Source organism: Eubacterium sp. AM05-23 (assembly GCF_003477535.1).
Taxonomy (GTDB): Bacteria; Bacillota; Clostridia; order Eubacteriales; family Eubacteriaceae; genus Eubacterium; species Eubacterium maltosivorans.
In genome coordinates this window covers 1-230,686 of the sequence record NZ_QUDF01000001.1, presented here as the reverse complement: position 1 = coordinate 230,686, position 230,686 = coordinate 1, and the positions used below count along the sequence as shown (strand labels likewise).

Below are 230,686 nucleotides of genomic sequence, written 5' to 3'. Positions count from 1 at the left end.
AGCATATTTTCATTGATGAGAACAGCATCCTCGTAGTTGTAGCCTTCCCAGGTCATGAACCCGATCAGGGCGTTGCGGCCAAGGGCCAGCTCGCCCATTTCTGTGGAAGGACCGTCGGCGATGATCTCGCCCGCTTTTACACGCTGTCCCTTTACCACCAGCGGCTTCTGATTCACACAGGTTCCCTGGTTGGAGCGTTTGAATTTTAGTAATTTATGTTTTTCAAGGCTGCCGTCGCTGTCTCTGCGGATTCTTATATGATCAGCGTCCACAAACTCGACGGTTCCGGCTTCCCCTGCGATGGCGCAGACACCGGAGTCCTTGGCGGCCTTGTGTTCCATCCCTGTCCCGACAACCGGCGCCTTTGGAATGAGCAGCGGCACAGCCTGACGCTGCATGTTGGCGCCCATGAGGGCACGGTTGGCATCATCATTTTCAAGGAAAGGAATGAGGGCAGTCGCCACAGATACAACCTGTTTTGGCGAAATATCCATAAAATCGACGCGGTCTGGCGCAACGGTGACAAAGTCACGGCTTGAGCCTGCACGACCAGTAATCTGTTCATTGACAAAACGGTTGTTTTCATCCAGCGGCTCATTGGCCTGGGCGATGGCGTACTGGCCTTCTTCATCGGCTGAGAGATAGTGAATCTCGTCAGTAACCACCCCGTCGATAACCTTACGGTAAGGGGATTCGATAAAGCCATACTCATTGACACGGGCAAAGGTCGCCAGAGAACCGATGAGGCCGATGTTCGGGCCTTCAGGCGTTTCGATCGGACACATACGGCCATAGTGGCTGTGGTGAACGTCACGGACTTCGAATCCGGCGCGCTCACGGGAGAGACCGCCAGGTCCAAGGGCCGACAGACGGCGTTTATGTGTCAGCTCAGACAGCGGGTTGTTCTGGTCCATAAACTGTGACAGCTGGGAGCTCCCGAAGAATTCCTTCAGCGCTGCGTTTACCGGACGGGTGTTGATTAACCCCTGCGGCGTCAGGATTTCATCATCCTGAACAGACATTCTTTCACGGACAACTCTTTCCATACGGGAAAGGCCGATACGGAACTGGTTCTGCAGCAGCTCGCCAACGGAACGGAGACGACGATTGCCTAAGTGGTCAATATCGTCGGTATTCCCGATGCCATAGTCGATACCGATAAAATAAGAAACCGTCGCGAAAAGGTCAGACTGAAGAATATGCTTCGGCACCAGACGTTCCATATGGTTTTTAATTTCATCGTGCTTTTCTTCATCGGTCATTTCTTCATTGTCAAGGATCTGCATGAGTGCTTCACGGCAAACCAGTTCCTTAATTTCTAAATCGCTGATATCAAAGGGGATGTCCTGGGTATGAATATCAACGAAGCCATTACCGATGACGCGGACGATTTTATCTTCGCCCTGATGCAGGACCTTGACATTGACCACATTGATCCCGGCATTCTGGATCTGCCATGCAACGTCCTTTTTAAAGATCTGGCCTTCCTCTGCCAGGACTTCGCCGGTTTCAGGATCGATGACATCCTCAGCGGCAACCTGCCCGGTAATACGGGTAGCCAGAGATAATTTCTTATTGTATTTATAACGGCCGACGCGGGCTAAATCGTAGCGGCGGTCGTCAAAGAACATAGAGTTCAGCAGCGACTGAGCGCTTTCCACTGTTGGCGGCTCGCCTGGACGCAGTCTCTTATAAATTTCCAGAAGACCGTCGCGTTCGTCCTTCATGCCTGCTGTTTCATCTTTTTTGATGGTTTCCAGCAGACGGTAGTCATCCCCGAAAACCTCGAGAATTTCCTCGTTGCTGCCAAGGCCAAAAGCGCGCAGCAGCGCAGTAATCGGAAGCTTACGGGTACGGTCAATCTTGACGTACATGATATCGTTGGAATCGGATTCGTATTCCAGCCAGGCCCCGCGGTTCGGGATAACCTGTGCAGAATAGAGCTTTTTACCAAGCTTATCACGGGTCAGGGTGTAGTAAGCACCCGGAGAACGTACCAGCTGGCTGACAATAACACGCTCCGCACCGTTGACAATAAAAGTCCCGGTATCGGTCATTTTGTGCAGGTCGGCCATATAAACTTTCTGTTCTTTTACTTCATTCTTTTCTTTGTTGATTAAACGGACACGCACCTTTAAAGGCACATAATAAGTCTGATCCCGTTCCTTACATTCCTCAATGCTGTACTTTGGTTCTCCCTCAATGGCGTAGTCCACGAACTGCAGCACCAGATTACCGGTGTAGTCTGTAATTTCGTGGATGTCGTCAAACACTTCCTGGAGGCCCTTTTCAATAAACCATTTGTAGGAATCGAGCTGTACTTCTAATAAGTTCGGCATCTCAAGGACTTCTTTAATCTTTGAGAAGCTCTGTCTGGTTCTTAATCCGTATTGTACAGGATGCACCATAACCATCCATTATCACCCCTTGCAAATTATTTCGGCATTTTCAAAATACACTTTTTTAAGTGTATGCTCTTTTCTTTGTCGCAAAATTGTGGTACTATTTATAGAGTGGTAATTCTCCCCAATTTCGGGAATTGTCGCGAAAAAATAAAAATGGACCGAGACGAATTTCAAACCTTTGATCAGTCTGAAAAAGCGCAGCCTGCTTAAGAATTCCATTCATCAAGCATTTGGCCTGCCTTTGATCAGCAAACCCGCGCCCCATCCATAAGTCTATTTTAATTTTGTTCCTATTTATTGACGTCTGTCGGTCACATAAATAGCACAATTTTATCTTCTAATGCAATTTAATATCTTATCACAATAAATTTTGGCCGTCAAGGCTTTTTTTATTGGCTATGCAAGCCTGAAATTACCTTAAGCCTTTTTTAAAAAGACACTGTTGTGTCTTTTGGGGACAGCGACCTTAAATTTAACACAAATTTAACATTCACCCATTGACGCGCCGCCGCAAAAACTGCTATAATGCACTAACAGTTGAAAAGGGAGTAGTTTAAGACGCGCCGTCAACACCACGGTTTTCTGACCTGGCGGTGTGCGCCTATCTTTTTTGGTAACGAGACTTTTCGACAGCCTGGCAAAAGGGCTGCCGGAAGTCTTTTTTTGGTGCTTCCGGTGTATACAATCTTGACAAAGGAGTATCGATGATGTCAGAAACCTTTTTTAACCGTTCTGCGCAGGAAACACTGGACGAGCTGCATACCTCGCCCTTGGGCCTCAGCACCGCTGAGGCTGAAAGCCGGACCAAAACCTTTGGCCCAAACAAGCTTTCTGAGGGTAAGAAAAAAAGCATCGCTGTGGTTTTTCTGGAGCAGTTCAAAGATCTGCTGGTGGTGATTCTTACCATTGCCGCCATTATTTCCCTGCTTTCGGGTGAAAGCGAAAGCACCATTGTTATTTTTGCCGTTTTACTTTTAAACGCCGTACTCGGCACTGTTCAGTATGTCAAAGCTGAAAAATCCCTTGAGAGTCTTAAGGCCATGTCCTCACCGGTTGCCCGGGTGATCCGGGACGGCGCGCGCCTTGAGATCCCCTCCCAGGAGGTTGTGCCCGGCGATATTCTCTTACTGGAAGCCGGTGATCTGGTCGTCGCTGACGGACGGATTCTGGAAAATTTTTCACTCAAGGTTAACGAGAGCTCGCTGACCGGCGAATCCGAAAGTGTTGACAAAACCGCCGATACCATTTTATCCGAAAAGGTGGCCCTCGGCGACCAGGTCAATATGGTTTTCTCCGGTTCTCTTGTAACGTACGGACGTGCAACCGTTGTGGTCACCTCCACCGGTATGGGTACAGAGCTTGGTAAAATCGCCTCTCTCATGAACCAGACACAGCAGCGGAAAACGCCGCTTCAGACCAGCCTGGACAATTTCAGCAAAAAACTGGCGGTTATCATTCTGGCGGTCTGTGTGGTAGTTTTCATGCTCTCGGTTTTCCGCAGTCATATGCCCGTTCTGGATTCCCTGATGTTCGCGGTTGCCCTGGCTGTAGCCGCCATTCCCGAGGCGCTCAGCTCCATCGTAACCATTGTGCTGGCCATGGGCACACAAAAAATGGCCAGGCAGAACGCAGTCATCAAAGACCTCAAGGCCGTTGAAAGCCTTGGCGCGGTTTCCGTTATCTGTTCCGATAAAACTGGAACACTGACCCAGAACCGCATGTGCCCCCAGAAGATCTATGCCGACGGCAGTCTCACCTCCTGTGAGGATTATGACCTTACCAACGACGCGCAGCGCCTGCTCTTAAAAATCGCTCTGCTGGCAAGCGACGCCACAACAGACGAAGACGCCGGCACCTCCATCGGAGACCCCACCGAGGTGGCTCTGGTACAGATTGGCGACTCCTTCGGCATTGAAGAATCCACTTACCGCAGCCAGCATCCCCGGCTGCGTGAGCTGCCCTTTGACTCTGACCGCAAGCTCATGAGTACCCTTCACGAGCTTGAGAAGGTACCGACCCTGCTGACAAAGGGCGCCCTCGACGTCATGCTCGAACGCTCCAACTGGATTTACACCAAAGGCGGCATTGTGCCCATGACCGACGAAAAGCGCAGCGAGATCATCAACACCAACCGTTCCCTGTCCGAGGAAGGGCTCCGCGTTCTGGCCTTTGCCTACCGTGAACTGCCCGAAGTCCGGGATCTGTCCATTGATGATGAAAATGATTTTGTCTTTGTAGGCCTGATCTCCATGATTGACCCGCCGCGTCCAGAATCTGTCCAGGCTGTGGCTGACGCCAAGCGGGGCGGCATCCGCACGGTCATGATCACTGGCGACCACAAGATCACTGCGACCGCCATCGCAAGACAGGTCGGCATCTTTGAGGATGGCGACATTGCTGTGGAAGGCGTTGAGCTGGACGCCATGACCGATGCCGAGCTTGATGAAAAGCTTCCGCGCATTTCTGTCTACGCCCGTGTATCACCCGAGCATAAAATCCGAATCGTCGACGCCTGGCAGCGTCAGGGGCGCATTGTCTCCATGACTGGCGACGGCGTCAACGACGCTCCAGCCCTTAAGAAAGCCGATATCGGCGTGGCTATGGGCATTACCGGCACCGAGGTCAGTAAAGACGCAGCGTCCATGATTCTGACTGACGATAATTTTGCCACCATCGTCAAAGCCGTTATCAACGGGCGTAATATCTACGCCAATATTAAAAACGCCATTCAGTTTCTGCTCTCCGGCAACACCGCAGGTATCCTCTGTGTGCTCTACGCCTCTCTGATGGCGCTGCCCGTCCCCTTTGCGCCGGTACACCTGCTGTTCATTAACCTGCTGACTGACAGCCTGCCTGCCATTGCCATTGGCATGGAGCCTTCGCGCCGCGGACTTTTGAACCAGCCGCCCCGCAATCCAAAAGAACCGATTTTAAACGGCAGCCTGCTCAAACGCATTGTCTCTCAGGGACTGCTGATTGCCGTTGCCACCATGGCTGCCTTTTACCTTGGCCACCAGTCCGGCAGCGCCATGCTGGCCAGCACCATGGCCTTCGCCACCCTGACCCTTGCCCGCCTGTTCCATGGCTTTAACTGCCGGGGTGACGAATCCATTTTCCGGCTGAAATTCGGAACAAACAAATACTCACTCATGGCCTTCTTTGGCGGTGTTTTACTTCTGGCGGCGGTACTGTTTATACCAGGTCTCAACACCCTGTTCCTCGTGGCGCCGCTGACCCTTGGACAGATCGGCCAGATATGCCTGCTGGCATTTCTGCCTACCCTGATCATCCAGATTACTAAAATGGTCACAGGCCGGCAGCATACCAGTGCCGTGACTGGCAAACCCAGCCTGTCGGATGATTAAGCATTTAAAAAGCCCGGTTTTTCAAAAGAAAAACCGGGCTTTTATATTATCTAAATTACACCATCAGCTCACAAATAGAGCGCGCAAATTCTACTGGATCTTCAATGGTCATTCCCTCAATGAGCATGGCCTGATCGTAAAGCAGGTTGGCATATTTTTTCAGCTTATCGTTATTTTTATCTTCATATGCTTTTTTCATGGCGTCAAACACCGGATGGCTCCCATTGATTTCGAGAACCTTATCGGCTTTGACATCGCCGCCCATGGGCTGTGCGTTTAGAACTTTTTCCATTTCTAAGGATATCCCCTCTGTTGAGAAGCATACTGGGTGGCTTTTCAGTCTTGTGGACAGCTTGACCGCATTTACCTTGCCGTCCAGAGCGTCCTTGATGGCGGTCATTAAATCCTTATTCTCTTCATTTTTGGCTTCAGATTCTTTTTTGGCCTCTTCGGACTGTTCGATCCCCAGATCATCATCGGAAGCGGAGCGGAATTCTTTTTCATCATACTTCATGAGACTCTTAAGCGCAAATTCATCCACATCGTCGGTGCAGTAAAGCACTTCGTAGCCCTGATCTAAGAGCAGCTCAATCTGCGGCATTTTCCCAATCTTTTCAATGGAATCACCGCAGGCATAGTAAATATATTTCTGATCTTCCTTCATTCTGCCGACATATTCTGCAAAGGTGACGGTTTTCTTTTCACTGGAGCTGTAGAACATCACCAGATCCTTAAGCTTATCAGCATTCATCCCATAGTTTTCATACATACCAAACTTGAGCGGCAGACCAAAGTTTTTATAGAATTCGTCGTATTTTTCACGGTCTTTTTTCTGCATGTCCATAAGCTCAGAGGTAATTTTCTTTTCAATACGCTGGGCGATGGCCATGACCTGGCGGTCCTGCTGAAGCATTTCTCTTGAGATGTTTAAAGAAAGGTCCTGTGAGTCGACTAGACCTCTGACAAAGCCAAAGTAGTCCGGAAGCAGATCCTCGCATTTATCCATGATCAGCACACCGCTGGAATACAGCTGCAGACCTTTTTTAAACTCTTTTGAGAAGTAATTATAGGGCACGTTCGACGGGATAAACAGCAGCGCGTCATAGGTGCACACGCCTTCTACATGGGTCGCGATGACTTTTGCAGGATCGGTATAATCATAATATTTTTCCTTGTAGAAATTGTTATAGTCTTCATCGGTAACTTCGCTTTTATTCTTTTTCCACAAAGGCACCATGCTGTTGAGGGTCTCCTCCTCCAGGTAGGTATCGTACTGTGGTTCGTAATCCTCTTTGGCTTTTTCTTCCTCGGAAGCCTCTACCAGAGTACTCTTTTCCACTTCCATTTTAATGGGGTAGCGGATATAATCGGAATAACGCTTAATCAGCTCTCTGAGACGGTATTCTTCCAGATACTGGCTGTATTTTTCATCATCGGTATCGTCCATGAGTGTCAGGATGATTTCTGTCCCGACTTCATCTTTATCGCAGGCTTCAATGGTATAGCCTTCCGCGCCTTCGGATTCCCATTCATAGGCCATGTCGCTGCCGTCTGCCTTTGTACGGACCTTGATGTCTTTGCTGACCATAAAGGCGGAATAAAAGCCGACGCCAAACTGGCCGATGATATCAATATCTTCCTGAGCCTCATGCTCAGACTTAAATTCCAGAGAGCCGCTGTTGGCGATAATGCCAAGGTTTTCTTCCAGCTCTTCCTGGGTCATCCCGATACCGTTATCGGTAATGGTCAGCGTTTTTGCTTCCTTATCCGGAATAATGTGGATCGCATAGTCTTCTCTTGAGAGGCCGCTGCCGCCTTCCGACATATTTTTAAAATAACGTTTGTCAATGGCGTCGCTTGCATTTGAGATGATCTCTCTTAAAAAAATCTCTTTGTTTGTATAAATCGAATGAATCATTAAATCCAGCAGGCGTTTGGATTCTGCCTGGAATTGCTTTTTAGCCATAATCTCCACTCACTTTCATTTCGTTATTGTTAGCACTCGATATGTACGAGTGCTAACAATACTATAGATCATTCTGATGAAAAAATCAAGATCTTTTGAGGAAAAATTTAAATAATCTTAATGACAATTTTTGTTCTCAGCGCTTTCTCCCGTTTTTGTGACGTCTTAGTTATTACGAGTACCTTTATAAAAACTTAACAGGGATGCTCTGCGTCTTCCTTTCCAGAGCATCTAAAACCAAAAACCCGCCGGAGTTTCCCTTGCTTTCCGGCGGGTAAGGCTGATTGTTATGATATTTTGGTTTCCAGCACTCGGCGCATCACTACCTGATTGTCATAGAAAAGATCAAACATATCCGGCGCAAAGAACTTTCCTCTGTCGCGGTACATAATCTCCAGAGCTTCCTCCATTGTGAAGGCCCGCTTATATGGCCTTACAGCCGTCAGGGCGTCGAAAACATCTGCGATGGAAAGCGCCTGTACATAAAGCGGAATCTCATTTCCCTTTAAGCCACAGGGATACCCGCTGCCGTCCCACCGCTCATGATGATACAGCGCCATATCTCTGGCATAGTTCAGGAAATCATCCGGGTGTGTGTTGTCAATAATTTTCTGTACCATATCGCCGCCGATCTGGCTGTGGGTTTTCATATGGTCAAATTCTTCCGGTGTGAGCGGTCCTGGTTTTTTTAGCACCTCATCCCGGATTCCAATCTTGCCGATGTCGTGCATGGCGGAGGCCTGAAGCATATCTGCCCTGGTTTCTTTCGGAAAAGCCTTCTTATACTGCGGCGTTTTTTCCAGAATTTCAAGCAGCGCCCTGAAATACCGGGTGGTATTTTTCACATGACTGCCGGTGGTACCATCTCTGGACTCGATGGCCTCTGCCCAGCCCTGGTTCATCATCTTTTGCAAATCCTCGATGCGGCTGGTTTTTTTCCGGACAATTTCCTCCAGATTGTTCTGGTAGCCATACAGCTCTATCTGTGCGTCGACTCTGGCCAGCATGGCGACATGGTCGAATGGTTTGGTGATAAAATCCTTTGCTCCTAAGAGAAATCCCTTCTGTTCGCTTTCAGAATCTTTCTGTCCGGTCAGAAAAATGACGGGTATCCTCCGGTATTCGGGCTGTTTTCGTATCTGCCTCAGGGTTTCATAGCCATCGATTCCAGGCATTTGAATATCCAGCAGGATCATGTCTGGTCTGCCAATTTTAAGGTAACGCAGCAGCTGTTCTCCCGAAATCAGTTTTGTAAGCCGGTAATGCGTCTGGAGCACACTCTCCGCCAGATCCAGATTAACCGGGTTATCATCGACCACAGCAATGTTTTTCCTGCTGTCCGTTCTCTCTTCCTGTACCTGCTCCTGTTCGCAGGGGCTTTCCCCTTCACGGTAGGTATCCAGTATCTCGGCGGCCCACTCAAACTCATAGCGCTCGTAGCAGTCACGCAGCTCATTGAGAAGAAGTGTGCTTTTTTCATCGCAAAGGTAATGCGTTTTTTCAGAAAAAAGAGCTTTCAGCATTTCTGTATCATAGGTCTTAAAGGCTTTTTCCAACTGGTTCAGCACACAGCTGTCAAAGTAAATATCATTTTGTTTTTCGGGCTGATTTTCCATTTCAGTCCGGTTTAAAAAACCTTCAATCTCTTTAACCGCGCGGCTTACACGTACGGTGAAAACTGGCAGCGTGGTACGGATTTTCGCCAGGTCTTTCTCATTTCCCTGCTGCTCCATCTTTTCGGCCAGCGCAGCAAGACCGGCAGCCGAAACAGCCGCACAGGCTCCCTTAAGACCATGTACCTCGATGATAAAACGCCGCATGTCGTTTTTGATTAACTCTGGCAGATCGGCTGTTTTGTCCTGAACGGTACGGTAAAATGTTCTTAAAATCTGGGTGTAAACAGAAATTGAACCGATCCGCGTAATCCCATCCCGGAAATCGATCTCCTCGGTTCTATAGCGCAGCAGCCACTGGGGAATATTCTCCGTTGCAGGACCAGTCTCTTTCTGCTGTCCGTCTGCCCTTGTATCGTTGGCCGCTTTCAGCCATTTTCTCAGGATGTCATGCATCCTGTGAATGTCGATGGGTTTTGCTAAAAAGCCGTTAAAGCCTTCGTTTTTATAAAACTGCTGGGCCTCCCGCGTGGCATTGGCGGTCAATGCAATAATGGGCAATTTTTTATATTTTTCATCTGGCAGGGCCCTGATTGTTTTCAAAGCCTCTACTCCATCCATCTCAGGCATCATATGATCCATAAACACGAGATCGTAGTCCTGCTTCTGGACTGCCGCCACTGCCGCCACACCGGAAACGGCAAAATCAATCTGCATGCCGTAGGGCTCCATAAGTCCCTCGGCAATCTGAAGGTTCAGCTCATTGTCATCCACCACCAGTACAGAGACAAAAGGCATGGAACGAACCATGGTATTGCCTGCTCCGGGCTGTTTAGACGGAATGCTGATTTTTTCATCCTTATTAAGCACCATTGCCAGCTGCCCTGTGAACAGAGGAAGATAGACGCTTGTGTCATTCATCAGCGGATGTTCATTCAGATTCAACAGCGTGATAAAAGCAGCATTTCCCATCTGTTCGGCGGCGTCAAGCATTCTTAAAACGGCTCGTTTGGCAAGGATATGTGTGTAACGGTTCTTTTCCATATACATATCAAAGGTTTCCCGCGTGTCACACAAGTCATAGGGTACGCCCAGTTTATCAAGGCAGTCTCCCTCGTAACGCCGTAAAAGCTCTGATGTTTCATAGACCAGTATCCTCAGCTTTCCGTTCACTTTTCCAACCATCGGCGTCTCGTCAGAAATCCCCTGGCAGACTGTCGCGGTAAAAACAGACCCTTTCCCATATTCGCTTTTCACCTTAATTCCTCCGCCCATCATTTCACAGAGGCTTTTGGCGATGCTGAGGCCAAGGCCGGTTCCCTCAACATTTCGGTTTCTGTGGGTATCTATCTGATTAAAGCTTGTAAAAAGCTTGTCCATATCTTTTTCTTTAATGCCAATGCCTGTATCCCGGACTTCAAACCGCAGGCAAAGCTGTCCGTTCTGGCCTTTTTCAAAGCTGATCCCGAGACGGATATAACCTTCATTTGTAAATTTAACGGCGTTGCCGACAAGGTTCAGAAGAATCTGCTTGGTTCTTCCCATATCCCCGATGAGCGATTTCGGAATCATGGGATCAACATCGGTGAGGAATTCCACAGGCTTTTCGCCTATCCGTACAGCAATGATTACTGTCAAATCATAAAGCAGGGATTCCAGCTCATAAGGGGCTTCTATAACCGTAAATTTCCCTGAATCCATTTTTGAGATATCCAGAATATCATTGATAATGGTCAGGAGGCCTTTCCCCGAGTTCATAATGCTCAGTACCTGATCGCGCTGCTTTGAGGTCAGATCATCCCTCAAAAGGATCTCGCTGATTCCCACCACCGCGTTCATTGGCGTGCGCAGTTCATGGCTGACATTGGCCAAAAAAGCTGATTTTTCGTCTGCTACCCTTTTCCGGCTTCTGGATACTGTATAAGAAAACACAGCAAAAAGTCCCAGAGCCATAAAAATAATCAGCATTGCTACTGCGATGACAATAAGCTCACGGGTCAAAGCCACGGTTTTTCCAACCACCACATCTTTTGCGACAACATTGACAACAGTCCAGCCGTTAAAGCCAATGGGCTTATAATAAGCGTATTTTTCCACGCCCATATTGGAATAGAGGGTCATTCCCTCCTTGTGAGCCGCCACATCATTTTTCAGGCTTTCCAAGCTGTAGCCTTCTTTAAAGCTGACACTTTCCAGCGCCCTGTACAGATTGTTAAAATCGAGGCTCTTGGTCCGGAGCACTGTATCGCCTTTCTGATCAATGATATAGGCATACCCTTCTCCGCCGAAACTGTCAAAGCTCAAAACCTTCCCCAGGTTTCTGATATCCATCATCGCCACCAGCACGCCGCTGCCGCCATCTTTTTCCCTCAGGGGCACTGCGAGCACAATGCCGCTGACTGCACGGTCTGTAAAAATTTTTCGGGTCAGGTCTCCAATGGCAGGCTGTCCCGCCATCGCCTCCTTGAAATAACGCTCATCATTGATACTTCCGCTCTGAGTTGAATCCGTGGCCCGCAGCATGCCGTCCGCAGCGGCATAGCCTGTATAGGCAAAGCCATACTGTTCCGCAAGGTCTTTCAGATAACGGATCCGTTCATTCTCCGAATCCATGGAGGCAACCGCTGAGGCGGCAGAGGACAGTGCCTGCTGAGTATCGTTGACTACGGTAGTCATATTTGTGCCGATGTAAGTAGCAACCTCTGAGAGATGCCTTTTATTCTCTTCTTCAAGGGCATTGTCAAATTTTCTGATATAAGCAGCCGCGATTCCTGCCAGCACGGCAAAAAAACAAAGAAAAATCACACTGATGAGTACTGCCTGCTTTTTATTTTTGATCAGCATCTTACTTTTTTTCAAAGGATGCCCTCCTTATATCCATAGGGATAAAATATAATCCTACGGTTCATTCCCGGCTGCGCGGCTTTTACGCGCGTTGTCCATATCCCTCAGGCAGGCGTCGGCTGTGTAATCCGTTTCCTGCATGTATCGTTGTATATAAGCCGCGTCGACCTGGGAAAAGCCTTTTAGTCTGAGCCAGGTAACGGAATCATAAAAATGCTGCTCGATCAGCCGGTCTGCCTCCACATACTGAGGGGTGGATATACTCCCCACCTGATTTTTGAAAATGGGAGCGGTATAAATACCCTCATAGTCGATATTATAATTGTAAGGATCGGCCATAAAAGTGATAAGGTCCAGCGCCGCATCGAGGTTTACACTGTTCTTACTGGCAAGCAGCAGCATTTGGTTTGGGCCTTCAAAGCATCCCTCCTCAGGAACGCCGATAAAGGCCGGCATCAGGCCAAATTGTGAGGCGTCTCCTTCAAAATCGGTATAAAGCCAGGTATCCCAGCAGATCATCATGGCATAACGCTCACTGGACATGGCACTGCTCATTCCCTCCCAGTTATTATCTGCGTAGCTATCGCCAAAGTATCCCTTCTGCGCCATGGTGCGGTACCACTGCACGATTGTTTTCATTTCCGGTATATCTGTATAAGAGAGGGTATTGTTATTGAGCCCTTCCAGTATTTCAGATTTCGAGGTAAAGCTGTCCATTGGAAACTGGCAGAGCAGCATGGTGCTGCCTTCATTGGGAAGGTACACAGGCGTTACGCCTTTTTCATAAAGAACCGCACAAACCTGCATAAATTCCTCCTGTGTGCGGGGAATCTCCAGATCATACGCCTTAAAAATCTTTTTATTGTACAGCATTCCGGAAACAGAGGCCTCCCCATGAGGCAGGCCGATCACTTTACCATTGTAAATGGTCTGATTAAGGGCTGTATCTGTCAGGTCCTCCACCCATTGTGCCCCGGTGAAATCATAAAAATTTTCCTCTGGCTTCAGGTTATCCAGATTAATTCCGCCATAGCTCAACAATATATCCGGCTTTTGCGCAGTATTGGATTGAAAAGCCGCCGGCACCTCCTCTGACATTTCCTGCTTCGAAAGATATCTTATCTCAAGGGTATTCCCCGTTATTTCCTGGTAGCGTTCAAAGGCCTTTTTTTGATAAGGCCGCTTAAGGTCGGTGTCATCGCCCCAGATGGTAATGGTCCGGTTCGATACAGTTCCCCATTCGTATTGGGGCGTTTCAAAGGCTGTCACCGATACGGTTTCTTTTTTCTGCCCGCAGCCTGTTAAAAGAAGCGCCGCTATCGCCACAAGGCAGACGCTCCGGCCAATATGCTTTTTCATTTTTCCCTCTATTGATGCCGATCGACATATTATTTATTATTTAATCATTTACATATAAAATTATATCCTTTTTTCCGGTATTATTCAACAGGATAAAATCATTATCACTAATAAGTGATTAAAAATAAAAAAGCGGCACCCTAAGGGTACCGCAGCATTGGCTTAATATTTTTCTCTCAGCATTTCTCCATGCCTGTTAAAGGTTTCGATGGCCGAAACTGCCAGCTCCTTGTTCATCATCTTTTCGAAGATATTATAAGGAATGGTAACAGAATGCGCGCCGCAGGCCAGGGTCTGTATGACCTGGTTGGTATTTTTAAAGCTTGCGCCCAGAATCTCACAGTCTAACTGGTGTTCATCAATAAAATCGCGGATAATGGAAACTGCCTTGTAGGGGTCCAGATCGTTGTTGGACATGCGGTTAATGTAAGGCGCAATACTGTCGCAGCCCGCCAGCGCGGCAAATATCCCCTGATCAGCAGAGTAAACGGCTGTCCCCAGAATTCTGCAGTCCGGGTATTTTTCGCGTATCTGCTTTACCACCTCCAGCCCTGCAATATCCATTGGTATTTTAAGACCGACACGCCCCGCGTTGTCGAGGGACAGAATTGTCTCGCAGTCCTCCAGACGCTCCTCCACTGTTTCGCCGATGGCCTGCACATAGATAAAACGCACCCCCATCTCCAGGATTTCATGCACCTTTTCCGCTCTGGGGGTCCGCTCGTTAAGAAGAATGGTTGGATTGGTCGTAACGCCTTTAAAAACGCCAGTCTTCATGGCCTTTTTAATTTCCTCAATATTCGCTGTATCTAAAAACATTTTTTATTCCTCCCTTTATTTTGTGCAACGATTATAACAAAACTGTCTTAAAATATTTCAAAAAAGCTCCGGAGTCAGTTTCTCTGACCTCCGGAGCTCGGTTCGTTCTAAATGTTCTTTAATAAGCTTCTACAAATAATTCAAAGTATTCTCTGCCGTGCTTGCAGGCCGGGCATACCTTTGGCGCTTCCTTGCCTTCGCTGATATAGCCGCAGTTTCCGCATTTCCATTTGACAGATTCTGAACGCTTAAATACGCGTTCCTTTTCAATGTTTTCAGCTAATTTTAAATAGCGGGCTTCATGGGCTTTTTCAACCTCTACAATATATTTGAAGGTAGCCGCAATGTCTTTAAAGCCTTCTTCTTCAGCGGTTTTTCCAAAGTTATTGTACAAGTCGCTCCATTCTTCGCGTTCGCCAGCAGCGGCGTTGATCAGATTGGTGCGGGTGTCATCACTCAGGCTGACAGGATATTCTGCGGTAAAGCCGACCATCATGGCTTCGCCGTCCAGACCTTCATTTTCCACGATGTATTTGTAGAACATTTCGGCGTGTTCTTTTTCATTGGCTGCTGTTTCCAAAAAAATATTCTGGATCTGAATATAGCCTTCCTTTTTAGCTTTTGACGCAAAAAAAGTATAGCGGTTGCGGGCCTGGCTTTCGCCTGCAAATGCCTTCATCAGATTTTCCAGTGTTTTCGTTCCTTTTAATTTACCCATTTTGTTTATTCCTCCTTGAAACAAGACGTTCTTATATTATTTATACACCTATTTCAGAGGAATAAACAGGTTCTTAAAATCTTTTCAGCGCTCGTAGGTCCGGATGAGGTTTTCTGCAACCTGCCGGGGTGATATCCGCATATCCATTGCCTGCTTCTGTATGTAACGATGGGCCTGTTCCTCGGTCATATTCAGATAACCCATCAGGCACAGCTTGGCCCGGTAAATGATCTTAATATCATCCATTTTCTTTTGCAGCTTTTCGTTCTGTTCCTTAAGACGCTGCATCTTTTCCTTTGAGTGCAGCACAAACTTGATGTTCTGGGTCAAAAACTGGCGGTTGATGGGCTTAGACACCACGAAGGCTGTTGTGTCCATCAGCTTGGCCTCCACATGTTCTACCAGCTCGTTTTTTACGATAAGCACTACGCCGATCAGATACTTTTCGATCGTATCAAGGGCCAGCTCGATACCGAACTCATCGCCCAGAGGGGTATTGATAATGACCATATCATACTCTATTTCCTGAAGACGCCTTCGGCCTTCACTGCCGGAGGGGACCGCGTCAATCATGCTGAAATCCATCCCCCGCATGATCTCCGTCAGCGCTTTTGTAATCTCGTTCTGCCTGCATACCAACAACACATTACTCATTATTTCATCCCCCCTTTTTTCAGGTTTTTATTCTTCCCAGATTAGAAGGTTGAAAAATAACGGTCAATTTCCCACTCATGGACCATTCCGATGTATTGTCTCCATTCCCAGCTTTTAAGCTGAATATATTTCTGTGTTGTTTTCTCGCCGAGGACTTCTACCACCAGGGTATCCTTTTCCATTTCTCCCAGCGCTTCCCTTAATGTCATGGGCAGTTTTTGAAGCGCTGCGGGTGCTTCCCCCAGTGGGTCCATCAGGGTCAGTTTCTTTTCAATCCCCTCAAGGCCGGCTGCCAGAACCAGCGCAAAGGTGAGATAGGGATTGCAGGCCGGGTCCGGGCTTCTGAGCTCCATACGGCAGTAATCGCCCACAGCGGCCGGGATACGAATAAGCGGTGATCGGGAGCCGTAGCCCCAGCTGACAGTCTGGGGCGCTTCGTAGCCGTCCATCAGACGCTTGTAAGAATTGACCAGCGGGTTGGATACCGCGCTGATCCCTCGGATATGCCCGAGCACACCGGCGGCAAACCATCTGGCTTCATCGGTCAGCCCGCCGAAATCACTGGTAAAAATATTTTCGCCGTCTCTCATAAGCGACATATTAATGTGCATGCCGCTGCCTGGCTGCCCGTTGAGGGGCTTTGGCATAAAGGTGGCATGCAGGCCGTTGCGCTGGGCAATGGTCTTAACCACTGTCTTAAAGGTCATGATGTTGTCCGCGGACTCCAGGGCGCCACTGTATTTAAAGTCGATCTCATGCTGTCCCCGGGCCGATTCATGATGGGAGCTTTCGATTTCAAACCCCATTTCCTCCAGCGTCAGGATAATCTCACGCCGCGTATTTTCGCCGCGGTCAAAGGGAGCCAGGTCAAAATAGCCGGCGTCGTCAACCGGCTCTCTGGTCGGCTCTCCGTTTTCCCCAAGGCGGAACAGAAAGAATTCACATTCTGCGCCCACGTTAAAGCGATAGCCCAGCTTCTCGGCTTTTTTCATCTGCTCCTTCAATATATAACGGCTGTCGCCTTCAAAATCTGTGCCGTCCGGGTATTTCACATCGCAGAGAATTCTGGCCACCTTGCCCTGCTGCGGCCGCCAGGGCAGAATCTGAAGGGTGGACAGGTCTGGGTGCAGGATCAAATCAGAATGATCCGCATCCAGACAGCCTGCCACAGAATTAGCGTCAAAGGGCACACCATAGAGAATGGCGCGCTCGATCTGCTCGTTGGATATGGCGATATTTTTGCTCTGCCCATAGATATCGCAGAACTGCATCCGGATAAATTTAATATCATTTTCTTCGATATAGCTGACGGCATCGAGTGTTTTTTTGCCAAAATTCATTTTTTCTCTCCTTAATACGCTGTATATAAATCATTATAAGGATTGTTGGCACTTGGTGTCAATTTATAAAAGGGTTTTGCTAAAATCTCCTTAATATCAGCGTCAAAATAATGACAGTAGTTTTCAATACAGGCCATGGCCGGCTCCAGCATTGCAGGTGTGCACAGCTCTGCCACTACCTGCGGTGCCAGCTCTGTGGGCGGCACATCACTGCGGATATACATGGCTCCGCCGTGCATACCCGTCCCACAGTAGCCGCCTGCCGGAAAAGCGTTTTCCACGCCCAGCCCCAGAACCACAATGGTTCCGCCGGCCTGATACTCGCCCAAAAAAGACCCGACCTTTCCGCCGATCACCACCACGGGCTGGTGCTCCATATAAGCTTTCATGTGAATGCCTGCGCGGTAGCCTCCGTTGCCGCGGATGTAGATGCTGCCGCCGCGCATGCCATAGCCCAGGGTATCGCCGCCGTTTCCATAAACCACAATATCGCCGTTATCCATGGTGTCGCCCACTGCATCCTGCACGTTGCCGTAAACCGTAATATTCGTGCCGCTTAAATATGCCCCCATGGCATTGCCCGGTGTGCCGTAAACAGTAATATTTTTGTTTTTAACGCCAGTACCAATATAGCGCTGACCCAGAACCCCCTTGATGGTAATCTCGCGGTCCTCTGCTGCCTTTACCTCACGGTTCAACTCGGTATAATATTTTTTTCCTGCTTCAATGATCATCCTTGTTCCTCCTAATGCTCTGCACTGAGCTTTGCATAACGTTCCCCGGGTTTAAAAGCCATGAGGCCCGGTTCTTTTATCAGCCTTTGCATATCCACTGTCTCAAGGGGAATCTGTTCCCGGATCATATCGGTATAAATACCGCCGCGACAGCAATTACCGATGATGATACAGCCCTTTAAAACGCCGTCCTTTATATAAAATTTCTTATAGCTTTCATTGGTTTTAACAGTGATGGCTTCGCCGAGATAGCTGCCTGCTGTCATCATATACAGGCCCAGAAGCCCCATGGAATTTACCGGAAAGGCCTTTTCGTACACAGCGCTGCCGCCAGCCATATTTTGTCCTGCCACCTCACCCTGCATATAGGCGTTTGGCAGAATCGCCATGTTTTTAGCCGTCTGTGAGGTAATATCATAGCTCTGCGTACAGTCTCCAGCCGCATAAATATCCCTCAGGCTGGTCTGCTGGTGATCATCGGTCACAATTGCGCGTTCCACCTTTCCGCCAGCCTGCTCGACCAGCCCCATCTCCGGTCTTGTCCCCACTGCCAGAATAAGAATATCATAGGGGAGAAGCTCACCGTCACTCAGAGCAACCTCCATATCGCCGATTTCGGTAATACTGGTTTCCAGCTTTAAAACCATTCCCCGGCTCATCAGATGCGCCTTGATAATCTCTGCGCTTTCTGCGTCCAGAACACTGGGCAGCACCCGGTCTGCCAGATCTACCACCGTCACACCCGCGCATTGTCCCACAACCGCTTCAGCTGCCTTCAGGCCAATGAGCCCCGCGCCTAAAATGACGACTTTAGAATTTTTATCCAGAATCTCACCCACGCCAGCCGCGTCATCCATGGTTGTAAAGGTAAAGGTGTTTTTGGCCGTCTCCCTCCCCTTGATCGGCGGCACAAAGGGAACAGAGCCCGTCGCCACCAGAAGCTTTTCATAGACGATGACTCCGCCGCCTGCCAGGCGCACCTGGTTCTTTTCCGCGTCAATGCGCTCTGCCCTTGTACCAAGCATTACCTCACAGGCATTTTTTTCATAAAACGCCTCATCCCGGTAAATCATTTTCTCCTGGGAGACTTTGCCCTCCAGCCAATAGGAGATCAACGGTCTTGAATAGGTGTGGTGTTTTTCTGCGCTGATAATCGTGATGCTGCCGTCCTGATCCTCTTTGCGGATACCCGTGACGCCGCCGATGGCTCCGGCGGAATTTCCGATGATCAAATACTTTGTCTTATTCATTGACAGCACCCCTTTCTTCAAAAACAATGGCACGGTTCGGACAGTTTTTAACACAGGCTGGCTCACCGCCGTTTTCTGTGCACAGTTCACATTTCAGCATGGTTTTCGTGTGACCGACCACCAGACAGCCGTAGGGGCACATGGCAATACAGGTACGGCAGCCCACACAGCGTGTATCGTCGATTTTAACCACACCATCTTCCCCGACTGATAAAGCGCCAGTAATGCAGCCCTTGACGCAGTAAGGTGTTTTGCAATGGCGGCAGGAAACCGCAAAATGGATTTCCACCCCGTTTTCCATACCATCCTCCACACGGATGCGCGGCAATGGTTTTTCCTTTCGATTAAAGGCCTTGAACATATCCTCCTCGCCGGAGTTTGCAAAAGCACACTGATATTCGCAAAGGTGACAGCCCAGGCACCATTCTTCATTGACATATACTCGTTTCATCATTAAACCCCCGCATGTTTTATTCCAAGAATTTCAAGTTCTCTATCGGACAGGCCAATGCCCCGCAGCATCAGGCGGTTTCCCTTGAGAGACTCGATGGAGTTGATGCCCATACCGCCCATCATTTCCTGGATTTCATGGTTCCAGGCACGCATGAGGTTGGTGAGGCGTTGTGCGCCAATTTCCGGATTCAGCCGTTTTACAAGATCCTCACGCTGTGTGGCGATGCCCCAGTTGCAGCGGCCGCTCTGGCAGTGGCGGCATAAATGACAGCCGAGGGCCAGAAGGGCGGCAGTGCCAATATAGCAGGCGTCTGCGCCAAGGGCAATGGCCTTGACCACATCGGCGGAGCTGCGGATGCTGCCGCCGACAACGATGGAGATATCATTGCGGATCTGCTCATCCCTCAGACGCTGATCCACCGACGCCAGCGCCAGCTCAATGGGAATCCCGACGTTGTCACGGATGCGGGTCGGCGCTGCGCCGGTACCGCCTCTAAAGCCGTCGATGGCAATGATGTCTGCGCCCGAGCGCGCAATGCCCGATGCAATGGCGGCCACATTGTGAACCGCGGCGATTTTGACAATCACCGGCTTAGTGTAGCCGGTGGCCTCTTTTAATGAAAAAATCAACTGACGCAGGTCCTCAATGGAATAAATATCATGATGGGGCGCCGGTGATATGGCATCGGCGCCTTCTGGAATCATGCGGGTTTTTGACACCTTTTCCCCGATTTTTTTACCGGGCAGATGACCGCCGATCCCGGGCTTCGCGCCCTGTCCCATTTTAATCTCAATGGCGGCGCCGGCCATCAGGTAATCCTCATGCACGCCAAAGCGGCCGGAAGCTACCTGGACGATGGTGTTTTGCCCGTACTGGTACAGGCCCTTGTTTAAACCGCCCTCGCCGGTATTGTAGCAGGTTCCAAGCTCCGTTGCCGCACGGGCAAGGGACTTGTGGGCGTTTTCGCTGATGGAACCGTAGGACATGGCCGAAAACATAATGGGCAGCTCCAGCTCAATCTGCGGTGGAATCTCGGAAATAATGTTTCCCGCTTTATCCATCTCCAGCTGACCAGGCTTTTTACCCAGGAACACCTTTGTCTCCATTGGCTCGCGCAGCGGGTCGATGGACGGATTAGTTACCTGGCTGGCGTTAATGAGCATTTTATCCCAATATACCGGGTATTCGTTGGGGTTTCCCATGGAGGAGAGCAGGACACCGCCGCTGCCCGCCTGGCGGTAAACTTCCTCAATGGTGCTCTGCTTCCAGTTGTAATTTTCCTTGAACTGGTTGTCGGTCTTGACAATCTTAAGAGCGCGTGTCGGGCACATACTCACACAGCGCTGGCAGTCCACACAGCCGGTTTCGTCTGCTTTCATGACGTCCAGCTCCGCATCGTAGCTGTGCACCTCGTTGGCGCACTGTCTTTCACAGACCCGGCATTTGATGCAGCGGTTTGGATTTCTGACAATTTCATATTGTGGATAAATATAATTGATTCCCATTGTTTATTCTCCTTCACGATTCACTCGGACAATGATGGGCTCACCACCCTTTGGCGCCCAGATATCGCCTACATCCGGACACACCGCGCGGATGGCGCTTTCCTCACTGGCGATATAAACCACCTCGTCCTTTTCCCCGGCAACCATCGAACGCAGCTTCAGCCGGTCGTTCAGTGCCATTAATCCATCGGTAAAACCACACATGATTGAAAAGGGACCGGTGATCAGCAGGCTGGCAAAGGTGTTGCGGAGTGTTTTAAAGCGTCTGGCCTTCTCCGACTCCATCTTTTCGATTTCTTCCCAGAAAGGCGCAGCGATGATGCTGGCAATGTCCTCAAAATCAAAGCCTTGCTTGCGGTTTAAAAAATCAATAATGTAGGTAATAACCTCTGTATCGGTCAGAAGGGTGCACTTATAATCAAACATCTCAATGAAACGCCGGTTTGCATCGTAAGAGGAAATCTCCCCATTGTGGACAATAGAGTAATCCAGAAGCGCAAAAGGATGGGCGCCGCCCCACCAGCCTGGCGTATTGGTCGGATAACGGCCATGGGCTGTCCAGCAGTAGCCGTCATATTCCTCAAGCTTGTAAAAATCACCGACATCCTCAGGAAACCCAACAGCTTTAAAAACGCCCATGTTCTTTCCGCTTGAAAAGATATAGGCGCCGTCGATATAGGTATTAATGTAGAACACTGTATCAACAATAAATTTTTCTTCATCAATTTCGCCCTTCTCCTCCTGTATTTTAGTGAAGATCGGATCGACAAAGTAACGCCATATCAGAGGCTCGTCCTTGATATTTTTATTTTTACGCACGGGTATCCGGCTCAGATTAACCACGTCAAAGTATTTATCCAGATAGCGCTCCGTTTCCTGTCTGGCTTTAAAGTCGTCATAAAAGACATGAAACGCGTAGGAGTCTGCGTATTCCGGATAAATTCCATATCCCGCAAAGCCGCCGCCCAGCCCGTTGGAACGATCGTGCATCACTGCGATGGAATCCACAATCTGGCTGCCGTTAATCACAGGCTTTCCCTTTTTATGTATGATTCCCGAGATCGCACAACCACTTGGGATTCTGATTTGTCCTTCTTTTTTTAACATAGCTCTCTCCTTCTTTTGCATAGACTGAATGTTGCATTGTCTCTGATTAAAACAATAAAAAAGAACATGACGAACCAACCCCTGATCAAAACTTCAAAAACACATTTTAAACGCGCATATGTCAGATTGGACAACGCCAGTGTTATCCATCTTTACATATACAGTCTGTTTTGATCCTGTACGGTTCGAACGCCATTGTTCTTAATTGAGTACTTATTTATTTTTAATATTTATACCATAGATTGTATACAAGTTCAATCAAAAATTGCCTGATAAGGATTGCAAAATGTATACAATATGCTTTTGTAAATTTATTGTAATCTTGATAACCGTTTCAATGCATTTTTCTTTAAAAACCCCTTTACAACCCTCTGGAATTGGTCTATAATGACATCACAACTTGAGAGAAACGCGGAAACAACATTCCGCAATTGAAGATAGCAATGGTGCTGTTGAGAGTGTTTTCGCACTTTTAATAGCGCCTTTTTTTATTATCTTCTTTGCTTGAGTTTAAAAAGTTAATGACGGTATCTTTCTTCCACAGGCAGTTGCATCTATTTTTATTGACAACCAATGCTTCCTTAAAATGAACTGTTTATAAGTTCCTCAGGATACCTTAATTAATCGGCGGAGAAACGCCTCAATTTCTCCGCCTCCTCATGGAATGATTGCCGCGCAGAGAAATCTCCCTTTCTTCTGTGACGGTTAATCTTTCCCTTTACATTATAAACGACCCCATGTATCATTATCATACGCAGGAAAAATAAAATCATATTATCTATATTTTAGGAGGCTGTTATGTCTGAAGAGTTAGAAGTAAAAGATTGTAAGAATGACGTTATTGATCTTTTCGGTTCAAAAGTGTTTAATATTACGGTAATGCGCAAGCGTCTGCCAAAGCACATTTACAAGTCCATGATGAGTACCATCAAAGAAGATACCCCTCTGGATGAAAATGTGGCCGAGGTTGTCGCAAACGCCATGAAGGACTGGGCTCTGGAACAGGGCGCAACCCACTTCACGCACTGGTTCCAGCCAATGACCGGTATCACCGCAGAAAAGCACGACGCTTTCATCAGCCCGACTGAAGAAGGCAAGGTCATCATGGAATTCTCCGGTAAAGAACTGATCAAGGGCGAGCCAGACGCTTCCTCCTTCCCTTCAGGCGGCCTTCGCGCAACCTTTGAAGCAAGAGGCTACACTGCGTGGGACCCGACCTCTTTTGCTTTTGTAAAAGGAACAACACTGTATATTCCAACAACCTTTATTTCCTACTCCGGTGAAATTCTGGATAAAAAAACACCGCTTTTAAGATCCATGAAGGTTATCAGTGATGAAGCCATCCGTATCCTCAGACTCTTTGGCAAAACGGATGTCAAAAAGGTTACAACCACAGTCGGCGCAGAGCAGGAATACTTCCTGATCGAAAGAGATATGTATAAAAAGCGTAAGGACTTGATCCTCACCGGCAGAACCCTGTTCGGCTCAAAAGCTCCTAAGGGCCAGGAAAAGGAAGACCACTATTTTGGCCGTATCCGCGGACGTGTCTGCCACTTCATGCGCGACGTTGACCGCGAATTATGGGAGCTTGGCATTCCCTCAAAAACCCGCCACAACGAGGTTGCCCCCGCACAGCATGAGCTGGCGCCGGTTTTCTCAACCTCTAACCTAGCTACTGACAACAACCAGCTGATCATGGAAACACTGCAGCGGGTAGCCTTCAGACACGACCTGCAGTGCCTGCTTCATGAAAAGCCCTTTGCCGGCGTCAACGGCTCCGGTAAACACAATAACTGGGCTTTAAGCACAGATACCGGTGAAAACCTGCTGAACCCAGGTAAAACACCTTCCGAAAATTTACAGTTCTTAACCTTCCTGGTCGCTGTGATCGAAGCGGTTGACCGTTACCCCGAATTACTGCGCTGTACGGTCGCAAGCGCCGGCAACGATCACCGTCTCGGCGCAAATGAAGCTCCGCCGGCCATTGTATCCATCTTCCTGGGCGACCAGCTGACACCAGCGCTTAAATCACTCGAAACCGGTAAACCGGTCGAAGAAGCAAAAGATCTGGTGATGGACCTGGGCGTAGACGCAGTGCCAAACTTTATTGTTGATGCAACCGACCGTAACCGTACTTCGCCGTTTGCCTTTACCGGCAATAAGTTTGAATTCAGAATGCTTGGCTCAAACCAGTCCATCGCCGGCCCGAACATTGCCCTCAACACAATGGTTGCTGAGGTACTCGGCGAGTTTGCTGATAAGCTGGAAGCGGCAGATGATTTCAAACCCGCACTGATCGAACTGCTAAGAGAATCCCTTAAAGCACATAAACGCGTTGTATTCAACGGTAACAACTACTCTGAAGAGTGGGTTCAGGAGGCAGAACGCCGCGGTCTGCCAAACCTGAAAGCTACACCGGATGCTTTTGCAACCTATTGTGAACCTAAAAATGTCGAGCTGTTTGATAAACACGGCATTTATACCCACGGCGAGCTGGATGCCCGTCAGGAAATCCATTTTGAGGATTACAGCAAAACCCTAAACATCGAAGCCTTAACCATGCTGACCATGGCAAAACGTGAAATTCTTCCAGCGGTTCTGGACTACACCAAGGATCTGGCAGCTATTTTAACACAGAAAAAAGCCCTCGGTGATTTCATCGACGCAACAGCGGAAGAAACAGTACTGGAGACTGTCTCTAAATTATCCGGTTCTCTGGTTAAAAAGGTCGAAATTCTCGATAAAACCGTCATTGAAGCCCAGGGCATCGAGGATGTGCAGGAGCAGGCCAGATTCTACCAGAATAAGGTCATTGAAGCCATGGAAAGCCTGCGCGCAACCGCAGACGAGCTGGAAACCATGGTCGGTGAAAAATACTGGCCATACCCCATCTATGAAGACCTGCTCTTCTATGTATAATGATATAACCCTTTCTTAATCGGCTCAAAGAGGAGCCCGCAATTCTGGAAATCGATCCAGAAGCGGGCGCCTCTTTTTTATTATAAAATCTAAAAGGAGGTTCTTATGAAAAAATTAGAAATAGTCGTTAAGCCCGACATGCTGGAAGATTTAAAAGGCCTTTTAAATACCTGCGATGTACAGGGAATGATGATTACCAACATTATGGGCTACGGTAACCAAAAGGGCTTTAAAAAATCCTACCGCGGTACATCCTATACCGTAAACTTTTTGCCGAAAATCAAGGTTGAAACCATCACAGATGATGAGACTGCCGACATCATCATCAAGCTGGTGACCGACCGTCTTACCACTGATGAAATCGGCGGCGGTAAAATCTTTGTTTATGATGTCTCCGACGTTATCCGTATCCGAACTGGCGAAACCGGCTCGGACGCCCTTTAAGAACAGCTCGGTATCCCCTTACTGTTCAGCACTTTTCGATTTACTAAATCAATAAACAATTTTTAAAACGCACTTATAACAATTAAATACTCAAACCATTATTTATCAACGGGGATAGATTTTGATTTTTACACACTCTATAAAAATCAAAACCGATCCCTTATTTTTTTATTCAGAAAGAGGTCTTATTATGGAAATGCAGCAATTAGCAGATATTGTATGGGTTTTCCTGGCAGCCTGCCTTGTTATGTTCATGCAGCCAGGCTTTGCCATGGTAGAAACTGGCTTTACCCGTGCCAAAAATGCCGGTAATATTATCATGAAAAATTTCGTCGACTTTATGGTCGGCTCTGTCCTGTTCCTATGTGTGGGTTTTGCCGTTATGTTTGGCGGTGACGGCGCCTTTATCGGCACTGCCGGTTTCTTTAATCCCACTGCCCTGTCTCTGGATCAGTTTGACGCTGTTACGCCAGAGCTGTTCATTTTCTTTCAGACGGTTTTTTGCGCAACCGCAGCCACCATCGTGTCTGGCGCTGTTGCCGGAAGAACAAAATTTACCGCCTACTGTATTTGCTCTGCCTTTGTCAGCCTCATCATCTACCCCGTTTCAGGCCACTGGATCTGGGGCGGCGGCTGGCTGGCACAAATGGGCTTTATCGACTTTGCCGGCTCCACCGCTGTCCACTCCGTGGGCGGCTGGGTTGCACTGATGGGCGCAATTATGGTTGGGCCGCGCATCGGTAAATACAATAAGGACGGCTCAGCCAACGCCATTCCAGGCCATTCTCTGACACTGGGCGCCTTGGGCGTATTCATCCTTTGGTTTGCATGGTTTGGCTTTAACTGCGGCTCCACACTGGCTGTAAACGGCGATATCGGCCATATTGCCATGACCACCAACCTGGCTGCCTGTGTCGGCGGTTTAACCGTCATGTTCTTTACCTGGCTGCGCTATGGAAAGCCTGATGTCTCCATGACACTCAACGGTGTGCTGGCAGGACTGGTCGGCATCACTGCCGGCTGTCAGGTCATCACGCTGTGGGGCGCACTTCTCGTTGGTCTGATCTGTGGCATCACCGTCTCTCTCCTGGTTCCTTTTATCGACGCAAAGCTCAGAATCGACGATCCTGTGGGCGCCATCAGCGTCCACGGCGGCTGCGGCGTTATGGGTACTCTGCTGGTTGGCCTTTTAGCCAACTACGCGCCCGGCACCGAGGACGCTGTCACCGGATTGCTTTACGGCGGCGGCTTCACCCTGCTGGGTGTTCAGCTTCTGGGGATTATCTCAGTGGCCGCCTGGGCTCTTTTAACCTCTGGCGCAATGTTCTTCATCATTAAAAAATGCCACGGTCTCCGGGTTCCGCGGGTGGTCGAAATTGAGGGGCTCGATGTTCATGAGCATGGATGCGAGGCCTATGCAGACTTTGTAAGCAGAATCCAGTAAATATTAAAGCATCAGAAACCACTGTTAAATTCGCTCTCCTTCAACAAGCCTCTCTGCCTTTGGGCGAGAGGCTTGTTTTTTTAGCTTTCCAGGCATATAATAAGGCTAACCAACACGCAATAAAAAGGAGTTCCTTATGAAAATCATACTCGCCTCTGCGTCACCGCGGCGCAAAGAGCTCATGGCCCTGGCCGGCATTCCCTTTGAAGCCCGCCCGGTAGACGCTGATGAAACCATTCTCTGCTGCACCCCGCCAGAGGGCGCGGTCATGATGCTGGCCACCCGAAAAGCCCAGCTGGCCGCCGAACATTTCCCGGATGATCTCATCATCGGCGCGGATACCATCGTCGCGGTCGGTAAGCACATTTACGGTAAGCCTGATACCAGTGAAGAGGCCTTTGAGATGCTCTCCGCGCTCTCCGGCAAAACGCATCAGGTCTTTACAGGCGTCTGTATTTACACCAAATCCGGCCATCGAAATGCCTTCTGCACACGCACAGATGTTACTTTCTTTCCTCTGTCTGAGGAAGAAATACGGGCATATATCGCCACCGGAGAACCCATGGATAAGGCCGGCGCCTACGGCATTCAGGGAAAAGGCGCCCTGCTTGTGGAAAAGATTGATGGTGATTACTACAATGTGGTCGGCCTGCCCATCAGCCGGCTGGTACGAGAACTCAAAAGCTTTAAAGCGCAGATAGGACAGTCCCAAAAATAAGCCGCTTCACTCTCCGTTAAAGAGCGAGGCCAGCACAATGCTTGCCATGATCAGAGCAGCGCCAAAAATACCGCTGAGCGTGAGGCGTTCCCCCAGTAAAAAGAATGAGAAAAAGGCTGTAAAGATGGGTTCCGAGCAAAGCGCCAGCGATACAAAGACAGCCGACAGATGCTTAAGGGCAACATTTTGAAGCAGGTAAGCTATTACCGTACAGCCAATAGCCAGATACACCACGGCGGACCATCCAGCGAGTCCGGCCTGGGTAAGCACCCGTCCATCCTCCAGAAGAAACGCAAAAATAAAGCAGATCACTGCTGCCACACCAGATTGAATGGTCGACAATACCTCTGGCCCGATATTGGTTATATGCTTTGAGCTGTAAGTAATCGTCGCCGCGTAGGAAACCGAGCTGAGCAGAGCCAGCAGCTCACCGATTCCAAAACTAAAGCTCCCCTGGCTTCCACACAGAAAATACAAGCCCAGCACGACCAGCCCGACAAAGAGAAGCGTCCGTTTTTTTAATTTTTTGCCCAGAACAATGTAGGACATGAATGGAGTAAAAATAACCGCCAGTGCCATCAAAAACCCTGCAATGGTGGCGCTGCTGTAAATGAGCGCCAGCGTTGAAAAAATAAAGGCCGCAGAATTAAAAATACTGATAGCCACCGCGTCCTTAAAATTATTTTTATTGATCTGTGCCTTGATCTTTTTGTAAAATAAACCATAACAGATGATAAAGGCAATCAAGAAACGCAGGGCAAGACAATAAAAAGGGGGGATCGTTTCCATCCCTATTTTAGCAACAGGATTCCCCAGTCCCCAGAACATGCACTGCAAAATAATAAAGCTTCCGTATACAATACTTTTTGAATTTTTCATCAACACACCATTTCCCGGCCGGCCTTTTTTGTTTTTAGGTAAGTACTTCCCAGTCTAAGCTTTTCAGGACAATTCGTCAAGCAAATCTTCAAAATAAAAACCAGCTTTGATCACATGGATCAAAACTGGTTTTTATTTTAATAAAGAGATTTAACTAACTGCAGCGTCATCCGCTTCTACAACCACTGCGGTTGGCTGCGGAGCCGCTTCCGGTTCATCATTACTCGGCGTCTGGTCTGGCGTTGGAGCAGGCTCAGGTTCTGGTTCTGGCTCAGGTTCTGGAGCAGGCTCGGGTGTTGGCTCAGGTTCTGGAGCAGGCTCAGGCGCTGGTTCCGGAGTGGGCGCGGGAGCTGGTTCAGGCTCAGGCGCTGGCGTCACTGCCGGTGTTTCCGGCGCTGATGGCGTTACCGTTTGTTCAGGCGCAGCAGTGACTTCCTGTCTTGGTGCTGCGGTTTCTGTGCTCTGAGAAGCTGAAGATGGCTCTTCTTTACGGTTTTCAGGCTGTTCCAGAGACTGTGTGATCATCGGCAGCGGGGGCTGTGACATCTGAAACGGGCTGGCGTTGGGGTCCATATTGATGGCATTACCCTCTGCCTTACGTTCGATGGGGTGGTTCAGCACATTGATTTTACCGGTTGCCACACCGCCAGTAATGTTGGCAGGCGAATTGACATACATGGTATTAATACTGCCGTCTCCTCCAAGGGTCATCTGCGCCTCGGAGGCAAAATTATCAATTACAGCGCCGTTTGCCAGGGTAACATTACTACCCTTGGCGCCGTTAGTCAGCAGCATGGTCTGGATATTTGCACCCACAACAGCATTCACTCTCGCGTTCAAATCAAGGGTTTCTACCGGAGCGTTAATATTCAGGCGGCACCCTGCGGCGCCTGGACTGACCACTATCTTTTTCATACTGCTGTTAATGGTAACTTCTGTTTGCTGTCCATCAATGACCATCTGATCAACGCCGGCATCGGGTGTGACGGTAAGATTGCTGCCGCCAGCTACCTGAGAAATCATAACCTCCGGTATTTTTCCGCCGATTTCGGCTGCTGCCGGGCTGCTGACAAAAAAGCTGTTGCCGCGAGATGCTTTATCGAGCGTTACAATCGTTCCGGTTTTATTGACGACAAGGTCCTGGAAACTGGTATTTTCCAGATGGACGATCTTGCTGTCTGCATCGGGAATAACGAAAATGTCTCCATCCACCTGGGTATTGCGGACATAAATATCACCTTCCGCACTCCCCTCCCTAATGGTCATATCGCCCTGAACCCTTTCATTACTGGTCAGGGTCACAGACCCGTCGGCAGCGGTGACTGGTTCATTGGTATCATTGGCGCTAACATACTGCACGCAGCCAAAGACAAACAAAGCAATGACAGACATGACAGCAACAGTGGTTGCCATGGATTTTTTCTTCAAAATCGCATTCCCCCTTTTTATAGAATTCAATTAACTTTATTGTACCCCAAAACGAGTGAAAATCACAGTCAATTTCAGTAATAACAGGACTCATTTGGTAAAATTAAGAAACCCGGCAGCCAATACTGGCTGCCGGGTAAAAAATCTCTTATAGTCCCCGAAAGAGATTACTGATTACATTCAATGTTTATTTTTTAATTTCTTTAAAGGCCTCTGTCTGAGCGGTAATCCCTTTTTCCGCCGCAAACCGTTCGATGCTGGAAGCGCCGAAGAAACCGTCAATACCGTCAATACGGTCAATAACATATTTGGCATCCTCTGGTTCTGCAATCGGGCCGCCATGGCAGATAACCATAATGTCCGGATTAACTTCACGGCCGGCTTCCATGATGTCGCGTACTTTTACAACACAGTCATCCAGCGTTAAAGCAGTTTTCGCGCCAATGGTTCCTTTAGTGGTTAACCCCATGTGTGCAACTAAAATATCCGCGCCGGCTTCTGCCATTTTACGTGCCTGGTCTGGATCAAAAACATAAGGCGTCGTCAGAAGATCCAGCTCATGCGCTTTACGGATCATTTCAACTTCCAGATCATAACCCATGTCTGTTTCTTCCAGATTCTGTCTGAAAACGCCGTCGATCAAACCAACAGTCGGGAAGTTCTGAACGCCACTGAACCCCATGTCTTTTAATTCTTTTAAGAAAACATCCATAACACGGAAAGGATCTGTACCGCAGACACCAGCAAGTACTGGGGTATCCTTAACAACCGGCAGTACCTCAGATGCCATTTCAACAACGATCTGGTTAGCGTCGCCATAGGACAGCAAGCCCGCCAGAGAGCCGCGTCCAGCCATTCTGTAACGGCCGGAGTTGTAGATAATCAGCATGTCTGCGCCGCCGCGTTCACTGCTTTTAGCTGTGATCCCGGTACCTGCGCCGACACCAACTAAAATATCGCCTTTAGCTCTCTGTTCCTTATACATTTTAACAATTTCCGCTCTTGTTTGTTGATTCATTATCGTTCTCCTTTAAATATTTTATTTATTTGGCAGCCTGCATTAAGTCGATTAATTTCTGAGCTGCCGCTTCTGCAAATTCCTTATCATTGACATGCATGTCAAATTCTTCCAGATCCACTACATCGCGGTTAACTTCATTGCGGATGGTATCAAAGAGCATTTTATCCTCTTCTGGACCATAAAAGGGCTCACCCTCAGCGTCAATACCTGATACCCCTTTAAGCGGTAGCATGATGGTTGCCGGCCCTTTGGCTGCGCTCAGCTTTTCCGCGATAACATGGCCGATTTCTTTATTTTCCTCTACGGTTGTCCGCATGAGAGTAATCATCGGATTATGCTTATACAGATTACGCCCCTTGAATTTTTCCGGGACAGAATCCATTGGGCCAAAGTTAACCATATCGACAGCGCCGACCGAAACAACCTGTGGAACACCCATTTTACCGGCTGCTTCCAAACGGTGCGGGCCTGCCGCTAAAATACCGCCGACCAGCTCGTCGGCCCATTCCGTTGTCGTAATATCCAGGACACCCTCGATAAAGCCGCCTTCCACCAGGGCTTCCATAGACTGTCCGCCTGTACCCGTTGCATGGAAAATCAGCACTTCATAGCCTCTGTCTTCCAGATATTCCTGGGCTGCTGTGAGGCATGGAGTGGTAACACCAAACATTGTGGCCGCTACCAGTGGTTTTTTCTCGATCACATGAGTATCTTCAAATTTCACCATACCAGCAATAGCAAAGGCCGCATTGGCAAAGATTTTAGTGGATATGGAGTTTAGGCCCGCTACATCCACAACAGACGGCATCATGACAATATCGCTGGTACCGACATAATTTGACACGTCGCCAGAGGCCATGGTGGATACCATTACCTTGGGAACGCCGATGGGCAGTTTACGCATCCCCGGTGTTACCAGAGAGGTGCCGCCGCTTCCGCCAAAAGAAATGATTCCGTCAAATTTACCTTCCTGGTATAGCTGTGGAACAAGAATTTCCATTCCCTTTGATAAAATCTCTGTCGCGTAAGCACGGTCACCCTTAGCTGCAATTTCCTTTATGTCTGCCCCCGCCGCTTTCGCGACTTCCTCGTTGGAAACATCTGCTTCAAATACCGGTTCAAAAACGCCAGTATTAATGGTCAGTGTGTTCAGTCCAAGGCTTTCGATCAGATCCTTGACATACGCGTATTCATGACCCTTAGAATCAAATGTTCCTGCAATTGCGATTGTCTTCAAATGCATTTACCCCCTGTAAAAGATTCCAGATGATTTCCAGACAGCCACTGTCTGCCAATGACGAGCATCTGTATTATCCGGTGTACTTATATGATACTGCCAAACCTTTACAAAGTACATGTGCTTATGTCTTTCCAATTTGTGTTTATGTCTTATGTTTAACCGTTTTCGGTGAAACCCCCATATATTTCTTGAACATTTTACTGAAATGGGCTACATCCTGATAACCTACCAGCTCAGCCACTTCAGAAACCCTTAAGTTTTCTTCTTTCAGCAGCTTGGCCGCCTTATGAATTCTGAAGTTGACCAGATACTCCGGAAAGCTGCATCCCACCTCCTTTTTAAACAGAGCGCTCAAATGGCTTCTGGAAACATGGCAGACCTTTGCGAGATCCAGAAAGGATATCTCATTCATATAGTTTTCCTTCACATATTCCTTTATAAAACCCGTATAGTCATAATACTTGGTAATCCCATTGAGCATCTTGGACATCAGATCACTCTCATCGATGTCGTCAGTTGTCTTAAAAGCCTTGGTAATGTTCATAAGAGACTTTTCAGTGGGAATCCGGTCAAAGGCTGAGCCTCCGATATAACCGTGGGCAGTGGTGTTTTGATACATATACTGCACATCCACCGGCGTTTTTACCGGGCCGCCATAGAGCATTTTAATCACTTCAGGGCGCCGCCGGTCACAAAGTGCATAAATTGCTTCAACACGGTCTTTGCTGGCTACCAGAGACAGTGCTTTTGCCGCCCCGAGCATACCGCCCTGAGTAAGACCAAGATGTACACAGAGTATGTCTGTTCCAGCGTCCAGCATCGCCTCCGCCTGGTCTTCATCAAATACAAAAGCTACCGTCACCATTCCCTGCTCATGGGCTATACGAAAGGCCTCTACCTCATACTCAAAAGCGCTGCCGCTTTCCTCCAGTGCCTCCCTGAATTTACCGTCAATGAGACCAATCGTCGGATAATTATTAATCCCGATAAACCCACTCCGCTTAATTTTATCCAGATAAGCGGTCATATCCCTTGTAGGGTCTGTGGCGTTTAAGCCAAATATAACAGGAAAATCGCCTACCAGCGGAATAAGCTCCCGTACACCAAACTCATAGACCATATCATTGCTGTTGGCGTAGGGTAAAAGCCCGCCGAGAGAACCTCGCCCCATCCCGCGGAAAATGCCTGAGTTCAAGGCCAGAAGAAAATCAGCGCCGCCCTGAATTGCGTATTTTGCTGTCAGTCCTGTTCCAGATGCGACTGCAATCAAATGGTTCTCTGCCTCAATTTCTTTTTTCAGTTTCTCCAGAAAAGCTTCCCTCGAAAGCATGCACTTCCCTCCTCATCTTTTTATCCATTATCCGACACTATGCTTAAACCCAGCCCAATCTCTTCCTCTGTTTCGTAATCTTTCTAAAACATGGAACCCTAATATCACAACAGCCAGAAAGACTATGCTGAGCATTCGCAAAATCTAATCTGAAAAGCTTCGTAAAATATTGTTTAATAAAAAGGTATCTCATGTTAAACTTCAACTTTATTCTACTGGGTCATGGCTGAGTAAGTACAAATTTAAATACATCTCATGTTAAACTTCAACAGTGGCCAAACCAGATCACTGTTTAAATGTAGATGATTTAAATACATCTCATGTTAAACTTCAACTCCGCAAAAAAGAAAAGAATTTAAACGCATGATTACATTTAAATACATCTCATGTTAAACTTCAACTATGGCTGTATTCATTACTATTTAGACAAATTACCAGATTTAAATACATCTCATGTTAAACTTCAACAAGAAGAAGTCGAAAGTATAAAGGGAAGCAAAAAGGATTTAAATACATCTCATGTTAAACTTCAACGAATACGCCGCACTTAACGTGCGGCTTTTTTATTAATTTAAATACATCTCATGTTAAACTTCAACCCCTTTGCCCAATCCAGGGATTTCAACATATCCTTATTTAAATACATCTCATGTTAAACTTCAACGGGAGTGATGGATGTACCAACCTTTTTTAAAGAACGATTTAAATACATCTCATGTTAAACTTCAACTTATACAATACTTTTTGTTCGATTTCTGTTAGCATAATTTAAATACATCTCATGTTAAACTTCAACTTGTTTTAAAGGGGGGCTTGAAGCAAGCTTGATTAAATTTAAATACATCTCATGTTAAACTTCAACGTGAAAACCCGAAAAGACGCTGAAGCCCTTTACTTATTTAAATACATCTCATGTTAAACTTCAACGACATCAAAGATGAAACGCGTTCAATGCTTGAAAAATTTAAATACATCTCATGTTAAACTTCAACAATTTCTGCGGTATAGGGTAGCGCCTCCTGAATCAGCATTTAAATACATCTCATGTTAAACTTCAACTATCCAGGACAGGGCTGCTACATCTGCATTGGCTGTTATTTAAATACATCTCATGTTAAACTTCAACATTATACATTCCACCTTACAATAATGCAAACTATTATTTAAATACATCTCATGTTAAACTTCAACGTTCTACTGTTGTTTTCATTTGTTTTTCTCCTTTATTATTTAAATACATCTCATGTTAAACTTCAACCAGTGTATATAAACAAATAAACCTGAGTTGCTGAATTTAAATACATCTCATGTTAAACTTCAACGAAAAACCAGTATTTTGAGACTTTCTTAATGCCATAATTTAAATACATCTCATGTTAAACTTCAACAAACGTACCAACAAGAAACGAATGCACGATGTTTAAAATTTAAATACATCTCATGTTAAACTTCAACCGGCTGGAAAGTTGGGTAAGAATGCACCAAAATAATTTAAATACATCTCATGTTAAACTTCAACTCATCTAAAAATGCAGGCTGTACTTGATATGTATCTATTTAAATACATCTCATGTTAAACTTCAACAAACTTCAATAACCATCGGATAATGGCGCTGTTTTATTTAAATACATCTCATGTTAAACTTCAACAGGATACCATAGGTCAGAATCTGGTCAGCTAGTTCTATTTAAATACATCTCATGTTAAACTTCAACGCTTGCCCTGGCTGACCAGGCCGGCCATGGCCAGGCATTTAAATACATCTCATGTTAAACTTCAACGGATGCAGTTGAATATTTGAAACAAGAAAGAAGAAATTTAAATACATCTCATGTTAAACTTCAACCTAACGGTAAAATTTTCCATTTCGTCCTCCTAAACTATTTAAATACATCTCATGTTAAACTTCAACTGCCATGATTGACTTTATAAAAGGGCTCCAGACTTGATTTAAATACATCTCATGTTAAACTTCAACAAAAACAGACGACTATCGCGCCGAGTGGGATTTAGGATTTAAATACATCTCATGTTAAACTTCAACATGCACCAATAGACGCAGGACTTGAACTTTTCAAGCATTTAAATACATCTCATGTTAAACTTCAACCTATAAAGGAAAATTTGAAGAAATCTCTGAAGACGATTTAAATACATCTCATGTTAAACTTCAACTTTGATCTGTTCGTTCATCCACGACACTGGAAATACCATTTAAATACATCTCATGTTAAACTTCAACCATAGCAAACAAGCCGATCTTAAAACAACAAATTCCTTCTTATCCCTTTGAGTCAGCCATTTTTCGCCATATTTACCAGGCGGGTAAGGTTTATGATATTTTTATCCAGTTTTCTCTCTAAAGCCTTTACCTGCGGTTCTTTTTTCTCGTCTGTCCCAAAATATGCCTGGTAAATTCTTAAAGTTTTCTCATAATAAAATTATACGCGCAAAACCCTCTGAGGGCAACTCCCAGTGGGCTTTTCCTGAAATGGTTTTTTTATAGTACATCAAAAATTGCAGATAACGCTTGCAAAAAGAAAAAAATGCCGTTATAATAAAACCAAGTTAATAACTGTGAATGATATGGTGCCCCACAAGGGGAGAATAGGGAATCAGGTGAAAGTCCTGAGCGAACCCATCACTGTAAGCGGTAGTGACCGGCAAGTGCCACTGAAAGGGAAGGCGTCGGTTTATGTTAATCCGTAAGTCAGGAGACCTGCCTATGATTCTTAACGCGTATGAACGATGGTAAAGTTCATAGCTGGTAAAGCAGCTATGGATTTTACCATTTTTTAATTTCCAGCTGCTTTTACGACAAGTTCATTTTTGTTTTAGGAGGATTTAAAAACCATGACTTTGTTGGAAAAAGCGAAATGCGGTGAAATTACCGCAGAAATGCAGTACGTTGCTGAAAAAGAAGGCGTTCGCCCAGAGTTTATCTGCGAGGGCGTCGCTAACGGCGATATTGTCATTCTTTACAGCTCAAGAGAAAACATTCATCCCGTGGCTGTTGGTAAGGGCCTGTTTACCAAGGTCAGCGCCAGTGTGGGAATGTATGAGGAAGCCGACACCGTCGACGGTGAAATGGCAAAAATCGACGCGGCTGTCAAGGCTCACGCCGATACCATTATGGATCTCTCTGTCCGCGGCCCCATTGAAGAAATGCGCGAAAAGGTACTCTCCACGGTTGACCGTCCAGTCGGCACGCTGCCCATGTACGAAACCCTGTCTGTCGCCGAAGCCAAATATGGCACTGCGCTGGATATGACGCCGGACGATATGTTCGACATGATTGAAAAACAGGCGTCACAGGGCGTTGCCTTCATCGCAGTGCACCCCGGAACCACCCTCTCTGTTATTCACCGCGCCAAGGATGAAGGCCGTATCGATCCCCTTGTGAGCTACGGCGGCTCCCACCTCATTGGCTGGATGCTCTATAACAATACCGAAAATCCTTTATATACTGAATTTGACCGTCTCATTGAAATCTGTAAAAAATACGACGTTGTCCTGAGCTTTGCGGACGGTATGCGTCCGGGCTGTATTGCAGACTCCCTCGACCATGCCCAGGTTGAGGAGCTGGTCATTCTCGGCGGTCTGGTCAGACGTGCCAGAGAAGCCGGCGTGCAGGTCATGGTTAAAGGACCTGGCCATGTGCCGCTCGATGAAATCGCCACGACTGTACAGCTTGAAAAGAAGCTCTGCTACGGCGCTCCTTACTTTGTATTCGGCTGTCTGCCCACCGACGCAGCTGCCGGTTATGACCACATCACCTCTGCCATCGGCGGCGCGGTTGCCGCTTACGCCGGTGCAGATTTTCTCTGCTATGTCACCCCGGCTGAGCATATTGGTATGCCAAATGTCGATGATGTCTATCAGGGCGTCATGGCCTCACGCATTGCCGCCCATGCCGGCGATGTAGCAAAAGGGCATCCTCAGGCTGTCAAATGGGATTTGGATATGTCTGTCGCCCGCCGGGCCATGAACTGGAAAGAACAGTTCAAGCTTTCCATCGACCCTGAAACCGCCGAGCGTGTCTGGCGTGAACGCAGCACCAGCTTTACATCGGAATGTACCATGTGCGGTAAATACTGCGCCATGAAAATTGTTGAAAAATATTTGAGAGCAGAGTAAGGAGGACAAGACAATGACACAGATGCTAGAAGCCCGCAAAGGCCACATTACAGAAGAAATGGAAAAGGTCGCCCTGATTGAAGGGGTTACCCCGGAATTTGTACGCGAAGGGGTCGCCAAGGGCCACATCGTTATCCCCAAAAATAAATTTCGCAGCCGCGATAAAATCTGCGGTATTGGCGGCGGTCTGGACGTAAAAGTTAACGGTCTTATGGGAACCTCCTCCGACCGTAACGATATGGAAATGGAAGCAAAGAAGCTTCGTATTCTGGAAGAATGCGGCGCCAATGCCTTTATGGATTTATCCACCGGCGACGATATTGACGCCATGCGCAAACAGAGTCTTACAATCTCCAATATTGCGGCAGGCTGTGTGCCTGTTTATCAGGCCAGCGTTGAAGCCATTGAAAAGCACGGCAGCATGGTTGGCATGACCGAGGATGAGCTTTTTGACACCGTTGAAAAGCAATGCCAGGAAGGCATGGACTTTATGGCCATCCACTCTGCCTTAAACTGGTCTGTTCTCAATGCCCTCAAAAAAAGCGGCCGCGTCACCGATGTTGTCAGCCGTGGCGGCTCCTTCCTGACAGCCTGGATGTTCCACAACGAAAAAGAAAATCCGCTGTACGAGCATTTTGACCGTCTCCTTGAAATTCTCAAGGCTACGGATACCGTATTATCCATCGGTGACGCCATCCGCCCCGGTGCCAATGCAGACTCTCTGGACTCCGCCCAGGTACAGGGCCTCATCGTTGCCGGCGAGCTGACCAAGCGTGCGCTGGAGGCTGGTGTGCAGGTCATGATCGAAGGGCCTGGTCACGTGCCGCTTAACCAGATCGCAACCACCATGCAGCTGCAGAAGCAGCTCTGCTACGGTGTTCCCTACTATATCTTAGGCTTCCTGGCAACCGATGTGGCGCCAGGCTATGATAATATTACCGGGGCCATTGGCGGCGCCTTTGCCGGCATGCACGGCGCAGATTTCCTCTGTTATCTGACTCCGGCCGAACACCTTGGCCTGCCAAACGAAGATGACGTGCGCATGGGTGTCCGTACAACCAAAATTGCGGCGGACGCCGCCAATGTCCTAAAACGTGGCGGCAATGCGTGGAACCGCTCTCTGGCAATGTCCAAGGCGCGGGTGGCGCGGGATGAAAAAGCCCAGGTTGCCAACGCTCTTGATCCAGAATACCTTGAAAGCAAGCTGAAAGCTGAGCCCGAAAGCCACGGCTGTGCTGCCTGCGGCAAAAGCAAGTGCCCGGCAGATGTCGCCGCTGAATTTTTCGGCATTGCCTGACCGTTCACGGTGTCTTAAAAATCAGGTAAATCTTCCTCATGACCACTGAGATTCGTGCTATAATGAAGCTTGAAGATCACCTGAAATCTGTAAAATTCAAATAACGAGGTAATTATCATGAGTGCATTAACTTTAAAAGAAGTTATTGAAAATATTGAACCAAAAGACCCCGATTGGGAATCCAGGGCCTGCGCACATGTGGAGTCACTCGCTATTCCGCCATGGAGCCTGGGTCAGGTTTTGACCCTGGGCGTCCAGCTGGCTGGAATTAAACGGACCATCCACCCCTGTGTGGATAAAAAAATGATCTTAACCATGGCGGCTGACCACGGCATCGCCGAGGAAGGTGTCTCGGCCTTTCCTCAGGAGGTTACCATGCAGATGGTCGCCAATATTGTCGCCGGAGGGGCAGGCGTCAACGTTTTGGGAAAAGCCTCCGGTGCAGAGGTGCGGCTGGTGGATATGGGCGTTAAGGAGGATATGCCCGAGCTGGTAAAAAAGGGCGCCGTCATCGACGCCAAGATCGCTCACGGCAGCGAAAACTTCCATAAGGGGCCGGCCATGAGCAGAGATCAGGCTGCCGCCGCCCTGGAGGCAGGTATCAACGTCGCTTCTAAAGTGATTCAGGAGGAAGGCGTCGAGCTGCTGGGCACCGGCGACCTGGGTATTGGCAACACCACCCCCAGCGCGGCCATACTCGCCGTCATGGGCGAATATCCCCTGACCTCCATTACGGGACGGGGCACAGGGCTTAACAACGCCGGCCTTATGCATAAAATTAAAATTATCCGCGAATCCATCGCGCTTAACAATCCCGATAAAAATGACGCCCTGGACGTACTGTCAAAGGTGGGCGGCTACGACATCGCCGGTATTGCCGGCATGATCCTGAGCGCAGCCTACCATAAGGTTCCGGTGGTTGTGGACGGCTTTATCTCCACTGCCGGAGCGTTAATCGCAAAGGGACTCTGCCCCACCTGCGCAGACTATATGATCGCTTCTCACCAGTCCGAGGAGCCAGGGCATCAAATGATGTGGCAGACCCTGGGAATGCATCCGCTTCTAAATCTTAATTTCCGTCTTGGCGAGGGCACCGGTGCTGCGGTGGCCATGCATCTCGTAGAGTGCGCCGCCCGGTGCATGAACGACATGCTCACCTTTGAAGACGCAGGAGTCACCAATGGCCTCGCTTAAATGGGACCCCAACACATCCGGTGGACAGTATCTTGAAGATCTGTCCACTGCTTACTGGTATTCGGAATCACTTTTCACGGCCCTGGACATGGGCCTTTTTGAACTTTTGGAGGAAGGCAGCACCCCCCTTCCCGAACTGGCAAAAGCTCTGGACTGTGACGAACCCAACCTGGCCCGCTATCTGCATCTGCTAAAAACACTGGATCTCGTAGACTGCTATGAAAACAGCTGGTATAATACCACGCTCTCAAGCACCTATCTCATTAAAGGAAAGCCGCTTTATCAGGGGAATTCTATTCTGTGGCGGCGTGAGATCAAAGCCGACTGGGACACCTTAAAGCCGGCCCTTGAAGCCGGCAGACGTGTCCATTTCCCGACAGAAGATATCAGCGAAGCCGAAATGGACGCCCGGCGCGAGGAGTACATCACTGCCATGGACAATATTATCCGGCTGAAGGTGCCGGAGGTGCTTGAATTCTTTGGCAATGGCTTAAAAACCAACGCCCGCATTTTGGACGTCGGCGCTGGCAGCGGCGCCTTTGCCCTTGGTTTTCTTGAACAGTTCGAGGATGCCCAGGCTACGCTTTTAGATATCCGCCAGGTCTTGCCGCAGACCCAAAAGCTGGTTGAAAAAAGCAGTCTCCGGGATAAAAGCCGCGTCCTGTTTCATGAACAGAATATCCTGGAGCCAGACTGGCAGCTTGAGGGCAGCTATGACCTCATCATCCTGTCCAACATTGTCCACGCCTATGCCGAAGAAGAAATCAGCGGCATCATAAAAACCGTATCCAGGCTTCTCTCAGAGGGCGGCATCCTGCTGATTCACGACTTTTTTCTGGATCACTGGGACATCAAGGCTGCCTTTTCAGATATTAATATGTTCATCAACACCTACAACGGCAAAGTCTTTGACTCAAAATGGGTTGATCAGACCCTTAAAAACAACGGTCTGTCCACCACAGGGCTCATCCCGCTGCAAACCGATACGGCGGTTATCTTTGCCGCCAGAGAGCCAAACGCCCTTGAGAGTCTGACCATTACGCCGGTTCAGAAAATTCTACAACCCATCAAGGCCATCGGTTTTGACAGGGTGATGCCTTACAACCCCAAGGACGTGGTGGTCGCCCCCTTTGCCAAAAACAAATGTAAATTCGGGTGCCGCTCCTGGGATAAAAAGCACTGCAGCACCAACCAGGAAATGAGCGCAGACGAGACAAAAGCTTTCGTGAACAGCTTCAGCAAGGCCCTGCTGCTAAAAAGCGAGCCGCCTACCGGCGATTTCCAGCGCAAGGCGCTGAGAGCAGAAACCCTGGCTTTTAAAGCCGGCTATTACAAGGCCTTTGTTTTCTGGGCCGGCCCCTGCAGCATCTGCCCGGACTGCGATCTCACCGCTCCCTGCAATAACCACGCCCATTCACGCCCCTCCATGGAGGGGTCTGGTATCGATGTTTTCGCCACGGTAAAAAAAGCTGGAGAGTCCCTGAAAACCCTGAGCGAACGCGGCGAGGTCATTAAATATTATGCACTGCTGCTTTTGGAGTAAACGGAGTTGAAAATGAAACGAATCCTACTAATTCAGGCCATATCCATGGAAGGTATGGACATCGAGCGGGTTTATCCCATCGGCATTGTGACCCTGGCCTCCTGTATTGAAAAGGCTGGCCGGTACAGCCTGGAAATTTTTGACATGAATATGGCCGCGGACCCCTACGGCGAGCTTCGTGAAAAAATGCTCAGCTATCAGCCGGACATCATCGGTATTTCCCTGCGAAACGTAGACCCGCTGGGCAACCGGACCACCTCGCTGATCGTTCCCTTTGCCATTACCCTGTCCTTTATTAGACGCTATCTGCCTAACGTCACTCTGATGGCCGGCGGCACCGCCTTTTCCCTTTTTCCAGAACGCCTGATGCGGGAATTCCCTGAAATCGACTTGGGCGTTGCCGGCGAGGCCGAAGAAATTATTCTGCCGCTTCTGGACAGCATTGACGATCCGCCAAAGCTGCCCGGGCTGGTATACCGTGAAAACGGAGCGGTAAAAATCATTCCGCCTGTTGGAAAATTTGACATGGGCAGCTACACCATGCCCAACCGCGAGCTTTTAGACCCGCGGGAATACCTGAAGGTCAACAAATATGTGGAGAGCGTAGGGGTTGAAACCAAACGCGGCTGCTGTTATAACTGCGGCTATTGCTCCTATCCGCTTCTCTCCGGCTGTGGCATGCGCTGCCGCGAGCCAGCGTCTGTGGTGGATGAAATCGAATTTTTACACAAAGAGTACGGTGTCAGCCGTATCCACCTCACCGATTCCATTGTCAACTTTCCGGTAAACCACCTGGACGACATCTGCAAAGAGCTGATCCGGCGCAGGCTGGATATTCACTGGAGCGGCTTTTTCAGGGAGAACCTGCTGACCCCCGAAAACGCCCCGCTGTACCGTGATTCGGGCTGTGAATGCTTCTCCCTGTCGCCCGACGGGCTCAGCCAGACTGCGCTGGATATTCTGGACAAGCACCTGACAATCGATGAGATTCTTCACACCGCCAGGGTCTTGTCAGACGTTGGCATTACCACGGTTTACCATTTCCTGGTCAACACGCCCGGTGATACCTGGAAAACAGTGGATGAGGGAAAAGCGCTCATCGACCAGATCTATGACATCCACGCTGCCTCCAAAACCATCGGCACCATCGTGCTCAACCTGATCCGCATTATGCCAAGAACCAAGGTTGAGAAACTCGCGCTGGAGAATGGCGTGATCACACCCGAAACAGATCTGCTTTTCCCCACCTACTATAATCCCGATCCCTTTAAAACCGTGCGGTATGACCTTGAAATCTACCATAACAAACGAAATATCTTTATGTGGCAGGACGCCTAATAACAAAGACTGGAGCGATTAAATGAAACGAATCCTACTACTCGAACATCCCAGAACACCCGGCGAGGACCGTCAGAATGACATTGCCAACACCACCCTGTCCTCCTGCCTGAACAGCGGCTACCTGGCCGCCGTTCTGCTCGAAAACGGCTATCAGCCGGCCATTGTAGAGGGCTATATGGAAAACCTGAGCTACGAAGCCATCGAAGCCCGCATTGCCGCCCACAAGCCTGAGGTGCTTGGAATCCACCTGGTTTATAACTGGGAGGACAACCACACCCTCTATGCCTTCATCGCCAGAATGAAAGCGAAATATCAGATCAGCCATGTGACCGTATATGGCTACTACCCCACCTTTGCCTATGAAGAAATCCTGGACCGGTGTTCGGAGATCGACACCTGTATGCTGGGAGAAAATGAAATAACCATCATAAACCTCATGGCAAATCTCCCGGATTATAAGGGCTTAAAGGGCCTGGCTTACCGGAGTGGGGACGGCTATGAGGCCAGCCGGGGCGAGCTCGTCCGCGATCTGGACAGCCTGCCCTTTCCCCTTCGCAAAGCGAGCTCCTACCCCGGCGGCGAGGTCAATATCTTTGGGAGCCGCGGCTGCTACGGGGGCTGCACCTTCTGCTACATCAACCCCTATTATGGCGCAGAGGAAATGCACTGCCCCAAGTGGCGCGGCCGCTCTCCTGAAAATATCATCGCTGAAATCGACACGATCATCGCTCAGACCGATTATCGCTATTTCTACTTCACCGACCCCAATTTTTATGGTCCGGGAAAGGCTGGAAAGGAACGCGTACTCAAACTGGCCGCCCTCTTAAAAGAGCGCAATATCCGCTTTGGCATTGAGGCAAGGGCCAACGATATCGAGCCCGAAACCACCAGGGCACTGGTGGACGCCGGGCTGCAGAATATCCTTGTCGGCCTGGAATCCGGCAAGGACGCCTCCCTGAAGCGGCTCAATAAATATACGACAGTAGCAGACAACGAAAACGCGCTGCGGGTGCTGCGCGAGGCTGGTATCGAGCCCAGTGTGGGCTTTATCATGTTTGAACCGGACTCTACCATCGACGACTTAAAAATCAACCTGGAATTTTTAAAGCGCAACGCTCTTTTAAAAACACTGGAAATCTCGGTCAATGTGCTCTACCATCACCAGATTATTCTGGCGGGCAGCAGCTCTTACCATGATCTTCTGGCTGCGGGAAGGCTGAACATATCCGAGCACTCCACCTACGAGGCCAATACCGACTATGTCAACCCCTGCATCGCCACTATGGCAAAAATAATGCGGGATATTACCAACCATATTTTTGACTATATGCACGACACCTGGCAGAAAAGCGCCTCGGGCGATCCCGAGACGGTGGCGCGGTATCAGGCCATCAACCATCTCCTGGTGGATGGCTTTGAAAACGCCTTAAAGCTTTTGGAAAAAGGCGATATCACCGAAGCCGAAAGGCAGAACTGGGTCCGCTGTTTTAACGCTGAAATTGACAAAATCACCGCATAAAAAACTCCGGAAATCTATTTACAGATTTCCGGAGTTTTTTATTTCTATTTTTATATAGTACTTACTGCTCACCCTCGTTCTCTAATTAAGAAAGGCCTGATATAATATTTGAAACGCTTTCAAATGAGGTGAACCATGAAAAAAGAAAAAATCATGCAAATGATACAGGCCTATGATGGACTGAACCTTTATATGACAACCGATACGCCCGAATCCCCGAGGGCTGTGGTGATCATCAGCCACGGCATGTGCGAGCATTCTGGACGCTACGCCGCAGTCACCCAGAAGCTTTTCGACCATGGGTTTAAGGTGTACCGCTACGACCTCCGGGGACACGGCAAATCCGAGGGCGAACGGGGTTTCTACAGCACACCGGATGAAATCACTGAGGACCTGCACCGCATTGTGGACATTGTCACAGCGGAAAGTCCTGGGCTTAAGCGCTTCCTGCTGGGCTACAGCATGGGCGGCTTTGCCGTAGCTGACTTCGGCACAAAATATCCCGACAAGGCAGACGGCGCCATTCTGTTTGACGCTGCCACCCGGGATAATCTGGGCGGCTTCAGCCGTGTCTCCCAGTCCCTTGACCCGCTGACCCGCTTTCCAAACAAGCTGGCAAAGCGGCTGACCTCAAATCCCGAAGTTACTGCCGCCTACAAGGCCGACCCCTTAAACGCTTCCTACTTTACGGCTGGCCTGAGCCAGCAGCTGACACTCGGTATCCGGCAGTTAGCCGCAAATCCTGTTTTCCATCTCCCAGTGCTTCTGCTGCACGGCGAAAAAGACACCCTGGTTGATCCCAGCGATTCCACCGATTTTTTTGCGCAGATTGCCTCCAAAGACAAACAGCTTAAAATCTACGGCGACACCCAACACGAAATTTTTAACGAAGCCGTCAAAGACCAGGTCATGGCAGATGTAATCCGCTGGATTGAAAACAGGCTGTAAACGCGCAAGCTAAAAAGGGCCCTGTGGCATAAAAACCACAGGACCCTTTATTATTTATCTTAACGGCTGGCCTTTGATCCCCGCATCCGTTTAATCCATTTAACAACCTCTACCTGGACAACAGAGAGCAGTGAAAGCCCTATAACAGTCAGCCACTGGCTACCGCTCAGCAGCGTTACCTTAAAGGCTGCCTGCAGCGGCGGAATAAAGAGAATACAGGCCATCAGCGCGGCAGATGCCACAAAGGACAGGATCAGCCATGGGTTTGCACCTTCGGCCCGCACCCAGACCGGCTCAGTATTAGAACGCTGATTAAAGGCCCGGAGCATCTGGGAAAGCGCCAGCACACAGAAGGCCATGGTCTGGCCAGTGATGTGGCTGCCAGTCTTAAAGCCGATCCAGTAAGCCACAAGCGTCATGGCCGCGACAAAAACCCCCTGGCGGATCACCCTGAAAATAAGGTCTCGTTCAAACAGCGTGCCCGACTTGACTGGCGGATGGCGCATGATATTTTTGCTGGCCGGGTCTACCCCCAGAGCGAGCGCCGGCAGAGTTGCGGTTGCCAGGTTAACCCACAGAATATGAACCGCCAGCAGCGGCGCATCCCAGTTAAAGACGGTTGCCACAAAAAGGGTTAAAATCTCGGCGATGTTGCCGGCCAGCAAAAACTGGATAACCTTTTGAATGTTCCGGTAAACACGCCGCCCCTCCTTAATCGCGTAGGCAATGGTCGTAAAGCTGTCGTCCAAAAGAATCATGTCTGCGGCCTCCTTGGCCACATCCGTTCCTGTGACGCCCATGGCAACACCGATGTCCGCTGCTTTAAGGGCCGGTGAGTCGTTGACGCCGTCCCCGGTCATGGCCGCGACCTCCCCGCCCCGTTTGAGCGCTTTGATGATTCGCAGCTTGTCCGCTGGCGATACCCGGGCATAGACCGTTGTGGTTTTAACCGCCTCATCGAGCTCATGCTCCGACAGGCGTTCCAGCTCATCGCCAGTCAGCACTGTGTTGCCCTCCTGGAAAATATCCAGCTCCCGGGCTATGGCAATGGCTGTGACCCTGTGGTCGCCGGTGATCATCACCGTACGGATGCCCGCTTTCCGGCATGTTCTTACGGATTCCGCCACTTCCTTTCTCGGCGGGTCAATCATCCCCACGACACCGATAAAGGTCAGGTCATGCTCCACATTTTCTTCCTCATCCTCCGGGATTTCCTCAAGCTGCCTGGTGGCAAAGCCCAGCACACGCAGCGCCTTTTCTGACATTTCAAGACAAAGCCGTTGAATATTTTCCCGGTCGGTTTCCGTCATAGGGCGGATTCCCTGCCCGGTGAGCATCTGCGTGCAAAAGGGAAGCAGTTCATCCACTGCGCCCTTAGTGTAAGCTGTCAGCCGGCCCTCCACCAGATGGACTGTGGTCATACGCTTCCGGTCAGAGTCAAAAGGATTTTCAAAAACCCGGGGACAGGTGTCCTCCATACTATCGTGATCCAGGCCAAAAGCCCTTGTCATGTGCAGGAGTGCGCCCTCTGTGGGATCGCCGATTATCGCGCCCTCCTGGTCAGGGTCAAAGCTGGCGTCATTGCATAAGTCCGCGGCGTATATCAGCTCACGGTATACCTCAGGATGGGCCTTGGCCGCCGCATCAACTGAAACAGCCCGGCCCGCCTCAAAATCTCCGTTTACCGCTACCTGAGTAACCGTCATCTGATTCAGGGTCAGGGTCCCGGTTTTATCGCTGCAGATAACCGTAGCACTCCCAAGGGTTTCCACAGCAGGCAGCTTTCGGATAAGCGCGTTTTTACTGGCCATACGCTGAACCCCCAGGGCCATAACGATAGTCGCCGTAGCGGGCAGGCCTTCCGGAATGATGGAAATGGCCAGAGAAATCGCCACCAGAAACTGTGGGATCAGCGGCCGGTGGTAAAGAGCGCCGATGGCAAAGATCAGCACACAGACAATGACCCCAATGATGGTCAGTGTTTTGCCAACAGCGCCCAGTTTACGCTTAAGCGGCGTATCTGTCTCATCCTGGCTGTCGAGCATACCGGCAATGTTTCCCACCTCTGTATCCATCCCGGTTGCCACCACCACACCAGTGGCGCGACCATAGGTGACAATGGAGGAGGTATAGGCCATGTTGCCCCGGTCCCCCAGCGCGCAGCGCTCTGGAAACAGCTCATCCGCGTCCTTTTCTGACGGGACAGACTCCCCGGTCAGGGACGCCTCCTGCACCTTCAGGTTGGCCGAATCGATGAGCCGCAGGTCTGCGGGCACCATGTCCCCGTCACTCAGAAATACAATATCCCCGGTCACCAGCTCACTGGCAGGCACAACGCTCTCCTCATCCTCCCGCAGTACGCGGGCTGTGGGTGCGCTCATATTTTTCAACGCCTCCAGAGAGGACTGGGCTTTTTTCTCCTGAACAATGCCAATAAGGGCATTCAGCACAACGATGGTAAAAATGACCCCTGCCTCGGTCCATTCTCTCAGCACTGCTGAAAAAATGGCAGCGCCAATTAAAATAAGGACCATGGGGTCTGTGATCTGAGACCAGAGCATCTGTGCAATGGATCTCGGCGGTTTTGAACGCAGCACATTGCGTCCGTTTTTTCTTAGCCTTTCGGCTGCCTCAGCATCGCTTAAGCCTTCCTCTGAGGTCTGCAGGCCGGCAAAAACATCTTTTGCCGGCAGCGCGTGCCAAGGCTTCTGTCTGTGATTATCCATATTGGATAAACCACCCCTTTCATATAAAAATTTTATCTAAGCCAGAATGTAAAAAAGGCACAGTCAAACCACCCATGTGTCAAATGGGCGTGACTGTGCCTTGTATACTCTGAGGCTTATTCGCTTTTAAGATTTTGATTTTTCGGTCGGTGTCACTCTCGTCACTGTCGTCCATCAATTAAAATTCCTTTACATCTAAAATAAATATTTTCTAAATTTTACATAAAAAAATTGCAAGCGTCAAGGGGATTAAGGAAGATTTAACAAAGGACTTACCTCCCCGCTGTAAAGAAGCATTAAGCTGTGCATGGCCCGGGTACAGGCAACGTACAGCAGGCTTCTCTCATACGCGTCGCTGTAATGCCTGCTGTCTGCGTCTGGGATAAGGACTGCGTCAAATTCCAGCCCCTTGGCCATCTGGATAGAAGTAACGGAAACGCCGTTTTTAAACCGCGTGCCCTCTGGCATGATCAGATGGACATTGTGTTTTTCTGAGAGCAGAGCATATAATGCCTGCGCCTCGCGATTTGTTTTCAGGATAATCCCCAGAGATGCCCAGCCGCTTTTTTCAAAAGCCCGGATTTTATTCACAAGCTTTTCAAGCATTTCCTTTTGGTTACTGCAGCGGATAACCTCTGGCGGTTCACCGTGCCGCTCCATGGGCTCCAATGCACTGACCGGCTGTATTTTTCCGGCAAATTGTATGATCTCATAGGTGGAACGGTAGCTTTTGTTGAGCGCTATAAATTCAGCGCCGCTGTAGAGCCTTCTCATATCGTCCAGTGTATTTTGATAATTAGGATTGACACATTGTCCAAAATCGCCCAGGAGGGTTTTGGGGCAGCTGTAAATACTGTTGATCACCGCGTACTGGACCGGCGTGTAATCCTGCATTTCATCGACCACCAGATGTCTTATTGACTTATTCTCCCTCAAGCCCTCAAAAGCTCTCTTAAAATACAGATATGGGTAAACATCCGCCCATTCAAAGGTCTTCTTTTCAGGCAGGACAAGCATATGTGACAGCCCTGCCTGTCGGTAAAAATTCTTATAAAGGGAAAAGGTGTTCTTCACTCTGAGCATGGCATTGAGGCTTTTCAAAATCGCACCCGGCTTTGGAAGCTCCTCTCCCCGGATATTATCCGCCTCAAACCGCTCGTGGATCGTTTCTGCCATGAGCTTCAGACGCTTTTTAAACGGCAGACCGCTGTCCGCCTCAAACAGGATTTTTATCCAATCTGCCTCTGCCTTAAACCTGCCAAAGCAGTAATCCTCAGGTACGAACACATTTTCAGGCAGGCTTTTCAGATAGGCGTCCATCTCCGTTTTAAACGCATAGCTTGATTTCAGCCGGGCCCGTTCTGCCCAGCGCGTGTCCTCAGTCTCCAGCGGATCTTTTTCCTTTTCAAACCGAAATTTTCCTTCCAGCTGTTCTTCGGCAATATCCTCAAAGCTTATCTCGTAGATAGGCTCTTCTCCCAGCTCTGGCAAAACATTTGAGATATAATCCCCAAACACCCTGTTAGGAGATAAAATTCGGATGTCCGACGCTGAAAGGTGATCCTTAAAGCGGTAAAGCAGAAAGGCGATCCGGTGCAGGGCAATGGAGGTTTTACCCGATCCGGCCACTCCCTGGATAATCATGGTTCTGGCTCTCTCGTTTCGGATAATTTGATTCTGCTCCTTCTGGATGGTGGCAATGATGGATTTCATCTTTTCATCGGAGGTATGGCTCAGCTCACGCTGCAGCACATCATCCTGGATATTGACCGAGCTTTCGAGCGCATACTCCATTTTTCCATCTTTGATTTTAAACTGCCGCTTTCGGGTCAGATGGCCTTTGATTTTACCCGAGGGGGCTTCATAGCCTGCCGGCCCCACCTCGCAGTCATAAAACATGCCTGCCACCGGCGCGCGCCAGTCACAGATCAGCAGCTCATTGTTATCATTAAAGGACGCCGGCCCAATATAATATTTTTCCGTGCCTTCTTCATTTTCATACTGAAAATCAATCCGGGCAAAGTAGGGCGAAGCCTTCAGACGCGCCAGCTTTTCCCGGACGCCCACAGTAAAGGCCCCTTTTCTGTCCAGCTGCTTTAAGGCCAGCTCATTCTGAAACATTTCGTGGGGGTCAATCTCTCCCCGGTTTTCAACCATATAACGTTTTGTCTCCATATACTGCTCATCCGCCCGTCCCACTCTGTCCTCTGTGGCTTTAAGCGCTGCGTCCAGACGGCCGGCAACCGCTTCCAGATGGCTGATTTCTTCTGGAAAGGGGACGGCGCTGGTCCCACGCTCTGGCTTATGGCTTTCTTCATGACTCATTGCTGCCCTCCCCTGTCAAGACAAAGCGCTGGGTTGGATAGCCAAACTCTACCAGAAGCTCGGCTTCGGCAAAGCCCAGCTCCATTATGGCCTGCCGGTGACCGGTGTCGGCCTTGTCACCCTCCCGGTAGGTAGTAATGCTGATCTCCCTGCCTTTATGCAGTTCGCTCATCATTTTATCCAGAAACGCCCTGGGGATTCCCTGGCTACGGTACAGCGGATGTGTCCCCATAAAATCAATGCTGCCGGTTTCGCCGGAAAAAAGCATTGCGCCGACAGCCACCTCGCCATCCTTCAGGATCAATGCCTGCCGTTTGCGGATCCGGCGTTTAAGCTCACCGACATATTCCTCCTCATACAAGTGGGGAAAACCGTCGATGACCAGGTGGACCAGAGCCATCCAGCAGGGGATATCGCCCTCGTCAGCGTAGGTGATCTTCCAGCTGTTTCGCATATTATAGCTCCCTTCAAATTGAAACCTCAGCTGCAGCGGATAGAACTTTTCGTTTTCCCGGTATTGGCTGGGGGACTGCTTATACATGGCCGAAAAGGCGGCTGTAAAGGCCTGCTGGCTCTCATACCCGGCCTGCAGGGCGATGTCGAGTATGGTTCTCTCCGAAAACACCAGCAGCTTGGCAGCCTCTGTCAGCTGCCGCCGGTTCCGGTACTCATGCAGGGTCAGCCCCACAGTTTTTGAAAAGACGCGGTGCAGATGGTACTTTGAGTAATGGACTGCACCGGCAATGACATCAAGATCCAGCTTTTCGGTTAGATGGTCCTCTATATAATCAATGGCGGCCTGTACTTTTTCGATGTTATTCATTACTGCCACTCCTTTCTCAGAGCATTATACCCCATTATATCGGAGGTGTTTTAATATTTCTTGCTCTTGCTTGCGCTTTTTGTCCGGGCGTCCTCCAAAAGCAGAGAAACCTCCTTCACGGCCAGAGACCGCTTGGAGGTTTCTTCTTCCGAGAGCGTTCAGCTTTCACTGCATCACGCTTTATTTTTAATGTACTTGTTAATCAAAAGATTGGCGGTGGACTGGCTGATGCCCATACGCCTGGCCACTGCCCGGCTCGATTTGTGCTTTGCATAAAGCTTGATGACCGTCTGTTTTTTAAACTCCTCGACATTGTAGGTTTCGCCGTCAGTTTCTTCCCGGTCTTCCTCCTGGTCCAGATAGCGGAAAAACAGCTCCTCATTAATAATAATGCCATCGGACAAAATGATCATGCGCTCCACTGCATTCCTGAGCTGGCGCACATTGCCTGGCCAATCATAATTATTAAAGCAGGAAAGTATCTTTTCATTGAATACCTTATTGGTATTGTAGCGCTTGTTAAAGTCGTTCAGAAAAGCGGTCGCCAGATAGAAGATATCTTCCTTTCTTTTTCTCAGAGGCGGCAGCACAACCTTTACGGTATTGAGCCGCCAATAGAGATCCTCCCTGAACTTTTTCTCCCGGATGGCATTCATCAAATTCTGATTGGTCGCGGCGATAATCCGGATATTGACATATTCGGGCTTGTTGCTCCCCACCGGGAAAAAACGTTTATTTTCCAGAACATCCAGAATTTTAACCTGCATGGCCGGGGACAGCTCCCCAATTTCATCGAGAAAAATGGTGCCGCCGTCGGCGTTTTTCAGAAGCCCGATTTTCCCCTTGACGTTGGCGCCGGTAAAGGCCCCGGGCATATAGCCAAACAGCTCGCTCTCTAACAGCCCGTCCGGGATGGCACCGCAGTTAATGGCCACAAAGGGCTTATGGTTTCTCGGACTGCCCTCGTGCACCATCTGGGCCAGATAGCTCTTTCCTGTGCCGCTCTCACCTAAAATCAAAATATTGCAGTCAAACTTCGCTGCCTTTTCAAGGTCTGTCAGGCACTGCTCGAACAGGATACTCTTCCCGATAATCTCATCTGAAAAGTCCAGGTTAATGGACTCAATGGGATTTCTCAGATCACGATAGCTTAAATCCACAGCGCGGATGTTATCCAGAGAGGTGGACACCATCAGCTCAAACTCATCGTTGTCATTATAGACCGGGACATTGATGCAGATCATACTCCGGTTTGTTTTATAATAAATACTTTCTGTCACGATCGCCCGGTGGGCCTGCTTTGTCATATCAAAGCTGTAAGGGTCCCATAGATCTTTCTTTGCCGTTTTGCTGTTTTTATTGATCAAGTCCTCAGGCGGTACCCCATACAAACGTATGGCCGCGGGATTGATGTAAATAATACGGCCATTTTTGTCCAGAACGTAAATTTCAGAAAAGGCATTTTCCAGAATCGTCAGCAATGTCTCACGGGGTATGGCGTTTAAATAGTCAATATATTCCTGGGAATGGGATGACTTTGATATATCCAGCATAATTTTGTACCGATCCTTTACTTAATTTTCCATCAGCTCTTTTCAAGGCTTTACTTCTTTTATTATACCTCAGAGACGTCTTCCAGAACAGTTTAAATACTTTTTCCCATTCAAAAAGGCTGTCCGCAAATGCGTGACAGCCTGATAGCCGGGATGGCTATACTCTCCATTCCTTTGGCAGCAGCTCTTCGACCATTTTCTGCTGCTTTTTGTCCAGTTCCAGCGGTACATATTCCTCCAGCCGTTTTTTCCAGGCCAGGGTCGCGCGTTCCTGCACGCTGATGGCGTTGTCTTCTTTTTCCCAGTTAGAATACGCCTTGCGGTTGGCGATTTCTGGAAAGACAAAATCGTTGCGGTAAATCTTGGAGGTTCTGGCCAGATAATTGGCGGAGTGCTCAATTTTTTCCATTTTATCCATATAGAGATTTTCTTCCTTAAACTCGACGCCTCTCAGGAAACGGCCGCAGATTTTATAGGTGTCCTCATCCAGCATAAATTTCTCATAGCCCAGTGTATTAAAGGAATCCATGATCCCGGCCAGCATGTAGACCAGCTCCGGCTCACACATCAGGGCAGAAAGGCCAACCATGGTGGATTCTCTGCCGGACTGGTAGTCGTCCTGCTTGGCGTCGGACAGACAGCCGTGGGATCTCTTGGGGAGACCGTAAAAATTGGCGAGCTCATTTTCGACAAACCATTCCACGCTTGTCTCAGCCCCGCCGCATACACAGAGTGAGTAGCGGAGGTCTGTTTCCAGGGCGCAGAACTGGTAGATAACCGGCGCGCCGGGGTTTACCACCTGTGTCGCCACAATGCCCGCAAGGCGCTCGGTATTATTCTGGATAATCGCGCCAGACAGAGATGGCGGCGCTGTCAGCCCTGCAAGGCCAACGCCTGCGATACAGCTGCACTGTCCGTTTTTCGCGTATTCGATGATGGTTTCACACATCAGACGGTCCCAGGTAAAGGGCGGCGCGCTGGTGATTAAGGTTGACATGAGCACCTGATCGTGAATATCGTTGAATTCTTTGGCGAGCTGGATCGCCCGGCGGCAGGTTTCCCGGCTTCCGTTCAGGCCTGCCAATGGCTTATCGCTATAGATCATCGGGGTCAGCGTCATAAAATCCGTTTTGTACTGGGCCGGCACATCGTTTGGGTGCAGCAGCTCGCAGTCGATCACATCGATCACGTCGCTTGTCTGAAACAGCTTCGCAAAATTGACGAAATCCTCTGCGGCAGCCGGGCGGTGTTCTCCCTCCTTAAGCACATTAACAGGCCCAAGCGAGGACTGGCCAATGGTTTTTTTCTGGGTTGTTCCGACGCGGTGTCTGTGTCCTCTGGACACATAATCAAAATTTCTCGGGCAGGAGGCCAGGGCATCGTCGACCTGTTCCTCTGTTATATAGACAAGCTCGCCGTCAACCTTAAACCCTTTTTCCCGAAACATCTCCAGCAGTTCCTCCGAACAAAACCGTATCCCCTTATTCTTTAATAAGTACAATGATTTTTCGTGAATGAGCTCGATGGATTCCTGTGTGACAAAGCTTCTTGTAAAATTCCGTTTATACATATTGATACCTCCAGTATTTGATGCTGTTTAGATAATGCAATATTTATGCCAAAATCAAAAAAGCCCATTGCAGGGCGTTTAGACGCTTTTTTTCAAATACAGACCAGTCCATATTTGCTTTGATGCGAGTAAAAATCATTCATTCGAGTGATTTTCACTCATCACTTTTCGGAAAATCATTTTAAAATCCTTGAAATCTCCCCCTTTTTCCCCTTTACTGCTTTGGCATGTTTATTGCGTGTTTATAGATAGTCAGTAAGAAAATATAAGAAGGGGGAAGGCTGTTGCGGGCCTAAGCTGCAGCAGCCTGAAAACAAAATGAAATCTGACAAAAAATCACCTTTTTCCATGGTTAACGGCTGGACCTTTTTTCCACCGCTTATCTTTACCGTACTGCTGACAGCTGTGGTTATGTCCAACCCGACGGTGGCCGGTAATGTACTGGAAACGGTCTTTTCCTTTATCACAGATAAATTTGCCTGGCTGTTTGACTGGTACTATCTGGCGCTCATCGTCGTTGTACTCATCCTGGCCTTTGGACCGCTCGGCAAGAAACGCTTCGGCAATGAAAAGCCTGAGTATTCTACCCTCTCCTGGCTGGGTATGATCTTTACCGGCGCCGCTGGGCTCGGCGTGCTCACCTGGACAAGCGTGGAGTGGCTTTACACCTACCAGTCGCCCATGTGGGGCGTTGAGGCCGGCACAGTGGAAGCTCTCCAGCAGGCTGCCATGATGCCGCTGTTTCACTGGGGACCTGTATTCTACCTGGGCTATGCATTGATCGCTGTTCTCTTCGCCTATCAGTTTTACTGTAAAAAGGTGGACGATACCCTGCCGAGCACAGCCTGCATTTCCCTGATTGGCAAAAAACGCGCCCGGGGCGGTCTTGGTAAAACCATTGACATCATTTATATTGTCGCCCTGCTCTCCTCTGTCGTGACCTGCGTGGGCGTCAATGTCCCTACTCTGGTCGCCATCATTACCAACATTATCGGTTATGAACCGCCCTTTATCGTCTCTATTGTCCTGATCATGGCCTGGAGCATTATCATGGCGATCCTTCTGTTCGCCGGGCTTAAAAAGGGCATCGGCCTGCTCAGCAATATCCGCGTGTACGTTGGCTTTGGGATTCTGGTTTTCGTTCTGCTCTTCGGGCCGTCCTTCTTCATGCTCAACAGCTTTACAGACGGTCTGGGCATGCTCATGCAGAACACCCTCCACCTTGTCTGCAACACAGACCCCTATGCCAAATCCGGCATTCCCCAAAACTGGACAGTCTTTTATTACGCCTGGTACATTACCATGTCCATCCAAAACGGGGTATTCTACGGCCGTATCTCCAAGGGGCGTACTGTGCGTGAGCTTGTTCTGGGGCTTCTGGGCGCCACGGTCATCGGTACATATATGTTCTTTATCGTGTTCCAGGGCTTCTCTATCAATACCTTCCTGGAGCAGGGGCTGGATCTTGGTGCGATCCTCGCTGAGGGCGGACAGGGCGCTGCCATCGCAGCCATCTGGAAATACCTCCCCTTTGCCGGTATCCTTATGCCTGTACTCTTTATCTTTGCCAATATCTGTATGCAGACCCTCTTAAACGCCAACGCCTACAGCATGGCCATGTCCACTACCAAGGTACTGAAAAGCGGTCAGGAACCGCCTTCCTGGATCAAAATTTTCTGGTCATTGTGTATTGGCGTCATCAGCATCGCCCTGCTGATGATCGGCGGCATCCGACCCTTCCAGACCATCACAGTCATCTGCGGCGTCCCCGCCCTTGCGATCATCGCGCTGATGGCTCTGTCCTTTTTCAAGGATATTAAAAAGAATGGCTGGAAGCTGTCCGGCAATGATGTCGAAGATAAAATAGTAAAGGAAACAGAAGCAGAAACTCCGGAGTTTCCAGCACCGGAAATACCTGCAAAAGAGTAAAAAAAGAGGCAGCGGCCCTGTGAAAGAGCGGCTGCCTCTTTTGCATACGCGTCATCTAAAATGTAATAATCCCTTTTTTCATTATCTTGCGGTCCAGCAGCTTTTCATAGGCTGCGATGCTGTCGTCAAACTTAAAGTAATCCGAAATAAAATCTTTAATTTCCAGCTGCCCAGAGCGCATCCATTCCAGAACCTGCTCATGGGCTTTTCCTTCTTCGCTTTTTCTTGGCATCTGTTGGTAAATAACACGCCAGTTGTAATCGGCCTGGCTGAAATCAATGGTAATTTCTTCCTTTTCAGGCACGCCGTAACACAGCACTGCCCCACGGTCCTTGATCAACCCCATGCCCTGGTTTACAATGGCCGGTGAGCCGGCAGCGTCCAGTACAAAATCTACGCCTTCCGGGAAAATCTTCCGCACTTCCTCCCGCACATCCTGATCCCTGCTGTTGATCAGATATGTGGCGCCATGCGCTTTGGCCTGCTCCAGCTTTTCCGGCACAATATCGCAGGCAATCAGGTTTTTAACCCCCAGCAGACTCATAAACTTCATATAGGTCAGCCCAACCGGACCGCAGCCAAAGACCACAACAGAATCGGTGGGCTGGATACCGAAGTAACGGATGGAGGATAAAACCTCGCGGAAGGTAATGATCATGACCGCGTCTACCGGGTCCAAGTCGTCATCAAGCACTGTCTGGGCAAAGGCGCATTCCGGCGCTTCTCCTTCAGGATAAGCCAGCGGGTCGCATACTACAGCGTACTCACTCAGCGCACCCCAGCCCGAGCCCAGTCCGGGCAGGTTTTCCGGGTCTGGATCAACAAAGGGAAGCAGCACCTTATCGCCAGGTTTTAACCCCTTTACCTCTGCGCCGACTTCAACGACCTCGCCCACGCCTTCATGGCCCAGCATAATGGGGTATACCGATTCCGGAAAGCCTTTAAAGGTGCGGTGAAGCAGCTTTACATCTGTACCGCACATACCACAGGCAATTGTTTTAACCAATGCCTGATGCGCATCATATTTTGGCTTATTTACCTCTTCAAGTGACATGCTTCCGTCTTTTCCAACAACGAATGTTCTCATTATTAACTCCTCCTCTGGATCATGCCTGCGCCCTATTGTATTTCCCCTAATGAAAACAACACGCAGATTCATGTTTTAATGTAATTACATAATAACGTAAGTTCTTTAATAGGTATATTAGCATAGTCTCAGAAGAAAAGCAATACAATTTTTTAAATAAACCGAGTCACAATTTCCGGATTGTGCATCAGCAGGCTTGCGAGTCCCACAATTACCACTAAAATGAGAATGCAGATAATATGGGTCTTTTTATGCATTGCCAGAATGGCCACATACTCCCGAAGCAGAGCGTTATACCAAAAATAAAATTTTGTTTTCGCGCCAATCCCCTGCGCCTTGAGATTTGCCTTTCGGGCATATATACTCGCGCGGAACACATGGTAATTCGAAGTTGAGAACAAAATACGCAGATGCTTCATATCCTGCTCCCGGCTCTCGATAATCCGTCTGGAAAACAGCATATTTTCATAGGTATTTTTAGACTGGTCCTCGACCAGAATATGATCCTCTGAAATCCCTTGCTCCAAGGCGTACTGTTTCATGGCTTCGCTCTCGGCAATCTGCTCGTCGCCTCCCTTGCCGCCAGACATGATGAGCATGGGCGGATTCTTTTTCCTGGCCGCCTGTCTTCTGTAAACCTTAAGGGCCCGGTCAATCCGGCCGGCCAGCAATGGCGAAACGGTCTTACCCCCGATGAGGCCAGAGCCCAGCACAATGATATAGTCCTGCCTGAGAAGCGGCCTGTAAATCCCATAAATAAAGGACGAAAGGATAAAATTCGAAAATATCAGCAGCAGGTATAATAAAATTGTGTTGACCAGCAGCATAATAACTGAGAGCACATCATTGATCTCGACGTTTTTAAAGGAAACCATTCCCAAAAACAGCCACAGCAAAATACCAATGCCCACCAGAAGACTGAGCAGATTGGCTTTGCTCCGCCCTTCCTTTCTCAGCAGCGTCACCGCGCTGTAAAAGGAAATCGCCAAAATAATAAATACACCCGTCAGTAAAATCAGGGTGACAATTATCCCGATAATGACCACCAGGAAAAATAAAAACGGGTTTCCCGTCTCACTGGCCAGCATGATGAGTGAAAGGCCGCTGATCATCAATAAGATAAAAAACAAAAATCCATTGATCAGCCTTCTTCTATCCTGCAAGTACACAAGCAGAAAGAATAAAAGATAAATGAGATTAATCACATATAAGAGCATCGTATTTCTCCTTATTTTCAACTTTTATTATCTTTATACCCATTTCGATATTGTTCCTACCGCGTAAAGCGCTACATAAAGAAAAACGCCTGATGTCAGGCGTTCCTCTTTATATGATAATTTAATTAGGGAGCATTATAATTATGCCAGAAGCATTGGCAGAATCGAAAAATTAAAAATTTGCAGCACAGCGATGGTAAAGGCCGGCGGGTCGATATGACTGTCGGCATTCGTATTGAAGGTACGGGCCGCGATGTCGCAGAGCACAGCGCCGATCATACCGATAATAACACCGCCGATAATCGACAGCACAGCATTCTGAGTTACCGCAAAAACTGTGAGCACCGTCGTCGCCGCCGGTAAAATGATCTGGTGAAGGTTTTCCATTGGCAGCTTCATGGGCAGCCACAAAAAACAGATTGCCGCAATCCCAAAGGCAAAAGAACCCATGTTGTTAAACAGGTACATGGCCTCCTGAGAGCCGTCAAGCCCCATCTGCCCAAGCGCCACGGTGATACAGCCTACCAGCAGGCTGCTGCCGGCGCCCAGCATCAGAAGAAAGGTAAATCTGTTTTTATCTGGCAGGAAGACATGCTTCTCTCCTTCCCATTTTCCAAGGAAGCCGCTCGTCCCAAGTGTGAGGCGGGTGAGCAGGCCGTTTAAGAACACAGTGATGGCGACTGTATCAGTCCAGCCTGCCAGATTGAGCACATTCACCCCGAACAGGTCCGAGATTACAAACTCAATGAGATAGCCGGCAACGCCAAACACCCCGCCGACCAGCAGCGCAGCGCCGTCATTGTATTTACACAGTGGCGTAATAATATCTGCGCCGCTCTCCATCTTTCCCCTGCGCATAAGATAAGCGCCGGCGGCCGCCGCGCCGCAGAAAGAAATATGCGGCCCAAACCACGAGCCAAAGCTGACAAAGGGTATCATCGGCGCACCGGCCGCCCCTCCAAGAATAGCTGCAACAACAGTAATCCCTGTAAAAATAAATGCTGTTACCCCGCCGATACACGCACCGAACACGCCGCCGCCAAAGGCGGCAATTAACATCAAAATATCCATATTATCAAATCCCCTTATTTATCCTCTAATCAACCGCTATGCGATTTCCTTCGCTACCTTTGCGGCAGACCCTGCGTCCTCCGCAAAAGCATCTGCGCCGATCTCATCGGCAAAAGCCTGGGTGACTGGCGCACCGCCGACCATAATCTTAAAACTCTTTTCGACATCCGAGCTCCTGATCGCTGCCACCGCGTCGCCAAGGGCGGGCATGGTGGTTGTGAGAAGGGCAGAAAGCCCCACAATTCTAACGTCTGGATTTTGACGGATAGCCTCGATAATCACTTCGTTTTTCACATCGACGCCCAGGTCGATCACCTCAAAGCCGGCACTTTCAATCATCATTCCCACCAGATTTTTTCCAATATCGTGAAGATCCCCTTCGACGGTAGCCAGAATGTATTTCCCCATGGAACCGGTGGCGCCTGTGGACAAATGCGGTTTTAAGACGTCCACCCCTTTTTTCATGGTCTTTGCCGCGATGAGCATTTCCGGCACATAGATATCGCCATTTTTAAAGTTTTCCCCTACCTTGTCCATGGCGCCGATCATGCCTGTGTTTAAAATATCCATTGCGTCGCAGCCCTCGTCCAGGGCTTCCTGTACCAGACCGGCTATAATTTTTTTCTTCCCCTTTTCAACCGCCTGGCTGATTTCATCAATTTTCATCATTATTTTAACCTCTTTTCATTTCACATTTCCAAACAAGCCGTCACGATAAGCGTTGATATACTCGATGCAGTATTCATCCTCACCCAGCAGTGCCTCAGCCGCGTAGATCAGGCCCATCATGTCCGCATTCAGCGGGTCCAGAATGGCGCTGTCCATGCCCGCGTTCATGGCCAGAATCATAAAGCCCTGGTTCACGTATTTGCGAGCAGGCAGATTAAAAGAAATATTGCTGGCAGCGCCGGTCACATGGACTGACGGGTACCGCTTTTTAATTTCCCGGATGGTTTCTGTGACGGTCTCAATGCCGTCCTCAGACGCACAGAGCATTTCCACCAGCGGGTCGATATGAATACGTCCCGGCGCTATACCATATGCTTTTGCCTTATCCATAATGGCTTCAAAAATCTCCAGCCGCTTTTCCGCTGTTTTGGGAATACCAGAATCGTCGCAGAGCAGCGCCGCACATTCCCATTTTGTATCCGCGATGGCTGGAAAAATAATATCAATCTTATTCCCCTCAAGGGACACAGAATTGACCAGCCCCTCTTCATTGCAGTGTGGCAGCACTTCTCTTAGGATCTCCGGCGACGGGCTATCCACAGCCAGTGGTGTATCTGTGACGGCCTGAACCGCCTCGATCATCCATTTCAGGGTTTCTGCCTCGCGCTTTTCCGGTACCGAAGCGCAGACGTCAATAAAATCCGCGCCGGCAGCGCTCTGCTTTTCAGCCAGCTCCTGCAAAAATACCGCATCTCTCTCCTCAATGGCTTTTGCCACAGATGGAATCGAGCCGTTTATTTTTTCTCCGATAATAATCATGGTTTCACCTCTTTAGTATTCATTCCAGTTCAATGCAACATCATACATGGCGTCAATGTTTTCAAGGGGCGTATCCTGCTGGATACGGTGGCTTGGGCTGAAAAAATAGCCGCCATCCTTCCCCAGCACAGAAAGGGTTTCCTTTGTGAGCTCACGGATCGCATCAGGCTTGAGGTTCGGCAGATCCTGCTGGGTGTCCATACCGCCGTGGAAGGTGAGCTTATCCCCAAATTTTTCCTTGAGCACATGAATGTCCATGTTTTTAGCCGAGGTCTGGATCGGGTCAAGAACCCTGACGCCTGCGTCGATAAAATCCGGGATCAGCGGCATAACAGAGCCGCAGGTATGGTAAATCAGTGTCGCGTTGTGGCTGTCCGCCATATCGCACAGCTCCTTGAGTCCAGGCGCAAAGTAGGTCATAAAGACATCCCGGTTGATCATCAGGCTGTTTTGAGTCCCCATGTCATCCTTGTAAAAGATAAAGTCCATTTTGCCCTTGGAAGCGGTGAGCAGCCGATCATAATAGCCCACCCAGAAGTCTGTAACGCGGCGGACTGCCTCCTGCATCATTTCCTCCTCAGACATGAGCAGGATCATGGCATTTTCCATGCCGAAAAGGTAAGTCAGCTGATGGAAAACCCCGTGATAGCCCTCGCAGTGGATGCCCGGGCCACAGATCGCGTAGCCCTCGTACTGGTCACACAGCCTTTCCACAGCCGAGTAGTCATAGGCGTCAGGCGTCGGCCACTTATAGCCGAGAACCTTATCCATATCGTCATCGTCCTCCACATCGCCCAGAGGGTTGAGGTCTACGTATAAATCACGGCTGTGGCCTGTGATGCGTTCCCTGCGGCGTACCCCCCACTCGTCATAAAAGGTGCCGTCCGCGGATTTTTCGAAAGCCGGTCCCACATAAGGCGGGATCACCTCTCTAAAATCCACCTGATAGTATTCCAGCAGCTCGTCATAGCTTTTTCCATAGTATTTTCCTAAATTTTCTGCCACAATATCTGTTGACCGGAAATTGATGGGCGCCCGGTCCGGCTGTTCATGGTGCAGCGCCATCTGCACACGCTCTCTAGAATTCACAATATTCACTCCTATTTTGTAAAATTATATTTGAATAACAGCTGATGATGGTCGTCCATTTCCTTTTTCAGGTTTTCATATACACGCTGCCAGATGCCGAAGAAATCCTGATACATTTCATGATTTTTCATATCCGGCTCAATGGTTTCGGTCACCTTGACAATATCTTTAGACATGGCAATAATGCTGTCACAAAGCCCTGCCCCCTTGGCTGCCAGAATGGCGTCGCCCAGCGGCGCAGCTTCATCCACATTGGTGGTGCTCAGCGGAATGCCTGTGACATCCGCGGTAATACGGTTCCAGAATCTGCTCTTGGTGGGGCCGCCGTTTAAGGTCAGCCCATCAATCTTCGCGCCGGAGGCCTGGGCAATCTTGATGTTGGAGTACAGGTCAAAGGCTACGCCCTCCATAAGCGCGCGGATCATATCTTCACGGCTGGTGCTCAGGGTAACGCCGAAGAATACGCCCTTTGAGTTGGGGTTCCAGTGAGGTGAAAGCGTGTTCCCGAGATAAGGCAGGTATAAAAGACCGCCGGCGCCGGGTTTAGTCTGGGCTGCCGCCTCGGCGTCATAGAGACTGAAAACATTCTGCCCGGTCGATTTCGCAACAACCTGCTCGTGACCGCCGAAGGTGCCGTTAAACCAGTTGAGCGAAGCGCCGGTAAAGGCCATGGGCGCATCGAACATGGTCAGCCCCGGAATAACATGAGGCCACTTGAGAATCCGGAATTCTTCCTTGCGCTCCGGTGTGGGAATCATGATCCCCAGGTTGGAGCCTGTGCCCATGGAGTAATACGCCTGATAAGCCTTGGTGACGCCGCAGCCCAGAGCAGCCGAGCTGATGTCTGTACCGCCGGCCACTACGATGGTACCCTTCTTTAAGCCCGTTTCGGCAGCGGCTTCGTCATCCACAGTGCCGACCACCTCGTCACAGTCATAGATCTTTGGATATTTATCAATGGGAACGCCGATTTTTTCTGCCAGCTCTGTGTTCCACTCACCCTTTTGGTAATCGAAGGGATAGAATAGACCAGCGTCCCCCTTATTGATGGTAAATTCCTTACAGAGCCGGTAGGTGCAGTAGCCTGCAGGTGATAAGAGCTTATAAGTCTTGTTAAAAAGTCCCGGCTCATGCTTTTTCATCCATAACGCCTTTGGCTCGATGAACCAGCAGGCAATGCGGTTACCGTTGTTGTAGTTGATAACCTCCTCGCCCACACGCTCACGGATTTCATTACATTCCTCCTCGGCCCGGGCGTCCATCCAGATCATCCCCGGGCGCACCGGGCGGCCGTCTTTATCAATGGGCAGCATTACCCCCACCAGCCCTGAAAGAGCAACGCCCGCAATGTTTTCCGCGTCAATGCCGCAGTCCAGACACTGGCGGATGGCTGATTTTACAGCGGACCAGTAGCTGTCTCCCTCCTGCTCGGCATAACCCGGCTTTGAGAGCAGCAGCGGATGCGTCTGGAAGCCCTTAGCCACAATCTGATTGGTCCGGGTGTCCAGCACCCGCGCTTTTACACTTGATGTACCGATATCGATTCCTAATGTTAAATAGCCCTTCATTTTTTAATCCCCTTATATTTTTTAATACTACATCTTCCTTGATACATTTTGAAACATTCTGATCAGTTTGTCCATTTAGATGTGTTTTTCAACATCTCATGACCACATTTTAGTCTATTTTGACGTGATTGTCAACATATTTTTTCAAATAATTTCATTTTTACGATATTATTTGAAATATATAGATCTATTTTTGACATGTTTTGACATTTTTATAAAAATAAAAACCGCTGCGGAGCTTTACTCCGTCAGCGGCTCGTAATGACCTCAACATGCATTTCATCAAATGCCTTTTGATATTCCTCTGGATAACCGGTCGTGGTGATAATATGCCCAACAGCGTCAAATTCACAGATTTTTCGAAACGCGCGCTTGCCAAATTTGGTTTCATCGGCCAGCACATAAGTTTTGTCTGAAAATTTTAAGAGCATGGTATATATCTCGGCAAGGTAGTTGTTGTTGATGGTATAGCCAAAATCCTCGGACACGCCATTGACCGTTATAAAGGATTTCTCTATATAAATATTTTTAAGGGTTTCCTGGGCAAAGGAGCCCGAGGTAAAATACTTCTTACTCTCGATTTCCACATCGCCGCCCAGAAAGATCAGACGGATATTGGGCTTTGACGCCAGCTCCATAACCACGTTAAAGCTGTGCGTTACCACTGTGATGTTTTCGGCTGTAATAAATTTGCTCATCTGCCAGCAGCTGTTCCCGGCGCCGATGAATATAATATCGCCAGACTGCACCAGTCCCGCTGCCGCGTAGCCTACCTCGGTTTTCAGCCCAATCAGGTCATCGGCATTTTCATAGAACACCTGGTTGATCTGAGTATCGCTGAGCACCATACCGCCGCGCTTTTTCTCGAGGAAGCCCTGCTTCGCCAGCTTGTCAACATCCCTCCGGACCGTCGAGAGGCTGGCCGGCACTGCCTCACACAGGGTCTTGTAGTCTGCGCTCCGGTGCTCCAGCAAATATTTTTTTATTTTGTCAATTCTCTGCTCTTCAAACATGGGTTACCACCTGCCTGTTATAGTAAATTCATTCTAGCATTTTTTTGAAGGTAAGACAAGGGGAGGAAAGATTTTAATGGCTTGTCTGAAACCGCCGCGTTGACACCAGAGAGACTATACCTACTTACTTTCTGCTGGTTTGAGAGCAGAGGGGTGAGACGTTTAGGAATTATTGGTAGGGTGTACGAGTGCGTAAAAGGGATTAATCTAATTTTTTGCTAGTGGCTTAAAAAATAGCTTTTCAAGAACTTATTGTTTTTGAAAAGCTATCTTACTTTATAGTCTGCTGTTATCTTCTTGATTTTCCTATTTGAATTCATTTCACAGCAGTTTCATCTACATACTTTCAATTGCTATTATTTCACGCTCTATTTTATATTCTTGCTTTGTCTATCATAACAATTAAACTTACCAATCTCTTTAATAATTGTACAATAGATTACTATGTTATGTGGTTAAATCAAGCCATTAATCAAACGATATCTTATCAATTTATTTTAAAATAATTTTTCTATAATATATTTGATTTTCTCATTCTCTACTTCACATTCCTTTAATATCAAAACATAGATCAGACATCTAGTAATACGAAACACTGCAACATGCTCTTGTTCTATCAGCAATGGATTACCATGCCCTATATGATTTCTCATTTTACTCAAACACTCACCCCAATTAATCTCTTTTATTTTTTGGAGTTCAAGTTTTTCAATTCTTTCAATAAATTCTTTTATAATATCTTTATTTTTCTTAATTGCTCTATTGAATTTTTTTTCTAAAGAAGAATCCAAATTTTTTATTTGGTTTTCCATTTGTTCAATTATTTCTTTTGCACTTTTTGATTCTTTGCCAGAACTATTTTCAAACAGTGCTTTTTGTTTTTCTATATAATTAAGGACATTTTTCTTAATTTCTTCAAATACTTTATCTGTTTTGGATTCTTCTTCAGGATATAACCTTGAATACTCTCCTTCAAAAGATAACGCTGCCGATAAAAATGATGAATAACTTACAGTCCTTGCATCATCATTATTTAAAGGAATATATAAATCGTCAACTATTCCATCAATTCTTCTCCTAGCTATATTTTGAAATAATACTGGAAAAGCATCTCCAATATCATCTATTGTTATTATTTCTCTTTCAGTCAGGTTGTATTTTGTTGCTTCTGAATTTGCATAAAAGTGCACTTCTGCACTATCGTTATATTTACCAGCATTTTCTCCATCTACTATTAATCTTTTCAAGACTATTTTATCAAAACATATATTTTGTCTGAAACTCAAAAATTTCATTAGATCAAATGCAAATAAATAAAATTTAGGCAACTCTTTGATATCCTGAGATTCCGAAAATTGAAACTGCATGCATGGGATTGCCTCTCCGATTCCACGTATATTTTTTCGCATATTATAACTAATACGGATATCAAATTTTATATGTATTTTTATTCCTTCTATTTCTACATCAAAATCTTTTCCGTACTCTTCAAACTCACGCGTAATGAGAAAAGGTATTCTGTTTTTCTCATTATCACCCCACATTTTTTCTGCATTCTTTTCCCACATAAAAGCTTTTTTGGGTGAATAAAACGCATCTAATGCCTTACTTGAAAAAGATATTGCATCAAAATTCTTTAAGCTATCAGGTTCCAAATTATTTTTAGAAATCGCCCACCCTGCAGCTGATATATTATTTCTTTTTTGATAATTCACATCAAAAAATAAAATATTTCTATTCGTATTTGTTTCACCATATATTAGATCAAAATTTTGACTCGAAGATAATAGCATTTCTTTAATATCCATTTCAGTTATCAAAGTTATTACATCATCTACCATAACAAACCTAATATCTTCATCCTCCAGACCGAAAAGCTTACCTATAATCTTCATAAATTCTGACCTCCATTAAATATTCAATATGTTTTCAATTTCTTAAACTATTTTTTCATAATTTCATCATATTTCTTTATTTATCGCTAATACATATTTCCTCTGCGTTCTTTACAGTTTTTTAAATAACCCCATAATCTTCATTTTGGTTTTCCTCCAGCTCTTTTGCGAATTGAAACCAATTTGTATTTCTATATGTTCATGCTACAATAAGACCTTTCTAAAGCAAGGTAAGAAACCTAGATAAAAAAAACTCCCAAACCTCTTATAAATACTTGGTTTGGGAGTTTTCTTCTCTATTCCCATTCGATGAATCAAGAAATTCTTCGCTATATCTTGTGTCTATTATTTCCAATCTAAACGATATATCGTACATCTTCTTCTCAATTTTTTTAGTTTTTCTTTTTTTGTTATCAATCTGGTATCGTACGTTTTATTAAATGAACTTAATCTTACATTTTCCTTTTTATGTTTGTAGTATATCATATTCAACTTAATTATTGAATAATCAGTTTACTAATCTTTAATTCTTTTTCTTGAATCATCTTGCTAATTATATAGTGTAAATCATCTAAAAAATAAAATTATAACATGCACTCTAAATGATTTAAATTTACTAATTTAAGGAGTCTCTTTATTCTCTCTATTTTTAATTGAAAAAATTTACTGTCAATCGAGAAAATTTTGCTCCAAAGTTTCATACTATACTCTGCTACATATAAGTAATCGTATTTTTCTAAATGTTCAGCAAAGTATTGGACAAGCATTACATCGCTTCCAATAGCCGCGATAATATTAAGAGCATCATTATTTTCATTATGATCTTCTATATTGCGTTTAACCGATTCTTCATGAAGAAAACTAAAAATAAGCTCTTGATACCAAACGGTATCATCATGTAAAGTCTCATTAAATGACATGATTGAAAATTTTCTATAGTGATCGTCTGAAAAGAATTTATACCAAAAGAAAAAATTTCCTAAAAGGACAACTTCATAAACATCTTGTGTAAACTGTCTAGCTTCTTCATAATTCTTCCGTATTGTATCTTCTCCGACTATTTTTGCTAAAGTATGCTTTATATTTTTTTTTGTCTTAAAATGATAGTAGACTGACCCTTGATTAATGCCTGTCAGTCTACAAATTTCTGAAACTGTTGTTTCCTCATATCCTTTTTCATAGAAAAGCTTTTTGGCCGCATTAATAATTTGCTTCTTTGTGTCCAGTCCATTCTTATAGTCTGCCATTTGGTTTATCTCCTGTTTTATGTAATCAATATTTTAACAAGAATTTTAGTAAATTGCAAATTTATATTTTTATAAATTTTACTATCTATTGTTCATATAAAAAATAGTGAATTATAGTAAAAATTAGTTTTTTAATATTTTTTAGACAAAACCAATTGACAAATAAAAAAATTTCTGCTAATATTTTAGTAAATACTAAATTTAGTAAATACTAAAATGTAAAAGAAGAAAGTGAGATTTTATGGAAAGCCAGTATTATTTAAATTATGATGAATTTTTAAAAAATCATCCAGAAGTAACGGAAGAGATGTCCTTTGCAATGAAAGACACGCTTGTACTTTCAGAAGATTTGATGTTCAACACCATCATGATGTTGCTTGTTTAAATGTGGAGGGAATAAAAATGTCAACAACCAAACAAATATTTGAAGAAAGACAATCGATTTATGAAGATGTTCTCAACGGTAAAACACCTAAAAGAGTTCCTATTGATGTCGCGTGCATATCATCTGATTTTGCAATCGAATACGCCGGCATGAATTTGCTTAAAGCCCAATATGATATGAATATGATCGCTGAAGCATTTGAAATTCTATGTAAAAATTTTAATAAAGGAGATCTATTTCCAAGCTATCATTCTCGATTAGCAGGCGGTTATCAGATCTTAGATTCCCAAAGTTTTATAATGGGTTCAAGCGGCGTTATTCAACATCCAGAAGTCGTCGGAATGTCTGTTGACGACTATGATTACCTTATTGAAAAGCCATATGATTGTTTAGTAGAAAAAATTATCCCTAATCATTATAAATCACTTCGTGGGAATAAAATGCAATCTGCACTCGCTTTAGGAAAATATGTTAGTTACTCAAATGAGTGCATGGGCATTATTTATGGGAAGATTGCTGAACTGACAGAATCTTACGGATTTTTTGAACACTCTCCAGGTGGCTATGCTGCTACCCCATTGGACTTTTTGGCGGATCAGCTTCGCAGTTTTAAAGGCATCAGCATGGATTTTCGCCGTTTTCCTGAAAAGGTAGAAGCTGCATGTGAAGCACTTCTCCCACTTTTGATAAAAATGGGACTTGCCGGTGGCGTTGGTAAATTTGGAAGAATTGAATTAGATCTCCATATGGGGCCTTACATGAAGCCAAAAGATTTTGAACGTTTTTATTGGCCCACTTTTAAAAAGCAGGTTGACGCTTACGCGCAAGCTGGTCAAAGAAGTTTATTATTTGTTGAAAACAATTGGACACCGCATTTTGACAAGCTTCAAGATTTACCAGCCGGTACTGTGCTCCGTTTCGAATTTGGTGATCCGAAAACCATTAAAGAAAAGTTTGGAAATAAATTTATTATCTCTGGTTTATACCCTATCTCACTTTTAAAAATGGGAACAAAACAACAATGCATTGATAAAGCTAAAGAACTTCTAGACATTTTAGCGCCTGGAGGAAACTACTTCTTTAATTTTGATAAGGAAATTATTACGTTAGATAGCATAAATATTGAAAATTACAATGCTGTCATTGATTATGTTCTTGAAAATGGTAAATATTAGGTGATCACAATGAAAATAAGCCGCGCAAGAACAATTATATTTATGTTGGCACTGATTCTATCAACGGTTGCATGTATGGCCGATATGGTACTCGTTCCTTCCGTTGCAAGTTTTTATGATGTTTTTAGTAATCACCTAACACTTGTAAATTATATTGTTTCAGGACCAGCCCTTGTCATGGTTCTTACCTCTCTTTTATCTGCGAAGCTGATGCATATCTTTGATAAAAAAACACTTATTGTTACATCATTTTTAGTATTTGCAATTTCCTCAATTGGAGGAATTCTAATCGAAAATATATTTTATATAGCACTTATGAGAACCTTCGTCGGTGCTTCAATGGGAATAATTGGCGCATGCAGTATGGCCCTTTTATCCGAAATTTTCGAGGACGAGAAAACACGTAGCTTTATGATGGGAATCTATAATGCAGGCATGGCCATTGTAGGTGCTTTACTTGGTATTGTAGCTGGATTATTTGCGACTTTTGCCTGGCAGTCCGTTTTTAAAGTCTACTGGATAAGTGTACCCATTTTGATTATTTTAATTCTTGCTCTTCCAAAAACTCAAGCAGAAAAAGAGCAAACAGAAGATCGTCAGAATTCACCACATCAAAGGCTCTTTAACAGTCGGTTCACCCTATTATGTATAAGTTTTATCATCCTAAATATGGTTTATTGTATCGTATATTTTCAAATTTCTTTATACGTTGCTGAAACAGGCATTGGTAATGAATCCATCACAGGTATCCTTTCATCACTGGGAACTGTTGGCAGCGCACTTGCTGGGATTGCTTTTGGGTTAATTTATAACAAATTGAAGCATAATTCAATGATTCTTTCTTTTGTGCTAATTGCCTCATGCTATGCTGTTTTATATTTTGCCCCCGCACTTTTACCAGCCCTGGTTACCTGTGCTATTATTGGAGGCGCTTATGGTATTGGTTTAAACTGTGCAATGATGGAAGCAACACTGTTTGTTAATTCCTCACAGATTTCGACGGGAATCAGCGTCATTTCAGCCGTCACAGGCATTGGAACATTCGCTTCAACTTACCTTGCTTCTTTACTACAAGGAATCCTCCACACTTCATCTTTAAGAAATATCATGCCAATCCTTATCGCCATATGCTGCGTATTAATAGTAGTTGAAATTTTATTTAAAATCAAAACACAAAAAAGCGTAAAAACAAAAGCTTGATTTTACCAAAAAGTATCAAATAAGCGTTGAACAAAAATTATTTATATATCCGCAGGGTAGAGATAGAGTATTTGTATAAAATAATTATTACCTTCCACTATCTCTACCCTGCATTATTAAGGATTTTAATTAAATTTATTATTCAACAATTTCCTTTTCTGCTTTTAAAGGTCAATTATATTCCAAACTTTCCCTTCCGAAAAGCTCTGTTATACTTTCGTCCACTTTTATCTCTCATCGTCAAGGCTTCTGTTGCATAAATGGTGCCAATCATTTCAAAATTACAAGGATCAATGATCGCAGAATCTAACCCCGCTTTTATGGCAAGTGTAATACAGCTTTTATTTACCAAACTGCGCACAGGCATCTCGAAAGAGATATTGCTGATGGCTCCTGTTACTTTTACTTCCGGCGCATATTCGTGGATTCTCATGATACACTCCTCAAAATTTTCCATAGCTGAAGCACTCGTAGACAAGGCCATTACACAGGGATCAATATGAAGCTTATTTAAGGCGACGCCATATTTCACAGCTTTATCAATCATACTTTTTGCAATTTCTACTTTCCGTTCCACCGACATTGGTATTCCTTCTTGATCACAGGTTAGCCCAACGACTTCCCATTCTGTTCCTGCAATCAACGGAAAAATGGTTTCACATTTGCTCCTTTCTTCATTTACAGAATTAATCATGCCAGGTCTTTTTACATGACCTTCCTCAAAAATTCGTTTTAATAGCTTTTCATTTGGGCTATCAATACAAATTGGTATTTCAGTGACTTGCTGAATAATATTAATCAGCCAGACCATCGTATCATATTCAATATCTGTTGATGTGCTCGGCGCACAGTCAATAAAATCAGCCCCTGCCTTTGCCTGGGCTTCTGCTCTTTCCCCAATAAGCTGCTCATTTTTTTCTTCGATGGCTGTTCTGATTGATGGAATTGCGCCATTTATTTTTTCTCCAATAATAATCATACGGCTTCCTCCTGGTATTCTAGTGTGTGATATAAATCGTGCAGCAATTTTTCAAGCTGATCTACCTTAATTCTTGTTATAATACTCGCAAAATGAATGTACGTTTTGCCTGTTTCCAAACCTTCTCTGCTTTGTACATTAACTTCATCTTTTGTTAGAGATAATGTTGCCAAATAGTCCCCTCTTTGGATTGATGCCTTGATATGGCCAACCCAAGCGCCTTGTTCTCTTAAAATTCGGGCAAGCTCATCCATCTGGCTTTTCAGCTGTTCTGTTGCCGCAGCGGCCGGTAAACTGCTGTCCATTTTAAAACTGCCCGCCACAAATCCTTCGTGTGTCACAATTTTCATATTTGCATTACAACCGTCACAATCACAATAATGATGCTCTTTCATCTAAGTCTCCTGCCCATTCCCTAATATTTCATTCCATTGTTCTTTACTGATCCCGTTACGGGCATTTACCGATAGCACATTCCCCTTTGGATGAATTGCTTTGATTTCTTTTATTATTCGAACCTGATCTTCTAAATTGATACAATCGGTCTTATTTAAAAGCACACTGTTTCCGGCATGAATTTGTCTTGACATCATTCCATACAATTCATCTATGTTTTCATCCCATCGTTCAGCATCCACTAAAACGAGTATCGTTATCATTGTGCAGTCAGGTGCATATTTTGAAATAACGTCCGCTATACGATCCGGATAGGCCAGGCCTGTCGCTTCAATTAGAATTGTTTCCGGCTGATATTTTTGAGTAATCGTGTTAATACATTGCGTCAGATCGCTGGCCATTGTACAGCAAATGCATCCAGAAAACAATGTAGAAACCTTATAATCTCCAAAACTCAGTATCTGATCATCAACACCAATCTCCCCAATTTCATTTTCTAAAATAGCGGTAGAAACCTCTTTGCTTGGATCTTTTTGCACATTAAGGTACTTCACAAGCGATAATAAAGCGGTGGTTTTCCCGCTTCCGAGAAAACCACCTAAAATAATCACCTTCATAATTGCTTACTGCTCTTTTACAAAAGCAAGGGCTTTATTTACTCCAGCTTGCGCGTCATTGACAAAGTCATCAGCACCAGCATATCGACAGATTTCTTCATCAATTGGGCTGCCACCAACCAAAATCAATCGACCTTTGTCTAGTCCTGCTTCCCTTATTTTTTCCACACAATCTTTCATGGGATCAAAAGAGGTGGTTAAAAGGCAGCTCATCCCCACCACTTTTGGATTATAGTCTTTAATGGCTTCAATAAATTTTTCTGGTCTTACATCAATTCCAAGATCTACAACATTAAATCCATTACATTCAAAAATAGAGGATACGATGTTTTTGCCAATATCATGCAAATCACTATACACTGTACCTAAAACAAAAGTACCATATTTTGCCTCGCCATCTTCTTCATCCTCTGGAAAAAGCTTTTGGCATTCCTCAAACATTTCTGCCGACATGGATAGGTCTGAGATAAATTATTCTTTTGTCGAAAAACGTTCTCCCACAATGCTCATTCCTTTTTGCAGATCTTCAATAATTTCTAATTTTTCTGCGCCGGCTTTAATTGCTTTTTCAACTTCTTCGTACAGTTCATCATCTTCTAAATCTGCCATTGCATTGACGATTTTTTCATTCATTATTTTACTCCCCTTTAATAATTCATATTATATGCGGCTTCTCGAACGGCATCCAGGTTTTCAAGCTTTGTATTTGCTGGGTGGCAGCAACCTGCATTTAAAATTAAACCTGGTCCATAAAAGCGTTTGAGCTGCATACAGTAATCATATACCTCTTCTGGTGTTCCCATCGTCAGCATCGCTGCCGGTATATCCCCTTCCATACAAATTTGATGTTTAACAAAGGTATCCGCAACACGCTCATGATGTGTGAAACCATCCAGTTGAACAATTGTCTTTTTAGATCTTAAATGCTTCAGAAGATGTGAAGCCTCATCATAATTGCCGTCCATGTGTAGTATCCATATCGTATCCGTTTCCATCAGCATATCATTAATATACTCAAATGTCGGTTCCCATACAAATTTTTCAAAGTTTGTCATCCGCACTGTTTCGGTATCGCAACGACCTAAAGAGGTTTTAAAAAATGCTGGCCAGCTACCGTTTCCAAAAATCATTTTTGCATTCTCTATCTCCCAATCATTAACAATTTTTGAAATCTGTAAAAGCGCTTCTGGATGTTTGCGCATATCTCTTAAATATTGATTGTATCCCCTGGCAACAGAAAGAAAAGTTGTGGCACCATATGTGAAGGGAACACCGGTCAGATCAATCCCTTGCAATCCAGCATCCGTACATTTTTGTGCAAAAATTTCCATGAGCTCAAAAGCTCTCGCTTCCTCTTCATCGTATTCTTTCGTCCATGTAGGTGCCACAACAGCATCAACCCAGGCTTGCATGCCATTTTTAATGATAAAATCATAATGTTCCGCTGTCATTGGATTACTTTCTTCTGCCATTGGTCCCAAATTTTTATCAATATCTTTTCCTGGTGTCAGATAAGTAATTCCACTGGCGTCTTTCATAAAGAGACCTGCATAATAATTATAGTTCGGCATGGTATCCCCGCCATATTTTAAAGCACCTTCGATGATTTTATCCATTGCCCACTCTGGTCTTAAATATTGATCTCCCGGAGTGTAGCTTTCATCTGCATATTTCCCAATAAGCAGCGCATCGGGGGTATCATATGGCGTTCGGTCTACCGATTCACAGCGTACAGCCGCCATGTAGCGTTCAACAGGCGTCATTTTTTTCACAGACATATCCACCACTCCTTTATGCGTCCAAAACGGTCCATGCCAGTTCACCAAGAAGTATGGGTCTTTCTTCTGCCGGTACTTCCCACTCTTCATCAGCCATCAATGCATCAATAATATCTTGAAATTTTCTTTCTTCCATTTTCCCTTTCCCTTCTTCCTCTTTTTAGTATCTGCCATATTCATGAGCAAATTGATATACATCCAAAAGCGTCTGATTAACATCCCCGGCGCACGTCCAGTTTTTATCAATGCAAAAGACGAAAGCCCCCGTACCTGCGCATTCATCAATGACCCGCTTCGCATGATCAATATTGGTTTGTTTATCCGCTATTTTTGTTCTGGCTAAATTTGCACCTCCTGCAATAATCTGGTAATCGCCAATCTTTTTAGAGACTTTGATCACGTCATCGTCGTCACAGTGTATAATTACGCTGTCTTTAGGTACTTCTCTGAAATAATCCAATAATTGTATCCATTTACCCTCCGCCAGCATATACAGCTTATTTCCGTTTTTCGCCAGATTTTCAATGAGTTGTTTTTCATAAGGCCAGTAAAATTCTTCAAATTGTTTTCTGTTCATATATGCTGGAATATGCGGCCATTGACACGCATAGGGATAATCACCCACATTATCATGATGGCTACAGCGAGTATTCCATAAAACGTCAATAGCTTCATGCACTTCTTTTTTATGTCGTCTTAAATCCTTTACTGTTCCAGTGAAGCCTCTGAAAGTATCAAAAATAATATCCAATGGATTAAAAGTCATTAGAAAACCATCATTGATGGTAGGAACACCATAATCTACCTGAAGACGTTCGGTCAGTTTGTCTGGCACAGAGACATAAGCATTATAAAAATCCGACAAAGCGGTCTTCATCTTTCTTTTAACATCATCCATATTTTCCGTAAAAATTTCCGGATACTTTCGTTTTAACAAAATATCCGAGACAAAAATATCAGGATTACTGATTAGTTTTGGATATTCATCTTCCTCCATCAACGATTCCTGAAGATGTTCAATGGTAATTCCATCTGGTCCCAGTATATTCTGAGCTTTCCCAAAAGTATCTTTTGCATGCGGCAGATAAGCATATCCATAAGAAATGGTCACATCACAATAAAGATCATCAAATACCTTCAGCAAAGCATCGACGCATTTTTCTTCATCCTCTAAAACATCACGCAACGTTGTTCCTGCATAATCGACAACGCCAGGGGCTGGATGCGCCATTACTGGTACGTAGGCAGGATTGTCACGATTAGTTGCCCTCTTAAAATTTTCGAGTCTTTTTTTTAAAATCTGTTCTTTACTCATTTCCTTCTCCTTTTACCTGTTTATAGTATTACCTTTTTTGCTTACAAAGGGATAGACAATAGCAAAAACAACAATCACAATTAATGGAACAATAAAGGTCGGTGTGATGGCTCCTTCTGTGTGAAAGATATTCATTAAAAACGTCGAAATGTAAGTAGATACAAAACCAGAAATCGCATAAGCCGCTGTGGCAATTCCGATTGCATCATCCATTCGGGTTGGTGCCAGAGCAGTTCCGTGAGCATAAGAAAAAGCAAAAGCCATTCCATACGCGCCACCGACTAGAAGCATCGCAACCGGCGTTAAGATAAGATTCGGAATAAACATCAACATTAAAAGCGCGATGGCCAACATCACACTACAGACAACCAAAGTATTTCCACTAAACTTTTTATAAATAACACCAAAAAGCATACTAAAGATCATACTCCCGCAAGCTGTCACTGCACTGACAACACCCGCATAAGCTTCATTTCCAAGACTATGCTCTGCAACATAAACAGAGCCGTAAAAGGAAATCATATTGAAAACAATTGTGACAATGCACAAACCGACAATCATAATCCAAAAGTTTTTACCATAGGGTTCTTTTTTTGTTTTTTCTTTGGATTTTACATCCTCCGCACCAGTTGGCTTAATATATGGTAAAAATAAAATAAACAGAATGACCATCGGCACAGCGGACCAGTAAATACGATAAGCATTTTGCCATCCCGAAACTGCTAAAATTCCTGAAAGCAATCCAAAGATCATTCCAATTCCTGCCATTACCGCATTGTAAATCCCCATAATCGAAGCACGTTTTTCTTCATCCACATATACTTCTGCAATCAAGGCCATGGCGGCAACATTCACTAAAGCCTGTCCAATACCACAAACAGTACGAGCTGCTACCATATACATAGCAGAATCAACCGCTACCCCAAAAATTGTCGCTATTGCAAACAGACTGCCACCGATAATAAGCATGGTTTTTTTTGAAATACGGTTAAGTAATTTGCTGGCAATTAAAGATACAACAAAAATTATTAAAAGCGGTCCTGAAACAATATAATTGACTGCTCCAACTTGATCTGGAAATTGCCCATAAATATTATTGATAATCGGGTACATTACATTGTCACCCATAATTGCAATATTGGATAATAACAACGTAATCAAAAATAAAATCGTTTTTCCTTTTGACATTTCAATTGACATTTATACTCCCCCTTTAAAGATCATTCAGTGTCCATTCAATCCCATTCAAAAACATTGGCCGTTCCTCTACCGGGACTTCCCATGTCTCATCTTCCATCAAGGCTTTTATTAAATCGTCAAATGTTCTCTCCATTTTTTTCTCCTTAATATCTTCCATATTCATGTGCATAGGCATAGACATCAATAACTTTTTCATCTACATCACCTGGGCAAATCCAGTTTTTATCCGTTGTAAAAATAAATGCACCGTTTCCTGCACATTCATCAATGACTCGTTTGGTATAATCTCTGTTTTCTTCTTTTGTAAAAAGTTTAACTTTGTTCAGACAAGCTCCCCCTGCAATAACTTGATGGTCCCCTATTTTTTTGCTTACCTCAAAAATGTCGTCATCATCCACATGCAGGATGCAGCTATCCTTTGGTAGTTCCCTAAAGTAATCCAGCAGATGTAGCCATCTTCCTTCCAACAAAATATATAATTTGTTACCACTTTTAGCAATATTTTCAATCATTTCTTTTTCATAAGGCCAGTAAAATTCTTCAAACTGCCGGATATTTAAATATGACGGAATGTGCGGCAGCTGCTGAACATATGGATAGCTGTGATCAATCTCAGTAAAATGATCACATCTCAGTTCATACAGCCGTTTCAGAGCTTCTTTTACTTCTGATTTATGCCTGCGTAAATCGCCGACAGTTCCTACAAAGCCCCGAAAACTGTCAAACAGAATATCCAGTGGATGCATCATCATTAACATTTCATCTAAAACCGTAGAAATACCGTATCGCTGCTCAGCCAAATTTGTTAACCCGCCATTAAACGATCCAAACATAAATATATTAATGTCATCAACGATGACCTTTACCGCATTTTTTGCCTTTTCCAAATCCCCATTAAACAAAAACGGATAACGTCGGGGCAATAGCGTATTTTTCACAAAAACATCTGGATCTTCGATTAATGCTGGATAATCCGTTTCTTCCATCAATGATTTCTGTACATGCTGAAGCGTGATATGATCTGGACCCATATAATTTTGAACGCCACCCATAACAGCATTTGCATGAGGATAAAACCAAACACCTTGCGAAATGGTAACATCGCAATATAACGTATCAAAAATTTTTAACATAGCCTCATGATAGGCTTTTTCATCATTCATAACATCTGTAAAAGTCGTATTGCCAAAAGAAATAACACCGCCGCCTGGATTTGCCATTACCGGCACATACGCTGGATGATCCCGATTCGCTGTTTTAATCATGTTTTCTTTTCGTTCAGCCAAAAGTTTTTCTTTACTCATAACCCTCTCCTTAATTTGGTTTTGCGCGCTTCCAAATTTATGTATAACTAATTTAAGTCACACATAAATTATATGAGTTCCGTTTTCATTTGTCAAGAAATAATTTGTATATTTTTTTTATTTACTAAAAAAGATGCTCAATTTATTTTTATCACATTTTATGTTCACCTAAGATTGACATTTTTTTTTACCTCTGTTATATTGATTAATATATACAGGGAGGTTAACATGGCACGTTATGATAATGGTCTTGAAACAAAAGAGCAAATTTTAAAATGTTGTGAAAATCTATTTTATGAAAAAGGTTATAAAAAAACAACTTTTAAGGAAATCAGCGAAAAAACAGGGATTAATCAAGGATCGATTTATTATCATTTTAAGAAAAAAGAAAATATTGGTAAAATTGTTTTTACGGAAATGATGCGGCAAGGATATAGTATTGCTGCTAAACTTATCGGAGAAGATTCAAGCCCTCTAGAGCGTTATGTTTTGGCTGACTTTATTTATTGGCATTTTTTCTTTAAGGATTCACATTTTCGTTCGTTTAACGTAGAATTTAGCATTGAAAATAATATGACAATTGAAGAATTTTACCATGATTTAGTCGAGTATGTTCACTTGCCACTTCCTGAAAAACCTTTTAAATATGAAAAAGGGAAAAATGCTTTTAACCTATCCCTTATTTCTCTTTTTGCTACTTCTTTTAAAATGTCTAGCGAAATTGCCGCAAATATCGATGACTTTGATTTAGATGAAATTGTTTCATTTGAAACGGAATTTGCTTCGGATTTTTTGAAGTTTGGAACTCAAGATTCCAAAACTATTTTAAAAAAAATGCGCGTAGTTTATAAACAAATACATTTAGATAATGATCATTTTAAAATTTATATCAAATAAAGAAGCAACAACTTTTTCCAGTTGATGCTTCTTTATTTCTTTGATAGTACGCTATTTCTTATAAGCTCATAACCTAAGCGTCGTAGGCTAAAGTTTATTAAATTAACATCTAACTTGTCTTTCTCGTCAACAACTTATGTTAATATTTATATAATCGCATAATAGTAAAAATATTATCATCTTGCACGTTCTTTATATTTGTTTTTTTCCTGGGAATTAACCATTATTTCATCTGTTATTTTAAGCCGATCAACCATATCTAAAGAACGTTTTTCTACACCGATTGCCAATTTCAAATCTTTCCGAAGAACTGAAATCTGAGCCGTCAAACCTTTTTTCTGCTGGCTTAAGTTCTCTTTTTCCTCCGGTGCAGCCCGCCGCATTTTGTTGGTTAGCTTCTTTCTTTTGTCGATTAAACCATCCAGCTCTGTCTGAATTTCTTTCTGTTTTTCCTTGAGCTGTTCATAGGTATCAATCTGATGTTTACATAAAAAGATGGTCTGCTGGGATATTTCTTCCATGCGGCGCACTTCTTCTTTGATCAAGGGGCTCATTGAAACCTGTCCTTTGTTTTTGGGGTAGATCCCTAATTGGTAGCAGAAGAACCGGTAAAGTTTACGGAGTTTTCGATACTCCTCGCCAAATCCCAGTATGTCTTCGAGCTGCAATTTCTTTGGTGTGGGTACAAAGAATAAAATGGGTTCTTTGCTTTTTTCCCGAACTTCTGGTCCTCTTTGCCTGTAAATCTGATCCTGAATGCGCAGTACGGAGTAGGCTTCTCCGAGTGTTTTAAAGCGTGTGAAGCGTGGATAATGTGGCAGCTTCAGCGCGCAGGAATCAATTTTTCCTTTAATCTGATAGCCTTTTCGCCTCAGATAGTCATAGAATTCTTTCATCGTCATTGAGCGTTCAATGGCTTCGTCGATATCGGAACGATAAAGTGCATAGCGTGTCAGCTCTCCTCGCTTTTCTGCCTGGTAAAGGCCCGGACTCTGTTTACGCTTGGCGGGATTCTCAATCACGGATAGATGGTACTCACGGCAGAGCGCATCGGAGGTATCCCGCAGCCGCTGGTATTCTGCTTTGCGTTCATTGTACTTCTTTCCGTCAAGGAAAGAGACGGCATTGATGACGAAATGGTTGTGCAAGCAGTGGGTATTGAGGTGGGTGCTCACGATCACTTCATACTTGTCCCCCCACATTTTTTGCGCGAGCTTGACCCCGATTGCGTGGCACGCTTCGGGGGTAAGCTCGTCGGGTTTGAAGCTCTGACAGGCGTGATGGGCAAGAGTTCCTCCTATTTTTCCAAACCTTTCTTTGGTGATCTGCATCTGCTGGCCGGCGGTTTCCACGGCACAGTTGATGCCGGTTACGTAGTATTGTCGCTCAAATCTGGTCTTGTTTTCATCGGCTGCGTAGTGCAGCACCTGGTATAAATCGGCGTTTAGGAAGTCGGGATTTTCGGTTTTATCAACGTTTTTGGCATACTCAATGACGCGGTTCAGGCTGTCCTTGACGGGCCAGATTTTGGTGATGGCCATTGTCTTTTCTCCTTTCCGGGGCTAAAACGGCGTGCATTTCAAGCAGGGTTTCTTCTAAAACAGCGATGGCTTCTGGGGCGTCATAATCGCCTAAAGCATTCCAAATATCGTATAACAGGGTCATCAATTCCCTATATTGGAAAGAGGGCAACGGCTTTGGTTCATACCCTCTGGCCAGCATCCGCAGGTATTCGGAAACGCTTAATCCACACTTTTGACTATTGGTAATGATCTGGTTTTTTTCATCTTCCCGCACTCTTATTTGAATGGTTTCTCTTCGATTTCTCATGGTATTCTCCTTTTATGAAATGGGGGTTGCAGGGGGCTTTGCCCCCTGTTCCGGCGACGTGGCAACACAAAGCCAATGCTTGTTACACCCTGTGACATTTGGCTGCTTCTTTATTCTTTGTATCTCTGGAAAAGGATGCAAGATTGCACCCATTATAGAAAGATGCATTCTTGCAAAACAAATCATTGAGCAAAGGCTCCGCCTTTTTGTTGTTTGTGACATTACCTTATGTTTTTCCACATTAAAGTGACGATGTGACGCTGTTTTTGATCCCGACAGCGGTACCCTATATATCGTCACTATCGTCACTGTAAATTGATTTGTCTCACTTCTTTACCAGCGTGATGTCACTTCCTCTGTTGCTCCGTTTGTTTTCATATTCAATGCCATACTCTGTGGACAGACGTCCAACTTCAGGATTAAGATTTTTTGTGAGCATATTGGGACTCATCTTTTCAATGTCCAACAAATCAACTAAATCGCTTGCGCGGCCATGCCAGCTTTTTCCTTCTCTTTCTAAAAATTGATTGACCGCTTCCAGCAACGGATTTACAGGCTCTTTGAAGGATTCCTTTTCCAGTTCATCCAATTGCCATATACATTTCTGAATATCAAAGCTTAAATGAAATTTCTGATCCGGTAAATCCCGGCTGACCATCTCCATGATCGCTTTGTTGCTGCCTCTTTTTTTCTTATCCAGAATAAAGGCGCCGTCGGCTGCCCCCAACAAGCCATTTGTTCCGGAGATCGTATCAAAGCGATCACTGGCCTCCTGCTTGCGGGTATGATGAACGATGGTCTGGCAAAGATCATACTGATCGCCAAACGCTTTTATTTGTGAGATCATCTCATAGTCTTTTTTGTAACTGATATCGTCGCCATCCTTTCTACGCACTTTTTGCATCGTATCATAGATAATGAGCTTGGTATCTGGATGTTCCTCAAGAAATTTTTCAAGCTGTTCTTCCAAACCTTGGTTCATTCGATGGGCCGCAGTGGCCAGATAAAATTTATCATTATTTCTTGCTCCAAACATTTTATACAGCCGCTGCTGCATTCTTCGGTTATTATCTTCCAGTGCCAGATACAGCGCCGTCCCTGGATTAACAGGATGCTCCCAAAGCGGGATGCCGCTGCTGGTATGATAGGCAAGCTGCGCCATCATAAAAGATTTTCCTACTTTTGGCGCACCGGCAAACAGATAGGTTCCGGGGTACAAAAGATCATGAATAATTGGCTCCAATGGCGGATAGAGTGTATCTAGTAACGTGGTCACTGTAACGGTCTTTAAGGAAGTGTCCTTTGCCGCTGCCGCTTTTTTCTTTAGAACGTTGTCTTTCTTTTTTGTTTCTGGTATACTTAAATCATAGTTTTTGAATGGCGACTGCTCCCCATCTGCGTCAACAGATGAATCGGGAGGAGTCGTTTTTTCTTTTGTATCGGCCATTTATTGTTCTCCTTTGAGTCCCTGCAGTGTTTGTGCGATCAGCTGGAGCGTGAATAGCTGTTCTTCTGTCATTTCATCGCCATCATAAATGCGTTTCAGCTCATCATAAATTTGTGTCATCTGGTCCCGAAGTGCTTTATACACTCTTGGATTTCCAGTGACCTCAATCGACTGACAGGACAGACACTTGATAATGTAATCTTGCTTTGTCAAACCGGACAGTTTTACTCGAACGTTTAACGCTTCACTTTCCTCCGGGGACATTCTAAACCCTACATACAAATTTCGCCATCTTCCTTTTTTGTCTCGATTTTTTTCCATTTTAGGCACTCCTTTCAAATTCCAGTCGGTCCGCCATCTCTTTCTGTTTCGACGGAAACAAATGGGCATAACGATAAGTAATATCAATACTTTCATGCCCTACCCGATCCGCAATCGCCACAGCTGAAAACCCCAGCTCGATTAACAGAGACACATGAGAATGACGTAAGTCATGGACTCGGATTTGCTTAATTCCTTGTTCCATTGCGCCTCTTTTCATTTCACGCTGAAGGTAATGCTTATTGGTCGGAAAAATACGTTCTTTTGAATTAATTTTATATAAACTTTGAATATAATCCTTCATCTCATCACACAAGAAAACAGGCATTTGGATCGTTCGATTACTTTTAGGTGTTTTAGGCTCGGTAATAACATCCTCACCTCTAATTCTTTGATAGGATTTATTGATTCTGACTGTCCTTTTTTCAAAATCAAAGTCCGACTTCGTCAGTGCCAGCAGCTCGCCTTCCCGGATACCGCACCAGTATAGCATCTCAAAAGCGTAGTAGGATATTGGTTTGTCCATCATAGAATCCGCAAATTTCAGGTATTCCTCTTTTGTCCAAAACTGCATTTCCTTATTTGTTTCTTTCCCCATGTTTCCTGCTTTTGCCGCAGGGTTCGACGACAAGTCATAAAACCGAATGGCATAATTGAAAATGGCGCTCAGCTGATTGTGCACTGTTTTTAAATAGCCGCTGGAATAAGCCTTACCCTGTTTATCTCGATGCGCAAGCAGTTCATTCTGCCACTGAATGACATCGGAGGGGCGAATCTCGCGAAGCTTTTTATGCTGAAATGCTGGCAGTATCTTCTTATCAATGATATAATTTTTGGTTTGCCAGGTGTTTTTCTTAAGCCGTGATGCCATATCCCTTTTGTAAATTTCTAAAAAATCTTCAAACAACATATCTGGATCTCCAGCCTGCTGTTGTTTAAAACCTTGTTCCCAGGCCAGTGCCTCCTTCTTTGTCTTAAAACCACGTTTCATTTTTTGAACGCTCTGCCCTTTCCAATCTTTATATCGGAAAGAAGCATACCAGGTACCTTTTTCCTTATCCTTATAAGCAGACATTACATCATCCCCTTTCCATGCCATAAAATTTTTCTTCAAAATATTTCCGGCTCACGCGGCCGGCAATGGTCAGGTACCCCTTTTTTTGAAGCTCTTCATTCATTTCACGCATTAATTTGTAGGCAAAGGATTTGGAAATTCCGAGCTCCATTGCCATTTCTTCGGCGCTGATAAACATTTTCTGATTCATCCGGTGTCCTCCTTTCTATGTATTTTACCAAACCGTTCATACATGAACGGATTTTTCTTGTCCTCATCATAACAGTTCATTTATGTGCTGTCAAGACCTTCAGCAAAAAAAGATTTCATATATGAACGGTCTGTGGTATAATCAATCCACGGAGGTATTTATTATGACCATTGGAGAAAAGATAAAAAAATTTCGAACGGCCCAAAAACTCTCTCAAAAACAGCTTGCGGCTATGGCAGGCATGAGTGAACCTGCTCTTCGCAATTATGAGCTGGGCAACCGCCACCCTTCTGAAGAACAAGTCCATAAGATCGCCGATGCCCTGGGCCTCAGCTTTTTTGCCTTGTCCGATCCTGATTTTGACAGTTACCACGGTGTTATCCATGCCCTGTTCTCGCTGGAAGACCAGTATCATCTAACGCCAAAAGAGATCAATGGACAAATCTATCTTTCTTTGGATGATCCCAGTCTTAAAGATAGCCTTCGGCTTTGGTATGATGAGCTGAGCGCACTTAAAGAAGAGCAAATTTCACAGGAAGAATACGATCTTTGGCGTCATTCCTATCCCCGTTTACAGGCAGAGCGTGATAAAGAAAAAAGAAAATTACGATATAAAAAAGATAAAGAAAATGGTTGAGGAATCATTTCATTTTTAGCTATTTTTAGCTTTATGTTATCAAAATGTTATCAAAAAATAAAAGCAACCCTCGAAAGCACAGTATATAGCGGCTTTCGAGGGTTTTATTGTCTATTCCCATTCAATCGTAGCACAAGGCTTAGGACTCAAATCGTAGCACACGCGGTTAACGTTCTTTACTTCGTTCAAAATCCGGTGGGTAATTTTCTGGAGGACGGGCCAGTCGATTTCTTCGATGGTGGCGGTCATGGCGTCAATGGTGTTGATGGCGCGGAGGATGACGGGGTATTCGAAGCTTCTGGCGTTATCGCGGACGCCGACGGATTTGAAGTCTGGGACAACGGTAAAGTACTGCCATACTTTTTTATCCAGTCCGGCCGCTGCAAATTCTTCCCTCAGGATGGCGTCGGATTCCCGGACGGCTTCGAGGCGGTCACGAGTAATGGCGCCGAGGCAGCGGACACCAAGACCCGGGCCTGGGAAGGGCTGGCGGTAGACCATATCGTCTGGCAGGCCGAGCTCGGTACCGCAGGCACGCACTTCGTCCTTGAACAGCTGGCGGACAGGTTCGACCAGCTCAAACTGTAAATCTTCGGGCAAGCCGCCGACATTGTGGTGGGATTTAACCATTTTGGCGGTTTTGGTGCCGCTTTCCACGATATCCGGGTAGATGGTGCCCTGTCCCAGGAAGTCGATGCCCTCCAGCTTACGGGCTTCTTCTTCAAAGACACGGATAAATTCTGCACCGATGATCTTGCGTTTTTCTTCAGGGTCAGCCACACCGGCCAGCTTGGTTAAAAAGCGTTCGGTGGCGTCCACATAGACGAGGTTGGCGTCCAGCTGATTTTTAAAGACCTCAACCACGCTTTCAGATTCGCCTTTACGCATGAGGCCGTGATTGACATGGACACAGACAAGCTGTTTTCCGATAGCTTTGATGAGAAGGGCTGCTACAACGGAGCTGTCCACACCGCCGGACAGGGCCAGCAGAACCTTGCGGTCGCCTACCTGGCGTTTAATAAGCTCAACCTGGTCGGCGATAAAGTTTTTCATATTCCAGTTCTTTTCTGCTTTGCACTGTACCAGCACAAATTCTTCCAGAACGCCCATTAATTCCGCTTCATCTTCTGGCCATTTTTCCAATGCATCCACGCCTTTGGCCGGTGCATGGTCTACTGCCAGCACCGGGCAGTCTGCTTCGTAGACCCACGGGCCCACGTCTATTTTTTCGCCGTCTACCACGTTATTCGGGCCACCGTTTACGATAATCCCTTTGACATTCGGCAGCGCTTCCAGTTCTGCCTTTGTGATATCATGCGGATAAATTTCACTGTATACGCCCAGGCTGCGGATCGCTCTGGCCAGGGTTGTGTTTTCGGTATTTCCCAAGTCTAAAATGACAATCATGTCTTGTTTCATGTTTTACTCTCCTCAATTTATTTCGTAAAAGATCATTCTCTTATTTTATCACAGGAGAATAGATGCCCGCAAGCACAACGGCCCTGTACCGTCACTCTATTTTTTACGTCTTCTGAGATACAAAGCCGCGATCAGGACAGCCACCACCACAAGCACCCCCACAAGGATAAAGGTCGTTGTCGTATGTGATCCTTCGATGCCCGTCTGTGTATTTTCAGCCGTTTCAGACGCTCCGGCCATATCTGCTCCTGATTCCTGAATATTCTGATCCGGTTCTTCCGTACCCTCATTAGGCTGTGGATCAACCTCTGGTGTGACGGGTTCTTCTGCCAAATCGCTGGTAAAGGCCTTGATCATGGCATTGCCGTAGTTTCGGGTGGCTGTTTGACCATATAGCTCAATGGTTTCATCAGGCAGATTTGTGACGTCCTGCCAGTCCTCGCCGGCTTTTCTGATAAAGCTCTGCCCGGCGTCGGCCTTTGCAATGCAGTGAAAGGTTCCTTCCATACCATAGAAATCATACATTCCCGTTCCTGTCTCGATGGGCCAGTAATATCCATCGCTGCCTGAAATTTCCTGAATGACGGAGAAGGTCTCGCCCGCCACCAATGGGACGGCCTGCTCCAGAGAAAGAGTATGGTAACCACCATAATTTACAGTCTCTGTCTGGTCCACAGCCAGTGTACCGCTCTCTGGATTGTTTTTATCCTTTAAATCTCTATACACGCGGGTATGAACCGCTGATCCCGGGGTGATGGTAACTGCGGAGACAGCCTTCAGGCTTTCGTTTCCAGCGGCTGTGAACACATTGGCGGCCGCGGCAGACTGCTCCTGAAGCCCCAGCGGTGCGTAGGATTTTAATCCCAGAAAATCATACTGATAATTATGGTCATAGGCGAACCGCCCGTCACCATCCGGGATATCCACCTGATAGGCGGCAAAGGACTGTACGCTCCGGTCATAGTAGGACAGATAAAAGTAACCGTTGTTTCCCCAGCCGCTGCCCCAGCTGTTCTTGACGATCCAGGCGCCGTCGCCCTCCGGGGTTTCGGCAAAATTACCGGCTGAATAGCCATCATCCCAGCCCACAATGGACACAAGGTGGTTGGGTGCTTCATAGGCTTTATTAAACTCGGCGGCATCTTTCTTTTCAGCGCCGCCGCTGTTATCTTCTGCTGCCTCCTGCGGAGTGCTCTGGCCCGCGGCAAAGTACACCTGAACCTCGCCGTTTTCCATCAGGCTTGCCTTGATGGCCTGCTCTGCTTTTTTATCATAGACAAAATTCTGTTTATCAGCGTCTGTAAAGGTGGCAGTTCCAGGCAGGAAATCGGCGTTCTGGAGGTGTACCGCCGCGTTAAAAAATTTATCCTCGGCGACTTCCCAGTTCATATCTTTGGGGTTTTCAGTCGGATACCACTCGTAGGGAGTCCCTTCATAGGGCACATCTGTCTCGGTGTCCACGCCGCACCAGGTGTTCAAGGTGCCGGTCAGCAGCTCCCGGGTGCCGCCAAGGTCCATAAAACAGCGTCCGCTCGCCTGGGCCGTACCCTCCGCGCCATTATTCACCCCTTCATCATCTGCCAGGCGGTAGGCAAAATAGGACAGGTGCCGTTCGGAATAATCCGGCTCTGCGGCAGCCTGCGCTCCTTCTTTTTTCTGCTGGGTCAGCACATTGGACTCAATGGCCGACATCCCGCTGAAAGCCCAGCAGGAGGACCAGGGATTTTGATTTTTCACGCTGGTGCTCCTGCCAAGGGAGCGCAGATCATAAGCTGCGGGCAAAGACTCCTTTAAGTTTTCCGATTGCTTAAAATTATAATATGACTGATCCAGTCCTGGCTGTGCACTTTCCTGCTCATCCGCATACACAGGGGATACCAGCCCAAAGACCGCCATGAGCACAGCGGCCATAATGCCCGCTGTCCGGTTAATCCTGTTTCGCTTTCTGATTTTCACGTTCTCATCCTCCGCTTATTTTTGATTTAATCATACTGTATTTTTTATTCAGGGTCAAATAATCATTTTATTATAAAAACCCCTGCTGTTTAAACAGCAGGGGTACATACCTTTATCTAATTCCATATCTCCACATGGTCGAACGCCTGTCCCGGATACTCGATCACGCCGAGGCCCAGGGTCCTTGCGACACGGGCAACCTCGGTGTAGGGCACGCCGGGGCAGTACAGATCGGCGGCGTGGCCAAAGCGGTGCCAGGAATTGGGGATACCGCCCACTTCGGCGTTGCGCGCCTCACAGCGCACACCGGAGGTGATGATCACAGGCTGGCCGAGGGCGCAGCGCAGGGCTTCCACCTTTTCCAAAAGCTCCGGCGCCATGGGGGCTGGCCAGCCGTCGCAGTAGCCGTCACAGTCGCAGGCATACTCCTCCATCAGAAAGTGGGCAGAGGCCCAGGGGCCGTCTGTTATAATGGGATCAGGCGGCAGGGGATGCTCAATGACAAGCCGCTCCTCCGGCGCAGTCTCTGTATTCACAGGGTTTTCCGGCTTTGCCACAGGCGCCGCCTCTGCTGTTTCCGCCGCTTCTGGGGGCTGTACCCTGTCCTGGGCTTTTCCCGGCACGTTTATGCTGGCTGTAAAAACCAGCCCTGTAACAGACCAGACCGCCGCCAGGCAAAAGGCCAGGGGCTTTTTAAAGCGCCCTGGCCTACCGCGCTTCGGCAGTTTTATAGTTCCACCTTGCGCACGGTTTTGTCCACATACTGGTACCCAGCCAGCTTTTCCAGCCCCACACCTGAGGGCTGGAAAATATTCTGATCAACAATCGTTTGGGCCGAGGCCTCAATCTGCTCCTGAGTCAGATCGTCCAGATAATCTGGAAGGCTCATGGTCATGCTGTCGCCGTTCTTTGTCAGAAAATCCAATTCCAGTGTTTTGGTACTTGTTGTCTCCATTTACATTTCCTCCTTTATGCTCTTTCGATGTTCTGGTAAGTCATAATGTTGTTGCTGTCTGTCACAATGGGTGTTATCAGCTTACCGATGGCCTTTCCGGTAAGCACCACTGCCTCTGGGGTGACGATGGCCTCATCAAGGCCGAGGTCGGGATAACTCTTTGTTTTCTTCTTAATTTTTCCCTCAAACTCCCCATAATTCAGAATAAGCTGCAATTGATTTTTCAGTTTTACGCGCTCATATGCCATTTTTTAACCTCCAATTTATTTTTTAAGGCTTTCGCGGCAGCGCTGCCTTTTATAAAACGGTGGTCTTTTATTAATCTTTGCTGCTTCGCTAGTGACCGGTCATGGCGCACCTCCTCTTGTTTTCTGGCATGTCTGCCGCTGTTTTTGCCTTATACCTGTAAATTGTCTCTGGGTACTGTTTTGACCAAAGCCTTTTATATTTTTTACAGCTGGCCCCTCAGCTTTTTAAGAATACAGCTGTGGCGGTACTGGAGGGTGCTGTAGCCAATCCCCAGACTCTGGGAGGCTCTCCTGATGGACTGGCTCTGCCCGTAGACCGCTGTTAAAAGCGCCCGCTCCTCCGGGGTCAGCTCCCTGAGCGCTGCGCTCAGACGCTCAAGCTCCTCTTTATGGATATAGCCACTCTCAATATCGGCGTCGGGGGCTTCCAACAGGCTGATCAGGGATTCGCCGTCCTCATCGCCTGCTCTGGCATCTGCCGGCACATCACGCGTCAGGCGGCGCAGGCACTTGCGGCGGCGGTTCTGCCCTTTCTGGTACACGTAGGGCTTGATAAAGGCTGCAAAACCCGCTCCGGCGGTCTCGTCATAGGCCTGTATTCCCTCAAGAAAAGCCAGCCGGGCGTCCTGCAGGCTGTCCTCAAAGCTGTAGTTTTCTGTTTTGCCAAAGCTGGCCGCCGACAGCATCAGCGGACGAAAGCAGCTTTCTAAAAGCCCAGCAGCGGACGAATCTCCCCGCTTCGCCTTTAAAGCCAGGGCGTCAATTTCCTGATAATCCATTTTAACCTCCTCAGTTATCCTCATACACATCGGTTATTTCCAGAACCATTTCCGGAAAACGATCCTCCACCGCGCCGCTGTACTCATAAAACAAATCCTCGGCCTCCTCCGGGCTTCGGGCAGAAAAGCCCACGCTCACCCGGCACTCGGCCTCTATCCTGTAATCCCTCCGGCGGTTGATAATACCGGGGCCTTTTCCGTATCGATTCATCATTTTTTATCCTTTCCGGCGGCAAAAAACGTCTGTTGCTCCCGATCCCTTTTTTGCTGCTCCAGCTGTTTTCTTTCCCGCGCCGCCCACATGGCGTTAAAGCGTGCCACCTCGTCCCATGGGTACAGCGACGCAATGGCGGCTTTTTCGGCCCCGGTGAGCTCCGGCAGCAGATTGAAGCCGTTGGAAACAGACGCCGCCTCAGGAACAGAACCATATAGAATACCTGTTTTATTATTTATACTATTTATGAACGGTGCGGCTGGGGTCGCTTCACGCGTGACACCCTGCGTCCACACCATGCGCTTGTGCCCGGTGTCCATCACGCTTACCTCCACCTCGCAAAGCCCGGTATCAAAGGGCTTTATCCGGTAATTACCGGCGTGCTGGCTCACGTGGGGTGTATAGTCAATGCGACCGTGACGAATGAGGTGCTTGCGCTGGGCGTTTACCTGAAACCGGTCGGAGAGCCCCAGAAAACGGCTGACATCACCGTTGGTCACTTTAAAATGCACAGGCCAGTACCATCTGCCGTCCTCACCCTGGACAGCGGCCTTATTGTTAAAAAACATGAGCAGGTGCCAGTAGGCCTGAAGCATCGGGCTCATTTCCCTTGTCTCCAGCCATCTGTAAAAAGCCAGCAGCTCGGTCAGGTAGTTCACCACGCACCGCCTTTTCTGCCCTTTGGCGGCAGCTTAATATCCGACGGGCACACCGCATCGTCCAAAACGCCGGACAGGCAGCTCAGGCACCTGGCGCGCTTACAGGCCTCTGCCTCCATTTTTCTTTTCAGGTCTTCCTGCGTCTTTTTACCATAAATCTGCAGCGACGCCTCATACTGCTCCAGCAGCGCGGCGATACGCCTTTTCATGGTTTCAAGGTTTTTCGCCTGCTCATAAACGCCCATTGCCTGAAAAGCCCTGAGCCCATCGTCCATTTTAATGGCGCTCTGATTTTTACAGCAGCCCTCGCAAAAGGCCTGGTAAAAAGTGATGGGCACCTCCTGTCCCATCTCCAGAGCGCATTGAACACACCCCAGCTGGTTATTCATTGCCAGCTGGCCGAGCAGGTCTCTTTTGGTTTCTTTCATCTTGTAATCCTCCTGTAAAATAAAATAATTTTATTTCAGCAGGCTGTGTTTGTTTTTACGCCTGCTGATGGTTCTATCTTACAGGCTTTTATGGTTTTAACGGACGCACGAACGTCGTTTTATTATTAAAAATCAAAAATTATTTTTATTTTCTGCCGCCATCGGTATACAGTGCTCATCTCCCCGTAAAAGGGCATGGTAAGCCATGGGCGGTTCCATTTTGGTTTTAAGGGCTTTTCGTTTTGCTCATCGTTTGCAAATAAATGCAAAAGCGTCTGTCCAATGGTAAACAGGGTGCTGCGCATCCAGCGCGCCGCAAAAACGGGCAGCACACGCTGGTTTTTGGCGCAGCGCTCACATACTCTCGTACACACCCAGATAATATAAAGCCTGCCGCTGGCGTCCTCTACGGCTTTGGCATAACCGTTGACAACGCGCAGGCCGTTTTTCTTCTTTTTTAAGCCCATGGTTTTCTTTTTAAGGACACCGCCGCAGTGGCGGCAGGTGTGTGTCTCGTGTCCGTGATAAATCAGCTCTGCCTCTGGGGTGCGCCCATCTCTGGTTTGGTAGCCGGTATCCACTGCCTCAAAAAGCTCGGGATGTCTTTTTAAATAGGTTTCCAGATCTGTATCCAGCTCATGGATTTTCATATACTTTGCCAGTACCATTTTTTTCTCCTTTTTTTAGGTTCTTTAAGCAAAAAACACCGAAGGCCACATACGCGTGTGCGTATGTGGCCTTCGGTGTTTTGATGGGTGACAGCCGTTGTCCCATTTTATGGTAATTACTTTATTCGATATTTTATAATTCCAGCGCGCCGTGGCGTTCATAAAAACGCCGTAACGCCTCGATAACCTCCGGATCATACCGGCCTCCGCTCTGCGGCTCCAGACTGGCTAAAATCTGGCTGGGCCTCAGCCCGTCCAGCGCCAGATTGTCCCAGGCGTCTGCCACAGCACATACCCGGCCTGCCAGCGGGATATCACCACCGCTGACCGATTCAAACCGGCACGCGCCATAATAGCAGTGATGATAGTGGCAGACATCTGCGGCGATGCTCGTAAAGATCGCTGCCTGGCCGCTTATTTGGGAAAAAAGCCGATGCAGGCGTTTAAAAAACATCTCACCCGCCTCTGCGTGTGCTGCCCCATATTCACCGGGTTTTTTTCCCAGATCATGATAATTAAGGGGAGACAGGTCTCCCCATGTCCAAAGGTCTAACAAATCAGACCGGCCCATTTCTTTTAGTAAAGTCTCCATACGCTGACCTGTCCGCAGGCTATGAGCCCGGATTTCCGGGTCCATAGCCTCTACGGCAGTTTCAAGGGCCTGGCGCAGCCCGAGATAAGCCTGGTTATTTTGCTCCATTTCATTTCCTTTTCAGCCGCTCCTGCCAATCACTCGACAAGGCAGCGCTGTTATTTTTGCCTGTTTTTACGGCGCCAAGCCAAGCTTAGCAGCAGCGTTGCCAAAACCGCGATCAAGCATCCGGCTAATCCCATCAGCTGGACTGTCGTAAAATACAGCCCTGTCACAGGGTTCACCACATTGAATGAATTATCGCTGGCAATGGTAAACCGTACACTTTCAGTCGCACTCAGCTCACTGACATTTCCGGCATGATCCCAAACCTTAAAGGAAATATCATAGGCGCGCGCGTCCTTAACGGTTATGTCATTCTGTCTATTTTGGTTCCAGAGCTGCGGCTCTGTCCAGGTTTTTCCACCGTCAAGGGTGTAGGACCATTCCTTCAGGCCGCTGGTGTCAATGCCTTCTATGCTGTCATCGGCCCAGACCGTTAAGGTCTGCGGTTCCAGAATCTCCCCATTCTGGGGCGCCCCGGTTATTTTTAACCCCTTAGGCGCTGTCTGGTCGATCTTGATAATATCCTCTCTCTGTGTCTGATTTCCAGCATGATCGGTGATGCTGTGCTGCAATTGATGAATCCCATCGTCGCCCAGCTCTCCGGTCACACGGTATTCAGGAATAAGGCTTTCCAAAAACAGGGCTTCCTGAAGGATAACGGGTTCGCCTTTATCAATGGTCTGCTCAATACTGTTAATGCCCGCCTCCGGACAGCTTACAAGAAGCTCATAGGAAACCGGTTGATTATACCACTGTCCAAGGGCGGCCTCGCCGTTGATCCAAAGATCCGGTATCTCGATTTTGTCGGTAATGACCCACTTGCCGCTTTCTTTACCAATGGACAGCGTCTTAGAGCGATTGCCCGCGATGTCCTTTGCATAGCAGCTGAGCGAAGCGTTTGTATCCATGGGGATCTCAAGGCTTGCCCTTCCGTCCTTTACGGAGATTTCCCTGGTCTGGCCGTCAAGGCTGTAGTACAGCGTTTCGCAGCCGCTGGTCGTATCCGTTACCGGTACGGTCACCTGCACTGCTTCGTTAAAGAAATTGCCAAAGCTTAGCCAGTGGATGAGCTTTTCAAGCGGATTATTGCCGCTGTCCTTAAAGCTTACCTCGCCGATTTCCGGCATTTCCGTGTCAATATATAATACTCTCTCAATATAGTTTTGATCACCTTCTTTTGCTTCATTTCCGGCAGCGTCCTTTGCGTAAACACGAAGGATGTTTTCGCCTTCCCTGAGCATTTCTCTCAGCTCTGCTTCACTGTCAAACACCACCGGCTCATCGTTGAGGACACAGGTGTGGGTTACCGGCGCCTTTTCGGCCGGCTCCATTTCTGGAACCAGGCGCACGCTCGGTTTTCCCTCTTTATGCCAGCGCACAGTCTCGTGGGTGTTTCCATTGGCTTCATCCATATAGACAGCGGCAAAGGCCGGCGCTTCATTGTCCTTTTTAATGGATTCGTAAGGACTTTCGGTCTGGTTACCCGCCACATCCGTCACACGAATGCCGATAAGGTTCCCAACCACCTGGCGGTCCACACTTTGACAGTAGACGCCGTCCTCCTTAATTTCGAGGATATTTTCATCGCCCCATGCTCTGGGGTCGGTCCAGGTCTGGCCGCCGTCCAGGGTATATTCCCAGGTGGCAATGCCGCTCTGGCCCGCTGCCATGTTGGCTTTGAGGCTAACGGTGTCTCCACCACGCCAGCGGTTTGCATCTACCGGCTCGCCGGTGGTTTCGGTAATATAGGCTGTAAGCTCCATACCGTGATCCAGCTTAAAGCTGTACTCCCGGGTTTCGCTGTTGCCCGCGTTGTCGGTGGCCGTTACCCTTATGGTGTTTACACCGTCCTGGGTCACGGTCACCTCAATGGTTTCTTTATCCTTTCGTCCGTTTTCAGACGGCATCACCGTCTGTTCTGGTTCATCATTTAGCTGCCAGGTAATGGCAGCCAGGCCGCTGTCTGCATCCTCAACAGGAATACTGACAGGGATATCCTGGGTGTACCATCCCGCGGCATTGGCCGGCGTATCGGTGACGCTGTCACCAATGACTGGCCCGCTGTTTTCCACGGTCCATTGGGCAGTGTTTCCCTCACCCGTGACCGGCAGTGTACTGGACACATTACCCGCCACATCCTTGGCCGAAACCTGAAGGGTCTGGTCCTTGGCCGCGTTTACCGGAATGGTAAATACCGCTTTTCCATCATTTACAACGACTTCTGTTGTCGTATCTCCAACGCTGTAGCTAAGGGAATGGTTCCCGCTCAGCGCGTCTGTAACTGGCACCGTTACACGGATGCTGTCATTAAAGAAGTTGCCAAAGCTGAGCCAGTGAATGGCTGCCTTGATCCAGTTGTCCGCGCCCTTTTTCTGTTCAAACAGAATCTTCTGTTCTTCTATCACAGGAGCCGTCAGATCTTTTTTGACCACAGCCGCCTTGTCCAGCACCGACTCATTGCCGGCTTTGTCCCAGACTTTGAAGATCACGTTATAAATACCGTCATCGACGATGGTGATATTGTTCTCACCCGTTTCGTCCCAGGGAATGTTGGCAGCCTGCCAGGTGTTTCCATTGTCAAGGCTGTAGTTCCATTCCTTAAGGCCAAGGCTGATGACACCATCTGCCGGGTCGGTGGCGTGCACCTTTAATACACGGTCTGCCTTGCGGCAGTCCCAGGCGCTGTCCACCGGGCTGGTGCCGTCTGTCTCGGTAATACCCAGATCCACAGGGGCCTTTGTATCGGTGACGTGCAGGCTCTTGGCATCGCTGTTTGCGCCGATATTGCCCACCAGGTCGGTCACCCTTACCACAATGGCGTCAGTGTCCATAAATCCCTTGCCGGCAATGACACGGCTCAGGCTTTGGGGCTGATCGGTAATGGGGTATGCCTCGCTCCAGCTAGTGCCGCCGTCCAGGCTGTACTGCCAGTCGCGCAGCGGCGAGGTCTGTATTTTATCCGGATCGTCCGGGTTTTCGTTTTGGGTGTCAGGGCTAACCGTCAGCGTAACTTCTTTGTCTGTTTTCCCGTCTGTGCCCACCTCACCGTCGCTGGTTGTCAGTTTAAACTCGGGTTTGTCCGGCGGGGTGGCGTCGTTTTGGTAAATCCATTCGGCCTCGGCGCTGTTGTCCCAGGCGTCATAGGCTTTTACCTTAAAGCTGAGATTTTTTCCTTCGCCTGTAATATTGTCTAAGAGCCGTTGTTCCTCAGTTTTTCCGCTGTTGTCCGGCTGGGTATAGTCGAGTATCGCTACCGAGTTATCCGGATAAGTGACCTCCAGCTTTGTCAGGCTGTTGTCCGCCGGATAGGTTTTGACCACATTGCCGGCATCGTCTTTAATATCCTCAGGCTTAGTGCCACCCTCAATGTTGATGTCTGCCAGAGCAGACAGAGCTGCCCCGTGGTACCAGTCCTGCTCGGTGGTTTCCTGCGGGGTGAGCCCCACAGTAATTTTGGTAAGGTCAATGGTGTCCGGAATCTCAACCACATTTTTCGCTGTCATGTCTGCGCTGTTGCCAGCCTTGTCATAGAGCTTTGTAATTGTTAGCTTGTCGCCAGGGGCCAGATCACCGATGTCGATGCTCGCTTCGCCCGTCTGGCTGCAGGACGCGTTTTGGACTGAAGATTCCACACCGCTCCGGGTGAGGGTATAGTCCACGCTTCCGCCGCCGCTCAGGCTGTCAAACACATAAACATTTGCCTTTAAAAGGCCGTTGTCCATCGCAGCATTAACATTGCTCTTATCCGCCAGCGGCGGGGTTTTATCCACCAGCACCTGCGCTTCGCACAGGTTCGCTTCGTCCTTCAGACCGCTGTCCTTCTGCTGTCCCCAGGTCTTAATGGTATAAGACCCTTCCTCTGTAAAGTCTGCCAGCGCAATCTGCTGCGCAGTGCCTTGCGGCGCTTCGCTGCCTGTGCGGCCAGCATCCTCCGTGCTGTCCTTCAGGGTACGGTACTGGTACTCGGCGGCTGCCTGTACGCCCGCATCGCTGCAGGCTGGCAGGCTGATGATCGCGGTCTGATCCTGGTTGCTCCAGGTACCGCTCATGATTTGTCCTTTTTTATCCTTCACCTCGATGCTGGCCGGATCCGGCATTTTCCGGCTGATCACAATCTGCTGCGGCGCAGTCTCATTGGAGACATTGCCCGCGTTGGTCACCAGACGGAACCGGTATTCGGCATTGGTTTCTGTGGTAATCTTATGTGTTTTGTCCAGGGCGTCACTGACCGAGGACCAGGTTTTTCCGTTATCGGCGCTGACCTGTAAATCCTCGACGCCGGAGACCGGCTCGTCATAGCTGAGCTGAGCCTGGACGTCGTAGCTGGTAGCGCCGCTGTAGGCCGTACTGCCTGAGTCCACCAGGCTGAAGCTTACGCCCAGGTCTGGGGCTTTGGTTTCCAGCTTAAAGGGCTTTTCGATTGTCTGGGTATTGCCCGCGCGGTCGGTGGCCGCAATGGTAACTGTCTGGGCATTTCCGCTCGCTGTCAATGTTCCCTTATATTGCCGGGTAGCTTTGCTGTCTGTCTCGTCGATGTTTTCATCGGCAATCACGGTTTCTGTACCATTTTGGTTCGCGGTCACCTTAACACTTTGCAGGCCCGCGTCCTTATCGGACACTTCCACTGTATAGGGCAGCTCCCCTTTATACCAGCCCTGGGCGTTGGGGGTTGCGGTGGGGCTCACTGCTGCTTCAGGCTTTTCAACCTCCAGCAGAATGTTATCCACTGTAACCGGAGCGCTCTCACGGCCTGCCAGGTCGGTGGCTATGAGCTTAAGACTGGTATTTAATGGTGTTCCCTGTTTGGGTGACAGCCGGAAGCTGACGCTGCCGTTGCCGTCCGCGGTCAGGGTTTTTTTGGTGGTTTCATCGTTACCCAGCTGATAGGTGATCTGGTTGACACCAGACCCCACATCGGCAGCTTTGGCGGTGACCTCCACCGTGTCGTTATACAAAATTTTAGTTAACAGCCCGCCGTCACTTACACGGCTGACTGTAATATCACTTCCTTCCAGCGTTGGATTGGCTGTATCAATTTTAATGGTTTCTTTTTTCGTCAGGTCCGACAGATTATCCGCCGCGTCCCTGCTTCTGGTCATGAAATCAAAGCTGCCATCTCCTGTAAAGGTAATTTTATCGCCCTGCTGCCAGGTTTGGGTGGCGGTGTCCGCCGCACGGCTGCGCAGCCAGGACTTTTGATTAGCCGTCTGAGCCTGTGGCGCAGTGAGCTGATACTCGGTCTGCACCTTGCTTCGCAGCTCGTCGTCGATGTCTAAGCCTGTGGTACTTTGGCCCGCGTCTTTAGCAGCCTCGGTAATGATGATCTCTGGACTGGTGACATACCAGCCGTTGTCGCCGTCCGGGGTTTCCAGACTCCGGGACAGCTGCGGTGCCTTTGGCTTTTCGCCGTCGATATAGGCGGTTGCAGCCACGAAGGCCGATTCGTTGCCAGTGCCAGAGACTGCTTTAAAGGTGTATGCCTGGCCGGCGGCCGGCGTTGTCTGACGGATGGCCAGACTGGCCCCGGTCAGCTTGCGCCAGGGATCAGTATCGCTTGCGCGGTAATAATAATCCACACCGGAGGGTGGCATTGTGCCTTGAATACTTGGTGTAAATTCAACCTTTTTGCTCCAATTTCTATCTCCAACTAGGTCCGACTTGACCTGAATGGTGATGGGCGCAGTGGTGTCATCCTTCCAGACCTCGAAGGTGGCTTCGTCCCCTTCGATGCCCGCGTTGTTGACGGCGCGCACCCGCACAAGGGTTTTGCCGTTTTGGGTAACGTCGTATTTTACATTGTTCCATAAATAGTCAAGATTATCATTAATGCGGTGGCTCTCTGTAAAATCGACCCATGTTTTACTTGTTGTGTCATAATACTGGTATTTGGCAAAACCCGATTTGGTATCCTCCCCGCCGCTTACCTGCAGCGAGAAGCTTTCCTTCTGCCACTGGCGTTCCTTCTTATTACCCGCGTCGCGAATGGAAACGCTGGGCTTTTGGCTGTCGGCGCAGATGCGCTGGGTGAGCATTGCTGTCTGGTTCGCGTTGTTTGTAACCTCGACGGTGATTGTTCCCTTAAAGTTTTCAATCTCCTCTGGTCCCGTATAACGGGTCAGGGTACCGTATTGCAGCTTGGTTCCCTCATCTGGCTCGAGCTTAAACTTCAGGCTGTCCTTTTTAATGCCGACCAGATCATCGGTGGCGGTGATGGTCGCTGTGACCGCACCTTTATAAACCGGTGTCTTGTCGCTTAGCTCCGTAACCTTTTGTTTATCATAGCCGATGGTGATGGTGGGCACGTTGTCGCTTTTGGTATAATTAAAAACCTGCCGGTTGACTGCCGACGCATTGCCGGCCGCATCCTCGGTATAGGCTTCCAGAATCCAGGTGCCGCTTTCGGTGATGTTGGTATCATTGATATTGGCTATTGTCCCGGTGGCTTTCGTATAATCCGGAACCACTGTCGCGTCGTTTTTGTAGACACGGTATTTTAGGGTTCTTGGGCTATAGTCACCTGTGTCACTGGTGAGGTCGGTAATTTTGAGGGTGTTTCGCTCATTGTCCTGATACCATTGGCTGCTGGTAGCAGCCTCCAGTGTGGTATCAACGCCGTCCTTTGTAAAGGATATTTTTGGTATATCCGGAGCTTTCTGGTCCAGGGCGATATTATAGACATCGCTCACCTTCTCTAATTTTGATTTGCTTTCCCCCTTAAACTGGTAGGTGGTCACGCCATCGGTATTGACGGTGACTGTCTGGTGGGTGGTGCTTTGGCCACTGGTATCTTTACATACCTCGTAACTGCCTGTCCCTTTTTTCTGGTACAGGGTGCTGCCGTTGGTGGCAGCCTCCAGGGTCACCGGCTGGTTAGTCCATGCCGGCTGGGCATCGGCCCCTTCACTGCATGTTCCACTGACGCCGACCGAAATGGTGGGCGCTGTTTTCTGGATATTGACGTTTACCACGCTCTGGGCGCTCTCGTGCCCGGCATTGGTAACCACCTTAAAGCAGACGCTCCAGCTGCCGTCATTGCTGCCGTTCTCTAATGCTTCTATGGTTACGCTTGTGCCGTTATAGTCCTTCCAGTCTTGCTTTAGCTCACCGTCCTTGTAAAGGGCATACTGTATGCCGTTCCCATTGTAGCCGGAGAGCGGCGTAATTGTATCCTTAGTTTTGGCGGTGATGGTCACACTATCGGCTGTCCAGCTGCCGTTATAGATCACGGCGCCGGCCTTTGCTTCTGTTTCAGGCGCATTTGGCACCATGGTGTCCACGATGAATTTTTTTTCTGTTGTGCTCGCTTCGTTCCCCGCGTTGTCGGTGGCTGTAAAGTTGAACTCGTATTTCCCGTCCTTCATTGCCAGAGGGCCTGTGTAGTCTTTGGCTGTAGTATCGCTTGATTTCAGCTTATATTTCTGGCTTTTCAGGCCGCTGGCGAAATTATCAGTTTTACCGTCCATAAGGCCAGACACTTCTGGGTCTTTGGCATCGACGGTAAGGGTTGGCTGGGCGCCGTAAATGGCGTAGCCATTATTAGTCGTTACTGGCGTTCCCGTCAATACCGGCTCTTCTACCTTGGGCTTTTCTGTGTCAATTTTAATGTTGACGGCCGTGGTTTCGGAGGCGGTTTTACTATCGGTTCTATTTGTAATGGCTGCCCGGAAGATAAAATTCTGGCTGGTCGTGTTTTTAAAGGTAAGGGTCGGGGTGGTGCCGCTGCCCGAAACACTGAAATAGCTGTTTGTAGCTACATTTGCCCAGTTTTTGCCATTGTCGATGGAATACTGATACTTCTGGAAAGTACCTACTAAGTCATTGCTGCCTTCCTTATTAACATATTCCAGTGTTACCGTAAGTGCATCCTTCGACCAGTCTCCATTATAATCAAGGCTGCCTTTTTTCGCAGTGGCCTTGACCCTTGGCAGGGTGGAGTTGATCCTGAAACCGTCGGTGCTGAGCTCGGTGGTGTTGCCGGCCTTATCGGTGGCGGTGGCACGCACATAGCCCTGGAAATTGGGTGTGATGCTAAAGGTTACCTTATCCTTGCCGCTGACACGCTTGGTTTCCACAGGCGTTGATGCGTCCGTTTCTGGATTGGTATTTTCGCTTGTTGTCGCGTACACCTTATACTCAATACTGTCCATACCGCTGACATCGTCGCTGGCTTCCAGCACCACGTCGGTGGTTTTGTCAAAAAGCAGCCCAAAGGTAAGCTTATTGAGCAGGGTGGTGAATACATTGTTTTCTACCGTGGCGGTAAAGGGCGCTGGGCCGTGGGTATCCACCATGATGGTGTTTTTGACGGTGCCGGAGGTGTTTTGGTTTTGATCCTTAATATCGGTGGCTTCATCCTTCACCCAGGTTTCCAGCGTGTAGACGCCGTCGGCCGTGATTTTGGGATTGGCGGATGAATTGTAGTTGGTGCCCACAAAGCTGTTGGCTGTAGTGGCACAGGTGTTGATGGTGCCGCTGTTTGTATGAATGCCCACAAAGCCGCCTGCAACACCGACATCATCCGCCTTAGGGGGAATGCCGTTGGTGGGATCTGCGTAACAGCTGACAATGCTGCCGCCGTCATTTAGAGCCACTGCGCCGCCCGCGTTTTCCGAAGCGCTAATCTCAGCACCCAAAGTTTTGGAATCGCTGATGCTGCCACGGTTGATGGCTGCCAGGCCACCGGCATATTTCCAGCCATCAACTTTGCCCGTGTTGATGGCGTTGCGCAGGCTGGTGTCCCCGTCCAAAACGCCCACGATGCCGCCGACATTTTTATTAGAAGAGACATATCCGGTATTTTTACAACTGCTCAGGCTGCCCTTTTTTGACAGATGGCCTGCGATACCGCCCACATTGGTGGTGTATAATGCATCTACCTTCATGTCGCTCTGGCAGTCGGCCAGAGATTTTCCGCTGTAGTCTCCCACAATGCCGCCGACGCTCTCACGTGTGGAATTGCTCTGTATCGACCCGCTGGTCTTGCAGCGCGACAGGGAGCCGGAGGCTGATCCGACGATGCCGCCCACGGTGCCATTTGACCCTACTTCTTCAATATTACCATCATATTCACAGTTCTGGATAGAACCGCTGGAGGTTGCTGCGATGCCGCCTACGTTGGCTGCGTTGCTTGTGACGCTCCCATTGACGCTCCCAGTTACCTTACAGTCCTGGATCACGCCTGTGTTAGTGGGCACGATGCCGCATTGGGACAGACTGGTGCCTATGACGCTGCAATAGGCGATATTGCCGCTGTTGGCCGCGCCGATTAAGGGCTTGCTGGCGTTTTTACTGGCACAGTTGGTGATCTGCCCAGCGTTGGTACTGCTGACCAGCTGGCAGTTGTCCAGATTAAAGTTCATAATGCGAGCCTCTGCTGTAGTGTTCACGAACAGCGCCTTCCCACCGGATGAGGTGATGGTGTAGTTGCCGCCGTCAAAGCTGCCGGAAAAATTGGCGATGGGGGTAAAGCTCCCATCAATGGTAATGTTATCGCCCAGCACGTAAAGCCCGTTTGGCGGGTAACCCGCTGCTATGTTACCGATTTTTTCAAGCTGTTCCTGGGTACGGATAATGGCGTTCACCTCCTTTGGTTCGCCGTTTTCTGTGGTAAACTGGGAGGTGGGTTTCTGGGCCAGGGTGACCATGGTGTTGACTAAGAGCTTTTTCTCTTCATCGGTCGCTTGCCCGTTGGTATGGCCTACCTGAGACATACCCACGTTGCCGCTGGTGGTCAGGTAATAGTTGCTGGTACCCTTTTCCTTTTTATACTCTGTGACCCCGTAATTCTTAACATTTGTGCCATCTGAAAATTGCAGCCACACATCGCCTTTGGCAAATTGATAAATATCGTGTGTTTCTTTGATAGGTATATTCATCCCTTTATTGCCTACTTTAAAGGGAAAGCTTGTGATTTTACCGGATTGTACTACTTGAGCAGATGTTGACTTCTCAAAACTGCCTGGACTGGTTGTATTTGGGTATAAACTCGTATCATTTTTACTTGTGCCGTCAGCATTCCAAGTCCAGCCAGGTGTTATATTGGCCAGACTCTCCATGGCTTTAACAATATTGGGCGCCTGATAGGAAAAAGCATCGTGGCCTACCAGAAAACCGTTGCCGGCGTTCATATAATTCTGAATCGGCCCTAAGGTGCTGTCCCCGATATCCTGAGAGCCATTGGCGTCCATCGCCCCAAGATAGATGAGGTCGTAATATGATCCGTCTGATCTTTTTAGCATATCCTCTGGTTTTTGAGACGCGTTAAAATTTGTGACGGATTTTTGCGTGATTGTCATCTTTATTACTTCACCATTGTCTGCTTTAACAGTAAATGCAAGCTCATTTCCATTCGCATCTCCACTTGTTATCGCCATTTTATTTTTGTCACCGACTACGCCTTCAAGGTCAACCATCCATTTAATCAGCACTTTCCCCGTTGTGTCGTCAGGTTTAGGATTCCCATCGCTTCCTTTACCCTGTGGGTATAAATTCAAAACATGAATCGTTGATTTTACCAGCTTATTGCTCTGTTTTTTCTCTGGCTCCTCATAGGTTCGCGCACCCTCGGCCATCACGGCCGGGTCTGCTGGCGCGGCGGCCGCCACTTCGGCGATGTTATCCTTTTTCCCGTTATTGTCTTTTACAATGCCGGGCGCTCCGCTATTTGGCGAGCTGGCATCCTTGTTAAAGCTGCTGTTTAAAATGGACTGCCCCTTGGTGGCTGTCTGGGCCTTGCTGCCGTCGGCGCCGGTGTAAAGCTTGTAAAAAACGCTCTCACTGGCCTGCTGGGGGGTGTATTTTGGGTCTATGATCTCGATGCTAGGCCATGCGCCCTTGTACCAGCTATTTTGGCCATCGGGATCTTCGATTCCATCCACGTTTTTCACGGCCACGGTCGGGTCCGCAGGGTTGGTGCGGTCGACCTGGACGGACATGGTGCTCGAAACACTCTCTGCGCCGGTCTCGCTCACGGCTCGAAACTGTACGCTGGCATTGGCCTCGTCGGGGTAGGTATAGACGACAGACTTATCCGTAGGTGTATCGTTGATGGAGGTCCAGTCCGTTGGCTCTACATCTCCGCTTTTCCAGGTTTTGTAGTAATAGCGCACGCCGGACAGGGTGTGGGTTTTTCCTTCATCGGCAGCGTTTACCGCCTGTTTTGTATTTTCAATTTTAAAGCCCGGAGCCTGGTTGTACCACTTCCCGTTTTCTCTGCTATCGGTATAGGCAGCAGACACTACAGGCGCCACAGTATCAATTTTGTATTCCTTCTCGATCTGCGCTGCGGTGTTACCGCTGTTGTCGGTCACGTCCAGAGTCAGGGTCTTTGGTGTTCCTTTGTCAACAGAGGGCGTGTCGGAATGATAGGTAAAGCTGATCTCGGAGTAGATACCGGAGGGCTCTTGTGTCGCTTTAAAGTTCTCAATTCCCAGGGTCTTCCACTTATCCTCTGTCATATCTGCAATCTCGGTGGCTAAAACATTCGCTTCATTATCAGCCTTGAGCGCTATGAGCTTAATTCCGGACTCGGCGTCCTTTACCCTGACGTCAAAGCTGACGCCGGTCTGCCATTTGGTTAAATCTTTATCGGCTGTGACCTCGGCCTGGGGTTTCTGGTCATCCAGATAAAAGCTGGAGCTGTGGGTGTAGTCTTTGCCGCTGGCAGGGTCCAGCACATGGCCGGCCTTGTCCGTCACCCGGATAAACACATTGCCGCTAAACCGCGGGCTGAAGACGGGCATATTATCGGCGTCGTACACCTGCCACACGCCGTCGGCGGGCGTATCCTGCTGTGTGATGTCGTTACAGATCTGGTATTCTATTTTATCCAGTCCCGCGGTATTATCCTCAGCGTCGATTTCCAGCCGGCCCGGCTGATTTTTGTAAAACAGATAGTGAGTGCCGGTGGTTGACGTTGGCTGATCGGTCCAGCCAGCTAATTTTTGTCTGCTGTTTTCCTTATCCACAAACCAGCTGGGGTTTAGGATCGGCAGGGTACGGTCCACCTTATAGGTGTAGACCTTTTTGACGCTACCGCGGCCAGATTCGGTGTCAGTATAAACCGTAAAGGTATAGACGCCGTCCTCGGCCTTGTTATCCCCTGTTTTACAAGGCACTGTGATACTGGTGGCTGCCTTACCGACCTCGGTGCTGAATTTATCTTCTTTCACTAGCTTTATTTCTTCCGGTTTTGCAATTTCGGTCGGCTGGTATGTGAGCGTATAATGGCCGGTAATCTTGCTCTCGCCGCTGTTGGCCAGGCTCATTTGCACCTGCAGGGCGCGGTCTGCATCGGTATACCAGCCGCTGCCGTTGGGCTCGGTTTGCACATCGGTGTTATCTGTGGTGCTCACGTCCTGGGGCGCAAGGGTCACGGTGTCCAGAGGGCTGCGGTCAATATAAATATTCTTGTCCATAGCATTGCCACAGATATTGGCCTGGGTGGTGGCTTTAAACTGATAGCGCCACTTGCCATCGTCGGTGACGGTGTAGTCTAATGTTTCTGTGGGGCTCAGGGGCTGGGCGTTTATTTTTACCCACGGCTCACTGTCGATCACCGTATCCCGTTTTGCCCGCCGGTAGTAATAGTCTACCTTGTTGGCAATGTCGGTACTATTGGTGGTGCTCAGGGTAACGGTGGCGTTCTGGTCACACCAGCTGTCAAAGCCGAATTTATTCCCGTCAACCGGCGCGGTCCACGTGACGTCCACCGCCGGGGCGGCGGCCTCGATGTTTAAGGTATCGCTGGTCTGGGCGATTTCGTTGCCGGCTTTATCGGTGAGCAGGACTTTTACCGGGTAGTTCCCGGTCTGGCCGCAGGTAAGGGTAACGGTATCCTGCACTGGGCCCTGGCCGCCGGGTGTGTCGGAGATGACCTTTTCGGCCAGCAGCTCGTTATTGTCTGCCCGGTAGACCTGAGCCTTGGCGATGCCGGATTTTTCGGCTTCTGGGTCTTCATAGCTGATGTTTAAATCCGCCTTGTGGTAGATTTCGTTATTTTTATAGGCAGTCGCGGGCTGGCTATCGGCGCTGCCGCCTTCGCCCTGCCCTTTATAGCCAGTGTATGCAATACTTATAATGCTGGGCTGGTGTTTCTCCAGCATAACCTTGTAGCTGACATCCACGCTTTTGCCGTTAACGCTGGTGGCGTTAATGTGCAGTGTGCCGTCAAAGGTGTTTTCCAGTGTCATGTTAATGCTGTGGGGGTTTTGGTGATCTGTAAAATCGGTGGTTTCCCACTTAACTGTGTCTGCCACTGCGCCCACTGGCACAAATTTATAGCGGATGCTGTCTACATAAAGGCTGTTGTCGTCCATTTCGGCCTTGACATCGAAACGGATGCGGTTTTGGGCAAAAAAACTATAGCCCGCGTCCGCGCTGCCGCCCGAAAGGATGGTGGCCTGTTCATCGTTATCCTTTTGGCCGGTGACTTCAATTTTAATGGCGCTTTTATTAATTTTAATGGGCTCGGTGGTCTGCATGCTGGTGTTGCCCTTTTTGTCGGTCATGGTGACCACAAGGGTGGTGGTCAGCTGCTTTCCTTCATCCACCTTCAGGGTGACGGTGTAGTTATTGCCATCTTTTGTATAGTTCTGCACTGTGCCGTTGGCGTCTTTAATGACAACGCCCTTGTCCCCGATCCCGCTCACCTCGTTGCCTTCCTGGTCTACGGTATAGGGGGTTTTATCACACACAGTGTTGTAATTGCCACCCTTTGTAAAATCGTCGATGTTAAATGTGACGGTCACGTCTTTATCGGTCCAGGTATTTGGCTGGTAGCTGCCGCCCTCCTCATCGGTATAGGTGACGACGCCGCATACCGGAGCGGTCTTATCCGCGATGGGGTTGACAATAAGGCGGGCGTTGTCGGGGTTTGCGGCCCAGTCGGGAAGCCAGCTGGACACTTTGCCTAAATGGTAATCCCGGTTTTTTTCCTCGAAGGCGATGAGGTAGGTGCCGGGCAGCTTGACGCTGTCCTCGTCCACGGTTTCGCCTTGGCCATTATCTTTTTTATAGCTGTAGTCCCAGTCGCGGCCGCGCTGGGTTTCTTTCCAGGCGCAGTTGACAATGGCCTTCTGGACGCTGCCGTCATAGGTTTTTATATAATCGCTCACGGTAAAGTCGAGCACACCACGGGTGTTAATCTCGGGATGGATGCCTCTGTTGCTCCAGTAGTTAAGAAGCTTATCCCCCTTGACCACATAGTCGTTAAACTGGTCGGTTACCGGATTCCAGCCGTATGCGTCAATCCGAGTACTTCCGGGCGTGATCTTATCCTGATCAAAAAAATCAAGCGGTCCTTTACTGCTGTAAACATTTACGAGTCTGGGGCGGTATTTTTGATCCAGTGAGGTGTTCGGATGAATGGTCCCTGTCGATGTAAAACTTCTAAAAATATTACCACCCATACAACTGAGCCAGGGAATGGTATGGGAATTGGCAATGGTCCCGGTAAAACGAACCGAGTAGCCGTCCCCCACCTCGCCGCAGGCCACAATCCCGCCACCTAGCATATAACGGTAGACATTGATCTGCTCTTTAATCCATAAAAATGGTAATGTATATTCGCCGTCGAGAAACTTATTGTTATAAATCGAGTTTCCCTCTGTGTAGCAGTTCTCAATGGTGGTATTTTCGCCGGCAGCTGCCAGCTGGGCGCCAGCGGCGATGGACACATTGGTCCCTGAAACCTTGCCGACCGAAACATTGCCAGAGGAGATTCTCCGGACATTTAGGTTGACGATGGTGGCGTCCTTTAAAAAACCAAAAAGGGCGCAGCCGTAGGCCGTAATCTCTTTGCCGTTTTTATTGTAGCCCGGAATGGGCACGTATGCTGTATCATACATGTCATTTGTACCTGGGTCTTCGCCCTCTATGGTATAGCCGTCGCCGTCCAGAGTGCCCATGAAGGGCTGCCCCTGCTTTCCGATGGGGATCCTGTCGGTGGACAGATCTTTTCCCTGGGCCGGCTTCAACCGCCAGTATTTGCCTTTACTGGCGGTGCCCTCATACTTATGCAGGTTCCACAGCTGCTGGTGGGTGGCGATAATATAGGGGTCGCGCTCGGTACCGGTGCCGCCCGCGAAATCGCTGTTGGTGCGGACCATGGCCGCCGGTGTGGCAATGGCGGCGTCGGCGGTGCAGGCCACCAAGCGGTAGCTCATGGGCGCGCCGGCGGTTTCGCTGTCCAGGGTTACGGCCAGCTGGGTATCGTTGGCGCCGGGGATGTCGCTCCAGCCCTCGTTATCGGGCTGGATGGGGCGTGTTTTGGCCTCGCGGATGGCGTTTTCCTTTTCCTGCACGGCCTTGGCGGCTTCCTCGCTCTCATCGCCGGTGATCCCGGTCAGGTCGATGGATTCGGCCATGGCCAGGTCGTTCTGCTTTTTTTCTAAGGCTTCGTCGGTGCTCTGCACCTCTATGCCAAGGTCACCGCCTTCCTTACACTGCCACTGGTAGGTAACGCCGTCGGGGTTCTGGGCCTCGATTTTGGCCGCAAGAACCACACTCTCACCGATTTCGGCGTCCTGGGTCTGGGGGGACTCCGCCACGGTCAGGGCATTGGATACACTCATGATTTCGCCTTCTGGCGCCGGGTCGGCCTCTGGGGCTTTGGCTTCGGCGGCTTTATCCTGCTGAGTGGCCACAGCGGCTTCTTTGGCCTGGGCTTCCGGTGCTGGTTCGGCTGGCTCGGACCCGGTGGTCTCCGGCTCTGTGGCTTCCGGCTCGGCGGTGTCCGGCTCCTCCTGGGGGCCGGGGGTGGCTTCCGGGTCTGGCGCCGTGTTTTCTTCCATGGTCTTTACAGCTGCCTGCAGGCGCGCGCCGCCGGCTGCCAGCACGCTGGCGGGCAGGGTGCTCAAAAGCAAAGAAACCACCAAAAGCATGACGATAACGCGTTTTAGTATTGCGTGTTCTTTTTCTTTCTTTTTCATTGTTTTCCTCTCTCTTCCATTTAATTTATGGTTAAAATCCTTGAATTGTTTTCTAATTAATACATACGTCTTTAATCATAAGATCTTTTGCGCGCGTTTACAAGGGGTTTGTCTCCAATGACCATTCACAGGTCGCATAAAATAAAAAAAGCCGCCAAAAGGCGGGGTTTTTTAGGTGGAAGGTGGAAGGTGGAAAGTGGGCAGTGTCGAAGAAACTTTAAATGCGCTGCTTGATATTGAGATGTATCTGGAATGAGGGCAGAAAACTGGAGTCCTAATTTTTCACTCTTGCGCCCAAATATTTTTGGTAGCTGACCATTTCTCAGTGTAGCTATGGTTGCTTAATGTTGTTGTAAACGGTTTTGCAAGAAATGTATTTATCATTTTGAGCACTGTGTTAAAATCATCAGTCTTGGTATCAATTTTACGGCTAAAAGCTTTCCATTTCTTTTGCATAGCAGAATCATCTGCAAAATTCACAACCTGCTCAAACTGTTCAATCGTAAACGTGTGTCCACGGTTTTCAAAAGTCTTTTTGAGTGCTTCGGTCAAAATATTGCCATCATAATCAAACTTATTTGCAAGATAGTAAATATCGTAATAATCTTTCATTCGGCTTGAAAATTCCATCAGGCTGAGAATTGCATCAAGTTTCTCGGCGATGGTCGTTTCGAGAGAATATGTATTTACTGTCGGCGCAGTAAAATCATCAAGTTGTGTAGGAATTTTTCGTTTTTCCTGCTTCGGCACAATAACATCGCCTACGCCGAAATCAATACTAAACGGTGTTTTGGTATTTTTGATATATGCTACAAGTGAAGCACCAATACCTGCATACTTTTTTTGAACAGCAATCGGTGAAATGTCTTTAATTTCAAAGGTAATAAAATCATTTTCTGTTGGAACAGCAATGATTTCTTCTAACACAACTTTTAACTGTTCAGGAGTATTGGGAACTTTCCGAAGAAGAAAATCCACATCCACCGTTACTCGGCTGTCAAAATCAGTAACCGAATATATAAACAATCCGCCTTTTAGCACAAGGTTTTCTGCATACTTTGATTTTTCTAATCGGCGCAGAAACTCCTCTTGGCAAAAAAGCTGCAAGCAAAGTTGATAACTTCTACCGCTTTCTTTTGCTTTGTTTTTTAGTCTTGCAAGTACGGACACAGCCATATCAGGCATTTAGAAGCACCTCCATTACATTCATCAGTTTTGTGTAAACACGCATTTCCTTTGCGTATTTTGAAAGATTACTTAAATTCTTTTTATCATCTGCGACATAGGCGTTAAGAGCCTTATTAAACAGCTCATTGTCGAGCTTAGTACGATATTTAAAGCAATCGCAAATCGTACGCTCACGGTCATAAACAGTAAGTTTTACTCCATTAAAATTGCCTTCTGTTTTTCCTATTTCATATTGAGAATTTTGAATGTAATATATTTTCATAGGCAAAGTATCAAATTTCAGTCTTGTTCTTGAAAATGTCCTTGGAACAGCGATAGACCATTGTCTTGGTGTAAAATCACTGTATCCATAATAAAAAAGTGCAGACTCAACACAAACAATACCTTCAGGAAGAAGCGAAGCAAGTATTTGTTCCTCTTTTATATCTTTTTTCTCGGCAAGCTGATAATATCCGTGTCGTATACGCTCGATATATCCGTCATTGCACAAATTGGCAACATCAAAATTTGAAAGCCCTGCGGAAACAAATTCAGAAGTTTTAGCAATGCCACCTGCATTATTTATTATCTTTTCAGCAGTTTCTTTTTTGTCCATTCATACACCAACTTTCAAACCACAATTATCTAAAACTGTGTTCTGAAAATATTCTAACACAAAAGGGAATGAATATCAACAACCTTCAACTCAAAGGGCTTCACGTTTTGGCTTTGCATCTCATGAACGCCTTCGTCTACAATCCAAAAGCCGCCAAAAGGCGGCTTTTGGCGGCTTTCTCTCTAACCGGGGTGGTAGGCGGTCAGCTGGTCAAAAACCTGGGGATAGCGTTTGACTGGTATGGGCAGCTGTATGCCTTTTACCATGTTTACCTGGTAGCGGTGGCAGTCGGTCACATAGTCCATGTTTATGATGTAGCTGCGGTGGATGCGCAGAAAATTGCCGGGCAGTCTCTGGGCCAGATCGCTGATGATCTCTTTGATTTCGAAGGCGCGCTTGACGCACACCACGCGGCATTTGCGGTGCATGGCCTCGATATAGATCACGTCGTTTAAATCGACATAGTAATCACCATTTTCGGCGTCTTTAAATTTGACGCGCTTTGGCTTTTCTTTTTTTATCCTGAGCTTTTTATCGACGATGTCGTAGGTTCTACGGCCAATGGCAAAGGGAAAGTCTTCGTTTTTTCCCAGCAGGTAGTCGGCAGGGTTAGAAACGTGCATAAAAATAACCTTCAGGTCCTCCGGCTCTTTCCGGTAGATAAAGGTGCACCGCTGATCCTGCACAAAAAAGAAATGGTTAACGCCGGTATTGGAGATGGTGTAATGGCCGTAGGCGGCAACGGTGTGGGTATCCTCGTAGAGCAGATCGTAGCACTCGTTGCTCACCGCAAAGGGGATTTCCTGCTCGATGCTCAAAATCTCACGTACATTCTCGATGCCTCTTACATATTGGTTGCCAAGGGGCCCGATCCACACAACGTTTTCATCCATGCTTTTTATAATCTCGTCCAGCTTTCTGTTATAGTGCAGCCGAATAATGTCTCTTGTCATATTTACCGCGTTTTTCATGACTCTGCCCTCCTGTTCGCTCTGCTAAAAACAGCGGTTTCCCCATTTTTGGGCGCACGAAACCAGACCCGCGCGCAATAACTTTTTTGACAGCAACAATGTTTTCATCCATACTCTCCTTTTAATGGTTCATTATGATGCCTTTAGCGTTAAGTTAGAAACTTAACGTTAAAGGTATAAGTATAACTATTATAAAGGGTAGCATATTAAAACAAAAATAACAAGTCTAAAAAAAATTACTTTTCAAATAATTTATCATTTTATATTTACTGCGTATTTTATAAAATTGCAATAGGCTTTTTAGACAGTTTAGCGTTAAGTTTCTAACTTAACGGCGCTTTTTGTTTTTTTAAAAGCATTCTGCTATTTTTTCCATTTGGCGGCGTTTCTGCTCTGTTACGCAATGGCTGTAGCGGCTTAGGGTAAAGCTTACACTGCTGTGGCCTAACAATACCGAAACGGTTCCCATATCCAACCCCAGTTCCAACGCCCGGGTCGCAAAACTGTGGCGCAAGCTGTGAAAGGTAAGGCCAGGATTAAGATTCAATTCTTTTTTTAACTGGTCGAAACGGTATGCCATTGTTTTTGCATCGTAGGCTTTCCCGGTTGGCGCGACAATGAGCGGCTGATTTTTATTTTGTTTTTTCTGTGTGGCCATATAGTTTTTTAAGACAGCCCTTAGTCCTGGATGCAGGGGAATATCTCTCCGGCTTTTTTGTGTTTTGGGGGTTAAATCTTCCACTGGGTAGGTGTTGGTCTGGGGGTTATAAATCCGCTGACGGTTGTGCCGCACATGCAGCACGCCGGTATCCAGGTCGATATCCTTCTGCCTGAGCCCCAGCACCTCGCCCAGCCGCATTCCTGTCGACAGCGCCAGCAGGATTCCCACATCCTTTGGCGATGTGCTCTGCCTGAGCCATTGGCTGAGCCTTTTGTGCTCGCGGTAATCCAGTATTTCTTTTTCCCGCTGCGGCACCTTGACCTTTGGAAGCTCTGGACGAACCAGGTGTCCCTGCTTTTCGGCGTCCTGAAGAATGGTGTTCAGGTAGGACAGTATGTCCTGAACTGTTTTTCCAGCCAATTTTTTGCTTAGAAAATTTTTGAATTTTTTCAGGTCTGCTCCGGTGATCTCGTCCAGATGTATTTGTCCCCAAAATGGGATAATGTGCGCGCGTTCATAGCTTTTATAGGTTTTCAGGCTGCTTTTTTTTACAGGACGCTCCCATGTTTTTAACCAGTCCTGCATGGTGATGCTTTCTTTCATTTTTTGCTCCTCTATCCTAAGAATAACTTTTGGTATGCTGTTTACCCGTAAGGTTTTTGTTAAGCTTAGTTTATCATGGGGCGCTGCCTTCTCCAAATCAATTTAATGCCACTCTGTCACTTAAAAACATGACGAACGGTCTTTTTTCAATGTGAACGGTAGGGCATGACCTGTAAAACGTGCTATAATATGAATAACCATACACCAAAGGAGATGTCTATGAAAACCCATGTAAAACATTTTGGCTTTGGGGCGCTGCTGCTCTTGGCCATGCTTTTATTTTTTATGCCTGGGGCGCACGCACAGGGCGCATCCGGAACTGCCTGTATACCGGACGCTGAAACGCTGGAGGCTTACCAGGCCGACGGCACGCTTTCGCAGCGCCAGGCCTTTTATGAAAATCTGGGGCTTAACCAGACCGATCCGGGGCTCATTGCCCAGGCTGCGGCCAGGGAAGGGGGCGCGGACAATCTGCGCGCTGTTCCAACAGACTGGAAAACGGGCATGGCCACCACCGGTGAGGCCAAAATATTGCTGATCCGGGTCGATTTTCCGGACTATGGCTTTGACAGCCGTGACACCGAGGAGGCGCTTCGGCAGATTGCCTTTGGCACGGCGGGCGAGGATCAGCCCGGCTACCCCTACGAGAGCCTTTCGGCCTATTACGCGCGTTCCTCCTATGGAAGGCTTAAGATCTCGGGGCAGGTGGCAAGCTATACCGCCGTCCATGACCGGGATTTTTACACCGGTGACATGGTGCTCCTCTTTAAGGAGGCCATGACTGCACTGGATGCGGATGGCATGGATTTTGGCCAGTTTGACGGCAACGGCGACGGGCTTATGGACGGGGTATATATCCACTTTGCCGGGCCTGATACGGGCTGGGGCAGCCCCTGGTGGAGCTACAAGACGCACTATAATGACTTTAACCCTCCCTTTGTGCTGGACGGCGTGGCGCTCTCGGACTATGTTACCCTGCACAATAACTCGGCCGACGGCGCCCAGACCCTCATTCATGAGACGGGGCATATGCTGGGTCTGGCGGACTATTATTCCTATGTCGATCAAAGCTACGAGAACGGTATCCGCACCTTTGACATGATGTATGATAACACTGGCGACCACAATGGCTTTTCCAAATGGCTGCTGGGCTGGATCGACCCTGGGGATATCACCCGGGTTTCGGCGGCGGACGGCGGCGCGGAGCTGGCTTTAAGCGCTATTTCTGGCAATGACGGCTCCAAAATCGCGGTGGTCTCCCCAACGGATTCGGGTATGTTCTCAGAATATTTCCTGGTGCAGTATGATGTGCCGGGCCTTAACAATGAGAAGCTTTATTACCCCGACGCGCCGGACAGCGGTTTCCGTATTTTTCATGTTAACGCTGCGCTGAACGCGGATGGCTCAAATTTTATGTATATGAACAAAACGCCGGCAGAGCCCAAGCTCATCGAGGCCGTTGGGCCAGAAAACCAGACGGCCCCCTTCACGCCTCTGTTTTACACAGACGGTATGCGCCTGGCGCCGGACACCACCCCGGACAGCAGCTTTTTCGGCGGTATGTATCAGGCCTACACGGGGGTGGTCATGGAAAACCTGGACACGAAAAACGCCAGCCTGAGCGTGCGGTTTGAAAACACGCCGCCGACGCCGCCGTCTCTTACCCTCACGCCAGACAGCCCCATGGATGATCTGACCAACCTGCCCGCCTTTACCTTTACCACCAATATCCCCGTCGAGGCCACGCTCTATGAGGGCACGCGGCAGCCGGTGATGCTGGAGGGGCCGGAGGGCTTCTCCTGCCGTATGCACTGTGTTATTAAGGAAAAAGCGCTGACGGTGGGGCCTGTGGACAGCTCCAACGTGGCGGCCCTTAAGGCCAACACGGAATACACCCTGGTATTTCCCGAGAAATATTTTGAGTTGGGCGGGGGCGTCCGTTCCCAGGAAATGCGCTTTTCTGTGAAAACCGGCGATATTCCCGCTGTCGCAGGCACTGGCGTGCTGGAGCCGGCTTCTGGCTTTGCCTTAAAAAAGAGCGCGCTTTCGCCGCTGTCGGACGGACGGTTTTTCCGTTTTATCGGGCAGTGTAAATCTTCCGGTGAAAGCTATTTTGATTATTTTGAGCAGCTGCAGCTCCTGATGGTCGACGCTGATTTCCAGACCAGCCTGCTGAAGCTGGAATCGATCCCGAACCCTGAATCTTACACCGATCTTCAGGGCTTTGCCCTTGCCGGAGACAGGCTTGCGCTGGCGCTCTATAATCGCGCCGACGATAAAACGGATCTCTACGCTGTCGATTTAGACGGCGAGGTGCTGGCCGGCCCTTACACGGTAAGCGGCAGCCCCAATTTCTTTGTGTGCGGCGGCAAGCTAAAGACCTGGAAGTTTGCCTACGGCATCGACGAGGGGGCGTCCAGCCTACAGGTCGAGACCATCGACTTCAAAAACCCGGTTACCGTCGACACAATCTATGGTGAGCGGCTCAACAGCGAGCTCAGGCTTTTCCCCGTCGACGCCACCCAATACGCGGTCTTTGAGCGAAGCTCCACTGGCCTGTGGGAATATCAGGATTACCTGAGCCTTTACAGCGCGGACAGCGCGACGCCAAAATGGCGAACGGAGTGCACCACCACCAACGATACCGTTGGCGTGGGTATCCTAAAGGGGCGCATTGTCCGGATCGAGACGGCCTATATGGGTGACACGGCCAGCCGGGCCAGCTTTACCAGCCAGTACAAAAAGCTTCTGGCCACCACCTTTGATGAAAACGGCAGTGTGGCAGAGGGGTCTAAAGCGCTGGGGCGTGTCCGGGTTGGGATGAACAATGCTCCAAATGCTTTTTCTGTGAAAAGCGGCTCTGCCGGCATCGCGGTGGAAAGTGCCTTTACCGCCCCGGCGCTGCCCTTCCCTGACAACGACAATGACACGGAATGTCGGGACTTTTTCTTCATTAGCGGCGACGGCCAGACAAGAGCCATGAGCGGCCAGAACGTGCTCCCGGGTTTGTGGGCTGGCAACCGCTACCTGATCACAGGCAATGACCTGATCACAGGCAATCTCCTCTACTACCAGACGGAGACCATTTTTGCGGACACGCCGGTAACGCCCGACACGCCCGACACACCTGTAACACCGGATGCCCCCGACGCCCCGGACAGCGGCGCCAACCCTGCCGCAGCTTCGGGCAACACCGGCGGCAATCTCTCCACCGGTATTTTGGGCGCACAGGCCTCCCCCTATGTCTGCCTTGCCCTTCTGGGCGCAGCCCTCTGCGGTCTGGCTGTTTATCGAAAAAACAGCTGACAGCACGAACAAAGCCTTCCGGCATTTTGCCGGAAGGCTTTTAGGTTGAAAGTTCAGGAATATTGCCCAAAAATGACAAGCGGTCGCTTTTTGATGTAAACGGTATGCCGGTGTGGTTGATAATATGATATAATAAATGTAGCTTCATTGTATAAAGAAGTAAAACGAGAGGAGACTATTGTGAAAAAACGGATTTTATGTATTTTACTCAGCTTGCTCATGGTTTTATCGCTGGTTCCAGCGGGCGCACTGGCTCAGGAGGAAGAAACGCCAGTGTCCTATGATAACTGTGCGGCGGGTGAGGCCATTGTGTGTATGGAAAAAGCTTCGCCGCTCTCACGCAGCGCGGTACCAAGCCTGCTGGCTGGCGCCGAGGTGCTCATGGACATCTCTGAAGCCCCGGCAGCAGGGGCGCGCAGCCTGTCGGCGGATGCCGGCGGTCAGGTGCTGGCGCTGGTGCGGGACGAGAACCGCAGCACAGAGGAGCTCATCGCTGAGCTTAACACCTATCCGCAGGTGGCCTTTGCTGAGCCAAACTATGCCATCTCGCCCATCACAGACGAGGCCAGTGTACCGGCAGCTGTAACGCCGGAGCCATCGGCGGCTGTGGAGGAAAGCCCTGCGCCTGAAACCGCTGTTCCGGCGGAAAGCAATACTGCCGCAGCGGCGCCGGCTGCCGAGGCAGCGCAGGCTGCACCTGCTGCCAAAGCGCCTGGCGCTGTCAACACAGCGGATACCATGACCAATTACCAGTGGGCTTATAACAACACTGGCAACTATTTCAGCTCTCTAAAGGGCTTTGACATGCGTTACGACGGCTGGAATCAGGTTTCTGGCACCTCGGGCAATGACGATGTTGTCATCGCTGTGCTGGACACAGGGGTGGACGCCGAAAACCCGGATCTCAAAAATAAAATGTGGAGCCGCGGCGGTCTGGATCTGCCCGGCGGTGAACATGGCATCAACTATGGCGGGTATACTGATGAACAGATGGCGGACACCTCTGACCCCAACGGCCACGGCACGCACTGCGCAGGCATTATCGGGGCAGAATGGGGAAACGGCGGTGTTTCCGGCACCTCACAAAACGCCAAAATCATGGCGCTGCGCTACGGAAGCTTTATCTCCACTGTGCTCGCGTGCTATGACTACATGGCCTCTGCCATCGACCTTGATGTAAACCTAAAGGCTGTCAACTGCTCCTTTACCAGCTCTGGCTCTCCAAAATCTCTGGATCTGGCTGTAGAAAAGCTTGGTAAAAAGGGCCTGGTCTCTGTCTACGGGTCTGCCAACTCGGCAACGGATAACGATAAAACCGGGATTCTGTCCTCTACCTTTATCGATAACCCTTACGCCGTTGTGGTGGACGCCGCCAACGCCTATGGCCAGATGGCTCTCTACAGCTGCTATGGCCAGCGCACCACGGATATTGTGGCGCCCGGCTCCCGGATTCTTTCTACCTGGCCAACGGATCAAGCCTTTTATTATCCGGAATTTTCAAACAGCAATCTCTTTTACGAGGGCTTTGAAAACGACGGTTCGCTCAAATTCTATACCGACGCTGATCCGGTTAAGGGTAAGGAATGCGGAGAAATCACCGGAGAAAAGAGGTATAACGGCCAAAAGAGCTTAAAGCTCCAGGGCACCGCGGAGGGCAATACGGTTTACTCACAGCCCGTTGACCTGACCCAGGCTTCTGGCTTCGATCCTTCTGCCCCTTATCGTTTTTCACTGAGCATTGCGGGTGCAGAGAAAAACGGCAACGGCCAGGCCGACATAAAAGTCCGCCTGAAAGACGGCACTTTCGCGCCGCTCAACAACGCCGCCGAAGATTCTTTTGCCCGCGGACGGGACGGCGGCTTTAACGGCCTCGGCTCTGGAGAGGCTCAGATTCTGCCTGAAAATACTGATTATAAGAATTTCCAGCTCTGCCTGACTTTAAGGGGTATTGATATGGTATTCCCCAACGGCCACGGCGAATATTCCTATCAGGATAACGCGGTCTACATCGATAACCTGGGGGTTGGCAGCGAAACCCTTCCCTATAATTATTCGGACGGTACCTCCATGGCAACGCCCATGATCACTGGCGCGGTGGCGGTGCTGGCTGAGCGCTACAAAGATGACAAAGCGGCCAAACGCGCTGCCCGCACCATCGGCAGTGTCAAAAAATACGATAAATTTAAGGACAAATGCGTGTCGGACGGCTTCATCGACCTGAGCCAAGCTGCTACGGATAATCCTTACCCGGTGGTCAACGCTGCGGCTATCACAGACGACACAGTGACCATCGACGGCTATTTCTTTGGTCAAAACCCGGCCGTCACCATTGGCGGAAAAGCGGCCCAAATCCAGTCGAATGAAACCACTGACAACGGCGGTCAGCGGCTGGTGGTCTCACGTCCTGCGGATGTGAGCGGCATGGCCCGGGTATCGGTCACTTCTTCTGAAAAGGGTGAGGGACACCAGTCCTACGACTTTGGCGCGATCAAGGATGTGGCTTATTTTGAAAACACCCTGCCCCTGCCCGAGGACGCTGCCTTTTACGATACGGAGGCTTACCAGATGGTGGGCTATGGGGATTACCTCTACTGTATCCCGCATTTTTATAACTTACCTGAGATTGTGACCATGCTCTGGCGGTTTAATGTCAACACCCAAACCTGGGATCAGGTGGCGCTGCCTGAGGACGCCCCCATGATTAATGCGACGGCGGTTGTCTGGCAGGACAAGCTGCTGATTTACAGCCACGATATCGGTACAGTGGGCACAATCCTGACCTATGACGGCAGCACCTGGACGCAGACGCCTGGCTTTAGCAACGAGGAACTGCCCTCCTCCGCTACTCTGGTAAACAATGACGGACAGCTGCTGGCAGTGGGCGGCGCCTCAAGCAATGCGGTTTACGCCATCGATTTAGACAACCATACGCTTACCCCCATGGGTAACACCCTTCGGACAGCCAGGGGGACGCTGGTCAGCGCCGGCCATGGGCAGCTTATTGTCAGCGGCGGGCTGGAAGCCGGCAACCAAAACGGTACGCTGCCGGGTGTTGAACGGCTCACGCTGGATAACGGCGTCTTTACGGCTGCTAAGCTGGATATGACGGGGATTAAAACCGGCAATCTGTCCGGCTTTGCCAGCGCTGCTGTTAAAGACGGTTTTATGCTGGTTGGGCCAGAGACGGACACGGGCAGCACCGATACCTATACCCTCGGCGCTTCGGGCAATCTGACGCCTTATGAAAAACGGGTGGATAACGCGGCGCTGGCCAATCCGTCGGCCGCGGCCTATAAAGGACAGTTTTATGTTCTGGCCCGCACCTATACCACCGACAGTAATTTTATTTTTAAATCCACGGCTGTGCAGACCGAGGATCCTGTAACGCCGGATACTCCGGTAACTCCGGATAACAACGGGGACGGCAATGCAAATAATGTGGGCACAGGCATAGCGGGCATGATGCCCATAGCCAGCGCCGCTGTCCTGCTGCTCTGCGCTGCGGGGATTGTGTTCTTGGTGATGAAAAGACGTAAGAAGATGTGAGGCTAAAGCCTTAAAAAGTAAAACTTGAATGGAGAATGTAGAATTGAGAATTGAGAATTACCGGAGCAAAATGCTGCTGCATTTTGATTAGAAGCGGCCGGAGGCCGCAATTTTGATCGCTTGAGCCAGGGCGAAAGCGTTCTGACATTCTCCATTTTCCATTTTCAATTCTCCATTAATACCGCTTCACATTTTGGCTTTGCAGCTTTTGACCGTCTTTTTCGACAGTCAAAAAGCGTTACCGGAGGATCTCCGGTAACGCTTTTTTTATGGGCAGGCCACAAGGTTTTCGGCGGTTCTTTCCATATCCAGCAGCAGGATAATTTTATCTTTGTGGGTATAGATCGCTTTTTCCCTTGGGCGGCCGGCGCTCAGCCTTCTGGCGGCGTCGGCTGTTCTCTCGGCTTCGTCAACAGCCTGGATATAGGGCTCTTTTAGCAGGGCAATACCGAACTGGTACACGCCGCTTCGCAGAATCAGCAGCACGGGCGCACGGCTTTCAGGTATTTTCTCTTCTTCCAGCTGCACAACGGGCACCACCATGCCTTTGTAATGGTACACGCCGCAAAAATAGGAGGGCTGACAGGGGATGCTGTGGAGACGGGTATCAAAACAGATTTCGACGATGTTTTCAAACTCGGCCGCATAGGTTTTTCCGCTGCTTTCAAAGCACAGGATTTCCTTTTTATTCTGGTCTTTCATCGCCCTCTCCTTCCCTTCTGGCGGCATTCCCAACTCTGCGGATCAGGGCCTCGATATCCAGCGCCATACAGATTTGTCCGTCACCCATGACGCTGCAGCCGTTCATGGCTGTCTTTTCTTTAAAATGCTCGCCAAACAGTGCCGGCAGGGGCTTTAGAACGATTTTTTCCCGCTGCATAACCAGCCCTGCCTTGATGCAGGTTTCCCGCGCCGGCCCGCGCACATGCAGGATGATCCGTTCTGGGCGCTCGCTTCTGTCTAACCCGTAGTGCCTGGCAAGGTCAATGATGGGCAGCGCCTTGCCCTCGCAGATGATCACCTCCTCACCATTTTCCATATGGAGGTTAGGATTTTCCTGGGTGTACTCAAAGTAACGCTGTACCTGATGTGCTGGCAGTGAAAACATCTGGGTCCCGGCGCTGAACCGGATGCACTCTACGATGGTATGGGTCAGAGGCATGTTCAAAATCACGGTGGTGCCCTGTCCCTTTTCGCTTTCGATGCGCAGATGGCCGCCGGCCTCATCGGCAATTTTTTTGACAATATCCATGCCTACGCCACGGCCGGAGTACTCGTTGGCCACCTGGTTGGTGGAAAGCCCTGGCAGGGTGCTGAGCTCAAGAATTTCTTCTGTGGTATACGTTTCCTCAGGCTTGGTAAACAGATTTTTTTCCCGGGCTTTCTGGCGGAGCTTTTCCACATCCATGCCTCTGCCGTCATCGCTTATTTTGGCAACAAGCTCGCCGCCGTGGCTCTCAACCGAAAGCCGGATATCTCCCTCGCGGCTTTTCCCAGCCTTTTCCCGCTCTTCGGGCGCCTCAATGCCGTGATCGACAGCATTGCGCATAATGTGCATGGCGGCCTCCAGCAGCTGGTCCATGATGTTATTGTCGGCCTCCACATCCTGGCCTGTGACGGTCAGGTTCACGGCTTTATTCTCTGACCTGGCCACATCCCGCAGCACACGCCGCAGCTTTGGCACAATCCGCTCCACTGGCACCATGCGCATATGAATGACGGTGTCTTCCAGCGCCTCCAGCACCTGGTGGGTCTGAACGGTCAGCTTCTCGACGTCGTCACCACAGTGCATTGCCTCCAGCCTGCTGGTCAGCGAGGAGACGAAAAGCATGAGCTCGCCGAGAAGGTTCTGGACATGATCCAGCCGGGCTGTCCGAACGTTCAAAAATTCGCTTTCTACCTTTTCAACTGCTACATAATCGGCTTCTTTTTTATCCCCCGCCCCGGGCAGTGGCGTAATGGCCTGCTGCCTCGCCTCTGGAACAGGCAGTGGGTTCTTGGCCAGCAGCTCACACTGGCTTACAAAGAGCCCTCTCTGCAAAATGGGCAGGGCTTTTTCCAGCGCCTCCTCCGCGATGCAGAAGAGCATGCCGCTTTCTCTTATAAAATCGGCGCTTTCCGGGTGCTTTTCCGGGCTGTCTGGAAAGCACTCTGCGCCGGGACAGGCCGCGCTCAGCTGCTTCATGAGCATAAAGGCCCGCACATTTTCCATTTTGCAGCCCTGTTCAAAGGTCACTTTGACGATCACGCCGGGCTTTTTAAGAAACGCGGGCAGGCTTTCCTCGGTCTGGCCGCTGCCTGCCTGTTCCGGGGTCTTGATCTGATCCAGGCAGCCTTTAATCCGGCGCTCGAAGACGTCGGCACTTTCGGGCATGTAGTCCTCCCTGTTCATTCTTCCCAGCTCGGCCTTTATAAAATCGGAGGCGTCAAAGAGCAGCTCGAAAATTTCTTTTTCGGCTTTTTTCATCTGCTGCGGATCGTCCCGCAGCTCTGAAAACAGATCCTCAAGCCGGTGCGCGGTGGCCTGAAGACTGTCAAGCCCCATAATGGCCGAGGAGCTTTTGGTGGTATGCATAATCCTGAAAATGCTGTTGATATCCTCGGCCGTAAGCGCTCCAGACGCCTCGGACCGGAGCAGGATTTCGTCCAGCTTCTCCATGAGCTGGCCGGTTTCCAGCAGGTAGACCTCCAGCATTGCCTGTACGTCGGCTTCAAAAAAGCTCATCTCAAAGCCCCATTTCCTGGGCTTCGCGGTACCAGACGCTGCGGTTTTTTCCGCTGCGCTTGCCTGCGTAAAGCGCTTTGTCTGCGCGCTCGATATTATGCTTCATATCTTCGGTTTCGTCATACACGGAGAGGCCAAGGGTAATGGTACAGTTAAAGGATGTATCGCCGTCCACAAAGGGAAAAGCTTCTACCTCGCCCCGGATGCTCTCGCTGATCTCATAGGCTTCTTCCTCTGTGACGGAAAACAGCACGATCAGAAACTCCTCTCCGCCCCACCGGATCACGCGGTGCCTGCGGCAGATGCTCTCCATAATATTGGACACACAGATCAGTGCCACGTCTCCGGCCTCGTGGCCGTACTGGTCGTTGACAATTTTAAAATCATCCACGTCACCCATGATCAGGACACAGCCCACATCCTTCCGATTATGGCTCTGCATTTCGCCCATGAGGTCATCCTGCACGTAGCGCCTGTTATAAAGACCGGTTAGCCCGTCTCTGAAGGCCATATAATTGAGCTTTTCCATATTGTTTTTGAGCTCCCGGTTCATCCGGTCCAGCTCATCCTTCTGTTTTTTCATGCTCAGGTGCGCGACGACGCGGGATTTCAGCTCTTCCTGCCCAAAGGGCTTTTTAATATAATCGCAGGCGCCAAGGGAGAACCCCCGCATCACGTCTTTATCACTGTCCTTTGACGTGATAAAAATAATGGAGGCGTTGTTCTCATCTCTTTCCTGAAGCTGTCTGCAAAGATCATATCCCTCTGCGTCTGGCAGCACCACATCCAGCAGAACCAGATCGGGCCTGCACAGCTCCATGGCGGCCAGCGCCTCTTTTGCTGAGTGGGCTTCCTCCAGATTGATGTCTTCCTCTTTCATGATGTTTTTTATTTGCTGGCAGATCAGTATGCTGTCGTCAACAATCAATACGGTCTGCCTCTCTGATGCTCTCATTACCATTTTCTCCTTTTACCTTTTCCTACGTTTTCTTACAGCAGCTTTGTCTTGCGGTTTATGCCCCGGACCTCCAGCTTTCCGGTCTGTGCTGAAAACAAAATGGTCCGGCCATGGCTCATCCCGATGTCCTCTGCCACAATGGGAATGCCCTCGCTCTTTAAAACCGCCTTAACTGCCTTTATGTTTTTCTCGCCAATGCCGGTTTCTGCCTGGGCCTGCTGAAACATTTCTGCCCCGCCTGCGATTTTGGCGACCAGCCGTTCCCGTTTTGCGCCATAGCCTGCCATGAGCTCCTGAAGCAGCCGCTTGATGCCAGTGTCTGCAAACTGGTATACATTGTTCTGGTTGACTGCTGTTCTCTGATAGGGCAGAAGAATGTGCAGCATGCCCGCCACCTTAAGCTGGTGATCGTAAAGACAGATACCCACACAGGAGCCTAAAGCATATGAAATTAAAACAGCCGGGCTTTCTGCCACCTTGCCATCGGCGATTCCTACAATGATTTTTTCCATTTATCCGTTTAACACCTGAAGGATTTTATCAAGCGTTTCAATCTCAGGCAGAAACAGCACGTGGCTGGTAAAATCATTGCCTTCGACGCTGAACTTATTTTCGATGAGCATGAGCTCATCGCTCAAATTGGCAAAGTGGATCATGGGCACGCTTAAAATCGCGCCGATCATGTCACAGCAGATGTCTGGCACAGATACGTGCACCTTTACCCCCATCAGCTGTGCCAGGGCGTTGATGTAGGCGCCGCACATCACATTGCCAATCTCGCAGACGGCGGAGCTGCTCATCTCATCCAGGGCTACCAGCTCCCGCTCTTCCTCGCCCAGCAGGGCGTTCAGGATGTTCTGTGTAAAGGTCTCATCCAGCAGAAACATAAAAATTCCGGACAGGTCCCCGCTGATTTCTAACATGATGCCTGTTCCCAGTGTCTCGGGGCCGCCCAGCAGCTCGGGCGTGTCCTGATAATTGACGATGCGTATCGCGGGCAGGCCAACGGAAAAAGTTTTTCCCACCATGGCGGAAAGGGCTGTGATGGCGTTGCCGGTACCGATATTGCCGATTTCTTTAAGCATATCTTCTGAGGCGGCGTCCATGTCTGAGTATTTCATCATGTGTTGTCACCGCCTCTTTTTTTGCCAAGGGCGGTTTCTACTGCCTGGATAATCTGTTCGGGCTTAAAGGGCTTGACGATAAAGTCTAAGGCTCCGCTCTGCACAGCCTCCAGAATCATGGCCTCCTGGCCGACGGCAGAGCACATAACCACTACCGCGTCCGGGTCTTCCTTTACAATGGACTTAAGGGCTTCGATGCCGTTCATCTCCGGCATGGAGATATCCATCAGCACTGCATCGGGCTTTTCGGCTTCGTAGACCGCGCAGGCCTCTACGCCATTGGCAGCTTCAAAAATCTGTGTGTAGCCTGCTTCGCTTAGTATCTTCTTTAACATGGCCCGCATAAAGAGCGCGTCATCTACGATTAATATTTTATTCTGCATTCCCATGTCTCCTGTTTACTCAAATTCAAATTGCTCTACCAAATTTTTAAGCAGCTGTGCCTGGGCGGATAATTCCTCGCTGGCGGCCGCGCTTTCCTCCGATGTCGCCGAGTTGCTCTGTACGATTTCGGATATGAGCTCGATGCTGCTGCGTATCTGGGCGATGGCCTCGGCCTGCCGGGTGGAAGCTTCGGATATTTTATCGACCACACCGCTTACCTCCTGGGCGCCGTCCACAACCTTTACCAGTGATCTGCCGGTCTCGTCGGCAACAGCCATGCCTTCTTCCACGCTCTCGTTATTTTTGAGCGCCAGCTCTGCGGTCATCTTAGAAGCCTCGGCAGCTTTGGCGGCCAGCCGCCTCACCTCGTTGGCGACCACGGCAAAGCCGCGTCCGGCATCTCCGGCGCGGGCGGCCTCGACCGAGGCGTTGAGGGCCAGAATATTGGTCTGGAAGGCAATATCCTCAATCTCCTTGACAATGCCGGTGATCTCGCTGGAATTCTTTTTAATCTGGGTAATGCATTGGATAAGCTCCTGCATCTGAGTATTACTGTCCAGTATCTGGCAGCCCACCTCGTCGGCAATGCGGCTTGAATTGACTGCGTCATCGGCATTATTTTTTACACTTTCGGATATATCGTTGATGCTGGAGGCCAGCTCCTCAATGGACCCTGCCTGCTCTGATGCGCCCTGGGCCAGAAGCTGTGCCCCGTTTGACACCTGCTCTGCCCCTCCGGCTACCTGCTCGGCGCTGCTTCCAATCTGCTGGAGAGAATCCTTTAACAGTGCCGAGATTTTTTCCATGGCTTTATTGACAGCGATAAAATCGCCCTTAAACTGCATGTCTGTTTTATAATCCAGATGTCCCTCACCCAGGGCGGTCAACACTTTCTGTATTTCTTCCACATAGCTGCTGAGCGCCGCGGCGGTTTCCCGGATACTGTCGGACAACTGGCCAAATTCATTCTTGGACGTATATTCAAGATCAATTTTCAGTCTGCCCTCGGAGATGTCCTTAGCGGCTTCCTGTACTTTTTTGATGGGCTCTGTAATGCTTCGGCTGATGTAAAACCACATAAGGCAGGTGATAACCAGGATAACCGCTGCCATGCTTACCAGGACGATAAGCATCCGGTTTTCTACGCCCTGAGCACTGCCCAGATATTTCTGGACGTCTTCCTCAGCCGCGTTACCCAGGCTTTCCAAAGCATCTCTCGTTATCTTGGCCTGGGGCTCATACTCGACGCGGTACAGCTCCAGGGCTTTTTCCTTGTTCCCCTGTTCCAGAAGCCTGATCATCTCATTCCGCGCGGGTTTCAGGGAGGCAATCTGTTTCTCCACTTCTGTAAATAAGGCTTCTTCCTCTGTATAATCCCTGTCCAGCTCCTCCATACCGCTTTCAATAAGCGCAATATAGCTTTTAGCCTCCTCCAGATAGGTCTGGCTCTCCGCCTCATTGATTCCCGAGGCCACACAGAGAAGATCCCGCCCAACGCCCTGAATGGCGCTGCGCATGGTCAAGGTCGTGGTGGCCACCTGGTAGGGCTTGTCATAAAATTCTCTCAGGGTTCCCCCAACGCTTTTTATACCAAAAGCCGCTGCCACGACGGTCCCAATATAAAAAACAATAATACAGGCAAATGACAGCAGCAGCTTGGTGGCAGTGCTTAAATTTTCTATTTTCTTTTTCATCTGGCTCTCCCTTTTTTACAAATTGTATTTATAATTGTTGACAGCACTTATCTCTGCTTTTCCAGTTTTGAGGTAGAAATACACTGTACGTCCAAAGCTGTCTCCAGTATCCTCTGCCTTTATGGGAATCGCTTTTTCCCGCAGCCATCTGCGCGCCGCCTCGATATTTTGCTTTCCAATATCCCCGTTTTCAAGCTTATCGGCAAAGCGAAAAATTTTAGCGCCGCCGATCACCTTGGCCCACAGCCTTTCAAGGCGCGCCCCTTTTTCCAGAAGCCCTTCGAGCAGGGCTTCGAGCGCTGTATCCACATATTTCAGGCGATCCTCTGGGTTGCTTTCCTTCGCTTTTCGGCTGTCTGGAAACAGGGTGTAGGCCATACCGCCTGTCTTCAGCGCTTCATCATAGAGACAGACCACAATGCCTGAGCCCAGGGCCCGGACGATAAATATATCCTCGTGACTGCCAAGGGCCAGATGGTTTGGCCGAAGCTGGCAACTGTTCATAATGTCACCCCCACGGCTTGCAATAACTGGCAGGTCGATTCCTGATAAAGCATTAAACCCAAATGATTCATGTTGCTGTCCTCCTTCAGATAAAAGCCATTCTCTATACAGACAGTGTCCTGGCCAAGTCCCATGATCCAGCTGGCCGGATCGGTTACCATGGCGCCCAGCATGTCAATGGAAACTGCCGGCTGGGAAATATGGATCTGCTTATGCATATAGGCCGAGATCGCTGTAAAATAGGAGGATGCCATAATATTGGTAATCTCCTGAATAACGGAAAGCTTATACTCATCCATCTCCCGAAAGTTTGCGGGGCAGCCGATGGTTTTCATCAACAGCTCTCTGACAAAGGGTTCTGTCAGGACAAACAGCAGCATTCCGGAAATGTCTCCGTAAAACGGCAGCAGAATTCCCATTGCGCTCTCATCTATTTTTCCAAAAGCCTCTGGCAGTCTGTCGCACTCCAGGGGTATGACCTGTGGCTGCCTGGCAATGATCTCCTCAGAGATCAGATGCGAAAGGGCAGTCACCGCACTGCCGCTGCCTATATTGCCAATCTCCTGAAAGGCGTCCTTTGAAAGAATGTCTATCTCACTTCTCTTCATTGCTCACGAACTCCCCTTAGAGTGATTTTTTTACCATTTCGACAAGCTTGTCATTCTGAAAGGGCTTGACAATAAAATCATGAGCGCCCATCCGCACAGCTTTCTCGATGGTGGCCTCCTGCCCAATGGCCGAGCACATAATCACCCGGGTATCAGGCTCCAGCTTCAAAATCTCCGCGAGTACTTCAATGCCGGATTTTCCGGGCATGGTAATATCCAGCAGAACCAGCTTTGGCTTGTGCTTTTTAAACAGGTGGATGGCCTCACTTCCGTCTTTTGCTTCAATGAACTGGCTAAACCCGCCATCACTCAAGGCATTTTTAATAATTCTGCGCATGAACATGGCGTCATCCACAATCAATATCTCATTCATCCTCTTCTCCTCTGTCTCTTCATCTTTCATTTTTTTGAAAACAGTAGCATCGTCGCTGTAATTTCCTGCGGCGTCCGCTCCATCTTGGCGCCGCCCTTCTTTTTCGCTTCTGTGGGCATACTGCTGCTCACGCAGCTTTCAGCCTTCTGCACAATGGTGCTGGCTCCGGCTCTTTGCATCTCTAAAAGCCCCTGGGCGCCGTCTTTTCCAAAACCAGTCAGGATGATGCCCAGAGCATCTGCGCCTGCGCAGGCCGCGGAGGAAAAAAGCACATCCACTGCCGGGCGCACTCCGTTTATCTTCTCACCGTCCTCGTAGACCAGAAAATATCCCCCTCCGCGCTTCACAACTTTCAGATGCCGGTCATCTTCCGCAACATAGACGGTTCCGGACAGAACCATCTCCCCGTTCCGTGCTGCCTTGACTTTCATGGTGCAGTACGCATCCAGATAGTCTGCCATGCGGGCGGCAAAACCTTTGCACAAATGCTGCACAATGACGATGCCCGGTGTGCTCTCTGGCAGATCCCGGATAATCGAAAGTATGGTCGACGGTCCCCCGGCAGAGGCGCCGATTACGATCAGCTTCTGGCTGGCTGGTTTTTCCTTCATACAGGCCTACCACCTTTCTGCCCGTTTTATTCTGGCTTTCGATAGATCGCCGATCCCATAAATTCCAGGGTTGTAAACTCTCTGGGCAGTACCTCCGCCAGGCCTACAATCAGGTAACCTCCGGGTCTCAGGCTGTTTTCCAGCCGGCTGATCATCGTTTTTTTTGAGGCTGTGTCAAAATAGATCATCACGTTTCTGCACAGGATCAAATCGTATTTTTTCCAGGTATTTTCCGGTTCCATTAAATTTTGGTTTTTAAACTGAATGTTCTTTTTTAAAAACTTTTTAATCTCAAAGCTCTTTTCATCCTTAACAACACAGTATTTTTCCTGCCACTGCGGCGGAAGATTCCTAAACTCCTTGATGGGGTAAATGCCCCGACGGGCACGCTCCAGCGCGCTTTCGCTGATATCGGTCGCTGTGATATGGGCTGCCGGCGCCGCGCTGTTTTCCTGTGCGAAATCCTGAAAAAGCATGGCGAGGGTATAGCACTCCTCCCCGCTTGCACAGCCGGCGCACCAGGCCTGATAATCTGTCTTATTTTTGGCGGCCTGTGGCAGGATTGTTTTCCGTATAAAATCGAAATGCCTGGGCTCCCGCATAAAATAGGTGTAGTTTGTGGTAAGGCGGTTGATCATCTCACCTGCCAGACGGCCGCTTTTATCGGCGCGTACCGCTTTCATATAATCCTTAAAGCTCGCGATCCCGCAGCGGTCCAGCTCACTTCTCAGGCGGCATTCAATCAGGACTTTTTTCTTTTCCAGGTTAATGCCATATTTTTCCCGGACATAGTCTACGATGTCCAGAAATTCCAATGTTCCAAGCCTGATCAATTTTCCCCGCTCCTCCACAACGCTGCCTGTTCCGCAAGAACCTCTGACGCTACCGCTATATTCTCCTCGACATCTGTGCACAAAATTCCCAACAGGCTGTCGTCACCATTTTTGATCTCCACGCCGCATTTCCAGTCTGGCTTGTTTTCGGCGCTCTGGCATTCTTCCACGACAATGTACGGGACAGGCCCCCTGTCTCCCAAAAGCAGGCCGGCAATACCATCCGGCGCTTCGGGCACTCTCACAAGCTCAGGATTAATACGGACATTCTCAATTTTATCAACTGGAATATAATATGCCTGCTCACCCATTTTTATTTTCAGGCATACCACTGAGCCATGTCTTTCTGCATTATTTGACTGCTCCATTTTTACCTCTCTTTACTAAGGCCAGATAACCGGCGCCAGCATCTCTATGGGGGCTGGCTCCGCATAGTAATAGCCCTGAGCCATGCTGCACCCAACTTCTTTTAAAAACTGTTCCTGCGCCGCTGTCTCAATACCTTCTGATATCACCTGGATATCCAGCTCTTTTGCCATATGAATGACATTGGTCACAACGATTTTTTCCCGTTTTGTCATATCCAGTTTAAAAAAATCGCGGTCCAGCTTTATGATGTCCACCGGAATGTCCTTAAGCATGCTCAGAGAGGAGTAGCCTGTGCCAAAATCATCCATAGACAGCTTAAAGCCCTCTTTCTTGATCTCTTTTACAATTTTCAGAATAATGGATGGGTTGTCCAGAAAAGCGCTTTCGGTGAGCTCCAGCTCAATGAGCTCTACCGGAATCTTGTACTGCTGGCAGATATCTACCAGCTCTCCTGGAAAATTGGCTTCTCTTATATGGACTCTTGAAATATTTACCGCAACCGGGTATGCTTTTCTGCCTTCTTTTATCCAGCCTGACAGATCCTGGCATACCTGCTCAAAAACGCAGCGGTCAATCTCTGTGATAAACCCATTCCTTTCAAACAAAGGAATAAAGGAATCCGGCTGAACCAGGCTTCCATCCGGCTGGCGCCACCGGACCAGCGCCTCCAAACCACTCCAATCGCCGCTGGCCACATCGATTTTTGGCTGGTAATACACAATAAACTCCCCGCCGCGCAGCGCGGACTTCATCCGAGAGGCAAAATACTTTTCCTGATCCCGCTGGCTCTGCATCTCCTTGTTAAAAAAAGCGTAATTGCTTTTATGATAATCCTTGATGGAACGGCGCACTGCATTGGCGCATTCGATCATGCTTTCCACGCTGTCCTGATCCTCCTCAGCGCAGACTCCTGCCATGCAGATAAAGGGAAAAAATAAAACCATTTTCGCCGAAAGCCGTTCAACCCTCTGCAGCAGCTGCTCGATCCTCTGCCTCAGCGCTTCCGGCGTTTCATAAAACAGCATCAGTACAAAGGCATCGGCCTTGACACGGGCATAGCATTCTTCCTCTTCTATAAAGGTATGTAGCATACGGCTGATTTCAATCAAGACGCGGTTTCCCGTTTCATAGCCGAACTCGGTGTTGACCACCTTAAAATTTTTGACATCAAAAGTAATCACTGCGCGCTTTTTCCCAAAAACGCTGCGTTTTTCAGCCTCCAGCAGAAACTTGCTCAGGTTCCAGGCGCCGGTCAGGCTGTCTTTATAGGCGATCCGCAACCGGTATTTCATAGAGCGCAATTGAAGAATATTGGCTGTAATGATTTTACAGGAAAGGGAAAAGGTCGCGATTTCCTCCTCCTGCCATAAACGTTCCTCCTTCAAATCACAGAGGCTGATATAACCGGCGAAGGCTTCCTCCTCCAGAATAATGCTCTGCATCAGGGCTTTTGTCCCTCTGATCCGCTGTCGCTCTGCCATGACGCGGTTAATGATGTTAAAATCCTCAAAACGGTTACAGACAAAGATACCATTTTCATCAAATTCCTGCTGATAGCTCTCAGTCATCAGGCCCGGAATCAGACTCAGGTTGTCATTCATGACCAGACGGTTTGTGATATTCCACTCATAGGTCAGCTCAAAATATTTTTTATCCGCTGTCCGCTCTACCACATAGGCCTGCTCAACCCCAAAATAACGGCACAATCTCTCAAGCCCCATCTCAATACTGAGTTCCATGTCACGGCACCCAAAAACCATATTGGTAAGCTCTGTGATAAAGGCCATGTCCGCTTTGCCGCTATCCGGCCTGTAGGGCGCGATCTTCTCGATTTTAAAGTCTTTTTCCGCTTCTCTGACCACGCTGTCTTCCTTGGCGATAAAGAAAGGCCGTTCCAGTCTTTTCGCCTCACAGAGTGCCTTTATGGCCATATCACGCAGATTATCATAGCTTTTTTCAATGCCGCAGCACAATACGATCCCGATTTTACAAGAAAGTGTGCACTCCGAGCTCGGAGGAATACGGACTGCCTCGATTTGCCTGCGGATTCCCCCGGCGTGTCTTTCAGCCTCGCCAGCCGCACTGCAGCCCAGTGCGTAGACTAAAAAGGTACTGTCACCTACTCTGGCAAGCTTGTCGGTTTTCTTTAAAGCCTTATTCAGTAAAAAGGCGGCCTGCTGTAAAACCGCGTTGCCTGTGGCCGGGCCATATTTTTCTTTAAAGGCGCTCCAGCCCTCAAGATGGATCAAAAACAGGGCGTCTCCTTCGTATTGCCGGCCGTCTGCCTGATAGCTTTCAATAAATATTTTAGCGGCTTTCTCGGTATATAACTTTGTCAGAGGGTCAGGAGCCCACTTTTGTTGTTCGTTTATCATTTAAGAATCACTCTTTCTGCTATTCCAGTATCGCTTCGCTGTTTTTCTGAAGCTTTTCAAACAGGACCTGCATCCTCAGCACATAGGCCAGAGGCGGCTTCATCGCCTTTAAGGCCACGGCGCTGTCCAGGTATTGATTGTCCTGCCCGATAACAGGTGCTTCAAGCTTATAAAGATCGTTTTCATCGAGCTCTTTAATGCCTTCCACCCATTCTACAGCCACGCCAATTTTAACCTCTTGAAAGCACATGACCAGAATATAAGGCGCCCGGACCGGTCTGTCGCACAAACTGCAGGCCTGCCCAAAGTCGAAAACGGAAAGCTCCATTGCCTCTGCCGATTCACGCGATTCCACAGACACCACGTGCTCAAGGGGAACCATAAAGTAAAGGCCACCCGACATAAACAGTATAAAAGCCTTTTCCATTTCACACCACCTTAATCGTTATATATAAGTATAATCTTACCTAATTCTACACAAAAAAACAAGGACTATTCATACTATTTCGTGAATAACAGGCAATATACCCATATTTTCACAGCATATAAAAAAGCTTCAGAACAAACATTCCTTTTACTGTTTATTCTGAAGCTATCTTATCCTTAGTTGTCTGTTTTTATTCATTTTTTACGTAATAAACATCGCGCTGCTTCATTTCTCCGAAGCCCTCAAAATATTCATAGGTAGCGGCGACTCTCCCTCCACAGTCATTACACGCCATCCAAAATCCCAGCTGGTCTGTCTCCGGATGGACTCCTGAAGGCTCTTCACATTGGCACTGCTTTACTTCTTTTTTCATCATCATTTTGGTAAAACTCCTTTCCAACATTACTTCATTAAAGTTTTACCCAAAATAGCGATTTTAAAACTAGTCACAGCGATTTATTTTAACGCAAATGCTTTATCAATAGCGCAGCGGTTCGTCTAATTCTGCCAAAAAGGCATTGAGGGTCTCCATCAAATCAAAGGGTTCGTATATAATTTCATATTTGTAACGCCCCATAAGCGCCATAACATAAGCGCCGTAGCCATGCTTCAGCAGGGCCTGAAGCAGTCTTGGCGTCATTTCCATGGGGGTGGGCTCCAGCTGACCGTATTTATTCCACTTCATCAGCCCGGCCTCCTCGATAAAGTCCATCATCTCGTTCAGCGCCCGGGCATTCTTCTCTGGCATTTCCCCTTTGTCACCGCTCAGATACCCCACCGCCAGTGTTTCAAAGGCAGTCGGCGGAACAGGCTCCTGGGGGTGCTGCTCAGCCATGGCCCGGTTGGCTTCATCCAACAGGCTCATGCCCGCGGACTTCAGATATACCAGGTCCATTAAAAGGTAAAAAAGGTAGTCGCCGCGCATCCGGGCAACCGTGTTGATTAAAATAATGTCTGTATCATTTAGCTCGGGTATCATGGCTAAGACAGGCTCATGAAGGGTGCTCAGCCTTTTATAGAGTGTTGTGGCGATCTCGCCGTTCAGGCTTTCGTCACCGGTCTCAAAGGCATCCTGCGCTACTGCCATCTCCCTAAAGGCTTTCTGCCTGAGGGTTGGGTTTTCAAGCATCAGCTCCGCGCAGCGCCTCACATACTCGCCGCAAAAGGGCTGGGGTTTTTTGGGCATCTTCTGTTCAACTGCGCACTTGCGCATTTTCTGCTTTGAATTTCTGGTGCCTTCGTTATAAACGTCAAAGTACAGCTTCTTTTTATCCCCATAAATCTGCCACCAGCCAAACTCAAAACGCTCAAACTGGTCATACAGATGAACATAGCTTGTCTTATCGACACTCAGAGGCTCCTCCAGCATCATGCCCCAGCTTAAGCCGGCCTCCATCTCCCCAAATACCACATTACAGTAAAAGTGATGGAAACCATCGGAAAGGCACCTGCCAAAGGGGCCTATATCTGTAATATTATAAGATTCTGTGTCAAAGTCCACACCGTGGTACAGACAGCGGGTCATCAGGTCGTAGGTTTCCCTCACCACCTCAAACACCATACCGTGCTCTACCTCGTCCGAATCATCGCCGTAATAGGACTGGGCATCCTGGCGCATGCTGTCAAAATCCAGCCGTTTGGCCGGCAGCAGCTCCATCAGTTTTTCCCATGCCGCATCCCGTTCTGCAAACGTAGCCTGGCTGTCCCGGCACTGGGCAACAAGTCCGGCAAACTGCGGATCACTCATGGCAATTTTCAGTTGTGTTTTAACAACCGGGCAGCGCTCCTCCTGCACTTCCAGAATACGGGCGGCAATCTTTCTGATTTTATCCGATGCTTTTTTACTCAATTCAAACCTTATCATATTACTCTCCAATTAATTATGTGGTACTTTCATTATATTATGCTTTCTTCTAAAAGGCAACGATTTAATAAAATAAAGCGCTTTTCTCCCAGTGTCCTGAAAGAAAAGCGCTTTATAACATTATTCTTTATTCAAATACAACGATGGCGGCACTGTTCTTAATGCGAAGGGCCGCGGTTTCAAGAATTCTGAAATAGTGGTTCAGGTTAACGAGCTCCAGATAAGCGGCGGCCAGGTCCTGACCAACGGCCAGATCCATGTACTGGGCTTCGGCGCAGACCAGAACGGCTTTTCCGGCCAAAGCGTTTGAACGGTAAACCCGCCCGTCCAGCAGGCTCTTAATGCGGTCAATTTCCATGACGCCGGTTCCCGGCTGGATCCGCTGAAGCTTAAAATAGAGATCTGGCCCCATAACCAGAGCGAGACGGCCAAGCATATCCTTTTCTACCAGCATGGAAACGCCAGAGGCGATATTGGCAAAGGCATTCTGTCCTTCTGCCCAGTCGTCCATCTTAACGGTATGGCTGCCGGATACAGTCAGCAGGCCATCTGCGCCCAGCGCTTTATTGCCAAAGAAAATCAGTTGATCCTCAGCCTTTGCGCTGGCCTGTGCCGCGCGGGCCGCCGCAGAAAGATCCACCGGCACACCGGTTCTCTCACTGGCTTCCAGGTCTCTCCAGAATAATGGAAAATCTTCGTACAGCTGTACCAGCTCTGCAAATTTTCGGCCTGTGGTCTGCACCACACCGTCCTCAAAGCTTTCATCCTTGTCGCTGCTGTCAACCACAACGGACTGCGCGCCTGGTCCAAGTGGTCCGTAAAGCGGTAGGAAACGGCGGCCGACCAGATATTTTTTCAGTGTTTCGACAATGGTTGTATCAATCTGTTCCCAAAGGGCATCGCCAAAGGGCGCTGCTTCTCTTGATAAATAATCCATATTGTCCCTCCTAATCCTCAATCAGGCTGCCGACAGTCGGGCCTTCTGCGGTCTGGGCTTCACTGCTGCCCGATTCAATACCGAGCTCTTCCAGCATTTCATGGACTTCCTCGGCGCCTTCCTCAAACAGCTCTGCTTCTACAGGGTCCAGATAACGCAGCAGCGTTGTCAGCTCACCCATATGAGCTTTTTCCTCATCACGGATGTCCTCCAGCACCTTTTTGGCAACAGGATCATCTGTCGCCTGTGCATGGGCATCGTATAAATAAATCGCTTCAAGCTCACCTGCTAAATCGAGGCGGATAGCCTGAGCCAGTTCCTTTTTTGTCATTTTTCGTTCCACATTTGCTGCAAATGGATCTCCAAAAGATGGCATAAAATTTCAACTCCCTTCTAAAATAATTATACTTTAGAATCATTATAACATAATATTCCACAAAAATACAGTTAATTTTAGCTAACTTAGTGTCAATTTTCAGACAAATAAAAGACCCCTTTCAAACAGAAAGGGGTCTTGCTCTTTTTATTGTGGCTGTGACGCACCGGTGGCCTGCTGGAGCTGGTTCAATACATCCTGAAGCTCATTGAGCTTGCTGCCGTAGCCTGCCCAGTCGCCGGATTTTTGCGCGTTCTGGGCTTCCTGGAACAGCTGATTCGCCCGGATCGAGAGATCCGCCGCGCCTGTGGCGGCGTTATTATTTGGCGTCGCGGTGGAAACAGCCGTATTGGCCGCCGCCTGCGCTTCGCCTGCGTCATAGTTGAAAATCTGGCCGAGGGCCTGGTTCAGCGAGTCTGCCATGACAATCTCGTTCTGGTAGCTCACGATCACTTTTTTAACCTCTGGCAGGTTATTCTCCCCTGCGCTGGCCTGAATGTAGATCGGTTCAACATAAATGATGGCGTCCTCGATGGGAATCGTCATTAAGTTACCGCGCAGCACGGTGGAGCCCTGCTGGCTCAGCAGCGTCAGCTGCGGCGATATGGTGGTATTCTGGTCGATCCGCTGCTCAATCTGCATGGGGCCGTAAACCAGCTGCTGTTTCGGGAACTGGTACAGCAGCAGCTGCCCATAATCGTCCCCGTCTGATACCCCAGCCAGCCAGGCAATCATATTGTCCTTATTTCTGGGCGTAAAGGTTGTTGTCAGCATAAATTCTGTCTGGCGGTCCGGCAGCTTCATGATGGTGTAGGACGAGTCAATGGGTACCTCCTCCTTAGACGAGCCAAAGAACTGGTTGGCGGTTTCCCACTGGTCCTCACGGTTATAGAATACCTGTGGATTGCTCATGTGGTAGGTTTTATAAATATCGGACTGGATGTCAAACAGAGTTTTGGAGTAACGGATATGCTCCTTCAGCCCCTTGGGCATCTCAGAAATATCCTTGACCAGACCCGGGAAAATCTTACTGTAGGTTTCAAGCACAGGCTCATCATCCACCTTATAGAAAGTGACGTCGCCGTTGTAGGCGTCCACCACTACCTTGACCGGATTCTTGATATAGTTCTTGCCTGTGGTTTGGTCATAGGGCTGGGCGTAAGGGTACTTATTGCTGGTGGTAAACCCGTCCACAATCCAGTACTGCTTGCCGTCTGCTAACGCCATGTATGGCTTATTGTCATACTCTAAAAAGGGCGCGATTTTGGACACACGGTCCATCACATTCCGGTTAATGAGAATTTTGCTGTCTGAGGTAATCTCACTGGTCAGCAGCATCTCAGGTGATCCGTAATACAGGGCAAAGGAAAGACGGTTAAGCAGTGACAGTTTAATGCCGCCGGTGCCTTCATAATAGTTTTCCTTATTGTCGTCCCCTTCTGGGTAGTCAAATTCTGGATTGGCCGCGTTGGTGACCACGTATTTGTAGTCGCCTTCGCCAAAATAAACCCTTGGCTGGATAATATCAAGGCTCTGTGTATCCGTCACTGGCGGAATATCCTTGACGATCAGCTCTGGCTGCCCCACAGAATTGGTTTTATTCACTGGCGACATGGCAACGCCAAAGCCGTGCGTATACTTCAGATGCTGGTTCACCCAGGTTTTAGCATCATCTGGAAGCGCGGAGTTTTCCATTTCACGAGTGCCCAGAAATACCTGGGTATATTTGCCGTCTACAAAATAACGGTCCACATCCACATCGTAAAACTTATAATAGTTTCTGATCCCCTGCAAAGAATTATACATATCCTTGGTTGGCTTCTGGTCATTGATGGGGATATTGCTGATGGTCGCTTCATTTTCCTGAATATCCTGGGCGGTGATGTCCTGGGTCGGTGAAAAATCCTTGATGGTCACCTTATCCAGACCATAGGCTTTTTGTGTGCTGGCAATATTCTTTTCAATGTAGGGCGCTTCTTTAGTGTACTGGTTTGGCACCACCGACAGGTATTCGTATGCTGCCTGTTCCACGCCGCCCACCAGGGCCACAACAATCAAGAGCACCGGGCCGGCTGCCATCATCTTGTAATTCTTTTTGAATCCCGCAATCACAGAACTCACTGCCAGAACCAGACACAGGGCAATCTTCACATAGAGCATTTTCATACCAATGGTAATATCCGATGCGCCTGCGCCGTAGACCATTCCCGTTCCGCCATAGAGCATTTCATAGCGGCCGATAAAGCTGCTAAAAGCCAGAAGCAGGAAGAATATCCCCAAAAACACGCCAATCTGCTTGGAGGCCAGGGTCAGGAAGGTCGTAAAAACATCCTTTGCGCCGCTTTTAAAATCATCCATGCTCTGAGCTGTCTGAATCCGAAAATCCTTTTCCCGGTACATGACAAAAACAGTATACAAAAGCGTCAGAATAACCATGCCAAAAAAGCAGGTCATGACCACACTGTACGCGTCCTTTAATAACGGCAGCGTAAAGAAATAAAAGGACAGATCCTTTCCAAACAGCGGGTCTGTCGAACCAAAATCTGTGGCATTGGTGAATTGAAGGATTTCTGACCACAGGCTATTGGCAATAAAACCAGTTATCACCGCCGCTGCCACCACGGACAGTACCGCACCGATGGTTTTTTCCCGTTTTGTTCGCACTGCCTGGGTAATCCCCAGATAACGTTCAGAAATCTTTTTTAAAAATTTCAGGTAGAAGAAGAGCAGGATCAGCAGCACCAAAAATACCGGCACGCCAATCTGAGCCTTAGTGACCAGCTCTTTAAAAAAGACATTGAGATAACCCATTTCACTAAACCAGAGATAGTCTACGTAAAAATGGTTGAGGGACAAAAGAATCGCGAGAATGACCACCACGGCCACCACGACTGTCCAGAAGGCTTTTTTTCCTTTTTTCATTTTCCTTTTCCTTTAAAATATAGAAGTTGTAGGATATTATAACACAGATTGCGTACATCCACGGCCATCTTAACGAAATCTTTATGCTATACTTAATGGATTTAAGCTGTTTTGGCCGGTCTCGGAATAATTTTCCTTATCTTCACAGCAAACACAGCCACAGTCGATACGACTGCGATAAAATCCGCAATGGGCTGTGCCAGAAAAACGCCGGTCATTCCAAGACCTGTCACCCGGGGAATAATCAGAATCAGCGGGATGAGTAAAATCAGCTTTCGCAGCATGGCCAGAAAGACCGAGACCTTGGCCTGTCCCAATGACAGAAAAGTCTGCTGGCATCCAGTCTGCAGCCCCATTATGCCGATGCACATCATAAAAATACGGATCGCCCAGACAGTCAGGCTGGAGAGCTGTGGATCTGTTGTAAAGATGGCGATAACCACCTCCGGAAAAAACTCCACAATGGCCCAGATCACCATGGACAGCGTAAAGCTGGCCGCAATCATCAGATGGTAGGCCTTGCGCACGCGGTCGTAGTTTCTGGCTCCGTAATTATAGGAAATAATGGGCTGCCCACCCTGGGTCAGGCCCATGAGCGGCATAAGTCCCAGCTGAGAAATACTGCCGATAATAGTCATGGCGCCTACCGCCATGTCACCGCCGTAAAACTGAAGCGAAGCATTCAAGGTAATGTTGAGCAGACTCTCGGTGGACTGCATGATAAAGGGCGATATGCCAAGTGAGATGATCCCCACCACATATTCTTTTTTAAGACGCATTCTGGAAGGCTTGATTTTAATGGTCGTTTTCCTGCCAGTCAGGAAATGGCAAACCCAGATGGCTGAAACAGCCTGTGAAAGGATGGTTGCCAGCGCGGCGCCCCGAACCCCCATGCCAAATACAAAAATAAAAACCGGGTCCAGAATAATATTCAGCACTGCGCCAATGAGGACGGTCAGCATACCGGTTTTTGCAAAGCCCTGTGTATTGATAAAAGCGTTTAACCCTAAGGTAGCCATCACGAAAATGGTTCCGCACAGGTAAATCGTCATGTATTGAAGCGCATGCTCAATGGTGTTTTCACTGGCGCCAAAGGCCATGAGCAGAGGCCGCTGGAAGATCAGAAAAAAAGCGGTGAGCACCACCGACAAAATGAGCAGCAGCGTCGCCGCGTTACCCAGAATCCCCTCGGCGCTGTCCCGGTTTTTCTCCCCAAGATGAATGGCGGCCAGAGGCGCGCCCCCCATCCCGATCATCGCCGCAAAGGCTGTAATCAGCATAATGATGGGAAAAGTGATGCCAACCCCAGTCAAAGCCATGGGACCAACCCCTTCAATATGGCCGATATACATACGGTCAACAATGTTGTAAAGGGCATTGATAACCTGGGCCACAATGGCCGGCAGGGCCAGCTTAAACATCAGCCTGCCTACCGGCATGGTCCCCAGTTCTGTGTTTTTTTCATTGTCCATAATTTAATTTTTTACCTCTTACTATTGAATTTCAAAATCGAAATAGGTGTTGGGATAGGGCTCATTACTCAGCGTAAAATGCCACCACTCCTGAAAAAACGGCTCAAATCCGCAGGACAGCATCAGGTATTTCAGCATCATCCGGTTACGGCTCTGAATAGCCGTAAGATCGGTATAATTGCTGTAAGAGCTCGCCTCAAAATAGTCAAAAAAGCCGCCCATGTCCAGCTCCTGCCCATTGCGCATGTCCACCACTGTCAAATCCACCGTACTGCCACGCGTATGGGTCGAGCGGACAGCGATAAAGCCCTCGTCAAAGACCTCCGCCTTGGTAAAATCCGGGTAATGGCGGGCCTTGGTCTCACCGGTTTCCGGCCTGTCCTTCCACCTCAAAAAATGCTCCACGGCTCTCTGAGGGCGGTATCCATCATACACCCGCAGGCAGTAGCCCTTGGTCATCAGCTTATTCTGGGCTGTCTTCAGCGCTTCGGCTGTCTCCCGGGTTACCAGAATAATGGGGGCGTTATAGCCTTCAATCCGTTCGCCGACAAAGTTATCCCCAGAATAATACTTTACATCTGTTTCAATGGTTGGTATATAATCCGCTACATCCACAAAATTATCTGGACGCACTGTTACGAGTTCATACATAATTAATTCCTTATTTTTCAGAAGTTTAGTGTTTAGAGCACACATCCCACATCATTTAATTGTACCCGATTTAAAGTATTTTGAAAAGGGGGTTCCTCTATTGTGTTAGATTACTTTATTTCTCTTTTTTATAACAGGCACTAAAAAGGAGCCCTGAAGGACTCCTGAATTTGTTATCATTTTTTAAATTGCGCTTCATCCAGTTCCAGAACCCTGCAGCCATTTGTGAACACCTCGGCCTTTGTCAGGCCGCAGTCCATCAGATAGCTCAGCTCTTCTCTGGACGCCTGTCCGTGTATCACGAGCGACGCGCCGGCGTCACTGCCCAGGGCAATGGTCACGCCTGCCTCATGGGCTTTTCTCACCTGAAGCTTATGCCCGCTAAAATAACGCTGTGAAACCTCCCGGTACCGGGAAAGCGGATGGCTTTCATCACAGCCTGCAATATTGGCAAAGGGGGCCAGTGTCGGTATCCAGACCACGTCCTTTTCCTTCATCGCAGCGATGCAGTCTCCATCAATACAATATCCATGCTCAATGGTATCAGCCCCGGCTTCAATGGCCATCATAATGCCCTTCGGCGTATTGACATGCACCATCGTGCGCAATCCGGCGTCATGGGTCCGCTTAATCAGATAGCGAAGCTCCTCGTCTGTAAATTCCAGACTGCCAGCCTCCCCAAAATGATCAAAGCTCATGATGCCTGACTGGATAATTTTAATAAAATCAGGCCTCCGCTTGAGCAGCTGATCCATTTTTTTACGGCAGGAGTCAAAATCGGTAATGGCTTCTCCTAAAAAATCTCCGTAGTGACCTGTTTTATACAGCGCCACCAGCGGCGTTCTGAAGATAATACCAGCATCCTCAGCGATGGGCTTAAACGCAGCGCCCGCGCCATAAGCGTCACCGCCGTCGCGCAGCGCTTTGACATTATGCTTGCGGTACCGCGTTGCCAGTGACAAAAACCAGCCCTCTCGCTCCGGTGTATCCTCAGCCATCAGCTCTTTTTTCAGTTTACCAAAACCGCTTAAAGCGCAATGTATATGACAATCAATGACCATTTAAAGAAAAACCTTATTCAGCAATGGCTGCTTCGTATTCAGCTGCGTCTACCAAGTCTTCAATACCTTCGTCGTCTGTGATCTGAACCTTGACAATCCAGTTTGCATAGGCGTCTTCGTTAATCGCTTCTGGTTCATCGTCTAAATCTTCGTTGGATTCCAGAACCTTAAAAGCAAACGGCGCTTCCAGTGGAGAAGCCTTCTTGCCGGATTCAACAACCGAGAATTCATCACCGCGTTCAAATTCGTCGTCTTCTTCTGCCAGCTCTACGAATAAGATATCACCCATTTTATCCTGTGCAAAATCCGTAATACCAATGGTTGCTACATTATCATCGATCGCAACCCAAAGATGTTGTTCCTTGTCGTATTTTAATTCCTGTGGTACGTTCATGGTTTTTTCTCCTTAAATATTGTATATTTTGATTTTAATATATCACGATAACGCCGCGAGTTCAAGTTAAAAAAGAACTCTCTTTTAAAAAAGGCTCTCTTTTTGAGAGAGCCTCATTTAATTATTTATGAACGGATTTTCCGTGTACGTCGTGCAATGCTTCCATCAGCGCTTCGGACAGCGACGGATGCGGATGAATAACATCGCCAACCTGTTCAGCCGTTAAGCCTAAATGCACTGCCAGACTCAGCTCAGCCAGCAGATCGGTTGCGTGCGGTCCTACAATGGATGCGCCAACAATCACGTCGTTGTTGTCCACAATGACTTTTACAAAGCCCTGGATTTTGCCAATGGCCTGTGCTTTACCCAAAGCTCTGAAATCAAAGGTTCCGAGTTTATACTCAACGCCCTTCTTTTCACAGTCCTTTTCAGTTAAGCCAACGCCGGCAACTTCTGGTTCGGTGTATACGCAGCGCGGTACCGCAGCATAGGCGACATGCTTGTCTGCGCCCATGGCGTTTTCAACCGCAACGATGCCTTCCTTGGAGGCAACGTGTGCCAGCTGGGCCGTCGCAACGATATCCCCGATGGCATAAACGCCGGGGACGGAGGTTTCCATCTTGTCGTTGACAACAATGCGGCCGCGTTCGTCCACTTCAACCCCGGCATCCTGTGCGCCCAGATTGTCCACAAAGCTGCGGCGGCCAATGGCGACCAGCATGATTTCTGCTTCAACAGACTTGCCGTTAGCTAAAGAAGCTTTAACGCTATCGTCAGAAACTTCAACTTCAGCCACACCTACGCCGGTGTGCACTTTGATTTTATCCTTTTTAAACTGACGCAGAAGCTGTTTGGAAACATCTTTGTCTTCGTTTGGAAGAATCTGTTCCAGTGCTTCCACAATGGTTACCTTTGTACCCATGCGGCTTAAAAACTGGCCGATTTCACAGCCAATAACACCGCCGCCGACGATAATAATGGACTCTGGAGCTTTTTCCAGATCCAGCACTTCGTCGGAAGTGATGACTTTTTTGCCATCATATTTGAACATACCCGGGCTTACCGGAACAGAACCGGTAGCCAGAATAATCTTATCTGTTTCAACCGTTTCAGTTGAGCCATCTTCTTTGGTAACTTCAACAGTATTTTTATCAATAATTTTGCCCGTACCCTTGATCAGGTTCACCTTGTTTTCTTCAAACAGGAAATGAATCCCCTTGATCAGGCCGTCTTTTACTTTATTTTTACGGTCTACAACGGCTTTGTAATCAACGCTGACAGTACCGTCAATGTTAATGCCAAAATCCTTAGCGCTCTCCACAGTTTCCAGAACATCGGAAGCTGCCAGGAAAGCCTTTGTTGGAATACAGCCGCGGTTTAAACAGGTACCGCCGACTTCGTCTTTTTCAATACAGGTAACTTCTGCACCCAGTTTTGCAGCCATAATAGCGGCTTCATAACCGCCCGGGCCTGCACCTATTACAGTAATTCTCATTCGTCCACTACTCCTATAAACCAGCTATGTCCAGAATCTTCGGTACGTTTTCTTCTGCGCCGATGGCCATGATATGCGCACCGTCGCACACGCCTTCTTCCTTCAGCTGAGCCACAAATTCGCCGGCAATCTTAATGCCTTCAGCGGCCTTGTCTTCAGCTTCGGTCAAACGTTCAATTAAAGCGTCCGGCACAGAGATGCCCGGCACGCTGCGGTTCATGAATTTTGCCATACCCGCAGATTTAAGTGGAATGATGCCTGCCAGAACATAGCAGTCCATGTCTTTGGTCAGTTCCTTGAATTCACGCATCACTTCAATATCAAATACACCCTGTGTCTGGAAGAACTTAGCGCCGGCTCTGATTTTGTTGCGCATTTTGATCAGCTGTACTTCAACCGGATCAAAAACAGGGGTAACACAAGCACCCAGATAAAAATCCGGAGAGCCCTGCAATTCATTTCCGGCTAAATCCTGACCGCTCATCAGTACTTCGGCAGTCTGTAGAATGGATACAGAGTCCATTTCAAATACCGGCTTGGCTTCTGGGTTATCGCCAGTGGTGGTGTGGTCACCGGTTAACGCCAGCATGTTTTTAATGCCGAAATGCCCCGCTGATAACATTTCACCCTGGATGGCGATGCGGTTGCGGTCACGGCCAGTCATCTGTAAGATGGGCTCAAGGCCTTTTCTTTCAAGCTCTACACACATAGCCAGCGAAGATGCCTTAACGGCAGCAGACTGGAAATCTGTAACGTTAACGCCCTGCACACGGCCCTTTAACAGATCCGCAATTTCTAAAATATGACTGAAATCAGTCCCTTTTGGTGGTGCCATTTCTGCAGTAATCGCAAATTTACCGGCTTCTAATGTCTGTTGTAATAAACTGCTCATCTTATTCACCATCCTTTTCCTGATCTCTTAAATTAATCGTTCTTGGGTAAGCAACCTTTTTATAGCCGCGCAATGGCTGAATTTCTTCAAGTAACTCTTCCTTACCCTGTTCTTTCAATTTTTTATAAATTTCAATCCATGCACAGTCATTTTCAGGAATAACTTCACATTTGCCGTCTCTGGAGCCACCGCAAGCGCCGTTTAATAAAGACTTGCCGCAGCGGGTAATCGGGCAGATTGCAGCGGTTCTGCCAAGTACACAGTCGCCGCAGGTTTTACACATTTCTTCAAAGATACCATTGCGGACGGTTTCGCCAACGAACATGGTGTCATTGGCCGGGTAGGTTTCTTTTTTAACCCCCTTGGCAACAGTCTGAACACCATCGCCACATGCCATACACAGTACAGCATCTGCATCGGCCAGCTCACCTTTGATTTCTTTTAATTCTTTTTTGTTTAAAAGCACGTTACATGAAGTTGTTAAAACCTTGGTTGCCAAAACTTCTTTACCTTCGGCCTCCAATGCAGCTTTCATGGCTTCAACTTCTTCTTCTCCACCGGTTTTACAAACTGTTGCACATTCAGAGCAACCGGTGATGACCACTTTTTTTGCGTCCTTTAAATATTCTAATACATCTTCAAAAGATTTCTTTTGAGAAATAATCATTTTTTACTTCCTCCGTCTATATTTAATCCGCCCGGAGAGAAATTCTCCCGGGCTTTGTTCCAGTCCTATAAATTGTTCTGCTGTTTGCAGGCCTTGATAACATGCTGTGCCAGAAGAGCGGTGGTAATCGGGCCCGTTCCGCCGCCGCAGCCAGGTGTGGCAGAGGTGATCATTGCAACCTTATCCAGACAGTCAACGTGGGCATCACCTGTACGGATCTTTTTACCTTCTTCATTTAATACGAATTCACCGTTTTCGTCTTTCATCTGAGACATTGCAACGTCAACCAGAATACAGTCTTCGCTTAACATATCCGGTTTAACCAGGCCATAAATACCAGCAGCTGTGACAACAATATCTGCTTTCTTTGTATAAGACGGTGTGTCTTTTGTAAATACATGGCACATGGTTACAGTTGCGAATTCATTGGTCAGCATAATGGCCAGCGGTTTCCCAAGAACGTTTGAGTTATTGATGATGACAACATCTTTGCCCTTAACATCAATTTCATAATGCTTCAGAAGCTCCATAACGCCTTCTGCTGTACATGGGAAGAAACCTCTTTCATCCGCAATCATTAATTTACCAAGATTCGTTGGGTTTAGAGCATCCGGGTCTTTTTCCGGGCTTAAGATATATTTGATTTCTTCTTCGTCCAGCTGTTCTGGAAGCGGTTTAAAAATCAAAACTGCATGGATGTTTTTGTCATCATTAAGCGTTTTTAATTTTGCCACAAAATCTGCCTGTGTTACATCTTCAGGGAATTCTACAGATTCTACCTCGATGCTTGATTTGCCCATTCTGGTAATGATGCTCTTTTCATAAGAAATAGACCCTGGATCTGCGCCAACGCGCATAATTGCCAGTTTAGGCTGAACACCTCCGGCAATCAAGGATTTTGCATCCTCCAGAACCTTTGCTAACATGGACTCACTTACTTCTTTACCACTTAATAATTTTGCTGCCATAATTTTCTCCTGAATTTATTTTTTGAATTTAAGTTTTAAGACAACTGTTTTTCCACTTCGGCGTAAACAGTGTCGCAAATTGCAATACCATCTTCCAGCATAGGCTTCAGCTCATTTTCAACAGAAACCACATAAGCTCTGTCCTTCATAGTCTTAATATTGATTAAAACGTTCAGCCAGCCGCTGATCATCGCTGCCCGCAGGCATTGCACCCCAACGCCCACGTCAGAAATAGCCAGAGCGGAACCCTTGTGGACAAGTTCTTCGTGAAGCTTAATACTCTTATAGCATACACGAACAATCTCAATGGGTACGCCGCAGGCTACCTTTGTACATTCTTCCATTACTTCTGCCTTGTGTGCCTTCTGCTCTTCCGTTTCTGTCGGGAGGCTGTAAGCCTTGGCCAGAGGCGCGAAATTTTCGGCATCCTGATCAATCATTGCCATGAGCTGATCCTGTAATGCCTGAGCTTCGCCAAGAATTCTCTGGATATCTTCTTCATATTCAGCGTATTTTTTCTTACCGGTGGTCAGATTGCCGACCATTCCTGCCAATGCCGTACCAATAGCGCCTACCAGTGCCGCTGCACCGCCACCGCCCGGAACAGCACTTTTACTGTAAAGTACTTCGACAAACTCTGTACATTTTTTGTCTGCGATTCCCATAGTGTTTCCTCTCAAAATTTATGTTCTTCATTAAGGTTCACATTTTTCATAAATAATTTTGTCTGAAAATGCGAATGGGGAGGAGTCGAACCCCTCCCCCAGACTGCCAGTGTAGCAAAAGCAGCCAAATTTGTTATTTAATTATGTATTTCAGCTTTCTAGAACAAGCCGGAGATTACGCCATTTTCATCAACATCAATACGTTCTGCTGCAGGTTCTTTTGGCAAACCAGGCATTTTCATGATTTCGCCGGTTAAGCATACGATAAAGCCTGCACCTGCAGAGATACTTGCCTGACGAACAGTAATTCTGAAACCAGTCGGACGGCCCAGTTTGGTCTGGTCATCTGTTAAGGAGTACTGTGTCTTAGCCATACATACCGGAACTTTGTCGAAGCCCAATTTGGTTAATCTTGCAATTTCAGCATCCGCTTCCGGAGTATAGTCTACGCCGTCAGCGCCGTAAATCTTAGTCGCAATGGCGTTGATCTTATCTTTGATGCTCATGTCATCTTCATAGGAGAACTGGAAGCTGTTTTCGCCTTCTTCACAGAGGCGGATAACTTCATTGGCAACTGCGATACCGCCTTCGCCGCCTTTTGCCCATACTTCGGACAACGCAACATTAACGCCAAGTTCTCTACATTTGTCTTCTACTAATTTTAATTCTGCTTCGGTATCTAATGGGAAGCGGTTGATTGCAACTACTGCAGGTAATTTGTAAACCTGAGTAATGTTTTCAACATGCTTCAATAAGTTTGGAAGACCTGCTTCCAGAGCTTCTAAGTTTTCGTTATTTAATTCATCTTTTGGAACACCACCGTTGTATTTCAGCGCTCTTACGGTTGCGACAATAATAACGGCGTCCGGTTTCAAACCTGCCATACGGCATTTGATGTCCAGGAATTTTTCTGCGCCTAAGTCTGCGCCGAAACCAGCTTCTGTTACAACATAATCAGAAGCAAAATGCATTGCCATCTTAGTAGCGATTACAGAATTACAGCCATGAGCGATGTTTGCAAATGGTCCACCATGTACAAAAGAAGGCGTTCCTTCCAGTGTCTGTACCAGATTTGGTTTCAAAGCATCTTTTAATAAAGCAGCCATTGCGCCGTTAGCTTTTAACTGGCCAGCGGTAACCGGTTCATCATCGTAAGTATAGCCGACAATGATACGACCCATTCTATTTTTCAAGTCAACAATGTCACTTGCCAGACAGAAAGCCGCCATGATTTCAGAAGCAACAGTAATGTCAAAACCATCCTGACGGACAGCGCCATCACCTTTTTTACCAAGGCCATCGACGATGTTACGTAACTGACGGTCATTCATGTCGACGCAGCGTCTCCATGTAATTCTCTTAGGATCAATATTTAATTCATTTCCCTGATGAATGTGATTATCAAGCATTGCAGCTAAAAGATTGTTGGCTGCACCAATCGCATGGAAATCGCCCGTGAAATGCAGATTAATGTCTTCCATTGGAACGACCTGAGCGTAACCGCCGCCAGCAGCGCCGCCTTTAACACCAAAAACTGGTCCTAAAGAAGGTTCTCTTAAGGCAACGAGTGTGTTTTTACCCAATTTAGAAAGAGCGTCTGCAACACCGATCGTTGTTGTCGTTTTCCCTTCACCAGCAGGAGTGGGATTAATTGCAGTTGTTAAAATCAATCTTGCTTTCTTTCCGGTTTCCCGTTTTAACAAATTATAATCGACTTTAGCTTTATATTTACCATATAATTCTAAGTCATCTTCTGTTAAACCTAACTTGGCAGCAATCTCACGAATGTCTAGTGGTTTAGCTTCCTGTGCAATTTCGATGTCTGATTTGAAACCCATTTTTAAATCCTCCAATACTTTGATAAATTTTTAACATTTCTTACTTCATATTCTAAAGCATTTTACGAAAAAAATCAAATACAAAGTAAGATAAATTTTGTTTTTTTTAAGGCTGTTTAGCGTTTACACTTGTATATTCCTGTATTACCTGTATATGCTTATATATACAAACTTATAACAAAATATATTTGTTTATATATGTTTACATGAAATTCAATATTGTATATTCATGTACTTATATGTAAATAGTTGTATATACAGATTTGGCTAAAAAAAGAACTCTTCGACCAACCATATTTTAAATATGGTTAATCTCATTTTCATATTCACATTTCCGTCAGCGCCTCTCACTATTTCCCTTGGTATAAAGACTTGACGTTTACAATCTGCCCGCCGATTATGTCTGGGTACTATTATATATAATATGCCACTTCTTGCTTATGGTTAAATCATACCACGTAAAAAAAAGCTTGTCAATGCTTTTATAGCAATATTTTAAAATAAATTACCTTTAGATTGATAGATAAATATCAAACAAACTTATCGTAAAAATTTCATGAAAACGATTTTGAAAGAAAAAAATTAAAAGAGACAAATCGACAAATAACAGCCCGCCAATGTTGTCTCTCTTAACTAAGAAATGTTATATACTTAAAATTCATCAAGTATCAGCACAATTAAAAGTAGGATAGGTTAAAAATTATTTCGCCTGAACCGGTCCAATCTTACCTTGTCTGAAAGCTTTGCTGTATTTTCTGCAAAGTCTGTCGTTTCCTAATAAAGCGTCTGTTGCGAAAATAGCGCCCATCATGTCGCGGCTTGTCGGATCCATAACAGCAGAGTCCATACCTACAAACATGGATAAAGTCATAAAATTCTGATTCATTAATTTTCTGGCTGGTAAACCGAAAGAAATGTTGCTTAAGCCTGAAGTAATATGAATGTCAGGATAGATTTCTCTGATTCCTTCGATTTCCGCTTTGAAGTTTAAGAAAGAATGGTTTTCTGTTGATAAAGCCATTACACATGGGTCAATATGAATTCTGTTTGGTGTCAGATTATGCTTTTTAGCTTCTTCAACCATCATTTTTGTTAATTCAACTTTCTTTTCAACGGTGTTTGGAATACCGGCGTTGTCACAGGTCATGGCAACCAGTTCCCATGCTGGATCTGCATCGTCAAATAATGGTAAAAGAACATCCATTTTGTTACCTTCGCCGGAAACAGAGTTTACCAGGCCTGGTTTTTTACATAATGGGAAAACAGCCTTTAAAATTTCAGGGTCCGGGCTGTCGATACACAGTGGTGTTTCAACGGCTTCCTGTACAATGTCCATCATCCATTTCAAAGATTCCAGTTCAATTTCAGGAGCTGTACCAGCACATACGTCGATGTAGGTAGCACCGGCTTCTGCCTGAGCTATTGCTCTGTCTCTAATGAATGCTTCGTCTTTTTCTTCAATGGCTTTTTTAACCACTGGAATCGCACCGTTCAGTTTTTCTCCAATAATAATCATCATAATCCTCCTCTGACAGCGTTTACTTCGCCGCTACTCAAATAAATGTACATACAAGTCTTACCTGTATATACAGATATATCATATACATAGGGTACCACGTTCAGAAACCGTTGTCAATATTTTTTCACAAATTGTTTAAAATTTTACCCTTTCTTCCTGAACCCCTAATTTTTCTTATTGCAAATTTAAGGAATCCGTATTGTAAAATCGGTTATGAAAGCGTATAATTAAAACGATTAAAGATGATGTTTACCTGTATATACATAATTTTCAATATTAATTAAAGGAGATTTATCATGCGTGTATTGTTCCCATTACTTGAGGAAGAGATAGAAGTGTCTCAGGACAGTTTGGTTTCTGATGTCTGTGCCTCTATCGGCCTGCCATTAAACCTTGTCTGCGGCGGAAAGGGGCGCTGTAAAAAATGTCTGGTCAACGTTAAGGAAAACGGAGAAATGAAAGAGGTACTGGCCTGCCAGTACTCTGTTTCTGACGGGATGGAGATTTATGCTTCCCGTGAGCAGGCTGCCAGCCAGATCCTTGAAACCTCATCCAACAGTGATCTTCCTTTTGACCCTATCGTAAAATGCTATTCATTAAATTATACTGATCTTGTTACGCCTATGTGCACCTATGATCTGGACGTTCTGCGCAAGCTCATACCACAGACCCTTGACACGCCGGATTATTCTGTTTTAAAGCATTTTTCAGAAATTTACTTTTTGGAGGGGTATGAAAAACTACATGTTATTGTCTCTGGCAACAAGATTATTGATTTTATTCCTTCAAATGAAGCTGAAAAATCTGTTTACGGTATTGCCTTCGACATTGGCACCACCTCTGTTGTCGGGTATCTCTATGATATAACAAGCGGATGCCTGCTAAACCAACACTCGATGTTAAATAAACAAATTGCCTTTGGAGGGGATGTTATCAGCCGCATTGACTATGCCGGTGAAGGGCCGGAAAGTCTCCACAAAATTTACGAAGCTATCATGGAAACTCTGGCTGAGATTATCACTCAGGTCTGTAAAAAGGCTTCTGTCGATACAAACGATGTTTACCAGACGGTTTATTGTGGAAACAGTACCATGGCTCATTTATTTCTGGAGCTTAATCCAAAGCATCTTGGGCTGGCGCCATTCCTCGGATTCTGTAAGGATGCCGTATCACTTAAAGGTATGGACACACCTCTCCCGATTAACCCCAAGGGCACGGTTACCTTTATGCCTTTGCTCGGCGGTTTCGTAGGGGCAGATACCACCGCGGTTCTTTTAGGCCTACCACGCGATAAAAAAATGCGGCTTATGATTGACCTTGGCACAAATGGCGAGATCGCCGTTGGAAACTGTGACAAATACTATGTCGCTTCCACCGCATGCGGACCTGCTCTGGAGGGTGCAGGCCTGACCATGGGAATGCGCGGTACCACCGGAGCCATTGAAAAGGTTGGTTGCGAAAACGGTAAAATCACTTATTCTGTCATCGGTAAAACAGCTCCCCAGGGCTTCTGCGGCTCCGGTATTGTCGATGCCATTGCCATGCTGTTCCGTGAAGGACTCATCGCTAAACGAGGTAACTTTATTAAAGGCGACGCTTTAGACGCCCATCCCATGAAAAACCGTTTTGGCGTGGATGAAAATAATCAGCGGTATTTTAAAATTGTAACAGCCAGCGAAAATCCTGAAGGCAAAGACATTATTATCACGCAAAAAGACGTCCGCGCCGTCCAGCTCGCAAAGGCTGCCATTTACACTGGCTGCTGCCTGCTTTCCGAAAATTATGGCATCAAGGGCAGTGATCTTGAAGAAATCGTCATTGCCGGCGCCTTTGGAAACTACATTGATGTTCACAATGCGCAGTTTATTGGATTACTGCCCAAAATTGAAGGTGTCCCTGTACGTTCTATCGGCAATGGCGCAGGCACTGGCGCACAGTTATATTTACTGTCGAAGGAAGAGGCTGATATCTGCAATGCTATTCCAACGATCACCACCCATATCGAGCTGGCAACTGATCCAAAATTTGTCGATACCTATATGATGAATACCATGTTCGGGGATAATGTGATGATTTAATCCTGAATACAAAAAAGACGAAGCTAAGTGCGCTTCGTCTTTTTATTTCAGTCCAGGTTTCTCTTCACGGCTGCTTCCTCAATCCCGGCAATAATCTCATCGATACCTTTCTGGTAGTCCTCCAATGTTTCTTTCCAGTGCATCATGCATTCTAGTCCGGCGGATGTAATGGAAAAGACTCTCTTTCCCATGTTTTCATTGTCTGCAATGTCAATATGCGAAACGATGAGTCCCTGCTGCTCCATATTTTTAAGGGTTCTGTAAAGACCAGAGGCATCCGGTTTTTTATCCTTCCACAAATAAGTGCCGGACAGCTTTGATAAAATACTGTAGCCGTGGTCGTCCTGTTCTGAAAGAATAGTCAGGATCACAGGCTGTATAAAACGGGTCAGTGTTCCACCCTTGCAGGCGCACACTCTCTTAATACTTTTCATTCGATTCCTCCATTATTGGATTAAGTCTTATGCTTGCTAATAAGAGTATACGCTATTTATAGATTTTTGTAAAGATCCATACAGCCAAAAAAGCTCCGGCGCTCCGGAGCTTTTGTAAAATCAATTAATGACTTTATTGTCCATGATATAGGATGCTACCGCATCTGTTGTTATAACCAGCGTTTGTGTGTACTGATTTTCCAGTTGTTTTTCTCTTAATTCCTGTTTGTCAATTTTTGATATTGTCAATGTTTGTTCAGGCAGCATACTGACGCCGGTCAGGCTGCTGAGCCTACCCATCTCTCTGAAAAACAGGAAACCGAAAAGACTAAACATAATGACAGCTATCAAAGCCAATGTTACATAAAATGGACCGGTCTTCTTTGCGGGTTTCGTTTCCATTAAAATGCCCCCCTTTCAATCATTAAAATATATATCCAAAACGATTGACTTTATTCACAGAGGGTATTTATCTATTCTACTGTCAGAGTATTTGCCAGACGGGCAAAATCTTCTCCGGTCAGGGTTTCTCCACGCACGCCTGGAGCTATTCCACATTTTTCAAGGGCGTCAAGCAAACGCTCTTTCGGGTAATCTGTGTTCATTTGCAGACCATTGATCAGTGTTTTTCTGCGGTTTAAAAACGAAGCCTTTACGATCTGAAAAAAAAGTTTCTTATCGGACACCTGAATGACCGGCTCCTGTCTCTTTTTCAGTGTAACGACAATGGAATCTACCTTTGGCCTTGGCATAAAAACCGCAGCGGGCACATAAAAGCTGATTTCTGTTTCGGCATAGAACCTGGCCGCAATGGTCAGTGAACCGTAGGCTTTTGTGCCAGGTTCCGCACAAAGCCGTTCGCCCACTTCTTTCTGGATCATAAAGGTCATCTGTTCAATGGGCAGGTCTGATTCCAGAAAACCCATAATAATCGGCGTGGTAACATAATACGGCAGATTTGCAACAATTTTTAACGGATTTTCCTGCAGGTCCGTCTGAAGTAATCCTGGAATATCTGTTTTTAAAATATCTCCCTGAACAATCTCAACATTATCATAGTCCTCCAGGGTTTCAGCCAAAACAGGAATCAACTTCTTGTCTATTTCTACAGAATAAACTTTTCCGGCGGCTTCGGCCAGCACCTGAGTCATGGTACCGATCCCTGGCCCTACCTCCAATACAGTGTCACTTTTATGCACGTTGCCGGCTTCTACAATTTTTCGCACGATATTTTCATCAATCAAAAAATTTTGTCCATAACGTTTGTTAAAATGCAGATCATATTTATTTAAGATCCCCTCAATTACCTTTGGGGAGGTCAGTTTTTCCATGTGTTTCTCTTTCCAGCCAGGACAAAAGCCTGTCTTTCTTATTTTCTTCGGGGTACTCATAAACTCTCTTCAACAGCCGGGTCAAGCTCTCCTTAATCTCTTCTCCCTGATAGCCTCTGTCCGTCAGATCTTTTCCGCCAACGGCCAGCTCTCTTAAAGTCATAGGCTCACGGTTTGCGATAATCCGGCGGTACACCCGTTGACTTTGTTCCGCTGCACGTTTAATGGAAGGGTCTCCATCCCAATAGGCCAATCCGTCCTGAAAAGCCAGGAAGTCCTCCGCATTTTCCATTCCGATATCTGCCAGTGCTTCCTTAAAACCCACAATATCCTGGCTATCCGCCACTACATGGTGACAGTAGGCGTAAGCCAGTTGTTTTTCTTTATTGGAATAGCGCATTTCCCTGAGAAAAACCTTCCGCTCTTCCGGAAACATATTTAGCAGAAGCGATGCCAGCCGAAGCGGCACCTTTTTAGGCAGATACCCCATAATTTCAAAGCCGTCGATAAGATAATCCTCGCACCGTTTCCAGTAATCTGGAACCATGCGGTTTAACAGATCGCCCAGAAGTTCTGTTTTTATGAGAAGATACCCGCCCCAGGCTACTTTCTCACATAGCATGATCCGGGTGAGCTCCTCGCGTATCCGCTCAATACTGACACCCGTCGTATCCGGATCATCCCGGATAGCGTAGCGGGTTTCCTCGTCCAGCTCCATGCGCTTTTCAGCCGCAAGGCGGATACAACGCCATTTTCTCAGACGGTCTTCCTCAAAACGCCTTCCAGGATTGCCAATACAACGAACCATGCCCTTCCTGAGGTCTTTAAGTCCGCCGACATAATCAAAAATACAGCCGTGTTCATCCATTAATAAGCCATTAATGGTGAAGTCACGGCGTCTGACATCTTCTCTCACGTCACCAGTAAACAGCACCTCATCAGGATGACGGCCATCACCATAACCGGCCTCCCTGCGAAAGGTGGTGATTTCATATACTTTTCTGTCTATAATAACGCCAATGGTCCCAAAGCGTTTGCCGACGATGATGGTGTGCTCAAACCAGCTCTCCACTTCGTCCGGCAGGGCATCGGTCGTGAAATCATAGTCGCTCGGGGTTTGGCCCAGAAGCATATCACGGACGGCTCCCCCCACAATATACAGCTGCTTATGGTGTTCTCTGAAAACTTGAAATAAGGTTTCGATTGCTTTTTTCATTACATTTTATTCTTTACGATGGTCAGAATATCGGTGGTATGATCCACCATATAGGTGGGATTACAGCGTTCCAGGGCTTTGGGCGTGTTATACCCCCATTTTACTGCCACCACGTCCACACCTGCCCGGTGGCAAGATTCAATATCTCTGGTTTCGTCGCCAACGTAAAGCAGTTCCTCCTTCTTAAGATCATATTTCTTAAGAACTTTTTTTATTTTCTTTTCCTTTGACAGAAGCGCTGAGCACATAATAAAATCAATATCTTCCTCCAGCCGATAATGCCTTAAAAAAGACTGTACTGTTTTTTCGATATTGGAGGTCAGTATCCCCCGGTATTCAGTGATCTGGGTGAGGTCGTCCATGAAGGTTTTTATCTCCGGATAAAACGCCCGTATATCTTCCATGGTTGCCCGCATCCTCTTCTGGCCCTCGCTCAGGACTCTTGGCAGTTTATAAAAAGGAATATCCACAATTTCCATAATTTCTTTTATATGCAGATTTTTTATATGCTGCAGCTCTTCTTTTGTGATTTTTCGATATTTGTACTTTTCAGCCATATCGTTGTATATATTGAAGGTTTTTTCCTCTGTATCGGCTAAAGTACCGTCAAAATCAAAAACCACACATTTATAAGCCATTCTGTTCTCCTTATATTTATCTGGCCTTTTCTACCTCATTTTTTATAGTTCTTTCTGTACATCCGTTTATCATCGACCATTTTTCTTCTGAGCTTGTCGTCAAAAAAGTAATAATCGATGGAGGTATCCAGCCGGGCGCAGTTCATGGCCGCGTCAGCAAAGCGCTGAAGGTCCTCTTTATTCTGCGCATTTTCGGGATATTTTGCCACGCCAATCTGGCCGCCTATCGTAAAGGTCATTCCCTCCACAACACAGGGTTCGTTGAGGCATTCAATAATCTCGATACAAATCGGCTCAATTTTTTCTCTGGCGTTACGGTTTGGCAAAAAAAGCACCAGCAAATCATCGCTATGGCGGGCCAGAAGACCATAATGGCCTACGCGGTCGCTCAGCTGCTCACATACCTGTTTAACCAGCTGATCTCCAACCTCGTAGCCATACAGATCGTTAATTTCATGGTAATTGGTCAACGATATATTGAGCAGCGCCATATGTTTCCCAGGCTTTCCGGCATTTTTTGCAAAATAGCGGGTGAGAACCTGGCGCAGCTTAAGCCGGCTGGCGAGACCCGTAATGGGTTCATGATAGGCAAGGTATTCAAACTTATTGCGGTATTCCACGCCTTCTGATACATCCAGCCCAACACTGACACAAACACGACGGTTATCAAAATATGACAACTCTCTCGTGTTCCAGTAGATCCAGCGGATTCTGCCCTCCTTGTCACGAAGGTCAAGGGGTCTGCGGTAATTTCTGTCCTTATTGGTATGGCGCTGGCCAACACGGCCAAAAATTTCTTCTGCGGGCTGGCCGATGAGGTTTTCTCTTGACTGACCAGTCAGTTCTTCAATGAACGGATTCACTTCCAAAATATTATTATTTTCGTCGGTCGTTAATACCAGCATATCCGAATTATCCACAACGGCTTTTGAATACTGGCTTTGAAAATCCAGGTTATCTCTGAGTTCCTTTTCCTCCGAAATATTCTGGACGATCCCGATGGTGGACAGGTGCTCATTTTTGCTGGAAAAAGTATGCCGGATACGGTTGAGCACATCCACGACTTCGTTTTTAGTTGTGATAATGCGGTGATGAATATCCACCGTCTCCTGATTCTGGAACGCGTCCAGAAAGGCTTTTGTTACTCGTTCCTGGTCGGCCGGGTAAACCATTTTAAACAGAATGTCCAGATTTGGTTTAATTGTATTAATTTCATAACCCAAAATGTGATAAAGCTCTCTGGACCAGACAATTTCCTTATTCTGGTGGTTCAGCTCCCAATAGCCCATGCGGGCAATATGCTCGATCTCCACCAACTTGCTCGCCTGCTCTTCAATATAAGCTTCACGTTCCTGAAGATTCTTTTCATCTCTGGCCACAATGCCATAATATACCCTTTCGCTGAAAATAAAGCGGTGAATTTCAACTGAAAAAGGTATGACAGAACGATCCGGCATATAGTATTTTACCGAAAGCGTATAGGTGCTTCCCAAATCAAAATTAAGCCGCATATTCGATTTATGCTCTTCATAATCAAAATCTGTATGAAACCGCTGATAATTCTTGCCGACAATCTTATCAGCCGAGCGCCCATAATATTCCTCCAGCTTTTTGTTGACACGGAGGATCGTGCCGCTTTCATCCAGAAGGATCACACAATCCGATACCATATTGAGCATGGTTCTGATCAGGTCTACGTCCAGGCGATACTGTTCCTTTTGCTCAAGGTTTTCTTTTTTTAAACGGTAATTGTAATAGAAAAAGCCAGTTATAATCAAGGCAATGATCAACAGCCAGAGGCTGATATTGCCAATCAGGTTGAATATTAAAAATGTATCCATAAAATCTTCCTCGATTTTCTGTACTCATGCGCCAATCCAAACTCTCTTTATCTATTTTGCACCATCATTCACTATTTTTCAATATAAAACTGAGTTGCCTTAGAGATTTTATGATAAAATAATAATATCCTGAGTATACCATACTCAAAAAAGATTAAATTTTCCTAAGAATATTGACGTTTTATAAAATAAATGTTATTATATCATCACATTACTTTATTGCGCTACCGCAATAAATTGCTGGAGGAAAGCAATGCTAGAAAATTATACGATCGATGGCTTTGAGAATATCCAATATCAAGGCTATCCCGCACTGCAGAAAATAGAGAATAACCTGGGACAGCTTTTTGAGCTGTACGGTTACCATCCCATATCGACACCGACCTTTGAGGCCTATGATCTGTACGCTGCCGAGGATTCCATCGCCAGCGATGATCTGTTTAAACTTGTCAACCATCAGGGGAAGGTGCTGGCCCTTAAGCCTGACGCTACGCTGGCTGTCACCCGCATGGCCGCCATCAATCACCACGATCCCGACGAAATAATCAAATTTTCATATTTAACCAATATTTACCGTAGCTTCGCATCACCGGAAAGCGTTAAAAAGGAAATGACTCAGATGGGCGTTGAATACTTTGGGAATAACAGCCCTGAGTGTGATGGCGAGATTATCGCACTGGCCATCGAGTCCCTTTTGTCTAACGGCATCGAGGACGTCCATATTGATCTCGGACACGTCGGCTTTATCAATCACCTGATGGATGAGCTGGCCTTCAGCCCTAAGGAAAAAACCCAGCTGTTTAAATACATCGAAAACAAAAACATCGGCGATATCGGCGAATTTTTAAACCGCAAAAACCTTGATGATAAAGTCGCAGCTATTATTTTAAAATTACCCAAACTTTACGGCGAACCACAGCAGGTTTTCAAAAAAATGGAATCACTCTGCATAAATGACGCCATGAAATATGTGGTGGATAAGTTAAAGGCCATTTACCGCCATCTGGAGGTTACAGGCTATGCCCGGTATATCTCCTTTGATTTAGGTTTCACCAATCAGATGAACTACTATTCTGACCTTATCTTCAAGGGCTATATCAACAATTGGGGTGAGCCAGTGATCAACGGCGGCCGTTACAACCATTTATCTGAAAAATTCGGCATTTCCCGTCCAGCCTGCGGCTTTGGGATCGATCTGTTGAAAATGATGGAGTATATGGAGCAATACCATCTGATGCCCCAAACTGAAAAGAAAAAAAACGTTATTCTCTATGCTCCGGAGGACAAATGTGAAGGGTATAAAAGCGCAGAGATTCTGCGTCAAAAGGGACAGCCCGCTGAATTGTTTGTCTTAAAAACCACTCCTGAGGAATGTGTCGCTGCTCTTTCTCGAAACGCACTCTATCAGGATGCCCATTATTATTTGATCCGCGATCAGAAGACCTACCGTTTTACTGGTCAAAGCTTTCAAGCCATTGACAGCATCATCGAAGCAGAGGTGAACTAAGATGCAGATACGTTTAGCTTTAGCCAAGGGCCGCGTGGCCAGAAAAGCCATCGAGCTCTTACAGAAAATTGGATATATTTTTGAAGATTATGACGAGAAAAGCCGGAAGCTTATCTTTCAGGATACCACCGGCGCCATTGAGTTTTTCCTCGTAAAATCTCCCGATGTTCCCACCTACGTGGAAAAGGGGGCGGCGGATATTGGTATTGTCGGTCGGGATGTTTTAATGGAGCACCCTGCCAATGTTTATGAGCTTTTAAATCTGGATATTGGCCAGTGCAAAATGTGCGTTGCTGGCTTTAAGGATTCCAAGCCCCAGTTTGGAAAAAAACTGGTGGTGGGGACAAAATACCCGGCCATTGCCAAAAATTATTTTAACAGCAAAGACGAGCCTGTTGACCTGATCAAGATCAATGGTTCAGTGGAGCTGGCCCCTCTTTTAGGGCTGTCAGACTGCATTGTCGATATCGTGGAAAGCGGCAGCACTCTGCGCGAAAACGGTCTGGTAGTGCTGGAAGAAATCTGCGATATCAGCTCACGGCTCATTGTCAATAAGGTCAGCCTTAAAACCAAGGGCGCCATGATTGACCCGATTATTGAAAGGTTTGAAACCAACCTTTCGATCAATTAAGGAGAATCTCCATGAAAACTTACACATATAATGAAAGCATTAACAATCTCGATACGCTTCTCAAGCGTGACGAGGGTGAGAACCAGGAAATCCGAAGCCGGGTTCTGGAAATCATTGATACCGTCAAATCCCAGGGCGACGCGGCGCTCATAGACTACACTGAAAAATTTGACGGCTGCCGCCTGAAAGCCCTGCGTGTTACCGACACCGAAATTCAGGAAGCTTTTGAGCTGGTAGGACCGGAAATGGCCGCTATTATTGAAGAAGCGGCAGGAAATATCCGCGCTTTTCATGAAAAGCAAAAGGAAGAAACCTGGATGTATAATCCCAGTCCAGGCATAACCCTCGGGCAGCACATCACTCCGCTGGAGAGGGTCGGCCTCTATGTGCCCGGCGGTAAAGCTGCGTATCCTTCCACGGTGCTGATGGACAGCATCCCGGCCATTGTCGCCGGTGTCGATTCCCTGGTCATGGTAACCCCTCCGGGAAAAGACGGAAAAATCAACCCGAATATTCTGGCCGCCGCCAGAATTGCTGGCGTTCATGAAATTTACAAAGTAGGCGGTGCACAGGCCATCGCCGCATTAGCTTACGGAACCGAAAGTATTCTGCCCGTAAATAAAATTGTAGGCCCTGGAAATATCTATGTGGCTACTGCCAAAAAAGAAGTTTTTGGCAAAGTTGCCATCGACATGATCGCGGGCCCCAGCGAGGTATTGATTCTGGCTGATGAAACGGCCAATCCTGTTTACGCTGCTGCTGACCTGCTCTCACAGGCTGAGCATGATGAAATGGCCATGCCGATTCTGGTCACCACCGACGCCGATTTTGGCGAGAGGGTCATCGCTGAGGTTTACCGCCAGATTGAGGCTGACCTGGGACGTAAAGAGATCGCCCGAAAATCAGTGGACAACTACGGTTTTGTCTTTTTGGCAGAAAACTTAGACCAGGCCTTTGAGCTCTCCAACGCCATCGCGCCTGAACATATGGAAATTCTCTTGCCTGAGCCAATGCAGTACCTGGAACGTGTCCGCAACGCCGGCGCTATTTTCCTCGGGAGCTACACCCCTGAGCCGCTGGGCGATTATTTCGCAGGGCCAAATCACACCCTGCCAACCTCCGGCACCGCTAAATTTTCCTCGCCCCTTGGCGTTTATGACTTTATGAAAAAATCCAGCATTCTCTCCTATTCCGAGAATGCTCTGGAAAAGGTTTATAAAAAGATCGCTGCCTTTGCCCGCTCCGAAGGGCTTGACGCCCACGCCAAATCCGTGGAGCGCCGCTATGAAAACAAGTAAAGGAGTCTGCCATGAAAAACTTTGCGCGTAAATGTGTTAAAGATCTTGAAGCCTACAAGGTCGAAGCCCCGCAGTATGATATTATTCTCAATGCCAACGAAAACCCCTGGGATTTTCCTGAAGCGCTGAAAAAGGAGCTCTGCGATGAGATTATGAAGACACCGCTGAACCGCTACCCAGAAGCCTGCTTCCCAGAGCTTCTGGGTGAACTCTCAGACTATACTGGTGTACCAGCTGACCAGATCATCTGCGGCTCTGGCTCAGACGAGCTTATCGCCATGATCAACCAGTCCTTTATGAATCCCGGCGATACGGCCGTCACACACACGCCCTCCTTTGCCATGTATCAGATCTGGACAGCCATTGCCGATGGCCAGTTTGTGGGCGTAACCGATAAAGACGGACATATCCCAGACGTGGAGGGCATTATTTCCGCCGCCAAAGAAAATGACGCCAAGCTCATCTACCTCTGTAATCCCAACAACCCCACCGGCTACCTGTTCCCGCGCTACGACATTGTCCAGATACTTGAAGAAACTAATGCTCTGGTCATTCTGGATGAGGCTTATATGGAATTTAAGGGCAGCACCCATGTGGATCTCATCGAAAATTATCCAAACCTTCTGGTTTTAAGAACACTTTCCAAGGCCTTTGGTATGGCAGGCATCCGTTGTGGCTACTGTCTTGGCAGCAAAACGCTTATCGATGTGATGTATAAGGTCAAATCGCCTTACAATCTCAACGTGCTCACACAAAAGGCAGCCGTCATCGCCCTTAAAAATCGCGAAAAGCTTCTCGACCGTCTGAAAACACTGAATGCTGAGCGCCATAAAATGTACAAGGCACTGCGTGATATGCCGCTGGATTCACTTTACCCTACTGCCTCTAACTTCATTTACTTTGAAACCAGTAAAGGCGAGGCAATCTATGAAGCCATGAAAAAAAATGGCATCCTCATCAAATTTTTTAAAGGAAACGAAGCGATGCCTGCCAGTATCCGGCTGTCTATCGGCACCCCTGAAGAAAATCGGAAAGTACTTGAAATATTGAAAAAGGTATTATAAGATGGAAAGAAAAATCACATTAACAAGAAAAACCTTTGAAACTGACATTGAACTGACCCTGAACCTCGACGGTACCGGCCAGTGTGATGTCTCCACAGGCGTTGGCTTTTTTGATCACATGATGACCCTGTTCACCAAGCACGGCCGCTTTGATCTGACTCTGAAGGCAAAGGGAGACGCCGTAGATAACCACCATGTGCTGGAGGATATCGGTATTCTTCTCGGAAAAGCCTTTGCCGAAGCCCTCGGTGATAAGGCCGGTATCACCCGCTACGCTTTTCAGTTTACCCCCATGGATGAGGCCCTGTGCCGTATCTGTATCGACATCAGCGGGCGGTCTTATCTGGTTTATGACGTCCCGCTGACACGAGAGTACATCGGCGAATTTGAAACCGAGATGCTGGAAGAATTTTTTATCGCGTTTGCAAACAACAGCAAAATGACGATCCATGTGGCTTCGCTTTACGGCCGTAACAACCACCACATTGTGGAAGGAATTTTCAAATGCTTTGGCCGTACTCTGAAACAGGCGGTCACCATTGACCCCAACGTTAAGGGCGTGCCGAGCACAAAAGGAGTTTTGGAATGATCGCAATCATTGATTATGACGTAGGCAATTTAAAAAATGTCTACACCGCGTTAAAGGATGTGGGGCTGGAAGGCGTGATCACCCGTGACCCAAGGGTCGTGGATAACGCCGAGGCCATTATCCTTCCAGGGGTCGGCGCTTTCAGCGACGCCATGGATCACCTCAGACAGTTCGACCTCATCGACTGTCTGAACAAAAATGTGCAGTCCGGCAAAACCCTCATGGGTATCTGCCTGGGCATGCAGGTTCTGTTTGATAAAAGCTACGAGGACGGCAAGTGGACAGGTCTCGGCTATATTCCCGGAGAGATCGTCAAGTTTGACGCGCCGGGGCTCAAAATTCCGCACATGGGCTGGAACAATCTCATCATCAACCGCGATGATCCTCTGGTCAAGGGTATCGGCGGCGAGGATTTCGTCTACTTTGTCCATTCCTATTACGCACAGCCAAAAAATTTTGACGATGTCGTCGCCTATGCCGATTACTCTGTTAAGGTACCAGGCATTGTCCGGAAAGAGAACGTCATCGGCATGCAGTTCCACCCTGAAAAAAGCTCAAAGGTCGGAACCCAACTACTCATGAATTTTAAGGAGAATCTCAAATGATTATATTCCCCGCCATAGATATTAAAAACGGAAAATGTGTCCGCCTGAAGCAGGGTGTTAAGGACGATGAAACCATTTATTTCGACAACCCTGTGGAGGTCGCCAAACGCTGGGAATCCGAAGGCGCCGAATACCTTCATCTGGTAGACCTTGACGGCGCCTTTGACGGAAAGCCCCAGAATCTGGAGGTCGTCAAAAACATCGTCAAGGCGCTTGATATCCCGGTCGAGCTCGGCGGCGGTATCCGCGATGAAGAAATTGCAAAAATGTATGTGGATATCGGTGTCAGCCGCATTATCATCGGGACACAGGCTGTGAAGGATCTTGGCTTTATCGAAAAGCTTCTGGCTTTGTATGACGAGAAGGTCTGCGTTTCCATTGACGCCAAGGACGGCATTGTCTGTACAGAGGGCTGGGTAGAAAGCAGCAATATTGAAGCGCTGGAGCTTGCCGCCAGACTGGAGCGTCTGGGCCTGTCCACCCTGGTGTACACCGATATCTCCAAGGACGGCATGATGAGCGGCCCCAACTTCGACATGCTAAATGTTCTCAACCTGCATCTGAACATGGATATCATCGCCTCCGGCGGCATCGCCTCTGCCGGGCATCTCAAAAAACTGGAGGAAATGAACCTTTACGGCGCCATTACCGGCAAAGCCCTGTATGAGGGCACCATCGACCTGGCCGCTTATCTAAAAGGAGAATGCTGAAATGCTGACCAAACGTATTATCCCCTGCCTGGACGTGGACCACGGACGGGTAGTCAAGGGAAAGAAATTTAAGGATATACAGGACGTAGCCGACCCGGTAGAGCTGGGGCGCTATTACTCTGAGCAGGGCGCAGACGAGCTCGTTTTCTACGATATTACTGCCTCCTACGAGGAGCGGGATATCTTTATCAATATTGTGGAAAAGGTGGCTGAGGCTATCCGCATCCCTTTTACCATCGGCGGCGGCATCAGCCGGGTGGAGGATTTCCGTAAGGTGCTTATGGCCGGGGCGGACAAGGTCTCTGTCAATTCCTCGGCGGTTAAGAATCCCCAGCTGATCCGCGACGCGGCCCTCAAGTTCGGCAACCAGTGCGTGGTGCTCTCCATCGACGCCAAGCGCAACGGCAGCGGCTCCTGGGATGTCTATGTAAAAGGCGGCCGTGAAAACACCGGCATCGACGCCATCGAATGGGCTAAACGCGGCCAGGAGCTGGGCGCAGGCGAAATTTGTATCAACTCCATTGACACCGACGGTGTTAAGCGGGGCTATGACCTTGAGCTCAACCGCAAGCTGTCTGAAATTCTGACGATTCCCGTCATTGCCTCCGGCGGAGCGGGTGAAAAGTCTCACTTTTCAGAGGTCCTGGAGGCCGGGGCCGACGCCGCCTTGGCCGCATCGGTTTTCCATTATAAAGAGATACCTATTCCTGAGCTAAAGGCTTATCTGGCCGGCGAGGGCATCGCGGTAAGAAAATAAAATCTAGGAGAAACAAAATGAACAATGCTATCGAACTGAAATTTAACCACCATGGTCTGATTCCGGCAGTCCTTCAGGACTATTACACTCGTCAGGTACTCATGGTGGCTTACATGAATAAAGAAGCTCTAGACAAGACTCTGGAAACCGGCAAGGCCACTTTCTGGAGCCGCAGCCGCAAAGAGCTGTGGACAAAAGGCGAGACCTCCGGCAACTACCAGGAGGTCGTAGCTATCGACTATGACTGCGACGCCGACACACTGCTGGTACAGGTACTTCCAAAAGGCCCTGCCTGCCACACAGGCGAGACTTCCTGTTTCTATCGTAACCTATACACCAATGAAGAAAAAGCTACAGGAAATATGGATATTATTCATAAGCTGGCCGACCAGGTACAGGATCGCCGGGAAAACCCAGTGGAAGGCTCATACACCAACTACCTCTTCCGGGAAGGCGTTGACAAAATCTGTAAAAAGATCGGTGAAGAATCCGCAGAAACCATCATCGCCGCCAAAAACGATTCAAAGGAAGAACTCACCTACGAGGCCTCCGATTTACTTTACCACCTGACTGTGCTCTTAAACAACCAGGGTGTGACCTTTGACGATTTGTTTGTAGAATTGACTAAACGGCATAAATAAATTATATTAAAAAGAACCTGAAATTAAATTTTTCAGGTTCTTTTTAATTTTGTTATTTTGAATTTTTGTTTAAGACAACGCTTCAAGACTTTTGTTATAACGCCGCATCAAAACCGCGACCATAACAGCGATAACCAGCTCTGTTATGGGCATTGCAAACCACAGCGCTTCCGCGCCGAACAAGACGGGCAGCGTATAAATAAGCAGCCCGCTCACCACCATTCCACGCAAGACAGACACGGCAAGGGACGCCTTCGGCTTCATGATAGCCTGGAAATAATAGGTCGAATAGATATTATAGGTTAACAGCAAGAAGGAAATAAAATACTTCCGCATGATATCAGGCGCTATGGACAGCACCTCTGGCGTCGGGCTCATAAAGAGGCGGATAAGCGGCTCTGGCAGGGACATGGTCAGAGCCGTCCACAGAACACTCAGCACAGCGACTGTAATCAGACTAAAACGCAGTGTTTTCCGGATGCGGTCTTCCATCCCTGCGCCGTAGTTCATGGAAATGATGGGCTGAGCTGCCTGCCCCACACCGTAAGCACAGGCCTGTACCAGGGTGTTGACATTGATAATGACGCCGTAAACCGCCAGTGCGGAGCTGCCGCTATATCTCATAATCTGGTTATTGAACATCATGGATAATATCCCCATGGCAATATCAATAAAAAAAGTCGAAAATCCTGTGATCACAATCTGACGGGTCATATGACCAAAGCCCACAGGCCTCTCAAATCTGAGACGGCATTTTTTGCTTAGAAAGTGGCTGCATAAAATAAAGATTGACAGCACCTGTCCCAGAGCTGTCGCCAGACCTGCGCCGCTGATCCCCATGTCACATACAAAAACAAAAATATAATCGCCGATAATATTAAAAACACCTCCGGCCATAACAGCCATCGTCGCCGTTGCTGGCGCATTGTCATTTCGTATAAAGGCGGCCAAAAACTGCCCGAACACAAACAGGGGCGCCACAAATTTTATCCAGAAAAGATATTTGCCTGCCAGCCCAAGGAGCAGATCATCCGCACCGAACAGGCGCAGCAGTGCATCCTGAAAGAAAATAATACCCAGCCAGGAAAAAAGGGCAGCGGCGGTAACACCGATGAAAGCCATTGTATAAAAGCTGTTTCCCCGGCGCTCATCTCCCGCGCCCTTTGCCGCGCTCATCAAAACTGAACCGCCGATACCAAACAACAGACCCAGACTATAAATAATATTCCAGACAGGCGCCACTGTCGCCAGTGCTGCCACGCCGTTTGGCCCCTCATACTGCCCTACCATTACGCAGTCCACCAATGAGTAAACCGATACGATCAGCGCGCTGCCAAAGGACGCGAACAGGTATTTAAAGTATATCTTTTTCAGATTTCCTTTTAGTAAATCCATTATACTGCTCCTCTATTTTCTAATATTCCCGGAAACGAAAAAAAGCTGGATAAAATGGTATCAACCATCTTATCCAGCATATCAATCTTACAGACTGTACACCCTCCGATGAACGCCTTTATTTTAGCAAAAGGGTTTTGGAATGTCAATATAAAATGAAGGGTTTATTCAAAGGGAATGACAATTTCCGTCATATATTTATTTTCATTTCCTTTAAAAATGACGCCGGGTCCTTTTATGTATATCTCCCTTGATGGAATCAACAGCTTCAGACCCTGCGCCTTGGAATAATCCAGCAGCGCCTTGTAAGCGTGATTAAAGTGGCTGTAGCTTCCCTGGTGTATGGTCGAAACAGCACGCTCCACTGCCGGGAGTGTCTTACACTCAATTCCCGCGGCTTCAATGTAGCGCTTGACAGGCACACAGATTTCTATATCCGCTTTTTCCTGGTAGGCTTCATTATAGTACAGATTAAATGGAATACCGCTGGCGCTCCCCTTCACCGCTTTATATATTCTGGCGATATACTTCCCCACCTCACTGTAAAGTCCCTGATAGCGAATCGATGCAACCATTACGGGCTCCAGACGTTTTACTTCAATTTTATACTGCATATGGCTTTCCTCCTGGCCGACTGGCTCAATATAGAGGGAGATTTCTTTCAGCAGTTCCTTTTCCTTTTCAATTTTATTCTCGATCATAGCTTTCTTTTCTTCCAGAAAATAAGTCAGATCTGCATCCTCGTCAAAGTTTTCCATGACGTCCCGCAGTTCGGAAATGGAAAAATCAAAGGATCGCAGCAGCGCAACCAGCTGTGCCCGTTTGAAATCCTCCTCACTGTAGTAGCGATAGCCATTCTGGCTGTCCCGATGAGATGGCGCCAGGATTCCCTGCTCGTCATAATAGCGCAGCGCCTTGACCGTTAAATTGGTTATTTTTGAAAATTCACTGATTCGGTACATGATTCTCACCTCATATTTATAATACGCCTGCCCCGCGGGGGAAAGTCAATCCTTTTTTACAAATATCCCAGCACCGTCTCCACTACCAGCACCGCCGCGCAGGCAAACACAGCCACGGTGACCAGGCCTTTTTCTTTCATTGCCAGTAAAATGGCAACGATCAGCCCCGCAGTCGCAGAGTACAGGCTTCCGGTAGAATAGAAAATAGCCGGAAAGGTCATGGTTCCGAGAACCGCATAAGGCACATAATATAAAAAGGATTTTACAAATTTGCTTTCTATTTTCTTTTTAAACAGGGCCAGCGGCAAAACGCGGATTAAATAGGTAACACCCGCCATAACCAGAATGTAAATTAACAAAGTAGTGGCTGTCATATTTCTTCCTCCTCACTGATGGGAAAGAACCATGCCCCAAAGGCCGACGCCGCAATGGTACAGATGATGATGGTAAAGCCTGTCGATACCTGATTGAGGACAGGCGCAAAGGTGAAAATACAGCTTAATGCCACCGCAAAAACCAACACGGCTCTGACCGATTTTTTCTTTCTGGCCGGTGGTATGATAATGGCAATAAACATACCATAAATAGCGATCCCCAGAGCAGAGCGTATGAACTCCGGAAGAATGGTGCTGGCCGCCGCGCCAATCAGGGTGCCGCCGGACCATCCGATATAAGGCATCACCATCAGGCCAAACATATACCATTTTCCCAGCTTTCCAGGCTGTCCGCTGCTCACGGCAAAGATCTCATCTGTATTGCCAAAGGCGATCAGGCAACGCTCCAGGGTAGTCACAGAGTCTTCCAGTTTTTGCGAGAGCGACAAAGACATGAGCGCATAGCGCAAATTAATGATCAGCTGGGTAAGGGCCATCTCCACAAAGGGAGCGCCAAGCACAATCAAATCCAGTCCGGCAAACTGCCCCGCAGAGGTCAGATTTGTCATGGAGATAAGTACCGCAGACCATGCGGGAAGCCCTTGGGTGACGGCCATCATTCCAAAGGTAAAAGCCACGGACAGGTAGCCCAGCCCAATGGGAATTCCATCTTCTAATCCCTTTACGAAACTGTTATTAATGATGATCTTCTCTTCTGTTTTTTCCATTCCTATTCCTCATAAAACTCCAAATTCAATTTCCCGTACCGCAGGCTCCTCGCCGCATACCCATAGCTCGTAATCCGGAGCCAGCCCCAGACTTCTTAAAAAGACGCCTTCTGCCGGGCTTCCCTGGTCGAGGACCTGGTATTCCCCCGACTCTCTCTGTATCTCAAAGGCGCTCAGCGGCAGGGCAAACCCCATGCCCCGGTATTTCATATAGCTTTCCTTCTGCGCCCACAGCCTGTAAAATGCCCGCGTCTGCGTTTCACCATCCAAAGATTCCAGTCCACAAACCTCTGCCGGAGCCATAAAGCGCGCTGCCAGAGGCATGACCTGTTTTGTCCGGTCAATCCGCTGCACATCCACTCCCACAGGGCTTTGGGACACTGCGCATACCAGATAATCTCCCGAATGGGAACCGTTAAAATGCAGACTGGGATATTCTTTTAAAAATGGCTTTCCATAGCGGTTCTTCTTGATTTTTACCGGAACCGCCAGTCCTCTTTCTTCAAATATCTTATTTAAAAGCACCTCGACATGCACGGTTTTTCCTGCAACCGAAAAAAAATGCGTATCCAGCGTGTACACATCAATCATGGATTTTCCTCCAAAAGATAATAACACTACTATTATACGCATTTTTTTACTGCAACTCAATTCTATTTTCAGGGAATTCCCTAAATCAACCTTTATTCCAGCATGATACCTGCTTCTTATTTCCCTCAGTATTCAATTGCCTTTCAGCAAATCGGCGCACCACGCAGTGACTGGTTAAAAAGTGCTGTATCGATTCACAAAAAGAAAACGAAGGGTAAGCATACACTTCATAATTTTTTCTTGTACCCTGTATTATCTATCTGGAATCCATTCGCTTCATAAAAGCAGCAGGCATCTTTCCGGTTTTTTTCGGTCACCAGGATGATCTGTGCGCAATCGCGTTCCCTCGCCTGCTTTTCCAGAACGCTGAGCAGAGCTTTTCCGACGCCGCTCTGACGGCAGGCTTTATCCACAATCATATTTTCAAGCACCATAAAAGGATGACAGTCGCCATAGAGCTCCTCACAGATTATGCCCATCACCGACCCGATAAGTCGGCTGTCATCCTCCGCACATAAAAGAATATGGGTATCTGTTTTTTCAAGACGTCTGAACTGGCGCTTCATAGCCTCAACATCTGATGTTTCTCTCCAAAACTGGTAATAAAGCCTGGCGAGTTCTGGTATGTCAGAAAACTGCATTTTTCTTATCTTCACGACTATTTCATCCTCCTGAGCTGTTTCATCTGTCTCTTAAAATCCGCTTCATTTTCTTCTTGAGTTTTGGTAGGGTCCGGGGTATCAAAATAGCGGTGGCATGCCAGCTCTTCACATTTTCCGCAATGGGGGAGCTTCTTCTCGAGAATACAGCATTTATAAATATCACAGATTACCCCACCGGTATACTCAAGCCAGAAGGCTTTTCCCTCAATAGCTGGGCAGCCCGCGCAGATTTCAGGATAATACTCACAGCTTGTACAGACAACGCCACAACAACTGATAATTTCTTTCATAATATTCACTCCTTAAAGATTAGATCTTTAAGTCCAGCATAACGGAATTAAAGGCACCTGTCAATCTTTTTGCAGTCTATATAAAAAGCGAAGGGCCCTCGCCCTTCGCTCACTGATTATTTTATAAATCGACTTTTTCAAATCGCTGGATAGAAACACGGCAGGCCACCAGTATTCCCAATACATAAATTATTATCCCGGCTGCCAGAATCGGCAGCTGCCCCAACATCATCGATGGCTCCGTTGTGTCCAGATAAGCGCTGAGCGTTGGGAAATGCACCAGTGCTTCCATCACGATAATGTATAGCCACAGAGGAATCTGGGCGATTATAAAAGACTTTCCAACATTGTACGCTGTTTTGTAAAACTGCGTCAGAAAGATCACATTAAAGATGGTAAACATCACCAATACAAAACCATAAAACGCAGGATTCGGCTCAATCCCTACCGGATTCGGCGGCAGCACATATGCCCGCAGAACAGCAAAGGGAACAGAGATAAGCACCTCGCCAAGCTCTACCAGCACTACCAGCAGGCATCTTGCTCTGACAACGTCTCCCTTTGAGATAGGCAGCGCCGCAGTATAGAAGGTATCTTTGTTTTCACGCCCGTTTTGAAAGGTAAAGAAAAGCCCAAGGCAGCCAAAGAAAAACGGAACATAATAGGGATAGCCGGGAATCATCAGCATGGCACCAAAGAACATAAAGATAAACATCGGCGGCAGACTGGTTAAAAGCAGTTCTTTATAAAGCAATGCTCTCATCATATTTTTTCCTTTCCATGTGAACCATAATGTCCTCCAGCGACAGCGCAGGATCACTTTCCTTATCCTTAAGATACTGGAAATGGCGGATAAATGCTTCCCGATCTTCACTGGCGAGAATTGCGCCGTCCTTAATATAGGTAATGGTATCCGCGCATTTTTCCAGGTCTGATGTGATATGCGTAGAAAACAGGATGCTGCGGTCACCCGCCTGCACCAGCTTTTTAAACAAAACCAGCAGATCATCTCTTGATACAGGGTCCAGTCCGCTGGTCGGCTCGTCAAAAATCAAAAGGCTGGCATGGTGTGAAAGCGCCAGTGCTATGAGATATTTAACTCGCATGCCGGCTGACAGCTGGTCCACAGTTTTACACTCATCAAGCTCAAAAATCTTTAAAGCCTGCTGATACTTTCTGTCATCCCATTTTTCATAAAACCGGCTGGTCACTTTGGTGATGGTCTTCAATTTCTTTTTGGGATAGTAATCAATTCCTCCCAGCACGACACCGATATTCTGCTTACACCATGCTTCGTTCTGGTTAAAATCTTTTCCCAACATTTCAATGGTGCCGCTGTCGGGATGAACCATATTCAGCATGGCCTTGAGGGTGGTGCTCTTTCCTGCCCCGTTTTTTCCAATAAAGCCCATGATGCTGCCCTGCTTTACATCAAAGGAGACATCCTTTAACTCGAAAGCCGGATATTTTTTGCTGAGATTTTCGACAGATAACAGATTCATCTATTCCTCGCCTCTTTTCACTGCGTCCATGATCTGGGCGGCAAGCTCCATAAAAACATCTTCCTTTACAATGGCAATACCGGCTCTCTCAGGATCCTCATCGCCAAGAACCATCAGCCGGTCACCGGGTTTTATATCAAAAATTTCGCGTGCTTTTTTAGGTATAACAATCTGCCCGCGCTCTCCCACGCTCACACAGCCGAACATATGCTTATCCTTTGGCGGGATGGCCAGGCCGTCTCTTTCTTTTTCATTATAATTCACAAGGTCATCCAGACTCACATTGTACATTTCGGCCAATGCGTTGCAGTTAATGACATCCGGTGCGCTCTCGCCGCTTTCCCATTTTGCCACAGCCTGACGGCTAACGCCGATTCTGGATGCTACCTCCTCCTGCGTATATTGGTTCATTTTCCGGAGTGCAGTCAGATTCATACTTAACTGATTTTTCATATTTTCCATACCTCCTGATACCAATTTTAACAGAATCTGCCCGATTGTCCACCAACCATTTTTAACAAAATATGTTTGTTTTAGTTGCATTAAAAAAGATGCCCTTAGGCATCGCATCTTTAAGCTTCGATCTGTTTTTTGCTGATAATGGCTTTATTTTCCCATTTTTTGCTGCGGTAACGGGCATAGTTAACCACCAGGCCGACGCCCCATCCCATGGGGATAGACCACCAGATTGCGCTTGCGCCGATCATTCCTGCCAGAATATACGCAGCCGCGATACGGACAACAAAGTTTGACAGAGAGCCCATCATAAAGGCTGTGGCATCTCCCGCGCCGCGCAGCACGCTGCCGGCTGAAAACATAAGTCCCATGACCACGTAAAATACTGAAACGATGCGGATATACTCAACGCCAACCTGGATAACACCCGCGTCTGCAACAGAATCCACAAACGCACCGATAAAGACATCCCCAAATAAAAAAATCAACCCGGAAATCGCGAGGCACATGATCACCACGATCAAAATCGTTACTTTAAAGCCTTCGTAAACACGTTCTGTGCGGCCAGCGCCAATGTTCTGCGCCGTAAAGGTAGATAAAGCCATGGTAATGCTGAGCAATGGCTGGATGGCGATGGAGTCAATTTTAGTCGCCGCGGTATAACCCGCGATAAAAACTGAACCAAAGCTGTTTACCAGACCCTGGATTGCCATCATTGAGAACGACACAATACATTGCTGCACTGTTGAAGGGATAGCATAGGCCAGCAGATCCTTCAGCATTTTAAAATCAAACACACAGTCTTCCCTGTGAAGCTTAAGCACCGGCACTTTAAAATAAACGTAGATCAGACAGGTAACGGCCGATACGCCCTGCGCGATCAGCGTAGCCCAGGCCACACCGGCCACACCCATGTTAAAATAAATAACGAATACCAGGTCCAGCACAATATTCAAAAGCGCCGCGACAATTAAAAAATACAGAGGGGTTTTTGAATCGCCCACAGCACGACATATTGCAGCCAGTCCGTTGTAGGTAAATAAAAAAATGCATCCCATGTAATAGATGTTGATATAGGTAGACGCGCCTTCATAAATGTTGGCCGGCGTCTGGATCAGATGCAGCAGCCAGTCTGAAATGGCAAGGCCCAGCGCACAGACCACAGCTCCTACGATCAAAATAAAAACCATGCTGGTAAACACCGCACGGCGCATATTCTTTTTATCTCCCGCGCCAAAATACTGAGAGATAAGTACTGAGCAGCCCATACTCAGCCCCATGGCGACCGCTACCAGTAAAAATACCATTGCTGCCGTTGAGCCAACCGCCGCCAGCGCGTCTGCGCCCACATAATTCCCAACAATGACGGTATCCACTATATTGTAGAGCTGCTGAAAAATGTTGCCAAGCAGCATGGGCAGCATAAAGACCATCAGAATTTTCGCCGGCTTGCCCCGGGTCATATCATTAACCATAAAATCTCACTCTCCTCCAATGTTCACATTCATAAAACAGTCTGTCTTAACCGTCACTTTCCTGATTAAGCTTCCAAACTTTAACTGCAATCCTTTCTGACAGCTCGTCAAACAAAACCTTTTCCTCTTCTGTAAATTCTGCCATCACTTCCTCCTCCAGCTGCCTTCTGCTTTCCTTAATGGCAACCACTGCCTTATCGCCGGCCTCTGTCAGATAAACACACTTTTCACGCTTGCTCTCACAGTTGGTTTCACGCTTAATAAGCCCCATATCCTCCAGGGCTGACAGAGTTTTCGCCACAGTGGTTTTATTAAACTGAAAAAAACGTGCAATGGCATGCTGGTTAACACCGTCATTGTGTTTTAAATACAAGAGAATGGACTGCTCTGTATTATTGAGCTGCATACCGCTCAGGCGTTTTTGAAATAAAATCTCGCTGTGGCGGTAAATGATTGAGATATTTTTAAAAAACATCATTTCCTCCATATGGTTTGGCCGCAAACAGTTTCTTGTTAAACAGTTTACATATAAACTATTTTAGATTTTCTTCTATGTTTTGTCAATCAAAAAAACAGGCAGACCGCCTGTTTTTCGTTTTCTAATTTTGACCACTCAGCAAATTTTTAAGCTCAGGGATATACGCTTGAAGTGAAGCCGCCGCAGTTCTCACCTGCTCGTTGGCCGAGGACAGTGCATCATAATCCTTATTTTCAATTCCTGTTTTATACGCTGCCACCGCCGGTTTAAGCTGATTCGCCATATTGGTGAGCTTACTGTGAAGCTCCGTATAATCCTGCGGTACCTTATCATAGCTGATAATGGCGTCACATGCTTTATCGACCTGGTCCAGCTGCTTATCCATATCCGCTACCCATGCGCTGTCGGACAGAGAATCCTCCGTAAATCCCGACAACTTATCCTGAATACTCTGAACAGTGCTGGTCATCGAGGTAAACTGACCGCCCAGAAATCCAAGGTACTCAGCCTTTCCCGCTGGTCCGTCCTTGCTGCCGCAGCCGGCAAATACCAACGAGGTTACAAGGACAGCCAGGGCAGACATAAAAAGCTTCTTTTTAACTTTCATGTTGCCCTCCGCAGCCGCCACAGCTGCCGCAGCCCTTCCCCGAAGCTCTGCAGCACGCAGCGATGGTATCTTCTGTAATGCCAAACCAGTTGGCAATCTCTGTGTTGGAGGGGTAACCACCCTGCTTTACCAGCACACCATCGATCAGGGTAATGGGTAAAACCTCCGGTCCTTCGGCGTCCAGCAGGTTTTCAACCATTTCATTTTCGGCAAAATCCTTTTTCATTCCAATTATATCATAGCGCTTCACCGTTTCCCCGGCGTTAACAAGTGCCTGAATCACCGCGTCCATACGCGCGTCTTCATCCGACACGTCAATGGCCGCCGGCTCGAAAAGCTCTAATACTTTCATTCGAATCCTCCCAGTTTATAATGATCTCATTGTAACACTGAAATCTTAATAAATTCGGTTAAAAGTAAAGATATTCCATTACAGACCGCAAAAAGCAGCCCTGCCGTCATTCTCAAGGCTGTTTTTCTGCCACTTTAGAGCAGTGCGCTCAGGATATCCTCTCTGCCTGCCGCTGCGCCATGTCCTGGCAAAAACTGCTGGCAATTGGTTTCGAGCAGCTTTTGCAGAGAATTTTTTACCTGTACCTCATCGTTGGCAAAGGGTGGATAGATCCGCTTGCTTCTATGGATAATAGCGTCGCCAACCAATGCAATATCCTCATTAAGAATCAGGCTCATGGAGCCCTTTGTATGACCAGGCGTGTGCAGCACACATATTCCCGGCCCAATGCACTGTCCGTTTTCAACCGCCATAACATTTCTGCAAGGTTCAAAACAAGTCCAAACGCCAAGGGCTCCCGCTACGCTCACAATTTTTCTGGTAAAGGGAAGGGTTCCCTGAGGAAGCGGACAGCAGCCGTCCCTCAGCGCTGTCCGCTCATGGGCATGCACATAAACCAGACAATTAAATTTCTTCTGAAAATAGGCGGCATTTCCCACATGATCGGTATGGACATGGGTTAAAATAATGCCGTCCAGACCGCTGATTCCCAGTCTTTTAAGCTGTCGTTCGATGCTCTGACGCTCCGTCACTACGCTGGTATCCACCAGATAGACAGCGTCACTGTACTGAATCACATAACAATTACACCTTAACGTATTTAAACGCTCAATGACAATGCCGCCCGAGGTTGTCCATCTTCTCATCTCCATCACCCCTTCTGTCGATCTAAGCCTTTTATTCTGCCTTGACAGCCTATCGGAACAGGCGTACAATAAATTCATTCTGATTATAAGCGAGGATAAATATGGAACCTATCTACCCTACGGATATTTATGAATACCTGCCCCACAGCAACTGTAAACGCTGCGGGGAGGATAACTGCATGGCCTTTGCCGACAAGCTGTCTAAAAATCAAGCCAATCTCAGCAGCTGTGCACCACTTCGGCTTCCTGAACAGGAAAAAAACCGGAAAGCGGTGGAAGCACTTCTGAATGACTGACGTTTGCTTCATTGCGCTCTCTCCTTGCTCGCTGCCAATTTTGCAGCGCAAAATTGGACTGCTTCGTCTTTATTTGAAAAAAACTTTTTTCTCCTTCGGAGGTTTTTTTCAAACAAGACGTTTGCTTCGTTGCGCTCGCTCGTTCGCTATCGCTCTCTCCTTGCTCGCTGCCAATTTTGCAGCGCAAAATTGGACTCAGCTTCATCCTCCCGCGCAGACTGGGACAAAGCTGACAATATCGCCGGGTTTCAGGCTGGTCCGCATACCGTTATGCAGATTGACATTATCACTGTTCAGCAGGATCAGACATCGTCTAGCTTTTGCCGCCGCCTCTTTCCCATGGGCGGCTTTTATTTTTACCAGCACTTCTTTGATATTTTCCGCCTCAAAGCTTTCCTGGGCTGTGCCAGTCGATGCCCTCAGCGCTCCAAAATATTTTATCGTGATCATAAGTTTCCAAGCCCCAGACGCTTGAGAGTCGCGGCTTTTGGCACTCCCTGTTCATCCCATCCTCTTACTTTATAGTATACCGGCAGCATTGTTTCGAGATCCACTCTGGTGCTGGGATCATCCGGTTCCTGCAGTTCATCCGTCAGACGTCCCGGCAGACTGTCATCCTCAGCGGTCAGACCTTCCCGCAGATTAAAAAGCCGCTCGATGGTAAAGCCACGCTCGCCGGCCTGAAGAAACTCGCCGGTCGTCATACGCATACCCGTAGCCAACTCAATGGCCTTGCAGTGCGGCATCAGATACATGGTTTTAACAGGCAGCAGACCCGGCATCAAAGGCCACATCTTTCCAAGAACTCCCCGGGCCATGATCATTGCCTTACCCGCCGTATGGGTTACAGGGCTGACTGGTCCCATATGATATAAAATTGACGGGATCATGGTCTGCATGGTGAACAGGCAGAAGCCTGCTGCCGAACCGGCCTCCATGCCGTTCTGCATAAAAGCCGTAAGCTCCGGCTTTCCCTTTGTTCCCTGTGCGCCGACGCTCATGACCCCCACTGATTCCATGAGCGCCAGGTAGCCGCCGTTCAGGTGACAGCCGCCACGGTTGGAGGTCGCATATCCCAGACCCATACCGACTGAGCGTCGTGGCTCGTAGGAAGCCAGCTCCATACCTTTGGCGTTGATGGCAAAGTCCGCCCCGCCGTATTTTTTTGCCAGCCGGGCGCTGCCCTCAGCCAGCTCGTCGCCAACACCCTGACGGTACGCAATTTTTTCGATGATCTCCAGCAAATTGCCAGTTTCTCCAAAGCGCAAACCAAAATCTGCCATTTCCTTTTCTTGGAGCTCCATGGCAAAAGCTAAGGTACCCGCCAGAGAAATGGTGTCTATCCCCAGGATATCCGCTTTATAATTAATCTCATTGATCAATTCCAGATTGCTGTTTTCAATATTTGATCCAAAAAGCCCAACAGTCTCAAACTCCGGCCCTTTTACCTCACGCCCGCCTACCATTACACGCCGTTCACAGCGTATGGGACAGCTTACGCAGCCCCCGTTTCGGGTCAGGTATCTATCCGCAAGGGTTTCTCCGCAGATTTCCTCCGCGGCCTCAAACTGTCCCCTTTTAAAATTATGGGTTGGAAGGGCGTGCGAGGCGTTGGCGTTATTTACCAGACCGGCAGTGCCGTAGTGAGGCAGGCTGTCGCCCGTCATGGGATGATTCTGAATAAATTTCACCCACTTTTTCACATAGGCGTCAAAGGCTGGTTTGTTATAAAACTCTGGCCGTTTGGTGCCATAGGCCACAATGCCTTTCAGGTTTTTGACACCCATTACCGCTCCGCAGCCGCATCTGCCGGCTACCCTCTCTCCTGAAACAGCGCAGGCATAGCGCACCTGGTTTTCCCCTGCTGGCCCGATGACCACTTTCCCATAAACCTTGGGAAAATGCTCCTGAGCCGCCTCAGCATCCAGCCCCCACAGGTCTGTTGCGTCGTGGATCACCGCCTCGCCGTCCAGAATCTCCAGATATACGGGCTTCTCCGCTCCGCCTGCCAGAATAATACCGTCCACTCCGGCACGCCGCATCATCATGCCAAAGCTCCCGCCGCAGTTAGATGAGGCGATCCCCCCAGTCATCACGTTTTTAAAGGTCATGTTAAAACGACTGGAGGAGGGCGCGCCTGTGTCCGTCATAATTCCTGTATTGATAATCAGGATGTTTTCTTTTGACAAGGGCTCCACACCCGTTGGCAACAGATCATAAAGCAGCTTGGCCGCAAGCGTTTTACCGCCGAGATATGCTGCCACAACGCCTTCTTTGATGGGCAGCGGGCGTATTTTACCTGTTGTCAGGTTAATATGCAAATAATTCAAGGGCTTCATTGAATCACCTCCATGCGGATCGCCGAGAGCGGGCACAGGCTCTCACACAGGCCGCACCCCACACAGGCCTTTGGCTTGACCAGCTCGGCGTAAACCCGGATATCTCCTTTAAAGGCCGGCATCGAAATGGCCAGGCATCCAAACCGGCAGCCGTCCACGCACATTGAGCAGGCGCTGCACACAGCTGACTCTATCATGGGTTTTTTCCATTGATTTTTTGATATTTTATTCGCTGTCTCTCCACTGTTGTCCAAAACGGCGCCCTGTGGACAGGATCTTCCGCAGACGCCGCAGTCGATACAGCGTCTGTCATTTACCATATGCTGCTTTTTCTTTTCACCGGTAATGGCCAGCACCGGACAGTTTCTCGCACAGATCGTGCATCCGATACATTTTTCTGTAATGGTATAGGCCATCTTTATCCCTCACTTCCTTGTTTATTATCTTTATTATAACAGGTTTTCTGTGAATTTGGGGAACAAAAAAGACCCTGATAAAAAACTCAGAGTCTCTTGTTCGTTTGAATTTTTTTATTACAGGAATGACGTTGCTACGCTCGTCCTCTCAAGGAAAACAGATTCTTCGGAAATCTATCATCCTTTTCGGATGATTTCCTCATCATCTGCATTAGGCTCATTGCCGCTCACCCGCTAACGCTCCTTGTTCGCTGCCAAATTTTTTCAAAATTTGGATTCGCCGTCAATAATCAACAGGTTCTTCGACGCAGTCCATAACCATTTTGGCGAAGGCCATGCAGGCGGTTTTACAGGCGGACTGAGTCCCAGTCACGATGGCGCCGCCGCGGTTGGAGACGGTCGGCGGTCCAAAGAATTTTACGACCTCTACGTCGGCGGCTGTCAGAGCTTCATCGACGCCCATCATAGATTCCAGCGGAGGGCCGACAAGATAGGCGACAGATGAACCAACAGGCAGATCACAAACTTCTGCGAGGTAAGTGCCAATTTTTGAGATAACCTGTGCATAAAATTGTACGCCGTCATCTTCACGCGCACTAAACAGACAGGCATTGTGCTCGGTGAAATGCGTAATGGTCCGCAGGCCGCTTTCAACATCGCTGATGGATGGCCCTGAGATAATACCGATCATTTCTCCGCCGTAGGCACAGCCAAGTCCCCCGTAGGTCGATTTGGCATAGCAGACCCGCACATTGGCCTTTTTGGTCGCTTCATCGGCTGCCACGTAGCCAATATCCTCATTATCGGTGGTAAAGAGGCCGATGTCGATATGGCCTTCAGGCAGGCCGAATTCTTCAATCATGATATCTTCAATGTCTGTCATCAATTTGCTGGACAGAACATGCGCTTTCAATAAATCCCCGGTCATTTTTGAACTCCCTTTTTCAAGATTTTTGTATTGCTTATTATCATACCATCTGTTATTTTGTTAGTAAAGAAGAAACTCTGCCCGGGTCATGGAAAAATTTGCACCAAAAATGATATATACCCTGTTTCCACAGACTATTCACACTTTTATCATGAAAAAACACAGTTTATCCACAAGTTGTACACAACCTGTGGACGCAATCCCTTTATTTTTCGTTAAAGGCCATTTTTTATCCCAAAACTTATCCACACTATCCACGTTAAAATGTGGACAAAAAGTGAACAAAAAGTGGAAAACTAATCTTTATATTCCTCGCAGGCTTGAACAAATGCCTTAAAAGGCGGTGATAGGAATTTGTTTTTATGGTAAATCAGCGTGAAGTTCCGCAGTAAACGAATTCCCTGAATCGAGAGTATGCAGAGCCGGCCCTGTTCAAACTCCCGCTCTACCAGTCGCTTTGAAAGCACAGCCAATCCCTGCCCGCCCATCACTGCATTTTTAATGGCTTCCGTATTCGTACAGGTCCATTTTTCCACAATTTCCACACCTTCTTTGTCCAGGATCTTTTCAAAAAAGCTGCGGGCTCTGCTGCCCTTTTCACGAATCACGAAGTACTGTCCCTGGAGCTCGTCAAGACTGACTGTTTTTCGACCGGAAAAAGGATGGCCTGGCCCGCAAATCAGCACCATCTCATCCTCCACTGCCGGTATCTGGATAAGGTCCTCACTGCTCACCTCTCCCTCGACAATGCCAAGATCCAGATCGCTCTTTAAAATCATGGACTCGATGACCGGTGTGTTATCCACCAGAACCGTCAGGGTAACCGGTGGGTTTTCAGCCTCAAACCGGCTGACTAACTCGCTGAGTATAGTAGTTCCAACGGTCACCGTACCGCCGATTTTAAGGGTGGTATGCTCAGCGGAATACTTCATTTCCAGTTCCATTTCATCAAACAGCGCCACAATATGCCTGGCGTAGTCTAAGAGCTGTTCGCCTGCTGGTGTGATATAAAGCTTGCGGGAAATCCGCTCAAAAAGACGCACATTATAATATTTTTCAATATCCGCGATGGCCTGGCTGACAGATGGCTGAGCAATAAACAGCTGGTCGGCCGCAGCACTCATCTTGCCGGTCTCTGCAACTGCCAGAAATACTTTCAGATGCCTGATGGTCATAATGATCCCCCAATTTTCTTCTATAGGTATTTAGCTATTAAACTGATTATAAAATACTATTTTACAATCGTCAAGAAATCCGTTAATCTATAGACTGAAGAACAAAGATTATTATTCGTTAAACGGAGAAGGAGATTTACAAGCTTATGAACATTGCACCTGAAGAAATTAAACGCGTCAAGGGACAGGGGTTCCTGTTCAACAATGACCACGAACATTTTGCCGCCCGTGTCATTACAGAAAACGGTGTCTTAAACGCCGCTCAGATTTCCTGTCTGAGCGAAGCGGCTGAGAAATTTGGAAATGGCAACATTGCCTTTACCACCCGCCTCACCGTGGAAGTACAGGGCCTAACCTGGGATGATATTGTACCTTTTCAGGAATTTATCGCTAAGGAAGGTCTGGTAACTGGCGGCACTGGCCCAAAAGTCCGCCCAGTCGTGGCCTGTAAAGGAACGGTATGCACCTATGGCCTGATCGATACACAGGGCCTTGCCCGCGAAATACATGAACGCTTCTACAAAGGCTATCGTGACGTTACACTGCCCCATAAATTTAAAATCGCTGTTGGCGGCTGCCCAAACAACTGTGTAAAGCCCGACCTCAATGACTTAGGTATTGTTGGCCAGAAGATCCCTTACTACAACGACGAGCTGTGCCAGGGTTGCGGCAAATGTTCTGTTGAGGACCGCTGCCCAATGGACGCTGCCACTGTAACAGACGGCAAACTCGTCATCGATAAAGAAAAATGCAACAACTGCGGTTTATGTGTTGACAACTGCCGCTTTGACGCAATTCCTGACGGTGAAGTCCGATATAAAGTTTATGTTGGCGGCCGCTGGGGAAAATCCATCCGACGCGGCACTGAGCTCAAAACATTGTTCACCCGCGACGAAATCCTGGACGTTGTGGAAAAGGCCATTCTCTTATATAAAAAAGAAGGTCAAAACAGTGAACGTTTTGGCTCTACCGTTGAACGCTTAGGCGCGGAAGCCGTAGAACGCGCTCTGACCACCAATGATCTGTTAGATGAAAAGGACAGTATTCTGGGCATTGCCACCGTATCCGGCGCTACCTGCTAATTTTTTAAAAAGCCTCCAAATATAACGGAGGCTTTTTATATGTTGTTTTTCGCTGGATAATCTTTTATAATAAATACCATAATCAGGAGGAAGCCCAATGTCTGAATCACTCAATAAAAAATTTTATGACGTCGTTGCAAAGATCCCCGAGGGGCGGGTAGCCTCCTACGGGCAGATAGCTTTGCTGGCTGGCCGTCCGCGGGCCGCAAGGGCCGTAGGCGCTGCCCTGCGCCGTGTTCCTGCTCATCTGGATCTTCCCTGCCATCGGGTTGTTTTCAGTGACGGTTCCCTCTGCAAAGGTCTTATCTTCGGCGGCCCTGGTGTTCAGGAGCAGCTCTTGAAAAAAGAAGGCGTCACATTTCTGCCAAACGGCAAGGTCAATATGCGCTGTTGTCTCTGGAAGCGTTCTGAAGACTTTCCCCGTTAAAAGGAAAGGCCAGCAGCGTTACATCCTCACAGCACAGGTCTTCCCATACTGCATTATCCGGCTGTTTGCTCGGCTGGTGCGAACGTTTTTTAATTATATGCGCATGTTCGGTTTTTTCCAAGTGCAATTATTTGTTTTTCTTTTATTAAAGTTCTTGTTTTTCATGCCTGTTGCCGGGTTTTATGGTAAACTATAAAAAAACTCTGGAGTCCTTGACATGAAATCAAAAAACATTCAAAATACTCTCATTGCTTTTATTCAGGCGTTTCCGGCACTATTGGCTTTTGAGGTTGTCTATAAGATGCTCTGTGCAGTCCTGCTGAAACCGCTGCTGTCGTTTATCATGCAGATTTTCTTGAACCTCAGCGGTTACAGTCTGGCATTTAACGAGAGATTTCTTAATTTTTTCACCAATATTCCCGGTGTTATTACCCTCGTCATCATGCTGGCGCTAGGTGCGCTTATGGTTTATTATGAGTTTTCTGTCATCATCTTGCTGCTCTACCACAGACTCCATAAAAATCCAATCAGCCTTGGCACAGCCATGAAAATGGCTCTCACGACCTATAAGAGCCTTAAAAATTTGGGCGCAGTTGGTTTTACAGCCTATGCACTGGGGCTCCTGCCGCTGATACACATCGGTTTACGCCCGTCACTGCTGCCACAGACCCGGATTCCTAATTTTATTACCGGGGAGCTGTCAAAAACTCTGATGGGAAATATCGGGGTTTATCTGTTTTACGCAGTTATCTTTGTGCTTTTCGTGGTCCTGCTTTTTGTATTGCCTGCTATGGTTCTGGATCGCGTTTCGTTTTTAAGGGCCGCTCGAAAAAGTTTCGGCATTTTAAAAAGGGGGCGTCTTCCTGTATCGTTGGTGCTTGGCGTTTACGTGATTTTGTGGATTGTTCTGTTTAACTTTCCAGGGTTTGTACCCACTTATTTTCCTGGCATCTCTGGCAATGGCCCTCTCACTGTTTTCCTGAGTCTCTTTTCAGGAAACACCTTCGCGCCGCTTATGGGATTTTTGCTGGTAGGCCTGCTGCGCGTCACACTTATGCTTTTGCTGCTGACCATCTTGACTGCGGGGTACAGCGGGCTCGACGGCCAGATAAATATTGACGATGGAGCTCTTCCCCTTATCGATGAGAAGCTTGACCATATGAGGGAAAGGGCTATGAGCTTCTTTCATATTTCACGCCATACAGCAAAAAACGCCTGGACACATATTAAGGCCCATCCCTTTTTCATCAGGCATCAGAAGCCAATCGCTCTGGGGCTTGTCATTCTGGCCGCTGTAGGTATGTTCAGCCTTTTCTACAATCCGCCGGCTCTGCACAGCCCCATCGTCATCGGGCACCGCGGAAGCTCAGAAGGCGTAGAAAACACACTTGGCTCTATCCAGGGTGGTATCGACCAGGGCGCTGACTATGCGGAGATCGACATTCTTTTGTCCAAGGACAACGTGCCCATGGTCATACACGACAGTAATCTCCAGCGTCTTTCCGGTCAAAATGTCAATGTCTATGACCTGACTGCTGAAGAGCTCGGTGAACTGACCTTATCCCAAAATGATGCTAAGGGAAAAATCTCAACGCTTGAGGAGGTGATCAGGACCACAAAAGGGCAGATCAAACTGCTCATTGAGTTAAAGACCCACGGACATGAAACCGCCGACGTAGCCGCTGAAACCGCCAAGGTCGTCGAAGCGCAAAATGATGAAAAAAATTGTATGTTCATGTCCCTGGACTACAGCCTGGTAGAACAGCTGAAAACACTGCATCCCGAATACACTGTCGGCTACTGCGTCTACGGCAATCTCGGCAAAGCCGACACAAGGCGTCTGGTCAATATGGACATCGACTTCCTCACAGTTGAAGAGAATATGGTCACAAAAAGCCTGATCAGTAAAGCCAGAAAAGCCTGGCTTCCAGTTTATGTCTGGACAGTGGATGATCCTAAATCTATGCAGCAGTATCTTGATCTCGGGGTGCTTGGCCTGATTACAGATAAACCGGCCACAGGCCGTGAGGTTATTGACCAGTCCCATTAACACCAAAACTACTGGATTTTGAAAAATCCAGTAGTTTTTTAATTTTTAAAAAAATATCTTCAAAATCAGAAGCTCATGGATCGCTATGGCTGCGACGGAAACTGTGCTCTCTGCGAATTATGTGAACCCGGCTGATGTTTAGAGCCTCTTAAAATGGGTATTTTATTTTTATAATTACTAATCATTATAAAATAGAAGGAGCGAACAGATATGTTTGATTTAACAGATAAAGTAGCCGTCGTCACCGGCGCCTCCAGCGGGCTGGGTGCAGATTCCGCAAGAGCATACGCACAGAACGGAGCAAATGTTGTACTGCTGGCCAGAAGAAAAGAAAAGCTGGAACAAGTGGCCGCCGAAATTTCCGGAATGGAGCGAAAGGTTCTGGCTATTTCCTGTGATGTGACCGATGAAGAATGTGTTAAAAAAGCCGTTGAAGAGATCATCGAAAAATTTGGAAGAATTGATATTCTGCTCAACAACGCCGGCGTCGCTGTCCGGGGCGGTGTAGATACCCTGACCGTAGAAGACTGGGATCATGCCATGGATGTCAATGTCAAGGGGATGTTTATTATGAGCAAATATATCGTCCCGCATATGAAAGAACAAAATTATGGAAAAATCGTCAATATCAGCTCTGTCAATGCGTTGATCGGAGACAAAGCCGATATGTTTATCCGCCACTCCTACAACGCTTCTAAAAGCGCTGTTCTTGGTCTGACAATCGGGATGGCTGCCTCCTACGGGCAGTTTAATATTACTGTCAACGCAGTATGTCCGGGACTTTTTGAATCGGAAATGACAAAGGATACCCTCTTTAAGTCTGAAGCTTTCCTTCAGGGCTACAGCGCCCAATGCCCCATGAGCCGCCCTGGAAAACGCGGCGAGGTCAGCGGGCCTGTGCTTTTCTTTTCAAGTGACGCTTCCAGCTATGTCACTGGCCAGCACATTGTCGTAGACGGCGGTACTTCAATCGTCTGACAAATTAAATTTAATTCTCCCAGACTAATTTAAGCCCTGCGTCCTTGCTCCGCTGTACCGCGCGGAAAGGACTGGCAGGGCTTTTTATTTTACAATCCGAAAATACTGCGGGCCTCCTGCATATTGGCGACGACATCCACACCGAAGGGACAGCGTTTTAAACAGCTTCCGCATTCGATACAGTCTGACGCGTGCGCCTCCAGCCCTTTATAATGCTCAGCTGTGGCGCCCGGTATTCTGCCCTCATGCTGCCTGGCGATATCCAGGTACTTTGTCACTGCCGCCACATCAATCCCTGACGGACAGGGCTGGCAGTGGTTACAGTACATGCACTGCCCCTGCATCTGAAAACTCGGCGCGTCGGCGATGGCGCTGTAATCCCTTTCTGCCTCAGAGCTCTGGCAATAGGCTGCCGCCGCGTCGATTTCGCGCAGGGAAGAAAGGCCGGGAAGTACCGATACAACGCCGGGGCGGTCCAGTGCATAGTGATAGCACTGCGCCGGTGTCATGGCTTTGCCAAAGGGCGAGCTCTCCGCCGACAGCAGCCGGCCAGCTGCCAGCGCTTTCATGACCGTAATCCCAATTCCAAGGGCCTCACAGCGCTGATACAGGGCGCTTCTTGCCGGAGCGATACCCAGCGCCTTTTCATCCACGGCCACGCCCTTAAATTCCATAATGTCCTCGACCTCTCTCTGTCCGTGATCCAGATCATAGGCTGGATTGAGGCTGAACATGAGCGTCTCGTACAATCCTGTTTCCACCTGTTTCATGGCAGTAACCGCATTGTGTGAGCTAAACCCAAGCTTTCGGATAACGCCCTGTTTTTTCAAATCCAGGGCATAATCCAAAATACCGCTTTTTTCTACGTCCTCGCAATCCTTTTCCGAATCCAGAAAATGAATCATTCCAAAATCCACATAATCCTGCTTCAGCCGGTCCAGCATATCCTCAAAGGAACGCTTCACCTCTTCCAGTTTCCTGCTGCGGACGTACTGCCCGTCGCCGCTTACAGTGCATAAATGCCCCTGAATCAGCATTTTTCCCGGATGTGTCCTTATCGCTTCACCGATGGCGTCTCTTATTTCCGGCTGAGGCATGTAAAGATCCAACAGGTTAATGCCAAGATCCATTGCGTGGTGAACCATCTCAACGATTTTCTTCCCGGCCATCCCCTCCAGATAGACGCCTCCAAAGCCAATCACACTGACTGGTGTCTCGACACCCTTTATTCTGCGATATTCCATAATAGCTGCTCCTTTCCCCATTTAACCGTATTATAACACCCTTTTTTCCCGCGCAACAGATGTAAAATTCCGTGAAGGCAAAAATATTTTTCTCCTTGACCCCGATCCCTACCCGGACTTACAATAAAAGCAGCCTATTAAAGGAGGTTTCTATGATAAATTATAAAACCAGCATTTTTAACGATGTTCTGGGGCCAGTGATGACAGGACCTTCCAGCTCTCACACAGCCGGCCCCGGCCGGATTGGATACTTTACCGGCTGTCTGATGCCGGATTTTAAATCCGTCAAGCTGATTTTCCCCAAAAGCAGCTCATACGCCACCACCTACAAAGGTCAAAAATCAGATATTGCCTTTGCCGCCGGCCTTCTTGGCATGCCCTTAAACCATCCTGACTTTAAAAACAGCCTCCACCGTCTTAAAGAAAAAAACATTGCCTTTGAGACCAGCCTGACCGACACAGCCTGCGATCACCCTAACACCTGCGAGCTTGTTCTTTCAGGCCCTTCTGGACGTCTCTGCATCACTTCCCTTTCCACAGGCGGCGGAATGTTCTGCGTAACCGCCATCAATGGTTCCGCCGTCGATTTCAAAGGAGATACCCCTGTGCTCGCCGGCTTTTACACTGCGGAATCTCAGGCGGCTCTCAGAGACTTTTTAAAGACGCTGCCCTCATCCATTGCCGACACCGAGGGGCTGATCTCAGGTAATGGTTTTTACGTGCTGTCGCTGAAAACCTCTGCTGCCGCCGCTGAAATTAAAAGACTCATAAAAACAGCACCGGGAACACTGCGTTATATTCCTGCCATCCTGCCTGTGGCCACGCCCGAGCCCGAAACGCTGCCCTTCAGTACCGCCAGCGCGCTCTCCCTTTTCTTACAAAAAAATCCCATGCCTCTCTGGCAGGCCGCAGTAGAATATGAAGCCGCCCGAAGCGGGTGGACCGCGGAGGAAGTGCTGAACTATTCGAAAACGCTCGTGAAAATCATGTGCCAGTCCATAAGCTTTGGCTTACAGGACGCTCCCGATGGCGAAAGCCTTACAGCGCGCTCAGCCAGATCAATGGCAGCAGCAGCTTCTGCCGGCAGACTGCTTTCCGCCAGCCCTTATCAAAGCGGCGCCGTCTACAGTACTGCCGTTATGGAGGCCAGCAACGCCATGGGTGTTGTGGTCGCCGGTCCTACAGCGGGCTCCTGTGGTGTCCTTCCCGGAGTTCTTTTCGCACTGCTTCAGGAAGCCGGCAGACCAGCTTCATTTCCGCCAATTTTATCAGATAAGCATTCAGACCAGGCCGCAAAAGCCTTACTGTGCGCTGGTATCATCGGTGTATTTATCGCGGAGCAGGCCACCTTTGCCGCTGAGCTTTGCGGCTGCCAGGCCGAGAATGGCGCCGCAAGCGCCATGGCCGCAGCGATGGCGGTCTCTTTCTCAGGCGGCGGCCCAGACCAATCTCTGCGCGCCGCCTCCACTGCTCTCCAGAATGTCCTTGGACTCATCTGTGATCCGGTCGCCTGCAGAGTAGAAATTCCATGTATCAGCCGAAACGCCATGGCGGTTTCCAATGCTCTGACCAGTGCAGAAATGACGCTTGGCGGCTATGATTCCCGGATACCGCTCGACGAAACAATCAAAACAATGTATCGCGTCGGCCGCCAGCTCCCGCCTGAGCTGCGCTGCACTGGAAACGGCGGGCTCTGCCTCACTCCCGCCGCCTTTGCGATGGCAGAAAAAGCTGGCCGGCCACACAAATGACAGCAGCTCTTCTTTTCCTTTCGCTAAACCATTAAAAAAACGGCTCGCAGCCGTTTTTTTAATGGTTTAATTTACAAGCTCTGACAAATTTTCCATAATCTTCACGTGAGGCGACGCTTCAAAATCCGCGGCGGTGGTTGTGCCAGTGGTCACAGCCGCAAAATACACCCCGGCATTTTCGGCTGTTCGAGCATCCACCAGACTGTCGCCAATGTAGAGCGCTTTTTCTCTGCAGCATTTCAGCCTTTCCAGCGCTTTCCGAACCCCTTCCGGGCTTGGTTTGGCTGTTTCCACATCCTCTCCGCCGATAATCAGGTCAATCAGTTCATCTAAACCATAAAGGCTGATGGTGCTCTCGATCCGGTAGCGGTATTTCGTGGAGATAATACCTGTTTTCGCGCCCTTTTCCTTCAGCTTTCGAAGCATGGGCAGCGTTTCAGGGAACAGTTTGGTGTTTGCCACCATCACTTCGTCTGATTTCTCAACATACTGTTTTCGGTAGCCGGCAATGGTCTCCCGGTCCTTAATGCCTGTCAGGAGCATAAACGCCTCCTCCAGGGTTAAGCCGATGGTTTTCTTAATGGCGTCGTCCTCTATCCCTTTAAAACCATTGCGCTCAAAAACATGCTTAAAACACATGACAATCCCCTTTTCCGAATTTGCCAGTGTATAATCGAAATCAAAAAGATACGCTTCGTAATCCATTTTCCACCTCCTGGTATGGCAATAGCTTTATTATAGCAGTTCTGCTGTCTTTTTTACAGCTTTCCCTTTGTTTTATGGTAATCCGGCGGTATAATAGAATTCAGAATTTAAACGAAGAAAGGATTAATATGTTTGGAGAATGCCACGCCCACATGATCATGGATGGAGTATCTTTCCGGGAAGCCGCGGCAAAACACAGAAATGGCCCGGACGAAGCCCTGATCCGGCAGGTCTTGTCGGCCTATCAAAAACAGGGCGTCCTCTTTATCCGCGATGGCGGCGATAACCTTGGCGTTTCACGCCTGGCTGCTGACCTTGCGCCAGAATACGGTATCGACTACCGCACTCCGGTATTCGCCATCCACCATCGGGGATACTACGGCGGAATTGTCGGCTATGCCTATGACAGTCTGAAAGAATATGCCCAGCTGGTTCAGGGAGCCCGGGCTCAGCGGTGTGATTTTATTAAAATTATGACGGCCGGCATCATGGATTTTGATCATGAAGGCCGCTTAAGCTGCCCGGGACTTCCAAAGCAGGAGGTCTCCGAAATGGTCCACATCGCCCATTCTGAAGGCTATTCCGTCATGACACATGTCAACGGCGCCGATCATATAAAAGTCGCTCTGGAGGCCGGTGTGGACAGTATTGAACATGGTAATTTCATGGATGCGGAGTGCCTTTCTCTTCTGAAAGAAACCGGGGCAGTCTGGTGCCCTACCATTGCCGTAACTGGTAATATCATCGGCAGCGGACGGTATGACGACACTGTTCTGGCAAGCATCCACAATCGGCAGCTCGCCAATATCCAGAGAGCCTTCAGCTTCGGGGCCGCCGTAGCCCTCGGCAGTGACGCCGGAGCCTTCTGTGTGCCGCACCCACAGGGGATTTTGGATGAGTATGAATATTTCAAGCAGGCAGTACCTGACCAGGCCTTTCTGGACGCCCGGCTTGCAGAGGCAGAGGTAACGGTGCGGGAAAGGTTTAAGGCGGGAAACGTTATAATGGAAAATTGAAAATGGAGAATGGAAAATTCTGGTACAAATCTGCTGCTGGCAGATTTGATGAAATATGGCCTGCGGCCGTGCTCCATTCACATTCACTTTAGCGAATATGCGCCAGAATTTTCCTTTTTTAATTTAATGAACTCCCGCCCAGCTGGATATGACCATGCGCTGGACCTCGGAAGTGCCTTCGTATATCTCAGTGATTTTGGCGTCACGCATCATGCGTTCTACTGGGTAGTCTCTTGTAAAGCCATAGCCACCAAATAACTGGACGGCCTCGCAGGTAACGTCTCTCGCCGCTTCTGACGCGACAAGCTTGGCTAAGGCAGCAAGATGATTATAGGGTTTCCCGGCATCCTTCGCGCAGGCTGCCTGATAAACCAGCAGGCGCGCCCCTTCTGTCCTGGCGATCATGTTGGCCAGCTGGAACTGGGTGTTCTGGAAAGCTGACAGGGGCTGTCCAAACTGTTCCCTTCCCTTGACGTAAGGGATGGTTTCATCAATGGCTCCCTGCGCCAGTCCAAGAGCCTGGGAGGCAATGCCGATCCGCCCGCCGTCCAGGGTTTTCATGGCAATCTTAAAGCCCTTTCCGACTTCGCCGAGCAGATTTTCCTTTGGCACAATACAGTCTTTGAAGATCAGCTCGGTTGTGGAGGAACCGCGGATTCCCATTTTATCCAGCTTTTTGCCGATAGAGAAACCCGGAAAATCTTTTTCCACAATAAAAGCGGTGATACCGTGGTTACCCTTTGTGATATCCGTCATGGCAAAAATAACGTAGGTGTCGGCTTTTCCGCCGTTGGTAATAAATATTTTGCTGCCGTTCAAAACATAGTGGTCGCCTTCAAGAGTAGCGGTCGTCTTCTGTCCGGCCGCGTCTGTTCCCGCGCCCGGCTCCGTCAGGCCAAATGCTCCGAGGTGTTCACCTTTTGCCAGCGGCACCAGATATTTACGCTTTTGCTCCTCTGTTCCAAAGGCAAAGATCGGCCATGCGCACAGAGAGGTGTGGGCTGAAATAATGACTCCGGTGGAGCCGCAGACCTTTGAAATTTCCTCGACGCACATGGCGTAGGCCAGATTATCCATACCCGCTCCGCCGTATTCTTCCGGGAAGGGGATGCCCAGCATTCCAGCTTCAGCCAGCTTGGGAATGGTCTCTTCCGGGAAGCGTTCCTTTTCATCCAGATCCTTGGCGATGGGCTTTACCTCCATCTGGGCAAATTCACGGAACATTTCACGCAGCTCCTGATGTTCCTTGGACAGTTCAAAATTCATGGTTTCTTCCTCCTCTACCGCAGTGGTTTTATCAACCGTATTAATCTTTTTAATCTCACGCTTCGGCCCTTTTCCTAAAGGGGTTTCCGCTATTTCTTCTTTTCTCTTGCTTTCAGGATCCTGGGCCTTCTGGCTCTTTTCAGCCTTTTCTTCAAAATAGGCTGTCTGTGTATCGATTGGATTCTGTCTCCGCTCTGTCGGCGCCTTGAGCTGGCGTTTCTCACGGATCAGATCGGTGAGGGCCGGAAGTACCTCAAACAAATCGCCAATCACACAGTAGTGGGCGATCTTAAAAATGGGGGCTTCGGGGTCGTTATTGACGGCCACAATAATATCTGAGTCTTTCATACCCAGGGTATGCTGTACCGCGCCGGAAATCCCGCAGGCGATATAAAGCTTAGGGTGGATTCTCTTACCGGTAACGCCTACCTGATGCTCAGTGTCAATCCAACCATCCTCCACTGTCGGTTTGGAAGCGCCGACCGCAGCGCCCAGAGCGTCTGCCAGTTCCCGAACGACGTCAAAGCCCTCCGGCCCTCCGAGGCCGCGTCCGCCTGCCACCACAATATCCGCTTCTTCCAGATCATCCACGACCTTGGAGACCGCCTCGACATATTCCAGCAGCTTCACCCGCAGCGCGCTTTCCTTTATCGGAATGTCTTCCTCGATTACCTCAGCTTTCAAGCCTTCCACTGGCAGGCCCTTGGCAAAAATACCGGAGTGGACACTGGCAATCTGCGGACGTGTTGCCATGGTAATTTTGGCAAACGCCTTACCGTCGTAGGCTGGTCGAATAAAGGTGACGGCGCCGTTTGCCGCAAGCTCAATCTCTGTGCAGTCTGCCGCAAGGCCAAGCTCCAGACGGGTTGCCAGACGCCCGCAGAGGTCACGGCCGTTGTGGGTCGCTCCCACCAGCAGGAGATTCGGCGCATATCGCCGGATCAGGGTTTCCATCGCGTCGGTATAGACGTCGGTACTGTAAATTTCATAGCCATCGCCCGGAACATTCAAAATAATATCCGCCCCATAGCCAGAAAGCTTGGTGGTCATATCACAGGAAAGATAGCCAAAAACCACAGCAACCAGTTCACTATCCCCGCCCTTGAGCTTTTTACCCTTGGATAAAAGCTCAAGGCTCACGCGCCTGATCTGCTCATCCTCTTTCTCAATAAATATCCAAATCGCATTTTCTTTCATGATGTTTCCTCCTTACCACACGCCCAGGCCTTCCAGGGTTTCGAACAGAGCCTTTGCACCTTCCTGGCCGTCCTTCGCGTCAATTCGGATGCCTGTATCCAGAACCGCTGGCGAAAAAGTCCCGATCACCTGGGTCGCCGAGCCCTTAAAGCCCACATCATCAGGGGTTAACCCAATATCTGCCGCCGATAACACCCGGATATCCGCACTTTTTGACTTCATTTTTCCCTTTATTGAAGGGTGTCTCGGCGCATGGGCTTTTTCTGTAATGGTGCAGACTGCCGGCAGTGCGGTCTGCAGGATTTCAACACCATCTTTATTTTCACGTTCAGCGGTCAAAACATAGTCCTCGACCTTCAGACGATTCACATAAGTGACCTGAGCATAGTCCAGACGTTCGGCAATGCCCGGACCTACCTGCCCTGTATCGCCGTCGCTGGCCTGCTTGCCGCAGAGCACCAGATCATAGCCGCCCAGCCTGTTTATGGCCGCAGCCAGTACGCGGCTCGTGGCAAGGGTATCCGATCCCTGCAGCGCGTCGTCACAGAGCAGAACAGCTTCATCTGCCCCCATGCCAATACACTCCCGAAGCGCTTCCTCGACCTGGGCTGGCCCCATGGATAAAACCGTTACCCTGCCTCCATGCTTTTCCCGAAGTCTCAGGGCCTCCTCCAAAGCATTTTTATCACAAAGGTTTACAACCGCGGGCACATCCTCCCGCAGCATCCGGTTTGTGCCCTTTTCCAGCTTAATTTCCGACACAGCAGGAACCTGCTTAATACATACAGCAACATTCATCTGATTACCTCCTTTTTTCAATCGGTTTTAAATAAAAAAGCAGCATCTTACGTGCAGCTCAAACAAACACAATTGTCAGGCATTTAACTTATAACATGAATATATTTACCCATTTGTTTGTATTTTATCCACTAAAAAAAGTCTCTGCAAATAAACACACATTTCGCAGAGACTTTTAAGCGGCTATTCTTCTTTCATTTTTGACCATACAGTGACCATCATGGTAATAAAGCAGGCTGCTCCTCCAATGAAATTGGAGATGGGCTCTGCCAGGAAAACACCATTGACGCCAAGGTTAAAAACCGTTGGCAGGAACAGGGTGAGCGGGATAACAATGATTGCTTTTCGAAGCAGCGAAAAGAAAATAGCCTGCTTCGATTTGCCGAGGGCAATGAAAACGGTCTGGCCTGAGAATTGCAGCGCCATCATAAAAAACCCGAAAAAATAAATATACAAAGCTGGCACACCAAGCCTTATGAGCTCCGGCTCACTGTTGAAAATATGGATAAAGGCCTGGGGCGTAAGCATCAGAATCAACCAGGCAGCAAAGGTGTACGCTACCCCGATGATGGCTGTAAACTGAATTCCCTTCCGCACTCTGCCGTAAGCCCCAGCCCCATAATTAAAGCCGAGTACCGGCTGCGCCCCATTGGTAATCCCCTGCACTGGCATGGTGAGCACCTCACGAATGGAGTTTAAAACGGTCATAACACCCACGTAAATATCTCCGCCATAAAACTGAAGACTCGCATTGCATACGATCTGCACCGCGCTGTTGGTGACCGACATAATGAATCCCGACAGGCCCAGCCCTGAAATCTCGCCGATCAGCGAAAAATCCAGCCTCATACTTTTCAGACTGAGGCGGTAGATGGCTTTCTTTCCTGTCAGAAAGCGTAAAACCCAGAGGGATGAAAGCAGCTGCGACAGCACTGTCGCCAGGGCTGCGCCCCTGACGCCTAAACCAAAAACAAAAATAAACACCGGATCCAGCAGAATATTGACCACCGCTCCCAGAGCCACGGTCATCATACCAATTTTCGCAAAACCCTGTGAATTGATAAAGCTGTTCATTCCCAGGCCGATCATCACAAAGAGACTGCCGCAGAGATATATTTCAACATAGTCGTTGGCGTATGGAAAGGTCTGGTCACTGGCGCCAAAAGCATATAAAATCGGCCTCTTAAAAATCAGGCATACGATCATGAGCAAAACGCCGGTGATGAGCAGCATGGTAAAGGAATTCCCCATAATACGCTCTGCCCTGCGGTCGTCTCCCTTCCCCCTGGCAATAGAGCAGAGCGGCGCGCCGCCCATGCCAAAAAGGTTGGCAAAAGCCGTAATGATCATGATAATGGGAAAGGTAAGTCCGAGACCTGTCAGTGCGAGTGTCGAGGCATCCGGTAAGTGACCGATATAGACGCGGTCAACCACACTGTACAGCACATTAATCAGCTGTGCGGCCATCATTGGAAAAGCCAGGCGCATGATATTGCCGGATATGCTCCCTTTAGTAAAGTCATTCTGTTTTTCCACAGGCATCCCTCCCATTATTATAAATATTATAACATTAACCCCGCCGAATAATTTAAGAATCTTTTATTGTTTTTCTTTTCATTTTAGAAAATTTATTATATAATATAAAAAGAATTTATTGAACCATTGGGAGGTTTTTATGAATACCATAAACGCGCAGACACTGACCCAAGAGCTTGTCCGGATCGACAGCTCCGATCCCGGCGCATACGAGGGGGCCATCGGCTGTAAAATTGCGGCGCTTCTGAAGTCGGCAGGCGTTCCTGTTGTCAAAGAAGAGGTTCTGCCCGGCCGCTTTAATGTCATGGGCAAAATCAAAGGAGAAATCGACGATCCTGCACTCATTTATATCTGCCATATGGATACCGTGACACTGGGCGAGGGCTGGAGCGTCCCGCCGCTCTCTGCCGAAATAAAAGACGGACGGCTTTACGGCAGAGGCGCCTGCGATATGAAATCCGGCCTGGCCTGCGCCCTTTCGGTTTTTCTAAAAGCTGCCGCTTCCGGAAAACAGCCGCGCCACTCCTTTATTTTCATCGGAACGGTCGACGAGGAGGACTATATGCGCGGCGTGGAGGCCGCCATTGCCTCAGGCTGGGTAACTGAAAATAGCTGGGTGCTGGATACCGAGCCCACAAACGGGCAGATTCAGGTCGCCCACAAAGGCCGCACCTGGTTTGAATTGACCGCTGACGGTGTAACCGCCCACGCCAGCACGCCCTGGAAAGGGGCGGACGCCATTGCCGCCATGGCAGAAATGATCGCCGCTGTACGGCAGGGCGTCGAGGCAACACCCCACCACCACGACCTCGGCCGATCCACCGTCACCTTTGGGCAAATCAACGGCGGCTACCGCCCCTATGTGGTCCCGGACCACTGCACGGTCACCGTCGACATGCGGCTGGTACCGCCTACCACCACTGCCGCTGCCGAAGTCATCGTAAAATCGGCCATACGCCGGGCAGAAAAACAGATTCCCGGAGTCCATGGACATTACAGAATCACCGGTGACCGGCCCTTTGTTGAAAAAGATGCGCACTCCTACCTTTTAAAAATGCTGAGAGAAAGCTGCGCAGCCGTAACCGGCAGCCCTGCCCAAGTCAGCTTTTTCCCAGGCTATACCGATACCGCCGTTATCGCTGGAAATCTGAACAACCACAATTGCCTCTCCTACGGCCCCGGTGACCTTGAGCTCGCCCACAAGCCCGACGAATCTGTTCCTCTGGCCGATATTGACCGCTGCGAAAGGGTGCTGGCCGATCTGGCAGACAGAATTCTATTTGCTTAATCGGTTTTTCAAAAAACAGCACCGCCCTGCCAATATTGGCAGGGCGGCAAATATATAAACAGATTTTACTCTGTCATTCCTTTTTCCTGATAATAAGCCTCGTCGATTCCGTCTGTCTCCAACTGCCCTGAAACCCTCAGCGGTGTAAAGCGGCCGATTATTTTGAGCATAATAACGGTTAGCACAAAGCTATAAATCATGACAATCGCCGCACCCGCAAGCTGTGTCAGCAGCTGCCCCGGATTGCCATAAATCACACCCGTTACAGCATTGATCGCAGGGCTTGCGAAAATCCCCGTCATAATAATGCCAACGGTGCCTCCGACTCCATGCAGTCCAAAAACATCCAGTGTATCATCCAGATTCTTTTTAATGCGCAGCTGAATCATTCCATAGCAGCACAGGGTGCCCACAACACCAATGATCGCCGCTGCCCACGGTTCCACAAAGCCTGACCCCGGCGTTATACAGACCAGTCCCGCCAGAGCACCCATCATTGCGCCGAGGACGCTGGGATGTTTTTCCTGTATCCAGCTGGCAATAACCCATGTCATAAGCCCAAACCCCGCAGAAATCTGTGAATTGGTGATGGTCATTGCCGCAATTTCATTGGCTGCCAAAGCGCTTCCCCCGTTAAAGGCAAACCATCCAAACCATAAAAGCCCTGCGCCAATAGCGACATAGACCATGTTATGCGGAGTATAATCACGTTTTTTTCTGCCGCCGACTACCAGCACTGCCGCCAGCGCGGAAAAACCCGCACTCATATGAACCACTGTACCTCCGGCAAAATCTGCCAGGCCCATCTGTGACAGAAATCCTCCGCCCCATACCCAGTGCGCTACTGGAATATAAACCAGAAGACTCCACAGCGTCAGAAATACCATATAGCTTTTGAGCGTCATACGCTCTGCCACCGCGCCACAGATAAGTGCGGGCGTCACCAGAGCGAACATCAGCTGAAAGATAAAAAAAGCGATAAACGGAATGGTCGGTGCCCAAATCTCAGAGGGTGCCAGACTGACATTCTGTAAAAACGCAAACTCCAGATTGCCGATTATTCCTGAAATATCACCGCCAAAGATCAGGCTGAAACCACCGATAAACCAAAGAACCGTCACGATGCCCATGGCAATAAAACACTGGAACATAATATCTACAATATTGCCCTTTCTCAGCAGCCCAGCGTAAAAAACAGCCAGGGCCGGTGTCATCAGGCACACCATAGCCGCACAGACAAGAATAAATCCTGTATCCGCAAAATTAATCATACTTCCCTTTTCTCCTCGTATATTATACAAAATTTATATTCAAGATTATCAGCTTTTACTTTATCTGTCAAATACGGGAATTGTAAATTTTATCTTTATAAATCTTATAACTATTTTTGTCAAATTTTCACTTTTCTAGTTCAAAGTTTAACTGCTTATTAATTTTTCTCATAAATTATCGTTTTCTGATTTTCCTGAAATTATTTTTTAAGGTATAAAAAATGATTTCCATGATTTTTATTATAAAATAATTTGAGGATTTTAGCTGTCTAATCCATTAGAAACCTTTCTGTTTATATTAAAAGCCTCCTTTTTTGTGCAAAATCGCATTTTATGACAAATTCCACTGTTTTTCTGAAAATTTTTATCCATTAAAATATGTGCCAACTGGCGCGAAACATAAAAAAGCGCAGCCGCAATTTAACTGCTACGCTTAAAATCCAGCTTCTGCTGCTTTACTCAAAAATAAGAACGGTTCCCTTTTTCAGCCTGCACTTTCGCATGTCCCTGCCCGAGCTGTCCCTAATCTTTCCCTCTGCGACCAATTGCTGATAATCTTTCTGTGACAGACACAGCTTATCCCTCACCAGCGCGGAAACCTTGACGGGAAACGGGTACTCGCTTTGTACCTCCACCTCCGACATTTCTCCAGATACGGGAATATCGCCTGAAACAGCATAACTTGGCAACAGGGCTTCGGCGCCGTTTCCTTTCAGAAATTGAAAGTCCACAGCGTACTGCCGGGCAAGTCTCTCATCATTGCTGTAAAAGCGTTCCAGCAAACCAGTGCTTAACGTCTGCGGTGAAACACGCGAGTAAACCGCCGCGTTCCAGGTTGTATCGCACTTTGTGCATTTATAAATCAGCCAAATATCCAGATATTTCCGCTGGGCGTTGACCCTAAATTGTCCTGAACAGATAAACTCTGCCTTTTTACCGCACTTTTTACAGTATCTCAACACCAAAGGCAGCCCAATAGGTCTTATATTCCAGATAAATTTTTTCATTGTCTGGCTCCTCTCTTTATTAATAAAGAAGAAGCCTAATAAGGTGGATTGTCACAAATTCTTTTCATCCTGCGCCTCCCTGATTCGTATTTCTTTTATGAATCCATTGTAGCATGATGCTTCCGCGTCCCCTACCTAATACTCTTTTCATAACTAAACATAAGAAAAAAGCTGATTCAGTCTGCAAAACTGAATCAGCCGTCATTAACCCTTATTCTCTTTTCTCAGCTGCCCGATAATTCTCTGGATACTCTTCAGGGACAGGAAGTACTTTTCCGCCAGAACCTCCATAGATGTTCCGGCCAGATAGTCTGTGTAGATACTTTTATTCCGTTCCTTTAATTCCTGGCGGGTCGAGGTTGATGCGCCCCAGACTTTTTTGTTGTCAGAAATTCTCGGAATATAAATGAACTCTCCATCAATATACTCCTGAATCTTTTCCAGCAGTTCCCGCGGCAGAATATGTGTTGCTTTCTTATAGCTCATTTTGCGCTCCTGATATTTTTTTCAAACGGGAACAGCAAAGCTACCGACAAGCATTTATTCAATTTATAAACCGTTGCGACAGCCCTGCCTACGCAACCATAACGATAGGATTAAGCATAAAACTTCACCCCTCCTTCTCCATTGGTCTTTTCCTGTCCAATTCTATCACAATCTAAAAAAAGACAAAACCTCATTCTTTTTTATTAAAGGAAAATGAGGTTTGTCTTTACGCTTAATATTATTTTATGTTTTCACACTCTAAACTATCTTCACCCTTTGACACTGCAAATATGCTTTCTATGTACTTCCCCATCAATTCTTAGTCAGGATAAAAATCAATTTATCCATTATTTTATCTCTCTCTACTTCCTGCATTTCACTATCTGTCTTTTCCTTCTTCAGACGTTCGAATAATTCTTTTACGGTATTATTTTTTTGCGTGCTTTCCATTTTTCCACCTCACAAACAGCTTTTTAGTAAGTTCCATACATCTTGACCGCCTCAATCATTGCCTTAATATTTTCAGGCTTTGCGTCTCCTAAAGTGAGAATCCCTTTGTCTGTGCTGATCATAAATCCGCCGTCCGCCGCGCAGTCGTCAATCATCCTTTTCACGCAATCCTGTACTTCTTTTTCGCTTCCGAAAGCCAAGAGGCTGATGGGAAGACCGCCGCACACACAAAGCTTATTGCCAAGCTTTTCTTTAAACTTTTTACAGTCGCCGTTTTCCTGTAGACAGACCAGCTTCCCATCATTATCCGGAAGCTCCTGGAGCAATTCATAGTATGGCTCCCAGTTGCCTTCCATAAACACCCCCACGGTATAGCCGCAGGTATTCATGGCATAATCCAGCTGTGCGCGGAAATAAGGAAAATAGAATTCCTCAAAATCCTTTGGTTTTAAAAATGGCGCGATATGTGTTGCGCAAAACAGAAAGTGTGCGGAATCTTCCCGCTTCCTGTATCCATCACAGCTGTTATGAATAAGAAAGTCGCTAAAGCTTTCCATGGCATGCTTCAGCTCATCCGGGTGTCTGCGGATGTCCGTCATAACTCCGGAAAAATCTCTGCAAAAATCCATAATGCTGTCTAATGGGTGGTTAATGGCTCCGTTTGACAGCACCGGGTAACCGTCTGCCTCAATGCGCATATTGGCTTCAATTGTTTTTTTCATATACCAGCCAAATTTATCAAAGGCCTCGCACAAGGCCTCGTAAGCCTTTCCGCTGGTCTCGTTGAGGACAGGATACTTTCGGGGCAGTAAATAATCCCGGAAATAGGCAGCTGGATCTTTTGCCAGCAATGGATACTCATCTTCATTCATAACATTACAGCTGAGATTCGACACCTGCAGCCCTTTTTCCGTTACAATATAATGCCCGCCTCCCAGCGCATTTGTCGCTGGAATCGGTACATTATTCCCCATGGTAAAGAATGCGTCAAAATCAAATTCTTTAGCCAGACGCGAATGAACATCATAGGTCAGCTCTGGCTTTGTATCATAAACCTCTTTGACGCTGTAGCCATAGTAGTTTTCTGCCCATGCATAAATATTCGCCACGACAGGCACCCTGTCCGGCACTTTTCTCTGAATTGCTTTTTCGCAGCGTTCCAGTCGTTTTTGATATCCGCTATTTTTATTTTCCATTTTAAACCTTCACCTCACGTAATTAAATAAATCCTACAATACTGCCAGCTAACGGGAACCATACCGCCATCAAAATAACCAGTATTACCTGAATAAGGGCGGTTGATTTCGGCATCTCGCTCATCTTGTAAAAACCTTTGGAATAGGTAATCATTGGAACCGTATCGAGCGGCAGTAAATAGGCATTGCCGGCACAGATGCCGAGAATAATCATCAGAATTGCGGGGCTGTAGCCGCAGTTTGCGGCTACCGAAATCATAGCCGGCGCTAAAACAGCGATGAACGCAGGAGCAACTGGAACAACGATCAGCATCGCAAAACCGATGAAACCGCAGATCGCTATAAGTACCGGTCCTGTGATACTCATTTGTTCAGGCATAAACGACGCAACCAGCCAGTTTCCAATCCCATTGGCCGAAATAGCCGTACCCAGTGTGAGTACAGTGCCGACCAGAAAAAACACCTGCCAGCTGACACTTTTTACAAATTCATCCCATGAGAGCGCACCAATCTTCGGCAAAAAGAGACAGAATAATCCGCACAAAGCTACCATTGTCACATTAAACACAGGAAACCAGGAACTGGCGATCCAGCATACCAGCATGATCAGTGTTACCAGAATAACGAATTTTTCCTTTATATCCATTTTGTCGTGTGTATTTAACGTATTGATATAATCCTTCAAACGATCCGGGTCCATGTCGGCCGGGTGGTAAACCTTAGTAATAATCAGCCATGCAACGGGAAGGATCACAATCGCAAGTGGAATTCCAAACAGCATCCACTGAACAAAGCTGACCGTAATACCCGTCATTTGCTCGAGCATACCGATAACCAGCAAGTTAAGCGATGAGCCGGCTGGTGTCATAACACCGCCAACCATTGCACTGACCGGAATGGCGATCATCAGCGCCTTACCAGTTCGCTTCTTTTCATCTTCATCTTCAAAAATATCAAGGAATCCCAACGCGATTCCCATAAAAATAGCTGTTGTCGGAATATTCGATACCATAGATGAAAACAGCGCTGTACACACCATAATCCCAAAGATAATCCCCCGGGTGCTCCCTTTAAGCAGCCTGATAATAACCAATAGAATTCGATGGGCAATCGGCATTTTTGCGATCGCTGCGGAAATCCCAAAGGATGCCAGAATAAAAAAGGTAACAGGGTTCGCAAATCCTGTAAACCCATCTCCAATACTTGGAACCGCTCCCAGCATGGGCATCAATATCAAAGTAATAATACAGATAACCCCAGCCGGAAAGGCTTCAGTTACCAGCAAAACCAGAAAGACCAGCAAAATACTGATTGTTCGCCAGCCAGCTACACCCAGATCTGCCGGTGCCGGCATAAAATACATAATAACGACAATTGCAGCGCTGACCAGCATGCCAATCATCTGCGTTTTTTTTATTTTACTATCCTGTTGCATTTTAGATTCTCCTCTTCATGCGTTCTATAAAAACAAACTGAAAATAAACCGGTATAAATCTTCTTCATAAGGCTGAACATATTGCGAAACATCAAATCCATCATCTGACTTCAGTTGAGATCTATTACGTTTACATTCTTCCTCATCATTATAATAATATGCGGGCTGCATGTGTTTTCACCTCCTGTTATTAGATCATGTATTTTTGTCCGCTTTGTTTAATAGCGTCCATAGGTTTTTACGGTCTCAATCACCGCTTTGAGGTTATCCGCGATTTTACCTTCTAAAGAGTATATTGTTTTATCTGTATTAAAAATATATCCGCCGTCCAGGGCAAGCACATCAAGCAGAGCCTTTGCCTTATCAGTACATTCTTTTTCGGTACCAGTCTGGAGCAGGGTGATCGGATATAATCCCGATATAATATGCTTATTCCCCAATGTCTGTTTAATTCTTTGAGGATCGCCGTATTCAAACTGAAACTCAACCCGGTTGCCGAGTTCACCCAGATGATCAATTTTATCTCCCCAGTCATGTTCTACAAAGGCCTTTACCCCTACGTTTTTCTCAGCGATATAATCCATTAGTTTTTTAAAGGTTGGCCACCAAAATTGATCAAAATCTTTTGGGCGCATGAACGGAGCCATATGCAGCGGTATAAAGGTTCTTGAATACCGGGAAGAGCTCGGCACAACCGCTAATTTCTGCATGTGCGGCAGAACTGCATCACACGCCTTAAGCACCTTTTCCGGATATCTTCGTATATCTTTTGCAATGCCGCTAAAGGAACGAATGAAATCCGCCAGAAAATCAAAGGGCGCCTCGGTCATTCCTCCCGCTGGAAAAGCAGCAAACTGATATTTTTCAATCATCTTCGCCATGGTTGCTCCCATGATCGCACTTGTTCTGTTCTTCGCATGAAAAGCCTGGGCTAAATTCAGCGCCTTTTCATCTTTGCTGGCGTCCAGCCCTTCATAAAGCCGTGGAAGAAGTTTTTCAACCATACATTTGTATGGTTCTTCAATAAAAAGGTCATATTCCTCTGGTTCCAGGCAATGTATTTCAGGATGCTGCATATATCCGGATTCACTCATTATAATTGCCTTTGAACCAAGCAGCCAGTAATGAGCTGGATTTCTCAATGTTGGCATAATCGGTGATTTATCCGTGTTAAATTCCTTACAAACCTTATCAAAAAACACCTCGTAAAGTTCTGTATTCCACTGCGCTTCTTTCAGTTCAAGACCGGAATATCGAATTGCCGCTTCCCATGAAACCGACACCTCAACAGGAACCCGTTTGGGAATTCTTCCCTCATAAACGTCTTGAAATAATTCTATCCGTTCAGCCTGACTTTCTGTGAATTTTCGTTCTCCCATTTCTCCTCCAATTTAGGCTTTTTATTATTTTCACCTATTTATTTATAATTAAATTATACCTATATTTCTTATTTTGTCAATATCTTTATATTTTTTCTTAAAAAGCCTATTTTAAGAATGCAAAAATAAGTTTTTCTGGGCATTTTCTTCAAAATTTTATGATAAATTATGGATAAATATAGTAATGCTGTAGTATAATGGGCTTAGACAAGTAAAAGAAAATTTGGAAAGCAGGCTGAAAAAATGGCTGTATCAAAATCTAAAAGAGGTTTAAAAACCCAAAAGTTAATTCTTCAAACAGCAAAAGAATTTTTTTATGAAAAAGGCTATGAAAAAACAACGATAAAAGAAATCTGCGAAAAAATTGATATTCGGACGGGTAATTTGGCGTATTATTATAAAACCAAAGACGACCTTGTCAAAGCGATCTATGATGATCTTTTTTTAGAGTCCTATACCTTTGTATCAACTCATCTTGAGCACAAAACTTCCGCGCTCGAAAGAAACACGATCAACAGTCTCGTCGACTTCCGCGCAAGGCTCAGGGATAAAAATACGACACGGTTCTATTTAGATAATCTGAAAAAAAAACAGCTGTCCCTCTATCTTGACAATAATTTAATCCGTTTTGTAAGACAATTTATTACTGAATTAAAACTTGATATCTCCGAAAAGGAGCTCCAGGATATTCTGTACGCCGAGTATGGTTTGCGCCGCGAACTTACGATCCGCATGATCGAAAATCCAGAGGAAAATGATTTTTGGGATTACTTTACAACGATCAATATTTTCAGATGCCGGCTCTATAAAATTGATGAAAATCTGATGCGCGCCTTCTTGTTTAACGCAATGGAGTTTGAACGGAAGAACGACTTTTCACAAATCCGGCTATTGATTTAAAATTTTCAGCTGTGGTCGGATTGCTCTACAACAATCGAGAACTCTATCTCTTTTAAAATAATACAAGCCAGCATCTTTAGATGCTGGCTTGTATTATTTTAAACAGACAGCAAGTGCCGTTTCCCTTAACACACCTTACTTCCTGCCGGCATTGTGGAATCCTCCACTGTCAGCAGCGAAAGTCTTTTCCCCCCGATAGCGGACAAAATCATTCCATTGGATTCTACGCCGCGCAGCACAATGGGTTTGAGATTAACGCATACCACAACCGTCATTCCAATCAGATCTTCCGGTTTATAATATTCCGCAATTCCTGAAACGATCTGACGTTTCTCACTGCCCAAATCAATTTGAAAAACCAAAAGCTTATCCGCGTCCGGATGCTTCTCACAGGCTAATATCACGCCGATTTTCAATTCTACCTTTGAAAAATCATCGATAGTAATCTTATCGCTGTTTTGTATTTCAGCTTTCTTCTGCTTTTCCTTTTGCGCCGACTTGTTTTTCTTATTCTGCTTTTCTGTCTCCACTCTTGGGAACAGCACATCGCAGTTTTCTATCTTGATGTTCTCTGGATATTGTCCAAACACCTCAAGGCTTTTCCAGGTTCTCAGTGTTTCTGGCACGCTTAAGCTTTCAAGTATTTTTCTGCCTGTTTCTGGCATCACCGGACCTACCATAACGGCCGTAAAACGCAGAGCCTCTGTCAGGTTATACATAACTGCCGCCAGACGACTGTGGTTTTTCGGGGCTTTATACAAAATCCATGGCTCGGTTTCATCAATATATTTATTGGTTCGGCCGACCAATCTCCAAACCGCTTCCAATGCTCTGCTGAAATCCACCTTGTCCATATACCCCGCAAAAACCTCTGGGGTGTCCTGTGCCAGTTTAATCAGCTCAGAATCCAACGCGGCGGCTTCCCGCTGCCCGGGTATTTTTCCATCAAAATATTTCACAGTCATTGCTGCGGTTCTGCTCAGGAGATTTCCAAGGTCATTGGCTAGGTCCGAGTTGATACGGTTTATCAGCAGCTCCTCACTATACACGCCGTCTGCACCGTCCTTCATTTCCCTGAGCAGATAGTAGCGCAGGGCATCCACTCCGTATTTACCGGCCAGCTCTACAGGATTTACGACATTACCGACCGATTTTGACATCTTTCCGCCCTTAAGCAATATCCATCCATGCCCGTAAATCTGGTTGGGCAACGGCAAATCCAGCGCCATCAGCATAATGGGCCAGTAAATGGTATGAAAGCGTATGATGTCTTTTCCTACCAGATGCACATTGGCCGGCCAGTACCGTTCCATCTGGTCAGGCTTATCATTGAGATAGCCCAGGGCTGACAGATAATTCGGCAGCGCATCAATCCAGACATAGACGACATGCTTAGGATCAAAGTCAACCGGAACACCCCAGCTAAAGGAGGTTCGTGAGACACAGAGATCCTGAAGGCCAGGCTTGATAAAATTATTGATCATTTCATTTTTCCGAGACTCTGGTTTGATAAAATCCGGATGGGTTTCAATATGCTCAAGCAGACGGTCTGCATATTTGGACATTTTAAAGAAGTAAGCCTCCTCTGAGGTCATCTCCACTGGCCTGCCGCAATCAGGGCATTTTCCGTCAACGATCTGGCTTTCTGTCCAGAAGGATTCACATGGGGTACAGTACCAGCCCTCATATTTTCCTTTATAGATATCGCCCTGGTCATAGAGCTTTTTAAAAATACGCTGAATGGTTTTCATGTGCTCGGGGTCTGTGGTGCGAATGAGCTGGTCGTTATCAATCTTCATCAGTTTCCAGAGCTCAGCGATACGCGCAGCCTCTTCATCCACAAAAGCCTGGGGAGACATACCCTTTTCCTCGGCCACCTTTTCAATCTTCTGTCCGTGCTCATCAATCCCTGTAATCATGTAAGCATCGTAGCCCTGAAGCGCCTTAAAGCGTTTGATGGTATCTGCCGCCACAGTTGTATAGGTATGTCCGATATGCAGGTCGCTGCTCGGGTAATAGATGGGCGTTGTAACATAATACTTTTCTTTCAATTCTGTCTCCCCTTTATCTGTTAATTTTTGACGCCAGGCAGGCCGCGCCAAATCCATTGTCAATATTCACAACCCCAATGCCGCTGGCACAGGATGTCAGCATTCCCAGCAATGCCGAAACACCGCCAAAGTTCGCACCGTATCCAATACTCGTAGGCACAGCGATGACTGGTTTATCCGTCAGACCGCCAACCACACTTGCCAGGGCGCCTTCCATCCCGGCAATGACAATGACCACACCTGCACGGTTGATCCGTTCTACATTGTCAAGCAGCCGGTGGATACCTGCAACTCCGACATCATAAATCCGATCCACACAATTTCCCATGACCTCTGCACAGACCGCCGCTTCCTCCGCCACCGGAATATCCGAAGTTCCAGCGGATACGACTGTAATACTTTTTTCACTCACCTTAAATGCCTGCCGCTTGACAACTACAACTCTGGCCTCTTTATAATATTCCGTTTCATCAGAAAGCTCCGCGATGGTTTTGTAAACATTCTCGTCGACCCGGGTTGCCATAATATTCCCATCTGTACGCTCAATCATATCCTTGACAATGCCACGGACCTGCTCAAGGGATTTCCCAGGGCTGTACACAACTTCCGGAAAACCATTGCGCAATTCTCTATGATAGTCGACCTTTGCGTATTCCAGATCATGATACGGTATATCCTTTATTTTTTCAAAAGCGCTGTCAATACTGGTTTGACCGCTCTTTACCTCTGTTAATAAATCTTTTAATTTTTCTGCATTCATAGTCTGCCCTCTGTTCTTTTTAGATGAAAGACTGAAAAGGAAAAATCCTTTCCAGTCTGTTACTTGTAAAACAACCTGTTTAGCTGAAGAAGCCAATAAATCCTGTCGCAAGGAAATATATGAATACCGGCACAGTGAGGAACTTGTATAAAACATCTTCCCATGCTCCGTATTTGACAACAGAGGTCGGATTAATCCACTCCTCACGCACACGTTTCGCTTTATAGAACCATGCCAGATAAACAGCAAGGCCGGTGGCGGCGGCAGTATACAGGAATGTCCCGACCAAATAGTCGAAATGTTCTAAGAATTCTGAAATCCAGATACATGGAATCGCGCCAATAATCGCGATAAGTGTCACGATAATAACCGCTGTTCTTCTCTTCATTCCAAAGCTGTCGATTAAAACAGTAACCGGAACCTCCCAGGCAGAAATAGTTGTAGATAAACCAGCGAACAATAATGCGATCAGGAAAAACACCAGCCAGACAGGACCGCCTGCCAGCTGTTCAAAGACCTTTGGCAATACCATGAAAATAAGGCCGCTGCCTGCGTCCGGGTTCATTCCAAAAAGAATAACTGCGGGAATCATTGCAAAACCACTTAAAACACAGATTAACATTTGGGTAATATTAACAGTTACCAGGTCTGTCCCGATATCTGCTTTGTCGGAGCAGTAGCTCCCAAAAGTTATGAGATAGCCCGGCCCGCAGCCTATCGCAAACAGCGCCATACCGGCAGCCTCGACCCAAAGCTTAGGATTTGCCCACTGGGAAAAATCTGGACGAACATAAAATTCAATACCCTGCATAATTCCCGGCAATGTGCAAATACGGATTACCAGAATAACTAAAATTACAAACAATGCCGGTAAAAGAATTTTACACGCTTTTTCAATACCGCCCTTGATCCCCCCCAGGCAGATAACGCCTGTCAGAATATCAAGCCCGGCAACCACCAGAAACACGACGATTTTATTATTTGCGACAACATTGTAAAACCCTTCAGGATCTGCCAGAAACGGCGAGCCCGCAACAGTATAATAAATGTACTGCACAACATTCGCCATAATAACAGGATAATAGAACATTAACAAAAGTGGAATTAATGCGATAAATGTTCCGATAACTTTTCCTTTTTTGCCCGCCAAAGACTCAAGCGCACCGGCAACACCCGATTTTGTATGTCTTCCCAGTCCAACTTCTCCCCAAGCGGCCGGGATTACAATAATAATACTGATCAGAAAAAACGCCAAGACAAATGCGCCACCACCATACTTTGCAGTCAGCATTGGAAAACGCCACATTGCGCCGACGCCAATCGCCATTCCCAAAGTTGACAGAATATAGCCTATCCGAGATCCCCATGCCCCACGGCTTTTTTTATCACTCATTTTATTTCTCCTCTTCTAAATCTCTTTATTCCTTAACGAATGTGCAATTAGGGCAATACTGCCTCCGCCGAGAACGACACCATAAAATATCAACATAATCCAAGTACCAATCGACATTTTTAACCTCCTGATTTTTAAAACACTTTACCAATTACTGTAAAACTAATAGATTTTCACTAATCATGTCGATAAAACTCGATCTTCTTGAGAAATAAAACGAATTTTTAAAATAAGCTTGCTAATTATAAAAACCGTGGTATTATTAGTACAAGAGAGATTAGTGAAAGATAACCCTTAAAGAAAAGCTTTGCTGTGCGTCTATTCCAATAATCAGCAATATGCATTGCTTTACTTTTTTGCTATTCTCTTTTATTTATTATACAAAAGGGCTCTGACCAGCTCTTTTGTATATATTCTGCGTCATACTTGAAAATATTTTTTAGTCTTTCTTTAACAAAGGGGGGCTTCTAAATAAACACGAAGATTTTCCAGCACTTTTTCACTCAGCCGAACTTTAGATAATGTCGATGTTCCTGCCGCCTTATTTGGACAAAACACATTTGGGTACCTGAGCAGCTCTTCTGCTCCAAGCCCGCCTGCCGAATCGCTCAAGGCATAATTTTTCTCATTGCAGAGCCATCTTTTCAAAGCGTTAATATTGTGTGATGGGCCGATTGATGTATTAACAAAAATTTTTCCATCTCCAAAAATTTCAAACTCACGCTCGTTCATTAAAATGACATTTTTATTGAGGCATGTACACAGAATATCTACCTTTTCAAGCAATCCTTCCTTGTTCATCCATATAAAACCTTCCTGCTCTTCAACATCTGGTTTTCTTGTCCGGCTAAAATAATGCACATTTGCACCAAAAAACTTCAAGGCTTTAGCGACCATTGTTCCACTGGTTCCCAGTCCCATAATACCAACGTTTATATTTGTCAGTTCCATCGGCGCACTCTTCCACATAGTGCCACCAAACCCGTGCAGCAATCGGACAAGCTCGCTGATCACATATTCCGGCACACCTTCATCGCCATAATCACGGACCCCTTTAACCACAATTCCTTTTTCCTCTGCCGCAGCGATATCGACATTGGCGTTCTCCGGTGCATACAGGCTGCAGCACATCCCAATATACTTAATATTCGGGCAGGCATTCAGCACCTCACTGTCAATCTGGCTGGTATAGCTCAGAAGCACCGCGTCGGCATCGCCGATCCGTTTGATAATCGCCGCATTATCCTCTGGAATGCTGTAGTAAAACTGTACTTTTTCTGCATACTGCGACAGCCTGTTTTCTGCTTCCGGTGTCAGATTCAACCGTTCAATTGCCACCATTTTTTTGAACATACTTTTTCCCCTTATATAAGCCTCTTAAATTAAAACTAGTTTATCTTTTCTTCATCCGCATCGCTGTATCTCCGGCCAACCTTCACTTCATCGCCGACAATACCCTGTACAACAAAAACATTTCCCGGAGGACACCCCTTTACGGAACGGCCTTTACCCTTGAGCGGATTAGTGCATTTTCCGATTAACACAGTGTTTTCCGGCGTGGATTCCGGCGGCAGTTCTTCTTCTTTTACCGGCCCCACTACCAAGATTTTTCCTTCCAGATACTGGGTTAATTCCTGGCTTTTCAAATCCATCAATGAGCTGATAACGGTATTTCGACAGCCTGTACAGGCTCCTTCAGCAAAAATCAGCTTATATGGCGGCAGGCCTTCAATTTCCACTTCACTCGAGCGTTTGAAACGGTGTTTAACGTCTTCAATGGGTTTTCCTTTGATCTCAATTTTATCGAGATCCATTTCTCCAAGCCCTCTGGCATTCGCCTCAACCGTCAGCATTGGTTCATCCACCTTGTAGCCCATAATAACACTGGCTACCGCGTCACAAGCAACAACATCCTTTGAAGCAACAATGAGATCCATTACAACCGTTTCGCCAAAAATCGGCCCCAGACCCTGCTGACAAAATGTACCGTCAATAACATTAAGGACAGGCTTTACCGTCTGGATAATGTCGATGACACCGTTTATTACGCCAATGGAATGAAACTCCTTTTTCTGTACATCGCCGATCAGCCCTTTAAGATTTTTTAGTCCAAGGGTAACTTCTGTCTGGTCATGTGTTTTCATAACAGGCACTGTGATAATGGCGTCGGCCTCTGCCACAACATCCCAGGAGCTCAGCTCACTGATTAGTTTTCCGTCCGGCACAGGGATTTTAACTTTTTTTGCCTGCTTTTTTAAGTCGATAACCGAATAGCCTTCTTCTCGCAGCTGGTCATACCCGCACGCTTTTATGACTTCCTCGGTATCAACGCCCGCTGCGCTGGACTCCGCGATGATCGGCACGCCTCCTTCATCTTTCACCATCTCAGCAATAGCCTTAACAACTTCCCAACGTGTAACGCCGCCGGACAAGCGATCATCTGGCACAGCCACCAAATTGGGTTTAATTAGGACTTTGTACCCAGGCTTTATGATGTCGCTGAGACCGCCGCAATCAGCAATGGCTTTCTGCACAGATGCCTGAATACTTGCATAGTCGTTTCCTTCAGTTTTTTGAATTGATACTACTGACATTCCTTTTACTCCTTTCTACTTTACTGGAATGCTTTTACGCTATTCCACTATACGGAATCATTAATTCCATATTATAGTCAAATTATATCTGGTATCTGTGCAATTGTCAATATGAAATTTATTGTAAAAACCATATCTCAAAATAGGGAACTGTTTTTAAATCCGCAGTTACATGATTCTCTCATTATAAAACTCAACTGCTTCCAACGCTTCTTCAAGTCCAGAGGCAAGGTGCTCATTTTTTAATTGGTATAGCGCATCATCATAGCGATTCTCCCTGATACCCATGATGATTTTCCTCATACTTTCAATGACCTGTTTTGCATAATCATTATCCCTTTTGCGATATTTGAAAATCAAAACCATAATTCTCACAAGCTCATCCTGAAGGTTGAGGTAAATCTGATCAATCCTTTTATTGTCTAAAACACTGACCATTGTCCGGTGCACCTCGCTGTCCGCATATTCAAAGGCATAATAATCATGGTAGCTGGCTTTCATACGGACAAACTTCTCTTCAAGTTTAAACGAAAAATCCCAATTTAACTTTTTTTCAAAAATGGTGTCCAGAGCCTTGACCTCCAGAATCTCCCGGATTTCGTAAATCTCCCTTACATCCTTTACTGAAATTCCCTTCACATAAACTTTTTTGCGGAAGCCTGTCTCAATCCATCCCTCATTGGTTAATTTTTGGATCGCGATATGAACCGGCATACGGCTTACTGAAAATTCCTCAGCCAGATTTGCTTCAGTAATGGCAGTCCCTGGTGGATAATCAAGTGTCAGTATCCTTTCCTTGATTTTTGAGTATACTTGCTCCGTTAGTGACTTTTCTTCTTTATATTCTTCTTTCATAATTCCTCCATTTTTTAAATACAACATATATTTTAGTATACTAAAATATATGTTGTATTCATATTATTACTTTCCTGTTTTCTTGTCAAGTTATTTTCGTAATTCAATACTTTTATACAAATCAAAAAAGCCCTCGTGATATATAATGTTATCACAAGGGCTTTTTAAGCATTAACGGATTGTTGAGGATAGCTTATCTACATCAATATATGTAAATCTCTTTTTCAAATCCAGTGAAATCTGAGATGCTGTAGACTGCATCATACCTATAATATTCTCTTTATTGCTTTCATCCAGTCTTATTTTCGGGATACTCGTGCTGATTGCCGCGACAACGCGGTCATTCGCATCCCATACCGGGGCAGCGATGCAAAAAAGGCCAGGTTGAAACTCCTCATCCTCTGTCGCATAGCCATTCCGCTCGACTTCCTCCAGCATTTCATGAAATTCGTTGATATCCTTATTAAAATTCGGCTGCAGCCTGATCATTCTCTCGACTTTATCCCACGGCTGGTATGCCAGCAGGCATCTGCCAAGAGCGGTATTGAGCGCAGGATAGGCTGTACCTACTGTAAAATTGGGACGCAGAATATGCGGGGAGTCTACCTTGGTCAGATAAATGACGCTCTTTCCCTGCAAAATGGCCAAATTGACGGTTTCCTGCGTTCTTTCGACCTGTTCTTCCATATGCGCTTTGGCTACCTCTACCCAGTCACGGCTGTTGGAATAACGGCTGCTGATATTAAAAAACGCAATGCCCAGCTGATATTTTAAAGTATGCGGATTTTGCACCAGATACTGTTTCATAACAAGGGTGTTTACGATTCGCTGCACGGTGCTGGCAGGGATTCCCGTACTCTCGCTGAGCTCTTTGATTCCAAGCTCATCCGCTTTGGAATATTGTTCCAAAATGCTCAGGGTTTTCAGGATCGATTTTGAAAATGAGGTTTCCTTTTCTGCGGATTTCCCTTTTACCGCTGTATTATTTTCATTTTTAGCCGTATTTCTCACCTCGATTCTTTAATTTAGAATTCCCGATTCTATATTACTAACTATATAACAACTATTCTATTTTTTCAATTCTTTTTTTATGTCTGCAATTTACAAAAAAGCCCGAATCGTATCGACCAGTCCTTCAGCGTTATTATCGCAGGACACGCCGAGAGCGCGCAGATCATCGCTGACGTCCACAGCCAGATCGCTGCCATCTTTATTTTCGTTAAGAAGCCCGCCCATGATCAGGTGCGCGTCCATGCCGCTCTTTTCAAGTCCTTCCAGCATTTCTCTTGCAAAGCTGAGCGCAATGCCGTTAAAACTGCTTATCACGATAAAACGGCTTTCACTTTCAATCATCGTATCCAGGATATCCTGCACCGGGACACTTTTACCCAGGTCAAACACATTTGCGCCGGCCTGAAGCAGAATACTTTTCACAATTTCTTTTCCGAACTCATGTCCGTCGGTTGAACCGATAATCACATTAACATCCTGGAGAGCGCCTTCCAGATTCTGGATCTGGTCGCTGATCTCACGCTGGCGTTCATTGATGGTCATGACGATGTTAGTCGGGCGCACCGGGACGCGGCCGCGCATTGCCATCTTATCTGCTTTTCCAACGCCAAAAACTTCTTCGAGCTGCTCTGAACCAATGGATTTTAAAGCTCCCAGGATCTCTCCTGCATGGGTGATATCCACATCCAGATCATCAAGTCCATTCATAATCCGCTCAAAAAAGATTCTGCCGCACGCCACCAACAGGTTCTTCTCGGCGTTTATCTCTGTCCAGTTGATATACGGCGAGTAATAGCGTCCTTTTTCAATCATCATGTCCACCGTCATATGCGCCTGCACAATCTCTTCGATCGACGGAACACGAGCCGCCTCTGTCACAGGAATCGGCGTTACTGCGTGGCCGGTCGGACACTTTGACTGTCCCATGCTGTCTGCCATGACAAAGGAGGACAAAGCGCCAAAGTTGCGGTCATAGTCAAAGCCAAAGTCAATGGTATTGCCATAGATCATGGACCCTGGAGTCTTGTAGGTATTGATTTCCCACATCGCCTGATTAAAGGTCATCCGTAATACAGGATCACTGAAAAGGTTGCCGAAGCAATGGCACATTCGGCCGCCCAGCAATTCCTCTACGATATATCTTTCCATGATGCACCAGCCCACAAGGTTGGCCAGGTCATGGAACTGAGAACCAAAGCCATCGTCAACATTTGAATGGATAATGGTTCCCTGGTCTTTAAATTTTCCCATCAAAACAATGGCTTTAAGCATATCAATGACACGCTGTTCCTCAATATCTACCCCGGGATACTCATAGGTATAGTAGTGCGAAACGTTTCCAATTGTTGTTACACCGGCTGCCAGCGCGTAACGTGTGTTTTCAAAGGAATTGCACGAGGCAATCATATGATCGCCCAGATGGGGCTGAACAGGAACAATCTGGCCAAGCTTCTGCCATTCATCAGGGTCTTTGAACGTCAGCCCTGTCCCTATTGGCAGCTTATCACGGTATTCTGCCGGCACACCCATAACCCAGTCCAGACAAAATCCAAAACGATCGACATAGCTGCCGCGCTTCTGAAGAGTATTGTAAACTTCTTCCACGCCTTTTGCGGTGGCGTCCCATGAGTTCCAGCCAATGTGGCTGTGCTTCATGATATGGCCCTCTTCCGCCATCTTACGCTTATACTCAGCTTCAGACGCTACCCCTTTTTCTTCCATGAACAAGGTTTTCCCAATGACGGTATCTGCGGCCACTTTGCCCACTTCGTCCAAAATACTCTTCATGTCCGGCAAACTCTTATATTCAAATCGTTTTTTCATTTTAATTTCCATGGTTAGTGTCTCCTTGATCCTCTTATTTTTTTATAATACTGTTCATTCCAACAGCAAACGCCAAATTTTTATCAACATAGCTCAGCAGACCCACTGCATATAGAATATAATCCCGGTCCACCACAAAATTACCTGTCGAAGGAAGCAGCGCGTCCTTCTCTCCCTTTTCCCTCCTGAGAACATGCTTCAGGATAGCCTCAGGATTTTCACTGTTAATAATCGGACCGCCTGTGCCGATAATGGTCCGCACATGCGTTAAATTTTTTCCATGCTGCATCCTGCGGCAGTAATTGCTGCTTTTATGCTCAATGACACCCGCGTGCCGTCTGGCCGCCAGGTATGCAGCGCTCTCAGCAATGATCTGGTCAATGCGTTTTTCAAGGGAAGTGTCCGGCAGAAATTTAGTATTGTTCACTCTGTTCGATATGGACTTTTCAAGCAACTCCCCCGATACTCCTATTTCATTTGCGAAAAATTCCATTCCCAGCTCACGCACCAGCACATCGGACGACTCGCGCATTCCCAGGTCGCCCTCAACGGTCCTTCTGGCATAAGGCTCGTCTGCGCCTACAAGCCTTGCCCCCTCATAGGAGGTGTGCTCCGCGTAGGAATGTATGTCCGTTGTCGCGCCTCCGATATCCACAAGCATTAACTCGCCAAGGCCGTCATGCCCCGTGGTCCCCTGAGACATCAGAAGGCCCGCGTCCAAAACCGCTGCCGGTGTCGGAACAATGGGGCCGTCAACCAGCTTGATAATATCGCCGAGTCCCTTCATATCTACAATACGGTTCATAAACAGATGGCGGATAATCTCTTCGGCCACATCAATATCCAAAACCCCGACCTGAGGAATAATATTGGGCGCCTGAAAACATTCCTTTTTATTTTGCAGCAGCTTCGCGCGAATCTCCTGCGCAATCTGGCTGTTCCCGCCATAAATAATCGGACAGCTGATCTGGCTCTGGGCGATCATCTCTGCGTTGTGCCTGATAATCGTCTGATTACCATTTTCATAGCCGCCGCACAGCAGAATCATCTCGGCTGGCAGCGCCTCTATTTTTTCAATCTCTTCGCGCGTCAATGCGCCGCTTGATACGTGGATGATTTTAGCCCCTGCGCCAAAGGCCGCATTTCTTCCCGCAGAAATGCTCAGGTTATAGGTTAAGCCAACCACCGCGATCCGAAGGCCGCCCGCTGCGCTGCTGGAAGCGTACTTCTCAGCGCCGCGGACCACGCTTTCACCAATGGCTTTTCGGATATCCGAAAGACACGCTTCCATGGCAATCCGCGCGTCCTCTCTCACAGTTGACGGATGGCGGGTGGTAAAGACCACTGTCTTCTCCTCCTTACAGATCACTGCCGCCTTCGTAAAGGTACTTCCAAAATCGAATAAAATACTATACTCCATGCTGCTCCCCCTTATGTCTGATAATCTAATTTTACAGATATAATCCTCAAAGTCAAATTTTAAAAAAATAACTCTTTTATCATTCTTTGCCCATAAGCACGTAGGAATAAGGAAGCAGGCATTTTCTGATAAAAGAGTTATTAGCAATATATTAAACTTTGCAACATTCTGCACTTCTTATCGGCGCATCATGTCTGTGATTTCGAAGCGTGTTCGATATGGTTATTTTAAGCAGGAGGTGTCTTCTCCGATAAGATTGTTACAAAGTTGCTGCCCAATAATCTTATATCATGGGAAGATACCGCGGATTCTTGTCGCCATGCTCAGGCGCTTAAGCCCAAGAATATAAGCGGCCACACGGAATGTCACGCCATCGGTATCATGGATATTCTGAACATCACCAAAGCTGTCAATCATTATTTTGCGCAGTGTGCTGTTGACATTGTCTTCATCCCAGGTCAGATTCTGAGTGTTCTGAACCCATTCAAAGTAAGATACGACAACGCCACCGGCGTTTGCGAGAATATCCGGGATAACGGCTATATTTCTCTTTGTAAGAATTTCATCGGCTTCCACGCTTGTCGGGCCGTTAGCGCCCTCAACGATTAATTTTGCCTGAATACGGTCTGCGTTATCCGCGGTAATCTGGTTTTCAAGCGCGCAGGGAATCAGCACATCACAGTCGCAGCACAACAGGCCGTCGTTATCAATTTTTTCGACGCCCTCAGCGCTGTACCCTTCCAGAGAATGGGTGCTGCTGTTTGCGATATAGGCTTCCAGGTCACGGATATCCAGTCCGTCTGCCTTATAGTATCCGCCGGAGACATCGCTGACACCAACGATCTTATAGCCGGCTTCGGACAACAGGCGCGCAGTGGTGCCGCCAACATTCCCCATACCCTGTACGGCAATGCGCAGAGATGGCGAGTCGATGCCCAGGTATTTAAAGGCTTCCATGGCCACAATGCTGACGCCGCGGCCGGTTGCTTCATTTCTTCCAAGGGACCCGCCGATATCAATGGGCTTTCCTGTGACCACGCCAGGAACAGAATAGCCTTTGAACATACTGTAGGTATCCATGATCCAGCCCATTACCTCTGCGTTTGTGTTCACATCCGGCGCGGGAATATCGCGTTCTGGCCCGATAAGCGGTAAGATTGCCGCGGTATAGCGTCTTGTCAGGCGTTCCATTTCTCCTCTGGATAATTCCGAAGGATCGACCTCAACCCCACCCTTGGCGCCGCCGTATGGAATGTTGACAACCGCGCATTTAAAGGTCATCCACGCTGCCAGGGCCTTTACCTCGTCGATATTGACATTGGGATGAAAGCGGATACCGCCCTTGCTTGGGCCGCGGCCGCTGGAATGCTGCACACGGTAGCCCTTGAACACGCGAATGGAGCCATCGTCCATATGTACGGGAACCGCTACCTGCAGTTCTCTTTCAGGATAAGTGATTGTGATGTATTCATTTTTGTCTAAACCCAGCTTACCTGCGGCTGTGTCTACAACTTCCAAAAAGTTATCATAAGGATTGTATTCTGATTTTTGATTGTTCAATTTCTTACTCCATATTAATCATAAATTTTAAAGGTTTGGTATTTTGGTAGAGAGATTAATGGTATTTTTACATTTTTATTTTTTGCTTATTTATTTCAAGAGGGGGATAGAGGATTGTTTATCTTTAAAATAAATTAATAGTTTTTCTTAACGTATGCGTCAATTCGCTGAAGGGCTTCCTTCAGATTTTCGTCTGAATTCGCAAAGACAAAGCGCATATAGCCTTCACCCATGCTGCCGAAAGCAGAACCCGGCACGGTGATGACCTTCGCCTCGCGGACCAGGTCTTCAGCAAAGGCCTGTGATGTTTTTCCAAAGGCTTTAATGTTGGCAAATGCGTAGAAGCTGCCTGGAGATTTTTTTACACTAAATCCTGGAATCGCGTTGAGGCCGTCAATTAAAATCTCACGGCGTCTGGTGTAGTCTGCAATCATCTGCTGCACTGCGGTTTGGGGACCCTTCAGCGCTTCGATGGCAGCCACCTGTGTAAAGGTGGACACGCAGGACACCATCCCTTCCTGTATCTGGGCCATTCTTTTTGTCAGCGCGCTGTCTGCCAGCAGATAGCCAATACGCCATCCTGTCATGGCATAGGCTTTTGAAAAACTGTTCATGACCATAACCTGGTCTGTCAGTTCTGGTATCTGCGCCATACTAAAGTGCTTGTGCCCGTCGTAAATGATTTTGTCATAGACTTCATCTGAGAAAACATACAGATTGTATTTTTCAACAACCCTGGCGATTGCTCTCACATCCTCTTCTTCCAGTATGGAACCAAGAGGGTTGCTCGGGGAATTGAGAATAATCGCCTTGGTTTTGGGGGTTATGGCCTTTTCAATATCCTCTGCCTGAATTTTATAGTCATTTTCTTCATAGACAGAAACCGTTACCGGTTTTGCCTTGGTGATCATAATCTGGCCCAGGTAGTTGGGGAAACACGGGTCAGGCACGAGCACCTCATCTCCGGGGTTAACAATGGTTAAAAGTCCCAGGGTCAGCGCCTCTAAAGCACCGACGGTAATGATGACATTATCTGCCTGGTAACCGCAGTTGTAATGGGCATAGCTTTCGGCTACAGCCTCACGCAGCGCTGGCATTCCTGCATTTGGGTTGTAGTGGGTAAATCCATCGTCGATGGCTTTCTTTGCCGCGTCCTTTACATTCTGCGGCGTATCAAAATTCGGCTCACCAACGGTTAAATTCACAATTTCCTTTGGGTCATACTGTGCTGCTATCTCAAACATTTTCCGGATTCCCGAAGCCGGGTATTCATTCGCTACCTGCGAAAAATAAGTATTGATCTCGTTGCTCATCTTTATTCTTCCTCACTTTTATCAGAGTGGATTCCTGCCAGGTGCGCTGCGAACTCCTTCTTTTTCTCCAGATTGGAAAGCTTGGAGTACATGACCTTCTGAGCCTGGGGTGACCCCGCGCCATGCATGCTTTCCACCAGTGCCGTACCGCCGGTCATATTTTCGATCAGGCGGCCGATGCGCATCCGGTCCTCGGTCGGCACATCCGCCACGCCTTTCAGGTATTTATCCACATATTTGCCGATTTCCGGATTCCGCAAATCAGATTCCGATGGCATTGTAGCAATTATACCACCGCCAATATCCTGTGCCAAACGGTCGATGTCGTAAATCAATTGTGTCACATTGTGTTTACCGACATTGGCCAGCAGCGGGTCTACAAAATAGGCTCCGGATTCCGTGGGCTTTCCTTCGCAGGAGCACGCAAGGGAGCAGGCATAGAGGGTTTCAGTCAGGTGAATCATCTCGTTGATCTTTTCCTTAACATGGCCCGCCTTTCCATAGCCGCTGTAGTCTGCCATAAGCGCAGCCGCGCCGACCACAACATCGGAAACACCGCCCTTACAGCCGCCGTAATTCTGTCTGTGGTAGCAGGCAAAACGTTCGACCAAAAGCCCAGAATAAGGTGTTTCGCCGCACATGAACACACGCTCCCACGGGACAAAAACATCATTGAGAACCGTCAGGCATTCGCCGCCGACAATACCGAATTTTGCGTTGCCCTGGTCAATCTCACCTTCCATTTTCCGGTCATCATTTGTCTGACGGCCAAAGATATGGATCACTCCCGGAGCGTCTACCGGCAGCGCGCAGCAGACAGCATAGTCTGCGTCGTCTTCCCTCATTCCCATGGTGGGCATAATCAGCATCTCATGAGAATTGACCATCCCGGTCATATGCGCCTTCGCGCCCCGGATGACAATGCCATCTTCGTTTTTCTCCACAACATGGACAAACAAATCTGGGTCTGCCTGCTGGCTTGGGCGCAGGCTGCGGTCACCCTTTGGATCTGTCATGGCTCCGGCAATCATCAGGTCATTTTCCTGCACATACAACAGAAATCTTTTAAAGCGTTCATGGTATTCTGTCCCCAGCGCCTTATCCATATCATAGGTAACGGAATAGGTCGCGTTCATGGCGTCAAAGCCCACACAGCGCTGGTAGCAGGTGCCAGTTTTCTGGGAGATCATACGGAGCATCTTAACTTTTTTTACCAGATCGCTGGCGCTTTGATGGATATGCGTAAACCGGTTGATCTTCTTTCCCGTCAAATGGGAAGTGGTGGTCATCAGGTCTTCATATTTCTCACTGCCTGCCAAAGCGTAGGTCATGGAAGCTGCATTGACATGGCCTTTAATAAATGGATGGTCGATGACCTTATCGCTGTCGATGAGCTCTCCCTTTATATACACTTTGATATCCCGATCGCGCAGGCTGTCAATATATTCGCGTGCTGTTTTCATCTTTTTCTCCTATTTCACCCAATCTCTGCGTATTTTTTCCCATGTTTCATCTCTGCCCTCGGTGATAAGCGCAATATCATTTTCATCAAGATGTGAAAAACGACCCTGCTTTGAGAGATAATTCGAAACATCGGCAAACTCTTTAGGATTGCGGTTCAGGGTAAATTCCTTGTTTTCGTACTCTGCCAAATACCACAGGCCGTTATCGACGGCCTCTTTCGCCAGCTCAATTGAAATATCTGTGGGTGTCTGCCAGCCTGTCGGGCAGGGAGCCAATACATGGATAAAGGATGGCCCGTCACAGTTCTTGGCTTTTTCCAGCTTTCTCAAATAATCTTCCGGATAGCCCACACTGGCGGTAGCTGCGTATGGGATTTCATGGGCTGCGATGATCTCAAAGATTTTTTTCTTTGGCCGAGCTGCGCCGTGAATATTTTTCCCTGCCGGTGTGTTTGTGGTCTTCGCTCCATAAGGTGTCAGGCCGCTTTTCTGGATTCCTGTGTTCATATAAGCTTCATTGTCATAGCAGATAAAAATTTCCTTATCGTTGCGGTCAATGGCGCCTGACAGAGCCTGGAGTCCAATATCGGAGGTGCCGCCGTCTCCGGCAAAGCCGACGACATGGTAGTCTTCAAGCCCCAGGGCCTTGGCGCCCGCCAAAACGCCCGACATCACTGCCGCAGTTGCGGCAAAGGGAGGAATAATCCCGTTGACAAACAGTGGCATATGCGGATATACAAAAGCAACCGTTGACATACAGTTTGGCGGGATAACCGCAATGCTGCGTTTTCCCAGCACCTTGAGTGCCAAACGAATCGCAAGCGCGCCGCCGCAGCCACCGCAGGCCTTATGACCATAGAACAGTTCTTCATTTGGGATTGTTTTTGCATTAAGCACCATAATCAATGTCCCTCCTTACATTAATAAATTCAACAGGCTTTTCCGTATTGCCTTCCAGCAGCGCGTCAAAAATACTACTGATATCTTCCTTTGAGATACTGCGGCCGCCTAAGCCACCAACATAATTATAGGTCGGTACATCCACACCCTGCTGCTTGAGGGCAGAGTTAAAATCAGAGTAGACTGCGCCTTCAAATCCAAAGCTGATATCACGTTCCATGACACCGACCGCTTTAGCGTTTTTAACGATCGCTGCGACCTTTTCCGTTGGGAACGGCCGTACACAGCGAAGCTTCAGCAGGCCAACCTTCTTGCCTTCTGCGCGGCAGGCATCCACAACGACACGGGTTGTTCCCGTCACACTGCCGATTGTCACCAGGATTACTTCCGCATCCTCACACTGATATGCTTCTACCATACCACCGTAGGTGCGTCCGAAAAGTCTTCCGAATTCCTCGTCACTTTCGTCAATCACCTGCTCAGCCTTCAGCATTGCGATCTGCTGCTGATAACGGAACTCTGTATTATAGGTCGGTCCCGCGGTAATACAGGTGCTCACCGGGTCCTCCAGATTAAGCTTGTTAATGTAGTCCTGATACGGGATATACGCGTCTACTGCCGCCTGATCGGTCATCTCAAGAGGCTCATAGGTATGGGTTAAAACAAAGCCGTCCAGGTTGACCATAACCGGCGTCATGACCTCAGGATCCTCGGCGATTTTGAAAGCCTGAATGGTGGTATCAAAGGCTTCCTGAACGTTTTCAACATACAGTTGAATCCAGCCTGATTCCAGCTGAGATAAAGAGTCTCTCTGATCACCGTAAATATTCCAGGGCGCTGCCAGTGAACGGTTTGCGTTCATCATAACAATTGGGAAACGGGAACCGCTGGCATAGTGCAGGCCTTCAACCATGTATAAAAGCCCCTGGCTCGATGTTGCGGTAAAGGAGCGGGCGCCCATGGCTGCGGAGCCGATAACAGCCGACATGGCGCTGTGTTCAGATTCCACATACATGTACTGGCAGTCAAGACTGCCATCCTCTACATAATCCGCCAGACGTTCTACTACAATTGTCTGAGGTGTGATGGGGTAAGCGGCAATCACATGTGGTTTTGCCTGTCTGACCGCCAATGCGACCGCCTCGTCGCCGGATACAAATAATTTTTCGCTCATGCGTCTGCCTCCTTAATCATCGTAATGGCCTCAACCTTACATGCTTTCGCACAAACGCCGCAGCCTTTACAGTAATCATAATCTATTTCAAGGATGTCTCCTGATTTATCAATGGTGCCATCGGGACACACTAAAAAGCAGCGCAGACAGTTAACACATTTTTCCGCGTCGATCACCGGCCGGAATGTCCGCATCCCTGAGCTTACGTCAATCAGATGGCCTGAACGTGTCGACGGCCCCATGGGCAGCTGCTCGATCGTGCCTGCCGGCTGTGACGGCGATAATTTAGGTCGGTTCATTTAGAGTGCCTCCTTTACAGTATTATAGGTTTCTTCCAAAAGCGTTTTATTCTTTGCCCGCACTTTTTCAGGGAGCTGCGTATCAATCGCCTTATAGATGGAGTCAAGGCTTGTCAACTCTGTGGCCGCTGTCAGCGCGCCCAATAAAGGGACATTTGTGATGGGCCGTCCAAGAATTTTCAGCGCAAGGCCTGTCGCATCGACGGTTATAACCTTGCAGTCCTCACAGTCGCTGAAATCAAATGCCTCTGCCGGTTTCATTGTATTGATAATCACCTTTGCCCCAGGCTTTAACCCCGCCTTAACCGGCGCGCCTAAAAGCGTCTCATCCAACACAATAGCACAATCACAATCGACAACATCGCTTCTATCCTTGATTGGCTCATCATCAATTCGTGTAAAAGCTAATACCGGAGCCCCCCTGCGTTCTGGGCCGAACGATGGAAAAGCCAACGCCGATTTATCGTCGCACACAACGGCATCTCCCAAGAGCCGGGCTGCTGTGAAGGCACCTTGTCCCCCACGACCATGCCAACGAATTTCAATCATTTAATACTTCCTCCTTTATTCCATAATATGGAATCATTAATTCCATATTTGTATTATAGTTCCATAATCAGGTTTTGTCAATTCCATTTTCTAAAAAATAATAAAAATTAAGGTGCTTCATTGAAAGGGATTTTTGACCCAAAAATACGTTTAACAAATGAACCCATTTCAGCAATTCCACAATATAGAATCTATATTTTTATATTATAGAATTTTGATCAATTTTAAATATTATAGAATATTTTAAAATCATAATATTGTATTTTAATTGATTTACTTGCTATATTTATTCTGTTATAATAAGAAAAAATCGCCGGAGGAGCGTATGGACAAAAAATTCAATCTGATTGCAGCCATCTTCATTATCTTGTTTTTTTCGATGATTTTGATTGTTACCTCAATGATGAAAATACAGCCTGGCAGTTGGTTGCCAGAAGGCGATTCCATCTGCTGCATTACCCTTTACCCGGACGAAACCTTTGAATCCAACATTTATGGAAATGGAACCTATACGGTTCAGAAAACCAAGGTCATACTCCACAGCAACACTGACATCACCCTGACCATCATCCGAAAGCCCCTAAAGCTCGCCCTCTATGACGGACAATCCCAAAATTATTTTTACCATACAAATACAGACTTCAAAAAATAAAAAAAGCCCTGGAAAACATTCCAGGGCTCACTTAATAAAGCAAAGCATTATTACCAGTCAAATTGTAATTTCATACTTTTTCTACCGTTACCATCATGTTATCAAACTCTAAACGGGCCCTTTTCCAGAATTTGTTCGACAGCTCCGGCTTTTGTGCTCCCCTTTTGAAGTTTTGAGCTGTTTTCAGGCGCGCGCTTTCCCAAAAACGGATACTTATGTTTTAAACTCAAAAGTGGATCACATTGTGCCAGCTTTATCGCACTGGCTAATCTCTAAATCACTGTAAACTACACACCCAGCAAAGTGCCTTTTCCAACTTTTCTTTCCATTCACTTTAACGCATTCAGCTAAATCAGCGTATTCGTTTTTGGCGGCTGGCTTAAAGTTCATCTTCAGCGGCAATGCCTGGCTGCTTTATTCTTCATTGATTTAACTTAATCATACGCCATCTGCCTCCTGCCTGCAAGCCCATTAAGAGAGCAGTTTTCTCTAAACCCCACTTTTTTCACAGATGTCCGCCAGACGGCAGCGTTCACAGTGCGGCTTCGTCCTGGCCGTACAAATTTCCCGCCCGTGGAGGACCAGGCGGTGGCAAAAGCTGTTGCCCTCTTCCGGCGGGATGAGCTTCCACAGTGCCATCTCCACTTTTTTGGGGTCCTTGATGTTTTCCACCAGTCCCATCCGGTTAACCAGACGAATGCAGTGCGTATCTGTGACAATAGCCGGTTTTCCAAAAACATCCCCCACGATCAGGTTTGCGCTTTTTCTTCCCACGCCTGGCAGCTTTAAAAGTGCGTCAAAGTCATCTGGCACCATCCCGTCATACTGGTCCCGGAGAATCTTCATACAGGTGCTGATATCTCTGGCTTTGCTTTTACCAAGACCGCAGGGCCGCACAATGGCCTCGATTTCCTCAGGCTCTGCCTGAGCCAGGGCCGCTACATCCGGAAATTTTGCATAGAGCTCCTTAACTACCACGTTGACGCGGGCGTCGGTGCACTGCGCCGCCAGCCGCACACTTACTAAAAGCCGCCAGGCTTCTTTCGGGTCATATTCCAGACTACACTCCGCATCAGGATATTCTTTTCTGAGCCTGTCGATTATTTCTAAAGCCCGTTTCTCTTTTGTCATATAAAGCCCCTTTCTTTTTATGCCTTGCTTAAAACTTATAGATTTTTTCATAAGGCACTCATATTATAATGAATTGGTCTGTTCTTCCTTTGATTATATCAATATTTTGATAAATCACAAGACACAGACCTTCGCAAATCAAAAAAATTTAGCTTTTATATAAAAAAAGAGGCCGTAGTTCCACAGCCTCTTACACGTTGTTTCCTTCCCCTCTACTCCACCGGATCGTGGCTTAAAAGAAACAATGTCGTGATTTCCTCTGCATATCTTCCCTTCTCCCTCGGGCACCGTTCAGTAATTCCAAAACCTCGGAATATCTCGTTCCCAATCACCAAAATTAAGTACAGCGATTGAATAAAAAAGGAAAATAGCCTATAATTAACTTTGCGTTACTCCTCTTTTTCTTTTCAGGCTAATAGTTTTTTTCGTGCGTTATTTTTTCTTTTAGCGTAGTTTTTCGTTCTTCAAAAAAATTAACCCTTATAAAAATAAATTTTAGTGTAAAGTTCCCATTTTGAGCATAAAAAAACTGGGTTTCAGAATCTCTGAAATCCAGTATTTATGCAGTCTGGCGGAGAAGGAGGGATTTGAACCCTCGCACCGCGTTAACGGCCTATACCCTTAGCAGGGGCACCTCTTATAGCCACTTGAGTACTTCTCCACATTTAATTAATGTCAGCTAAAAAAGACTACGTTTTTTCACTGACCTATTCAGTTTTGATGGCCGAGAGGGTGGGATTCGAACCCACGTGGGCTTGCACCCTAACGGTTTTCAAGACCGCCCCGTTATGACCACTTCGGTACCTCTCGACTCGAAATGCAAGATTAATTATAACAGGGGCTAAGGCCCCTGTCAACCATTTTTTTCGTGATTTTTACTGGTTTTTTTTATGTTTTCCTATTTAGAGTTTAACTATCCAGCCCAGATCATCTTCAACAGTTCCGGTCTGCATTCCGAACAGGGTATCGTAAATTTTCTGAGTGTATTCGCCGATTTCACCGTTATTAAAGCTCATATCCTCACCCTGGTATTCCAAGCCGCCAATCGGTGACACAACAGCCGCTGTTCCGGTTCCAAACACTTCTTCAATCTGGCCCTTATGATACATATCTACAAACTCGTCAATGGTAATACGTCGTTCGATAACTTCCTCACCCCATGAGCGCAGAAGCTCAATAACACTTTTACGAGTAATTCCCGGAAGGATAGTTCCGTGAAGCTCCGGCGTGATAAATTTACCATCTACTTTAAAGAAGATATTGCTCGTACCTACTTCTTCAATGTATTTACGTTCCGCGCCATCAAGCCAGAGAATCTGTTCAAATCCTTCATCATGGGCTTTTTCCTGTGCTGCCAGACCGCCTGCGTAGTTACCGCCGCATTTAGCCTCGCCTGTACCACCCACAACGGTTCTTGAGTAGATATCTTCCACATGCATTCTCGCAGGCTGCAGGCCTGTCGCGTAATATGCGCCTACCGGGCTCAAAATAATAATAAATTTATAATGAAGACTGGTGCGAACGCCGATAAACGGATCTGTTGCAAAGACAAAAGGACGAATATACAGAGAGGTTCCCGGTGCGTGAGGCACCCAGTCCTGGTCAAGGGCGACAAGCTGCTTTAAGGCATCAAATACAAATTCTTCATCGATCTGAGGAATACACATCCGGGCATTTGAACGGTTCATACGCGCAAAATTTTCCATAGGTCTAAAAAACTGGATATCTCCCTCTGGCGTTTTATAGGCTTTCATTCCTTCGAAAACTTCCTGAGCATAATGCAGCACCATTGCCGCTGGCGAAAGCTCTATCGGGCCATATGGGACGATTTTGGCATCATGCCAGCCTTTACCTTCTGTGTAATCCATGATAAACATATGATCTGTAAATTCAGTGCCAAAAACCAGGTTGTTTTCATCCGGCTTTGGTTTTAACTGTGTTCTTTTAGTAATTGTGATTTCCATAATTCTTCCACTCCAATCTTTTTAAAAACACTCTGATATATAGTATACATTCATTGTATACAAAGAACAAGTGCTAAAATAAAAAAAAGGGCAAATTTGCCCTTTTTATATGTATTTTTAATTGTACACGATGAATTTAGAAGTACCAGTTCCCTGCAATGCATACAGAACCGCTGGTCTGATAACTTCTGAAGCTTGTAAAATTGTGGCTGCGGATGCCGCCTTCCATACAGTCTGTAACAGCCTGCTGTACAGCTGCCGGAGCATTACCAAGATACTGGGTATAATAACCGTCAAGGTAAGAAGCGAACTGACCAGGTGCCGTTAATACACTTACAGCATCCGGTCCCCAACCTGCGTCGACACGGTTCATAACACAGGAGATAACCCCCATTGCTCCTTCATAGGAAGTACCGCCCTCATGTGCAACAATCGCACAGATCAAATCAAAATCACTGCCTGCAGACTGAGTCGCATTTCCAGCACTCGGACTTGGGCTTGAAGCAAGACTTTCAGGAACAGCTTTCTTTGTTCCAACTTCCACGACTTCTTTAACTGGTTCAACCTTTGTATTCGTGGAAATATTTTCGCGTTTTACTTCCACGCCGTCCTGATAGGTTACTTTATCAACAAAATCAGCTTTTCCAACGACACCTTGCGTTACAACATTGCGTGTGCCTTCTTCAAGCTCTGCATTTTCTTTTTCTTCAGTTTCAAAAGGAATATCCTTTTCGCCAGCTTCTTCCTTTACTTCGATACGAGCAATGGTTACATTTGAAACATCAGTCGTTAACGCGGTTGAAGGCGCTGGTGTCACAATATCATCATCGTCGTACTGAATGTTATTATCATTCAACAGGTCACCTACTGTTTCAGCAGCCGATTTATAATCAACCGTCTTTCCATCAACCTTGATCTGGCCAACAGCATTTTTCTTTACTGTAACGGTATCTACATCTTTAACCTTTTTATCCGGATCAACGCTAATTGTATATTCTTCACTTACCGGATACCCCTGATCCTGAAGAACTTCTTCCACAGATTTTTGCAGCTGCGCATTGATAACTTCTGTCTTAACAGCGTCGGCTGCAGTCGCTTTATTTTCGTCTAAAACAAGTTCGACATCCTTAGTCGCATTAAACGCACAGGTTACGCCAATAATAACAACCAGAACAAACAAACCAGAAATAATTGCCGTTTCCTTTTTATACCTCTTTAAAAATCTCTTAACTAATGTTAACTTATTCAAATCGTGTACCCCTTTTTTACTTGTTTTACAAATTCATAGTATAGTTTACAAGTTCGTTACAAAATAAATTTTAACAAGATTTTAGATGTTTGTCAAGTTTTTTAAGCATTTATGCTATAATAATGGCTATTGGAGGATAATATGACGAAAAATATTTTAAATTTTCATAAAGAAACTGCACGTATTTTTGCCGAAAATCTTTTACAATGGTTTTACAAGTCAAAACGTGCCTTGCCTTTTCGCGAGACCAAAGACCCCTATAATATCTGGATCTCGGAAATTATGGCTCAACAAACCCAGATTGATACACTTATTCCCTATTATCATCGTTTTGTTGAGGCTTTTCCGGACGTAACAGCTCTGGCAACTGCGCCTGAGGATAAAGTTTTAAAGCTCTGGGAAGGACTAGGCTATTATTCCAGAGCGAAAAATCTTCATAAGGCAGCTAAAATAATCCATGAAGAATATGACGGTATTTTTCCAGATCATTACGACGCGCTCATTAAGCTCCCCGGCATCGGGCCGTATACCGGCGGTGCCATCGCCAGCATTGCTTTTAAAGAAAAAGTACCTGCTATTGACGGAAATGTCCTGCGTGTAATTTCACGCTTTAACAACTATAGCGGTGACATCGCTGATGTCAAAGTAAAAAAAGCCATTACTGACTGGGTCGCTCAGGCTATACCAGATGCTCCCGGCGATTTTAACGAAGGCCTCATGGAACTCGGCGCTCTGGTTTGTACCCCAACCAACCCAAAGTGCATGATTTGCCCAGAGAGGAATATCTGTGAAGCCTTTAAAGAAGGAACGACGAATCAATTACCCATAAAATCAAAAAAACAGCGTCAGAAAAAGCTTGAAATGGAAGTTGGGATTATCGATATGGGCGGTGCCCTTTATCTTGTTAAACGTCCAGAAAAAGGGCTTCTCTCCGGCTTGTGGAGTTTCCCTATTATAGAGGAAGAAAAAACTAAGCCTGGTAACGCTATCCGTCTAACTTTAAAAACCGTTTTTCCTGATCTACCCGAAGGGAAAGTTATTGGCAACAGCAAGCATGTTTTCAGCCATGTTATTTGGAATATGACTATCTATTATTTTGAAATTGATCCTGTGATGGCTGCTGAAGCACCAGAAAAATATGGCGATGCCCAAGCCGCCTTTAAAGACCGTGAACAACTGGCTGCGGTGGCATTGCCAACGGCATTCTCTAAATTATTAGCGTTGCTGTAAAAAAGAAAAAAGCAAAGAATCAAAGGAATGATTCTTTGCTTTTTTAATAATCAAGCCTTACGTTCAGGAAGGCTTGCGGCAGATTGCCGCCACGCACTTCCGTGTCCTGCAGACACTCCAGTCGGGGGCTGCACCCCATAAAAAAAAGATGATCATTGGCCCTTTGCAAGTACACTTGCACGGGCCACTCACCATCTTTTTTTGCGCGGCTTAAGCTTGAACGCAAAAAGACCCCGCGATGTCCTATCC

The 230,686-nt window shown here is 47.4% G+C and carries 196 protein-coding genes, 2 tRNA genes, 1 pseudogene, 1 CRISPR repeat array and 1 riboswitch (1 of these 201 cut by a window edge); of the genes and pseudogenes, 41 read left to right on the top strand and 158 right to left on the bottom strand.

All coding sequences use genetic code 11. From position 1 onward, the window contains the following. On the bottom strand, positions 1–2,408 hold the 5' portion of the coding sequence (locus DW091_RS00975; protein WP_058696323.1) for a DNA-directed RNA polymerase subunit beta. 1,276 nt of this gene lie to the left of the window's left edge; only the first 2,408 of its 3,684 coding nucleotides appear in the window; the start codon lies at positions 2,406–2,408; the stop codon falls past the left edge of the window. 704 nt (positions 2,409–3,112) lie between these two features. On the opposite strand from DW091_RS00975, the gene DW091_RS00970 reads away from it, so the two are divergent. Beyond that, entirely contained in the window at positions 3,113–5,770 is a 2,658-nt protein-coding gene (locus DW091_RS00970) for a cation-translocating P-type ATPase (RefSeq protein WP_118517179.1), read from the top strand. Between the two features lie 55 nt (positions 5,771–5,825). Here the strand turns inward: DW091_RS00970 and htpG are convergent, their stop codons facing one another. From htpG to DW091_RS00910, 12 genes are all read right to left on the bottom strand, one after another. Then, the gene (htpG, locus tag DW091_RS00965) at positions 5,826–7,736 is read right to left on the bottom strand and encodes a molecular chaperone HtpG (protein WP_118517178.1); all 1,911 of its coding nucleotides are present in this window, start codon (positions 7,734–7,736) and stop codon (positions 5,826–5,828) included. 287 nt (positions 7,737–8,023) lie between these two features. Beyond that, entirely contained in the window at positions 8,024–12,208 is a 4,185-nt protein-coding gene (locus tag DW091_RS00960) for a response regulator (protein ID WP_118517177.1), read from the bottom strand. A 39-nt stretch (positions 12,209–12,247) separates the two neighbouring features. Then, positions 12,248–13,552, bottom strand: coding sequence for an ABC transporter substrate-binding protein (locus DW091_RS00955; RefSeq protein WP_074618140.1), 1,305 nt, complete (start codon positions 13,550–13,552; stop codon positions 12,248–12,250). A 162-nt stretch (positions 13,553–13,714) separates the two neighbouring features. Next, positions 13,715–14,371, bottom strand: a complete 657-nt coding sequence (locus DW091_RS00950) for a transaldolase family protein (RefSeq protein ID WP_118517176.1) — start codon at positions 14,369–14,371, stop codon at positions 13,715–13,717. A gap of 118 nt (positions 14,372–14,489) precedes the next feature. After that, a complete protein-coding gene (gene rbr / locus DW091_RS00945) occupies positions 14,490–15,089 on the bottom strand; it encodes a rubrerythrin (RefSeq protein WP_013382441.1) in 600 nt (199 codons plus the stop codon). A gap of 84 nt (positions 15,090–15,173) precedes the next feature. Beyond that, on the bottom strand, positions 15,174–15,743 hold the full coding sequence (locus DW091_RS00940) for an ANTAR domain-containing protein (protein ID WP_058693300.1): 570 nt from the start codon (positions 15,741–15,743) through the stop codon (positions 15,174–15,176). A gap of 41 nt (positions 15,744–15,784) precedes the next feature. After that, positions 15,785–17,083, bottom strand: a complete 1,299-nt coding sequence (locus tag DW091_RS00935; protein WP_118517175.1) for a glutamine synthetase family protein — start codon at positions 17,081–17,083, stop codon at positions 15,785–15,787. Between the two features lie 11 nt (positions 17,084–17,094). After that, a complete protein-coding gene (locus DW091_RS00930; RefSeq protein ID WP_118517174.1) occupies positions 17,095–17,817 on the bottom strand; it encodes a glutamate synthase in 723 nt (240 codons plus the stop codon). 11 nt (positions 17,818–17,828) lie between these two features. Beyond that, a complete protein-coding gene (locus DW091_RS00925) occupies positions 17,829–19,067 on the bottom strand; it encodes an FAD-dependent oxidoreductase (RefSeq protein WP_118517173.1) in 1,239 nt (412 codons plus the stop codon). Beyond that, entirely contained in the window at positions 19,060–19,518 is a 459-nt protein-coding gene (locus tag DW091_RS00920; RefSeq protein WP_118517172.1) for a 4Fe-4S dicluster domain-containing protein, read from the bottom strand. The genes DW091_RS00925 and DW091_RS00920 overlap by 8 nt, the downstream gene beginning before the upstream one ends. 2 nt (positions 19,519–19,520) lie before the next feature. Further along, positions 19,521–21,026 carry a glutamate synthase-related protein gene (locus DW091_RS00915; protein WP_118517171.1) on the bottom strand — a complete coding sequence of 502 codons (1,506 nt, stop codon included), beginning with the start codon at positions 21,024–21,026 and terminating at the stop codon, positions 19,521–19,523. Between the two features lie 3 nt (positions 21,027–21,029). Beyond that, on the bottom strand, positions 21,030–22,133 hold the full coding sequence (locus tag DW091_RS00910) for a glutamine amidotransferase family protein (RefSeq protein ID WP_118517170.1): 1,104 nt from the start codon (positions 22,131–22,133) through the stop codon (positions 21,030–21,032). 798 nt (positions 22,134–22,931) lie between these two features. Between DW091_RS00910 and DW091_RS00905 the strand changes: the two genes are divergently transcribed. The 4 genes from DW091_RS00905 to DW091_RS00890 all read left to right on the top strand — a co-directional run bounded on the left by DW091_RS00905 (position 22,932) and on the right by DW091_RS00890 (position 27,658). Continuing rightward, entirely contained in the window at positions 22,932–25,052 is a 2,121-nt protein-coding gene (locus tag DW091_RS00905; protein WP_058693293.1) for a glutamine synthetase III, read from the top strand. Positions 25,053–25,157: 105 nt separating this feature from the next. Further along, on the top strand, positions 25,158–25,496 hold the full coding sequence (locus tag DW091_RS00900) for a P-II family nitrogen regulator (protein ID WP_118517169.1): 339 nt from the start codon (positions 25,158–25,160) through the stop codon (positions 25,494–25,496). A gap of 190 nt (positions 25,497–25,686) precedes the next feature. Continuing rightward, on the top strand, positions 25,687–26,940 hold the full coding sequence (locus DW091_RS00895; RefSeq protein ID WP_058693292.1) for an ammonium transporter: 1,254 nt from the start codon (positions 25,687–25,689) through the stop codon (positions 26,938–26,940). 136 nt (positions 26,941–27,076) lie between these two features. Then, entirely contained in the window at positions 27,077–27,658 is a 582-nt protein-coding gene (locus tag DW091_RS00890) for a Maf family protein (RefSeq protein WP_058693291.1), read from the top strand. Between the two features lie 6 nt (positions 27,659–27,664). On the opposite strand, the gene DW091_RS00885 is transcribed toward DW091_RS00890, so the two are convergent. The 5 genes from DW091_RS00885 to DW091_RS00865 all read right to left on the bottom strand — a co-directional run bounded on the left by DW091_RS00885 (position 27,665) and on the right by DW091_RS00865 (position 33,556). Continuing rightward, positions 27,665–28,537, bottom strand: coding sequence for a DMT family transporter (locus DW091_RS00885; protein ID WP_058693290.1), 873 nt, complete (start codon positions 28,535–28,537; stop codon positions 27,665–27,667). Positions 28,538–28,687: 150 nt separating this feature from the next. Continuing rightward, a complete protein-coding gene (locus DW091_RS00880; RefSeq protein WP_118517168.1) occupies positions 28,688–29,965 on the bottom strand; it encodes a hypothetical protein in 1,278 nt (425 codons plus the stop codon). 187 nt (positions 29,966–30,152) lie between these two features. After that, complete coding sequence (locus tag DW091_RS00875) at positions 30,153–30,983, bottom strand: phosphoenolpyruvate hydrolase family protein (RefSeq protein WP_013382456.1); 831 nt, start codon at positions 30,981–30,983, stop codon at positions 30,153–30,155. 25 nt (positions 30,984–31,008) lie between these two features. Beyond that, complete coding sequence (locus DW091_RS00870) at positions 31,009–32,223, bottom strand: Tm-1-like ATP-binding domain-containing protein (protein WP_118517279.1); 1,215 nt, start codon at positions 32,221–32,223, stop codon at positions 31,009–31,011. A gap of 145 nt (positions 32,224–32,368) precedes the next feature. After that, a complete protein-coding gene (locus DW091_RS00865; RefSeq protein WP_058693288.1) occupies positions 32,369–33,556 on the bottom strand; it encodes a phosphoenolpyruvate hydrolase family protein in 1,188 nt (395 codons plus the stop codon). Between the two features lie 176 nt (positions 33,557–33,732). Beyond that, positions 33,733–35,799: direct repeats of the CRISPR family, unit length 30 nt; unit sequence ATTTAAATACATCTCATGTTAAACTTCAAC. A 328-nt stretch (positions 35,800–36,127) separates the two neighbouring features. Beyond that, positions 36,128–36,299: riboswitch (cobalamin riboswitch) on the top strand. Between the two features lie 111 nt (positions 36,300–36,410). Between DW091_RS00865 and thiC the strand changes: the two genes are divergently transcribed. From thiC to DW091_RS00830, 7 genes are all read left to right on the top strand, one after another. Beyond that, on the top strand, positions 36,411–37,694 hold the full coding sequence (thiC, locus tag DW091_RS00860; protein ID WP_118517167.1) for a phosphomethylpyrimidine synthase ThiC: 1,284 nt from the start codon (positions 36,411–36,413) through the stop codon (positions 37,692–37,694). Between the two features lie 13 nt (positions 37,695–37,707). Continuing rightward, complete coding sequence (gene bzaB / locus DW091_RS00855; protein WP_096918577.1) at positions 37,708–38,991, top strand: B12 lower ligand biosynthesis ThiC-like protein BzaB; 1,284 nt, start codon at positions 37,708–37,710, stop codon at positions 38,989–38,991. 117 nt (positions 38,992–39,108) lie between these two features. Then, entirely contained in the window at positions 39,109–40,185 is a 1,077-nt protein-coding gene (gene cobT / locus DW091_RS00850; RefSeq protein ID WP_118517166.1) for a nicotinate-nucleotide--dimethylbenzimidazole phosphoribosyltransferase, read from the top strand. Then, positions 40,172–41,728: a 5-hydroxy-benzimidazole O-methyltransferase BzaC gene (bzaC, locus tag DW091_RS00845; protein WP_118517165.1), complete on the top strand. Its 1,557-nt coding sequence runs from the start codon at positions 40,172–40,174 to the stop codon at positions 41,726–41,728. The genes cobT and bzaC overlap by 14 nt, the downstream gene beginning before the upstream one ends. A 12-nt stretch (positions 41,729–41,740) precedes the next feature. Further along, positions 41,741–43,066, top strand: coding sequence for a B12 lower ligand biosynthesis radical SAM protein BzaD (bzaD, locus tag DW091_RS00840; protein WP_187368451.1), 1,326 nt, complete (start codon positions 41,741–41,743; stop codon positions 43,064–43,066). A gap of 22 nt (positions 43,067–43,088) precedes the next feature. Further along, on the top strand, positions 43,089–44,588 hold the full coding sequence (locus tag DW091_RS00835; RefSeq protein WP_118517163.1) for a radical SAM protein: 1,500 nt from the start codon (positions 43,089–43,091) through the stop codon (positions 44,586–44,588). Positions 44,589–44,723: 135 nt separating this feature from the next. Beyond that, positions 44,724–45,536 carry an alpha/beta hydrolase gene (locus tag DW091_RS00830; protein ID WP_118517162.1) on the top strand — a complete coding sequence of 271 codons (813 nt, stop codon included), beginning with the start codon at positions 44,724–44,726 and terminating at the stop codon, positions 45,534–45,536. A 59-nt stretch (positions 45,537–45,595) separates the two neighbouring features. On the opposite strand, the gene DW091_RS00825 is transcribed toward DW091_RS00830, so the two are convergent. The 5 genes from DW091_RS00825 to DW091_RS00805 all read right to left on the bottom strand — a co-directional run bounded on the left by DW091_RS00825 (position 45,596) and on the right by DW091_RS00805 (position 54,533). Continuing rightward, a complete protein-coding gene (locus tag DW091_RS00825; RefSeq protein WP_118517161.1) occupies positions 45,596–48,262 on the bottom strand; it encodes a cation-translocating P-type ATPase in 2,667 nt (888 codons plus the stop codon). Between the two features lie 249 nt (positions 48,263–48,511). After that, positions 48,512–50,587: a 3'-5' exonuclease gene (locus tag DW091_RS00820; protein ID WP_118517160.1), complete on the bottom strand. Its 2,076-nt coding sequence runs from the start codon at positions 50,585–50,587 to the stop codon at positions 48,512–48,514. Next, complete coding sequence (locus DW091_RS00815; protein ID WP_118517159.1) at positions 50,577–51,410, bottom strand: AraC family transcriptional regulator; 834 nt, start codon at positions 51,408–51,410, stop codon at positions 50,577–50,579. Before DW091_RS00815 ends, DW091_RS00820 begins: the two co-directional genes overlap by 11 nt. 173 nt (positions 51,411–51,583) lie before the next feature. Next, complete coding sequence (locus DW091_RS00810) at positions 51,584–52,963, bottom strand: sigma 54-interacting transcriptional regulator (RefSeq protein WP_118517158.1); 1,380 nt, start codon at positions 52,961–52,963, stop codon at positions 51,584–51,586. Positions 52,964–53,120: 157 nt separating this feature from the next. Then, positions 53,121–54,533, bottom strand: coding sequence for a trimethylamine methyltransferase family protein (locus DW091_RS00805; protein ID WP_118517157.1), 1,413 nt, complete (start codon positions 54,531–54,533; stop codon positions 53,121–53,123). A gap of 318 nt (positions 54,534–54,851) precedes the next feature. On the opposite strand from DW091_RS00805, the gene DW091_RS00800 reads away from it, so the two are divergent. Next, entirely contained in the window at positions 54,852–56,462 is a 1,611-nt protein-coding gene (locus DW091_RS00800) for a BCCT family transporter (protein ID WP_118517156.1), read from the top strand. Positions 56,463–56,517: 55 nt separating this feature from the next. Here DW091_RS00800 and DW091_RS00795 read toward each other — a convergent pair whose 3' ends face one another. From DW091_RS00795 to DW091_RS00750, 10 genes are all read right to left on the bottom strand, one after another. Beyond that, positions 56,518–57,549, bottom strand: coding sequence for a zinc-binding dehydrogenase (locus DW091_RS00795; RefSeq protein WP_058693275.1), 1,032 nt, complete (start codon positions 57,547–57,549; stop codon positions 56,518–56,520). 152 nt (positions 57,550–57,701) lie between these two features. Then, a complete protein-coding gene (locus DW091_RS00790) occupies positions 57,702–58,766 on the bottom strand; it encodes a YdcF family protein (RefSeq protein WP_118517155.1) in 1,065 nt (354 codons plus the stop codon). Between the two features lie 141 nt (positions 58,767–58,907). Then, positions 58,908–59,837: a hypothetical protein gene (locus DW091_RS00785; protein ID WP_118517154.1), complete on the bottom strand. Its 930-nt coding sequence runs from the start codon at positions 59,835–59,837 to the stop codon at positions 58,908–58,910. Positions 59,838–59,873: 36 nt separating this feature from the next. After that, a complete protein-coding gene (locus DW091_RS00780; protein WP_118517153.1) occupies positions 59,874–60,506 on the bottom strand; it encodes a corrinoid protein in 633 nt (210 codons plus the stop codon). 15 nt (positions 60,507–60,521) lie between these two features. After that, positions 60,522–61,325 carry a methyltetrahydrofolate cobalamin methyltransferase gene (locus DW091_RS00775; RefSeq protein ID WP_118517152.1) on the bottom strand — a complete coding sequence of 268 codons (804 nt, stop codon included), beginning with the start codon at positions 61,323–61,325 and terminating at the stop codon, positions 60,522–60,524. A gap of 12 nt (positions 61,326–61,337) precedes the next feature. Beyond that, positions 61,338–62,414, bottom strand: a complete 1,077-nt coding sequence (locus tag DW091_RS00770; RefSeq protein WP_147365264.1) for a uroporphyrinogen decarboxylase family protein — start codon at positions 62,412–62,414, stop codon at positions 61,338–61,340. Positions 62,415–62,425: 11 nt separating this feature from the next. Continuing rightward, positions 62,426–63,982: an FGGY family carbohydrate kinase gene (locus DW091_RS00765; protein WP_096918561.1), complete on the bottom strand. Its 1,557-nt coding sequence runs from the start codon at positions 63,980–63,982 to the stop codon at positions 62,426–62,428. 248 nt (positions 63,983–64,230) lie between these two features. Next, positions 64,231–64,995 carry a DeoR/GlpR family DNA-binding transcription regulator gene (locus tag DW091_RS00760; RefSeq protein WP_118517150.1) on the bottom strand — a complete coding sequence of 255 codons (765 nt, stop codon included), beginning with the start codon at positions 64,993–64,995 and terminating at the stop codon, positions 64,231–64,233. Positions 64,996–65,492: 497 nt separating this feature from the next. Next, positions 65,493–66,890, bottom strand: coding sequence for a hypothetical protein (locus DW091_RS00755; RefSeq protein WP_118517149.1), 1,398 nt, complete (start codon positions 66,888–66,890; stop codon positions 65,493–65,495). A gap of 584 nt (positions 66,891–67,474) precedes the next feature. Beyond that, positions 67,475–68,137, bottom strand: a complete 663-nt coding sequence (locus DW091_RS00750; protein WP_118517148.1) for a TetR/AcrR family transcriptional regulator — start codon at positions 68,135–68,137, stop codon at positions 67,475–67,477. Between the two features lie 241 nt (positions 68,138–68,378). Between DW091_RS00750 and DW091_RS19965 the strand changes: the two genes are divergently transcribed. From DW091_RS19965 to DW091_RS00740, 3 genes are read left to right on the top strand one after another with little or no spacing between them, the layout of a single operon-like run. Continuing rightward, a complete protein-coding gene (locus DW091_RS19965) occupies positions 68,379–68,522 on the top strand; it encodes a hypothetical protein (protein WP_158577794.1) in 144 nt (47 codons plus the stop codon). A 17-nt stretch (positions 68,523–68,539) separates the two neighbouring features. Beyond that, positions 68,540–69,697: a uroporphyrinogen decarboxylase family protein gene (locus DW091_RS00745; protein ID WP_118517147.1), complete on the top strand. Its 1,158-nt coding sequence runs from the start codon at positions 68,540–68,542 to the stop codon at positions 69,695–69,697. Between the two features lie 9 nt (positions 69,698–69,706). Next, a complete protein-coding gene (locus tag DW091_RS00740) occupies positions 69,707–70,897 on the top strand; it encodes an MFS transporter (protein ID WP_118517146.1) in 1,191 nt (396 codons plus the stop codon). Between the two features lie 175 nt (positions 70,898–71,072). On the opposite strand, the gene DW091_RS00735 is transcribed toward DW091_RS00740, so the two are convergent. The 10 genes from DW091_RS00735 to DW091_RS00695 all read right to left on the bottom strand — a co-directional run bounded on the left by DW091_RS00735 (position 71,073) and on the right by DW091_RS00695 (position 78,486). Further along, entirely contained in the window at positions 71,073–71,876 is an 804-nt protein-coding gene (locus DW091_RS00735) for a dihydropteroate synthase (RefSeq protein WP_118517145.1), read from the bottom strand. Next, a complete protein-coding gene (locus DW091_RS00730; RefSeq protein WP_118517144.1) occupies positions 71,873–72,271 on the bottom strand; it encodes a hypothetical protein in 399 nt (132 codons plus the stop codon). Before DW091_RS00730 ends, DW091_RS00735 begins: the two co-directional genes overlap by 4 nt. Next, positions 72,272–72,889: a GTP-binding protein gene (locus DW091_RS00725; protein WP_118517143.1), complete on the bottom strand. Its 618-nt coding sequence runs from the start codon at positions 72,887–72,889 to the stop codon at positions 72,272–72,274. A 6-nt stretch (positions 72,890–72,895) separates the two neighbouring features. Next, complete coding sequence (locus DW091_RS00720; RefSeq protein WP_118517142.1) at positions 72,896–73,342, bottom strand: cobalamin-dependent protein; 447 nt, start codon at positions 73,340–73,342, stop codon at positions 72,896–72,898. An 18-nt stretch (positions 73,343–73,360) separates the two neighbouring features. Continuing rightward, complete coding sequence (locus DW091_RS00715; RefSeq protein WP_118517141.1) at positions 73,361–73,522, bottom strand: B12-binding domain-containing protein; 162 nt, start codon at positions 73,520–73,522, stop codon at positions 73,361–73,363. Positions 73,523–73,536: 14 nt separating this feature from the next. Further along, the gene (locus DW091_RS00710; protein ID WP_158577793.1) at positions 73,537–74,667 is read right to left on the bottom strand and encodes a uroporphyrinogen decarboxylase family protein; all 1,131 of its coding nucleotides are present in this window, start codon (positions 74,665–74,667) and stop codon (positions 73,537–73,539) included. Between the two features lie 13 nt (positions 74,668–74,680). Beyond that, entirely contained in the window at positions 74,681–74,803 is a 123-nt protein-coding gene (locus DW091_RS20635; RefSeq protein ID WP_263422100.1) for a hypothetical protein, read from the bottom strand. Positions 74,804–74,827: 24 nt separating this feature from the next. Beyond that, positions 74,828–75,982 (bottom strand): uroporphyrinogen decarboxylase family protein, encoded by a 1,155-nt coding sequence (locus DW091_RS00705; RefSeq protein ID WP_118517139.1) that lies wholly within the window; start codon positions 75,980–75,982, stop codon positions 74,828–74,830. A gap of 12 nt (positions 75,983–75,994) precedes the next feature. Beyond that, positions 75,995–77,182, bottom strand: coding sequence for an MFS transporter (locus DW091_RS00700; RefSeq protein ID WP_118517138.1), 1,188 nt, complete (start codon positions 77,180–77,182; stop codon positions 75,995–75,997). Positions 77,183–77,325: 143 nt separating this feature from the next. Beyond that, positions 77,326–78,486, bottom strand: coding sequence for a uroporphyrinogen decarboxylase family protein (locus DW091_RS00695; protein WP_118517137.1), 1,161 nt, complete (start codon positions 78,484–78,486; stop codon positions 77,326–77,328). A gap of 228 nt (positions 78,487–78,714) precedes the next feature. On the opposite strand from DW091_RS00695, the gene DW091_RS00690 reads away from it, so the two are divergent. Then, the gene (locus DW091_RS00690) at positions 78,715–79,383 is read left to right on the top strand and encodes a TetR/AcrR family transcriptional regulator (RefSeq protein WP_158577792.1); all 669 of its coding nucleotides are present in this window, start codon (positions 78,715–78,717) and stop codon (positions 79,381–79,383) included. Positions 79,384–79,559: 176 nt separating this feature from the next. On the opposite strand, the gene DW091_RS00685 is transcribed toward DW091_RS00690, so the two are convergent. From DW091_RS00685 to DW091_RS00660, 6 genes are all read right to left on the bottom strand, one after another. Then, positions 79,560–80,924: a relaxase/mobilization nuclease domain-containing protein gene (locus DW091_RS00685; protein WP_118517135.1), complete on the bottom strand. Its 1,365-nt coding sequence runs from the start codon at positions 80,922–80,924 to the stop codon at positions 79,560–79,562. Continuing rightward, positions 80,872–81,213 carry a hypothetical protein gene (locus DW091_RS00680; RefSeq protein WP_118517134.1) on the bottom strand — a complete coding sequence of 114 codons (342 nt, stop codon included), beginning with the start codon at positions 81,211–81,213 and terminating at the stop codon, positions 80,872–80,874. The genes DW091_RS00685 and DW091_RS00680 overlap by 53 nt, the downstream gene beginning before the upstream one ends. A 325-nt stretch (positions 81,214–81,538) precedes the next feature. After that, entirely contained in the window at positions 81,539–82,660 is a 1,122-nt protein-coding gene (locus DW091_RS00675; RefSeq protein WP_118517133.1) for an AAA family ATPase, read from the bottom strand. Beyond that, positions 82,661–82,981 (bottom strand): mobilization protein, encoded by a 321-nt coding sequence (locus tag DW091_RS00670; RefSeq protein WP_118517132.1) that lies wholly within the window; start codon positions 82,979–82,981, stop codon positions 82,661–82,663. 1 nt (position 82,982) lies between these two features. Beyond that, a complete protein-coding gene (locus DW091_RS00665) occupies positions 82,983–84,056 on the bottom strand; it encodes a site-specific integrase (RefSeq protein WP_118517131.1) in 1,074 nt (357 codons plus the stop codon). Between the two features lie 4 nt (positions 84,057–84,060). After that, on the bottom strand, positions 84,061–84,246 hold the full coding sequence (locus DW091_RS00660; protein ID WP_118517130.1) for a helix-turn-helix domain-containing protein: 186 nt from the start codon (positions 84,244–84,246) through the stop codon (positions 84,061–84,063). A 163-nt stretch (positions 84,247–84,409) separates the two neighbouring features. Between DW091_RS00660 and DW091_RS00655 the strand changes: the two genes are divergently transcribed. Next, positions 84,410–84,883: a helix-turn-helix transcriptional regulator gene (locus tag DW091_RS00655; RefSeq protein ID WP_158577791.1), complete on the top strand. Its 474-nt coding sequence runs from the start codon at positions 84,410–84,412 to the stop codon at positions 84,881–84,883. A 111-nt stretch (positions 84,884–84,994) separates the two neighbouring features. Here the strand turns inward: DW091_RS00655 and guaA are convergent, their stop codons facing one another. The 17 genes from guaA to DW091_RS00575 all read right to left on the bottom strand — a co-directional run bounded on the left by guaA (position 84,995) and on the right by DW091_RS00575 (position 112,853). Further along, a complete protein-coding gene (guaA, locus tag DW091_RS00650; RefSeq protein WP_118517128.1) occupies positions 84,995–86,302 on the bottom strand; it encodes a glutamine-hydrolyzing GMP synthase in 1,308 nt (435 codons plus the stop codon). Between the two features lie 96 nt (positions 86,303–86,398). Further along, positions 86,399–88,258, bottom strand: a complete 1,860-nt coding sequence (locus DW091_RS00645) for a lectin like domain-containing protein (RefSeq protein WP_118517127.1) — start codon at positions 88,256–88,258, stop codon at positions 86,399–86,401. A 116-nt stretch (positions 88,259–88,374) separates the two neighbouring features. Continuing rightward, on the bottom strand, positions 88,375–88,881 hold the full coding sequence (locus tag DW091_RS00640) for a D-Ala-D-Ala carboxypeptidase family metallohydrolase (protein WP_224168719.1): 507 nt from the start codon (positions 88,879–88,881) through the stop codon (positions 88,375–88,377). Positions 88,882–88,985: 104 nt separating this feature from the next. Continuing rightward, positions 88,986–89,213, bottom strand: a complete 228-nt coding sequence (locus tag DW091_RS00635; RefSeq protein ID WP_074617767.1) for a DUF2922 domain-containing protein — start codon at positions 89,211–89,213, stop codon at positions 88,986–88,988. A gap of 14 nt (positions 89,214–89,227) precedes the next feature. Further along, positions 89,228–89,461: a hypothetical protein gene (locus DW091_RS00630; RefSeq protein ID WP_074617766.1), complete on the bottom strand. Its 234-nt coding sequence runs from the start codon at positions 89,459–89,461 to the stop codon at positions 89,228–89,230. 203 nt (positions 89,462–89,664) lie between these two features. Next, a complete protein-coding gene (locus DW091_RS00625) occupies positions 89,665–90,240 on the bottom strand; it encodes a sigma-70 family RNA polymerase sigma factor (protein WP_074617765.1) in 576 nt (191 codons plus the stop codon). 10 nt (positions 90,241–90,250) lie between these two features. After that, entirely contained in the window at positions 90,251–90,451 is a 201-nt protein-coding gene (locus tag DW091_RS00620; RefSeq protein ID WP_118517125.1) for a hypothetical protein, read from the bottom strand. After that, complete coding sequence (locus DW091_RS00615) at positions 90,451–91,113, bottom strand: restriction endonuclease subunit S (protein WP_118517124.1); 663 nt, start codon at positions 91,111–91,113, stop codon at positions 90,451–90,453. The genes DW091_RS00620 and DW091_RS00615 overlap by 1 nt, the downstream gene beginning before the upstream one ends. Then, a complete protein-coding gene (locus tag DW091_RS00610) occupies positions 91,110–91,541 on the bottom strand; it encodes a hypothetical protein (protein WP_118517123.1) in 432 nt (143 codons plus the stop codon). The genes DW091_RS00615 and DW091_RS00610 overlap by 4 nt, the downstream gene beginning before the upstream one ends. A gap of 125 nt (positions 91,542–91,666) precedes the next feature. Beyond that, positions 91,667–92,209, bottom strand: coding sequence for a hypothetical protein (locus tag DW091_RS00605; RefSeq protein ID WP_118517122.1), 543 nt, complete (start codon positions 92,207–92,209; stop codon positions 91,667–91,669). Positions 92,210–92,342: 133 nt separating this feature from the next. Further along, positions 92,343–92,909 carry a phosphohydrolase gene (locus DW091_RS00600; protein ID WP_118517121.1) on the bottom strand — a complete coding sequence of 189 codons (567 nt, stop codon included), beginning with the start codon at positions 92,907–92,909 and terminating at the stop codon, positions 92,343–92,345. A gap of 50 nt (positions 92,910–92,959) precedes the next feature. After that, the gene (locus tag DW091_RS00595; protein WP_118517120.1) at positions 92,960–108,835 is read right to left on the bottom strand and encodes an Ig-like domain repeat protein; all 15,876 of its coding nucleotides are present in this window, start codon (positions 108,833–108,835) and stop codon (positions 92,960–92,962) included. Positions 108,836–109,117: 282 nt separating this feature from the next. Then, entirely contained in the window at positions 109,118–110,020 is a 903-nt protein-coding gene (locus DW091_RS00590; protein WP_118517119.1) for a nucleotidyl transferase AbiEii/AbiGii toxin family protein, read from the bottom strand. Further along, positions 110,013–110,618 carry a type IV toxin-antitoxin system AbiEi family antitoxin domain-containing protein gene (locus tag DW091_RS00585; protein ID WP_074617757.1) on the bottom strand — a complete coding sequence of 202 codons (606 nt, stop codon included), beginning with the start codon at positions 110,616–110,618 and terminating at the stop codon, positions 110,013–110,015. Before DW091_RS00585 ends, DW091_RS00590 begins: the two co-directional genes overlap by 8 nt. Before the next feature lie 182 nt (positions 110,619–110,800). Further along, positions 110,801–111,589: a LytTR family DNA-binding domain-containing protein gene (locus tag DW091_RS00580; RefSeq protein WP_118517118.1), complete on the bottom strand. Its 789-nt coding sequence runs from the start codon at positions 111,587–111,589 to the stop codon at positions 110,801–110,803. Continuing rightward, entirely contained in the window at positions 111,540–111,701 is a 162-nt protein-coding gene (locus tag DW091_RS19960; RefSeq protein WP_158501292.1) for a hypothetical protein, read from the bottom strand. Before DW091_RS19960 ends, DW091_RS00580 begins: the two co-directional genes overlap by 50 nt. A gap of 237 nt (positions 111,702–111,938) precedes the next feature. Then, the gene (locus tag DW091_RS00575) at positions 111,939–112,853 is read right to left on the bottom strand and encodes a site-specific integrase (RefSeq protein ID WP_118517117.1); all 915 of its coding nucleotides are present in this window, start codon (positions 112,851–112,853) and stop codon (positions 111,939–111,941) included. A gap of 189 nt (positions 112,854–113,042) precedes the next feature. Here DW091_RS00575 and DW091_RS00570 point away from each other — a divergent pair, with 189 nt between their 5' ends. Both DW091_RS00570 and DW091_RS00565 read left to right on the top strand, forming a co-directional pair. Beyond that, positions 113,043–116,159: a hypothetical protein gene (locus tag DW091_RS00570; RefSeq protein ID WP_158577790.1), complete on the top strand. Its 3,117-nt coding sequence runs from the start codon at positions 113,043–113,045 to the stop codon at positions 116,157–116,159. Positions 116,160–116,339: 180 nt separating this feature from the next. After that, complete coding sequence (locus DW091_RS00565) at positions 116,340–119,705, top strand: S8 family serine peptidase (RefSeq protein WP_118517115.1); 3,366 nt, start codon at positions 116,340–116,342, stop codon at positions 119,703–119,705. A 267-nt stretch (positions 119,706–119,972) separates the two neighbouring features. Here DW091_RS00565 and DW091_RS00560 read toward each other — a convergent pair whose 3' ends face one another. The 31 genes from DW091_RS00560 to DW091_RS00410 form a co-directional block, all read right to left on the bottom strand. Beyond that, on the bottom strand, positions 119,973–120,407 hold the full coding sequence (locus DW091_RS00560; RefSeq protein WP_158577789.1) for a chemotaxis protein CheW: 435 nt from the start codon (positions 120,405–120,407) through the stop codon (positions 119,973–119,975). Next, the gene (locus tag DW091_RS00555; protein ID WP_118517113.1) at positions 120,391–122,430 is read right to left on the bottom strand and encodes an ATP-binding protein; all 2,040 of its coding nucleotides are present in this window, start codon (positions 122,428–122,430) and stop codon (positions 120,391–120,393) included. The genes DW091_RS00560 and DW091_RS00555 overlap by 17 nt, the downstream gene beginning before the upstream one ends. A gap of 1 nt (position 122,431) precedes the next feature. Next, on the bottom strand, positions 122,432–123,385 hold the full coding sequence (locus DW091_RS00550) for a diguanylate cyclase (protein ID WP_118517112.1): 954 nt from the start codon (positions 123,383–123,385) through the stop codon (positions 122,432–122,434). Positions 123,386–123,420: 35 nt separating this feature from the next. After that, positions 123,421–123,900, bottom strand: a complete 480-nt coding sequence (locus DW091_RS00545; protein WP_058693243.1) for a chemotaxis protein CheD — start codon at positions 123,898–123,900, stop codon at positions 123,421–123,423. Beyond that, positions 123,901–124,512, bottom strand: a complete 612-nt coding sequence (locus tag DW091_RS00540; protein ID WP_058693242.1) for a chemotaxis protein CheC — start codon at positions 124,510–124,512, stop codon at positions 123,901–123,903. Continuing rightward, complete coding sequence (locus DW091_RS00535; RefSeq protein WP_058693241.1) at positions 124,509–124,895, bottom strand: response regulator; 387 nt, start codon at positions 124,893–124,895, stop codon at positions 124,509–124,511. Before DW091_RS00535 ends, DW091_RS00540 begins: the two co-directional genes overlap by 4 nt. A 15-nt stretch (positions 124,896–124,910) precedes the next feature. Next, on the bottom strand, positions 124,911–126,590 hold the full coding sequence (locus DW091_RS00530; RefSeq protein WP_058693240.1) for a methyl-accepting chemotaxis protein: 1,680 nt from the start codon (positions 126,588–126,590) through the stop codon (positions 124,911–124,913). 15 nt (positions 126,591–126,605) lie between these two features. Continuing rightward, on the bottom strand, positions 126,606–127,094 hold the full coding sequence (locus tag DW091_RS00525; RefSeq protein WP_096920508.1) for a chemotaxis protein CheD: 489 nt from the start codon (positions 127,092–127,094) through the stop codon (positions 126,606–126,608). Further along, complete coding sequence (locus DW091_RS00520) at positions 127,091–127,702, bottom strand: chemotaxis protein CheC (protein WP_058693238.1); 612 nt, start codon at positions 127,700–127,702, stop codon at positions 127,091–127,093. The genes DW091_RS00525 and DW091_RS00520 overlap by 4 nt, the downstream gene beginning before the upstream one ends. Positions 127,703–127,718: 16 nt before the next feature. Then, positions 127,719–128,075: a response regulator gene (locus DW091_RS00515; RefSeq protein ID WP_058693237.1), complete on the bottom strand. Its 357-nt coding sequence runs from the start codon at positions 128,073–128,075 to the stop codon at positions 127,719–127,721. A 26-nt stretch (positions 128,076–128,101) separates the two neighbouring features. Beyond that, the gene (locus tag DW091_RS00510) at positions 128,102–128,686 is read right to left on the bottom strand and encodes a CheB methylesterase domain-containing protein (protein WP_074617879.1); all 585 of its coding nucleotides are present in this window, start codon (positions 128,684–128,686) and stop codon (positions 128,102–128,104) included. A gap of 26 nt (positions 128,687–128,712) precedes the next feature. Then, positions 128,713–129,519, bottom strand: a complete 807-nt coding sequence (locus DW091_RS00505) for a protein-glutamate O-methyltransferase CheR (protein WP_118517111.1) — start codon at positions 129,517–129,519, stop codon at positions 128,713–128,715. Further along, a complete protein-coding gene (locus DW091_RS00500; protein ID WP_118517110.1) occupies positions 129,516–129,887 on the bottom strand; it encodes a hypothetical protein in 372 nt (123 codons plus the stop codon). The genes DW091_RS00505 and DW091_RS00500 overlap by 4 nt, the downstream gene beginning before the upstream one ends. Positions 129,888–129,902: 15 nt before the next feature. Next, complete coding sequence (locus tag DW091_RS00495) at positions 129,903–132,263, bottom strand: bifunctional diguanylate cyclase/phosphodiesterase (protein WP_118517109.1); 2,361 nt, start codon at positions 132,261–132,263, stop codon at positions 129,903–129,905. A 19-nt stretch (positions 132,264–132,282) separates the two neighbouring features. Further along, positions 132,283–132,690 carry a hypothetical protein gene (locus DW091_RS00490; RefSeq protein WP_074617876.1) on the bottom strand — a complete coding sequence of 136 codons (408 nt, stop codon included), beginning with the start codon at positions 132,688–132,690 and terminating at the stop codon, positions 132,283–132,285. Positions 132,691–132,880: 190 nt separating this feature from the next. Next, complete coding sequence (locus DW091_RS00485; protein WP_058693231.1) at positions 132,881–133,069, bottom strand: hypothetical protein; 189 nt, start codon at positions 133,067–133,069, stop codon at positions 132,881–132,883. Between the two features lie 99 nt (positions 133,070–133,168). After that, positions 133,169–134,554: a BrxA family protein gene (locus DW091_RS00480; RefSeq protein WP_118517108.1), complete on the bottom strand. Its 1,386-nt coding sequence runs from the start codon at positions 134,552–134,554 to the stop codon at positions 133,169–133,171. Between the two features lie 127 nt (positions 134,555–134,681). Next, complete coding sequence (locus DW091_RS00475; RefSeq protein ID WP_096920515.1) at positions 134,682–135,491, bottom strand: family 1 encapsulin nanocompartment shell protein; 810 nt, start codon at positions 135,489–135,491, stop codon at positions 134,682–134,684. Positions 135,492–135,501: 10 nt separating this feature from the next. Beyond that, complete coding sequence (locus tag DW091_RS00470) at positions 135,502–135,867, bottom strand: demethoxyubiquinone hydroxylase family protein (protein WP_038351859.1); 366 nt, start codon at positions 135,865–135,867, stop codon at positions 135,502–135,504. A 147-nt stretch (positions 135,868–136,014) separates the two neighbouring features. After that, on the bottom strand, positions 136,015–138,789 hold the full coding sequence (locus DW091_RS00465) for a UPF0182 family protein (RefSeq protein WP_118517107.1): 2,775 nt from the start codon (positions 138,787–138,789) through the stop codon (positions 136,015–136,017). 101 nt (positions 138,790–138,890) lie between these two features. Further along, positions 138,891–140,261: an MATE family efflux transporter gene (locus tag DW091_RS00460; protein WP_096920516.1), complete on the bottom strand. Its 1,371-nt coding sequence runs from the start codon at positions 140,259–140,261 to the stop codon at positions 138,891–138,893. Positions 140,262–140,282: 21 nt separating this feature from the next. Next, positions 140,283–140,912: a M15 family metallopeptidase gene (locus tag DW091_RS00455; RefSeq protein ID WP_058693225.1), complete on the bottom strand. Its 630-nt coding sequence runs from the start codon at positions 140,910–140,912 to the stop codon at positions 140,283–140,285. Between the two features lie 176 nt (positions 140,913–141,088). After that, positions 141,089–141,973 (bottom strand): amidohydrolase family protein, encoded by an 885-nt coding sequence (locus DW091_RS00450; protein ID WP_118517106.1) that lies wholly within the window; start codon positions 141,971–141,973, stop codon positions 141,089–141,091. Positions 141,974–141,986: 13 nt separating this feature from the next. Then, positions 141,987–142,367: a glycine cleavage system protein GcvH gene (gene gcvH / locus DW091_RS00445; RefSeq protein WP_058693223.1), complete on the bottom strand. Its 381-nt coding sequence runs from the start codon at positions 142,365–142,367 to the stop codon at positions 141,987–141,989. 121 nt (positions 142,368–142,488) lie between these two features. Continuing rightward, entirely contained in the window at positions 142,489–143,862 is a 1,374-nt protein-coding gene (lpdA, locus tag DW091_RS00440; RefSeq protein WP_058693222.1) for a dihydrolipoyl dehydrogenase, read from the bottom strand. 13 nt (positions 143,863–143,875) lie between these two features. Next, a complete protein-coding gene (locus DW091_RS00435) occupies positions 143,876–144,754 on the bottom strand; it encodes a methylenetetrahydrofolate reductase (protein WP_058696320.1) in 879 nt (292 codons plus the stop codon). A 1-nt stretch (position 144,755) separates the two neighbouring features. Beyond that, entirely contained in the window at positions 144,756–145,421 is a 666-nt protein-coding gene (locus tag DW091_RS00430; RefSeq protein ID WP_058693221.1) for a methylenetetrahydrofolate reductase C-terminal domain-containing protein, read from the bottom strand. 65 nt (positions 145,422–145,486) lie between these two features. Beyond that, positions 145,487–146,389 (bottom strand): bifunctional 5,10-methylenetetrahydrofolate dehydrogenase/5,10-methenyltetrahydrofolate cyclohydrolase, encoded by a 903-nt coding sequence (locus DW091_RS00425; protein ID WP_013378713.1) that lies wholly within the window; start codon positions 146,387–146,389, stop codon positions 145,487–145,489. A 35-nt stretch (positions 146,390–146,424) separates the two neighbouring features. Next, positions 146,425–147,054, bottom strand: coding sequence for a cyclodeaminase/cyclohydrolase family protein (locus tag DW091_RS00420; RefSeq protein WP_058693220.1), 630 nt, complete (start codon positions 147,052–147,054; stop codon positions 146,425–146,427). A 158-nt stretch (positions 147,055–147,212) separates the two neighbouring features. Next, positions 147,213–148,892, bottom strand: a complete 1,680-nt coding sequence (locus DW091_RS00415) for a formate--tetrahydrofolate ligase (protein ID WP_058693219.1) — start codon at positions 148,890–148,892, stop codon at positions 147,213–147,215. Between the two features lie 700 nt (positions 148,893–149,592). Then, entirely contained in the window at positions 149,593–150,408 is an 816-nt protein-coding gene (locus DW091_RS00410; protein ID WP_013378710.1) for a methyltetrahydrofolate cobalamin methyltransferase, read from the bottom strand. 299 nt (positions 150,409–150,707) lie between these two features. Between DW091_RS00410 and DW091_RS00405 the strand changes: the two genes are divergently transcribed. After that, positions 150,708–152,489, top strand: a complete 1,782-nt coding sequence (locus DW091_RS00405; protein ID WP_074617870.1) for an ASKHA domain-containing protein — start codon at positions 150,708–150,710, stop codon at positions 152,487–152,489. Positions 152,490–152,536: 47 nt separating this feature from the next. On the opposite strand, the gene DW091_RS00400 is transcribed toward DW091_RS00405, so the two are convergent. From DW091_RS00400 to DW091_RS00375, 6 genes are all read right to left on the bottom strand, one after another. Continuing rightward, positions 152,537–152,923 (bottom strand): PadR family transcriptional regulator, encoded by a 387-nt coding sequence (locus DW091_RS00400; protein WP_118517105.1) that lies wholly within the window; start codon positions 152,921–152,923, stop codon positions 152,537–152,539. Positions 152,924–153,043: 120 nt separating this feature from the next. After that, entirely contained in the window at positions 153,044–153,325 is a 282-nt protein-coding gene (locus DW091_RS00395) for a hypothetical protein (RefSeq protein WP_118517104.1), read from the bottom strand. 71 nt (positions 153,326–153,396) lie between these two features. Next, positions 153,397–154,254, bottom strand: coding sequence for a 16S rRNA (adenine(1518)-N(6)/adenine(1519)-N(6))-dimethyltransferase RsmA (rsmA, locus tag DW091_RS00390; RefSeq protein WP_118517103.1), 858 nt, complete (start codon positions 154,252–154,254; stop codon positions 153,397–153,399). Then, entirely contained in the window at positions 154,223–155,470 is a 1,248-nt protein-coding gene (locus DW091_RS00385) for a hypothetical protein (protein ID WP_118517102.1), read from the bottom strand. The genes rsmA and DW091_RS00385 overlap by 32 nt, the downstream gene beginning before the upstream one ends. Then, entirely contained in the window at positions 155,470–156,108 is a 639-nt protein-coding gene (locus DW091_RS00380) for an HAD-IA family hydrolase (RefSeq protein ID WP_058693213.1), read from the bottom strand. Before DW091_RS00380 ends, DW091_RS00385 begins: the two co-directional genes overlap by 1 nt. A 35-nt stretch (positions 156,109–156,143) precedes the next feature. Next, complete coding sequence (locus tag DW091_RS00375; protein ID WP_096920519.1) at positions 156,144–157,949, bottom strand: PAS domain S-box protein; 1,806 nt, start codon at positions 157,947–157,949, stop codon at positions 156,144–156,146. Positions 157,950–158,202: 253 nt separating this feature from the next. On the opposite strand from DW091_RS00375, the gene hisZ reads away from it, so the two are divergent. From hisZ to hisIE, 9 genes are read left to right on the top strand one after another with little or no spacing between them, the layout of a single operon-like run. Then, the gene (hisZ, locus tag DW091_RS00370) at positions 158,203–159,456 is read left to right on the top strand and encodes an ATP phosphoribosyltransferase regulatory subunit (RefSeq protein WP_118517101.1); all 1,254 of its coding nucleotides are present in this window, start codon (positions 158,203–158,205) and stop codon (positions 159,454–159,456) included. A 1-nt stretch (position 159,457) separates the two neighbouring features. Continuing rightward, the gene (gene hisG, locus DW091_RS00365; protein ID WP_058693210.1) at positions 159,458–160,087 is read left to right on the top strand and encodes an ATP phosphoribosyltransferase; all 630 of its coding nucleotides are present in this window, start codon (positions 159,458–159,460) and stop codon (positions 160,085–160,087) included. Positions 160,088–160,098: 11 nt separating this feature from the next. Then, positions 160,099–161,385: a histidinol dehydrogenase gene (hisD, locus tag DW091_RS00360; RefSeq protein WP_118517100.1), complete on the top strand. Its 1,287-nt coding sequence runs from the start codon at positions 160,099–160,101 to the stop codon at positions 161,383–161,385. Between the two features lie 11 nt (positions 161,386–161,396). Further along, entirely contained in the window at positions 161,397–162,449 is a 1,053-nt protein-coding gene (gene hisC, locus DW091_RS00355) for a histidinol-phosphate transaminase (protein ID WP_096920522.1), read from the top strand. A gap of 1 nt (position 162,450) precedes the next feature. Continuing rightward, complete coding sequence (gene hisB, locus DW091_RS00350; RefSeq protein WP_058693208.1) at positions 162,451–163,038, top strand: imidazoleglycerol-phosphate dehydratase HisB; 588 nt, start codon at positions 162,451–162,453, stop codon at positions 163,036–163,038. Beyond that, complete coding sequence (gene hisH / locus DW091_RS00345; RefSeq protein ID WP_118517099.1) at positions 163,035–163,643, top strand: imidazole glycerol phosphate synthase subunit HisH; 609 nt, start codon at positions 163,035–163,037, stop codon at positions 163,641–163,643. The genes hisB and hisH overlap by 4 nt, the downstream gene beginning before the upstream one ends. Next, positions 163,640–164,353, top strand: coding sequence for a 1-(5-phosphoribosyl)-5-[(5-phosphoribosylamino)methylideneamino]imidazole-4-carboxamide isomerase (hisA, locus tag DW091_RS00340; RefSeq protein ID WP_058693206.1), 714 nt, complete (start codon positions 163,640–163,642; stop codon positions 164,351–164,353). Before hisH ends, hisA begins: the two co-directional genes overlap by 4 nt. 1 nt (position 164,354) lies before the next feature. Then, entirely contained in the window at positions 164,355–165,110 is a 756-nt protein-coding gene (hisF, locus tag DW091_RS00335) for an imidazole glycerol phosphate synthase subunit HisF (protein ID WP_058693205.1), read from the top strand. 17 nt (positions 165,111–165,127) lie between these two features. Continuing rightward, a complete protein-coding gene (gene hisIE / locus DW091_RS00330; RefSeq protein ID WP_058693204.1) occupies positions 165,128–165,751 on the top strand; it encodes a bifunctional phosphoribosyl-AMP cyclohydrolase/phosphoribosyl-ATP diphosphatase HisIE in 624 nt (207 codons plus the stop codon). A 69-nt stretch (positions 165,752–165,820) separates the two neighbouring features. On the opposite strand, the gene DW091_RS00325 is transcribed toward hisIE, so the two are convergent. The 15 genes from DW091_RS00325 to DW091_RS00255 form a co-directional block, all read right to left on the bottom strand. After that, complete coding sequence (locus tag DW091_RS00325; RefSeq protein ID WP_096920524.1) at positions 165,821–167,146, bottom strand: MATE family efflux transporter; 1,326 nt, start codon at positions 167,144–167,146, stop codon at positions 165,821–165,823. 164 nt (positions 167,147–167,310) lie between these two features. Then, complete coding sequence (locus DW091_RS00320) at positions 167,311–168,108, bottom strand: MerR family transcriptional regulator (RefSeq protein ID WP_074617860.1); 798 nt, start codon at positions 168,106–168,108, stop codon at positions 167,311–167,313. Positions 168,109–168,164: 56 nt separating this feature from the next. Then, positions 168,165–168,482 carry an AzlD domain-containing protein gene (locus tag DW091_RS00315; protein ID WP_074617859.1) on the bottom strand — a complete coding sequence of 106 codons (318 nt, stop codon included), beginning with the start codon at positions 168,480–168,482 and terminating at the stop codon, positions 168,165–168,167. Further along, positions 168,479–169,210, bottom strand: coding sequence for an AzlC family ABC transporter permease (locus DW091_RS00310; RefSeq protein WP_058693200.1), 732 nt, complete (start codon positions 169,208–169,210; stop codon positions 168,479–168,481). The genes DW091_RS00315 and DW091_RS00310 overlap by 4 nt, the downstream gene beginning before the upstream one ends. A gap of 9 nt (positions 169,211–169,219) precedes the next feature. Beyond that, a complete protein-coding gene (locus tag DW091_RS00305) occupies positions 169,220–169,801 on the bottom strand; it encodes a 4'-phosphopantetheinyl transferase superfamily protein (protein WP_158577788.1) in 582 nt (193 codons plus the stop codon). Between the two features lie 227 nt (positions 169,802–170,028). Further along, positions 170,029–170,457, bottom strand: a complete 429-nt coding sequence (locus tag DW091_RS00300) for a GNAT family N-acetyltransferase (RefSeq protein WP_096920526.1) — start codon at positions 170,455–170,457, stop codon at positions 170,029–170,031. Positions 170,458–170,459: 2 nt separating this feature from the next. Then, positions 170,460–170,753 carry a DUF3795 domain-containing protein gene (locus DW091_RS00295; protein WP_096920527.1) on the bottom strand — a complete coding sequence of 98 codons (294 nt, stop codon included), beginning with the start codon at positions 170,751–170,753 and terminating at the stop codon, positions 170,460–170,462. Between the two features lie 121 nt (positions 170,754–170,874). Continuing rightward, positions 170,875–171,519: an ABC-2 transporter permease gene (locus DW091_RS00290; protein ID WP_058693196.1), complete on the bottom strand. Its 645-nt coding sequence runs from the start codon at positions 171,517–171,519 to the stop codon at positions 170,875–170,877. Next, positions 171,497–172,255, bottom strand: a complete 759-nt coding sequence (locus tag DW091_RS00285) for an ABC transporter ATP-binding protein (RefSeq protein ID WP_096920528.1) — start codon at positions 172,253–172,255, stop codon at positions 171,497–171,499. Before DW091_RS00285 ends, DW091_RS00290 begins: the two co-directional genes overlap by 23 nt. Then, positions 172,256–172,708, bottom strand: coding sequence for a helix-turn-helix domain-containing protein (locus tag DW091_RS00280; protein ID WP_096920570.1), 453 nt, complete (start codon positions 172,706–172,708; stop codon positions 172,256–172,258). A gap of 119 nt (positions 172,709–172,827) precedes the next feature. Continuing rightward, complete coding sequence (locus DW091_RS00275; RefSeq protein ID WP_096920529.1) at positions 172,828–174,186, bottom strand: MATE family efflux transporter; 1,359 nt, start codon at positions 174,184–174,186, stop codon at positions 172,828–172,830. Positions 174,187–174,232: 46 nt separating this feature from the next. Beyond that, positions 174,233–174,664 (bottom strand): MarR family transcriptional regulator, encoded by a 432-nt coding sequence (locus tag DW091_RS00270; protein ID WP_158501286.1) that lies wholly within the window; start codon positions 174,662–174,664, stop codon positions 174,233–174,235. 121 nt (positions 174,665–174,785) lie between these two features. Further along, positions 174,786–175,271, bottom strand: a complete 486-nt coding sequence (locus DW091_RS00265; RefSeq protein ID WP_096920530.1) for a DUF6376 family protein — start codon at positions 175,269–175,271, stop codon at positions 174,786–174,788. Further along, complete coding sequence (locus DW091_RS00260) at positions 175,261–175,623, bottom strand: arsenic metallochaperone ArsD family protein (protein ID WP_058693185.1); 363 nt, start codon at positions 175,621–175,623, stop codon at positions 175,261–175,263. Before DW091_RS00260 ends, DW091_RS00265 begins: the two co-directional genes overlap by 11 nt. A 134-nt stretch (positions 175,624–175,757) precedes the next feature. Further along, positions 175,758–176,429 carry an MBL fold metallo-hydrolase gene (locus DW091_RS00255; RefSeq protein ID WP_158577787.1) on the bottom strand — a complete coding sequence of 224 codons (672 nt, stop codon included), beginning with the start codon at positions 176,427–176,429 and terminating at the stop codon, positions 175,758–175,760. Positions 176,430–176,530: 101 nt separating this feature from the next. Between DW091_RS00255 and DW091_RS00250 the strand changes: the two genes are divergently transcribed. After that, on the top strand, positions 176,531–176,725 hold the full coding sequence (locus DW091_RS00250; protein WP_074617848.1) for a (Fe-S)-binding protein: 195 nt from the start codon (positions 176,531–176,533) through the stop codon (positions 176,723–176,725). A 201-nt stretch (positions 176,726–176,926) separates the two neighbouring features. Here the strand turns inward: DW091_RS00250 and DW091_RS00245 are convergent, their stop codons facing one another. From DW091_RS00245 to DW091_RS00225, 5 genes are all read right to left on the bottom strand, one after another. Then, positions 176,927–177,175 (bottom strand): MoaD/ThiS family protein, encoded by a 249-nt coding sequence (locus DW091_RS00245; protein WP_096920532.1) that lies wholly within the window; start codon positions 177,173–177,175, stop codon positions 176,927–176,929. Then, positions 177,172–179,064, bottom strand: a complete 1,893-nt coding sequence (locus DW091_RS00240) for an aldehyde ferredoxin oxidoreductase family protein (RefSeq protein WP_096920533.1) — start codon at positions 179,062–179,064, stop codon at positions 177,172–177,174. Before DW091_RS00240 ends, DW091_RS00245 begins: the two co-directional genes overlap by 4 nt. Next, positions 179,061–179,480, bottom strand: a complete 420-nt coding sequence (locus DW091_RS00235; RefSeq protein ID WP_096920534.1) for a 4Fe-4S binding protein — start codon at positions 179,478–179,480, stop codon at positions 179,061–179,063. Before DW091_RS00235 ends, DW091_RS00240 begins: the two co-directional genes overlap by 4 nt. 283 nt (positions 179,481–179,763) lie before the next feature. Continuing rightward, positions 179,764–180,408 (bottom strand): ethanolamine utilization microcompartment protein EutL, encoded by a 645-nt coding sequence (eutL, locus tag DW091_RS00230; RefSeq protein WP_058693179.1) that lies wholly within the window; start codon positions 180,406–180,408, stop codon positions 179,764–179,766. A gap of 296 nt (positions 180,409–180,704) precedes the next feature. Continuing rightward, a complete protein-coding gene (locus tag DW091_RS00225; protein WP_096920535.1) occupies positions 180,705–181,583 on the bottom strand; it encodes a LysR family transcriptional regulator in 879 nt (292 codons plus the stop codon). Between the two features lie 146 nt (positions 181,584–181,729). Here DW091_RS00225 and DW091_RS00220 point away from each other — a divergent pair, with 146 nt between their 5' ends. The 4 genes from DW091_RS00220 to DW091_RS00205 all read left to right on the top strand — a co-directional run bounded on the left by DW091_RS00220 (position 181,730) and on the right by DW091_RS00205 (position 186,120). Beyond that, complete coding sequence (locus DW091_RS00220) at positions 181,730–182,665, top strand: 4Fe-4S binding protein (protein WP_096920536.1); 936 nt, start codon at positions 181,730–181,732, stop codon at positions 182,663–182,665. A gap of 97 nt (positions 182,666–182,762) precedes the next feature. Next, complete coding sequence (locus DW091_RS00215; RefSeq protein ID WP_096920537.1) at positions 182,763–183,092, top strand: MGMT family protein; 330 nt, start codon at positions 182,763–182,765, stop codon at positions 183,090–183,092. A gap of 217 nt (positions 183,093–183,309) precedes the next feature. Then, positions 183,310–185,142 (top strand): glycerophosphodiester phosphodiesterase, encoded by a 1,833-nt coding sequence (locus DW091_RS00210; RefSeq protein ID WP_096920538.1) that lies wholly within the window; start codon positions 183,310–183,312, stop codon positions 185,140–185,142. A 210-nt stretch (positions 185,143–185,352) separates the two neighbouring features. Continuing rightward, positions 185,353–186,120 (top strand): glucose 1-dehydrogenase, encoded by a 768-nt coding sequence (locus DW091_RS00205; RefSeq protein ID WP_096920539.1) that lies wholly within the window; start codon positions 185,353–185,355, stop codon positions 186,118–186,120. 89 nt (positions 186,121–186,209) lie between these two features. Here DW091_RS00205 and DW091_RS00200 read toward each other — a convergent pair whose 3' ends face one another. Then, entirely contained in the window at positions 186,210–187,364 is a 1,155-nt protein-coding gene (locus DW091_RS00200; RefSeq protein ID WP_158577786.1) for an aldo/keto reductase, read from the bottom strand. 152 nt (positions 187,365–187,516) lie between these two features. Here DW091_RS00200 and DW091_RS00195 point away from each other — a divergent pair, with 152 nt between their 5' ends. After that, positions 187,517–189,115, top strand: a complete 1,599-nt coding sequence (locus tag DW091_RS00195) for an L-serine ammonia-lyase, iron-sulfur-dependent, subunit alpha (protein WP_096920541.1) — start codon at positions 187,517–187,519, stop codon at positions 189,113–189,115. 66 nt (positions 189,116–189,181) lie between these two features. Here DW091_RS00195 and DW091_RS00190 read toward each other — a convergent pair whose 3' ends face one another. After that, the gene (locus DW091_RS00190) at positions 189,182–189,820 is read right to left on the bottom strand and encodes an HAD-IA family hydrolase (protein ID WP_058693171.1); all 639 of its coding nucleotides are present in this window, start codon (positions 189,818–189,820) and stop codon (positions 189,182–189,184) included. Between the two features lie 128 nt (positions 189,821–189,948). On the opposite strand from DW091_RS00190, the gene DW091_RS00185 reads away from it, so the two are divergent. After that, the gene (locus DW091_RS00185; RefSeq protein ID WP_224168718.1) at positions 189,949–190,836 is read left to right on the top strand and encodes an amidohydrolase family protein; all 888 of its coding nucleotides are present in this window, start codon (positions 189,949–189,951) and stop codon (positions 190,834–190,836) included. A gap of 123 nt (positions 190,837–190,959) precedes the next feature. Here DW091_RS00185 and DW091_RS20430 read toward each other — a convergent pair whose 3' ends face one another. The 4 genes and pseudogenes from DW091_RS20430 to DW091_RS00170 all read right to left on the bottom strand — a co-directional run bounded on the left by DW091_RS20430 (position 190,960) and on the right by DW091_RS00170 (position 195,639). Continuing rightward, complete coding sequence (locus DW091_RS20430) at positions 190,960–192,102, bottom strand: acyl-CoA dehydrogenase (RefSeq protein WP_167495295.1); 1,143 nt, start codon at positions 192,100–192,102, stop codon at positions 190,960–190,962. 354 nt (positions 192,103–192,456) lie between these two features. Continuing rightward, positions 192,457–193,299: pseudogene (locus DW091_RS20425) on the bottom strand (electron transfer flavoprotein subunit alpha/FixB family protein); the annotation flags it as partial. A 12-nt stretch (positions 193,300–193,311) separates the two neighbouring features. Beyond that, complete coding sequence (locus tag DW091_RS00175) at positions 193,312–194,097, bottom strand: electron transfer flavoprotein subunit beta/FixA family protein (protein WP_096920544.1); 786 nt, start codon at positions 194,095–194,097, stop codon at positions 193,312–193,314. A 183-nt stretch (positions 194,098–194,280) separates the two neighbouring features. Then, entirely contained in the window at positions 194,281–195,639 is a 1,359-nt protein-coding gene (locus DW091_RS00170) for an MATE family efflux transporter (protein WP_096920545.1), read from the bottom strand. A gap of 133 nt (positions 195,640–195,772) precedes the next feature. Between DW091_RS00170 and DW091_RS00165 the strand changes: the two genes are divergently transcribed. Continuing rightward, complete coding sequence (locus DW091_RS00165; RefSeq protein WP_096920546.1) at positions 195,773–196,921, top strand: M20 family metallopeptidase; 1,149 nt, start codon at positions 195,773–195,775, stop codon at positions 196,919–196,921. 65 nt (positions 196,922–196,986) lie between these two features. On the opposite strand, the gene DW091_RS00160 is transcribed toward DW091_RS00165, so the two are convergent. The 7 genes from DW091_RS00160 to DW091_RS00135 form a co-directional block, all read right to left on the bottom strand. Continuing rightward, positions 196,987–198,192 carry an ammonium transporter gene (locus DW091_RS00160; RefSeq protein WP_074618263.1) on the bottom strand — a complete coding sequence of 402 codons (1,206 nt, stop codon included), beginning with the start codon at positions 198,190–198,192 and terminating at the stop codon, positions 196,987–196,989. A gap of 455 nt (positions 198,193–198,647) precedes the next feature. Continuing rightward, positions 198,648–199,199, bottom strand: coding sequence for a DUF1062 domain-containing protein (locus DW091_RS00155; protein ID WP_096920547.1), 552 nt, complete (start codon positions 199,197–199,199; stop codon positions 198,648–198,650). 204 nt (positions 199,200–199,403) lie between these two features. Further along, a complete protein-coding gene (locus DW091_RS00150) occupies positions 199,404–199,685 on the bottom strand; it encodes a CD3324 family protein (protein ID WP_058693140.1) in 282 nt (93 codons plus the stop codon). A 312-nt stretch (positions 199,686–199,997) separates the two neighbouring features. Then, complete coding sequence (locus DW091_RS19955) at positions 199,998–200,135, bottom strand: hypothetical protein (protein WP_158577785.1); 138 nt, start codon at positions 200,133–200,135, stop codon at positions 199,998–200,000. A gap of 23 nt (positions 200,136–200,158) precedes the next feature. Then, a complete protein-coding gene (locus tag DW091_RS00145; RefSeq protein ID WP_096920548.1) occupies positions 200,159–201,331 on the bottom strand; it encodes a uroporphyrinogen decarboxylase family protein in 1,173 nt (390 codons plus the stop codon). A 22-nt stretch (positions 201,332–201,353) separates the two neighbouring features. Next, a complete protein-coding gene (locus tag DW091_RS00140; RefSeq protein ID WP_074618266.1) occupies positions 201,354–202,766 on the bottom strand; it encodes a DASS family sodium-coupled anion symporter in 1,413 nt (470 codons plus the stop codon). Positions 202,767–202,984: 218 nt separating this feature from the next. Next, positions 202,985–204,145, bottom strand: a complete 1,161-nt coding sequence (locus tag DW091_RS00135; RefSeq protein ID WP_096920549.1) for a uroporphyrinogen decarboxylase family protein — start codon at positions 204,143–204,145, stop codon at positions 202,985–202,987. Between the two features lie 243 nt (positions 204,146–204,388). Here DW091_RS00135 and DW091_RS00130 point away from each other — a divergent pair, with 243 nt between their 5' ends. After that, positions 204,389–205,045, top strand: coding sequence for a TetR/AcrR family transcriptional regulator (locus tag DW091_RS00130; protein WP_096920550.1), 657 nt, complete (start codon positions 204,389–204,391; stop codon positions 205,043–205,045). Between the two features lie 125 nt (positions 205,046–205,170). On the opposite strand, the gene metG is transcribed toward DW091_RS00130, so the two are convergent. From metG to DW091_RS00050, 16 genes are all read right to left on the bottom strand, one after another. Continuing rightward, positions 205,171–207,153, bottom strand: coding sequence for a methionine--tRNA ligase (metG, locus tag DW091_RS00125; RefSeq protein ID WP_167495296.1), 1,983 nt, complete (start codon positions 207,151–207,153; stop codon positions 205,171–205,173). After that, positions 207,110–207,856: a nickel pincer cofactor biosynthesis protein LarB gene (gene larB, locus DW091_RS00120; RefSeq protein WP_096920552.1), complete on the bottom strand. Its 747-nt coding sequence runs from the start codon at positions 207,854–207,856 to the stop codon at positions 207,110–207,112. The genes metG and larB overlap by 44 nt, the downstream gene beginning before the upstream one ends. Positions 207,857–207,935: 79 nt before the next feature. Continuing rightward, entirely contained in the window at positions 207,936–209,249 is a 1,314-nt protein-coding gene (locus DW091_RS00115) for a sodium-dependent transporter (protein WP_096920553.1), read from the bottom strand. Between the two features lie 450 nt (positions 209,250–209,699). Continuing rightward, positions 209,700–210,602, bottom strand: a complete 903-nt coding sequence (locus DW091_RS00110; protein WP_058693131.1) for a D-isomer specific 2-hydroxyacid dehydrogenase family protein — start codon at positions 210,600–210,602, stop codon at positions 209,700–209,702. 35 nt (positions 210,603–210,637) lie between these two features. Next, entirely contained in the window at positions 210,638–211,843 is a 1,206-nt protein-coding gene (locus DW091_RS00105; RefSeq protein ID WP_038351923.1) for a DUF362 domain-containing protein, read from the bottom strand. Positions 211,844–212,011: 168 nt separating this feature from the next. After that, entirely contained in the window at positions 212,012–212,698 is a 687-nt protein-coding gene (locus DW091_RS00100) for a GntR family transcriptional regulator (protein WP_158577784.1), read from the bottom strand. A 171-nt stretch (positions 212,699–212,869) separates the two neighbouring features. After that, entirely contained in the window at positions 212,870–213,709 is an 840-nt protein-coding gene (locus tag DW091_RS00095) for an IclR family transcriptional regulator (protein WP_118517097.1), read from the bottom strand. Positions 213,710–213,799: 90 nt separating this feature from the next. Next, on the bottom strand, positions 213,800–215,545 hold the full coding sequence (locus DW091_RS00090; RefSeq protein ID WP_118517096.1) for a cobalamin-dependent protein: 1,746 nt from the start codon (positions 215,543–215,545) through the stop codon (positions 213,800–213,802). A 22-nt stretch (positions 215,546–215,567) separates the two neighbouring features. Further along, a complete protein-coding gene (locus tag DW091_RS00085) occupies positions 215,568–216,953 on the bottom strand; it encodes a glutamate mutase L (RefSeq protein ID WP_118517095.1) in 1,386 nt (461 codons plus the stop codon). A gap of 288 nt (positions 216,954–217,241) precedes the next feature. Beyond that, entirely contained in the window at positions 217,242–218,513 is a 1,272-nt protein-coding gene (locus DW091_RS00080; RefSeq protein WP_118517094.1) for a Glu/Leu/Phe/Val dehydrogenase, read from the bottom strand. 134 nt (positions 218,514–218,647) lie between these two features. Continuing rightward, positions 218,648–219,826 (bottom strand): pyridoxal phosphate-dependent aminotransferase, encoded by a 1,179-nt coding sequence (locus tag DW091_RS00075; RefSeq protein WP_118517093.1) that lies wholly within the window; start codon positions 219,824–219,826, stop codon positions 218,648–218,650. Between the two features lie 2 nt (positions 219,827–219,828). Then, positions 219,829–221,289, bottom strand: a complete 1,461-nt coding sequence (locus DW091_RS00070; RefSeq protein ID WP_096920562.1) for a 4-hydroxyphenylacetate 3-hydroxylase family protein — start codon at positions 221,287–221,289, stop codon at positions 219,829–219,831. Positions 221,290–221,298: 9 nt separating this feature from the next. Continuing rightward, positions 221,299–222,189 carry a thiamine pyrophosphate-dependent enzyme gene (locus tag DW091_RS00065; protein WP_058693122.1) on the bottom strand — a complete coding sequence of 297 codons (891 nt, stop codon included), beginning with the start codon at positions 222,187–222,189 and terminating at the stop codon, positions 221,299–221,301. Then, positions 222,179–223,363 (bottom strand): transketolase C-terminal domain-containing protein, encoded by a 1,185-nt coding sequence (locus DW091_RS00060; RefSeq protein ID WP_118517092.1) that lies wholly within the window; start codon positions 223,361–223,363, stop codon positions 222,179–222,181. The genes DW091_RS00065 and DW091_RS00060 overlap by 11 nt, the downstream gene beginning before the upstream one ends. Further along, positions 223,360–223,662 carry a 4Fe-4S binding protein gene (locus DW091_RS00055; protein ID WP_118517091.1) on the bottom strand — a complete coding sequence of 101 codons (303 nt, stop codon included), beginning with the start codon at positions 223,660–223,662 and terminating at the stop codon, positions 223,360–223,362. Before DW091_RS00055 ends, DW091_RS00060 begins: the two co-directional genes overlap by 4 nt. Next, on the bottom strand, positions 223,663–224,211 hold the full coding sequence (locus DW091_RS00050) for a 2-oxoacid:acceptor oxidoreductase family protein (protein WP_038351934.1): 549 nt from the start codon (positions 224,209–224,211) through the stop codon (positions 223,663–223,665). 325 nt (positions 224,212–224,536) lie between these two features. On the opposite strand from DW091_RS00050, the gene DW091_RS00045 reads away from it, so the two are divergent. Continuing rightward, complete coding sequence (locus DW091_RS00045) at positions 224,537–224,863, top strand: hypothetical protein (RefSeq protein ID WP_096920564.1); 327 nt, start codon at positions 224,537–224,539, stop codon at positions 224,861–224,863. 489 nt (positions 224,864–225,352) lie between these two features. Here DW091_RS00045 and nth read toward each other — a convergent pair whose 3' ends face one another. The 5 genes from nth to DW091_RS00015 form a co-directional block, all read right to left on the bottom strand. Beyond that, positions 225,353–225,994: an endonuclease III gene (nth, locus tag DW091_RS00040; protein WP_118517278.1), complete on the bottom strand. Its 642-nt coding sequence runs from the start codon at positions 225,992–225,994 to the stop codon at positions 225,353–225,355. Between the two features lie 569 nt (positions 225,995–226,563). Further along, positions 226,564–226,655 (bottom strand) — tRNA-Ser (locus DW091_RS00030). Between the two features lie 60 nt (positions 226,656–226,715). Further along, a tRNA-Ser gene (locus DW091_RS00025) sits at positions 226,716–226,804 on the bottom strand. A gap of 92 nt (positions 226,805–226,896) precedes the next feature. Continuing rightward, positions 226,897–227,958 (bottom strand): branched-chain amino acid aminotransferase, encoded by a 1,062-nt coding sequence (locus DW091_RS00020; protein WP_096920565.1) that lies wholly within the window; start codon positions 227,956–227,958, stop codon positions 226,897–226,899. A gap of 136 nt (positions 227,959–228,094) precedes the next feature. Beyond that, the gene (locus tag DW091_RS00015) at positions 228,095–229,207 is read right to left on the bottom strand and encodes a G5 domain-containing protein (RefSeq protein ID WP_058693117.1); all 1,113 of its coding nucleotides are present in this window, start codon (positions 229,205–229,207) and stop codon (positions 228,095–228,097) included. 141 nt (positions 229,208–229,348) lie between these two features. Here DW091_RS00015 and mutY point away from each other — a divergent pair, with 141 nt between their 5' ends. Next, positions 229,349–230,437 (top strand): A/G-specific adenine glycosylase, encoded by a 1,089-nt coding sequence (gene mutY, locus DW091_RS00010; protein WP_118517090.1) that lies wholly within the window; start codon positions 229,349–229,351, stop codon positions 230,435–230,437. Positions 230,438–230,480: 43 nt separating this feature from the next. Here the strand turns inward: mutY and DW091_RS20390 are convergent. Then, on the bottom strand, positions 230,481–230,686 hold a 206-nt coding region (locus tag DW091_RS20390), incomplete at its 5' end, for a hypothetical protein (RefSeq protein ID WP_207665232.1).

Excerpts from the sequence above, each read along its gene's own strand:
- DW091_RS00970 (WP_118517179.1), top strand. The coding sequence starts at position 3,113 with ATGTCAGAAACCTTTTTTAACCGTTCTGCGCAGGAAACACTGGACGAG.
- htpG (WP_118517178.1), bottom strand. The coding sequence starts at position 7,736 with ATGGCTAAAAAGCAATTCCAGGCAGAATCCAAACGCCTGCTGGATTTA.
- DW091_RS00955 (WP_074618140.1), bottom strand. The coding sequence starts at position 13,552 with ATGAAAAAGCATATTGGCCGGAGCGTCTGCCTTGTGGCGATAGCGGCG.
- DW091_RS00950 (WP_118517176.1), bottom strand. The coding sequence starts at position 14,371 with ATGTTTTTAGATACAGCGAATATTGAGGAAATTAAAAAGGCCATGAAG.
- rbr (WP_013382441.1), bottom strand. The coding sequence starts at position 15,089 with ATGGGTAAATTAAAAGGAACGAAAACACTGGAAAATCTGATGAAGGCA.
- DW091_RS00940 (WP_058693300.1), bottom strand. The coding sequence starts at position 15,743 with ATGAGTAATGTGTTGTTGGTATGCAGGCAGAACGAGATTACAAAAGCG.
- DW091_RS00935 (WP_118517175.1), bottom strand. The coding sequence starts at position 17,083 with ATGAATTTTGGCAAAAAAACACTCGATGCCGTCAGCTATATCGAAGAA.
- DW091_RS00930 (WP_118517174.1), bottom strand. The coding sequence starts at position 17,817 with ATGATCATTGAAGCAGGAAAAAAATATTATACCGAGTTGAACCGTGAG.
- DW091_RS00925 (WP_118517173.1), bottom strand. The coding sequence starts at position 19,067 with ATGAATAAGACAAAGTATTTGATCATCGGAAATTCCGCCGGAGCCATC.
- DW091_RS00920 (WP_118517172.1), bottom strand. The coding sequence starts at position 19,518 with ATGAAACGAGTATATGTCAATGAAGAATGGTGCCTGGGCTGTCACCTT.
- DW091_RS00915 (WP_118517171.1), bottom strand. The coding sequence starts at position 21,026 with ATGGGAATCAATTATATTTATCCACAATATGAAATTGTCAGAAATCCA.
- DW091_RS00910 (WP_118517170.1), bottom strand. The coding sequence starts at position 22,133 with ATGTTAAAAAAAGAAGGACAAATCAGAATCCCAAGTGGTTGTGCGATC.
- DW091_RS00905 (WP_058693293.1), top strand. The coding sequence starts at position 22,932 with ATGTCTGAAGAGTTAGAAGTAAAAGATTGTAAGAATGACGTTATTGAT.
- DW091_RS00900 (WP_118517169.1), top strand. The coding sequence starts at position 25,158 with ATGAAAAAATTAGAAATAGTCGTTAAGCCCGACATGCTGGAAGATTTA.
- DW091_RS00895 (WP_058693292.1), top strand. The coding sequence starts at position 25,687 with ATGGAAATGCAGCAATTAGCAGATATTGTATGGGTTTTCCTGGCAGCC.
- DW091_RS00890 (WP_058693291.1), top strand. The coding sequence starts at position 27,077 with ATGAAAATCATACTCGCCTCTGCGTCACCGCGGCGCAAAGAGCTCATG.
- DW091_RS00885 (WP_058693290.1), bottom strand. The coding sequence starts at position 28,537 with ATGAAAAATTCAAAAAGTATTGTATACGGAAGCTTTATTATTTTGCAG.
- DW091_RS00875 (WP_013382456.1), bottom strand. The coding sequence starts at position 30,983 with ATGAATCAACAAACAAGAGCGGAAATTGTTAAAATGTATAAGGAACAG.
- DW091_RS00865 (WP_058693288.1), bottom strand. The coding sequence starts at position 33,556 with ATGCTTTCGAGGGAAGCTTTTCTGGAGAAACTGAAAAAAGAAATTGAG.
- thiC (WP_118517167.1), top strand. The coding sequence starts at position 36,411 with ATGACTTTGTTGGAAAAAGCGAAATGCGGTGAAATTACCGCAGAAATG.
- bzaB (WP_096918577.1), top strand. The coding sequence starts at position 37,708 with ATGACACAGATGCTAGAAGCCCGCAAAGGCCACATTACAGAAGAAATG.
- cobT (WP_118517166.1), top strand. The coding sequence starts at position 39,109 with ATGAGTGCATTAACTTTAAAAGAAGTTATTGAAAATATTGAACCAAAA.
- bzaC (WP_118517165.1), top strand. The coding sequence starts at position 40,172 with ATGGCCTCGCTTAAATGGGACCCCAACACATCCGGTGGACAGTATCTT.
- bzaD (WP_187368451.1), top strand. The coding sequence starts at position 41,741 with ATGAAACGAATCCTACTAATTCAGGCCATATCCATGGAAGGTATGGAC.
- DW091_RS00835 (WP_118517163.1), top strand. The coding sequence starts at position 43,089 with ATGAAACGAATCCTACTACTCGAACATCCCAGAACACCCGGCGAGGAC.
- DW091_RS00830 (WP_118517162.1), top strand. The coding sequence starts at position 44,724 with ATGAAAAAAGAAAAAATCATGCAAATGATACAGGCCTATGATGGACTG.
- DW091_RS00825 (WP_118517161.1), bottom strand. The coding sequence starts at position 48,262 with ATGGATAATCACAGACAGAAGCCTTGGCACGCGCTGCCGGCAAAAGAT.
- DW091_RS00820 (WP_118517160.1), bottom strand. The coding sequence starts at position 50,587 with ATGAGTCATGAAGAAAGCCATAAGCCAGAGCGTGGGACCAGCGCCGTC.
- DW091_RS00815 (WP_118517159.1), bottom strand. The coding sequence starts at position 51,410 with ATGAATAACATCGAAAAAGTACAGGCCGCCATTGATTATATAGAGGAC.
- DW091_RS00810 (WP_118517158.1), bottom strand. The coding sequence starts at position 52,963 with ATGCTGGATATATCAAAGTCATCCCATTCCCAGGAATATATTGACTAT.
- DW091_RS00805 (WP_118517157.1), bottom strand. The coding sequence starts at position 54,533 with ATGTATAAACGGAATTTTACAAGAAGCTTTGTCACACAGGAATCCATC.
- DW091_RS00800 (WP_118517156.1), top strand. The coding sequence starts at position 54,852 with ATGAAATCTGACAAAAAATCACCTTTTTCCATGGTTAACGGCTGGACC.
- DW091_RS00795 (WP_058693275.1), bottom strand. The coding sequence starts at position 57,549 with ATGAGAACATTCGTTGTTGGAAAAGACGGAAGCATGTCACTTGAAGAG.
- DW091_RS00790 (WP_118517155.1), bottom strand. The coding sequence starts at position 58,766 with ATGCTCTTATATGTGATTAATCTCATTTATCTTTTATTCTTTCTGCTT.
- DW091_RS00785 (WP_118517154.1), bottom strand. The coding sequence starts at position 59,837 with ATGGATATTTTGATGTTAATTGCCGCCTTTGGCGGCGGCGTGTTCGGT.
- DW091_RS00780 (WP_118517153.1), bottom strand. The coding sequence starts at position 60,506 with ATGATGAAAATTGATGAAATCAGCCAGGCGGTTGAAAAGGGGAAGAAA.
- DW091_RS00775 (WP_118517152.1), bottom strand. The coding sequence starts at position 61,325 with ATGATTATTATCGGAGAAAAAATAAACGGCTCGATTCCATCTGTGGCA.
- DW091_RS00765 (WP_096918561.1), bottom strand. The coding sequence starts at position 63,982 with ATGAAGGGCTATTTAACATTAGGAATCGATATCGGTACATCAAGTGTA.
- DW091_RS00760 (WP_118517150.1), bottom strand. The coding sequence starts at position 64,995 with ATGTTTGAAGAGCAGAGAATTGACAAAATAAAAAAATATTTGCTGGAG.
- DW091_RS00755 (WP_118517149.1), bottom strand. The coding sequence starts at position 66,890 with ATGAAGATTATAGGTAAGCTTTTCGGTCTGGAGGATGAAGATATTAGG.
- DW091_RS00750 (WP_118517148.1), bottom strand. The coding sequence starts at position 68,137 with ATGGCAGACTATAAGAATGGACTGGACACAAAGAAGCAAATTATTAAT.
- DW091_RS19965 (WP_158577794.1), top strand. The coding sequence starts at position 68,379 with ATGGAAAGCCAGTATTATTTAAATTATGATGAATTTTTAAAAAATCAT.
- DW091_RS00745 (WP_118517147.1), top strand. The coding sequence starts at position 68,540 with ATGTCAACAACCAAACAAATATTTGAAGAAAGACAATCGATTTATGAA.
- DW091_RS00740 (WP_118517146.1), top strand. The coding sequence starts at position 69,707 with ATGAAAATAAGCCGCGCAAGAACAATTATATTTATGTTGGCACTGATT.
- DW091_RS00735 (WP_118517145.1), bottom strand. The coding sequence starts at position 71,876 with ATGATTATTATTGGAGAAAAAATAAATGGCGCAATTCCATCAATCAGA.
- DW091_RS00730 (WP_118517144.1), bottom strand. The coding sequence starts at position 72,271 with ATGAAAGAGCATCATTATTGTGATTGTGACGGTTGTAATGCAAATATG.
- DW091_RS00725 (WP_118517143.1), bottom strand. The coding sequence starts at position 72,889 with ATGAAGGTGATTATTTTAGGTGGTTTTCTCGGAAGCGGGAAAACCACC.
- DW091_RS00720 (WP_118517142.1), bottom strand. The coding sequence starts at position 73,342 with ATGTCGGCAGAAATGTTTGAGGAATGCCAAAAGCTTTTTCCAGAGGAT.
- DW091_RS00715 (WP_118517141.1), bottom strand. The coding sequence starts at position 73,522 with ATGAATGAAAAAATCGTCAATGCAATGGCAGATTTAGAAGATGATGAA.
- DW091_RS00710 (WP_158577793.1), bottom strand. The coding sequence starts at position 74,667 with ATGTCTGTGAAAAAAATGACGCCTGTTGAACGCTACATGGCGGCTGTA.
- DW091_RS20635 (WP_263422100.1), bottom strand. The coding sequence starts at position 74,803 with ATGGAAGAAAGAAAATTTCAAGATATTATTGATGCATTGATGGCTGAT.
- DW091_RS00705 (WP_118517139.1), bottom strand. The coding sequence starts at position 75,982 with ATGAGTAAAGAACAGATTTTAAAAAAAAGACTCGAAAATTTTAAGAGG.
- DW091_RS00700 (WP_118517138.1), bottom strand. The coding sequence starts at position 77,182 with ATGTCAATTGAAATGTCAAAAGGAAAAACGATTTTATTTTTGATTACG.
- DW091_RS00695 (WP_118517137.1), bottom strand. The coding sequence starts at position 78,486 with ATGAGTAAAGAAAAACTTTTGGCTGAACGAAAAGAAAACATGATTAAA.
- DW091_RS00690 (WP_158577792.1), top strand. The coding sequence starts at position 78,715 with ATGGCACGTTATGATAATGGTCTTGAAACAAAAGAGCAAATTTTAAAA.
- DW091_RS00685 (WP_118517135.1), bottom strand. The coding sequence starts at position 80,924 with ATGGCCATCACCAAAATCTGGCCCGTCAAGGACAGCCTGAACCGCGTC.
- DW091_RS00680 (WP_118517134.1), bottom strand. The coding sequence starts at position 81,213 with ATGAGAAATCGAAGAGAAACCATTCAAATAAGAGTGCGGGAAGATGAA.
- DW091_RS00675 (WP_118517133.1), bottom strand. The coding sequence starts at position 82,660 with ATGGCCGATACAAAAGAAAAAACGACTCCTCCCGATTCATCTGTTGAC.
- DW091_RS00670 (WP_118517132.1), bottom strand. The coding sequence starts at position 82,981 with ATGGAAAAAAATCGAGACAAAAAAGGAAGATGGCGAAATTTGTATGTA.
- DW091_RS00665 (WP_118517131.1), bottom strand. The coding sequence starts at position 84,056 with ATGTCTGCTTATAAGGATAAGGAAAAAGGTACCTGGTATGCTTCTTTC.
- DW091_RS00660 (WP_118517130.1), bottom strand. The coding sequence starts at position 84,246 with ATGAATCAGAAAATGTTTATCAGCGCCGAAGAAATGGCAATGGAGCTC.
- DW091_RS00655 (WP_158577791.1), top strand. The coding sequence starts at position 84,410 with ATGACCATTGGAGAAAAGATAAAAAAATTTCGAACGGCCCAAAAACTC.
- guaA (WP_118517128.1), bottom strand. The coding sequence starts at position 86,302 with ATGAAACAAGACATGATTGTCATTTTAGACTTGGGAAATACCGAAAAC.
- DW091_RS00635 (WP_074617767.1), bottom strand. The coding sequence starts at position 89,213 with ATGGAGACAACAAGTACCAAAACACTGGAATTGGATTTTCTGACAAAG.
- DW091_RS00630 (WP_074617766.1), bottom strand. The coding sequence starts at position 89,461 with ATGGCATATGAGCGCGTAAAACTGAAAAATCAATTGCAGCTTATTCTG.
- DW091_RS00625 (WP_074617765.1), bottom strand. The coding sequence starts at position 90,240 with ATGGATTATCAGGAAATTGACGCCCTGGCTTTAAAGGCGAAGCGGGGA.
- DW091_RS00620 (WP_118517125.1), bottom strand. The coding sequence starts at position 90,451 with ATGAATCGATACGGAAAAGGCCCCGGTATTATCAACCGCCGGAGGGAT.
- DW091_RS00610 (WP_118517123.1), bottom strand. The coding sequence starts at position 91,541 with ATGAAAGAAACCAAAAGAGACCTGCTCGGCCAGCTGGCAATGAATAAC.
- DW091_RS00605 (WP_118517122.1), bottom strand. The coding sequence starts at position 92,209 with ATGGTACTGGCAAAGTATATGAAAATCCATGAGCTGGATACAGATCTG.
- DW091_RS00600 (WP_118517121.1), bottom strand. The coding sequence starts at position 92,909 with ATGGAGCAAAATAACCAGGCTTATCTCGGGCTGCGCCAGGCCCTTGAA.
- DW091_RS00595 (WP_118517120.1), bottom strand. The coding sequence starts at position 108,835 with ATGAAAAAGAAAGAAAAAGAACACGCAATACTAAAACGCGTTATCGTC.
- DW091_RS00590 (WP_118517119.1), bottom strand. The coding sequence starts at position 110,020 with ATGCCTGATATGGCTGTGTCCGTACTTGCAAGACTAAAAAACAAAGCA.
- DW091_RS00585 (WP_074617757.1), bottom strand. The coding sequence starts at position 110,618 with ATGGACAAAAAAGAAACTGCTGAAAAGATAATAAATAATGCAGGTGGC.
- DW091_RS00580 (WP_118517118.1), bottom strand. The coding sequence starts at position 111,589 with ATGAAAAACGCGGTAAATATGACAAGAGACATTATTCGGCTGCACTAT.
- DW091_RS19960 (WP_158501292.1), bottom strand. The coding sequence starts at position 111,701 with ATGGATGAAAACATTGTTGCTGTCAAAAAAGTTATTGCGCGCGGGTCT.
- DW091_RS00575 (WP_118517117.1), bottom strand. The coding sequence starts at position 112,853 with ATGAAAGAAAGCATCACCATGCAGGACTGGTTAAAAACATGGGAGCGT.
- DW091_RS00570 (WP_158577790.1), top strand. The coding sequence starts at position 113,043 with ATGAATAACCATACACCAAAGGAGATGTCTATGAAAACCCATGTAAAA.
- DW091_RS00560 (WP_158577789.1), bottom strand. The coding sequence starts at position 120,407 with ATGAAAGACCAGAATAAAAAGGAAATCCTGTGCTTTGAAAGCAGCGGA.
- DW091_RS00555 (WP_118517113.1), bottom strand. The coding sequence starts at position 122,430 with ATGAGCTTTTTTGAAGCCGACGTACAGGCAATGCTGGAGGTCTACCTG.
- DW091_RS00550 (WP_118517112.1), bottom strand. The coding sequence starts at position 123,385 with ATGAGAGCATCAGAGAGGCAGACCGTATTGATTGTTGACGACAGCATA.
- DW091_RS00545 (WP_058693243.1), bottom strand. The coding sequence starts at position 123,900 with ATGGAAAAAATCATTGTAGGAATCGCCGATGGCAAGGTGGCAGAAAGC.
- DW091_RS00540 (WP_058693242.1), bottom strand. The coding sequence starts at position 124,512 with ATGATGAAATACTCAGACATGGACGCCGCCTCAGAAGATATGCTTAAA.
- DW091_RS00535 (WP_058693241.1), bottom strand. The coding sequence starts at position 124,895 with ATGCAGAATAAAATATTAATCGTAGATGACGCGCTCTTTATGCGGGCC.
- DW091_RS00530 (WP_058693240.1), bottom strand. The coding sequence starts at position 126,590 with ATGAAAAAGAAAATAGAAAATTTAAGCACTGCCACCAAGCTGCTGCTG.
- DW091_RS00525 (WP_096920508.1), bottom strand. The coding sequence starts at position 127,094 with ATGAACAGTTGCCAGCTTCGGCCAAACCATCTGGCCCTTGGCAGTCAC.
- DW091_RS00520 (WP_058693238.1), bottom strand. The coding sequence starts at position 127,702 with ATGAAGAGAAGTGAGATAGACATTCTTTCAAAGGACGCCTTTCAGGAG.
- DW091_RS00515 (WP_058693237.1), bottom strand. The coding sequence starts at position 128,075 with ATGAATGAGATATTGATTGTGGATGACGCCATGTTCATGCGCAGAATT.
- DW091_RS00510 (WP_074617879.1), bottom strand. The coding sequence starts at position 128,686 with ATGAAGGAAAAACCAGCCAGCCAGAAGCTGATCGTAATCGGCGCCTCT.
- DW091_RS00500 (WP_118517110.1), bottom strand. The coding sequence starts at position 129,887 with ATGGAGCAGTCAAATAATGCAGAAAGACATGGCTCAGTGGTATGCCTG.
- DW091_RS00495 (WP_118517109.1), bottom strand. The coding sequence starts at position 132,263 with ATGATAAACGAACAACAAAAGTGGGCTCCTGACCCTCTGACAAAGTTA.
- DW091_RS00490 (WP_074617876.1), bottom strand. The coding sequence starts at position 132,690 with ATGGAAAAGGCTTTTATACTGTTTATGTCGGGTGGCCTTTACTTTATG.
- DW091_RS00485 (WP_058693231.1), bottom strand. The coding sequence starts at position 133,069 with ATGATGATGAAAAAAGAAGTAAAGCAGTGCCAATGTGAAGAGCCTTCA.
- DW091_RS00480 (WP_118517108.1), bottom strand. The coding sequence starts at position 134,554 with ATGATAAGGTTTGAATTGAGTAAAAAAGCATCGGATAAAATCAGAAAG.
- DW091_RS00475 (WP_096920515.1), bottom strand. The coding sequence starts at position 135,491 with ATGGATTATTTATCAAGAGAAGCAGCGCCCTTTGGCGATGCCCTTTGG.
- DW091_RS00470 (WP_038351859.1), bottom strand. The coding sequence starts at position 135,867 with ATGCCATCTTTTGGAGATCCATTTGCAGCAAATGTGGAACGAAAAATG.
- DW091_RS00465 (WP_118517107.1), bottom strand. The coding sequence starts at position 138,789 with ATGAAAAAAGGAAAAAAAGCCTTCTGGACAGTCGTGGTGGCCGTGGTG.
- DW091_RS00460 (WP_096920516.1), bottom strand. The coding sequence starts at position 140,261 with ATGGACAATGAAAAAAACACAGAACTGGGGACCATGCCGGTAGGCAGG.
- DW091_RS00455 (WP_058693225.1), bottom strand. The coding sequence starts at position 140,912 with ATGTATGAACTCGTAACAGTGCGTCCAGATAATTTTGTGGATGTAGCG.
- DW091_RS00450 (WP_118517106.1), bottom strand. The coding sequence starts at position 141,973 with ATGGTCATTGATTGTCATATACATTGCGCTTTAAGCGGTTTTGGTAAA.
- gcvH (WP_058693223.1), bottom strand. The coding sequence starts at position 142,367 with ATGAACGTACCACAGGAATTAAAATACGACAAGGAACAACATCTTTGG.
- lpdA (WP_058693222.1), bottom strand. The coding sequence starts at position 143,862 with ATGAGAATTACTGTAATAGGTGCAGGCCCGGGCGGTTATGAAGCCGCT.
- DW091_RS00435 (WP_058696320.1), bottom strand. The coding sequence starts at position 144,754 with ATGAGCAGTTTATTACAACAGACATTAGAAGCCGGTAAATTTGCGATT.
- DW091_RS00430 (WP_058693221.1), bottom strand. The coding sequence starts at position 145,421 with ATGATTATTTCTCAAAAGAAATCTTTTGAAGATGTATTAGAATATTTA.
- DW091_RS00425 (WP_013378713.1), bottom strand. The coding sequence starts at position 146,389 with ATGGCAGCAAAATTATTAAGTGGTAAAGAAGTAAGTGAGTCCATGTTA.
- DW091_RS00420 (WP_058693220.1), bottom strand. The coding sequence starts at position 147,054 with ATGGGAATCGCAGACAAAAAATGTACAGAGTTTGTCGAAGTACTTTAC.
- DW091_RS00415 (WP_058693219.1), bottom strand. The coding sequence starts at position 148,892 with ATGGGTTTCAAATCAGACATCGAAATTGCACAGGAAGCTAAACCACTA.
- DW091_RS00410 (WP_013378710.1), bottom strand. The coding sequence starts at position 150,408 with ATGATTATTATTGGAGAAAAACTGAACGGTGCGATTCCAGTGGTTAAA.
- DW091_RS00405 (WP_074617870.1), top strand. The coding sequence starts at position 150,708 with ATGCGTGTATTGTTCCCATTACTTGAGGAAGAGATAGAAGTGTCTCAG.
- DW091_RS00400 (WP_118517105.1), bottom strand. The coding sequence starts at position 152,923 with ATGAAAAGTATTAAGAGAGTGTGCGCCTGCAAGGGTGGAACACTGACC.
- DW091_RS00395 (WP_118517104.1), bottom strand. The coding sequence starts at position 153,325 with ATGGAAACGAAACCCGCAAAGAAGACCGGTCCATTTTATGTAACATTG.
- rsmA (WP_118517103.1), bottom strand. The coding sequence starts at position 154,254 with ATGGAAAAACTGACCTCCCCAAAGGTAATTGAGGGGATCTTAAATAAA.
- DW091_RS00385 (WP_118517102.1), bottom strand. The coding sequence starts at position 155,470 with ATGAAAAAAGCAATCGAAACCTTATTTCAAGTTTTCAGAGAACACCAT.
- DW091_RS00380 (WP_058693213.1), bottom strand. The coding sequence starts at position 156,108 with ATGGCTTATAAATGTGTGGTTTTTGATTTTGACGGTACTTTAGCCGAT.
- DW091_RS00375 (WP_096920519.1), bottom strand. The coding sequence starts at position 157,949 with ATGGATACATTTTTAATATTCAACCTGATTGGCAATATCAGCCTCTGG.
- hisZ (WP_118517101.1), top strand. The coding sequence starts at position 158,203 with ATGCTAGAAAATTATACGATCGATGGCTTTGAGAATATCCAATATCAA.
- hisG (WP_058693210.1), top strand. The coding sequence starts at position 159,458 with ATGCAGATACGTTTAGCTTTAGCCAAGGGCCGCGTGGCCAGAAAAGCC.
- hisD (WP_118517100.1), top strand. The coding sequence starts at position 160,099 with ATGAAAACTTACACATATAATGAAAGCATTAACAATCTCGATACGCTT.
- hisC (WP_096920522.1), top strand. The coding sequence starts at position 161,397 with ATGAAAAACTTTGCGCGTAAATGTGTTAAAGATCTTGAAGCCTACAAG.
- hisB (WP_058693208.1), top strand. The coding sequence starts at position 162,451 with ATGGAAAGAAAAATCACATTAACAAGAAAAACCTTTGAAACTGACATT.
- hisH (WP_118517099.1), top strand. The coding sequence starts at position 163,035 with ATGATCGCAATCATTGATTATGACGTAGGCAATTTAAAAAATGTCTAC.
- hisA (WP_058693206.1), top strand. The coding sequence starts at position 163,640 with ATGATTATATTCCCCGCCATAGATATTAAAAACGGAAAATGTGTCCGC.
- hisF (WP_058693205.1), top strand. The coding sequence starts at position 164,355 with ATGCTGACCAAACGTATTATCCCCTGCCTGGACGTGGACCACGGACGG.
- hisIE (WP_058693204.1), top strand. The coding sequence starts at position 165,128 with ATGAACAATGCTATCGAACTGAAATTTAACCACCATGGTCTGATTCCG.
- DW091_RS00325 (WP_096920524.1), bottom strand. The coding sequence starts at position 167,146 with ATGGATTTACTAAAAGGAAATCTGAAAAAGATATACTTTAAATACCTG.
- DW091_RS00320 (WP_074617860.1), bottom strand. The coding sequence starts at position 168,108 with ATGTACCGAATCAGTGAATTTTCAAAAATAACCAATTTAACGGTCAAG.
- DW091_RS00315 (WP_074617859.1), bottom strand. The coding sequence starts at position 168,482 with ATGACAGCCACTACTTTGTTAATTTACATTCTGGTTATGGCGGGTGTT.
- DW091_RS00310 (WP_058693200.1), bottom strand. The coding sequence starts at position 169,210 with ATGGAAAAAACAGAAGAGAAGATCATCATTAATAACAGTTTCGTAAAG.
- DW091_RS00305 (WP_158577788.1), bottom strand. The coding sequence starts at position 169,801 with ATGATTGATGTGTACACGCTGGATACGCATTTTTTTTCGGTTGCAGGA.
- DW091_RS00295 (WP_096920527.1), bottom strand. The coding sequence starts at position 170,753 with ATGAAAGAAATTATCAGTTGTTGTGGCGTTGTCTGTACAAGCTGTGAG.
- DW091_RS00290 (WP_058693196.1), bottom strand. The coding sequence starts at position 171,519 with ATGATGAGAGCATTGCTTTATAAAGAACTGCTTTTAACCAGTCTGCCG.
- DW091_RS00285 (WP_096920528.1), bottom strand. The coding sequence starts at position 172,255 with ATGAATCTGTTATCTGTCGAAAATCTCAGCAAAAAATATCCGGCTTTC.
- DW091_RS00280 (WP_096920570.1), bottom strand. The coding sequence starts at position 172,708 with ATGAAAAATCAGTTAAGTATGAATCTGACTGCACTCCGGAAAATGAAC.
- DW091_RS00275 (WP_096920529.1), bottom strand. The coding sequence starts at position 174,186 with ATGGTTAATGATATGACCCGGGGCAAGCCGGCGAAAATTCTGATGGTC.
- DW091_RS00270 (WP_158501286.1), bottom strand. The coding sequence starts at position 174,664 with ATGATGTTTTTTAAAAATATCTCAATCATTTACCGCCACAGCGAGATT.
- DW091_RS00265 (WP_096920530.1), bottom strand. The coding sequence starts at position 175,271 with ATGAAAGTTAAAAAGAAGCTTTTTATGTCTGCCCTGGCTGTCCTTGTA.
- DW091_RS00260 (WP_058693185.1), bottom strand. The coding sequence starts at position 175,623 with ATGAAAGTATTAGAGCTTTTCGAGCCGGCGGCCATTGACGTGTCGGAT.
- DW091_RS00255 (WP_158577787.1), bottom strand. The coding sequence starts at position 176,429 with ATGAGAAGATGGACAACCTCGGGCGGCATTGTCATTGAGCGTTTAAAT.
- DW091_RS00250 (WP_074617848.1), top strand. The coding sequence starts at position 176,531 with ATGGAACCTATCTACCCTACGGATATTTATGAATACCTGCCCCACAGC.
- DW091_RS00245 (WP_096920532.1), bottom strand. The coding sequence starts at position 177,175 with ATGATCACGATAAAATATTTTGGAGCGCTGAGGGCATCGACTGGCACA.
- DW091_RS00240 (WP_096920533.1), bottom strand. The coding sequence starts at position 179,064 with ATGAAGCCCTTGAATTATTTGCATATTAACCTGACAACAGGTAAAATA.
- DW091_RS00235 (WP_096920534.1), bottom strand. The coding sequence starts at position 179,480 with ATGGCCTATACCATTACAGAAAAATGTATCGGATGCACGATCTGTGCG.
- eutL (WP_058693179.1), bottom strand. The coding sequence starts at position 180,408 with ATGACCGGGGATTTATTGAAAGCGCATGTTCTGTCCAGCAAATTGATG.
- DW091_RS00225 (WP_096920535.1), bottom strand. The coding sequence starts at position 181,583 with ATGACCATCAGGCATCTGAAAGTATTTCTGGCAGTTGCAGAGACCGGC.
- DW091_RS00220 (WP_096920536.1), top strand. The coding sequence starts at position 181,730 with ATGAACATTGCACCTGAAGAAATTAAACGCGTCAAGGGACAGGGGTTC.
- DW091_RS00215 (WP_096920537.1), top strand. The coding sequence starts at position 182,763 with ATGTCTGAATCACTCAATAAAAAATTTTATGACGTCGTTGCAAAGATC.
- DW091_RS00210 (WP_096920538.1), top strand. The coding sequence starts at position 183,310 with ATGAAATCAAAAAACATTCAAAATACTCTCATTGCTTTTATTCAGGCG.
- DW091_RS00205 (WP_096920539.1), top strand. The coding sequence starts at position 185,353 with ATGTTTGATTTAACAGATAAAGTAGCCGTCGTCACCGGCGCCTCCAGC.
- DW091_RS00200 (WP_158577786.1), bottom strand. The coding sequence starts at position 187,364 with ATGGAATATCGCAGAATAAAGGGTGTCGAGACACCAGTCAGTGTGATT.
- DW091_RS00195 (WP_096920541.1), top strand. The coding sequence starts at position 187,517 with ATGATAAATTATAAAACCAGCATTTTTAACGATGTTCTGGGGCCAGTG.
- DW091_RS00190 (WP_058693171.1), bottom strand. The coding sequence starts at position 189,820 with ATGGATTACGAAGCGTATCTTTTTGATTTCGATTATACACTGGCAAAT.
- DW091_RS00185 (WP_224168718.1), top strand. The coding sequence starts at position 189,949 with ATGTTTGGAGAATGCCACGCCCACATGATCATGGATGGAGTATCTTTC.
- DW091_RS20430 (WP_167495295.1), bottom strand. The coding sequence starts at position 192,102 with ATGAATTTTGAACTGTCCAAGGAACATCAGGAGCTGCGTGAAATGTTC.
- DW091_RS00175 (WP_096920544.1), bottom strand. The coding sequence starts at position 194,097 with ATGAATGTTGCTGTATGTATTAAGCAGGTTCCTGCTGTGTCGGAAATT.
- DW091_RS00170 (WP_096920545.1), bottom strand. The coding sequence starts at position 195,639 with ATGCCTGTGGAAAAACAGAATGACTTTACTAAAGGGAGCATATCCGGC.
- DW091_RS00165 (WP_096920546.1), top strand. The coding sequence starts at position 195,773 with ATGAATACCATAAACGCGCAGACACTGACCCAAGAGCTTGTCCGGATC.
- DW091_RS00160 (WP_074618263.1), bottom strand. The coding sequence starts at position 198,192 with ATGATTAATTTTGCGGATACAGGATTTATTCTTGTCTGTGCGGCTATG.
- DW091_RS00155 (WP_096920547.1), bottom strand. The coding sequence starts at position 199,199 with ATGAAAAAATTTATCTGGAATATAAGACCTATTGGGCTGCCTTTGGTG.
- DW091_RS00150 (WP_058693140.1), bottom strand. The coding sequence starts at position 199,685 with ATGAGCTATAAGAAAGCAACACATATTCTGCCGCGGGAACTGCTGGAA.
- DW091_RS19955 (WP_158577785.1), bottom strand. The coding sequence starts at position 200,135 with ATGGAAAGCACGCAAAAAAATAATACCGTAAAAGAATTATTCGAACGT.
- DW091_RS00145 (WP_096920548.1), bottom strand. The coding sequence starts at position 201,331 with ATGGAAAATAAAAATAGCGGATATCAAAAACGACTGGAACGCTGCGAA.
- DW091_RS00140 (WP_074618266.1), bottom strand. The coding sequence starts at position 202,766 with ATGCAACAGGATAGTAAAATAAAAAAAACGCAGATGATTGGCATGCTG.
- DW091_RS00135 (WP_096920549.1), bottom strand. The coding sequence starts at position 204,145 with ATGGGAGAACGAAAATTCACAGAAAGTCAGGCTGAACGGATAGAATTA.
- DW091_RS00130 (WP_096920550.1), top strand. The coding sequence starts at position 204,389 with ATGGCTGTATCAAAATCTAAAAGAGGTTTAAAAACCCAAAAGTTAATT.
- metG (WP_167495296.1), bottom strand. The coding sequence starts at position 207,153 with ATGGATTTGGCGCGGCCTGCCTGGCGTCAAAAATTAACAGATAAAGGG.
- larB (WP_096920552.1), bottom strand. The coding sequence starts at position 207,856 with ATGAATGCAGAAAAATTAAAAGATTTATTAACAGAGGTAAAGAGCGGT.
- DW091_RS00115 (WP_096920553.1), bottom strand. The coding sequence starts at position 209,249 with ATGAGTGATAAAAAAAGCCGTGGGGCATGGGGATCTCGGATAGGCTAT.
- DW091_RS00110 (WP_058693131.1), bottom strand. The coding sequence starts at position 210,602 with ATGTTCAAAAAAATGGTGGCAATTGAACGGTTGAATCTGACACCGGAA.
- DW091_RS00105 (WP_038351923.1), bottom strand. The coding sequence starts at position 211,843 with ATGTCAGTAGTATCAATTCAAAAAACTGAAGGAAACGACTATGCAAGT.
- DW091_RS00100 (WP_158577784.1), bottom strand. The coding sequence starts at position 212,698 with ATGAAAGAAGAATATAAAGAAGAAAAGTCACTAACGGAGCAAGTATAC.
- DW091_RS00090 (WP_118517096.1), bottom strand. The coding sequence starts at position 215,545 with ATGGAAATTAAAATGAAAAAACGATTTGAATATAAGAGTTTGCCGGAC.
- DW091_RS00085 (WP_118517095.1), bottom strand. The coding sequence starts at position 216,953 with ATGGAGTATAGTATTTTATTCGATTTTGGAAGTACCTTTACGAAGGCG.
- DW091_RS00075 (WP_118517093.1), bottom strand. The coding sequence starts at position 219,826 with ATGAGCAACGAGATCAATACTTATTTTTCGCAGGTAGCGAATGAATAC.
- DW091_RS00070 (WP_096920562.1), bottom strand. The coding sequence starts at position 221,289 with ATGAAAACAGCACGCGAATATATTGACAGCCTGCGCGATCGGGATATC.
- DW091_RS00065 (WP_058693122.1), bottom strand. The coding sequence starts at position 222,189 with ATGGTGCTTAATGCAAAAACAATCCCAAATGAAGAACTGTTCTATGGT.
- DW091_RS00060 (WP_118517092.1), bottom strand. The coding sequence starts at position 223,363 with ATGAGCGAAAAATTATTTGTATCCGGCGACGAGGCGGTCGCATTGGCG.
- DW091_RS00055 (WP_118517091.1), bottom strand. The coding sequence starts at position 223,662 with ATGAACCGACCTAAATTATCGCCGTCACAGCCGGCAGGCACGATCGAG.
- DW091_RS00050 (WP_038351934.1), bottom strand. The coding sequence starts at position 224,211 with ATGATTGAAATTCGTTGGCATGGTCGTGGGGGACAAGGTGCCTTCACA.
- DW091_RS00045 (WP_096920564.1), top strand. The coding sequence starts at position 224,537 with ATGGACAAAAAATTCAATCTGATTGCAGCCATCTTCATTATCTTGTTT.
- nth (WP_118517278.1), bottom strand. The coding sequence starts at position 225,994 with ATGACAAAAGAGAAACGGGCTTTAGAAATAATCGACAGGCTCAGAAAA.
- DW091_RS00020 (WP_096920565.1), bottom strand. The coding sequence starts at position 227,958 with ATGGAAATCACAATTACTAAAAGAACACAGTTAAAACCAAAGCCGGAT.
- mutY (WP_118517090.1), top strand. The coding sequence starts at position 229,349 with ATGACGAAAAATATTTTAAATTTTCATAAAGAAACTGCACGTATTTTT.